The following is a 223,984-nucleotide window of genomic DNA, read 5'->3' on the forward strand; positions in this document are numbered from 1 at the left end:
TCGAGCGCTGGGACGCGGAGGAGACCTCGCGCAAGATCGAGCTGCAGGTCGGCAGGGACCTGCAGTTCATCCGCATCAACGGCACGGTGGTCGGTGCGCTCGCCGGTCTGGTGATCTACACCGTGGCCAACGCGCTGTTCTGATGCGCGTTCTGGGCGCGCGTCCGTTTTCGGAACGTGCGGGCCTTCTCGCGGTTGCCGCAGACCTGCATCGAGCACCAGGTGCGCGAGCGGTTGCGGGAGCGGTCGAAGAAGGCCCGCCCGCAGTCCTCGGCCGGACAGATCTTGAAGCGTTCCCAGGACCCCAGCACCGCGAGGCGGGCGGAGGCGGCCAGCACGGCGCCCAGCGCGTCCGAGCTCGACAGCACCGGGACGCCGTCGGTGAGCTCGATGTGCACCACGCCCGCGGCCGTCTGCGGGCCTGACGACCCCTCGATGGACGACCTCAGCGCCGCACGGGCCGCGCGTGCCTGCGCGATGTCACCGCTTCGTCCGAGGCCGCGCTCGGTCACCCACGCGCGCCAGGAGGCTTCACTGTCCAGTACGTGTCGAGTGTTCAGGAAGCCGAGCAGCAGCTCGACGTCGTGATCCCAGCCGACAGTCAGACCAGTCACCCCACCACTGTAGGCGCCACGGCGGTCACCCGTCAGCGCATCGAGGAATACACCGTGTGTATACACCGTGTGTATAGTGCTCCTCATGTCGATCGGACACGCACTGCTGGGCCTGCTCGAGGGCGGTCCAAGGCACGGGTACGACCTGAAGCGCGCCTATGACGAGCGCTTCGGTCAGGACCGGCCGTTGCACTACGGGCAGGTGTACTCGACCCTGTCGAGACTGCTGAAGAACGGTCTCGTGACCGACGCCGGCGTGGAGGCGGGTGACGGTCCCGAGCGCAAGCGGTACGCCATCACCGACGCCGGGGTCACCGACGTCGAACGCTGGCTCTCCACCCCGGAGAAGCCGGAGCCGTACCTGCAGAACACGCTCTACTCGAAGGTGGTGCTGGCGCTGCTGTCCGGCCGCGGCGCCACCGAGGTGCTGGACGCGCAGCGGTCGGCTCACCTCACCGCCATGCGCGAGCTGACCAGGCGGAAGGCGGACGGCGACCTCGCCGACCAGCTCATCTGCGACTTCGCGCTGTTCCACCTGGAAGCCGACCTGCGGTGGCTGGAGCTCACGGCCGCCCGCATCGACCAGCTGGCCGCGGAGGTCACGCGATGAGCCTGGTGAAGGCCGAGGGCCTGTTCAAGTCGTTCGGCAAGACCCGCGCGCTCGACGGCGCGGACATCACGATCCGCGCGGGCGAGGTCGTGGCGATCATGGGGCCGTCGGGCTCCGGCAAGTCCACGCTGCTGCACTGCCTCGCCGGCATCATGCCGCCGGACAAGGGCACCGTGATGTACCGGGACCAGGACCTGACCGCCATGGGCGACAGCGCCCGCAGCGAGCTGCGCCGCACCGAGTTCGGGTTCGTGTTCCAGTTCGGGCAGCTCGTGCCGGAGCTGACGTGCGTGGAGAACGTGGCGCTGCCCCTGCGGCTCAGCGGTGTGAAGCGCAAGCAGGCCGAACGGGCCGCGCTGGACTGGCTGGCCAAGCTGGAGGTCGACACCGTCGCCGACCAGCGCCCCGGTGAGACCTCCGGCGGTCAGGGGCAGCGTGTCGCCATCGCCCGCGCCCTGGTCACCGGCCCGAAGGTGATCTTCGCCGACGAACCGACCGGCGCGCTCGACTCGCTGAACGGCGAGCGCGTCATGCACCTGCTCACGACGGCGGCCCGTGACACGGGCGCGGCGGTCGTGCTCGTCACGCACGAGGCGCGGGTCGCCGCCTACTCCGACCGCGAGGTCGTGGTCCGCGACGGTCGGGCGCGTGACGTGGAGTTCGCACGGTGAACCGGGTGTTCGCAGACCTCGCCCTCGGGGTCCGGCTGGCCGTCGGGGGCAGCCGGAAGTCCTGGGTGAGGCTCCTGCTCCAGGGCGTCGGGATCGGGCTGTGCGTGGCCGTGCTGCTGCTCGCCGCGTCGGTCCCGACCGCGTTCGGCAACCGCCAGCAGCGCGAGGAGGCGGCCGGTCCCGTCACCACCGAGTCGGCGGACGCCCCGCTGCTGGTGGAGAACGGGTCGGTGGCGTTCCGCGACGACAACGTGCGCGGGATGTACGTCCGGGTGCTCGCTCCCGGCGCGCCCAAGCCGCCCGGTGTGGAGAGGCTCCCCGCCGACGGCGAGATCCTCGTGTCGCCCGCGCTCGCGGAGCTGCTCGCGAGCCGGGAGGGCGAGCTGCTCAGGCCGCGGTTCCCGCAGAAGGTCGTCGGCACGATCGGGGACGAGGGGCTGGAGAGTCCCTCCCAGCTGAGGTTCCTCGCGGGCGACGGGAAGATCGAACCCGCGGAGGACAACCGGGTCAGCGGGTTCGGCAACGCCGAGTACGGCGAGGGGCTGCCCGAGGTGATGCTGCTGCTCAGCATCGTCAGCGCGGTCGTGCTGCTGTTCCCGGTGCTCGTGTTCGTCAGCGTCTCGGCCAGGCTCGCCGCCGCGCAGCGCGACCGCAGGCTGGCGGCGTTGCGGCTGGTGGGCGCCGGTGCGACCAGGGTGCGGCTGATCGCGTCCGGGGAGGCGCTGGCCGGTGCCGTGGTGGGGCTGGTCATCGGGTTCGGGCTGCTGCACGCGGTGCGGCCGTTCGTCGGTGACATCCCGATCTCGCAGCTGGCGTTGTTCCCGGCCGACGTCGTGCCGACGCTGCCGCTGACGCTCGTCGTGGTCGTCGCCGTGCCCGCGCTGGCCGTGCTGACCTCGGTGTTCGCCATGCGCCGGTTGATCATCGAACCGCTCGGCGTCGTGCGGGAGCAGAAGCCGGTGCGGCGCAGGCTGTGGTGGCGGGTCGTGCCCGCGCTGGGCGGCGCGGCGTTGCTGGCGAGCCAGGCCGGCCTGTTCGGGTCGGGGTCGAAGCCGAACGACGCCGTGGTCGTCGGCGGTGTGGTGCTGCTGCTGTTCGCCATCCCGGCGTTGTTGCCGTGGCTGGTCGAGCGGGTCGTGTCCGGCACGCGGGGCGCCACCCCCGCCTTGCAGCTGGCCGTGCGCCGGTTGCAGCTCGACGCGGGAACGGCGGCGCGCGTCGTCGGTGGCGTGGCGGTGGTGCTCGCCGGTGTCGTGACGCTGCAGATGATCTTCGCGACCGCGGAGAGGGAGGTGCGGGGAGACCGGGCGGCCAGCGCGGACGTCAAGCACCTCACCGTCGACGTGAGCGGGAACGCCGACCTGCCGCAGCTGCCGGGCGTCTTGGCCGGGGTCAAGGGGGTGGTCGACGTGCAGGAGCTCACGTCCACCTACGCCGTGGGGCCCGAACGGCAGCACTTCGCGGTGAAGATCGGGTCGTGCGACGCCCTCCGGCTGAGCACCGGGATCGGGAGCTGCGCGGACGGTGACGTGTTCGTCGTGCCACCGGCCTCCGCCGAGTGGGGCACCGTGCAGACCGGCGACACGATCGCCCTGGGCAAGGCCCGCGTCCCGTGGACCGCTCCCGAGGTGAAGCAGGCGGCGGGCAACGACACCGGCCTGTACATCACCTCCGCCGCGGTCGCCGGGATCGGCCTCACCGGCGAGCTGAAGGAGGTCCAGGCCGAGGTGGACCTGGCGGTCCCGGACGTCGTGGAGCACGCGCGCAACGCCATCGCGCCGTACGGCTGGCGCGTGCACACCTACTTCGGCGGCGAGGACATCTCGGACCGCGTCGAGGAGTCCTTCTCCCTCGTCCGCAACGCCCTGTACGGGGCCGCGCTGGTGACCTTGCTGCTCGCCGCGGCCTCGTTGCTGGTCGTGGGTCTGGAGCAGGTGCGGGAACGGCGGCGTCCGCTCGCGGCCATGGCGGCGAGCGGCATCCCCCGCAGCACGCTCGCGTGGTCCCTGGTGTGGCAGAACGCCATCCCGCTGGTGCTCTCCACCGTCGTGTCGGTGGCCACCGGTGTCGTGCTGGGGGCGCTGGTCGCGCGCGTGCTCGACGGCGAGGTGGTCTTCGACTGGGCGGGGACGGGTCTCGTCACGGCCGTGTCGGTGGGGATGGTCGCGCTGGTCACCGTTGCGACGTTGCCCTCGCTGAGAAGAGCGACCGGAGCGCTGGGCCTTCGGACCGAGTAGCCGCGACGTGCTCTGCCAGGCGGTCCTGTACCAGCCCGTGCCGGAACTGGTAGCAGGCTCCCGCCCGGCAGAGCACGCCGAGCTTGCGCGAGTCCTCCAGGAAGACCATCAGCTCCCACGGCAGCTTCCCCCGCAGCGCCAGCCAGATCCGCGCGACGGTGAACCACCACCAGCGCAGGTGCAGCACGGCGAGCGCGAACCCGAGCATCAGCCCGGACGCGAGGCCCAGCCCCACCATCCCGGTCTGGGCGGGACCGAACACCAGTGCCGCCGCCGAGCCGAACACCACGGCCAGCACGAGAGATCCGGTCCACACCGCGACTCGGTCGCGCGACATAGTCCACTGTGGACTGGAGGCTTGCGACAGCTCGGCCGAGCTCGACAGCGCGAACCGCAGCGCGACCGCCACCGCGAGACCGAGACCGACCACGAGCCCGGCGGACAGCCCGTACAGCGCGCCGAAGACGAGCCCGGCGGCCAGCCCCAGCACGCCGGGGACGAGCAGCAGGCTGCGCCAGATCCCCAGGCGCGGCTTGACCTCCCGCTCCCGTGACGCCGACAGCGCGGCGGCGCCGACGGCGGCTCCCGCGACGAGGCCGGTGACCGGCGCGAGCTTCGGCGTGATCGAGTAGGCCATCAGCCAGGCGACGCCGAACCCGCCGATCGCGCCCAGCACCAGCGCGCCGAGCAGCGCGAGCCACGTCGTGCCCACCGACCGGCGCAGCTCCCACCAGGCCAGCTCGCGCAGGCCGCGTTCGCGCATCTCGTGCGCGAGGAACTCCAGCCAGCGGCGCGCCCTGTCCCGCGGCCACACCTGCGAGGCCCTGGCGTGGTGCGCGAACGCGCGGTTGCCGTACGCCCGCGAGACCAGCTCGTCGCAGAGGTGGTCGGAGATCGCCCGCGCGCCGGGGAACCGGCCGCGGTCGAGCAGCTCGGTCGGCTCCGCCTCGCCGCCGGCGTAGACCATGCTCGCCAGCCACATCGTGAGCGGCGTGGACAACGCCTCCGCGAGCCTGCCGTCCGGTTCCTCGCGCAGCTGGATGAACACCGGCTCCCACCGCGCCGCGCCCCAGCTGTCCGCGCTGTTGCGCAGGTAGGCGGCGACCTCGTCGAGGTCGAGCGGCGCCAGTTCGACCACGTCGGCACCGGGCACCGGGCCCGCCGCGCGCACGGCCTGGGCGAACTCGGCCGTGCGGCTGGTCAGCACGAGCGGCCGGTTCGCCGGGAACGCCTTGGTGATGCGGGCCAGCGCGTCCGCGCGCTGGTGGCCGGGGATGTCGTCGAACCCGTCCAGCACCGGCAGGACCAGCTGCTGCTCGACCAGCAGGTCACCCGCGTAGCTACCGTACAGCTCGGTGTTGCGCAGCGCGGGGTGGTCCTCGTAGAGCCTGCGGGTGAGCCACGTGCGGATGTCCTCGGCCGCCGGGTCCCACGTCGACAGCGGCAGCAGGACCGGCACCATGCCGCCGGTGTACCGGTCGAGCAGCCCGCACGTCAGCAGCATCGCGACGGTCGTCTTGCCGGTGCCCGCCCCGCCGAGGAACACCATCCGCCGGTTGGCCTGCCGTTCGAACGCGCCGACGACGGCGTCGCTGCGGCCGGGTGGTGCGGGCCGTTCGTCGCTCAGGTCCTGCTCGGTCGCCGTCCAGTGCAGGTCGAGCAGGTCGGGCTCGGTGAGGCCGCGCGAGCGCACCTCCTCGTTCCACTGCGCCTGAAGGCCGACCGCGAGGGCGCGGCAGGCGACGTCGAGGTGCTCGTCCGTGCTCAGCGCGGCGTTGTGCCGGCGCCGGACCCACGGGTCGAGCAGCGCCAGGAACCCCAGGAACGCCACGGCGAGCACGAACAGCCACAGGTCCGGGTCGATGCCGTCGCCGGTCACGAAGAGACCGGCCGCCGTGAGCACCGCGGTCAGCACGCAGCCGGTCAGCAACGCCCGCTGACGGAATCTGGACATGCTTCGCATCATGGCGCACCGCGCGAGTCCCCGGCCGGTTCGGCGACCCGTGTCGTGACCTCCAGTTGCCGATCACAGTTGCGCGCGGGCGCTCACAGGGGCCAGCGCCGCTCGCCGAGCGTCAGGAACTGGCCGCCGGGGCGCACGGAGATCCCGAACTCCCGTCGGCGTGGTTCGCCCAGCGCGCGCCACTCGGTGAGGGCCCGCTCCGCGTCGTCCCACAGCCGCCGCGGCCCGCCCTGGTCGACGTGCGCGCCGCGGTGGCGCACCCAGGAGCCGTCCGGGTGGGCGAGCCAGTCGCGGCCGGCGACGACGCCGGGCAGCGCTGTGCCCGCGAAGAACTCGAACGGGCTCGCCGGGTTGACGACGGTGGCCATCCGCAACGTCGTGGGGCCGCGGTCGAACGGGCCTTCGCCCGCCGAGGCGGGCGGGCTCGCGTGGGCGCGCAACGGCATGAACCGGCCGTCCTCGGCCAGCACGCGGCCCTCGCCGGTGCCGTCGCCGTTCGACGTGACCACGACGAGCCCCGCGCCGATCGGGCGGTGCAGCGTCGTGACGACCAGGCCGCCGGGACGGCACTGCTCCAGCCAGGCGGGCGGGATCGTCGCGACGGAGCACGTCGCCAGCACCCGGTCGTACGGGGCGCGCGCCGGATGGCCGAGCGCGCCGTCGCCCGTGCCGCAGAACGGCTCGAAACCGTTGTGCCGCAGCCGTTCGCGCGCCCGGCGGGAGATGTCCGGGTCGACGTCGACCGTCGTCACGTTCGCGGCACCCGCGACGTGGCAGAGCAGTGCCGCGTTGTACCCGGTGCCGGTGCCGATCTCCAGCACCCGCTGTCCGCTGTGGACGTCGAGCGCCTCCAGCATGATCGCCATGATCGTCGGCATGCTCGACGAGCAGGTGGGTGTGCCGCCGGTCACCGTGTCGTCGCCGTCGAACTGGGTAACCCAAACGCGGTCGGCGTAGACCAGGCGCAGCCAGTCCGGGTGCTCCGCGGTGACCCGTTCCCAGTCGCCGTCGTGCAGCTGGCGGTAGAAGTGGGGCAGGAAGCCGTGTCGTGGCACGGTCCGGAAAGCCTTGTGCCACCGGGGATCGCGCAGCGCGCCGGTGTCGCGCAGGTGGTCGGCGAGCTCGGTGCGCAGCGCCTCGGCGTCGTCCACGTCATCTCCACGGGTCGCCTCCACGGTATCCCTGTGGCGGAGCCCACGCAGCAGTTGCTAGCAGGGTGCTTGCAACTGCTAGCACTCATCGCTAACGTGGTTGGTGGCACGAGGGACGGGAGCGGTGAAGTGGACAAGTCCATCGACAAGGCGGTCGCGGACCTCGGGCGCAACATCGGTCAGTACATCCGCGAGCAGCGCAACTCCGCGAAGATCTCGTTGCGCGAGTTGGCGAAGCAGGCGGGTGTCTCCAACCCCTACCTCAGCCAGATCGAGCGGGGACTGCGCAAGCCCAGCGCGGAGATCCTCCAGCAGATCGCCAAGGGCCTGCGCATCTCGGCGGAGGCGCTCTACGTCGAAGCCGGGATCCTCCAGCAACGCGAAGGCGGTGCGCTGGCCGACGCCATCGTCGCCGCGACCGATCTGACCGAGCGGCAGAAGCAGGTGCTGCTCGACGTCTACGAATCTTTCAGGCGGGAGAACGCCGCCAAGAACCAGGAGGAGTGATCTCCATGCCGAAGCTCACCCAGGACGACGTCCGCAAGGCCGCCGAGCAGGGCGCCCACGCCGCGCGTCAGGCGCTGCTCGCCGCCCTCGGCGCCGGTGACCTCGCCGCCAAGGCCGTGGTCGAGGCGCTGAACAAGGCCAAGGAGCGCGCCGAGGAGGCCCGCAGCCAGGCCAAGGACCTGCCCACCGAGCTGGAGGGCCTGCGCGAGAAGCTGCAGCCGGCCGAGCTGAAGAAGCTCGTCGACGCCTACACGGCCTCCGCGGTGAACCTGTACACCTACCTCGCGGAGCAGGGCGAGCAGACGCTGGAGCAGATCAAGACCCAGCCGCAGCTCAAGCAGGCCGTGGAGCAGGTCGAGCAGGCCGTCGAGGCCGCGCAGAAGCGCGCGGAGACCGCCGCCGCCGACGCCAAGGTGCTCGCCGACGACGTCCTCGGCAAGGTCACCCGCCGCACCCGCTCGGTCGGCGAGAAGGTCGCCGCCCAGGTCGAGGACAGCGCGGAGAAGCTGGCGGAGGAGATCGTCGAGGCCGGTGGCGAGGCCGCGCACGAGGTGCGCAGCACGACCCGCAAGGCCGCGAACCGCACCGCGCCGCGCAAGCCGGCCACCACGACGCGCAGCACCACCACCGCTGCGAAGAAGACCACGCCGAACACCACCAAGTGATTCGGGTCTGAGGTTTTCCCTCGCGAGGGGAGCGGGCCGAGAGGTCCGCTCCCCTCGCGTCGTATCGGCACGTAGTCTGGGTGCGTGTTCCAAATCCCGATCTTCAGCATCTGGTACCTCGACACCGTCGTGTACTTCGTGTTCGACCTCGGGTTCAGCATCCTGGGCCTGTTCGCGTTCTTCCACGCGCTGACCCAGCGGGTGGACGCCTACACCGCGATCGAGCGCATGACCAAACCCGCGTGGCTCGGCATCACCGGCGGCGGGACGGCGGCGATGCTGTTGTTCTCGCCGGGAGGGGTCGGCTCGATCTTCTGGCTGGCCGGGCTGGTCGCCGTGCTCGTCTACATGGTGGACGTGCGGCCGAGGCTGATCGAGGTCCAGCGCGGACCCCGTTGGTGATCACGACCTCCTACGGCTCCGGCTCGCCCGTCACGCTCGTGGCGCACGGGCTCGGTGCCACGGCCGGTGAGGCGCGCATCCCCGCCTCCGGCCTGCCGGGAACCCGCGTCGTGGTGACCCTGCCGTCGCACGGGGACGCCCCCGACGCCCCTCCCGGGTACTGGGACTACGGCCGCATCGCGGCCGACCTCGCGACAGTTCCCGCTGACCAGGCCGTCGGCGTCTCACTCGGCGCCGGGGCGCTGGTGCGGTTGCTCTCCACCGAACCCGACCGGTTCACCAGGGTCGCGCTGCTGCTCCCCGCCGTGCTGGACCAGCCGCGACCGTCGTTCACGTTGCGGCAGCTCTCCGACCTGACCACCGGCCCGCCCGCCTACGTCGCCGAGCGCAGGGCCGCGCTGACCCGCCTGGAAGCCGCCGCCGAGCAGCTGCCGGGCCAGGTCGCCGTTCCCGACGCCGCACTCCTGGCAGCCGTGCGGGTCCCGGTGCTGGTCATCGGGGCCGTGGGTGACCCGCTGCACCCCGAGGACGTGGCGAAGGCCACCGCCGCCGCGTTCCCCGCGGGTGAGCTGTGGCTCGTCGACTCGCCCGCGCCGATGGTCAGCCACCGCGCGGAGATCCGCCACAGGTTGATCTCGTTCTTCGGCGGGTAGCCGAAGTGCATGGCTGAACAGAAGAAGATCGCGTTCCTGGTCGACACGGAGGGCATCGAGCAGATCGAGCTCACCGACCCGTGGCAGCACGTCGAGAAGGCCGGTGGCGTTCCCCGCCTGCTCGCGCCCAAGCTCGGCGAGGTCAAGGGCTTCAACCACCTCACGCCCGCCGACTCGTTCCCGGTGGACGGCACGTTCGCCGACGCCTCCGCCGACGACTACGACGGTGCCGTCATCCCCGGCGGCGTGGCCAACGCCGACTTCCTGCGCATGGACGCCGACGCCGTCGCGCTGGTGAAGGCCCTGGTCGCGGCGGGCAAGCCGATCGCGTCGATCTGCCACGGACCGTGGCTGCTGGTCGAGGCCGACGTCGTGCGCGGCAAGATGCTGACCTCGTTCCCGAGCCTGCAGACCGACATCCGCAACGCGGGCGGCGACTGGGCCGACCAGGAGGTCCGGGTCTGCGACATGAACGGGTGGACGCTCGTGACCTCGCGCAACCCCGACGACCTGCCGGCGTTCAACCGCGAGGCGCTGAAGGCGTTCGGGCTGGACTGAGCACCGGGATCTGCAGCTCCCGGCACTTCTCTACAGACGCGTGGCCGCGTAGTGCTTCATCGCGTCACGCACCCACTCGGCCATGTTGCCGTTCTCGACCTCGAAGTTGACCCGGAACTCGTCCGAGTCGGCGTAGAGGTCGGCGAGACCCGAGTAGGACTCCCGGTCGGGCGTCCAGCTCAGGCGGATCCAGCGGTGGTGGCGGTCGACCAGCTCCTGCGTCTCCGGAGCGTCGATCGCCGTGCCCGCCTTGTACAGGACACCGAACTCGTGGGCGATCTCCCTCCACTCGCCCATGAACCGGTCCGCGTCGGCGCGCGTCCAGCCCTTCGCCTTCTCCTTGCTCTCGGCGATGTGCTCCTTGACGCCCTCGCCGAAGCGTTCGACCAGCTCGGCCTCGTGCCGCTCCTGCTTCTTCGCGTCGAAGCCGTCGAACAGCTCCTCCATCTTCACCTCGTCCCCTCCTTCCAGCTCGCGGATGGTCCGCGCGACGGTGCCGGCGAGCCGGTCCAGCCGCTGCTTCTCGTCCTGCAACCACCGGTGGTGGTTGCGCAGGACCGTCAGCTGGTCCGTGCCGTTCAGCACCTCGGCCACCACGTCGAGGCCCAGGCCCAGGTCGCGCAGCAGCAGGATCTGCTGCAGGCGGTGGACCTGCTCCTTCTCGTAGTAGCGGTACCCGTTGTCCCCGACCCACGCCGGTGACAGCAGGCCGATCGAGTCGTAGTGCCGCAGGGTCCTGGACGTCACCTTCGACATCCGGGCCACCTGCGCGATCGACCAGGCCATCTCGGTCCCCCTTCGCGCTGGTTCGACGGTAGGGGTTGACGCAGCGTCAACGTCAAGCCGAGTTTGGCAGGATGGGTCGCATGTGGACCATCGCAGGGTCGCTGCAACCCGTACCGGTGCTTTCCCGCCTCGACCTCGTGCCCGCACCCGTCGAGGCCGCGCTGAAGACCCTCGACGGCGTGGACCGCGTCGCCGTGGCCGAGATCGACGCCTCCCTCGCGGACACCGCCGAGTTCTGCGAGCACTACGGCTCCCCGCTGGCCGCGTCCGCGAACTGCGTCGTCGTGGCCGGCAAGCGCGGCGACGTCGTCCGTTATGCGGCCTGCATGGTGCTCGCGACCATGCGTGCCGACGTCAACGGTGTCATCCGCAAGCGGCTGGACGCGCGCAAGGCGTCGTTCGCGCCGATGGACGAGGCCGTGGCGCTGACCGGCATGGAGTACGGCGGCATCACGCCCGTCGGCGTGCCCGCGGACTGGCCGATCCTCGTCTCACCCGAGGTCGCCGCCGCGCCCGAGCTGGTCGTGGGCAGCGGCATCCGCGGCAGCAAGATCCTCATCCCCGGCGAGGTGCTGATGAACCTGCCCGGCGCCGAGGTGCTTGACGGCCTGGCCCGCCCGGTGTGACGCCGCCGGGCATCACCCCTGGCCCTGGTACTTCACCAGCAGCTCGATCGCCTCGTCCACGTCGTCGGTGACGAGGATCCACTGCTCGGCCTCCCGGCCCGCCGCCAGCTTCTGCACCAGCGGCGCGGCCGGGACCTCGTCGGTCCAGAACGCCCTGCCGAGGAACACCATCGGCGCGGCCGGGCCGACGCTGCCGTAGTAGTTCTGGGTGAAGTCCTGGAAGACCTCCTGGACGGTGCCCGCCTTGCCCGGCGTGTAGACGATGCCACCGGTCGCGACGGTGAGCAGGCCCTCCTCGCGCACCGAGTTGGCGAAGTACTTCGCGTGCAGCTCGCAGGCCGGGTTGGGCGGCTCGTGGCCGTAGAACCAGGTCGGGATGCCGATCGTGCGCGGCGTGCCGGAGCCCGGCAGCTCGGGGAACGCCGCGAGCCAGCGGCCGATCGACTCGTCGTCGGCGCCGAACGACGGGACCTTGGCGACGTCGCGCAGCACCTCGGCGTCCACGTCGCCGAGCCGCACGCCCAGGGGCACGGCCTCCATCGCGCCGGGGCCGCCGCCGGTCAGCACGGTGAAGCCCGCCCTGCCCAGCGCCGCGCCGAGCTCGACGGCGTCGCGGTAGCCGTTCGTGTCCCGCGCCAGCGCGTGACCGCCCATGACCGCGACCGGGGACCCGGTCAGCACGTCGTCGAGGGCCTCGGTGATCGAGTGGTCGTGCAGGCGTTCGGCCAGCGCGTGCAGCGGGTCCGGGTGGTGGCCCTGCTGCTTGCTGTGCCGGTAGATCCGGGCGTCCGGGGTGTCCGCGTACGACTTCGGGTCGGCCGCGTCGAAGCCCTCGAACAGCTCGGCGGGCGTGTAGAGCGACGACCGGTACACGTCGTAGGGCAGGTCCGGGATCACCGGGAAGATCAACGCTCCCGCCGCCTCCGCGCGCCGCTGCATGCTCTCGCCGAGCGTGCAGCCGAGCAGCAGCGCCCCGTCCATCGGCACCCGCACGTCCTCGCGGGTCAGGTCGAGCCCGATGATGACGGCGTTGCGCAGGTCAGGCTGTTCTCGAAGCTGGTCGAGGCCGGTGATTTCGATCCGCACCGGGCAAGACTAGGCCCCGGCCGAACCTGCCGGGGCCGGCATCCGAATCCCTGATGGGAACCGCGGTCCGCCCGTCACCCCGACGTCCGGTACGGGCCTGCTCGGAGGCGGGCGAGCGGGAGCCGCTAGAAGATCACCGTCTGGTTGCCGTGCACCAGCACCCGGTCCTCCAGGTGCCACCGCAGGCCCCGCGCCAGCACGACCTTCTCGATGTCGCGCCCCTTGCGCACCATGTCCGCCACCGAGTCGCCGTGGTGCACGCGCAGCACGTCCTGCTCGATGATCGGCCCGGCGTCCAGGTCGGCCGTCACGTAGTGGCACGTCGCGCCGACCAGCTTCACGCCGCGGCGGTGGGCCTGGTGGTACGGGCGGGCGCCGATGAACGACGGCAGGAAGCTGTGGTGGATGTTGATCGCCCGGCCGGCCCAGGCCGCGCACAGCTCGGGCGGCAGGATCTGCATGAAGCGGGCCAGGACGACGGCGTGCGGGTCGTGCTTCTCGACCAGGGCCCGCAGCTGGGCGAACGCCGCCTGCTTGCCCTCGGGGTCGTTGGGCGGGAACGGCACGTGGTGGAACGGGATGCCGTGGGCCCTGGTGATGTCGCCCAGCTCGGGGTGGTTGCCGACCACGGCGGACACCTCGACGTCGAGCTCGCCGGTCGCGACCCTGGCCAGCAGGTCGTACAGGCAGTGGCCTTCCTTGGAGACGAGGATGACGACGCGCTTGCGCTCGCCCGTGTCGGTCACCGTCCACGTCGACTGCACGTTCAGGGCGGTCGCGACCTCGGCGAACAGGGCGCGCAGCTCGTCCACGCCGAACGGCAGGGAGTCCGCGCGGACCTCCTGGCGCGTGAAGAACCAGCCCGTCTCCGGGTCGGTGTGGTAGGCGGCCTCGACGATCCAGCCGCCGTGCTCCGCGAGGAACGACGAGATCCTCGCGATGATGCCGGTGCGGTCCGGGCAGCCGAAGGTGATCACGTAGCGGCGTTCAGGCGAAGACACGGCACGAGTATTCACGCCCTGGGCAGCGCCTCCAACAGGGACTCCTCGCCGGACACGATCGCGTGACCCGGGCGGCCCCACAGGCGGCGGTAGACGGCGTCGGCGGTGCCCGCGAGGGTGGCGTCCGCGTCGACGGCGGAGTCGTGCACGCCGCGGTGGACGACCGGCGCCTCGCCCGCGGTCAGGTGGACCTCCCACGTGCGGCCCGCGTCGGCGGCGTGCACGAGGATCCTGCCGGTCACCTCGATGACACGGCCGCGGGTGATCTGGCGGGGCATCATGACGGTGAGCCACTCGTCGACGCCGTCCGCGGCGAACTCCGGGTCGAAGAGGAGCGCCGGCAGGTCGTGGCCGGTGGCGAGCTCGGCGTCCAGGCGGTGGACGGACGTCTCGTGCGCCTGCCTGCGCGGCCAGAAGTCCGCGCGCTGCGGGCCGTGGAACGTCCACGCGGGACGGTCGGCGGGCGCCTCGCGGAGCCGCGTCACGAGGGTCGCCAGGGCGTCGTCCCACCAGGCGAACACCTCGTCCCAGCCGCGCGGGGCCTCCGGCCACTCCGGCCTGTCCTCGGAGGGGTCGGTGAGAACGCACCGGCCCGCCCACGTGTGCACCTCGGCGACGTGCCGCACCAGGTCCAGCACCGTCCACTCCGGACAGCTCGGGACGGCGGCGTCCGGGCCCGCCTTGAGGGCGGCCGTGCGCAACGACGAAGCCTGCTTCTCGATCTCCGCGACGAAGTCCACGGACCTCACCCTAGGGCGCGACGGCCGCCCATTCGAGCGTGATTTCCCCGAGCCGCCAACGGCGCCGGTCGTCGAGCACGGGCCAGCCGCGTTCCGCCAGCAGCCGCGCCGACTCCACCCACCGGGCGCGCGGGCCGAACGGGGCGAACGGGGCGGCGGTGGCCCAGCAGGCGTCCAGCTCGGCCAGGAGCGCGTGCACGCGTTCGCCCGGCACGTTCTTGTGGATCAACGCTTTCGGCAGCCGCTCGGCGAGGTCGGACGGCGTCTCGATGCCGGACGGCTTGCACGCCAGCGTGAACCGCAGCGGTCCCTCCGCCGACAGCGTCACCCACGTGCAGCGGCGGCCGATCTCGTCGCAGGTGCCCTCGACGACCAGCCCACCGGGGGCCATGCGCGACAGCATGGTGTCCCACGCCTCGAACGCCTGCTCCTCGGTGTACTGGCGCAGCACGTTGAACGCGCGCAGCAGCACCGGGCGGGCACCGGCCAGCTCGAAGCCGCCGCGGCGGAAGTCGAGCCAGGGCGGGTCGGCGACGGCCTTGCCCGCCTCCACCCGGTCGGTGTCGATCTCCAGCCCGAGGACGCGCACGTCCGGGCGCACGGCACGCAGCCGCACGGCCATCTCGACGGTCGTGACCGGCGTGGCGCCGTACCCGAGGTCGACCACCAGCGGGTCGGCCGCCTCCCGCAGGAACGACGACAGCGTGCCGGTCATCCACCTGTCGACGCGGCGCAGGCGGTTCGGGTTCGTGGTGCCGCGCGTCGGCAGGCCGAGCGCGCGGGCCCGGCCGGCCGCTAGCCGCGGTTTGCGAGCCATTCCGACGTGAACTCGCTCTCCTTGTCGAGCAGCACGGCGACCTGCTCGGCGATCATCTTCTCCAGCTTGCCGCCCATGAGCGGGATGCCGACCTTGACCTCCCCCGTGAGGGTGAGCTTCGAGCCGGACCCGTCGTCGGTGATCGTGAACGCGCCGTCCAGCCTGCCGGGGACGCCGCCGATCGTCACCTCGGCGGTGCCGGCGCCCGCGGCCCAGTTCTCGACGCGCTGGATCACCAGGTCGCCGCCCAGCAGCGACTTCGCGACCGACGGCAGGTGCTCGGCGGGGACGCCCTGCTTGAGCTGGTACGACGTCTTGCCGTCCACGCTGGTGTACGTCACGAGCTCGGCGTCCTTGCCGCCGATGGCGGCCAGCCGGTCCCGCAGGTAGGTCTCGTCGACCAGGGCGGCGAAGACCTTCTCCGCCGGGAAGGCCGACGTGGTGTGGTGCTCGATGCGGCGTGCCATGTCGCGGAGGCTACCGTTGACGTCCGTGACCACCACGCAGTCCGTACCTCTGGCCGAGCGCACCACGCTCCGACTCGGTGGCCCGGCCGCGCGGTTCGTCCACGCCACGACCGCCGCCGAGCTGGTCGAAGCAGTGCGCGCGGCCGACGCCTCCGCGACCGAGCAGGTCCTCGTGCTCGGCGGCGGCTCCAACCTCGTGATCTCCGACTCGGGCTTCGACGGCACGGTCGTGCACGTCGCCACCAAGGGCTTCCGGCTCGACCCGCTGGGCGGCGGCATCGTCCAGTTCACCGTCGAGGCGGGCGAGGAGTGGGACGCGGTCGTCGCCGAGGCGGTCGCGCAGGGCCTCGGCGGGCTGGAGTGCCTGTCCGGCATCCCCGGCCTGAACGGCGCCACGCCCGTGCAGAACGTCGGCGCGTACGGCGTCGAGATCTCCAAGGTGCTGCAGTCGGTCGACCTGCTGGACCGCCGCAGCGGCAAGGTGCACCAGGTGCCCGCCGCGAAGCTGGGCCTCGGCTACCGCACCAGCGTGTTGAAGAACACGGACAACGCCGTCGTGCTGCGCACCCGGTTCGCGCTGACGTCCGGCGGCATGTCCGCGCCGATCCGCTACGCCGAGCTGGCGCGCGTTCTCGGTGTGGCGCAAGGTGATCGCGTTCCCGCGGACGAGGCCCGCAAGGCCGTGCTGGAGCTGCGCCGCGGCAAGGGCATGGTGCTCGACCCCGCCGACCACGACACGTGGAGCGCGGGCTCGTTCTTCACCAACCCGATCGTCGACGACTCGACGTTCGCGGGCGTGCTGATCCGCATCGCCGAACGCCTGGGCTCCGACGTCGACGTGCCGAGCTACCCGGCGGGTCCAGGGCAGCGCAAGCTCTCCGCCGCGTGGCTGATCGAACGCGCGGGGTTCCGCAAGGGACATCAGGGACCCGGTGGCCGCGTCTCGTTGTCCGGCAAGCACACCCTGGCCCTCACCAACCGCGGTGGCGCCACCACCGAGGACCTGCTCGACCTGGCGCGCGAGGTGCGCGACGGCGTGCGGGCGGCGTTCGGCGTGGAGCTGCACCCGGAGCCCGTGTTCGTGGGCGTCCAGCTCTGACACCTGATGTGGCCCGGCGGTGCCGAGGCCGTTCAGGTGACTCCATGTGACGAACCGCTACCGCGCGTGTTTCATGGAGGTCAGAGGGAACGGAGGTCGCCATGAGCTACCTCGACGACGCGGTGCGAGCGGCCATCAGGCCCGTCAAGCGCGGGGTGGAGGACGAGCTCCTCGCCCGGCCGGGAGTCATCGGCGTCGACATCGGCGAGAAGGTCACCGGCGGCCTGCCCACGGGCCGTGCGGCGATCGTCGTCTACGTGCGCGCCAAGGGACCCGGGCATCCCTGGCAGATCCCGCCCGAGGTGCGGGGCGTGCCCACCGACGTCGTCGCCGAGACGATCGTGCTGCACCGGGCGATGGTCACGCGCCCGGCGGAAACCGTTGCGGCGGAACGGCACCAGGTGTTGCGCGGCGGCATCGGCATCGGGCCGGCCAGGAGCTTCCGGGTGGTGCCGCCGGAGGTGCCGAAGGCGGGCGAGTACGTGATCGCGGGCACGCTCGGCGCGTTCGCCGTCACCCGGGACGAGCACCGCAAGGTGCTGGGGCTCACCACGTTCCACGTCGGTTGCGCCGACGACTCGTGGTCGGTGGGCGACGGGTTCGTGCATCCGTCCAGAGTGGACGGCGGGGTGCCGGGCGCCGACGAGGTGGCGGTGCTGGACCGCGCGGCGCTCGCGGGCTCGGTGTGCGCGGCGGGGCTGTGGACGGGCAGCAGGCCGGTGCGGGCGGAGGTCGTCGACATCGGCGCGGTCACCGGCGACGCCGAGGCCAGGATCGGTTCCACCGTCCGCAAACGCGGCCGCACCACGCGGCTGACCTACGGCGTGGTCGCCTCGGTGGACGCGACGATCCGGCTCGACTTCGGCGGCGGGATCGGCGTTCGCACGGTGCGCGACCAGGTCCGCGTGCACTCGGCGGACCGCTTCGGCGACCACGGCGACAGCGGCGCGGTGCTGGTGGACGCGGACAACCGGGTCGTCGGCCTGTACGTGGCGGGCAGCGGCCGGACGGGGTTCGCGAACCCCGTCCGGCCGCTGCTGCGTCAGCTGGACGTGGAGCTGCTCACTGCCGGTGCACCCTGGTCGCGGAGGACTGGGCGCGGGGCTTGAGCACGATCTCGTCGAGGTTCACGTGCGAGGGCCGGGTGACGGCGAACGCGATGACGTCCGCCACGTCGTCGGCGGTGAGCGGCGTGAGGCCCTCGTAGACCTTGGCCGCGCGCTCGGTGTCGCCGTCGAACCTGTTGGCGGAGAAGTCGGTCTCGACCATGCCCGGCAACACCTCGGTGACCCGCACCGGCTGGCCGAGCAGCTCGCCGCGCAACGTCCGGTGCAGCGCCGACTGCGCGTGTTTCGCGCTGGTGTAACCGGATCCGTTGTCGTACGCGTCACGTGCCGCGACGGACGTCACGGACACGATGTGCCCGTCACCGGACGCGATCAGCTTGGGGATGAACGCCTTCGTGACCAGCAGGGTGCCGAGGACGTTCGCCTCCCACATCCAGCGCCACTGCGCCGGATCGCCCTCGGCGACGGTCGACAGCCCGCGTGCGCCACCGGCGTTGTTCACGAGGACGTTCGCCTGGGGTACCCGGTCGGCGAAGGCGGCGACGGAGGTCTCGTCGGTGACGTCCAACTCGATGGCCGTCCCGTCGATCTCCTTCGCGATAACGTGGAGGAGGTCCAGACGACGTGCGCCGAGCACGACGTGGAACCCTTCGGCGGCCAACCGCCGCGCGGTGGCCTCGCCGATGCCCGCGCTTGCTCCGGTCACTACTGCGACAGGTCGATTCACGACCCCGATCGTAGGCGGACGACGCGCATGTGACCGACGTCACCCGCACCACCCGGTCGTGCTGGACGTCCTGCTTTCTGGGAGGTCGAAACCGTGAAGAGAACACTTGCTGCGCTGGTCGCCGGGCTGACGCTGCTGACCGGCTGCTCGAGTGTGGAGACGGGGACGCCGAAGCCGGACAGCACCCTGCCGTCCGCGAAGGTCACCCTGGAGCCGGTCGACGGCGCCAAGGACGTGCAGGTCACGAGCCCGGTCCAGGTCACCGTCGTCGACGGCAAGATCGAGTCCGTCGCGCTGAAGTCGCCGGAGGGCAAGGACGTCGCCGGCACCCTGACCGAGGACAAGACCGGCTGGACCACCGCCGAGCCGCTCGGGTACGGCAAGACATACAGCTACTCCGGCAAGGTCGTGGGCACCGACGGCAAGCCCGTCGACCTCAAGGGCTCGTTCACCACCGTCGCGCCCGGCGCGCAGACCCGCGCCACCCTCTGGCCGGGCGACAACCAGACCGTCGGGGTCGCGGCGCCGATCATGGTGAAGTTCGAGGCGCCGGTGGAGGACAAGGCGACGGTCGAGAAGGCGCTCAAGGTCACCAACTCGGCGAACGTCACCGGCTCCTGGGCCTGGCTGAACGCCCAGGAGGTGCACTACCGGCCGGAGCAGTACTGGCCCGCCAACACGCAGGTCAAGGTCGAGGCCAGGCTCTACGGCGTCAACTACGGCGGTGGCGCGTTCGGCAAGGCCGACGTGACGAGCGAGTTCACCATCGGCCGCAACCAGGTCGTGAAGATCGACAACCCGACCCACCGGCTCAAGGTCTTCCGCGACGGAGCGCAGGTCGCCGACTACCCGGCATCGTTCGGCAAGGACGCCGACCCCGAGCTGACCACGCCGAACGGCACGTTCGTCGTCATGTCGAAGCACGACACGTGGTCGTTCGACAACCCGCGCTACGGCTACACCAACGTCGTGAAGAAGTGGGCCGTCCGGTTCTCCAACCACGGCGAGTTCATCCACGAGAACAACGACAACGCGGCCAACATCGGCACCAACAACACCTCGCACGGCTGCGCGAACCTGCTGGAGGCCGACGCGAAGGCGTACTTCGACTCGGCCCTGGTCGGCGACCCGGTCGAGGTGACCGGCTCGATCACCACGCTGCCCGCCCAGTTCGACTGGTACGACTGGCAGCTGTCGTGGGAGCAGTGGAAGAGCAAGTCCGCCATCAAGTAGCACCGGCGGGAATGAGTCCCCCCGCCCTGTCGTTCGCACGTGTGTGCACTTGAGACACGTGACGGTGGCCGGCGGGGGACGACTGGCCGTTCGCGAGTCCGGTCCGGAAGGCGCGCCGCCTGTCGTCCTGGTCCACGGCTGGGCCCAGACGGGAGCCGTCTGGGGCGACCTCCCCGGTTTCCGCTGCTACGCCGTCGACCTGCGCGGACACGGCGAGTCAGACGACTTCGGCGACTACCGCGACTCGGCCGCCTGGGCAGCCGACCTGCGCGCGGTGCTCGGCCACACCGGGCCCGCGACCGTCGTCGGCTGGTCCTACGGCGGTCTCGTGATCGCCGACTACCTGCGCTTCCACGGCACCGCGGACGTCACCGCGCTGGTGCTGGCGGGCGCCATCACCGAGATCGGTCGCGGTCGCCGTGGAGGCGAGACCGGGCCGGTCATGCGGGCCGCGCTGCCCGGCGCGATCACCGACGACGAGGTGCTCGCCGAGTTCTGCCGGGCGATGGCGCCCGGTCTGCCGGAGAGCACGGTCGGCGAACTCACAGCCGCGGCGGTCTCGGTCGGTCCTAAGGTGCGGGGAAAGCTGTTCCGCAGGGATGTGGGCAGCGCTGACGTGTTGACCGCCGTCGATGTGCCGACCCTCGTGGTGCACGGCGCGGAGGACCGGGTGGTCGCCCCCGCCGCCGCCGAGTACTCCGCCGCCCTGATCCCCGGAGCCGAGTTGAGCCTCTACCCAGACACCGCGCACGCGCCGTTCCTGGAGCGGCCGGAGCAGTTCGCCCACGACCTGGCGCGGGTCGCCCGGTGAAGCGCGTCGCGGTGCTCTCAGTCCACACCTCGCCGCTCGAACAGCCCGGCACGGGTGACGCGGGCGGAATGAACGTCTACATCGTCCAGACGGCCACCAGGATGGCGCAACGCGGTGTCGAGGTGGAGATCTTCACCCGTGCGACCTCGTCCGAACTGCCGCCGGTGGTCGAGCTGGCACCCGGCGTGCGCGTCCGCAACGTCGCCGCCGGCCCGTTCGAGGGGCTCGGCAAGGAGGACCTGCCGAGCCAGCTCTGCGCGTTCTCGGCGGGCGTCCTGCGCGCGGAGGCCCGGCACGAGCCCGGCTACTACGACGCCATCCACTCGCACTACTGGCTGTCCGGCCAGGTCGGCTGGATCGCGCGGGAACGCTGGGGCGTGCCGCTCGTGCACACCGCCCACACGCTCGCCAAGGTCAAGAACCTGGCGCTGGCCGAGGGCGACGCGCCGGAGCCCAGGATGCGGGTCATCGGCGAGGAGCAGGTGGTCGCCGAGTCGGACCGGCTCGTGGCGAACACCGACATCGAGGCCGGTGAGCTGGTCAAGCTCTACGACGCCGAGCCGTCCAAGGTCGCCGTCGTGCCGCCGGGGGTGGACCTCGACCGGTTCACACCCGGCGACCGGCGCGCGGCCCGGCAGTCGCTCGGCATCCCCGCGGACGCGGTCGTGCTCGCGTTCGTCGGCCGCATCCAGCCGCTGAAGGCCCCCGACGTGCTGTTGCGCGCCGCCGCGGAGATGCTGGTCCGCGACCCGGGGCTGCGGTCGCGGCTGGTCGTGCTGATCGTCGGCGGCCCGTCCGGCAGCGGCACGGAACGGCCGAAGGCGCTGGAGGAGCTGGCGGCCCAGCTGCAGATCACCGACGTCGTGCGGTTCCTGCCGCCGCAGCCGGGTCCCGCGCTCGCGCGGGTGTACCGGGCGGCGGACCTGGTCGCGGTGCCGAGCCACAACGAGTCGTTCGGCCTCGTCGCCCTGGAAGCTCAAGCGTGCGGGACCCCGGTCGTCGCGGCGGCGGTCGGCGGTCTGCCGGTGGCCGTCGACGACGGCGTCTCGGGTGTGCTCGTGCAGGGCCACGAACCCGGCGCGTGGGCGGCGGCGATCACCGGCCTGGCGCTGCCGCGGCGGGAGCACCTGGCGAGCAACGCCGTGGGCCATGCGCGACGCTTCTCCTGGGACCGCACGACTGACTCGCTGCTGGCGGGGTACCAGGAGGCGGCAGACGCGTTCCGCCGGGAGGTTTTCGCTTGAGTGTCGACGCGGTGATCAAGGAGTTCCTCGACGAACGGGAGCTGAAGTACGACCGGCGCGAGCCGGGGAAGTTCTTCGTGACGCTCCCCGGCACCAAGAAGCTGCAGACCAACGTGTGGCTCGTCGAGACGACGCACGCCCTGCTGGTCGAGGCGTTCGTGTGCAGGCGCCCCGACCAGTCGTTCGAGGACGTGTACCGGTTCCTGCTGCGGCGCAACGCGCGGCTCTACGGCGTGCACTACACGATCGACGGCGAGGGTGACATCTACCTGGTCGGACGGGTCGGCAAGCACGCCGTGACGCCCGAGGAGCTGGACCGCGTGCTCGGGCAGGTGCTGGAGGCGGCGGACGGCGACTTCAACCCGCTGCTGGAGATCGGGTTTGCCGACGCGATCCGCAGGGAGTGGGCGTGGCGGGTGTCGCGGGGCGAGTCGCTCGCGAACCTCCAGGCGTTCCAACATCTCGTTTCGGAGTAGCCGCCGACTCGTTTCGGCCTCCCCGGCAACCACCGGCCGGCTCCGTTCCGTCCGACGGGCATGGGCAGACCAGTGCTGTTGGTGGGAGTCGCGTTGCTGGCCCTGGCTACGGCCGGGTGCGGAAGCGGGTTCAGCGGTGGGGGCGCGGGGGCCAGGGACGCCGCCCAGCCCCAGGCGGCGAAGAACGTCGCGCCGCAGCAGGAGAAGGCGCCGGAAGCCGTTCAGTCCGTGCAGCAGCAGGAACGTCAGCTGGTGCGCACGGCGGACGTCGACCTGCGCGCGGACGACGTGCTGAAGGCCATCGGCGAGGTGAAGGACAGGGCCAGGTCCGCCGGCGGGTTCGCGGGCCAGGAGAGCTCGACGAAGAAGTCCGGGTCGGTGACCGTGCGGGTGCCGTCGAGCGAGCTGGACAAGCTCGTGCGGGGCCTGGAGAGCATCGGCGAGGTGACCCGCAGCGAGGTCCGCAGCGAGGACGTCACCGAGCAGCTCGTGGACGTCGAGTCGCGCATCGCCACGCAGAAGGCGAGCGTGGAGCGGCTGCGGGCGCTGTTCGAGCGGGCGGGGACCACCTCGGAGGTCGCGGAGGTCGAGAGCGAGCTGACCAAGCGGCAGGCCGAGCTGGAGTCGTTGCAGCGGCGCAACGCGTCGTTGCAGAACCAGGTCGCGATGGCGACGCTCAACGTCGACGTGGCGACCACGCCGATCGCTCCGCCCGAGGAGGAGCAGGTCGGCTTCCTCGGGGCTCTGGAGAGCGGCTGGGACGCGTTGGTGGCGGTCACCCGCATCGTCCTGATCGGCGTGGGCGCGATGCTGCCGTTCCTGGTGGCGCTGGGCGTGCCGGCGGCCGGGGTGGTCTACCTGCTGCGACGCCGCAGGCGTGTCACCCGGATGAACGAAGCGGGATGATCCACTCCTACTGAGGGTGGGCCTTTGTTGATGCGCGGAACGGCTCGGGAGAGAGGGGGAGTCGCATCGAGCCGTCCCGCGTCAAAGGTCCCCGCTGCAACGGATCCGTGGACGGGGGGAGCCTGCGGATCCCAAGCGGGCCGCGCGATCCGACGGGGGGATGACGAACCGCGCACCGCCTCTCGCTCGCCGGGTAAGCGTGGGAGCCGACTCGCGGAGGCGGGTATCAACTTCCCAGATACATCCTTGCGATCACAAGTGCTTGTATTGCTCCATTCGAGTGTATTTAGTCGCGCTAAGTAACGCCTCTGTAGCGATCGAGATGACCTTGACCAGTTCAGTGGCCTGGCTCACGATGAGCCCACAGGCTGGGTGTTCAACGGTGAATGAGGTCGCAGCATGGTGTTCCGGAGTCCGTATCCCGACGTCGAGATCCCCGACGTCACGCTGCACGAGCTGCTGTTCGGGGACATAGCCGACCGCGCGGGCCGCGTCGCGCTCATCGACGGCACGTCCGGGGCCTCGCTCACCTACGGCCAGCTCGCCGGTGCGATCGACCGCATGGCCGCCGCGCTGGCCGCCCGCGGCATCGGCAAGGGCGACGTCGTCGGCATCCTGAGCCCGAACACCCCGTACTACGCCGTCGTCTTCCACGGCATCCTGCGCGCGGGCGCGACCGCGACCACGATCAACGCCCTCTACACGCCCGACGAGGTCGCGCACCAGCTGCGCGACGCGGGCGCGAAGATGCTGTTCACGGTCTCGGTCCTGCTGCCCAACGCCGCCCCCGGAGCCGAGAAGGCCGGTGTCACCGACGTCGTCGTGCTCGACGGCGCCGAGGGCTACCCGTCGCTGCCGGAGCTGCTCGCCAACGAGCACCCGGTGCCCGAGGTCGAGATCGACCCGGCCGAGGACGTGGCGGTGCTGCCGTACTCGTCCGGCACGACCGCGCTGCCCAAGGGCGTGATGCTGACCCATCGCAACCTGGTGGCGAACATCCTGCAGTGCCAGCCGATCCTGACCGACACCGGTGAGAACACCCGCATCCTCGCCGTGCTGCCGTTCTTCCACATCTACGGCATGCAGGTCCTGATGAACAACGGCCTGTACGTCGGCGGCGTCGTCGTGACGCTGCCGAGGTTCGACCTGCCGGAGTTCCTGCGGGTCATCGCCGAGCACAGGACCGACGTCGTCTACATCGCGCCGCCGGTCGCCGTGGCGCTGGCCAAGCACCCGATCGTCGACAACTACGACCTCTCGCCGCTCAAGACGCTCTTCTCCGGCGCCGCGCCGCTCGACGAGGACCTCGCCGCCGCGGTGAACAAGCGCATCGGCTGCCGCGTCGTGCAGGGCTACGGCATGACCGAGATGTCGCCGGTCAGCCACGCCATCCCGGTCGCCCGCGAGGACATCTCCGTGGGCACCGTCGGCCTGATCGTCCCGAACCTGGAGTGCCGCCTGGTCGACCCGGCCACCGGCCAGGACGTCGGCGTCGGCGACCGCGGCGAGCTGTGGTGCCGCGGCCCGAACGTCATGAAGGGCTACCTGAACAACCCGGAGGCCACCGCCGCCACCCTCGACTCCGACGGCTGGCTGCACACCGGCGACGTGGCCGTGATCGACGACAAGGGCGTCGTCTCGATCGTCGACCGGGTCAAGGAGCTGATCAAGTACAAGGGCTACCAGGTCCCGCCGGCCGAGCTGGAGGCCGTGCTGCTGACCCACGACGAGATCGCCGACGCGGCGGTCATCGGCGTGCGCGACGCCGACGGCGAGGAGGTCCCGAAGGCGTTCGTGGTGCGCCAGCCGGGCTCCGAGATCGACGCCGACGCCGTGATGGCGTTCGTGGCGGCGAACGTGGCGCCGCACAAGAAGGTCCGCGTCGTCGAGTTCATCGAGGCGGTCCCGAAGTCGGCGGCGGGCAAGATCCTCCGCAAGGACCTGCGGGCCCGCGAGCAGTCCTGATCCCCGTGTCCTGGACGCCCCCGGCAACGGCGCCGGGGGCGTTCGCCGTTCTCACCGCACGGTGGGTTCTCGGAGATCCGGGTCAGCGGCTGCCGAGGAACCAGCCGGAGACCTGCGCGAGGTTGACCGCCACCGGCCCGACGTCCTCGCCCTTCAGGCCGCGCGTCCAGCACTCGGTGTTGATCAGGTAGAGGCTCGTGAGGAACTTCTCGTCCTGCTGAGGCCGGTCCGGGCTGTCGGCGATGGTCAGGAAGAGGTCGGCGAACTCCTCCTTGCCCCTGCCCTCCCCGTTCTCCCGCACGTCGGCGCTCACCTCGCGCGCCCACCGCCACGGCGACACCAGGTCGCCGCTGACCATGCCGTCGCCGAGGATCAGCGTGATCCGCAGGTGGTTGTCGTCGTCCGCGTTCACCACCCTCGTCGCGATGGCCCGCAGGATCGGGTCGGTCTGGACGGCCACCGGCGTCGGCTGGTCGGTCACTCTTCCTCCGGTCGTGTGAGGGGACGAACCCGCGAAGTCTGCCGCAACGGCGGGGCCCGCTGGCGTGGACCGGGGCGCATGGTCTGCGGCACTGCCGGGGTACGGGGACGGGCGCGGCATGGCAGGCTGGTCGCCATGTCTGTCGGAACCTTGGTGCTGCTCCGCCACGGCGAGAGCACGTGGAACGCGGAGAACCTGTTCACCGGATGGGTGGACGTTCCCCTGTCGGCGAAGGGCGAGCAGGAGGCCCGGCGCGGCGGGAAGCTCCTCAAAGAGGCCGGTCTGCTGCCGGACGTCCTGCACACCAGCCTCATGCGCCGGGCGATCATGACCGCGAACCTGGCGCTCGACGCCGCCGACCGGCACTGGATCCCGGTCCGCCGCGACTGGCGCCTCAACGAGCGCCACTACGGCGCCCTGCAGGGCAAGAACAAGAAGCAGACGCTGGAGGAGTTCGGCGAGGAGCAGTTCATGCTCTGGCGCCGCTCCTACGACACCCCGCCGCCGCCCATCGAGCCCGGCTCCGAGTTCAGCCAGGACGCCGACCCGCGCTACGCGGACCTCGGCCCCGACCTGCCGCTCACCGAGTGCCTGCTCGACGTCGTGAAGCGGATGATCCCGTACTGGGAGTCGTCGATCGTGGCCGACCTGCGGGCCGGCAAGACCGTGCTGGTGGCCGCGCACGGCAACTCGCTGCGCGCGCTCGTGAAGCACCTCGACGGCATCTCCGACGAGGCCATCGCCGGGCTGAACATCCCGACCGGCATCCCGCTGCGCTACGACCTCGACGAGGAGCTCAAGCCGCTCAAGCCGGGCGGCGAGTACCTCGACCCGGCCGCCGCCGAGAACGCCATCGCGGCCGTGGCGAACCAAGGCAGGTAGCACGGAACGCGGGGGCCCCACGTTTCCTTCCGGGAAACGTGGGGCCCCCGCGTTCCCAGAAGGATCACGAATGGGTGAACGGCGTCTGACCAGCGACGGAACAACCCTCCGCTGAGGTGTCGCGGGTATCACGGTTCCCGCTCCAGCTCTAGGCCGGGACACCTCCGAGCTGCTTACCATTCGCCTCGTGACCACACCGGGTTACCTCGTCGTGTCGATCGGCCTCGGGCTCATCGGCGTGATCGCCGCTTTCCTCGTAGGGCGGTACACCGCCCCACGCCACCCCCGCCGACCCGACGGCCTCACGGTCGGCGACCTCATCCAGCGGATCGTCCAGGACTCCCACGACGGCATCGTCGTGCTGAACCGCTTCGGCGACGTCGTCCTGCACAACCCGCGGGCGGAGGAGCTCGGCGTCGTGCGCAACAACCGGGTCGACGACCGCGCCCGCAAGGCCGCGGAGGCCGTCCGCGACAGCGACGAGGTCGTCCACGTCGACCTGTCCGCGCTCGACGGCCAGCGCGGCGGCAGACAGCCGGAGGCGGTCACCGCGGAGGTCCGGCGGCTCGTCGAGACGTTCGTCCTGGTCGACGCCACCGACGAGTCCGAGGCGGTGCGGCTGGAGAAGACCCGCCGCGACTTCGTGGCCAACGTGAGCCACGAGCTGAAGACCCCGGTCGGCGCCCTCGCGCTGCTCGCGGAGGCCGTGCTGGACGCGAGCGACGACCAGGAGGAGGTCCGCCGGTTCAGCGCGAAGATCATGCAGGAGGCGACCCGCCTCGGCACGCTCGTCACCGAGCTCATCGCGCTCTCCCGCCTGCAGGGCGCCGAGAAGCTGCCGGAGCTGTCCGACACCGAGATCGACGTCGTGGTCGAGGAGGCGCTGTCGCGGTCCAAGCTCGCCGCCGAGTCGCTCGACATCACGATCACCACCGACGAACCGAGCGGCCTCGTCGTGCCCGGTGACCGGTCGTTGCTGGTCACGGCGCTGACGAACCTGCTGGACAACGCCGTCGCCTACTCGCCGCCCGGCAGCCCGGTCAGCGTCAGCCGCAAGCTGGTGGACGGGCACGTCGAGATCGCCGTGACCGACCGCGGCATCGGCATCGCCGAGGACCAGCAGCAGCGCGTCTTCGAACGCTTCTACCGCGTCGACGCGGCCCGGTCGCGCGCCACCGGCGGCACCGGCCTCGGCCTCGCGATCGTCAAGCACGTCGCCGCCAACCACGGCGGTGAGGTGAAGCTGTGGAGCCTGCCAGGCACGGGCTCGACCTTCACGCTGCGGCTGCCGGTGGCGGCCGACCCCAACCCACCCCTCGTCCCGACCGGCGCGGGTGACACCGGAGGAGAGCTGTGACCAGGGTGCTCATCGTGGAGGACGAGGAGTCCTTCGCCGATCCGCTCGCCTTCCTGCTGCGCAAGGAGGGGTTCACCGCGGCGCTCGCGGCCACCGGCCAGGAGGCGCTGGAGGAGTTCGACCGCAACGGCGCGGACATCGTGCTGCTCGACCTGATGCTGCCCGGCATGAGCGGCACCGACGTGTGCAAGCAGCTGCGGCTGCGCTCCGCCGTCCCGGTGATCATGGTCACCGCGCGGGACAGCGAGATCGACAAGGTCGTGGGGCTGGAGCTGGGGGCGGACGACTACGTCACCAAGCCCTACTCGGCCCGCGAGCTGATCGCCCGCATCCGGGCCGTGCTGCGCCGCGGCGGCGAGTCGGAGGACCTGCAGCCGCAGGTCCTGGAGGCCGGGCCGGTGCGCATGGACGTGGAGCGCCACGTCGTCACGGCGGGCGGCGAGGACATCAGCCTCCCGCTCAAGGAGTTCGACCTCCTCGAGTACCTGCTGCGCAACGTCGGCCGCGTCCTCACCAGGGGGCAGCTCATCGACAGGGTCTGGGGAGCGGACTACGTCGGCGACACGAAAACGCTGGACGTGCACGTCAAACGGCTGCGGTCCAAGATCGAGCCGGACCCGTCGGCACCCCGCCACCTCGTGACGGTCAGGGGTCTCGGTTACAAGTTCGAGTCCTGACGGACACGACCAGGTACCGTTTCCCGCGTGCGCCTGGGCGTTCTCGACGTGGGTTCCAACACCGTCCACCTTCTCGTGGTGGACGCGCATCGTGGTGCCCACCCCGTCCCGATGACGTCCGAGAAGACGATCCTGCGTCTGGCCGAGCAGCTGGACGACGAGGGTCGGCTCACCAAGTCGGGCGCTGACCAGCTGGTTCGTGCCGTGGCCGCCGCGAAGGCGGCGGCGACGGCCTCCGGCTGCGACGACCTGATGGCGTTCGCGACCTCGGCCGTGCGCGAGGCGGTCAACTCCGCCGAAGTGCTCGACCGGGTGCGCACCGAGACCGCCGTGGACCTCGAGGTCCTCACCGGCGAGGACGAGGCGAGGTACACGTTCCTCGCCGTCCGCCGCTGGTACGGCTGGTCCGCCGGCAAGCTGCTGTCCCTCGACATCGGTGGCGGCTCCCTGGAGCTCGCCGTGGGCCGTGACGAGGATCCCGATCTGGCCTTCTCCGTGCCGCTCGGCGCGGGCCGGCTCACCAGGACCCGGTTCAAGAAGGACCCGCCGCGGCGCTCGGAGGTCCGCGAGACCACCGAATGGCTCGCCGACCAGCTCGCGCCCGTGGCGCGCAAGCTGAAACGCGCGGGTGAACCCGATCGGGTGGTTGCAACCTCAAAAACTTTCCGAACGCTGGCGCGGCTCACCGGGGCCGCGCCATCGTCTGCCGGGCCCAGGGCACGACGGGTGCTCACCGACTCGGGCCTGCGGCAGCTGATCGCGTTCATCTCCCGGATGTCGGCCGGCGACCTCGCTGAGCTGGAAGGCGTGAGCACCTCGCGCGCGCACCAGCTCCTCGCGGGCGCGCTGGTCGCGGAGGCAACGATGCGAGCCCTGTCACTCACGCAGCTGGAGATTTGCCCCTGGGCGCTCCGGGAGGGTGTCATCCTCAGGCGGCTGGACCACACTGACGGCACCGACCAGGGCGATACTGGACGGACTGGCCGGCACGGGGCACGGTGGAGTTGATGAGTCGAGAGAGCGGATCGGACCAGACGCAGCGCACCGTCGCTGAGCTGCTCGCCCAGTACGGGGGCAGCGCAGAGAGTGCGCCACGTCGGCGACGCCGCCGCGCTGCCGACGAGGCCGACGAGGTCCAGCAGCCGGAGACCGCCCCGCAGACGATCATCGAGCGGGTCCTGTCGGACAGCGGGCGGCTCATGGCCATCCGGGACGACGACGTGGCCCCGACCGGTCGCAGGGCGGCCCCGGAGCCGCCGGCCGCACCACCACCACCACCACCACCGCCCGCCGCCGAGCGCACGGCCTACCAGCCGAAACCGCCGGTGACACCGCCCGCGCCGCAGCCGAAGGCCCGCAGACAGGCACCGCCCCCGCCACCGCCCGCCGCGGCGGAGCAGACGAGGCAGGTGCCCCAGGTCCGCGACCAGCCGTCGCGCTCCGACCTGCCCCGCCCGGACGCGCCGTCGAGGCAGGACCTCTCGCGCCCGGACCTCGCGAGGCCGGACCTGTCCCGCCCCGACCTGTCCCGCCCCGACCTGTCCCGCCCCGACCTGTCGCGTCCCGACCTCGCGAGGCCGGACGTCTCCCGCTCGGACCTCCCACGCCCGGACGCCGTGGCCTCCCGCCTCGAAGCGGGCACGTCGTCGCGCACGAACATCACGCGCCCGCCGAAGCCCGTGCCGCCGTCGATGCCGCTGCCCACCCCGGCACCCGGCCCCGGCGCACCCCCGCGCGAGGCGATGACCGAGCAGCTCCCGCGCATCCCGGCCAAGGCACCGGTCGACAAGATCGCCGCACTCGAGACCGAGTCCGTGCTGATCGTGCCGCCCGCCCCGCCGAAGCTGCCGGAGCCGCTGCCGAACAACCAGCCGGACGCCTGGTTCGGCGACGACGACGACCCCGCGGCCCAGACCGTCCTGTCGATGCCGCCGATGGAGTCGACCGCGGCCCACCCCGGCCCGTACGTGGACGACGACTCGCAGGAGTACGCCGCCTACCGCGCCGAGGACGACTACCTCGCGGACGACGACGCGGACGAGCTCGACGAGGGCCCGGCGGGCCTGGACGACGTCGCCGAGGCCGACGAGGACCTCGACGAGGGCCCGCAGCGCTCGGCCGGCAAGGAATGGCTGATCATGATCGGCCAGCTCGCCGTCGGCGTCCTGGGAGGAGCGGGCCTGTGGCTCGCGTTCAACTTCCTCTGGCGCGCCGTCCCCGCCGCCGCGCTCGTGGTGGCCCTGGCGGTTACCGTGGGTCTGGTGTTGCTGGTACGCAAGATCCGCAGGGCGGACGACCTCCAGACGACCGTGCTGGCCGTGCTGGTCGGTCTCATCGTGACAGTCTCACCAGCGGCGATGCTGCTGGTGAAGAGTTGACCGCCCGCATCCCGGTCGGGCTCTCCACGGCGTCGGTCTACCCGCAGCCCGCCGGAGCGGCGTTCGACATCGCCTCCGACCTGGGCTACGACGGCGTGGAGCTGATGGTGTGGGCCGACCCGGTGTCCCAGGACATCCGGGCGGTCGAACGCCTGTCGGCCCGATCGGGCATGCCGGTCCTGGCCGTGCACGCCCCGTGCCTGCTCATCTCCCAGCGGGTCTGGTCCCCCGACCCGTCCGAACGCCTCCGCCGAGCAGTCGAAGCAGCCCAGGACCTCAACGCCCCGACGGTCGTCCTGCACCCCCCGTTCCGCTGGCAACGCAAGTACGCCGACGGCTTCGCCGACCTGGTCACCTCCCTGGAGGACGAGTCCGGCGTAGCCATCGCGGTCGAGAACATGTTCCCGGTCCGCCGCCCCCTGGGCAGAGGCCGCTCGGTGGAGATGAACGCCTTCAAGCCCTCCGTCGACCCCACCGACGTGGGCCACCGCAACTACACCCTCGACCTCTCCCATTCGGCCGCGGCCCACATGGACGCCGTGGAACTGGCCAAACGCATGGGCGACGGCCTCCGCCACCTCCACCTCGCAGACGGCTCAGGAGCCCCGAAGGACGAGCACATGGTCCCCGGCCGAGGCACCCAGCCCTGCGCCGAAGTCTGCGAGCTCCTCGCCAGAGGCGGCTTCGACGGTCAGGTGGTCCTGGAGGTCAACACCCGCAGAGCAGCCTCCCCCGCGGCCCGCCGCGAAATGCTGGCCGAAGCCCTGCTCTTCGCCCGCCTGCATCTCGACTGGCCCACGGAGGGCGGCTCGACCCCGAGGCACGGCCTCACCCCCTGACCACTCGGCGAGGTGCGCGGGCACGGGGTCGGCCGGGGCTCGGTCAGCTCGGCGTGGGACCCGGACTCATCCCGCCCGCCCCGACCACGAGCGCCGAAGTCGACTGGCGAGTTAGGGTTCACCTCGTGAACCCGCTGCGAGCGTTGATCATGGCTGCGTCTCGCAACGAGACGGTCCGTCACCTCGTCGCCACCGCGCCGATCACCCGTGACGTCGTAACCCGCTTCGTGGCGGGCGAGACCACCGAATCGGCCGTGCAGGCCGTCCGAACCCTGAACCTCCCGGTCACCCTCGACTACCTGGGCGAGGACACCGAGGACAAGGCGCAAGCCGAAAAGACAGTCCAGGCGTACCTGGAACTCCTCGACGCCCTGCACGCCGCGAAACTGGCGCGGAACGCAGAGGTCAGCGTCAAGCTGTCGGCCGTGGGCCAGGCCCTGGACGAGTCACTCGCCCTGACGAACGCGAGCCGCATCTGCGCGGCAGCCGAGCAGTGCGGCACGACGGTCACGCTCGACATGGAAGACCACACCACCACCGACTCGACCCTGCGAGTCCTCGACGAGCTCAGAAGAACCTGGCCGTGGGTCGGGGCGGTGTTGCAGTCGTACCTGCACCGCACGCTGGAGGACTGCGAGCGGCTCGCGAAGGCGGGGAGCCGGGTGCGGCTGGTGAAGGGGGCGTACGCGGAGCCGCCGGACGTGGCGATCCAGGATCCGCACGAGGTCGACCTGAACTACGTGCGGTGCGCGAACGTGCTCCTCGCGGGCGAGGGGTACCCGATGTTCGCCACGCACGACCCCCGCCTGATCGACATCATCGGGGAGAGGGCACGCTGGTATGACAAAACCGAGTTCGAGCACCAGATGCTCTACGGCGTCCGGCCGGACGAGCAGAGGCGTCTCGGAGCCCGGGTTTATGTCCCCTACGGCGAGCAGTGGTACGGATATCTCATGCGGCGACTCGCGGAACGGCCTGCCAACGTGACTTTCTTCCTGCGGTCTCTGGTCAGCCGCTCATGACCTTCTCGAAGTCGAGCTCGGTGCGGTCGCTCGGTGACGGAACCTTCACCGCCATGCTTCCCTCCGAGTGGACCGTCGGTCCCAAGCCCCACGGCGGGTTCCTGCTCGCCGTGATGACGCGTGCCGCGGCGCAGCTCGTGGGCGGTGACCCGCTCGCGGTGTCCGCGCAGTTCCTGCGGGCTCCCGAGGTCGGTCCGGTGCTGATCAGGACGGACGTGCGCAAGTCGGGCCGCACCGCGACGGTGGTCGCGGTGTCGCTGGAGCAGCGCGGTCAGGTGTGCGTGGAGGCGTCGGTGACGACGGGGCGGATGCCCGACCTCCGGGCCGACTACGTGAACCTGCCGCCGGTCCCGGCGGCGCCGACGCCCGGTGCGGTGGAGATGGCGACGTTCCCGACCGGGGGTGCCTACAAGGTGGGCGCGCTGTGCGACCTGCGGGTCGACCGGGAGAGCGCGTCGTTCCTCGACCGGCGCACGGACGGGCCGCTGACGCTGAAGCTGTGGGCGCGGCCGGTCGACGAGCAGCCCGACCCGTTCTTCGCGTTGCTGGCGGGTGACCTGTCGATGCCGGTGACGTTCAACCTGGGCCGGTTCGGGTGGTCGCCGACGGTGCAGCTGACGGCGTTGCTGCGGGCGCGGCCGGCGCCGGGCTGGCTGCGCATCCACGTCACGTGCCGGGCCGTGCACGGGCAGTGGTTCGACGAGGACGCCACGGTCATCGACTCGGCGGGGCGGCTGGTGTGCCAGGCACGACAGCTCGCGCTGACCCCCGCTGTGTGAGACTTGACCGATGACGAAGATCGCGGTGCTCGGCGCGGGCAAGATCGGTGAGGCGCTGCTGTCCGGGCTTGCGCAGGGCGGCCGCGCGGCCACCGATCTGATGTTCACCGAGAAGCACGAGTCGCGCGCCCGTGCGCTCACCGAGCAGTACGGGTTCGAGGCCGTGACGGTCCCCGGCGCGGCCGAGCGGGCCGACGTGCTGATCGTCGCGGTCAAGCCGCAGGACATCGAGCCGCTGCTCGTCGAGCTGAAGCCGGTGCTGCGGCCGGGCACGCTGATCGTGTCGCTGTGCGCGGGGCTGCCGACGGCGCTGTTCGAGCGCAGGCTGCCCGAGGGCACGCCGGTGGTGCGGGTGATGCCGAACACCCCGATGGTCGTCGGCGAGGCGATGAGCGCCGTGTCCGGCGGGTCCAACGCGACGCCGGAGCACCTGAAGCTCGTCGAGGAGATCCTCTCGGCGGTCGGCAAGGTCGCGGTCGTGCCGGAGTCGCAGCAGGACGCGGTGACGGCGCTGTCCGGTTCGGGACCCGCGTACTTCTTCTTCCTGGTCGAGGCGATGATCGACGCGGGCATCCTGCTCGGCATCCCGCGTGACCTGGCCTCGCGGCTCATCATCCAGTCCGCCGTGGGCGCCGCGGCGATGCTGAACGAGGGCTCGAACCACCCGGTCATCCTGCGTGAGGCCGTCACGTCGCCGGCGGGCACGACGATCATGGCGATCCGCGAGCTGGAGAAGCACGGCGTGCGCGCCGCGCTGCTGGCGGCGATCGAGTCGGCCCGCGACCGCTCCGTCGAACTGGGCCGCCAGCACGAGGACTGACCGCACGCGGGGGCCCTTCGTACTGTCTCGTAGTACGAAGGGCCCCCGCGTGCGGAAAACCGGCACTGCTTGGACGTCGCAGGAGTCACAAGAGTCCCGCTACTCTCAAAGGCAGCACGTGCGTGTCGAACCGTCGGTGGGGAAGACCGACGGCACGACACGTGTCGAAGGATGCGGTGATGTATGCCTGCGAAGGAGAACGAACGAACAGGTCTCGCTCAGGTGCAGTTCCTGACCGTGGCTGAGGTGGCATCGATGATGCGGGTCTCGAAGATGACCGTGTACCGGCTCGTGCACTCAGGAGAACTGCCCGCGGTACGCGTGGGCAAGTCGTTCAGGGTGCCCGAGAAAGCGGTCCACGCCTACCTCGAGAACGCCTACTTCGACGCTGGCTGAAGGCCGGTGAACCCCGCCGGGTAGACTGGTAGGCCGATCGTGCTTACCGGCGCGCCGTGCTTGACACGGCCAAGGCTGGGGCGCGCCAGTCAAAAGCAACGTCTAGAGCTAAGGAACCCGCATGGGCTCGGTCATCAAGAAGCGCCGCAAGCGCATGTCGAAGAAGAAGCACCGCAAGCTGCTGCGCAAGACCAGGGTCCAGCGCAGGAAGCGCGGCAAGTAAGCCCGCGTGCGCTCTGCCGCCGCCGGTCTCCCTCGTGGAGGTCGGCGGCGGTTGCGTTTCCCCCGGCCGCGACCGTGGAATTTCACCCTTCGGGACGCTTGCGCGAAAACCCGGGAACGAGGGCCGCCGATCGGGTGATTGGCGCGTGAAGCCTGCGTGACCTGCGTCAAGACGGCGTTCCGGCCCCGCCCGGTGAGCGATCGGGCTTGTAGCATCGACCAGTCGCACCGCCCTCGTGCTGGGAGCCGCATGACCCCCAAGGTCGTCCTCGTCACCGGAGTGAGCCGCTTCCTCGGCGGCCACCTCGCCGCGCGTTTCGCCGCGAACCCGGACGTCGAGCGCGTGCTCGGCGTGGACACCGAGCCCCCGCCGCGCGACCTGCTGCGCAGGATGGGCAGGGCGGAGTTCGTGCGGGCCGACATCCGCAACCCGCTGATCAGCAAGGTCATCTCCACCGCGAACGTGGACACGGTCGTCCACGCCTCCGTCACCGCGAACCCGCCGGGACCGACGGGCCGCACGGTGATGAAGGAGATGAACGTCATCGGCACCATGCAGCTGCTGGCCGCGTGCCAGAAGTCGCCGAAGGTGCGCAAGCTGGTCGTGAAGTCCACCAGCGCCGTCTACGGGACGAGCAGCCGCGACCCGGCGGTGTTCACCGAGGACATGGGGCCGAAGGACCTGCCGTCGTCCGGGTACGCCAAGGACGCCGTCGAGGTCGAGGGCTACGTGCGCGGGTTCGGCCGCCGCAGGCCGGACGTCGACGTCACGACGCTGCGCTTCACGAACTTCATCGGGCCGCGCATCGACACGGTGCTGACCCGCTACTTCGCCCTCCCGATCGTGCCCACGGTGCTGGGTTACGACGCGCGAGTGCAGCTGCTGCACTCCGAGGACGCGCTCGCCGTCCTGGAGCGCGCGACGATGCACGACCTGCCCGGTGTGTTCAACGTGGGCGGCGACGGCGTGCTGCTGCTGTCGCAGGCGATCAGGCGGGCGGGCAGACTGGCGCTGCCGGTGCCCAGCGCGGCCGTGCCCACGGTCGGCGGCTTCTTCCGGAGCGCCCGGCTCGTCGACTTCTCGCCCGACCAGATGAGGTTCCTCAACTGGGGGCGCGTGGTCGACACCACCCTGCTGAAGAAGGAGTTCGGGTTCACGCCGCGGTGGACCACCCAGCAGGCGTTCGACGACTACGTGAGCGGCCGGGGTCTGAAGCCGCTCATCGACCCGGAGACCGTGGACGCTGCCGAACGGGGAATCCTCGACGCAGCCGCCCGGTTCCGCTGATCTCGCTTCGAGGAGATGAACGCAGTGGCAGGTGCACGCGTTATCCCGCTGCACGACCCGGAACGCGACGCCGCGCGCAAAGCGCGCCACGTCGAGGTGGTCCCGGAGCCGGAGCAGCGGCAGTCCGAGGTGCCGGACTGGGAACGCAGGCTGACCGACCTGCTGGCGTTCGCGCGCAGGCGCATCGCGGGCGACTACGAGGTCGACGAGTTCGGCTTCGACCGCGACCTCACCGAGAACGTGCTGCTCCCGCCGCTCAAGCCGCTCTACGAGAAGTGGTTCCGGGTCGAGACGATCGGCCTGAACAACGTCCCGATGGCGGGCGGCGCGCTGATCGTCGCGAACCACTCCGGCACGGTGCCGCTCGACGCGCTGATGACGGCGTACGGCATCGCGTCCGAGCACCCGGCGCACCGGCCTCTGCGCGGGCTGGGCGCCGACCTGGTGTTCCGCACGCCGTTGCTCGGCTCGCTGGCCCGCAAGGGCGGCCAGACGCTCGCCTGCAACGCCGACGCCGAGCGGCTGCTGTCGTCCGGTGAGCTGGTCGGCGTGTGGCCGGAGGGCTTCAAGGGCATCGGCAAGCCGTTCAAGGACCGCTACAAGCTGCAGCGCTTCGGCCGCGGCGGGTTCGTCTCGGCGGCCCTCAAGACCGGTGTGCCGATCATCCCGGTCTCGATCGTCGGTGCCGAGGAGATCTACCCGATGATCGGCGACATCAAGGCGCTGGCGCGGCTGTTCGGCTTCCCGTACTTCCCGGTGACGCCGTTCTTCCCGCTGCTGGGGCCGCTGGGCGCGATCCCGCTGCCGTCGAAGTGGTACATCGAGTTCGGCGAGCCGATCCGCACGGACACGTTCGGCGAGAACGCGGCCGACGACCCGATGCTCGTCTTCAACCTCACCGACCAGGTGCGCGAGACGATCCAGCAGACCCTCTACCGGCTGCTCACCCAGCGGCGGAACGTGTTCCTCGGCTGACCAGGTCCTGCACCTCGGCGTAGCCGAACGCGTCGCCCGCGGGTTCGCCGTCGCGCACCCGCAGCGCGGTCGTGACGGTGTGCCGCAGAGCCGCCCTGAACAGCAGCGACCCGGTGCTGACGCGCTTCACGCCCAGTTCGCCGAGCTGCTTCGGCGTGCGGGCCTGGGCGAGCACGTTCAACGGCGCCAGCGCCGCGAGCCGCTCGATGTCGCGCGGCTCGGTCAGCCCGGCCACGAAGATCCCGTCCGCGCCCGCGTCGACGTACCGCCGCGCCCGTTCCTCGGTCTCGTCGTGCGAGAGGCCGAGCCAGTAGGTGTCGATCCGCGCGTTGAGGAACACGCCGGGCGCCCGTTCCTTCACGGCCGTGACCAACGCGGCCTGCTCGCGCGGGTCGGCGAGGCCGTGCGGGCGGCCGTCCTCCAGGTTGACGCCCGCGACCCCGAGCCCGGCCACCAGCTCGCCGACCTCCTCCGGTGCCGCCCCGAACCCCGCCTCCAGGTCGGCCGTGACGGGACACGGCAGGTCCGCGAGCGTCCGCGCGAGCCGCACGGCCTGGTCCCCGGCGAGCCCGGCGCCGTCCTCCAACCCGTGTGCGGCGGCGACGCCCAGGCTCGTCGTGCCGATCGCGCGGAACCCGGCCGCGTGCAGGGCGGCGGCGGAGGCGAGGTCCCAGGCGTTGGGCAGGACCAGCGGCTCGTCCTGGTGGTGCATCGCCCGGAAGGCGAGGTTCTTGGCGAGCCGGGTGGCGATCCGGCGGCCCGGGCAGGTGTGCGGACCGTGGCCGAACGGGTGCGCGTCCAGCGGGACCTCGACCAGGTCGTCCCCGGCGACCCTGCGCGTGACCGGAACGGGCGGGGCCGGGCTCCCGGTGCGGAGGTGCTCCGCGAACGCGTGCGTGGCGGCCCATGCCTGCACGAGCAGCCCGATCCGGGCCGCGGTCTCCTCGTCGTGGCGGCTCGCGAGCTGTTCGACCGCCGCGTCGGCCTCCGCCGTGACCGCCTCGTGCGGCTGGTAGCAGGGCGCGATCAGGGCGATGTCCGGCAGTGAGCCGGGCAGACCGAGGGCGGTGGCCAGCTCGTCGAGCGTCGTGACCTCGACGTTCTCGATGAGCTCGGTGGTGAGCGCACGCCTGCGAGCGTGCTCGGCGCCGTTGCTGAAACGGACGACGTGCGCGCGCAGCCACGCCACGCCCCGATCTCCGGCGGGCACGGACGGCACGGGCAGGTTCAACAGCTCTTCGGTCATGCCGCCGAAGCTAGGCCCGGGACACTTCGGCCGGCACCGAAGCGTGCGGGCCGCAGAATGGCCGTCATGGAGGCACTGGCGAGGCTGCTGGCGGACCGCACGCGGGCGGCGTTCTGCGGGGCCCTGCTCGACGGCAGGGCCTGGACGGCGCACGAGCTGGCCACCCACGCCGGGGTGGCCCCTTCGACCGCCAGCGAGCACCTGACGCGGCTGGTCGAGGGCGGCCTGCTTGTCGAGCACCGGCAGGGACGGCACCGCTACGTGGCGCTGGCCGGGCCGCACGTCGCCGAGCTGCTGGAGGCGATGACGGCCTTCGCCGGTCCGGCCCCCGCCCCGCGCACACTGCGGGCGGCGTCGGCCTCGGAGGCCATGGCCCGCGGCCGGACCTGCTACGACCACCTCGCGGGCAGGCTCGGCATCACGCTCAAGACCGGCCTGCTGGAGCTGGGCGTGGTGACGACCGACCTGGCCGTCACCGAACCCGGGATCGTCTGGCTGAAGGAGCTGGGCTTCGAGCCGTCCTCACGCCAGCTGAGCCGCGCGTGCCTGGACTGGACCGAACGCGTCCCGCACCTGGCGGGCGCCGCCGGAGCCCACCTCTGCCGGACGTTCCTCGACCGGGGCTGGGTGAAGCGCATCGGCACGACCAGGGCCGTGACGCTGACCCCCGCCGGTGATGCGGGCTGGCGCGACCTCGGCCTGCTCTAGGCCGAGAGGGCTGCCCGCAGCCGGTCCTCCTCGACCTTCCAGTAGCCGTGCTCGGCCCCGTCGACCAGGAACACCGGCACCTGGTCGCCGTACTCGGCCCGCAGCTCGGGGTCGGCGTCCACGTCCTCGACGGACCAGGTCGCGCCCATCTCGCCGCAGATCCGCTCGACCTCGGCCTTCGCCTCCTCGCACGCGTGGCAGTCGACGCGGCTGATCACGGTCACGTGGTGCACGGTTCAGGCTCCCAACGGCTTGCGCAGGATGGCGCGGGCCAGCTTGCCGGTCGGCGAGTGCGGCAGGGCGGTGACGAAGTCGACCGTCGCCGGCACCTTGAACTTCGCCAGCCTGGCCGCGCAGTGCGCCACGACGTCGTCCTTCGACAGCTCGGCGCCCTCGCGCAGCACCAGCACGACCTTGACCGACTCGCCGGTCCGCTCGTCCGGCACGCCCACGGCCGCGGCCTCCAGGACCTCCGGCATCTCGCAGAGGACCTGCTCGACCTCGTGCGGGTAGACGTTGAAGCCGTTGACGATGATCAGGTCGCCCGCGCGGTCGACCAGGTGCAGGTCGCCGTCGGAGTCGATGAAGCCCACGTCGCCGGTGCGGAACCAGCCGGAGGCGTCCGGGCCGTGCGCGCCGTCGGGCCAGTAGCCGCTGAAGAGGTTGTCGCCCTTCGCGGAGACGAGACCGGTGCCCGGCTCGTCCTCGTCGATGTCGAGCACCGAGCCGTCCGTGTCGACCAGCCGGATCTCCACGCCGGGCAGCGCCTGGCCCACCGACCCGGCCTTGGGCACACCGCCGACCAGCGTGGACGTCAGCACGGGGCCGGTCTCGGTGAGGCCGTAGCCCTCGAAGACGGGGATGCCGACCGCGTCGCGCATCTGGGCGATGACGCCGGGCGGCAGCGGGGCGGCGCCGGAGGTGAACAGGCGGACCGTGGAGAGCTTCTCGCGCAGCACCTCGACCGGGTGCGCGAGCAGCGCCCGGTACATCGGCGGCACGCCCACCATCGTCGTGACCCGGTGCTGCTCGATGACCTCCAGCGCGGCGTCCGGCTCGAACCGCTCCAGCAGCACCGCCGTGGCGCCCGCGCCCGCGACCTGCAACAGGCCGGGGCCCAGGCCGTAGACGTGGAACAACGGCAGCGCGAGCAGCACCCGGTCGCCCGCCGTCACCGGCGCGGGCCGCAGCGACGCGCACTGGGAGACGTTCGCGAGCAGCGCCCGGTGCGACAGCATCGCCCCGCGCGGCACGCCGGACGTGCCGGAGGTGTAGCCGAGCACCGCGACGTCCTCACCGCCGCCGACGGCCTCGAACGGCTCCGCGGTGGCCGTCACGTCCGGCAGGCCGATCACCTGCGCGTCCGAACCCTCGCCGTCGCCGACCAGGAACCGGGCGCCGGAGTCGGCGAGGATGCGCTGGAGCTCGCGCGGCGGGGTGCCGGGGCTGGCGGGCACGACGACACCGCCCGCGCGCAGGACGCCGAAGACCGAGACCACGAACTCGGGCCCGGTGGGCAGCCGTACCGCCACCCGGTCGCCCGATTCGAGTCCTGAATCGGCCAAATGGCGGGCGAAAGAGTCCACCGCGCCGTCGATGGTTTCCCACGTGAGGCTCTTTCCGCTCGCCACGTCGACCAGAGCGACGTGGCCCGGTCCCCGCTGTGCGGAAGCACGGACCAGATCTGAGACATTGCGAGCGGAAGTCACCATGGCCTCCTCATGAACAACTCGGGCGCTCCGAGCAGTCTTCCACGCGTGACGAGCGTCATGAAGGCGCGGTTCGCGCGTCTCCAGCACAGGACAGGTCCGCTACCTACTACGGAGTAACAAGACGTATGCTGCCGCCACGGCGACTCTGTGGAGGTGCCGCCAGCCGATGACCGCGCGGGCACGACCGAACACGATCAGGACCACCCGAGCCATGACGGGAGGTCAGCACGACGACGCCGCAGACGAGCCGTGGCAGCTCGTCAAGGCCGCCCAAGAGGGTGACACCGGGGCGTTCGGCGTGCTTTACGACAAGTACGTCGACATGGTCTTCCGGTACGTCCTCTTCCGGGTGGGCGGGGACCGTGCGTTCGCCGAGGACGTGACGAGCGAGACGTTCTTACGCGCTCTGCGCAGCATCGGTTCGGTGAGCTACCAAGGGCGTGACGTGGGCGCGTGGTTCGTCACGATCGCCCGCAACATCGTGTTCGACCACGTGAAGTCGAGCCGCTACCGGCTCGAGGTCACGACCGCCGAGCTCCAGGACAACCGCGAGGAAGCGGGCGGCCCCGAACAGGAGGTCATGACCGAGGCGACCAACGCGGAGCTGCTCCGCTGCGTCTCCCAGTTGGGCGACGACCAGCGCGAGTGCATCGTGCTGAGGTTCATCGAGGGCAAGTCGGTGTCCGAGGTCGCGCAGCTGATGGACCGCAACGAGGGCGCCGTGAAGGCGCTGCAACACCGGGCCGTCCGCAGGCTCGCGCAGATCCTCCCGTCGTGGTTGCGGTGAAAGACGCCGCAGGCGCGTAACCCCAAGCAGATCAACTTCGTTACTCGGGCTGAGATGGACGGCAAGGGAAGAACACCGCGGTGGCGGCACACTGAGCACGAGCGATTCGCCCGTGCCGTCGAAGGCCGCCCTCAACCGGTGGGCGACGACCTGGCAGAGGACCTCGCGATCGTCGAGCTCCTCCGCCGGATGGACGTCGGCCCGGACGCCGACACGCGTGAACGCATGAAGCAGCGCATCCTGGCAGCGCCACCACCCGAGAAACCCCTCGCGCTCTCGTCGGTAAGACGGGTGGGAGCGCGCGCACGGGTGGCAGTCGCAGCGGCCGCGGTCCTCTGCTTGTTGATGTCACTGGGCGGCATGAGCGTGCTGCTCAGCCGTGACGCGCTCCCGGGAGACCCCCTCTACGGCATCAAGCGCACGACCGAGGGCGCATCGCTGGGCCTGACCTTCGACGAGGAGTCCCGCGCCCTCAAGCACCTGGAGTTCGCCGCCGCCCGCGTCACCGAGATGGAGACGCTCGCCGACCGCTCCTCCGACGCCGAGTCCCAGCTCAGGGCCCTGTCCGACCTGGACGCCGACGCCGTCGAGGGCGCCCGCAAGCTCACCACCTACGCCACCACGTCCGACGAGCGAGCCCTCCCGTCACTGCGCGACTGGGCCCTCGGCCAGTACGAGAAGCTCGGCACCCTCCGCCCCCGCCTGCCGGGCGAGGCGGGCAAGCACGCGGACACGACGATGTGGCTGCTCGCGAGCATCGCCCAACGAGCCCACGACCTGACCGCCCGAATCGGCTGCACGACCCTGACCAGCGGCGAGTCCGACCCGCTCGGCCCACTCCCCGCCAAGGACGAGTGCACAGCGGCCCCGCAGGCCACCCAGCCCCCGCCGACGGGCACCACGACCGCGCCCCTCACCCCGGCCGAGCAGGACCAACCGGCTGAACCGGGTGCGACCCCGTCTCCGGCCACCCAGCTCCCGTCGATCCTCCCCGGCACCTCCACCCCGCCCACGTCACCGGGCACCCAGCCCCAGCAGACCCCGGCCAAACCGGAGATCACCATCCCGCTCCCGCTGCCGCTGCCGAGCATCGACCTCCCGCTGCTCCCGGGCATCAGCTTCGGCTGAGTCGCCAGGTCCAGCCGGAACCTGATCGCTAGGCTTGGGACATGGCAGGCAAGCGTGACGTGGAGAGCGACCGGCTCGCCGAACTGGCCGGCGAGGCATCGGCGGAAGCCGCGGTCCAGGCCGCCGCGATGGCCCCAGAGCTCGAAACCTCACTGGCCGTCCCCGTGGACCTGACCGCGGCCGCCTTCTTCGACGTGGACAACACGATGATGATGGGCGCGTCGATCTTCCACTTCGCCAGGGGCCTGGCCGCCCGCAAGTACTTCTCCACCTCCGACCTGGCGGGCTTCGTCTGGCAGCAGATGAAGTTCCGGGTGGGCGGCCGGGAAGACCCGGAGTCCGTCAAAGCCTCCCGCGAACAGGCCCTCTCCTTCGTGGCGGGCCGCAGCGTCGCGGAACTGGTCTCCCTCGGCGAGGAGATCTACGACGAGCTGATGGCGGACCGCATCTGGAAGGGCACCCAGGCCCTCGCCCAGATGCACCTGGACGCGGGCCAGCGAGTCTGGCTGGTCACCGCCACCCCGGTGGAACTGGCCCAGATCATCGCCCGCCGCCTCGGCCTGACCGGCGCCCTCGGCACGGTCTCCGAGTCGGAGGACGGCATCTACACCGGCCGCCTGGTGGGCGACCTCCTCCACGGCAAGGCCAAGGCACAGGCGGTCCGCTCCCTGGCCGCGAAGGAGGGCCTGGACCTCCGCCGCTGCACCGCCTACTCGGACTCGTCGAACGACGTCCCCATGCTCAGCGTGGTGGGCACAGCCGTGGCCGTGAACCCGGACTCCCAGCTCCGCGAGATCTCCCGACGCAAGAACTGGGAGATCCGCGACTTCAGAACAGGCCGCAAGGCAGCGAAGATAGGCGTCCCCTCGGTCCTGGGCGCAGGCGCCCTGGCAGGCGCGATAGCGGCAACGATGGCCTACCGCCGCCGGGTCAGGTAGCCGGGCGCACGACGCCGGTCGCGCGGCCGCGGCATGCCGTCCACCCGCCCGCGGCGTTCGGAGGCGGAGCCCCGCGCCTGAAACTTTGCTTACCGCCCTCTTACAGCCCCGCCCGGCTGTACCCCTCAGGGTGTCGAATAGACCCATGAAGCCCGCCAAGGCCGCCGCAACCGGACTGATCGCCCTGCTGGCAGCTCTGGCAGCGGGCCACCTGACAGCGGCCTTCGTGGGCCTGCCGGCCTCCCCGTACCTGGCCGTGGCCGACGCGGCCGTCGACCTCACCCCGTCCTGGCTGAAGGACGCCGCCATCTCCGCCTTCGGCACCTACGACAAGCCGGCCCTCCTGACGGGCATGGCGCTGGTGCTGGCGGCGGTGGCGGCAGCGGCGGGCCTGACCAGCAGAACCTCCCCCACTCCCGGCACGGCGATCATCGCGGTCTTCGGCGTGGCCGGCCTGGCGGCGGTCGTCACCAGACCGGACGTGGGCCAGCTGTCCGTGCTGGCGCCGATGGCGAGCCTCGCCGCAGGTCTCTACGTCTTCCGCCACCTGCACCGGGAAGCCGGCGAACCCACCAGCCGACGCGACTTCCTCATCACAGCGGGCCTGGCCATCACCGCGGGAGCGGCAGGCCAGCTCCTGGGCGCGAAAACCGACGTGGAAGCGTCAAGAGCGGCAATAGGCGACCTGACGCCGAAAACAAAAGCCCCGCCGATCCCCCCGATGGCGGACTTCGCCGGCAACGGCACCCCGACCTTCATCACCAGCGCGAACGACTTCTACCGAATCGACACGGCGCTGACGGTCCCGAGAATCCGCGCCGAGAACTGGTCGCTGCGAATCCACGGCATGGTCGACCGCCCCACCACCCTGTCCTTCGAGGACATCCGCCGCAGGGACCTGACGGAAGAAACCATCACCCTCACCTGCGTTTCCAACGAGATCGGCGGCCCGTACATCAGCACCGCCAACTTCACCGGCGTCAAGATCGGTGACGTCCTCCGGGAAGCGGGGGTGCAGCCGGGCGCGGACCAGCTGCTCAGCACGAGCGACGACGGGTTCACCGCGGGCAGCCCGCTCGACCACGTCCTGGAGAACGGCCTGATCGCCATCGCGATGAACGGCGAGCCGCTCCCCGCCGAGCACGGCTTCCCGGCGCGGCTCGTCGTCCCCGGCCTGTACGGCTACGTCTCCGCGACCAAGTGGGTGACCGAGTTGAACGTCACGACGTTCGAGCGGGAGCAGGGCTACTGGATCCCCAGGGGCTGGGCGACCAGGGCGCCGATCAAGACCTCGTCCCGCATCGACCACCCGAAACGGCTGGCCAGGACGTCGGGGAGGACCGTCGTCGCGGGCACGGCCTGGGCGCAGCCGCGAGGCGTGCTGAAGGTCGAGGTCAGGATCGACGGCGGCCCGTGGCAGGACGCCGAGCTGGGCGCGGACGTCAACGACAGCGCGTGGCGGATGTGGAAGATCGAGCTGGACCTCCGTCCCGGCAGCCACACGGCCGAGTGCCGCGCCACCGACAAGTCGGGGTTCACCCAGGACCAGGCCCGCCTCGACCCGGTCCCCGACGGTGCCACGGGCTGGCACTCCGTCACCTTCACCGTCGAGTAGCCCCACCCCCGGAAGTGGTGCCCCCAAAGTGATCATGAACGGCAGAAGTGCTGGTCACGCCCAGTGACGAGACCCCGCGAAGCCGATCATCGACTTTGTGCGTGCGTTCACAAGCGGTACGGTGGGGTATCACCAACGCCGCGGGGTCCCTGCGGTGGAGCACACCCGGAGGTCGGAGAGCGTGGCATCACAGCGGGGCGAAGGTGAGACGACCGCCACCCCTCTGGAGCCTGCCGACAGGGAGCGAGCGCGGGCGATCCCGGAGGCCGCGGTGGCGAGGCTCGCCGTGTACCTGCGCGTGCTGTCCGGCATGGCCGACCAGGGCGTCACGGCCGTCTCCAGCGAGGAGCTGAGCCAGGCCGCGGGCGTCAACGCCGCGAAACTGCGCAAGGACCTGAGCTACATCGGCTCGTACGGCACGAGGGGCGTCGGCTACGACGTCGAGGTGCTCGTCAGCCACATAGAGCGCATTCTCGGGCTCACCCGCAACCACTCCGTCGCCGTCGTCGGCATCGGTAACCTTGGTCACGCTCTCGCCAACTACGGCGGCTTCCCCGGCAGGGGCTTCCCGGTCACCGCGCTCTTCGACGTGGACCCGGATCTCATCGGAATCCCTGTTGGGGGCATTCCGGTCAACCACATCGACGAGATCACCGCCGTCTGCCTGGAGCGCGAGGTGTCGATCGGTGTCATCGCGACGCCGCCGCCCGCCGCCCAGTCGGTTTGCGACCGTTTGGTATCTGCGGGCGTGCAGTGCATTCTGAACTTTGCACCGGTTGTCCTTCAGGTTCCAGACAACGTCGAGGTGCGCAAGGTTGACTTGGCGGTCGAGATGCAGATCCTGTCGTTCCACGTCGCTCGGCGTGCGGACGAGGCTGCGAGCGTCTCGGACGGCAACGGACTCGGTGTGGACGGGATGGTGATTCGCCCGTGAGCGTGAGCCAGACGGCTCCGGCAGACGTGGTGTCAGTGGGTGCGACCGCATGAGTGTGCTCGTAGTCGGTCTGTCGCACCGCACCGCCCCCGTACCGGTCCTCGAACGCGTCACGGTGGCCGAGCCCGACCTGCCCAAGGTCCTCGGCCAGCTGCTCGCCGCCCCCAGCGTCTCCGAGGCGATGGTCCTCTCCACCTGCAACAGGGTCGAGGTCTACGCCGTCGTCGAGTCGTTCCACGGCGGCATGTCCGAGGTCGTCGAGGTGCTGGCCCAGCACGCGCAGGTCGACCCGCAGTCGCTGTACGAGCACTTCTACGTGCACTACGCGGCCGCCGCCGTCGAGCACCTGTTCTCCGTCGCGGCCGGCCTCGACTCCATGGTCGTCGGCGAGTCCCAGATCCTCGGTCAGCTGCGCGCCGCGTACGCGGTGGCGGACGAGGCGGGCACCGTCGGCAAGACCGCCCACGAGCTCACCCAGAACGCGCTGCGCGTCGGCAAGCGCGTGCACAGCGAGACCGGCATCGACCACGCGGGCGCGTCGGTCGTGTCCGAGGCCCTCGGCGACGCCGAGGCCGCGCTGGGCACCCTCGTCGGCAAGCGCGCGCTGCTCGTCGGCGCCGGTGCGATGGGCGGCCTGGCCGCCGCCCACCTGCGCAGGGCGGGCATCGGCGAGGTCGTCATCGCCAACCGGACGCAGGCCAACGGTGTGCGTCTCGCCACGTCGCTGAAGGCGGAGGGCGTCCCCGCGACGGCCGTCGACCTGACCGCGCTGGCCGTCGAGATCGACCTCGCGGACGTCGTCTTCGCGTGCACCGGCTCGGTCGACACGGTCGTGCACGCGGACGCGATCGGACCGCGCTCGCGCCCGCTCGTCGTCTGCGACCTCGGCCTGCCCAAGGACGTCGACCCGGCCGCGGCGCAGCTGCCGAACGTTCGTGTGGTGGACCTGGAAACGTTGCAGCGGCGCCTCTCCGACGCCCCCGCCGGCCAGGACGCGCGGCTCGCCGCCCAGCTGGTCGCCGACGAGGTCAAGGCGTACCTCGCGACCCAGCGGTCCGCCGAGGTCACGCCGACCGTCACGGCCCTGCGCAAGCGGGCAGCCGAGGTGGTCGACGCCGAGCTGCTCCGCCTTGATTCGCGACTTCCCGAACTGGACGCCTCGACACGCGGTGAATTGGCCAAGACGGTGCGCCGCGTTGTAGACAAGCTCCTGCACACGCCGACCGTCCGGGTGAAGGAGCTCGCCTCCTCGCCTGGTGGGACCGGCTACGCGGAGGCTCTCCGCGAACTGTTCGGGCTCGACCCCCAGACGCCTGGGGCCGTCAGCCAGACCAAGTCTTCAGTGGATGGTGAAACGCGGTGACCCGCACCCTACGGATGGGGACCCGAGGCAGCGCTCTGGCGCTGGCGCAGACGGGAACCGTCGCCGACGCCCTCAGGGCGGCCGGCGCAGAGGTCGAGATCGTCGTCGTCAAGACGCCGGGTGACCTGTCCGACGCGCCGATCGCCCAGATCGGCATCGGCGTCTTCACGTCGGCGCTGCGCGACGCGCTCGCCAGGGGCGAGATCGACGTCGCCGTCCACTCCTACAAGGACCTCCCGACCGCACAGGACCCCCGTCTCGTGCTCGCGGCGGTGCCGCAGCGAGAGGACCCGCGCGACGCCCTGGTGGCGCGCGACGGCCTCACGCTCGGCGAGCTGCTGCCGGGGTCGAAGGTCGGCACCGGGTCCCCCCGCCGTGCCGCCCAGCTGGAGGCCCTCGGCCTCGGGCTGGACATCGTGCCGCTGCGCGGCAACGTGGACTCCCGCATCGGCAGGGTCCGCAGTGGCGAGCTCGACGCCGTGGTGCTGGCCCGTGCCGGCATCTCGCGCCTCGGCCGCGCTGACGAGATCACCGAGACGCTGGAGCCCATCCAGATGCTTCCCGCGCCCGCCCAGGGCGCGTTGGCAGTGGAGTGCCGGGTCGGCGACGTCGACACCGAGCACCTGATCCAGTCCACTCTGGACGACTCGGCCAGCCGGGCCGCTGTGACCGCCGAGCGCGCCATGCTGGCCGCGCTCGAGGCGGGTTGCAGTGCGCCGGTCGGCGCGCTGGCCGATGTGGTGGAGGACCTCGACGACGAGGGGAAGGTCGTGTACCGGCTTTCCCTGCGCGGGGTCGCAGCGACGCCGGAGAACGACCTGCTCCGCGCGTCCGCCACCGGTGACTTGACCGAAGCTGAGGGACTCGGCCGTGCGCTGGCCGCCGAGTTGCTCGACCTCGGGGCCGCCGTGCTGAGCGGTCCAGAGGCGTAATCGATGGGGAGTGCCCTGATGACCCGCGCACGCAAGACCCCCGGACGCATCGCCTTCGTGGGCTCCGGCCCCGGCGACACCGGGCTGCTCACGGTCCGGGCCCACGACTTGCTCACCAGGGCTGAACTCGTGGTCACCGACCCGGACGTCCCCGCGGACGTCCTCGCGACCGTGGCCGAGGGAGTCGAGGTCCGCCCCGCTGTCGGCGAGTCCGCCGACGTGGCCAAGGACCTGGTGAACGAGGCGCGCAACGGCGCGACCGTCGTCCGCCTCGTCGCGGGTGACCCGCTGACCCTCGACGCGGTCGTCAAGGAGGCCCAGGCCGTCGCGAAGTCGGCGATCCCGTTCGACGTCGTCCCCGGCGTACCGGCCGGCACCGCCGTCCCCGCCTACGCGGGCGTGGCGCTCGGCGGTGTGCACACCGAGGTCGACGTGCGCGCGGTCAGCGACTGGGCGGGGCTTGCCGCCTCGCCCGGCACGCTGGTGCTGCACGCGACCGGGTCGCACCTGGCCGAGGCCGCGTCCAACCTGGTCGAGAACGGTCTGGCGCCGCAGACGCCGGTCGCCGTGACCGCCGAGGGCACGGGCTTCCAGCAGCGCACCATCGACACGACGCTGGCTTCCGCGGCAGCCGACGCCGGTGAGCTGAACGGCCCGCTCGTCGTCACGGTCGGTGCCGCCGCCGCTGCCCGCTCGAAGCTCTCCTGGTGGGAGTCGCGGGCGCTGTACGGCTGGCGCGTGCTGGTCCCGCGCACCAAGGAGCAGGCGGGCGCGATGAGCGAGCGCCTGCACTCGCACGGCGCGATCTCCGTGGAGGTGCCGACCATCTCGGTCGAGCCGCCGCGCAGCCCCGCGCAGATGGAGCGCTCGGTCAAGGGCCTGGTCGACGGCCGCTACCAGTGGGTCGTCTTCACCTCGACCAACGCCGTGCGCGCCGTGTGGGAGAAGTTCCGCGAGTTCGGCCTGGACGCTCGCGCGTTCTCCGGCGTGAAGATCGCCTGCGTCGGCGAGGCCACGGCGGCGAAGGTGCGCTCGTTCGGCATCATCCCCGAGCTCGTGCCGTCCGGTGAGCAGTCGTCCGAGGGCCTCCTCAACGACTTCCCGCCCTACGACGACATCCTGGACCCGGTCGACCGCGTGCTGCTGCCGCGGGCCGACATCGCCACCGAGACGCTGGCCGCGGGCCTGCGCGAACGTGGCTGGGAGATCGACGACGTGACGGCGTACCGCACCGTGCGTGCGGCCCCGCCGCCCGCCGACACCCGCGAGATGATCAAGTCCGGCGGTTTCGACGCGGTGTGCTTCACCTCGTCCTCGACCGTGCGGAACCTGGTCGGCATCGCGGGCAAGCCGCACGCCCGCACGCTCGTCGCGTGCATCGGCCCGCAGACCGCCGAGACGGCGCGGGAGTTCGGCCTCCGGGTCGACGTGCAGCCGGAGGAGGCGAACGTGCCCGCGCTGGTCGACGCGCTGGCAGCCCACGCCGCCCGCCTGCGCGCCGAGGGAGCCCTTCCCCCGCCCAGGAAGACCAAGCGCCTGCGCAGGAGCTAGTCAAAACGAAGCCGTCGGGGCCGCTCAAGTTCCTTTGAGCGGCCCCTTCGACTCTCTTCCGCTAGGGAGTCAAAGATGTACCCACTTCACCGGCCGCGTCGTCTGCGCACGACGCCCGCCATGCGCCGCCTGGTCTCCGAGACCGAGGTCCGCCCGAGGCAGCTCGTCCTGCCCATGTTCGTCAAGGAAGGGCTGGCCGAGCCCGCCGAGATCGGCAGCATGCCGGGCGTCTTCCAGCACACCCGCGACTCGCTGCGCAAAGCCGCCGTCGAGGCCGTGCAGGCGGGTGTCGGCGGCATCATGCTGTTCGGCGTGCCCGCCGAGCGCGACGCCGTCGGCTCCGGTGCCACCGACCCGGACGGCATCCTCAACGCCGCGCTGGGCGACCTGCGCTCCGAGCTCGGCGACAGCACCGTCCTGATGTCGGACTGCTGCCTCGACGAGTTCACCGACCACGGCCACTGCGGCGTGCTCGCCGCGGACGGCACCGTCGACAACGACGCGACGCTGGAGGTCTACGGCGAGATGGCCGTGGCCCAGGCTCGTGCCGGTGCCCACGTCGTCGGTCCCAGCGGCATGATGGACGGCCAGATCGCGTTCATCCGCAACGCGCTCGACCAGGCGGGGCTCAGCGACACCGGCATCCTCGCCTACTCGGCGAAGTACGCGTCGGCGTTCTACGGGCCGTTCCGCGACGCCGTGGAGTCGCAGCTCGCCGGTGACCGCAAGACCTACCAGCAGGACCCGGCGAACGCCCGCGAGGCCGTCCGCGAGGTGCAGCTGGACCTCGCAGAGGGCGCGGACATGGTCATGGTCAAGCCCGCCCTGCTGTACCTGGACGTGCTGCGCTCGGTCGCCGAGATCTCGGACGTGCCGGTCGCCGCGTACCAGATCTCCGGCGAGTACGCGATGATCGAGGCCGCCGCCCGCAACGGCTGGATCGACCGCGAGCGCTCCATCCTGGAGTCGCTCACGTCCATCCGCCGCGCCGGTGCGGACGTCGTGCTGACGTACTGGGCAGTGGAAGCCGCCCGGTGGCTGGACCGGTAGCTCCCCGCCTGGTCGAGGTGGCGCGCTGGTTGTGGATCTCCAGCGCCTGCATCGGCATGGTGCGGTTCGTCGCGCAGCTCTTCGACCGCGAGATGCTCGTGGCCGAGGCGCGCAGGCAGAACCCGGAACTCGGCCAGGACCAGATCGACGCGGGCGTGAACGGCGGCATCCTCTTCGGACTGCTGATCGCCACCGCGGTCCTGCTCGCCTACACGCGGCTGGCGAACGCCATGGCGCGCGGGCGGAACTGGGCGCGGATCGTGCTCACGGTGCTGGGCGCCGCGTCCGTCGCGTACGGACTGTTCCGGCTCGTCGCGTGGGCCAGTGGCGCGGCGGAGTCCGTCGGTGTCGAGATGACCGGCACCGACCTGGGCGTCACGTTCGTCACGACGGTGCTGGAGGCGTCGGCGGTCGTGCTGATGTGGCGGGTGTCCGCGCACTTCAGGAGGAGCGTCGCGGTGGACAGCGCCACCCCGCGCACCTAGGTTCTCGGGCGTGACGTCTCCGAAGGAACCGGGCACTCCGGGCACCATCACCGCCGGCTACTGGCTCGTGGTCACCGGTGTGGCGCTCAGCGTGCTGGCCGCGTTCTACGTGCTGCTGAACAAGCAGGTGCTGGTCGACGCGGCCGTGCAGGGCAACAGCGACCGGAACATCACCCGCGACATGATCGCCTCGACGGTCAACGGGCTGGTGATCATCTCGCTGGTCGTGACGGTGGTGCTGGCGGGGCTCGCCGTGTGGTTCGCGGGCAAGGTCCGCGGCGGGCTGCGCAAGAGCCGCACCGGCCTGCTGATCACGCTGCTGATCGGCCTGTTCTTCCAGATGATCACGAACACCCTCGGTGTCGTGGCGGTGCTGGTCGCCGTCGCGGGCGTCGTGCTGTTCTTCTTCCGGCAGTCGAGCGAGTACCTGGCCGAACGCGAGAAGCTGTGAACGACGCACCCCGGCCGGTCCGCGTCGCGGTCGGCCTGTGGCTCGCGACCGCCGTCTTCGTCCTGTTCACGACGGCGGGCCTGTGGTTCCAGCGCGGTGAGATCGAACGGCTCAGCGGACGCTCCTCCGGCGACGTGACGGACTTCCTCCTCGCGCTCAGCGTCGTCGGGGTGCTCTTCGCGGCGCTGTACGGCTGGCTCACCCGCCTGTTCCTGAAGAGGAGGAACTGGGCGCGGGTGGCGCTGTCGGTCGTCGCCGTCGCGCACATGCTGTGGCTGCTCGTCGTCGGCGTCAGCGCGGCGAACCTGGTCACGCTTCTGCTCATCTGCGTCGCGATCGTGTTCACGTGGCAGCGCGCTGCGGCACAGTGGACGGAGGAGGTGCGTGAGCAGTGAGCCAACCGCGGGACCCCTGGTCCACCCCGGACGACGTGCAGTGGCAGAACCCGGCGGGGCCGTACCCGGCGCCGCCGCAGCCGGGCGGCCACTACCAGGTGAACCAGGTCGGCCAGGCGAGCTTCGCCATGACGCCGCTGCGGCCGGTGGCGCCGCAGGAGCTGGCGCCCGACCGGCCGCCCACGGTCACCGCCGCGACGTGGATCTGGATCGCCGGCGCGGTGCTGTCGGTGGCGCTGCTGCCGGTGCTGTTCCTCACCAACTCCGAGTACCTCATCGGCCAGGAGGACGTCGTCTCGCAGCGGAGGCAGGCGGCAGGCGAGTTCGGCGTGCGGGCGCTGGCGATGATGTCCGGGTTCGGGATGCTGATCGCCGCCGCGCCGTACATCGCGTTCGCGATCGTCCTGCGCAACGGGCAGAGCTGGGCGCGGATCCTGCTCACGATCCTCGCCGTGCTCGGCGCCCTGTCGATGTTCGTGATCCTGTCCTTCGCGCTCGCGGCGCAGGTGTGGCAGCCCGCCGTGGCGATGGGCGTCGTCGTCATCGGGCTGACCGTGGCCGCCGTGGTGCTGCAGTTCCTGCCGCCCTCGAACAGGTTCGTCCACTAGTGCTGTACCGGGAGCCGGGCGGCAGCTGGTGGCCGCTGCTGTGGGGCCCCGCGTTCGCGGTGGCCGGGTACCTCGTCGAGCTCCTCACCGGACCGGCGTCGGTGGCGCTGTGGACGATCGCAGGGCTCGGGCTGACCCTCGGAGCGGTGCTGTGGGTGTACGGCAGGGCCAAGACCGGCACCGTCGCGCTCACGGCCGAGGAGGCGCAGTTCGGGCGGGAGAAGGTGCCGGTCGCGATGATCGACGGGTTCCGCGACGTCGGGGCACCGGCCGGTGCGCGGGTGCTCGGCGGCGGCTGGTCGGTCCCCAAGGGGACGACGGCCGTGCCGCTGCGGCTGCTCGACGGCACGGTGGTGCTCGGCTGGGCGCGTGATCCGGAAGCCTTGCTCGCGGCGCTGCGGCGGGTCGTGAGAGGGTGAGCGACGTGACAGAGGCCGTGACCGAGCCGGAGACCGTCGTGGAGGAGCCCGCACCGGCCGCACCCGCCGGACAGGGGTTGCACCAGCCCCAGCGGTGGGTCGTCGCCGCGGGCGAGGCCGTCGCCGTCGTGCTGCTCGTCGTCGCTGCGGTGTGGTGCTGGAACCGCGGCGTCGTGCCGCTGGAGTACCCGGCCGAGGGCCGTGAACCGCTCGTCTCCACCCGCCTGCACGGCAACTGGCTGGGCACGGCCGCCGCGTCGCTCACGCTCGCCGTGGTGCTCGCCATCGACGCCGTGAGGCAGGTCATGCTGGCCCTGCGCACCCGGCCGGAGGCAGCCGCTCAGCCCGGCATGTGAGACTGGGGCACGTGACTGCGAGTCGATCCCAGGCCCTGTTCGAGCGCGCGTCGACGCTGACCCCCGGCGGGGTCAACTCTCCGGTGCGGGCGTTCCACTCCGTCGGCGGCACCCCGCGCTTCATGGTGCGCGGCGAGGGCCCCCACCTGTGGGACGCGGACGGCAACCGGTACGTCGACCTGGTCTCCTCGTGGGGCCCCATGATCCTCGGGCACGCCCACCCCGCCGTCGTCGAGGCGGTGCGGCAGGCGGCCGTGCACGGCCTGTCGTTCGGCACGCCGACCGAGGGGGAGGTCGACCTCGCGGCCGAGATCGTCGACCGCGTCGAGCCCGTCCGTCAGGTCCGCCTGGTCAACTCGGGCACCGAGGCCACCATGAGCGCCATCCGCCTCGCCCGCGGCTTCACCGAACGACGCAAGGTCATCAAGTTCGCCGGCTGCTACCACGGCCACGTCGACGCGCTGCTCGCCCAGGCGGGCTCCGGTGTCGCGACGCTCGGCCTCCCGACCTCGCCCGGCGTCACGGGCGCCCAGGCCGCGGACACGCTCGTCCTGCCGTACAACGACATCGAGGCCGTGCGCGCCGCGTTCGCCGAGAACCCCGGCGAGATCGCGTGCGTCATCACCGAGGCCGCCGCGGGCAACATGGGCGCCGTCGCCCCGCTGCCCGACTTCAACCAGGGCCTGCGCGACCTCTGCGACGCCGAGGGCGCGCTGCTGATCATGGACGAGGTCATGACCGGCTTCCGCGTCTCGCGCGCCGGCTGGTTCGGCCTGGAGCGCGTCAAGGGCGACCTGTACACGTTCGGCAAGGTCATGTCCGGCGGCCTGCCCGCGGCGGCGTTCGGCGGCCGTGCGGACGTGATGGCCAAGCTCGCGCCGTCCGGCCCCGTCTACCAGGCGGGCACGCTGTCCGGTAACCCCGTCGCCGTCGCCGCCGGTCTCGCGACGCTGCGCGCGGCCGACGACGACGTCTACACGGCGCTCAACCGCAACGCCACGCGGCTGGGCGCGCTGTTCACCGCGGCGCTGACCGAGGCCGGTGTCGAGCACCGCGTTCAGTTCGCCGGGAACCTCGTGAGCGTGTTCTTCGGTTCTTCGGAGGTGAAGGACTACGCGGGTGCGCAGGCGTGCGAGACGTGGCGCTTCCCGCCGTTCTTCCACGCGCTGCTCGAACGAGGTGTCTACGCCCCGCCGTCGGCGTTCGAAGCGTGGTTCGTGAACGCTGCCATGGGTGAAGAGGAGTTCGCCGTGATCGCCGACGCGCTGCCGCACGCGGCTCGCGCCGCCAAGGAGGCCCGCCAGTGACCCGCACCGTCGTCCACCTGCTCCGCCACGGCGAGGTGCACAACCCGACCGGCATCCTCTACGGCCGCATCCCCGGCTTCAAGCTGTCCGAACGCGGCCAGAAGCAGGCGCTGACCGTCGCCGAGCACCTCGCCGACCACGACATCGTGCACGTCGTCGCGTCCCCGCTGGAGCGCGCGCAGCAGACCGCGTCGCCCATCGCCGACTCGCACCGCCTGGAGCTGGCGACCGACGAGCGGCTGATCGAGGCGGACAACCAGTTCGAGGGCCTGAAGGTCGCGGTCGGCGACGGCGCCCTGCGGTCCCCGCAGCACTGGTCGAAGCTCACCAACCCGTTCAAGCCGTCGTGGGGCGAGCCGTACATCGAGATCGCCCACCGGATGCTCGGCGCCGTCCAGAAGGCCCGCGCCGCCGCCGAGGGGCACGAGGCTGTCTGCGTGTCGCACCAGCTGCCGATCTGGACGGTCCGCCGGTTCCTGGAAGGCAAGCGCATGTGGCACGACCCGCGCCGCCGCGAGTGCTCGCTGGCCTCGCTCACCTCGCTGATCTTCGACGGCGAGCAGCTGGTCCGGATCTCCTACTCCGAGCCCGTCGGCGTCACGAACCCCAGGGTGACCGGCGCATGAAGCGGTTGCTCGTCCTGCTCCTGCTCGTCGCGGGGTGCACCACCGGCAAGGACGCGGCCCAGATCGGCGCGGGCGACTTCTACCTCGTCGCGCCCGGCGGCCAGGTCGAGATCCGCTACGCCCCCGGCGAGCGCAAGGAGCTGAAGGGCCTCGAAGGCGAGTCCCTGATGGAGGACGGCAAGACCGTCAAGCTCGTCGACTTCGCCGGCAAGCCGGTCGTCATCAACATCTGGGGCGCCTGGTGCGGTCCGTGCCGCACCGAGGCGCCGGAGATGCAGAAGCTCCACGACGCCGGCACGCAGGTCCTCGGGGTGGACGTCAAGGAGACCTCGAAGGACCACCCGCGGGACTTCATGAAGGACAGGTCGCTGACGTACCCGTCCATCTACGACGCCTCGGCGCGCAGCTTCGTCAACGTCTTCCGCGGCGTCCCGGCCAACGCCGTGCCGTCGACGTTCGTCGTGGACAAGGACCACAAGGTCGCGGCGGCGTTCCTCGTGCCGGTGCTGGCGTCCGACCTGCAACCCGTGCTGGACGAGCTCGCGAAGGAGTGACCTACCGGGGGACCGGCCTGATGATCGGGACCCCCGGTGCCAGCTCGAAGTTCAGCGACGGGACCTTCGCCTTGAACGCGGTGACCATCGCGTCCCTGCCGATCGAGTTGAACTTCTTGCCGAGCGTCCGCATGATCGAGTCCTCGGTCGGCCGGTACAGGCCGTACTTGTAGTACCGGGCGCCCTCGACCGGGGCGACCACGCCGCCGTCCGGTGACGGCTGGCCGAGGTAGGCGCTCCACTTCGCACCGGTGGGGTCCGCGGTGACGTTGATCTCGCGCGGCTCGGCGCCGGTGTAGGTCTCGTACGGGTAGTCGTACTCGTCGGCCAGGCCGCCGATGGAGTGGCCCAGCTCGTGGATCGCGATCTGACCGGACGAGGCGTTGCTCCCGGACGCGGTCGCGACCGCACCGCCCGCACCGCCGTACTTCGCGGTGTTGCCGAGCGCGATCACCTGGTCGGCCTGCGGGGCCAGCGCCGCGAACGACGCCGCCTTCGTCTCGTTCACGCACAGCAGGCGCTCGGTGGTGGCGTCCCTGCCCTGGCACCAGAAACCCATGTCCAGCGCGGTGTCCTTCAGCAGCCCCCGCGCCGGGTCGTGGTCCACACCGGACTCGTTCGAGACGACGTCGACCCGCCAGACGTTGAAGTACTGCTTGTAGGACGCGAACGGCTCGACGGCCGACAGCTCCTCCCACTTGCTCAGCACGTTCGCGGCGTAGGTCCCGAGGTCGTCGGCCGTGTAGCCGTCGCCGACGAAGACGAGGTCGAACGCGTCGGACGGGTCGCGGTCGCCGAAGACCCTGGTGACCTCGGCCACCGACAGCGCCCGGAAGCTCGGCGCCTCCTCGGCGGGCGCCTGCGGGGTCAGCGTCCGGGTGATCGTGCCGTCCTCGTGGAAGACCTCCTGCCACTCCATCGCGGGAGCGGCGCCACCAGCGGGAACCTGGGCGAAGAGGGTCAACGCGGTGAGGGTCAGCGCCGGGAGGATCACCCGCGAACGATGCATGTGTTGACGCTAGGCAACGCAGTGGTCACCCACAAGCGGCAGTTCGGCGGCTGTAGGGCCTGGAGGTCGAACCAGACGAGGTCGAATGGGCCGTGCCTGACTTCCTCGGTCAGGACCAGGTGCGTGTGGCGGGGTTCCAGCCACCGGCAGGGGGTGTTGCGAGCAGAAGCGGTGTGATGAATTCGTCGCCGAGTTCAAGAGCCTTCGTGCGGCGCACGTATGCCCAGTCCGGCCGCGATCTGTGCGGTCTGGTTGATGTAGGGCACCGTGGAGTTCCGAAGAATTTGAAGTATCGCGTTGGAAATCGGTGGAATCGTCGGGATTTTGTGCTTCTGCAGCGCGGACAACATCGCGTGAGTCATCGACGCGTTCATGCCTCTCGCGGCTGATTCGGCCAGCGTGGCACGCAGATGAGACGCCTGGGCAGCAGCTTCTGCAAGTCCGTTGGCGACTCTCGGGAAGTCATGGGAACTCACGTGGCTGTCTTTCAGCATCGCGGCGAGTGCGGTGGCGACGGCATGGCCGTGCGGGAACACAGGCGCGGGCCGTGTGACCAGATCCTCGACCGACGTGCCGATCTCAGCGAGCAGGTGTTCGAGCAGCGCCAGCCCGTCCCCTGGGCGCCGGACGCCGTAGCGCAGCGCGTACGGGCCGATGGCCTCGGTGAGGTCGTCGAGGTGAACGAGGTTGGTGATGACGCCTTCGCGAATGATCGTCGCGATGTGGCTGCCGTCGATGTGCTGGTCGAGCAGGTCGCAGATGGTGCGCAGGACCGTGGTGGCCGGCAGCCCGTCAACGAGAGTCACGTCGGTCTCGGCGAGTTGGGCGCGTTTGAACCACAGGTCGGGATCGCGACTGGTCCGCCGACGGGGCGTGGTGAAGGTCATGCGGTCGGCGGGCAGTTCACCCAGGCCGTGAAGGTTGATGGCGGCCTGGTGGGACAAGACGCCGCCGTCAGGATCGAGCAGTGGTCGTTCCCATGCCGGTGTCGAGGGGTTGAGGGCGAGCCATGCGGCCTTCTGGTCCCTCGACGCGGTGATGGCGGCGGCAGTGGAGGCGTAGACACCATGCCGGACTCTGTCGAGGTGACCGGCGGTTTCGAGCCGGTGGAGCGTGGAGCGGCTGATTCCCAGGGACTTCGCTTGCTGGGCAGTGACCATCCCCCATTGATCAGCGGTGAAACCGCTGATCAACTTCATCGCCTTCAGCATCTCCACGCAGCATATGTTACGGCGAGATGCAGCGTTTGTCGCACTTTAGGCGGGACAAACGCTGCAACACAGCGCGACTTTCGCTGTTGATTGGAGCGCAGTGCGGTCCAAGTCGTTCGGAGGGGTGGCATCTCGGGTGCCCAGTCACCTTCACGTCGGTTTCGCGTCCGGGAACGCGCAGGCGCAAAACCGGACACCGGTGGTCGGGTGATCTGGGCAACTACCTACCCTGAGGTGTGTGAACCCCACCGATCTGGCGATCTCCGGGCCGCTGCTGCTGGCCACCGGGGTCGCCCTGCTCGCCGGGTTCATCTCGTTCGCCTCACCGTGCGTCGTGCCGCTCGTGCCGGGTTACCTCGCCTACCTCGCCGGACTGGTCGGGGCCGAGGCCCCGCGGGTGGAGGCCGACGAGCCCGCGAAGGCGGGCCGGCTGCGCGTCGCGGGCGCCTCGCTGCTGTTCGTCGCCGGGTTCACCGCCGTCTTCGTGCTCGCGTCGATGACGATCCTCGGCGCCACGGACGCGTTGCTGCTCAACGCCGACCTGTTCCAGCGCATCGGCGGCGTCGTCACGATCCTCATGGGACTGGTCTTCATCGGACTCGTCCCGGCGCTGCAGAAGGACGTCCGGTTCCACACCAGGCCGAGGGCGGGGCTGGTTGGGGCGCCGCTGCTCGGCGCCGTGTTCGCGCTCGGGTGGACGCCGTGCCTCGGGCCGACGCTCGCGGGCGTGCTCGCCGTGGCGCGCAGCACCGAGATCGGGTCGTCGACCGTTCGCGGCGCGGTGCTGGTGCTGGCCTACTGCCTGGGGCTCGGGCTGCCGTTCGTCGTGCTCGCGCTCGGGGCCCGGTGGGCGCTGGGCGTCACGAAGTGGCTGCGCACGCACGCGCGCCAGGTGCAGATCTTCGGTGGCGTCCTGCTGATCCTGGTGGGCATCGCGCTCGTCACCGGGCTGTGGGGCGAGTTCGTCGGGTGGCTGCGCTACTCGTTCGTCGACGTCGTGGAGTTGCCGCTCTAGTGATCGCCTTCCTGCGCAACACGTGGCGCGGCCTCACGTCGATGAGGACCGCGCTCACCTTGCTGTTCCTGCTCGCGCTCGCGGCCATGCCCGGCGCGTTGCTGCCGCAGCTGTCGCTGAACGCGGCGAAGGTCGACGAGTACGTCGCCGAGCACGGCTGGTGGGGCGAGCTGCTGCTCAAGCTCGGGTTCTTCGAGGTCTACGCCACGCCGTGGTTCGCCGCGATCTACCTGCTGCTGTTCACGTCCCTCGTCGGGTGCCTGCTGCCCCGCACGTGGGAGTACTTCAAGCAGATGCGCGCCAGGCCGGTCCTGGTGCCGCGCAACCTGTCGCGCATGCCGCACCACGCGCAGGCCGAGCTGGACGTGACGCCGGACGAGGCCGTCGAGCGGGCGCGGAAGGTGCTGCGCGGCTGGCGGACCGACACCGGCGACGGCACCGTCAGCGCCGAGCGCGGGTACCTGCGCGAGACCGGCAACCTGGTCTTCCACTTCGCCCTGCTGGGCCTGCTCGTGTCGTTCGCGCTGGGCAAGATGTACAGCTACGAGGGCCAGGTCATCGTCCAGGCCGGCGGCGGCCAGTTCTGCAACGGCGGCATCTTCAACTACGACTCGTTCCGCCCCGGCCTGCGCGTCGACGGCACCGAGCTGACCCCGTTCTGCGTCGAGATCGGCGAGTTCTCCGCGGACTACCTCGACAACGGCCAGCCCGTCGGCTACCGGGCGGCCATCCGCTACCAGTCCGGCGAGGACATCGCCACGAACACGTGGCGGCCCTACGACCTGCAGGTCAACCACCCGCTGCGCACCGGCGGCGACCGCGTCTACCTGCTCGGCCACGGCTACACGCCCACGTTCACCGTGACGTTCCCCAACGGCGAGAAGCGCACCCAGGGCATCCAGTGGCTGCCCAGCGACCAGCTCACCCTCGCCTCCGAGGGCGCGACCAAGTTCGACCCGCCGGGCATCACGGACTCCGAGACGCGGCGCAAGAACCAGATCGCCGTGACCGGGCTGCTCGCGCCGACGCCGTTGCTGCACGGCACGATCCTCAGCTCGAAGTTCCCCGCCCTGAACGACCCGATGGTCGCCGTCGACGTCTACCGCGGCGACCTGGGCGTGGACGACGGGCGCGGCCAGTCGATCTTCTCCATCGACAAGAAGATGGTCGACCAGGGCCGGTTGCAGAAGGTCGCGCGGCAGAACCTGGCCCTCGGCGAGGAGATCACCCTCGACGACGGCACCAGGGTGCGCTTCGACTCGGTGAACGACTGGGTGTCGTTGCAGGTGTCGCACGACCCCACGCAGGGGTACGTGCTGGCGTTCGCCGTCCTGATCATCCTCGGCCTCGGCGTCTCGCTGTCGGTGAAGCGCCGCAGGGTGTGGGTGCGCGCGACCCCTCGGGACGACGGGCGTACGTTGGTCGAGGTCGGTGGTCTTGCCCGCACTGACCAGGCGGGATACGGCGAGGAATTCACGCGGCTGGCCCGCGCGGTGTTGAACGAGGAGAGGTCCTGATGCCGGTCAACGAGACGTTCGCGACCTACAGCGACTGGCTGTACCGCAGCGCGCTGGGCGTCTACCTCTTCGCGATCCTGCTCTACGCCGTCGAGCAGGCGTTCAGCCGCGCTCCCGGCAAGAAGGAGCTGGTCGGAGCGGGTGCGCCGAACGTCCTCGTGGACGAGCCGAAGCAGGCGCCGACGCGCTCGGAGCGCTTCGGCCGGATGGGCGCCGCCCTCACCGTGCTCGGCGCGGTGCTGCACCTCGGCTCGCTCGTGATGCGCGGCGTGTCCGCCGGTCGTGCGCCCTGGGGCAACATGTACGAGTACATGTCGCTGCTGTGCCTCGCGGCCGTGGTGACGTGGATCGCGCTGATGGTGAAGTTCCCGATCCGCCGCCTCGGCGTGTTCGTGCTCCCGCCGATCCTGGTCCTGCTGTTCCTCGGCGGCACCGTCCTCTACGCCGAGTCCGCGCCCGTCCAGCCCGCGCTGCGGTCGTACTGGCTCGTCATCCACGTCTCGGTGATCTCGATCTCGTCCGGCGTGCTGCTGCTCCCCGGCGTGACGTCGATCCTGTACCTGCTCAAGGACCGCAACGCCGAGCGCTTCCCCAAGCTGCCGTCGGCCGATGTCCTCGACCGCATGTCCTACCGCACCACCGTGCTCGCCTTCCCGCTGTTCACCGCGGGCATCATCTGCGGCGCCATCTGGGCGGAGGCCGCGTGGGGCCGGTTCTGGGGCTGGGACCCCAAGGAGACGGTCGCTTTCGTCACGTGGGTCATCTACGCCGCGTACCTGCACGCGCGGGCGACCGCCGGCTGGCGCGGCCGCAACGCCGCCTGGATCAACGTGGCGGGCTTCGCCGTCAACGTCTTCAACCTGTTCTTCATCAACTTGGTCACCAGCGGGTTGCATTCGTACGCGGGTCTCTAACGACTTGGCCCCCATGTCGATGGAACCGCTGGTCGTTGCGTACCGTCGCACTCCGGGGGTCGGGGTAGTCCTGGTCCGTCGTGTTCAGGGAGGGCCACAGCGGTGAACTGGCAGCAACCACCGGGTGAGGAACAGGGCTCCGGCCCGCAGTACGTCGACCCGCAGGCGGCGGCCTACCCGGATCCCCAGCAGTCCGGCCCGCAGCAGGTCAGCGGCACCCAGTCCGGCCCGTACCCCGTGGGCGGCACCCAGTCCGGCCCGTACCAGGTGCCGGGCAACGCCTCCGGTCCGTACGCGGTTCCCGGCAACGCGTCCGGCCCCTACTCGGTGCCCGGCAACGCCTCCGGCCCGTACTCGGTGCCGGGGTCGCAGTCCGGCGGCTACCCGGTCGACAGCTCCGGCGCCTACCAGGTGGGCGGCGGCCAGTCGGGTGCCCACTCGGTGAGCGGCGGCCCGTCCGGCCCGCACAACACCGCCCAGTTCGGCCAGTTCGCCGGCTCGCAGTTCCCGAACAACTTCCCCCAGCAGCAGTACCGCTCCCAGGCGCAGGAAGTCTCGTCGCAGCAGCTCATCAAGAAGGAGAAGCGGCCGCCGACGTCGGGCTGGCGCAAGTCCGTGCACTCGCTCACCGGCGGGCTCGTCAACCTGGGCGAGAGCCCGGCCGACGTACGCCGCCGCGAGCTGATCGCGCGGATCAACCAGCCGCTGCGCGGCTGCTACAAGATCGCGATGCTGTCGCTGAAGGGCGGCGTCGGCAAGACCACGACGACCACGACCCTGGGCTCGACCTTCTCGTCGCTGCGCGGCGACCGCGTGATCGCCGTCGACGCGAACCCCGACCGCGGCACGCTGGCGCTGAAGATCCCCCGTGAGACCACGGCGACCGTGCGGCACCTGCTGCGCGACTCCTCGCGGATCACGAAGTACAGCGACGTGCGCGCCTACACCTCGCAGTCGCCCGCACGCCTCGAAGTGCTCGCGTCCGAACAGGACCCGGCCGTGTCGGAGGCGTTCAGCGAGGAGGACTACCGCCGCACCGTGGCGTTGCTGGAGCACTTCTACAACATCGTGCTCACCGACTGCGGCACCGGACTCATGCACTCCGCGATGAAGGGCGTGCTCGACGAGGCCGACTCGCTGGTGCTCGTGTCGTCCGGTTCGGTCGACGGAGCCCAGACCTCGGCCGCCACGCTCGACTGGCTGGAGGCGCACGGCTACCGCGACCTGGTCGCGAAGTCCGTGTGCGTGATCAACTCGGTGCGCCCGAAGTCGGGCAAGGTCGACCTCGACAAGCTCGCCGCCCACTTCCAGCAGCGCTGCCGTGCCGTGGTGCGCCTGCCCTTCGACGAGCACCTCGAAGAAGGCGCCGAGATCGCCCTGGACCGGCTCGCGCCGGAGACGCGCCTGGCCCTGCTGGAGCTCGCCGCCGTCGTGGCGGACGACTTCCCCCACGCCTGACCAGTACGTTTGCGGAAAGGGGTCCTGCTGCCAGGGCCCCTTCTCCGGCTACTCCTCGCGCTTGCGCTGCTCGTCGAGCTTGCGCAGGAACTCGGGGTCGTCGTCGGGTGCGATCACCTTGCGGCCTGGGGTGTACTCCGAGTGCTGCGGGGCGAACGCTCGCCACACGAGCACAGCCACGGTGAGCGCACCGATCACCGCCAGCAGGTAGATCATCGTGTCGCCACCTCCCTTTGCCACGAGATTACCCGCGGCCCAGGGATAACTACGGCTTCAGTGCCTGACAGGTTCAGTCGCCTCGGTCGTGAGCTCCGAGAGCAGCGCCTTCACCTCGGTCTCACGGAACCTGCGGTGTCCTCCAGGCGTGCGAATGGAGCCGATCCGCCCGGCGGTGGCCCAGCGGGTCACGGTCTTCGGGTCGACCCGGAACAGGTTGGCGACCTCTCCAGGCGTCAACAGGCGCTCGGTGGCTGCAGTCACGCGTCCTCCTCAGATCAGACGTACCGGCCCGATCGTGGCATCTCACCCGTCGGGTACTCGAACGCTTGTTTTTTGGTAAAGAGGTAGTAATGGGACGACGGGGGCGAACCGGACAGGGTCTGTCTGCCGTCGCTCCGCGGCGGCGAGGGGTGCCCCAGCCGCCCACCCCGCCGCGCCCGGTGGGCGAGCCTCGCCGCCGTCCGCGGGCCCGCCGACCGATACCCTCTCGCGGGTGGATGCTCTTGATCGCCAGATCATCGCCGCGCTGCGGGCCAACGGACGTGCCACGTACGCCGACCTGGGGCGGCAGGTCGGGTTGTCGGCCTCCGCGGTGCACGAGCGGGTCGGCAAGCTCGAGTCCAGCGGTGTGATCGTCGGGTACCACGCCGTCGTCGACCCCAGCGCGGTCGGGCTCGGCGTCACGGCGCTGATCGGGATCCACCCCACCGACATCGCGGACGACAACGAGGTCGCGGTGGCGCTGGGGGAGCTGCACGAGGTCGAGTCCTGTTATCGCGTGGCCGGGGACGAGTCGTTCGTCGTCAAGGTCAGGGTGGCGACGGTGGACGACCTGGAGCGGTCGCTGGGGCGGCTGCGGCGCATCCCCGGGGTGGCCCGCACCCGCACGACCGTGGTGCTCTCCACCCGGTTCGAGGGGCGCCCGAACACCGTCGACGAGGAAGGCGACGTAACCTGAACGGGTGCTTGCCCGTGATGTGACGCTCTACGTTCTCGCCCGCCTCGGTCTCGTGGCGGTGGTGACCGGCGCACTCATGCTGTTCAACGTTCCGCTGCTGCCCGCGCTCGCGGTCGGTGTCGTCGTCGCGTTGCCGGCCTCGCTGTTCGTGTTCAAGGGGCTGCGGCTGCGGGTCGCGGCCGGGTTGGACGAGCACCAGGCGCGGCGCCGGGCGGAGCGGGAGAAGCTGCGGTCCGAGCTGCGTGGTGACGAAGGTCCTGTCGTCCGGGGCTGAGGCCCGCGCGCGGTTATCGTGCCCGCGTGAGTACATCCGTTGACCGGTGTTGCAGCAGGACCAGGCACTGGGTGCGCGAGGCCGTCGGGATCATCGAGGCGGACGCGAACCGCAGCGCCGACACCCACCTGCTGCGCTACCCCCTCCCTCTCGACTGGGGCATCGACCTCTACCTGAAGGACGAGTCGACGCACCCCACGGGGTCGTTGAAGCACCGGCTGGCACGGTCGTTGTTCCTCTACGCGATCTGCAACGGCTGGGTCACCGGCGGCACGACCGTGATCGAGGCGTCCTCCGGGTCGACGGCGGTGTCCGAGGCGTACTTCGCGCGGCTGCTCGGGCTGCCGTTCATCGCGGTGATGCCGCGGTCGACGTCGCAGGAGAAGATCGCGCTGATCGAGCGGCAGGGCGGGAGGTGCCACTTCATCGACGAGCCGTCGGCGCTCTACGAGGAGTCGCACCGGCTCGCGGCCGAGCTCGGCGGGCACTTCATGGACCAGTTCACCCACGCCGAGCGCGCCACCGACTGGCGGGGCAACAACAACATCGCCGAGTCGATCTTCGAGCAGATGCGGCTGGAGCCGTCGCCGGAGCCGGAGTGGGTGGTCGTGGGCGCCGGCACCGGCGGCACGTCCGCGACGATCGGCCGGTACATCCACTACCAGAAGCGGAACACGCGGCTCGCCGTCGTCGACCCGGAGCACTCGGTCTTCTTCGACGCGTGGCGTGACCACGACCGGAGCCTGGTGGCGGACCGCGGGTCCGGCATCGAGGGGATCGGGCGGCCGCGGGTGGAGCCGTCGTTCATCGGCGAGGTGATCGACCGGATGATCAAGGTGCCGGACGCGGCGTCCGTCGCGACGATCCGGTATGTCGAGGAGCTGCTCGGCCGCCGGGTGGGCGGCTCGACGGGGACGAACCTGTGGGGAGCGTTCCAGATCATCGCCGAGATGAGGCAGTCGCGCACCCGAGGAAGCGTGGTCACGCTGCTCTGCGACGGCGGCGAGCGTTACGCGAACACCTACTACGACGACTCATGGGTAGCGGCCCAGGGCATGGAGCTGGACCCGTACCTGGACCGTCTCGACAACTTCCACCGCTCGGGGAACTGGTGACGAGCGTGCTGCGTCACAGCGTCACCTGAGCACCTGAGTCCGCAGGGGGGACCTGTGTCGTCGCTGTTCACCGACGCGGCCGAGCTGCGCGCGTACGCCGAGTACCTGCGCACCGAGGCCCAAGAGTTCGAGACGATCCGCTCGTACGTCCACTCGACGGCGTGCGACAAGTCCGGTTTCACCGGCTTGCTCGCGCTGCTGCAGCCCGGTGTGGACGTCGTGCGCGCGCTCTTCGACGAGACGCTCGACTTCGGCAAGTCGAAGCTCGAGGGCACCGCGTCGGCGGTGGAGGCGACGGCCCAGAACTACGAGGACGTCGAGAAGGCCCAGATGGCGATCTTCAACGGGATCCTCAGGTGACCGCCGCGGCCTACCAGGCCCCCCGCCCGGTCGCGGCCTCGCTCAAGCAGCCCGAGGTCGACACGGCCTCGCTCAACGAGGTGCTGCGGGACCAGGGCTGGGGCGTCCAGGCTGTCGACTGGGTGTTCGAGGCGGTCACGGGCGAGAGCCTCGTCTCGACGATCATCACGCCGATCACCGGCGACTGGTCGAAGATCCGCGCGGACGGCGACGCGTGGCGCATGGTCGGCAACGCCATGAACGACGTCTCGTACAACCTCACCGACGCCGTCGGCAAGGTGCGCGACCACTGGGACGGCGACGCCGCACGCGCGCACGAGGCGTACATCGCGCTGGGCTGGAAGGCCGGTCTCCTCGCGGAGATGGGCGTCGCACAGCTGATCGCGAAGGGCTTCGACACCGTCGCGTCCGGCGCGGAGGCCCTCGGCAAGCAGGCCGCGCGCCTGCTCGACTACCTGGTCAACAAGCTGCTGGAAGCGGCGGCCACCGTCTGGATCCCGGTGGGCGGCTGGATCAAGGCCGCCGAGATGGTCTGGAACGCCTACCAGATCTACCGCCGTGTCATGGACATCATCGACACGGTCAAGAAGCTCATCGCCGACGTGAAGGCGCTCTTCGACGCCGTCGGCCGCGTCTTCTCGGCCATCGGCAAGCTGAAGGACGCCGACTCGCTCGCCGAGGCCATGAACGCCACCCAGGAGGTGGCCGAGGCGGGGCGCGACGTCCGCAACGCGATCAACGACCTCCGCGACGACGCGACGTCCATCAAGGAGTCGGCCACCGAGATCGCCGACCGCGGCAGGGACATCGGCGACCGCGTCCGCGAGGTCACCGCCCCACCCGGTCAGCCGGAGGGCGCCAAACCGGCAGCCGCCGTCGCACCGGGTGGCGCCCCGGTGGCCCCGCCCCCGGACGTCCCCGGCACCACCGACGCCCCCGCCACGCACGCCGCCGCTGCGGCGGGCCCCGCCGTCTCGGCACCCCCGCCGGTGACCGGCAGCGCGCCCACCGGCGGAGGCGCTCCCGCTGGTGGCGGCGGCGTTCCCGCGGGAGGCGTGACCGCTCCTCCTGGCCCCAACACGACGCACGCCGCGGGCGCGGCCCCCACGATCGCCCCGCCGTCGTCGACCCAGCACACGCCGATGGGCGGCGCCGTGCCGATGGGCGCCCCGATGGCGGGCGGCGCGGGCGGCGGCGACCAGGCCCGCGGCTCCGGCTCCCGTCCGGGCGCGGGCGGCGTGCCGCACTTCCCGACGACGAGCTCCCCGTCCACCCCGGCGGCAGGGACCACGCCGGGAAGCACGGCTGGTGGCTCCCGGCCGTCCGGCGGCCTCCCGACCCCGCCGAGCCACGCGACGACCGGCACGGACAGCGGCAACGACCGGCCCACGACGCGCCCGGCCTCCGGCTCGGAGGGTGGCACCGACCGGCCGGCCACCCGTCCCACCCCGGACTCGGACGGGCCGCGCCCGACGCCGAGCACCCCCACCTCGCACGCGACACCGGACACGCACCCCACGCAGGGCGGCCACGCCACCCCGGGCAGCCACTCCACACCGGACACGCACTCGACGCCATCGCCTCCCGGTCACACGCCGACCACGGGCGACCACTCGACCCCGGGCACGCACCACGCGCCGTCCTCCGGCGGCGGTCTGCCCTCGCCGCCCGGCCACACGCCGACCACCGGCGACCACTCGCCCGCAGGCGGCGGCACGTCGCACGAGCAGCCCGCCTCGCGCCCGCACGACTCCGCGCCCACCCCGGCGGACACCAGGCCCCACGACACCCCGGACACCCGCCCGCACGACACCCCGGACACCCGCCCGCACGACACGGGTACCAGCGGCGCCGACGACGTCCGGCACGACCAGCCGGACCGCACGCCCGACCACACCCCCGAGCCGAGGCACGACACTCCGGCCCACGACAACAACGCCGCCCACAACGGCACCGACAACACCCACGACAACAACAACGGCAACGGCGACAGCAACACCCCGCCGCCGGCACCGGCCCCCGACCTCCGCGGCCACTTCGACGCCGCGGCGATGGCGGCGCAGGGCCAGGGCTACCAGCACCAGCTGGAGCAGATGCTGCCGGACCAGGCCGACCGCGACCGCTACGTCGAGCTGAGCACGAAGCTGTCCACGGAGCTGAGCGCGGACGAGGCGCAGCACGTCGCCGACGTCCGCAACCAGATCAGGGTCGACAACGGCGAGATCGTCACGAAGGCGCTCAACCAGGGGGCGCTGAACACCTACCTGCCCGAGCAGCCGCACGCGCCCGGCAGCAAGCAGGAGACCTGGCAGAACCAGATGGGCGGCTCGGTCGCCCGCGGCCAGGACGTGGTGGGCGTCAACACGCCGCAGGGCCTGCGCGACGGCCTGGCGCTCGACGACAAGGGCCAGGGCTGGACGCCGATCCCGGAGGGCGCGCCGAGCGCGATGCAGCTGCGGTACGAGCTGACGGACCAGAACGCGGGCAACCACAACGTGCCGTTCGGCGGGCCGAAGAAGGACGTGCCGGACTTCAGCCAGCCGGGGCCGTACCCGCAGACGCACTACCAGTCGCCGCAGGAGCAGGCGCACTACGAGGCGGCGCAGAAGCAGATGGCGGCGGCGGGTGGCAGCACGCAGGTCCACGACGGCTACGACCCGTTCACGGGCACCGGGTACACGATGGGCGGCATCCCGGAGTGGCGGGTCGACGGTGGCACGCCGTTGCCGGATCGTGCCGAGATCTGGCAGGTGAACGCCGACGGCTCTGAGAAACTGCACGCCGTGTACGACCGCAAGTTCGGCTGGACGAGGCTCTGATGACGCGGTACTCGCAGGAGTTGGCCGAGTACCGGGGTGAGGTGTTCTTCGCGGGTGCGGAGGACGCCCACCACGTGTGGATCCGCAAGATCCCCGGCGTGACCTACGCCATCGACGAGCGGTTCGAGGTCTACAACGGCCGCGAGCTGAAGACGGTGGCGGTCGCGGACCTCGACGCCTGGTACGAGGAGCGGATGACGGCCACCTGGCGCGGGCAGCCGTTCAACGTCGTCTCGGTCGAGGGCGGGAAGGCGGAGGCCGGGTACGTGGGCGGCGAGTACGTCTGGGCGCGGCAGAACGGTCTCGACGGCGACCAGTACAACGGCTTCACGGCGACGATCGACGTCGGCGAGCTGGCGGACGTGCAGGTCGACCGCACCGACTTCCTGGTGCGGTGGAAGGAGAAGAACCCGGGATGAGCACCCCTCAGGCCGTGCGCAAGGCGGCCGGCATCGGGCCGGAGACGATCCTGCAGAAGATCGTGCACCCGGCCGTCGCGCAGCTCTACCTGGGCAACGTCGTCGTGCCGGGCAAGTTCGAGCCGCACCGGGCGGCCGGGTTCGTCACGCGCGGGCAGGACTTCCCGCAGGGCACCTCCGACCAGTTCGCCGAGGCGTTCGGCGTCGACAAGGTCGCGGGCTGGCCGCGCGGCACGCAGTACCTGCTGCGGTTCCTCGCGCACACCACCGAGCTGTTCGACACGAGCTTCGGCGGTCCCACGCTCGAGGGCGCGCAGAAGATGGGCACGACCCGCGTCTACCCGGCGCCGTTCACGGGCACCGGCTACACGCCGAGCGCGACCCCGGTCCCCGAGTACGTCATGGACCTCGCCGAGCTGCCCGCGGGCACCGAGCTGTGGCGGTTCGAGCCGGACGGCGGGGGGCGCAGCGTCGGCAAGTACCTGCACCGCCAGGTGGGCTGGGTTCCCACGGGCGACGTCGGCTTCGGGCCGGGGAGGTTCTGGCAGGCGCCGGTCGCGCTGCGGCCGACCGTCCGCCGCGGACTGATCGGGCGCTACCGGGGCCAGGACTTCGACGTCGACTTCGGTCCGTCGGCCGGTTCGGTGCTGCTGCACCCGCTCGCGGGCCAGCCCGCGCCGCCGGACTTCGTCGACGACGACGGCATGCGGTACCTGGAGGTGCCGGACGCGGTGGTCGAGGACCTCCAGCTGGTCCGCACGCTCTGCACGTACCGCGGCGCGGAGTTCGAGATCGTCGGCGTGTTCGGCGAGCAGGCGGTGCTGCACTTCCTCGGCGAGAACCACGAGGTGGCGGAGCAGCTCGGTCTGTCCGAGGTGGACTTCCGGCAGTGGCGCACGTTCGCCCACCGCGCCGAGGTGACCGACATCCGCCCGGACGCGCGGCCCGTGCGGCGCGGCCTCTTCGGGAGGGAGAACGCATGACCACCCCTGACGACGGCTGGAAGACCGCGGAGCTGCGGGCGGCGGAGGCGCAGGTGGACGCGCGCGCCAAGGAGGCGCAGGACCTCGCGAACCGCCTGAAGGCGACGCCGCTGCCGCCGATCCCGCCGGCCGACTTCAAGGCCATCGCCCAGCAGGTCGAACGGGCCGCGCAGGAACGGGACGCGCCCGCGCAGCTCAAGGCGCTCAAGCGCAAGGTGGACGCGGGCGAGTTCACCTGGGAGGACGTCGTCTCCGGCAAGGTGGCGGGCGACCCGGACGTGCAGGCCATGCAGCAGGAGAACGTCGCCAAGATGAAGCAGGCGTTCCAGCTGCTTCAGGAGGGCCTGACGGCCGACGAGATCATGCAGGCCCAACGGCCGCACCGGGGTCCCGTCGACGACGACGGCGACCAGCTCGACCCGGGCATCTTCACGGAGGACAAGTGGTGATGACGGCTTGGCGAACACCGGACGTCCTCGCCGCGGAGGACTTCCTCTCGGGCGCGGTCGCGGACGTGGACCGCGCCATGCGGTCGGCGCAGCAGGGCCTGCGGGGCCGGGAACCGTCCACGGAGGACATCCGCAGGGTGATGCAGTTCGCGAGGTCGGCCGAAGCCTCGCCCGCGATGCGGCAGCTCGCGGACCGCATCGCGCGGGGCGCCGGCCTGAGCTGGCGGCAGGTCCTCACCGGTGAGGCGAGCCACGACCCGCTGGTGCGTCAGGCGCTGGAGGCCGACCGCGACCGGCTCGACGAGCTGATCAAGGGGGAGGCGGCCCCGCCGCGTCCTCCCCGCAGGCCCGCTCGCACGGACGACGACGAGCCGGTGCAGTTCACCGAGGACGCGTGGTGAGCGGCCAGTCAGTCCGGCACGTCAGTCCAGCACGAGCGCGACGCTGATCAGCACGGCCCAGGCGAGCATCGCGAGCCCGGTGAACTGAAGCACCGGGATCAGGTCCTTGCCGCCCCGTCCCGCGGCGACGCGGCGCACGGCGGGCAGCAGGATCGGCGCGGCGAGGAAGCCCAGCAACGCGTAGGGCACCCGCACGGTCATGCCCAGCGCGATCAGGAACGGCACGACCACCAGCGCCAGGTACAGCCGGCGGGTGTCCTTGTCGCCCAGCACCACGGCCAGGGTCCGCTTGCCCGACACGGCGTCGGTCGGGATGTCGCGCAGGTTGTTCGCCACCAGCACCGCGGCTGAGATCGCTCCCATCGCGATCGACCCGCCGATGCCGATGCCGGTGACCTCACCGCTCTGCACGTACAGCGTGCCGAGCACCGCGGCCGGTCCGAAGAAGAGGAACACCGCGATCTCGCCGAGGCCCGCGTAGCCGTACGGGCGCTTGCCGCCCGTGTAGAACCACGCGCCCGCGATGCACACGGCCCCGAGCCCCAGCAGCCACCAGTAGCCGGACAGCGCCACCAGCGCGACACCGGCCACCGCCCCGGCCCCGAGCGAGACGAACGCCGCCAGCCGCACGTGCTTCGCCTCGGCGGCGCCGGACCCGGTCAGGCGGAACGGTCCCACCCGGTTGTCGTCGGTGCCGCGGATGCCGTCGGAGTAGTCGTTGGCGAAGTTCACGCCGATCTGGAACGCGACCGAGACGACCAGCGCGAGCACCGCGTAGAGGGGCTTGAGCTCGTCGATGTGGTGTGCCGCCGCAGCGCCCACGACCACGGGCGCGATCGAGTTCGGCAGGGTGCGCGGGCGGGTCCCCTGGATCCACTGGACGACTGAGGCCATGCCCCCATCCTCACCCATGACCACTGAGGACCCGCCGACGGGTGGATCAGCAGGTAGTGGCTCCGGAGACGCCCGCGACGTACGCCTTGGCGATGTGCTTGCCGGACGCGATGCGGTACCAGACGTTCGACGTGCCCTGGCTGCCCGTGACCGACTGGCCGGTGAGCTGGCAGGTCACCCGGACCTGGGCGTAGTTCGCGGCGAGACCGACCTGGGAGGACGTCGAGGTGGCGCCGCTGCGGACGTTCACCGTGCCGTTGGCCGCGCCCGTGCGCACCGTCCCGACCGGACCGGAGCCCGTCCAGAGGTACGTGACGGTCACCCAGGCGTTGTTCGTGAGCTGGAGACCGTCCCAGAACGTGCCGTCGGCGAGGTCGATGCCCGCCGGGTTCGCGACCTTGCGGCCGAACTGGTCCTTGCCGCCGTTGTAGCCGTTCTCGTAGGCGGCCTGCGCCTCCGGCTTGCCCTGCGCGAGGTCCTTCCACATCTCCCGCGTGGAGGACGGGTTCCAGTAGTCGTCCTTGGTGTTCCACGGGCCGACGTCCCACACCGGGGCCCACTCGCACCGGCCGTTCGACGCGCACACCTGCACGCTGTAGTTGCCGGAGTTCTTGTTCGCGAGGCCACGCCGCGACGGCAGCGCCACGAAGTGGTCGCGGGACCGGATCACGTGCCCGTTCGCCGTGGTGCCGCCGACGAGACCTTCCCGCGTCGCGTAGACGCGGTAGGAACGTCCGGCAGCGGCGGCGGAGACGTCCTCCGCGGCGGCGGGCACGGCGGACGCCGTCAGCTTCACGCGGGACGCCTTGCCGCCGCTGAGCACGACGCGCGTCTCGACGGTCGACGTGGTCACCGGCAGCGTGGCGGGTGCCTCCATCCACTCCGTCCACTGGCCGTCGGGCCGCAGCCCGCGCACGTCCACGACGCCGTCGCCGGTCACCGCGGCCGTGACCGCGTTGGCGGGTGTGGCCAGTCTGTGCGAGCCGAGCTGGATCAAGCCCGTCCGGGGAGAGCCGCCCCACGTGACCGAACGGCCGCTGACGTCGGCGGTCCACTCGTTCGACGCGGCCTCGGCCTGGGCGGGTGACGCCAGTCCGGCCACCAACGCGGCTCCGGCGACCAGCGGTACCAGGTAGCGCATGAGAAACCCCCATCGCTAACGCGCACGGTCAGGGTTCCGTGCGCTTCGCGGCGAGAGTCGTCCCCGGCGGTAAAAGTTCACCTAAAGGAATCGGCGACCGCTGACCTGTCCACCTTGCCCGGCCCGCGCAACGGCAGCTCGGACACGAACCGCACGAGCTTCGGCGTCGCCGCCCTGCCCACGGATCCGGTCACCGCGGCCTTCAGCTCGTCGAGCGACGGCTGCGCGCCGCGCGTCACGACGGCCGCCGCGACGACCTGGCCCCACTCGTCGTCCCGCACCCCGACGACGCACGCCTCCAGCACGCCCTCGACCGTCGACAGGGCCCGCTCGACCAGCACCGGCGGCACCTTCTCGCCGCCCGTGACGATCACGTCGTCCGCCCGGCCCAGCACCTCCAGCCGCCCGTCGCGCAGCCGCCCGAGGTCACCCGTGCGGAACCACTCGCCGAACGGCTCCTGCTCGCCGCGGTAGCCCAGCGCCAGCACGGGACCGCTGATCTCGATCACGTCGTCCGTGCGCAGCCGCACGTCCCGCAACGGCTCGCCGTCGTACACGCAGCCGCCGGACGTCTCGCTCATGCCGTAGGTGGTGACGACCTGCACGCCGAGCGCGCGTGCCCGCTGCAAGAGCTTCGGCGGGGTGGCGGCCCCGCCGATCAGGACGGCGTCGAACTGCCGCAGCGCCTCCAGGCCGGGGCCCTCGCCCACGACGAGCCGGGACAGCTGCGTCGGGACGAGCGCCGTGTAGTGCCGGCCCGGTTCGGCCAGCACCGGCCGGGCGGCCTGCGCGAACCCCATCGCGCGAAAGCCCCCCGACAGGTCCAGCTCACCGGGGGTGGTGCCCGCGACGATCGACCGCACGAGCACCTGCACGCCCGCGATGTGGTTCGTCGGCAGCGCGAGCAGCCACGTGCCGGGCCCGCCCAGCCGTTCGTGGGTGGCCTCCGCCGACGAGGTCAGCGCGGCGGCGTCGAGCAGCACCGTCTTGGGCTCGCCGGTCGACCCCGAGGTGGGGATGCCGAGCACGGCCCGTTTCTCCCAGCCCTCGAGGGGACCGCCGACCAGTGGTTCGCCGCCGCCGAGCGCCGCGCGCAGTTCGTCGAGCATGGTGTCAGCCCATCAGAAGTAGTACGGGTAGTTCGACCAGTCGGGGTCGCGCTTCTCCAGGAACGCGTCGCGGCCTTCGACGGCCTCGTCGGTCATGTACGCGAGCCGCGTCGTCTCACCCGCGAAGAGCTGCTGCCCCACCAGGCCGTCGTCGACCAGGTTGAACGCGTACTTCAGCATCCGCTGGGCGGTCGGCGACTTGCCGTTGATCTCGCGCGCCCACTGCAGCGCCGTGGTCTCCAGCTCGGCGTGCGGCACGACGGCGTTGACCGCGCCCATCTCGTGCATCTCCCGCGCCGAGTACGTGCGGCCGAGGAAGAAGATCTCGCGGGCGAACTTCTGCCCAACCTGGCGGGCGAGGTAGGCCGACCCGTAGCCGCCGTCGAACGAGCCGACGTCCGCGTCGGTCTGCTTGAACTTCGCGTGCTCCTCGCTGGCGAGCGTGAGGTCGCACACGACGTGCAGGCTGTGCCCGCCACCGGCGGCCCAGCCGGGCACGACCGCGATGACGACCTTCGGCATGAACCGGATCAGCCGCTGGCACTCCAGGATGTGCAGCCGTCCCGCCCGCGCCGGGTCCACCGTCTCGGCCGTCTCGCCGGACGCGTACTGGTAGCCGCTGCGCCCGCGGATGCGCTGGTCACCGCCGCTGCAGAAGGCCCAGCCGCCGTCCTTGGGGCTCGGCCCGTTGCCGGTCAGCAGCACGCAGCCGACGTCGGACGACATCCGCGCGTGGTCGAGCGCCCGGTACAGCTCGTCCACGGTGTGCGGCCGGAACGCGTTGCGGACCTCGGGCCGGTTGAACGCGATGCGGACCGTGCCCTGGTCGAGCGCGCGGTGGTAGGTGATGTCGGTGAAGTCGAAGCCCTCGATCGGCTTCCACAGCGACGGGTCGAATAGCTGCTGATCTGCCACGGTCCGAGACTCTAGGCGCACTGTCCTGAAGATGGCCCGCCGAGGACGGCTGGGACAATCGGGGGATGAACGGGGCAACCGCGCAAGCACGGCTGATCGTCGACGAACTGGTGCGCAACGGCGTCCGCCACGCCGTGCTGAGCCCCGGCTCGCGCAACGCCCCGCTGTCGTTCGCGCTGCACCAAGCCGAGCAGCGGGGACTGCTCACGCTGCACGTGCGCATCGACGAGCGCAGCGCCGGCTTCCTCGCGCTGGGCCTCGCCAAGACCGGCACGCCCGCCGTCGTCACCTGCACCAGCGGCACCGCCGTGCTGAACCTGCACCCCGCCGTGGTCGAGGCACGGCTGACCGGCGTCCCGCTGATCGCGCTGACCGCCGACCGCCCCGTCGAGCTCCAGCGCACCGGCGCCAGCCAGACGATCGACCAGTACGACGTGCTCGGCGTCCCCACCCTGCACCTGCCGGAGGGCGCCGACGAGGCGACCACGCGCTCGCTGGTCTGCCGCGCGGTCGCGACACCCGGCCCGTCGCACGTCAACGTGCCGTTCCGGCCGCCGCTGACGCCCCCGGACGAGGAGTGGCCGTCGTCGGACCGCGGCGGACCGTGGACCGCGACCGACCGCGCGTCCACCGTCGAGACGCGCCCGTCTGACCTGCCCGCCCGCACCCTGGTGCTGCTCGGCGACGACCGCCCCGAGCGGCTCGCGAGGGCGGCCGAGCTGGGCTGGCCGGTGCTCGCGGAACCGACCGCGCCCGGCGGCCTGCGGCACGGGTCACTGCTGCTCAACGCGGGCCTGCCGGAACACCTGCGGCCGGACGCCGTGCTGGTCGTGGGCCGCGTGACGCTCTCCAGGGGCCAGCAGGCGCTGCTCGCCGCGGCGCCGGTCGTGCACGCCGTCGGGGAGCAGGCGTTCTGGCCGGACGTCCAGTTCACCGCGACCCGCGCGTCCACCTGGCTGCCCGAACCGGCGCGGCTCGACGGCGAGTGGACGCAGGCGTGGCAGACCGTCGTGAAGGACGTGAGCACCGCCGTCGACGAGCTGCTCGACACCGAGCCGTGGCCGACCGGCCTGCACGTCGCCCGCGCCCTCACCAGGGCGATGCCGCCCGGCGCGCTGCTGTTCGTCGGCTCGTCCAACCCGATCCGCGACGTCGACTTCGCGGGCGAACGCCGCCGGGACGTCACCGTGCACGCCAACCGCGGCGCGGCGGGCATCGACGGGAACGTGTCCACGGCCATCGGCCTGGCCGCCACCCACGACGGCCCCGCGTACGCGTTGATGGGCGACCTGACGTTTCTGCACGACAGCAACGGCCTGCTCGCCGACCACCGGCCGGACCTCACGATCGTCGTGCTCAACGACGACGGAGGCGGCATCTTCTCGTTGCTGGAACAGGGCGCCCCGCGCTACGACAGCAGTTTCGAACGCATTTTCGGCACCCCGCACGGAGCGGATCTGACCGCTTTGTGCGCGGGTTACCGCATTCCGCACTCCATTGTGGACGACGAGGAGGAGTTCCGTAGCGCGCTTGCGTCGCCGAATGGCCTCCAAGTGGTCGAAGTGCAGGCAAAACGCACTGATCTGCGTTCTTTGCACGAACGTCTCAAATCGACTGTGTCAATCGTTTTCAGCAGCTAGGAAACATACGTAAGTCGGTAGGCGGTTCTTGATCACCTGGCTAGCGTCCGCCGCATGTCGATGAGAACCAAGGCGACGGCCGCGGTGGCGTCCGCGGCCGCGATGACGCTCTTCGCGGGGACGGCGCTGGCGGCGTCCCCCGGTGCACCCGGCGCCGGCGACCCGTACTTCCCGAACTTCGGCAACGGCGGGTACGACGTCTCCCACTACGACATCAGGCTCACCTACAACCCGGCCGGCGACCAGCTGTCGGGCACCACGACGATCCTGGCGAAGGCCACCCAGGACCTCACCCAGTTCAACCTGGACTTCCTGCTGAAGGTCAAGTCGGTGCGGGTCAACAACGCGCCGTCGCCGTTCGTCTCGGACGAGGGCGAGCTGATCCTCACCCCGCGCGGCGGCGTCCGGAAGGGCCAGGACCTCACGATCGTCGTCACCTACGCCGACACCCCGTCCGCCGTGGCGGACCGCAACGGCTACCGGGCGTGGACGAAGACCACCGACGGCGCCCTCGCCATCGGCGAACCGGAGATCGCCTCCTGGTGGTTCCCGTCCAACGACCACCCGACCGACAAGGCCACCTTCGACGTGAACGTCGCCGTCCCGGACGGCGTCGAGGCGATCTCGAACGGCACCTTCGCGGGCCTGACCAAGCAGATCAACGGCTACACCCGCTGGAACTGGCGCAGCACCAAGCCCCAGGCGACGTACCTGACGTTCCTGACGATCGGCCAGTTCGAGATCCGCCAGTCGACCTCGCCGTCCGGCCAGCCCGTCCTGAACGCCTACTCCGAACGCCTCGGCGACAACGCCGACGCGGCCCGCGCCAGCATCGAGCGCACCCCGGAGGTCATCGAGTTCCTGGCGGAGAACCTCGGCCCGTACCCGTTCGAGGCGCAGGGCGGCGTAGTCACCCCCAACCTCGGCTACGCCCTGGAGAACCAAACCCGCCCGACCTACGACACAGCGTTCTTCCGCCGCGGCGCCAACACCTACGTGGTCGCCCACGAACTGGGCCACCAGTGGTTCGGCGACTCGGTGTCCGTGCACCACTGGCGAGACATCTGGCTGAACGAGGGCTTCGCGTCCTACATGGAGTTCCTCTGGTCAGAACACGTGGGCGAGGGCACCGCCCAGGAGAACGCCGACTACGTCTACGACCTCTACCCGGAAGGCGACCCGTTCTGGGACGTCCTGCCCGGCGAACCCGGCGCGAACAACATCTTCCACGGCGCCGTCTACGACCGCGGCGCCCTGGCCGTCCACGCACTGCGCGTGGCCGTGGGCGACGACAAGTTCTTCGAGATCCTCCGCACCTGGGTGAACGAGAAGAAGTACTCGGACGCGACGATCGAGGAGTTCTTCGCCCTGGCCGAACGCGTCTCGGGTCAGGCTCTGGACGAGGTGTTCCAGACGTGGCTGTTCACCAAGGGCAAGCCGGCGTCGGCACCGGGGCGGTCCAGCCTCTCGCTGGCTTCCCAGGCGGAGCCGAAGTCCCGGGCGAAGATCGCGCTGACGCACGAGCTGCTGGACGCCCGCAAGTGAGCGCAGGCTGACTGTCAGACCTCGTGAGTACGTTATGACGCAGGGGTTCCCAGCTCGGGGGGACCCCTGCGTCAGCGTTCCGTCAGGCCGGACGGAGCTTCACGGCACCGACCCTCGCCAGCCGTAGGGTGCCTCGACATGGCGACCAGCATGCTTCCGCAGGGCTTGCGCGCGGATGTCGAGACCTTGTGGGGATACCACGACATGGGTCACGAACTTCGCCGCTGCGACGTCGGCATCGGCCTGGGCAGCCACGACCTCGGTGTCGCCACTTACACCGCCGAGCTCTACCACCAGGACATGTTCCCGCGCATCGTGTTCACCGGAGCCAATGCGCCCACCACGATCGAACGATTCCCTCGCGGTGAAGCCGTGCACTACCGCGAACACGCCATCACACTCGGCGTGCCCACCGAGGTGATCAGCATCGAGACCCAGGCCACCAACACCAGCCAGAACCTCACGAACAGTCGTCGGCTTCTCGCCGAGGCGGGAGTCCGACCCGAGTCGGTCATGCTGATCTCCCGGCCCTACCAGCAGCGACGAGCCTTTGCGACCTGCCGCAAGGTATGGCCTGAGGTCAACGTCATGTGCTCGTCCCAACCGCTGTCACTCGACGAGTACGTCGCCGGCATCGGTGACGTCGACCGCGTGATCAACATGTTGGTCGGCGACACCCAGCGCATCACCGAGTACGCCCGGCGAGGATTCGCCATCGAGCAGGACATGCCCGCCAACGTGGTCGATGCGTTCCAGCGGCTTGTCGCAGCCGGGTACACCAGCCGCTTGATCTGACCGGAGCTGACGCGCGTGCCCTGGGCTGCTCAGCCGCCCGCCCGAGGACCGCCCTCTCGGATGAAGGCGTTCTGGAGGTGGCTCGCGTCGGCCTGGCGCCGCGACACCCGCCGTCCAGGACACCGGAACCCAGGCCGGGCTAAAGCCCTTCGAGGGCCTCGCGCATGGGCCGCATCTTGGCGTGCGCCTCCTCGACCTCGATGTCCGGGTCCGAGTCCGCCACCAGCCCGCACCCGGCGAACAGCCGGGCCGTGGACCCCGAGATCTGCGCGCACCGCAGCGCGATCCCCAGCTCCCCGTCCCCGTTGCCGTCGATCCACCCGACCGGCCCGGCGTACCGCCCGCGGTCCATCCCCTCCAGCTGCGAGATCAGCTGGGTGGCGTCCAGCCGGGGCGTCCCGCCCACGGCGGCTGTCGGGTGCACCGCCGATCCGAGGTGCAGCAACGACACCGAGGACTCCAGCGTCCCGATCACGTCGCTCGACAGGTGCGAGACGTTGGGCAGCCGCAGGACCGACGGGCCCTCGACCGACATGGTCGTGCAGAAGGGGCGCAACGTGTCCGCGAGAGACCGGATCGCGTAGTCGTGCTCTTCCAGGTTCTTCTCGGACGACATCAAGGCGGCCGCGAGCTCTTCGTCGGAAACGCCGTCGTGCGGCCAGGTGGTGCCGGCCAGCACGCGTGAGTCGACGACGGAACCGGTGCGGCGCAGCAGGAGTTCCGGTGTGGCGCCGATCAGGCCGTCCACCGCGTAGGACCAGCACTCCGGGTAGCGCCGGGCCAGGCCCTGCAGCACGAACCGGTGGTCCAGCTGCCGGTCGGTGCGGGCCACGAGGTCGTGGGCGAGGACGACCTTGTCGAGTTCGCCGGACCGCATCCGTGCCACGGCCGAGCGGACGGCTTCGCGGTAGCGCGGTACCGGCAGTTGGCCGTTCGCGTAGTGGACGGTGGAGGGGCGGGTCAGGGGCGCGATGAACGGTGACGGGTCCGCCGCGCCGATGGTGGTGATCCACTGTTCGCCATTGCGGCGGCCCACGACGACCTCGGGCACGATCAGCACCGAGTCGCCGGGGGAGTCGGCGAAGGCCATCGACACGAACGCCACGGGGCCGCTGCCGGGTACGCCCAGCTCGTCGTCGACGTCGAGCTGCGCGACGAACTCCTGCCACCACTTGTCCGCCTGCGCGAAGCGGTCGGGGCCGCTGACCTCGAGGCGGGCCGCCTCGCCCCAGCCGACCAGGCCGGACCCGTCGCGCACCCAGGCGAGCGCGTGCTCCGGCTCTGGCAGCAGCCCGAGCAGGTCACCGGCGGCGTCCCGCCTCGACCGGACGCGGATCCGCTGCCGTGCTCGCGATGTGGGTGCAGACGTCACTCTTCGACTGTATGGACCTCAACCTGAAAGCGCGGCATCCGCCCGGCTCTAGACTTCTCAGTTGTGGTGGAGGACGCAGTGACCAAGCCGCCGCTCGGCGTACGCGTCCGCCGTGCGGTCTCTCGCGCATTGCTCGTCGTCGGAGGCGTGGTCACGCTTGTCTGCGTGCTGTTGCCGATCGCGTGCTGGCGGGACGACGTGGCCATCGAGAAGCACCTGGGGCAGGCCGTCGCGCAGGTCGACTCGGTCGCCTTCAACCGGACGATTGTGCGGTATGCCACACCGGACGGTCGCGTGATCATCCCGTCCCAGGGCGTGCTGTACCCGGAGGGACTGTCGGAGGGCGACAACGTCCGGGTCGAGTACGACCAGACGAACCCGGAACTCGTGCGCGTCGCCGGACGCACGGCGGTGCTCAGCTTGTTGCCCGTCGGAACCTTCCTCGGGTCCGTCTGGATCGTCATCGCCGCCGTTGTGACAGTTCTACGCAGATTCGGCACTCAGGTGTAACATCGAGGTCATGGCGGATGACCTGGAGCTTCGCTTCGAGCGCACCGTGCAGGCGGAAGCGCGCATCGAGCCGCGCGACTGGATGCCCGACGGCTACCGCAAGACACTGATCAGGCAGATCGCCCAGCACGCGCACTCCGAGATCATCGGCATGCAGCCGGAGGGCAACTGGATCAGCCGCGCGCCCTCGCTGCGCCGCAAGGCGATCCTGCTGGCGAAGGTGCAGGACGAGGCCGGGCACGGCCTGTACCTGTACTCGGCGACGGAGACGCTCGGCGCCGACCGCGAGGACCTGACGACCAAGCTCATCGAGGGCCGCCAGAAGTACTCCTCGATCTTCAACTACCCGACGCTCACCTTCGCCGACGTCGGCGTCATCGGCTGGCTGGTCGACGGCGCCGCGATCTGCAACCAGGTGCCGTTGTGCCGCACGTCGTACGGGCCGTACGCGCGCGCCATGATCCGCATCTGCAAGGAGGAGTCGTTCCACCAGCGTCAGGGCTACGAGCTGCTCATGACGATGATGCGCGGCACGCAGCAGCAGCGGGACATGGTGCAGGACTCCGTCAACCGCTGGTGGTGGCCGGCGCTGATGATGTTCGGCCCGCCGGACGACGAGTCGCCGAACACCGCGCAGTCGATGGCGTGGCGGATCAAGCGCGACACCAACGACGAGCTGCGACAGAAGTTCGTGAACATGAGCGTGCCGCAGGCCGAGGCGCTCGGCGTGACGTTCCCCGACCCGGAGCTCAAGTGGAACGAGGAGCGCGGGCAGTACGACTTCGGCACACCCGACTGGGACGAGTTCTGGCAGGTCGTCAAGGGCGGCGGCGTCTGCAACGCGCAGCGCGTCGCCCACCGCCGCAAGGCCCACGAGGACGGCGCGTGGGTCCGTGAGGCCGCTGTCGCGCACGCCGCCAAGCAGGCCGTCACGAAGGAAGGTGCCGCGTGAGCACGTCTTGGCCGCTGTGGGAAGTGTTCGTGCGCGGTAAGCGCGGCCTGAACCACGTGCACGTCGGTTCGCTGCACGCGCCGGACGCGGAGATGGCGCTGCGCAACGCCCGCGACGTCTACACGCGCCGCAACGAGGGCGTGTCCATCTGGGTCGTGCCCGCGACCGCGATCACGGCCTCCTCGCCCGACGAGAAGGACCCGTTCTTCGCGCCGTCCGGCGACAAGGTGTACCGGCACCCGACGTTCTACGCGATCCCCGAGGACGTGCCGCACCTATGAGCTTCGACAACGCGTACGAGTCGCTCCTCGGCCACGAGGACGCGCATTGGGCGTTCGGGACGGGCTTCTCCGAGGCCCTGTCCGGCGTGGACCGCGAGTTCCCGGCGGGCGTCGACCGCGAGGCGCTCGCGGCGTACTGCCTGATGCTCGGCGACGACGCGCTGATCTGCTCGCAGCGCATCGCGGAGTGGTGCTCGCGCGCCCCCGAGCTGGAGGAGGACATCGCGCTCGCGAACATCGCGCTCGACCTCCTCGGCCAGGCCCGGATGCTGCTCACCCGCGCCGGCGAGGTGCTCGGCAAGACCGAGGACGAGCTGGCGTACCTGCGCGACGAGCGCGAGTTCCGCAACGTGCACCTCGCCGAGATCGACTGCGGTCCCGGCCCCGGCGGTGACTTCGGCACGACCATCGCGCGCCTGCTGGTGTTCTCGTCGTGGCGGCTCGCGTTGTTCTCCCGCCTGCGCGGCTCCGCGGACCCGGTGCTCGCGGCGATCGCCGAGAAGGGCCTGAAAGAGCTGGCCTACCACCGCGACCACGCCGCCCAGTGGACCGTCCGGCTCGGCGACGGCACCGACGAGTCGCACCGCCGGATGCAGGCGGGGCTGGAACGCGTGTGGCCGTTCGTGGACGAGCTGTTCGCGACGCACGAGGTCGAGGCGCGCCTGTCCGGCGTTGCCGTCGACCCGGCGTCACTTCGGTCCGAAGTGGACGGTGTGCTGGCCGCGGTGCTCGACGCCGCCGGTCTCACGCGTCCCGCGGACACGAAGGCCGCGCGGGTGGCGGGCATGGCCGGACGCGACGGCGTGCACACCGAGGTCATGGGCTACCTGCTGGCCGAGATGCAGCACCTGCACCGCTCGATGCCGGGAGCGGTCTGGTGACGACGGCACTGGAGGTCGCGTCGGCCGTGCGGGACCCGGAGCTCCCGGTCCTCACGCTGGCCGACCTCGGCGTGCTCCGCGAGGTGTCCGAAGAGGACGGTCGCGTCGTCGTCACCATCACCCCGACCTACTCGGGCTGTCCCGCGATCGACGAGATGGGCGCCGACCTGCGCCGCTCGTTGCGCGCGGCGGGCTTCGCCGAGGTCGAGGTGCGCCTGTCGCTCTCCCCGGCCTGGACGACCGACTGGATCAGCTCCGAAGGCCGGTCGAAACTGGCGGAGGCGGGCATCGCGCCCCCCGCGCGGATCGGCCCGCGGGCGGCGGGCCCGGTCCCGCTGAACCTCGTGCCGCCGTCGCGCCAGGTCGCCTGCCCGCGCTGCGGCTCGCCGAACACGGCGGAGATCTCCCGGTTCGGCTCGACCGCCTGCAAGGCGCTGCGCCGCTGCAACGCCTGCTCCGAACCGTTCGAGCACGTCAAGGAGATCTGAGTGGCCCGCCGCGCTGCCTTCCACAAGCTGACGGTCGCCCACGTCGACCGCCTCTGCGACGACGCCGTGGCCGTCACGTTCGACGTGCCGTCCGAGCTGAAGGACGAGTTCGCGTTCACCGCGGGCCAGTACCTGACGCTGCGCCAAGGCGACGAACGCCGCTCGTACTCGATCTGCGCCCCCACGGGCGCCGCCCCGCGCATCGGCGTCCGCCGCGTCGAGGGAGGCCGGTTCTCGACCTGGCTGGTCGACAAGGTCACGCCCGGCGACGTCGTGGAGGTCCTGCCGCCCCTGGGCAAGTTCACGCCCACCGGCACCGGCACGCACCACGGCCTGGTCGTCGCGGGCTCGGGCATCACCCCGGCCCTGTCGATCGCCGCGACGGTCCTCGCCACCGGCGCCCGCGTGACGCTGCTCTACGGCAACCGCAGCACCAGCACCGTGATGTTCGCCGACGAGCTGGCCGACCTGAAGGACCGCTACCCGGCGACGTTCCAGCTGGTCCACGTCCTGTCCAGGGAACCGCGCGACGTGGAGCTGTTCACCGGCCGCCTGACCGCCGAGAAGCTCACGGCCCTGTTCGGCTCCGTCGTGCCGTTCGACGCCATCGACGAGTGGTGGCTCTGCGGCCCGTACGAGATGGTCCAGGACGCCACAGCCGTCCTGCGCGACCGCGGTGTGCCGACCGACCGCGTCCATCACGAGCTCTTCTACGTCGACGCCCCACCACCCCCACCCCGCCGCACCGAGGCAGTGGCCGACGCCGCCGCCACCGTGACGGTCGTGCTGGACGGCAAGTCGACCACCCTCCCCCTCCCCGCCGACGAGCCGATCCTCGACGCGGCCCAGCGCGTGCGCGCCGACCTGCCGTTCGCCTGCAAGGGCGGGGTGTGCGGCACCTGCCGGGCGCTCGTGACGGACGGCAGCGTGGAGATGCGCCGCAACTACGCCCTCGACGAGACGGAGGTGGCGGCCGGGTTCGTGCTGACGTGCCAGGCGCTGCCGACGAGCGAGCGCGTGACGGTCGACTTCGACGCCTGAGCGAAGCCTGAACGGAGTAGTCTGTTACTCCTTTGAGACCATATGGTCCATGTGGCATGGATTTCTGGACGAGTCGCGCCGAGGCACGACCTACCTCGTCGTAGCCGTCGTCGTACGGCCCCGTGAGCTGGACGGGGTGCGTTCGGCACTGCGCCGCTTGGTGCGGGCGGGGCAGCGACGCGTCCACTTCAAGAAGGAGAGCGATTCCCGCCGCCGGGAACTCGTCGCCCGGATGCGTCGGATGGGTTTGCGGGCGGCGGTGTGGACAGTGCGGGACTCCGACGACATCCGCGCCCGTCGGCTCTGCCTTTCCGCCGCCGCCACCTGGCTGCAGGAGCTCGGAGTCACGCGACTCGCCGTGGAGAGCTGTGCGCACCAGGACCTGCGCGACCGGCAGACACTCGCCGCCGTGCTGGAGAAGGTGGACGACCCGTTCGTCTACGAGCACCTGCGTCCCGCCGAGGATCCGGTGCTGTGGGCCAGTGACGCGGTCGCGTGGTGCTTCGGTGCGGGCGGCGACTGGCGCCAGCGCGTTCAGCCGATGCTCGACGCGGTGGTGCGACTCGACCAGGACCCGGAAAACGCGAAACCCGGCAACCGACCGTCCGGACGGTGAACCGGGTTCACTTCCAGCTCCTATTGGAACTGACGACAAGGACTATAGCAGGGCCGACGCCCGCCCGTGATTCCGCATCGCCCCACAAATCCCGGACGAACGTGCGACGATCGGCTCATGGGGGTCGCCGTCCGCTCAACGCTCTGGGGTGCCGCCATCGGCACCCTGCTGATGGGCGTCTTCACCACGGTCATCGAACTGGCCTTCTCGAGCGACAGGCCGTCCCCGCTCTACGCCACGATCATCGCCACGTTCGTGGTCGCCGGGGTGTTCGGCGGCGTGCCGGGCACGTTCATCGGTGCCCTGGTCGGCTTCATCCGCGCTTCCGCCGAGCGGGCGAGGCACCCGCAGCCCGTCCACCTGAGGCCACCCCACCCGTCCCACCCGCGTCCGCGGCAGCAGCTTCCGCCGCCGCAGCCCTACGACATGTGGGCTGAGCTGGTTGAACGGTGTGCGGGGTCGACGCGCAGGGTCGCTGCCGCGGTGCGGACGGTGCCGAACTCCCCGGCCAAGGAGTGGCTGCAGCGGATCAGCGAGCAGCTCGTGCGGGAGCTCGACGACGTGCGCGGCATCGCGCAGCTTGGCAGGGCGCTGGGGGCCGTCGACCGGCAGCACCCCGTCTACCAGCGGCTGCTCAAGGCCGTGCAGGACTTCCGGCAGTTCGAGGGCGAGGTCGGGCGGGTCGCGTTGCAGATGTTCGACCACCCGGATCTGGACGAGGCGCGCACGCACCTGGAGATGCTCGAGCGGCAGCTGCCTCAGCTGTCGGCCTGAAGCGCCGACTGCCACCAGCCCAGCACGGTCTCGGCCGCGCCGGGGGCGGCCACGAGGAGGCCGTCCAGCGGGAGGTGGGTGTCCTCGCCGTGTCTGTCGAGCACCACGGCGCCTGATTCCGCGGCCAACGACACCGCGCCGGCGACGTCCCATTCGCGGTAGCCGTGCAGGACGGCGGCGGAGGCGTGGCCCAGGGCCACTTGGGCGACGGCCAGACATTTCGAGCCGAGCACGCGTACGCCCGTGCCTGCTGTCGCCGCTGTGGAGATGAACTGGCCCATGCCCGGCCACGGGCCCGTGCGGGTCATCTCGGTGCACACGACCAACGGGTCCCCCTGGCGTTCGGTGAGGCGGACGGGGGTGCCGTTCGCGCGCATTCCGCGGTTTCGGGCGGCGGCGTAGATCTGGGCGCGGTACGGGTCGGCGACCACGCCCACCACCGGGCCCCAGCGGTCCACCAGGGCGAGGCTGTAGGCACACCACGGGATGCCCGCTGTGTGGTTCGCGGTGCCGTCGACCGGGTCGACGACCCAGCGGAACTCAGCGTCGCCGCCGGGCGCGTCGGAGCCTTCGCAGAAGACCGGGATGGACGGGAACTCCGCGGTCAGCACGCGGCGCGTGTGGCGTTCGAGGGTGCGGTCGGTGTCGGTGACCCAGTCGAACGGCGACTCGCCGGGGTCGGGGTGTCCGCCGCGGCCCGCTGTGGCCGTGATGACGTCCGAGGCGTCGTTCGCGAGGCGGCCCGCCACCTCCAGCGCGACGGAGACCAGGCCGGGGTGCGCGGGGCGGGACGACAAGACGGTCATGCCGGTCGAGTGTCGCGGGGTCGTGTGACCGGAGGTGGAAGCGGAGGTGACGAACCGGCGATCACCCGGCCACGACGTGAGGTGACCGGGTGCGACACACCGCGCGCCCGCCGTGCTGAAGGTGCCCTGAAGAAGATCTCAGCGCCTCTGTCTTAATCTCTAGACATGTCGCGAGCCGGCTTGGACAAGGACCCGCACGAGGTCGCCGAGATGTTCGACGGCGTGGCCAAGGGCTACGACCGCACGAACTCGGTGATGACGCTGGGCTTCGACCGCCGCTGGCGGGAGTGGAGCAGGCGGGTGCTCGACGCCCGCCCCGGTGAGAAGGTCCTCGACCTGGCCGCCGGCACCGCCGTCTCGACCGTGCAGTACGCCGAGTCGGGCGCGTGGTGCGTGGCCGCCGACTTCTCGGTCGGGATGCTCGCGGGCGGGGCGCACCGCCCGGTCCCGAAGGTGGCCGCGGACGCGTTGCGCCTGCCGTTCAAGGACGACTCGTTCGACGCCGTCACGGTGTCCTTCGGCATCCGCAACTTCAACGACACCGTCGTCGCCCTGCGCGAGATGGCGCGCGTGGTGAAGCCGGGTGGCCGCATGGTGATCTGCGAGGTCTCCACCCCGGTGTGGAAGCCGTTCCGCTTCGTCTACATGCGCTACCTGCTGAAGCTGCTGCCGCTCATCGCCCGGTTCGTGTCGTCGAACCCGGCGGCCTACTCCTACCTGGCCGAGTCGATGAGGACCTGGCCGGACCAGCGGGCGCTGGCCGAGCTGATCTCCAAGGCGGGCTGGGAGGACGTCGCCTGGTTCAACCTGACCGGCGGCATGGTGGCCCTGCACCGCGCGACCAAGCCGAAGCCCTCACCCGCCGCGGAAACCGACGCCTGACCGCCCCTATTTTCCGCACGCGGGGTCCCTACGTACTGTCACGTAGTACGTAGGGACCCCGCGTGACCTAAACAGGGCGCCACAGCATGGCGCGGACGTCCGGGCGAGGACGTTGCGCCGCCGCTCGGTATGCACCCTGCAGTTCGGCCATCACCCCCGCGGGCTCCTTCTTCAAGCGCGAGGGGACCGTGTGCACGGTCAGCACCCCTTGAGCGAGCAGCGCCGAATGCTGGGCCATCGTGTGCGAGTAGCTCGCCGGTGAAAGGTGGAACTCGATCGAGTCGATCTGCCACGCCAGCCCGACTTCCTCCCACCAGGCGTCCACGATGGCCAACTGGCTTCCCGCAGCCGACCTGATCTGAACGTTCCAGGTGGGTGCGGGCAGACCGGAATCCTTGATCAACGAGTGCGCCCACGCCTCGGCGGCCGACCGGACGCCGTCGCGGATCTCCCCCAGCACCTGCCGAGGCAGGGCGGTGCCGCCCAGTCGCAGGTTCCGGAGCTCCCTCGTGATGTCGTCGGGGGAGCAGAGTTGCCTCTGCACGGCATCCGCGATCAGCGCTCGAACCACGTCGAGACGAGACTCGCGCCGTGCGGCGTCGATGAGCGCACGGTCGAGGGCGGCGACTGGGAAACCGTTGATCATGTTGCCCGTCCAGGCCCGGTTCGTACGTTCGACGAGCATGAGTCCCTGGCTCGTGACCCCGCGTCCGTGGGGAACCAGGACGTGGATTCGCTGATCCTCCGGAAGACGCCGGACACCGTGGAGGCGAGCCGCTTCGAGGCCGGTCAGGAAGGTGAGCGGCCCTGCCCTGAGCAACGCACCCCGAACCAGTTGCCTGCGGCTCGGCGCTCCGCCGCTGAGCAGGTAGACGCCGAGGAACAGGCGTGTCCACCCGCCTCCCGGACGGCATTTCAGCGCCATCGTGTTGCCGCTCAGTCCGAGGGCCAGCAGGTCACGGCGCGTAGCGACCGTGTCTTCGAACCAGTCACCGAGCACCGCGTAGTCAACCGATCGCTTCTTCGCCATTCGACCAATCATCGGCATACGCCGCCACAGTTCAACCAACCTTGATCAACATGTGGACAACTCGCGATCTTCGATTGCACGCGGGGGCCTTTCGTACTGTCACGTAGTACGTGGGGGCCCCGCGTGGCGGAAAGAAGGGGGCGAGGCGGGGAGGGGTGGTCTCAGGAGGCGGCGGTTAGAGTCGCGGAGGAGTCACGGCACACGTTAGGGAGTCTGGATGAGCAGGCGCGGGATCAACGAGGACGCCGACGTCATCGTGGTGGGGGCGGGACCGGCGGGCTCGACCGCGGCGACCTACCTGGCCAGGGCTGGCCTCGACGTCCTGCTGCTGGAGAAGAGCTCGTTTCCCAGGGAGAAGGTCTGCGGCGACGGGCTCACCCCGCGGGGCGTGAAGCAGCTGATCGACCTCGGGGTCGACACCCGCGAGAGCAACGGCTGGCTCCACAACAAGGGTCTGCGCGTGGTCGGCGGCGGCGTCACGATGGAGCTCGACTGGCCTGACCTGGCCACGTTCCCGAACTACGGCGTGGTCCGCCCGCGCATGGACTTCGACGAGATGCTCGCGAACACGGCGAAGGCGGCCGGTGCGCGGATGCACGAGAACACCACCGTCACCAGGGCGATCATCGAGAACGGCCGGGTCGTCGGGGTGGAGGCCAAGCAGGGGCCGGACAAGAAGCCGGTCAGCTACCGGGCGCCGATCGTCGTCGGCTGCGACGGGGTGAGCGCCAGGCTCGCCCTGAGCGTCGGCCTGCAGAAGGACGACGACAAGCCGATGGGCGTGGCGGTGCGCCGCTACTACGCGAGCCCGCGCACGAAGGACGACTACCTGGAGTCGCACCTGGAGCTGTGGGCGCCGGACGGGCAGCTGCTGCCCGGTTACGGCTGGATCTTCGGCATGGGCGACGGCAGCGTGAACGTCGGCCTGGGCATCCTCAGCACGTCGAAGGCGTACGGCACCACCGACTACCGGGCGCTGCTGCGCAGCTGGCTGGACGGGACGCCGGAGGAGTGGGGCTTCCGCGAGGAGAACGCGACGAGCCGCATCGGCGGTGCCGCGCTGCCGATGGGCCTGAACCGCAAGCCGCACTACCGGGCGGGGCTGGTGCTCGTCGGCGACGCCGGCGGCATGGTCAACCCGTTCAACGGCGAGGGCATCGGCTACGCGATGGAGTCGGCGAAGATCGCGTCCGAGAGCATCGTGCAGGCGCTCGCGCGGACCGGCGTCAACCGTGAACGGGCGCTGCACGGCTACCCCGTCCGGATCGAGCAGGCGCTCGGCAGCTACTACCGGCTCGGCAACGTCTTCTCGAAGCTCATCGGCAACCCGGCGGTCATGCGGGCCGCAACGAAGTACGGAATGCCGCGAAAGCGGCTGATGAAACTCGTGCTCAAGCTGCTCGCGGGCCTCTACGACCCCAAGGACGGCGACTCGATGGACCGTCTGATCGTGGCCGCGACGAAACTCGCTCCGACCGCATAAATTGCTCCGAACGAGTGACGGCACCGGCTCAATACGAGCCGGTGCCGTTTCGTTTGTGTCCGTGGTGTTAAACGACCAGGTCAGACCCTGTGACCCAGGTCATTTACAGGCGTTCTACACTGGCCATCGAGCTTGTGAATCACTTCACAACAGTGTGAACCAGCTTGTGAACTGTTTCACAAGCGTTTGTTAGGTCCGCCTAACAAACGTGCAGCAGAACTGCCCCCTTAGGGTGCGCCTCGACCGCGAGGAAAGGACGACGGAGCGTGCTTGACCCTTACCTCCCCCTCGTATTGATGTTCGCGCTAGCCGGGGCGTTCGCACTGTTCTCGGTGACAGCGGCGCCCTACATCGGACCGCGCCGCTACAACAAGGCCAAGCTCGACGCGTACGAGTGCGGCATCGAGCCGAGCCCGCAGCCGGTCGTGGGTGGTGGGCGCATGCCCGTCGCCTACTACCTGACGGCGATGCTCTTCATCTTGTTCGACATCGAAATGGTGTTCCTCTACCCGTTCGCCGTGGCCGCCGACAAGCTCGGTCTGTTCGGGCTGGTGGAGATCGTCCTGTTCGTCGCCACGGTCGGCTTCGCGTACGTCTACGTGTGGCGTCGCGGCGGCCTCGACTGGAACTGAGGAAGAACATGGGTCTCGAGGAGAAGCTCCCGAACGGCATCCTGCTGGTCAGCGTCGAGAAACTGGTCAACTGGACCCGCAAGTCCTCGCTCTGGCCTGCCACCTTCGGCCTGGCCTGCTGCGCCATCGAGATGATGACGACGGGCGGTCCGCGCTACGACCTCGCCCGCTTCGGCATGGAGGTCTTCCGCGCGTCACCGCGCCAGGCGGACCTGATGATCGTCGCGGGCCGGGTCACCAACAAGATGGCGCCGGTGCTGCGGCAGATCTACGACCAGATGCCCGAGCCGCGCTGGGTGCTGGCGATGGGCGTGTGCGCCAGCAGCGGCGGCATGTTCAACAACTACGCGGTGGTGCAGGGCGTCGACCACGTCGTGCCGGTCGACATGTACCTGCCGGGCTGCCCGCCGCGGCCGGAGATGCTGATCGACGCGATCCTCAAGATCCACGCCAAGATCATGGACGAGCCGCTGGGGGCCGTGCGCGCCAAGGCGCTCGCCGACTCGGGCCACCGCACCGACCTCATCCCGTCCTCCGAGCGTTTTGCGAGGAAGAAGTGACCGAGCCAGGGGGAGAGCACTCCAGCGCCGACCGCGCGGGGGAGGGCCTCGAGAAGACCAACGGAGCTCAGGCCAAAGCGCCGATCTTCGCGGGCAAGGAGCGCCAGGGCCTCTTCGGCGTCACCGGCTCCGGTGACACGTCCGGCTTCGGCGGCCTGCGCCTGCCCGCCCACGTGGCCGCTCCGTCCGAGCGCCCGTTCGGCGGCTGGTTCGACGAGGTCGCCGACGAGATCCTCGCCGCGGTCCGCGAGAAGGGCCTGCCCGCCGACACGGTGCAGCAGGTGACGGTCGACCGCGGTGAGATCACCTTCTACCTCCGGCCGGAGACGCTGCTGGAGGTGGCGCGCATCTGCCGCGACACCCCGTCGCTGCGCTTCGAGCTGTGCAGCTCGGTGTCCGGTGTGGACTACGGCGCCGACGTGCCGCAGCGCCTGCACTCGGTCACCCACCTCACGTCGATGACGTACCGCCGCCGCATCCGGCTGGAGGTCGCGGTCGACGTCGAGCACCCGCACGTGCCGAGCCTCGTCGAGGTCTACCCGACGGCGGACTGGCAGGAGCGCGAGAACTGGGACATGTTCGGGATCATCTACGACGGTCACCCCGGACTGACCCGCATCCTCATGCCGGACGACTGGGACGGCCACCCGCAGCGCAAGGACTACCCGCTGGGCGGCATTCCGGTCGAGTACAAGGGCGCGGAGATTCCTCCGCCGGACCAGAGGCGGTCCTACTCATGACCGAGCGGCTTTCCGACGTCACCACCGGGACGAACACCAGCGCCACCGGCAGCGACAGCACGGACGACGTGAACACCCCCTCCCGCGGCCAGACCGAGGCGGAGATCGCCGAGTCGCGGCGCACCACCGAGGGCACCGTCTACACGGTGACCGGCGGCGACTGGGACGAGGTGCTCGCGGACGCCGTCCACGACGAGCGCATCGTCATGAACCTCGGCCCCCAGCACCCGTCGACGCACGGCGTGCTCCGCCTGGTCCTGGAGCTGGAGGGCGAGACGGTCACGCACGCCCGCAGCGTCATCGGCTACCTGCACACGGGCATCGAGAAGAACCTCGAGTACCGCAACTGGGTCCAGGGCGTCACCTTCGTGACGCGCACGGACTACCTGGCGCCGCTGCACCACGAGGCCGCCTACTGCATGGCCGTGGAGAAGCTGCTCGGCATCACGGTGCCGGACAAGGCGCAGGCGATCCGCGTGCTGCTGATGGAGCTCAACCGGATCAGCTCGCACCTCGTCGCGCTCGCCACCGGCGGCATGGAGCTGGGCGCGCTGACCGGCATGACCTCCGGCTTCCGCGAGCGCGAGGAGGCCCTGCACCTGCTGGAGCACCTCACCGGCCTGCGGATGAACCACGCGTTCATCCGCCCCGGCGGTCTCGCGCAGGACCTGCCGGACGACGCGGTCGAGAAGATCACGTCGTTCGTCAAGGTCATGGAGAAGCGGCTCCCGGACTATGACAAGCTGCTCACCGGCCAGCCGATCTGGCGCAACCGCCTCGCGGGGGTGGGCTACCTGCCCGTCGACGCGTGCCTCGCGCTCGGCATCACCGGCCCGATCCTGCGCTCCGCGGGCCTCGCCTGGGACCTGCGCAAGATCGAGCCGTACAGCGGCTACGAGAACTACGAGTTCGACGTGCCGACCTCGAACGCGGCGGACTGCTTCGCGCGGTACCTGCTGCGCCTGGAGGAGATGCACCAGTCGCTGCGGATCATCAAGCAGGTCGTGAAGACCCTGCCGACCGGTCCGGTGATGGTGTCCGACGCGAAGATCGCGTGGCCCGCGCAGCTCACGATCGGCAGCGACGGCATGGGCAACTCGCTCGAGCACGTCCGCAAGATCATGGGCCAGTCGATGGAGTCCCTGATCCACCACTTCAAGCTGGTGACCGAGGGCTTCAAGGTCCCGCCCGGCCAGGTGTACGTGCCGGTCGAGTCGCCGCGCGGCGAGCTGGGCTACCACGTCGTCTCCGACGGCGGCACCAGGCCGATGCGCGTGCACCTGCGCGAACCCAGCTTCGTGAACCTCCAGTCGATGCCCGCGATGTGCGAGGGCGGAATGGTCGCCGACGTGATCGCCGCCGTCGCCTCGATCGACCCGGTGATGGGTGGTTGCGACCGATGACTCAGGCTCCAGAGAACGCTCCGCTGAACGCCGTCTTCGACCAGACCGCGGTGGACAGGGCGCAGGCGATCATCGCCCGCTACCCGCAGTCCCGCAGCGCGCTGCTGCCGATGCTGCACCTCGTGCAGTCCGTCGAGGGCTACGTCAGCCAGGACGGCATCCGGTTCTGCGCCGGGCAGCTCGACCTGACCGAGGCCGAGGTCAGCGCGGTCGCGACGTTCTACACGATGTACAAGCGCCGCCCGTGCGGCGAGCACCTCGTGAGCGTCTGCACCAACACGCTGTGCGCGGCGCTGGGCGGCGACGAGATCTACTCGACGCTCAAGAGCCACCTCGGCGTGGGCCACGAGGAGACCGCGGGCGAGCCGGGCACACCGGGCTCGATCACGCTGGAGCACGCCGAGTGCCTCGCCGCGTGCGACCTCGGCCCCGTGCTGCAGGTGAACTACGAGTTCTACGACAACCAGACGCCGGACAAGGCGCTGGGACTCGTGAAGGCGTTGCAGGCGGGGGAGAAGCCCGCCCCGACGCGCGGCGCGCCGCTCACCGACTTCAAGCAGGCCGAGCTCCAGCTCGCCGGGTTCTTCGAGGGTCGCGACGCGGACCTCGACGGCCCATCGGCGGCGCCGGAGACCCTGCGCGGAGCCCAGATCGCCCAGGAACGCGGCTGGGACGCACCGCAGGTGCCGTCCACCGTCGAGTTCCCGGCACTGCCGGAAAAGAAGTAGGGGAACACCGATGGTTGACCCGCTGACTCCCGTTCTCACCAAGCGCTGGACCGAGCCCAGGTCCTGGACGATCGAGACCTACGAGCGCACCGGTGGCTACACCGCGCTGCCCAAGGCGCTGAAGGTCCACCCGGACCAGCTCATCCAGCAGTGCAAGGACTCCGGCCTGCGCGGCCGCGGCGGTGCGGGCTTCCCCACCGGCATGAAGTGGGGCTTCATCCCGCAGGGCGACGGCAAGCCGCATTACCTCGTCATCAACGCCGACGAGGGCGAGCCCGGCACCTGCAAGGACATCCCGCTGATGATGGCGGACCCGCACTCGCTGATCGAGGGCGTGATCATCACGTCGTACGCGATCCGCGCGAACTTCGCGGCGATCTACGTCCGCGGCGAGGTCCTGCACTGCATCCGCCGCCTCAACGCGGCGGTGCGCGAGGCGTACGCCAAGGGCTACCTGGGCAAGGACATCCTCGGCAGCGGGTTCGACCTCGACGTCGTCGTCCACGCCGGCGCCGGCGCGTACATCTGCGGCGAGGAGACGGCGCTGCTCGACTCGCTGGAGGGCCGTCGCGGCCAGCCGCGGCTCAAGCCTCCGTTCCCCGCGACCTCGGGCCTGTACGCGTCGCCCACCGTCGTGAACAACGTCGAGACCATCGCGTCGGTTCCCTTCATCGTCAACGGTGGCGCGGACTGGTTCCGCGAGATGGGTCGCGACCGGTCGCCCGGCCCGAAGATCTACTCGCTGTCCGGCCACGTGACGAACCCCGGCCAGTACGAGGCGCCGATGGGCACCACGCTGCGCCAGCTGCTCGACATGGCCGGTGGCATGAAGGACGGCATCCCGCTGAAGTTCTGGACGCCGGGTGGTTCGTCCACCCCGCTGTTCACGGCGGAGCACCTGGACGTGCCGCTCGACTTCGAGGGCGCCGCCGAGGCCGGCTCGATGCTGGGCACGACCGCGATCCAGATCTTCAACGAGACCGTGTCCGTGCCGTGGGCCGTCATGAAGTGGACGGAGTTCTACAAGCACGAGTCGTGCGGCAAGTGCACGCCGTGCCGCGAGGGCACGTACTGGCTGGTGCAGATCCTGCAGCGGATGGTGCGCGGCGAGGGCACGGCGAGCGACATCGACACGTTGCTCGACGTCTGCGACAACATCCTCGGCCGCTCGTTCTGCGCGCTCGGTGACGGTGCCGTCAGCCCGATCACCAGCGGCATCAAGTACTTCAAGGACGAGTTCCTCGCCTTGTGCGACCAGAACTCCAAGGTTTTGGCTGGAGCGAACGCATGACCATCGCCCCTGACAAGTCCACCGAGCTGGTCGTGCCCGAGGGTCACGTCAAGCTCGTCATCGACGGCGTCGAGGTCGTGGCGCCCAAGGGCGAGCTGCTGATCCGCACGGCCGAGCGCCTCGGCACGGTCATCCCGCGCTTCTGCGACCACCCGCTGCTGGAGCCCGCGGGCGCCTGCCGCCAGTGCCTCGTCGAGGTCGAGATGGGCGGCCGGCCGATGCCGAAGCCGCAGGCGTCCTGCACGATGACGGTCGCGGACGGCATGGTCGTGAAGACCCAGCTGACCTCGCCGGTCGCGGACAAGGCGCAGCAGGGCGTGATGGAGCTGCTGCTCATCAACCACCCGCTGGACTGCCCGATCTGCGACAAGGGCGGTGAGTGCCCGTTGCAGAACCAGGCGATCGCCCACGGCCGCAGCGACTCCCGCTTCCACGAGCACAAGCGGACGTTCCCGAAGCCGATCAACATCTCCACGCAGGTGCTGCTCGACCGCGAGCGGTGCGTGCTCTGCCAGCGCTGCACGCGGTTCTCCGCGCAGATCGCCGGCGACCCGTTCATCGAGCTGCTGGAGCGCGGTGCGCAGCAGCAGATCGGTGTGGCGCAGGAGAAGCCGTTCCAGAGCTACTTCTCCGGCAACACCATCCAGATCTGCCCGGTCGGCGCCCTCACCAGCGCCGCCTACCGGTTCCGCGCCCGTCCGTTCGACCTCGTGTCGACGCCGAGCGTGTGCGAGCACTGCTCGTCGGGCTGCGCCGAGCGCACCGACTGGCGGCGCGGCAAGGTGCAGCGCAAGCTCGCCGGTGACGACCCGCAGGTCAACGAGGAGTGGATCTGCGACAAGGGCCGGTTCGCCTTCCGCTACGCCACCTCGGCCGACCGCATCACGCGGCCGCTGGTGCGCGACGCGGACACCGGTGAGCTGCGCGAGTCGTCCTGGACCGAGGCGTTGCAGGTCGCGGCGGCCGGTCTCGCGCAGGCGCGCGACAAGGGCGGTGTGGGTGTGCTGCCCGGTGGCCGGCTGACCGTCGAGGACGCCTACGCGTACTCGAAGTTCGCCCGGATCGCGTTGCGCAGCAACGACATCGACTTCCGCGCCCGGCCGCACAGCGCCGAGGAGCTGGAGTTCCTGTCCGGCACCACGGTGTTCACCAACCCGGACAACGGCGTCACGTTCCAGGGCATCGAGAAAGCACCGGCCGCGCTGCTGGTCGCGTTCGAGCCCGAGGAGGAGGCGCCGATCGTCTTCCTGCGGCTGCGCAAGGCCGCGCGCAAGGGCACGACGAAGGTCTTCCACCTCGGCCAGTACACGACCCCGGCCGTGGAGAAGACGTCCGGCACGCTGCTCGCCTGCGTCCCCGGCGCCGAGGCCAACGCGATCAACGCGCTGCCCGACCACGCCGCGGACGTCGTCGAGCTGCTGTCCAAGCCCGGTGCGGTGATCCTCGTCGGCGAGCGCGCCGCCGAGATCCCCGGCACGTTCACCGCGGTCGCCCGGCTCGCCGAGCGCACCGGCGCCAAGGTCGCGTGGATCCCGCGCCGTGCCGGTGAGCGCGGTGCGCTCGCGGTCGGCGCCACGCCGAACCTGCTGCCCGGCGGGCGGCACGTCGCGAACGCGGCGGCGCGCGCCGAGGTCGAGCGCGCCTGGGGTGTCGAGGAGGGCTCACTGCCCGCGGCCCCCGGCCGTGACACCACCGGCATCCTGGAGGCCGTCGCGAACGGCGAGCTGGCCGGCCTGGTGGTCGGCGGCGTCGACCCGTACGACCTGCCCGACCCCGTCCTCGCGGAGAAGGCGCTGGAGAACGCGGCGTTCGTCGTGAGCCTGGAGCAGCGGCACAGCGCGGTCACCGCGCGGGCCGACGTCGTGCTCCCGGTCGCCCCGGCCGTCGAGAAGTCCGGCAGCTTCCTCAACTGGGAGGGTCGCCGCCGCGAGTTCGGCACGACCCTGGAGGGCACCGGCGCGCTGCCGGACTGCCGCGTGCTCGACACCCTCGCGGTGGAGATGGACGCGGACCTGTTCACGCAGACGCCCGCCGCCGCTGCCGCCGACCTGGCCCGCCTGGGCGACGGCGCGCCGACCGGTTCCTCGCTGAACGTCGCCGCGCCGCTGCAGTCGCCCGCCGGGGCGGGCAAGGCCGTGCTCGCCACGTGGCACCGCCTGCTCGGCAACGGCTCGCTGCAGGTGGACGAACCGCACCTGGCCGGAACGGCCCGCCCGGTCGTCGCGAAGGTCGCGGAGGCCACCGCGGCGCAGTTCGGTCTCGCGACCGGCGGCCACGTGACGGTCTCCACCGACCGCGGCGCGATCACGCTCCCGGTCGAGACCGACGACCTGCCCGAGGGCGTCATCTGGCTGCCCACCAACTCGGGTGACGTGACCGTCCGCGCCACGCTCGGCGCGGGCCACGGCTCGGTCGTCTCCGTCAGCGCCGGATCCACCTCTGGGGTGAAGTCATGACGAAGTACCTCGCGGCGGAGATCGGCGACACCGCCGAGCTCCTGGCGGACGACCCGATCTGGCTCGTCCTGATCAAGGTCGTCGGGATCTTCGCGTTCCTCGTGGTCATGACCCTGTTCATGATCAACTGGGAGCGCAAGGTCGTCGCGCGCATGCAGCACCGTCCCGGCCCCAACCGGGTCGGCCCGAACGGCTGGCTGCAGTCGCTCGCGGACGGTCTGAAGCTCGCGTTCAAGGAGGACATCCGCCCGGTCCTCGCGGACAAGTGGGTGTACTTCCTCGCCCCGGTGATCTCCTGCATCCCCGCGTTCCTCGCGTTCTCGGTGATCCCGATCGCCGGCAAGGTCAGCATCTTCGGCGAGGAGACCGCGCTGCAGCTCGTCGACCTCCCGGTCGGCGTGCTCGTGGTGCTCGCCTGCTCCTCGATCGGCGTCTACGGCATCGTCCTCGCCGGCTGGTCGTCCGGGTCGCCGTACCCGCTGCTCGCGGCGCTGCGCTCGGCGGCGCAGGTGATCTCCTACGAGATCGCGATGGGCCTGTCGATCGTCGCGGTCATCATGTTCACCGGCTCGATGTCGACCGGTGACATCGTGGGGGCCCAGGCGAGCACGATCCTCGGGTTCGCCCCCGCCTGGTTCGGCCTGCTGCTGTTCCCGAGCTTCGCGATCTACGTGGTGGCGATGGTCGGCGAGACCAACCGCGCGCCGTTCGACCTCCCCGAGGCCGAGTCGGAGCTGGTCGGTGGTTTCCACACGGAGTACAGCTCGCTGAAGTTCGCGCTGTTCTTCCTCGCCGAGTACGTCAACATGGTCACCGTCTCGGCGCTCGCGACGACGCTCTTCCTCGGCGGCTACCACGCCCCGTGGACCGGCGACTTCCTGAACACCGGCTGGTGGGGCCTGCTCTGGTTCATCCTCAAGACGCTGGCGTTCCTCTTCCTCTTCATCTGGCTGCGCGGCACGCTCCCCCGCCTGCGCTACGACCAGTTCATGAAGCTCGGCTGGAAGGTGCTCGTCCCGACCAGCCTCGTCTGGATCATGGCCGTCGCGGTCATCCGCACCGGCGCGATCCAGCAGCTCTCCACCGCGCAGCGCCTCATCGCGCTCGGTGTGGTCGTCGGACTGGTGCTGCTGGTGTCGTTCCTGCTGCCCGACAAGAAGGTCGCGGACACCAAGGGCGTCCCGCTGGCCGGCTCCGGCTTCCCGGTGCCGCCGCTGGACCTCGCCGTCCCCAAGGCAGCGCCCAAGCGCAAGGTCAAGGTCGCCAACATCCCCGCTGACGACACCGCGAAGGCAGTCACCACCGGTAAGGAGGCTGAGTAGGGATGTTCGAGTCCCTGAAAGGCTTCGGAGTCACCTTCGGCACCATGTTCAAGAAGGTGGTGACGGAGGAGTACCCCGAGGTCAAGAAGGTGACCGCGCCGCGGTTCCACGGCCGTCACCAGCTGAACAGGCATCCGGACGGGCTGGAGAAGTGCGTCGGCTGCGAGCTGTGCGCGTGGGCCTGCCCCGCGGACGCGATCTTCGTCGAGGGTGGCGACAACACCGAGGAAGCGCGCTTCTCGCCCGGTGAGCGCTACGGCGCCGACTACCAGATCAACTACCTGCGCTGCATCGGCTGCGGCCTGTGCATCGAGGCGTGCCCGACCCGGTCGCTCACGATGACCAACGAGTACGAGCTCGCCGACGACAACCGCCAGGACCTGATCTTCACGAAGGAGGACCTGCTCGCTCCGCTGCTGCCCGGCATGGAGCAGCCGCCGCACCCGATGCGGCTCGGCGACAACGAGCAGGACTACTACGTGAACGGCCCGCAGCTCGCGAAGGCGGCGGAGACGAAGGAGGCCGGCGCGTGAGCCTCCTCGTGAACCTGCTGGCGCAGCAGCCGGAGCCCGTGCAGCGGGTGGTCGACGAGGTCACCACCGGCGAGGCCGTCGCGTTCTGGGTCCTCGGCCCGCTCGCGCTGGCCGGAGCGCTCGGCATGCTGTTCGCCCGCAACGCCGTGCACTCCGCGCTGTGGCTCGTCGTCACGATGCTCAGCCTCGGTGTGCTCTACATGGTCCAGCAGGCGCCGTTCCTCGGCTTCGTGCAGATCATCGTCTACACCGGCGCGATCATGATGCTGTTCCTGTTCGTGCTGATGATGGTCGGCAGGGACAGCTCGGACTCCGTCGTCGAGGTGATCCGCGGGCAACGGCTCGCGGCCGCGCTGCTCGGCATCGGGTTCGCCGTGCTGATGGTCGGCTCCGTGGCCCGCGCGCTCACCTCGGTCGAGCCCGCCGGTCTCGCGGAGGCCAACGCCACCAACGGCGGCAACGTCGGCAACATCGGCCAGGAGATCTTCACGGACTACCTGTTCCCGTTCGAGCTGACCTCGGCGCTGCTGATCACCGCCGCCCTCGGCGCGATGATCCTGGCGTTCGTGGGCCGCGACGGGAAGCCCGCGCGGAAGACGCAGAAGGAACTGGTCGAGGAGCGCTTCCAGGACGGCACGCGGGTCGGGTCCATCCCCGGTCCCGGCGTCTTCGCCACCGCGAACTCGGTGGCCACCCCCGCGCTGCTGCCCGACGGCAGCGTCGCGGAGGAGTCGCTGTTCGACGTCATCGAGGCGACCGACAGGTCCGTCCTGACCGACGACGTCGCCGAGGTCGCGGGCACCGGCGACCAGCCGGACTCGCGCGCGCTCAAGGGAAGTGAGTCGTGACTCCCACGTACTACCTGCTGCTGTCGGCACTGCTGTTCAGCATCGGCGCCGTCGGCGTCCTGGTGCGGCGCAACGCCATCGTGGTGTTCATGTGCGTCGAGCTGATGCTCAACGCGGTCAACCTGAGCCTCGTGACGTTCGCGCGGATCAACGGCTCGCTCGACGGCCAGGTGATGGCGTTCTTCGTGATGGTCGTCGCCGCGGCGGAGGTCGTCGTCGGCCTCGCGATCATCATGTCCATCTTCCGCACGCGTCGCTCGGCCTCGGTCGACGACTCGAACCTGCTGAAGTACTGAGGGGTCACCGGTGACGGAACCTGTTGTCGCCAGCGGGGTCGCGAGCTTCGCCTGGCTGCTGTTGGCGCTGCCCGCGTTCGGCGCGGCGGTGCTGTTGGTCGTCGGCAAGCGCGCCGACAAGTGGGGCCACCTGCTCGGCAGCGGTGTGCTGCTGGCGTCGTTCGGCTACGCCCTCGCGTTGTTCTTCTCCACGCTCGGCGTGTCGAACCCCGAGGAGCGGGTGCAGAACCTGCACCTGTGGAACTGGGTCGACGTCAACGCGCTGACCGTCGAGTTCGGACTGCGGCTCGACCCGCTGTCGCTGACGTTCGTGCTGCTGATCACCGGTGTGGGCTCGCTGATCCACATCTACTCGGTCGGCTACATGGCGCACGAGGAGGGCAGGCGCAAGTTCTTCGCCTACCTCAACCTCTTCGTGTCGGCGATGCTCCTGCTGGTGCTGGGCAACGGTTTCGTGACCCTGTACTTCGGCTGGGAGGGCGTCGGTCTCGCCTCGTACCTGCTGATCGGCTGGTACCAGTACAAGCCGGAAGCCGCCTCCGCGGCCAAGAAGGCGTTCCTGATGAACCGCGTCGGCGACCTCGGTCTCGCCATCGCGATCTTCCTGATGTTCAACCGGCTCGGGACCACGCAGTACACCGAGGTGTTCGGCCGCGTCAGCGAGTTCTCCTCCGCCGAGGTCCTCGCGATCACGCTGCTGCTGCTCCTCGGCGCGTGCGGCAAGTCGGGCCAGTTCCCGCTCCAGGCGTGGCTCCCCGACGCGATGGCGGGCCCGACCCCGGTCTCCGCCCTGATCCACGCGGCGACGATGGTCACCGCGGGCGTGTACCTCATCGCCCGCTCCAACCCGCTCTACAACCTGAGCGAGGACGGCCGTCTGGTCGTCATGATCATCGGTGGCGTCACGCTGCTGATCGGCTGCATCATCGGCTGCGCCTACGACGACTTCAAGAAGGTCCTGGCGTACTCGACGGTCTCGCAGATCGGCTACATGATCCTCGCCGTGGGCCTCGGCCCGATCGGCTACGCGCTCGGCATCATGCACCTGCTGACGCACGGCTTCTTCAAGGCGGGGCTCTTCCTCGGCGCCGGTTCGGTCATGCACGGCATGAACGACGAGGGCAACATCCGCCGGATGGGCGGGCTCTACAAGTTCCTGCCGATCACGTTCGTCACGTGGACCCTCGGCTACCTCGCCCTGATCGGCATCCCGCCGTTCGCGGGCTACTTCTCCAAGGACGCCATCATCGCGGCGGCGTTCGGCGCGGAGGGCTGGCGCGGGTACGTCTTCGGCGGCGTCGCGCTGCTCGGCGCCCTGCTGACCGCGTTCTACATGACGCGCCTGCTGATCCTGGTCTTCCTGGGCAAGCCCCGCTGGAAGGACCTCAAGGCGGAGAACGGCAAGGAGTACCACCCGCACGAGTCCCCGCTGACGATGACCATCCCGATGATCATCCTCGCGGTCGGCTCCGTCGCGGGCGGCTGGTTCCTCTCCTCCGGCGGCCGCCTGGCCGGCTGGCTGGAGCCGTCGCTCGGCGAGCTGCAGGAGTCGCACGGCGTCCTGTCGCACGGTGTGGTCGGCATCCTGACCGTCGTGCTCTCGCTCGTCGGCGCCGGTCTCGCGTTCCTGCTCTTCGGTCGCCGTCCCCAGCCGGTCGAGCGTCCGGAGCGCGTGTCGTTCCCGGTGCGCGCGGCCCGTGCGGACCTCTACGGCAACGCGCTCAACGAGGCGCTCTTCGCGCGGCCGGGCACCTGGCTCACTCGCGCGCTGGTGTACCTCGACCTCAAGGGCGTCGACGGGGTCGTCAACGGCACCGCGGCGCTGCTCGGTGGTAGCTCCGGCCGGTTGCGCAGGCTGCAGACCGGGTTCGTCCGCTCCTACGCACTGTCCATGCTGCTGGGCTCGATCTTCGTGCTCGGGGCGCTCCTGGTGGTGAGGTTCTCGTGACCTGGGTTCTGATCGCACTGCTGGTGGTGCCGCTGGCCGGCGCCCTGGTGGTGGCGTTCCTGCGCAAGAACGACCGCACGGCCAAGCTCGCGGCGCTGGCGTTCTCGCTCGTCGAGCTCGTGCTCGCCGTCCTGCTGTGGACGGCCTACGACCCGGACGGCGACCGCATCCAGCTCGCCACCGGCGTCGACTGGATCCCGGCGTTCGGCGTCCGGCTCTCGTTCGGCATCGACGGCATCGCGCTGGTGATGATCGCGGTCATCGCGCTGCTGATCCCGCTGGTGATCGGTGCCGGCTGGACGGAGAAGCTGCCCGCCGGCCGTTCGCAGGGCGGGTACCTCGCGCTGATCCTGGTGCAGGAGGCGGTGACGGTCGCGGTGTTCGCCGCCACCGACGTCTTCCTGTTCTACGTGCTGTTCGAGGTCATGCTCATCCCGATGTACTTCCTGATCGGCGGCTACGGCGGCGCGCGCAGGCAGTACGCGGCGGTCAAGTTCTTCCTGTACTCGTTCCTCGGCGGCCTGATCATGCTGGCCTCCGCGATCGGCGCCTACGCGATGGCGTCGGACGAGCTGGGCAAGGGCACGTTCGACTGGGCGACGCTCGTGAAGGTGGTCAGCGACGCCGACTCGACGACGCAGACCTGGCTGTTTCTCGGCTTCTTCCTGGCGTTCGCGATCAAGGCGCCGCTCGTGCCGTTCCACACCTGGCTGCCCGACGCGGCCGCCGAGGCGCCCATCGGCGTCACGGTGATCGTCGTCGGCATCCTCGACAAGGTCGGCACGTTCGGCATGCTGCGCTACCTGCTGCCGATGTTCCCGGAGGCGTCGAAGAACCTGGCGCCGTACGTGCTCGTGCTCGCGGTGGCCGGTGTCCTCTATGGATCGCTGCTCGCCACGGGCCAGCGGGACATGAAGCGGTTCCTGGCGTACGTGTCGATCGCCCACTTCGGCTTCATCGCGCTCGGCATCTTCGCGTTCACGTCGCAGGCGGGCGTGGGCTCGGTGTCGTACATGCTCAACCACTCGATCTCGACCGGCATGCTGATCCTGGTGATCGGCATGGTGATCGCGCGCGGTGGCTCGTCGCTGATCTCCGACTACGGCGGCATGTCCAAGGTGGCCCCGCTGCTCGCGGGCATGCTGCTGCTGTCCGGTCTGACCACGCTGTCGCTGCCGGGCACGAACTCGTTCGTCTCCGAGTTCCTGGTGCTGATCGGCTCGTTCCCGACGCAGCCGGTCTACACGATCCTCGCGACGATCGGCATGGTGCTCGCGGCGCTCTACGTGCTGTGGCTCTACCAGCGGATGATGACCGGCCCGCTGCGCGGCGACGCCCTCGTGGGCGCGGCCGCGGGTCCGGGAGCCGTCGGCGACCCGGAGACCAAGACCACGATCGGCGACCTGAACAAGCGCGAGATCGCGGTGCTCGCACCGCTCGTTGTCATCGTGCTGGCCCTCGGGTTCTACCCGCAGCCGGTGCTCGACGTCATCACCCCGACTGTCGGGGCGACGCTGACCGAGGTCGGCGTGACCGACCCGGTCTCCGTGCAGGAAGGCAAGTGACGTGAACCTTCTCGTCGCTCAGGCGCAGCAGATCGAGGCGCCGGAGATCCACTACGGCGCCATCGCGCCGGTGCTGATCGTGCTCGGCGCAGCCTGCGTCAGCGTGCTGCTGGAGGCGTTGCTGCCCAAGCACCAGCGGTGGGCGGTGCAGCTCCTGCTGTCGCTGCTGACGCTGCTCGGCGCCACGGCGGCGCTGGTGCTCTATGTCACGGCCGACGACGTCCCGGCGCAGGGGGTGGCGACGCTCGCGGGCATGCTCGCGGTGGACACCCCGGCGTTGTTCCTGTGGGGCACGCTGCTGGTGCTGGCGTTCGGGTCGATCCTGCTGATCGCCGACCGCTCGGTCGAGCCCGGCGGTGTGTTCGTCGCCCAGGCCGCGATCCGTCCCGGCACCGTCCAGGACCGGGCGCAGGCGACGAAGACCGGGATGCAGACCGAGGTCTTCCCGCTCACGCTGTTCGCTCTCGGCGGCATGATGACGTTCGTCGCCTCGAACGACCTGCTGACGATGTTCATCGCGCTGGAAGTCCTGTCGCTGCCGCTGTACCTGCTGTGCGGCCTGGCTCGCCGCCGTCGCCTGCTCTCGCAGGAGGCGGCCGTGAAGTACTTCCTGCTCGGCGCGTTCGCGTCCGCGTTCTTCCTCTACGGCGTGGCCCTGCTGTACGGCTACGCGGGTTCGGTGAAGCTCTCGGCCATCGCGACCGCGGCGGCCGGCACGGACCGCTCCGACACGCTGCTGTTCGCGGGCTTCGGCCTGCTGGTGGTGGGCCTGCTGTTCAAGGCGTCCGTCGGCCCGTTCCACACCTGGACCCCGGACGTCTACCAGGGCGCGCCCACGCCCGTGACGGCGTTCATGGCGGCGTGCACGAAGGTCGCCGCGTTCGGCGGCATCCTGCGCGTGCTCACCGTGGCGTTCGAGAACACCCAGTGGGAGTGGCGCGGCGTGCTCTACGGCGTCGCCGTCGTCTCGATGGTGATCGGTGCTGTGCTCGGTCTCACGCAGACCGACGTGAAGCGCATGATCGCGTACTCGTCGGTGGCGCACGCGGGCTTCCTGCTCATCGGTTCGATCGCGCTCGTGCCGGACGGCGAGGGCGTGAGCGCGACGATGTTCTACCTGCTCGCGTACGGCTTCACGACGATCGCGACGTTCGGCATCGTGTCGCTGGTCCGCAACTCCGACGGCGAGGCGACGCACCTGTCGCAGTGGGCAGGGCTCGCGAAGCGGTCGCCGATCGTGGCGGCCACCTTCACGTTCCTGCTGCTCGCGCTCGCCGGCATCCCGCTGACGTCGGGCTTCATCGGCAAGTTCGTCGTGTTCAGCGCGGCGATCGAGGCCGGTCTGACGCCGCTCGTGGTGATCGCGCTGGTGGCCTCGGCCGTCGCGGCGTTCTTCTACCTGCGGGTGATCGTGCTGATGTACTTCAGCGAGCCGGCGGCGGACGGCCCGACCGTCACGGTGCCCGGCGCGTTCACCACGATCGCCATCACGCTGGGTGCCGTCGTGACCCTGGTGCTGGGTCTGTGGCCCACGTTGGTGCTCGAATGGGCGGGTACCGGCACCTTCCTCAGCTAGGTGTACGTAGGCTGCTGGTGTGACCAGTAGCGAGCATGAGGGACCGGGGTTCGCGTTGGTGGACCCCGTGCTCACCGAGGTAGTCCAGGGCGGCCTGGCCGAGGTGGAGCGCAACCTGCACGACGTCGTGCAGAGCGAGTTCCACCCGGTCACGGAGACCTCGCTTCACCTTGTGGAGGCGGGCGGGAAGCGGATCCGCCCGCTCTTCACACTGCTCGCGTCGCAGTTCGGCGCCGAGTGGGACCGCGAGAAGGTCATCAAGGCGGCGACTGTGGTGGAGCTCACCCACCTCGCCACCCTCTACCACGACGACGTCATGGACGAGGCGACCATGCGGCGCGGCGCGGCCTCCGCGAACGCCAAGTGGGACAACAGCATCGCGATCCTGACCGGCGACTTCCTGTTCGCGCACGCGTCACGGCTGACCGCCGACCTGGGGACCGACGCGGCGCGGATCATCGCCGAGACCTTCTCCGTCCTGGTGACGGGCCAGATGCGCGAGACCGTCGGGCCGAAGCCCGGCGAGGACCCGATCTCCCACTACCTCACGGTGATCGCGGAGAAGACCGGTGTGCTGATCGCCACCGCGGCGCTGTTCGGCGGCATGTTCTCCGACGCGACGGACGAGCAGGTCGACGCCCTGCGCGCGTACGCGGAGGTGATCGGGGCGGCGTTCCAGATCTCCGACGACGTCATCGACATCGCGTCGCCGTCGGTCGAGTCCGGCAAGACCCCGGGCACCGACCTGCGCGAGGGCGTGAAGACGCTGCCGATGCTCTACGCGCTGGCCGACCCGGCCGAGACGCGGCTCGCCGAGCTGCTGGCCGGTCCGATCACCGACGACGCCCTGGTGGACGAGGCGCTCGAGCTGCTGCGCAAGTCGTCCGGAATGGACAGGGCGCGCGAGATCCTCGACGAGTACGCGGACCGCGCCCGCACGGAGCTGGGCAAGCTGCCGCCGTGCCCCGCGCGTGACGCCCTCGAAGAGCTGGCGACCTACTGCGTGGCCCGCTCCCGGTAGCTCCGCTCCTCAGACGACCGGCGCGGGCACCTGCCTGCGCCGGTTCCGCAGCGCGTCGAACGTGAAGACCGCCAGGGCCAGCCACACCAGGACGAACCCCGCCCACCGGCTGGCCGGCATCGGTTCGTGCACGACGAACACGCCCCAGGCGAACTGCAGGATCGGCGCGAGGTACTGCAGCATTCCCATGGTGGTCAACGGGATCAGCCGCGCGCCCGCGCTGAACAGCAGCAGCGGGATCACCGTGACGATGCCGGTGCTGATGAGCAACAACGTGTGGCCGGTGCCCTCGCCCGTGAACGTGTTCGCGCTGCCGAGCGTGAACAGGTACACGAGCGCGATCGGGGTGATCACGGCGCCTTCGGCGGTGAGGCTGGACACGGCGTCGAGCGGGACCTTCTTCTTCAGCAGGCCGTAGACGCCGAACGAGCACGCCAGGACGAGCGAGATCACCGGAAGCCTGCCGTAGTCGACGGTGAGCACGATCACAGCGACGACGAGCACGCCGATCGCGATGAACTGAGCGAGACGCAATCGTTCCTTGAGGAAGATCATGCCTAGTGCCACGCTGATCAACGGCGTGATGAAGTACCCGAGGGCCGACTCGACGACGTGGCCGCTGTTGACCGCGTAGATGTACGTCCCCCAGTTCACCGTGATCAGCACGGCGGCCGCGGTGACGATGAGCCAGCCTTGTCCAGACAGCTCTACCAGAGGACGCCAGCGCCGCAGGAGCAGGACGGCGACGGCGAGTGTGACGAACGACCAGACGATCCGGTGCGCGAGAACCTCGATCGGCTGGGCGGGTACGAGGAGTGGCCAGTACGCCGGGAACAGTCCCCAGAGGACGTAGGCGAATGCGCCGTAGGTGATCCCTCGCCCCTGGGTGTGAACTTCTCGCGAAGTGATGGCAGAGGTTGTCGGAGAGGGCACAAAATCCCACTCTACGCTGGGCTTTCCACTGGTCGTTTGCACTGACCGGCGTAGTGACGGAGCATCATCGAAGGCACTGTAGTTTGGCCGTGCTCACCCTTCCGGGTGAGTGGGGTCGGAGTGTGGTCGTTAGAAGGGGCTTACCCGTGAACATCTTCGGGCAGGTCTGGCTGTGGACGCTGCTGGCCTTCGTCGCGGGGGTGGTCCTCACCCAGGTGGTGCTGGTGCGTCCCGCGCGCCGGCGCATAGCCGACCTCGAAGATCAACTTCGTGAGGCGCGCACGCCGGCACCGCCGGCCGCCTCCCGGGATCGTGTCGACGACGACTTCCAGATCGACGAGTGGGAGGACTCACCGCCGCGGTCGCTGACCGACGAGGTCCTGGCGCCCCCGCCCGTTCCCGCACCCGCCCCGGCGCCCGCGCCGTACGCGGAGCCGCCCGCCTACTACGGCGAGCCGGTCAAGGTGCCCGCGCCCGTCCCGGTGCCGCCTCCCGTCCCCGTGGCCGAGCAACCCGTTCCCGCGCCCGCTCCCGCTCCTGTCGAGGAGTACGAGGACTACGAGGAGGAGCGGTCGACGCCGGTCCGGCAGTACCTGGACCCGGAGGAGTCGCAGCGCCGGTTCGAGGAGCAGCTCGCCGAGCAGCAGAAGGCCCAGGCCGACGACGACCGCCCGCGCTCGCTGTTCGAGCGCCTCGGGCCGGACGGCGGCGAGACCCCCGCCGAGACCCCGGCGGAGATGACGACGGTCCTGCCGCGCTCCGGCTTGCAGCCCGCGGACTTCGACGACGAGCCGGAGCTGCCCGCCGAGCAGACGTCGTACGTCCCGGCGGTCGAGCCGGTCGCCGAGGTCGGCGAGCCGGTGACGAAGCCCACGGCGCCGCCGGAGGTCGACGAGCCCGCCGACGACTTCGTCTACCAGCCGCGCGAGGTCTGGGCAGAGGAGGAGCAGGAGACGTTCCTCGACGAGGCCGCCGAGCAGGAGGACGAGCCCGCGGTCACGCGGTCCGAGCAGACCACGTACCTCGAGGCCGACAGGGGCACCTGGCCCGACAACGACCTCACCGGGGAGTTCCCCGGGATGCGCGACGAGATCTCCGGCCAGCTCGACGGCTTCACCGAGCCGGAGGAGCCCGCTGAGCAGACCGGCCTGATCGAGGTCGTCCCCGCCGACGAGGACGCCGAGGACGCCGTCCGCGAGTCGACGCTCGCCCAGGAGCAGGCGTTCACCGAGCCGGACGCCGACGAACGCCAGGCGGGGGAGCACCAGGCGGGGGAGATCGAGGAGTCCCGCTTCGACGAGGCCCCGTTCGAGGAGTCCGCAGCCGCCGAGCAGGAGTCCGCGCCCGCCCACCGCGAGCCGGAGCTCCAGGAGTTCGTCGAACCGGAGCCCGCGCCCGAGGTCTTCGAGCCCCGGCACGCCTACACCCAGCCGTTCATCACGCCCGGCACGCCGCCGCCCGCTCCGTTCTCGGCGTTCGAGCCGCGCACGGAGGTCGAGGAGACTCAGGAGCGCACGCCGCGCGCCGTCGGTGCCGCGTTCTCGCACGGCACCGAGAACGCCGAGGTCAAGGAGCCGGAGCCCGCGCCGAAGCCGGACCGTTCGCGCTCGCTCTTCGAGCCGCTGCTCGACGCCGACGAGCCGCTGCCGCCCCTCGGCCAGACCCGCCAGCTCCCGGAGCCGACCGACGAGCAGCCGTTCGTGCCGAAGTTCGTGCCGAGCGACGAGCCCTTGCTCGCCGCCCCGCCCGAGCCGGAACCCGCGCCCGTCGCGCAGACCGACCTGCCGCAGCGCGTGACCGAGGCGGGCCTGCCGATCCGCGAGGCCCGGCGCACCACCCAGCAGCGCCAGCAGAGCTTCCCGGCGTTCCAGGCGTTCGAGTCCCCGAAGCCGGAGGCACCGGCCGCGCCCAAGCTGCCCGCCCGTCCGCGCCCGGTCGGCTTCTCGCCGTCCACCGGCGGCCGCCCCAACGGCAGCACGCCCGCGCAGGGCTCGTCGGCCCGCTTCCAGCAGCCGGAGGGCTTCAACCCGCGCTCGCCGTTCGGTCCCGGCTCGGTGCTGCCCAAGTCGGACGGCCACGCACCCGCGCCCGACTTCGCGGTGAAGGCGACGCTGACCGGTCGCCGTTACTACACCGAGGGGTCGTCGCACTTCGGCGACACCCGCGCCGACGTGTGGTTCCGCACCGAGGCCGACGCGGAGAAGGCCGGGTTCCGCCCGGCGCCGTGACCGCGTTCCGGAACACGGAGAAGGCCCCCGCCGAGCTCGGCGGGGGCCTTCTCCGTTCAGGTCCGGGGTTCTAGCCGACCACGGTCCAGGTGTCCTTGCCGTGCAACAGCTTCGCGAGGTCCGCGGGCTTCGCGGCCTTCGCCTCGCTGACCTGCGCCCGTGCGCTGTCGTCGTACGTCGCTCGGTCCGCACGCCGGAACACGCCCGTGACGGTGTGCGTGAGGTCCTGCGTGGACAGCCGCGACAGCGCGAACGACAGGTTCAGGTCGGACGCGTCGTGCACCACGATCTCGCTCGCGTCCACGTCGGCGGACTTCGCGACCGCGAGCCCGAAGCCCTCGCGCACCACGCAGTACTCGCCCTCGCGGCCGAACCGGATCGGCTCGCCGTCGACGACGTTGATGATCCGCCGCTGCGCCTCGTCCGCGTCCTTCAGCACGTCGAACGCGCCGTCGTTGAAGATGGGGCAGTTCTGGTAGATCTCGACGAGCGCCGACCCGCGGTGCTCGGCCGCCTGGCGCAGCACCGAGGTGAGCCCGGCCCGGTCCGAGTCGATCGCACGGCCGACGAACGACGCCTCCGCGCCCAGCGCCAGCGACACCGGGTTGAAGGGGTGGTCGAGCGACCCGGCCGGCGTCGACTTGGTGACCTTGCCCTCCTCGGAGGTGGGCGAGTACTGGCCCTTGGTGAGGCCGTAGATCCTGTTGTTGAACAGCAGGATCTTGAGGTTCACGTTGCGCCGCAACGTGTGGATCAGGTGGTTGCCGCCGATGGACAGCGCGTCGCCGTCACCGGTGACCACCCACACGCTCAGGTCCGGCCGCGACACGGCGAGCCCCGTCGCGATGGCCGGCGCACGCCCGTGGATGGAGTGCATGCCGTAGGTGTTCATGTAGTACGGGAAGCGGGACGAGCACCCGATGCCCGACACGAACACGATGTTCTCGCGCTTGAGACCCAGCGACGGCAGGAACGACTGCACGGCGTTGAGCACCACGTAGTCGCCGCAGCCGGGACACCAGCGGACCTCCTGGTCCGACTTGTAGTCCTTGGCCGTCTGCTTCTCGTCCGTGGTGGGAACACCCGTCAGGCCGGGGATTCCGAGGTCGATGGCGGTCACGCCGACACCCCCTTGATCACGTCAGCGAGCACGTCCTGCAGCTCCTCCGCCTTGAAGGGCAAGCCCTGCACCTTCGTGTAGGACACGGCGTCCACCAGGTACTTCGCCCTCAACAGCAACGCCAGCTGGCCCAGGTTCATTTCCGGCACGATCACCTTGTCGTACCGGCTCAGCACCTCGCCCAGGTTCTTCGGGAACGGGTTGAGGTGCCGCAGGTGCGCGTGCGCGACCGGCAGGCCCAGCTTGCGGACCCGCCGTGCCGCCGCGCCGATCGGGCCGTACGACGAGCCCCAGCCGACGACGAGCACCCTGGCGTTGCCGTCCGGGTCCTCGACCTCGACGTCCGGCACGTCGATGCCGTCGATCTTGGCCTGGCGCAGGCGCACCATCTTGTCGTGGTTCTCGGGGTCGTACGAGATGTTGCCCGTGACGTCCTGCTTCTCCAGACCGCCGATGCGGTGCTGCAGACCGGGAGTGCCCGGCACGGCCCACGGACGCGCCAGCGTCTCCGGGTCGCGCGCGTACGGCTGGAACGTCTCCGGGTCCGTCGCGAACTCGACGGTCAGGTCCGGCAGCGCGTCGACGTCCGGGATCAGCCACGGCTCGGAGCCGTTCGCGACCGCGCCGTCGGACAGGAACAGCACCGGCGTGCGGTACTTCAGCGCGATCCGGCACGCGTCGAGCACGGCGTCGAAGCAGTCCGACGGCGACCGCGGCGCCACGACCGGCACCGGCGACTCGCCGTTGCGGCCGAACATCGCCTGCAGCAGGTCGGCCTGCTCGGTCTTCGTCGGCAGACCGGTGGACGGGCCACCGCGCTGCACGTCGATCACCAGCAGCGGCAGCTCGGTCATCACCGCGAGCCCGATCGTCTCGGACTTGAGCGCGATGCCGGGACCCGACGTCGACGTGACGCCGAGCGCACCGCCGTAGGACGCGCCGAGCGCGATGCCGATGCCCGCGATCTCGTCCTCGGCCTGCACCGTGGTGATGTCGAAGTTCTTGTGCTTGCTCAGCTCGTGCAGGATGTCCGACGCCGGCGTGATCGGGTACGTGCCGAGCACGACGGGCAGCTTCGAGCGCTGCGCCGCCGCGACGATCCCGTACGCCGTGGCCGTGTTGCCGGTGATCTGCCGGTACGTGCCGACGTTGAGCTTGGCGGGCGCCACCTCGTAGGTGACGGCGAACGCCTCGGTCGTCTCGCCGTAGTTCCAGCCCGCGCGGAACGCGAGGACGTTGGCCTCGGCGATGTCCGGCTTCTTCGCGAACTTCTCGCGCAGGAACCGTTCCGTGCCCTCGGTCGGACGGTGGTACATCCACGACAGCAGGCCGAGCGCGAACATGTTCTTCGCGCGCTCCGCGTCCTTCTTGCCGAGCCCGGTGTTCTCCAGGGCGCCGATCGTCAGCGTCGCCATGGCGACCTTGTGCACCTGGAACCTCTCCAGGGACTCGTCCTCGAGCGGGTTCGCGTCGTACCCGACCTTCGTCAGGTTCCGCTTGGTGAACTCGTCGGTGTTGACGATGAGGATGCCGCCGTCGGGCAGGTCGACCACGTTCGCCTTCAGCGCGGCCGGGTTCATCGCCACGAGCACGTCCGGCCGGTCGCCGGGCGTCAGGATGTCGTAGTCGGCGAAGTGGAGCTGGAACGACGACACGCCGGGGAGGGTGCCCTGAGGGGCGCGGATCTCGGCGGGGAAGTTGGGCTGCGTGGCGAGGTCGTTGCCGAACGCGGCCGCTTCCGAAGTGAACCGGTCTCCGGTGAGCTGCATGCCGTCACCGGAGTCGCCGGCGAAGCGGATCACGACGCGATCCAGCTTGCGGGTCTCAGTGCTCATTCCTACGCCGATACCTCTCTCCAAGGTGGCTGTGCCCCACCGCGAGGGTAGCCGCCGGGACCGTGTGCGAGACGGGCCGTGTACCACTGGGCGAGACGAACCGTCCCACCAGCCGCACACGACTCTCAGCTTGCCGGGAAGTGCGCCTCCACCTGCCAAGACCCGGAGGCGGACGCGTCACCTCAAAACCTGTTACCCAAGGTAACACTCACCGTCCGCTGATCCGGGCCTTCATCGCGGCAAGCCTCGCAGCGAACTCTGGAGTGTCGATCGAAGCGACCTGTGGCCGCAGCTCCGCCTCCACGGCCTCCGCGTGGTCGTGCATCACATCGGTCGCCCGCATCGTCTTCTTGATGGTCCGCACGAGTGCACCCGGAGCCTCCGCAGAGCTCCTGGCCAGCTCCTTCGCCATCGCCACCGGGTCCTCCGCCGCCGCGTAGGCGAGCCCGTGCGCCACCGCCTGCCCGGCGTCGAGGATCTGCCCGAACAACGTCATGGCCGTAGCCGTCTGCGGCCCCGCGATCCGCTGCAACATCCACGTCATCCCCCCACCGGGATGGATACCGAGCTGCAGGAACCGCGCGTCGAACCGAGCCTTCGGCCCCGCGATCCGCACGTCCGCCGCCAGCGCCAGGTTGAGCCCGGCCCCGACCGCCGCACCGTTGACCGCGGCGATCGTCGGGATCGACGCGTTCGCCACGGCGAGGAACCCCTTGTAGATCTTCTTCAGACCCTCGTCCTTGGAGCTGCCGAGCTGCGTGAGGTCCGCGCCGGCGCAGAACGCGGGCGGCGCCCCCGTGACGACCAGCGCGTTCGCCTCCTGCTCGGCCTGCGCCACCCGGTCGGCGAGCTCCTGGGACAGGTCGATCGTCAGTGCGTTGCGCCGGTCCGGATCGTTGATCGTGATCACGGCGACGGACTCGTGGACTTCCAGCAGAACCTCGGCCATGCCCCGCACCCTAGGGTGCGATCGGCCGGTCCAGGAGCCGGGACAGCACCACCGTCGACACGGTCCGGTCGATGATCTCGACGGCCCGCAACCGCTCGAGCGCCGTCTCCAGGTGATGGATGTCCGCGGCCCGCAGATGCACGATCGCGTCCGCCGCCCCCGACACCGTGTAGGCGGCACTGACCTCGGCCATCGGTTCCAGCCGGTGCTGGATGTCGTGCGGCGCCACGTTCCCCTTGCAGTGCACCTCCACGAACGCCTCGGTACCCCACCCGAGCGCCTCCGGGTCGACCACCGCCGTGAACCCCCGCAACACCCCGCTGTCCAGCAGTTTGTCCACCCGCCGCTTCACCGCGGGAGCACTCAGCCCCACCTCCTTGCCGATCTCCGCGTAGCTGGAGCGGGCGTTGGCCATGAGGCACGAAATGATTCGCTGGTCGATGCTGTCCACACGCAACATTCTGCCCCAGATGACGCAATGTCGCGGCGTTGTTCGATGGTCAGGCTCGCCTTTACATTTCGATCCATGACCGTCTCCATCTCCGGGCCCGGCGAGCCGATCACGCTCGACATCGCCACGCCCCTAGCGCCGACGCGCACCCCGACCACCCGTCGGTACCTGATGTGCCCGCCGACGTACTTCACGGTGGAGTACGCCATCAACCCGTGGATGGACCCGACCCGCCCCACCAGCACGACGCTGGCCGTGGAGCAGTGGACGGCCCTGAAGGAGACCTACGAGCGCCTGGGCCACGAGGTCCACGTCATCGACCCGGTCCCCGGCCTGCCGGACATGGTCTTCTCCGCCAACAGCGGCACCGTGATCGACGGCAAGGTCCTCGGCTCCCGCTTCCGAGCCCCCCAGCGAACCGCGGAGGCAGACCACTTCCGCCGCTGGTTCCTGAACGCCGGCTACCAGTCCGTCGTGATGCCGACCGCGATCAACGAGGCGGAAGGCGACTTCACCTGGACCGGTTCGCTGCTGCTCGCGGGCACCGGCTTCCGCACCGACCCCCACGCCCACGCCGAGGCGCAGGAGGTTCTCGGCGTCCCGGTCGTGTCGCTGCAGCTCGTCGACCCGCGCTTCTACCACCTGGACGTGGCGCTGTTCGTGCTCGACGACCAGTCGCCTTCGCCTTTGGTCGCCTACTACCCGGAGGCTTTCTCTCCCGGGTCTCAGCAGGTGTTGCGGCGGTTGTTCCCTGACGCTGTGATCGCCAACTCCGACGATGCTGTTTGTCTTGGGCTCAACGCTGTTTCCGACGGGAAGCACGTTGTTCTGCCGGTTGAGGCCACGCATCTGGCTTCTCAGGTGGAGCTGCGCGGGTTCGAGCCGGTGTTCGTGGACATCTCGGAGCTGCGTGCTTCGGGCGGGGGCCCGAAGTGCTGCACGATGGAACTGCGCGGCTAGACCTCGCCCACGCAGTCCTTCAGACCGGCGCTGGTCGGAGCCTCGAAACGGGTTCTGGCCAGCGCTGATCTGTTTCTGGAGGGAAGAGGCGTCCGTCACTGACCGGCACCGAACGACGGGTGTTGTCACGCTCCACGGGACAGTCACGGGACAGAGAAGGCCCCCGGCGATGATCACTGTGGGCCTTCTGACCTGCACGAACACTTTGCCTCTTACCCATCCAACGTTCCGTCGATCTTGTCGTTGGCCTGTCCGCTGTCCGTCGAGCGCCTTCGCACAGGCGGTACTCGGCGAACATGCAGGTCGTCATCGACGCCAACACCCGCCTGGTCGTCGCGATCGGCGACCCCACCCCCGGCAACCGCAACGACTGCCGCGCCTACACCGACTCGCGCGTGGACCAGCAGTGCCGGGGCGCGCACGTGATGCCGCCGCAAACGCGACGGCGTCTGGCACGCCACCCGAGGCGTCGCCCACATGCGCAACCTGGCCATGACCGCCTGAACAACACCACCCGCAAGCGACACCGCTGTCCCCCTTGCCCCACCAACACTCTTGATCATTACGGGACAACCTTTAGGTGCCCGAAGGGGTCGAGAGCTGAACCTGAGCCCGCTTGAGTGCAGGTCAGCGCGACGAAGCGTCTGGACGTTCGCCCGATGCGACTGCGATAGCAGTGACGTACTCATCCGTGAGCAACTGGCTGAAGAGGTCTCTCGACTCGGAGTGATTCAAGGCCGTGTCGTCCAGGATCGCCAGTACCCTTCGGCATCGAGACGTGGCCGCATCGTCCTGCACGAACACTCTCGCAACATCGCAATCCACGACGGTTGTAGCTGGCATCTTCTCGTATTCGTAGAGTGTGAAGCCGGATGAGGAAGACAGCTCCTTGCCCGCGGGTACGACGCGAAGCGCCCACGACATGCGCTTGAGCAGCTCCAGCTGATCCATCCGTATGCGGTCGTCGCCGAGCTGCGCTCTGACCGTCGTTTCGTTCACGTAGAACACGCATGCCGGCCGCCTTGGCGCTCGCAGAATGCAGCGGCGTTCCTGCTGGGACCGAATCGCGGACTGGATCTGCTCCGGGGTTGCCTCGGTCTGCTGAAGCACATGCTCGGTGTAGGCGTCAGTTCGAAACAGGTCCGGGATCGTCGGACCGCCATAACCGGTGATGGCGGTCGTGGTGCGTTCAGCGAAGACGATCGTCGTGGAGTTCGTTGGCTCTCGTGCGAAGTACGGCTCAAAAGCCAGCCGGTAGCGGCCGATGAAGTCGGTGATCCAGCTTCGATCTTTGCCGCAGGCCGTCAGGTACTGGGCGAGGTCGACGTCGGTTGGATGTACCTTCCCGCGTTCGATGTTGGACACCTTGCTCGGGTCCCAGTCGAGCGTCTTGGCGAACTCGACCCCTCTGGCGAACCGCTCGCGCAGGGTTCGAAGTTCGTCGCCGAGCTCGCAGCTACGCGGCGTGAGTGGTGCTCGATCCATGCGCTCAGTTGCCTCTGTCTGTCATGGTGCTGGCCGTCTCGGCGATCACCTCTGTGGACTGCGCCGGGCTGAGGGCGGCTTGTTGCAGCGCTCTGAAGCTCTGGTTGACCAGTTGACACACGGTCAGGTCTTCGATGTACCTTGCGTTGCCGTTGCCCTCCACGTACACCGCGTCGCTGTGTTGTCGGTGCGGGAAGGAGAGATGGAGGTACGAGTTTTCCTGCAGAGGCTCGCTGTCGGTCAGCTGAACCGTGAAGGTCCCGCTTTCGGAGAGCCGTATCAGCTGGAGGAGAGCGGCGTTTGTGATCGTCGGGTTGCCGACGACCCGGCGAAGCGCCCGCTTGCTGAGCAGGATTTCCACTACCGGACCGTGTCCATCAGCTGCGGTCAGGCTATCCGTCCAGCGCGTCTGTAATGCCGCCGTGCGATCCGGGTAATCGGCTGGATAGGTGGGACATCCCAGAGCGGTGGCGGAGATCCTGTACTCAGGAGTCTGGAGGAAGCGTGGAAGCAGGTCCGCACCGAAGGCGCGGATCGCCACGGCCTCCAGATATGCGTCATCCACGTCCCGGGCCGCATTCAGCTCGACCAAACCGTGCTGTCCGTTCGCACTCTGAGTGCGTTCCCCCGCAACAGTCTCGGCATGCCTGATCATCTGCTTCCACACGTGGTTCGGAAGCTCGTAGATGCGCCCGAGCAGCATGATGTCCAGCGGGTCGAACGGCTTCAAGGCGTTCTCGGTCAGGCTGAGCGTCGCAGCCGAGAACCTTGCCCGCTGGCAGACAACAGAGAGACTCAAGCCAGCGTCGTTCCGCCACCTTCGCAGTTCGCGGCCGATCGCCCGTTCAGCCATTGACGGCATGAAGTTCTTCGTCATTGCGGCCCCAAGCTGTCGGCAGTCCCGCGACCGTCTATCGCCCGCTCAGGTGGCTCTCGTCTCTCGGCACGGTCGGACAGGGTCTCGCCGAGCGCGACGAGGATCCGGCCGAACTCACGCTCGGTCTCGGCCGGCAGGGTCTCCATGACGATGTCGAACGCGATGCCGGGCATCAGTTCCGAGACCTTGCGAAGTCCCGCGACCAGGTCGACATCCTCGGGCGACAACACGGTGAGCACTCCTCGACGCGACAGCTGTAGATCACCTGACAGCAGCGACGCTAGGTCGACTTCTGTTCAGTAACCCGAGCTGTCGGCTAGGCCCGACCGGGAGCGCTGCTGCTCAGAGAGGTGCACCGACGCGCGTGGCCAGCCGCGCGGCTTCCGTCGCGACCGAACGCCGAGCCCGTTGCACGAGCGTTCCCAGCAGTTGGTGCGCGGCCGGCCGGTGTCTCAGATCCTCGGGTGCTTCGCGTTCAGTGGCGGACAGCATCACCAACGCGCTGCCGTAGTCGCGGCGCTGAACCTGCCCCTTGGCTTGGTCGAGGAGAAACGCCACACGGCGTTCGATTGAGGGGGAGCGGCCGTGGTCGATCCGTTCGGCGAGCCGCAACCCGTCCACAGCCGCACCAGCTTCGACTTCCACGCTGACCGCGTGCATGGCGACGTTCGTCGGGCCGAAGACCGTCCACAACGTGTTGCGTTCGCCGGTCTGCTTCGCCAGCGGCTCAACCGTCTGCACGCGCTCCCGTGCCCGCCAGACATCTCCTCGACGTGCGGCCGCGATGGAGCCGACGAGCAGGAGTGCACCGCGGAGCGCGATGGCGTCGAGGTCATTGTCTGCCCAGGCTCCCAGTGCCTCAGCGGCCTGCATAGCGACGTCCTCAGCACCTTCAGCTTCGCCATCGGCGAGCAGGACCTGAGCGAGGTTCCATTGAGCCATCGCCAACCGCAGCGGATCATCTGCGTTCTCGCCTGCACGGATCGCACGGTCGGCCGCGAGTAGTGAGACGTCCACCCTGCCGAGCCTTTTGGCGACGCTGCGCAGCAACGCGTACAGGTCAGCAGCGCAGCACTGAACCTCTCGCTGATCAGCCGCTGAATCGTTCGCACGGTCACGCAAGGCTTGCTCGGCCTCGATCACGAGTGCCGGAAGTTCCGGGGCGAGCTGGCTGTATCGCGTGGCTGACGTCTGCCAGATCTGCCAGGCATCCAAAACGTTGCGGCGCAATGCTTTCAGATCGACGGGTATGGCATCGGATGCCGTCGGCCTGGTGAACGCTCGATACAGCGCGTCGCCCGCTGGCTCCGGTCTGGTCGACGTCTTCCGCGTCGAAGTGGAGCTCAACAATTCGTCGGCCGACACGTTCAGGACCTCGGCCAGCTGCTTCAGCACCGTGACCGTGGGGAGCTTGAGGCCACGTTCGATCTGGTAGAGGTAGTCGGGCGTGATGCCCGCCAGCCCGGCAATCACCGTTTTCGGCAAACGCGACGCAAGACAGCGCACGCGCACTCGGTCGCCGATCGTGGCTGCGAGCTGTTCGTCCATCCCCACCCCTGCGAAGCGTTGACCTGCACTGATGCTACGCCCCGGCGCGAGGCCCCCGATCGAGTGACAGACTCGAAACATGATCGCGCGGAACGAGCTCCGACGGCTCGTGCTCTGGGACATCGACCACACGTTGCTTCAGTCTCGCGGCATGGGGCGCGAGATGTACGAGCGAGCGGTCCCGATGGCGATCGGCCGGCCTTTCCAGCAGCTTGCGGACGTGAGCGGCAGGACCGAGCTGGACATCATCGCCGAGACCTTGAAGCTTCACGGGGTCGAGCCGACCGATGAAGCGATCGGCAAGCTCGTGAACGCGCTCATCGACAGCTACGAGGCTGGCCGCGATGAGTTCGCGTCGCGAGCCCGAGTGCTTCCGGGAGCGCGGGAAGCCCTGGAGGCACTGGAGGCTGAACCGACCGTCCACCAAGGGGTGCTGACCGGCAACCTCCGTGCCGTCGCGCGAATCAAGCTGGTCGCGCTCGGACTGGAACAGTTCCTCGACCTGGAGACGAGTTCGTACGGCGACGACCACGCGGACCGGGCGGAGCTGGTGGCGATCGCCAGGGAGCGCGCGGCCCTGCAACTCGATAAGCAGTTCGGTCGAGGCGAAACGGTACTCATTGGTGACACCACGCGGGATGTGGCCGCTGCTCAGGCCGCAGGCGTGAAGATCATCGCCGTAGCTAGCGGACGAAACAGCGTTGAAGACCTACGGGCTGCTGGTGCTGGCGAGGTGCTTCCGGATCTGACGGACACTTCAGAACTCGTGCAGATGATCAAGCGCTAGCGGCGCGGTGAAGGCACTCGACGTAGGAGGCAGTTGACCAGGTAGATCCAAGTGCGCTCGACCTCGAAGCACGGCGAGTCGACTGCTCTCTGCGGCGTATCAGGTGCTTTGCTTCTATGGGAAGGGCCGTGTTTAGAGGACTCGTGGAGGCTGCATGGACCGTGCAGACGTCGCCATCCTGATTTCGCTGGCTAGTGCGTTTGTAACCGCTGGTGGCCTGTTTTGGCAGGTTATGTTGTACCGTCTCTCCGGTGCACGACTCAACGTTGCGCTAAGGCCATGCCTGGTGGACGAATACGACACAATCTTTCGTGGGCCTTCTCGTGGATGGCCAAAAACTACTCCTGCGGGATTCTTTCCAAGCAGCAGGTGGACTATCGAGCTGGCCGAAGTGACCGTCACGAACGTTGGTAGGGCGCCGATATCAGTCGAAAATGTGTCTCTGGATATCGGGCGATGGCCAAGGCGTCTGTTTGGGCGGTGGACCGTCGCCGGAGTGCCGGTATCTCTCTCTAAAGGGATTAGGGAGAACCATTGTCGTCTGGAGCCGGGCGATTCGGTCACCGCCTATTTGGATGTGTGGCGAGCGATCCAGATGGCGCGCACACTGCGACCGAGGGTCGTTGTCAGAGCGTCCGCGCAACCTGTCGGGCGGCGCGCGAAGCGATCACTCTGGATCCAACGCTGGACGGTAGAAACCGGTATGAGGTCTCTTCATCCCAAGGTGGATGACTCGCCTGAACGGCAAGCTTATCGCGAGCTGTGGCGGTCTTTCCGTTTGAACGATGAGACTGCGTCTGCAACCTCGCTCGGCTGGGCTGCTGCTCACTCTGAGCTGAAGAAAGGCGGTGATGTCGACGATGTCATGAACGCGATTCTCCGCGTGGTCGGGCAAGACCGGATCGATGTCGCTCTCGACGCCGCGCAGAAGACGCACGATGTCTACAACCAGCCAACTGACGCGACGTAGGGGCGGATCAGTCGTCACGGCCGTGTTCAGAGTTTCTTTTCTTCATCAAGGCGGCCCCTGCGGGGGCCGCTGGTCGTTCGTGCCTGCATCCGTCGCGGAACCCAGCCCCGGAAGTTCTGTTCGGCGCCTCCAAGCGGGCCTGGCGGCCCGCGTCGGCGCCGGCGAGGCAACCGGGGCTGTCCGCGACGGACGAGGCCACGACCAGCGGCCCCCGCAGGAATCCGCAAGGATCTGGGAACCGTGTTGCCGCTGAGGAGCGGGACTGACATTCGCTGAATTCGGCCAGAACGACGCCAATCTTGCGAAACTCTGGCCGAGAGGTTACGCGCGACCGAAACTATTGGGATCGGTATCGCTATAGACGGTTTCTTTCGACGACCGCCAGGGCAAGGCCGGCTCCGCCGGTTAGAAGGCCTATCGCGGCACCGAATGCGCACGCTAGATTGATCATTATCAACACCGTTGGTGCTATGTCTGCCTGGTCTGATGCAAGTAGAATTGTCGAAAAGACCAGAACCATCATCAGTAGTGCTGCTGTCGTAAGCAGTGTTCCAATGATCAGGTTCCTGGACTTCGCGAGATTTTTTTCAGTTGCGATGTTAACCTTGCCTGAGGCATTGCGAGGCATAAAAGCAGCCAGGATCGTGACGGCGGCAATAGTGAACCCCAGCAGCGATCCAGATGAGCTGGCAAGTGAGGAATGAACCTGCTGCCTTGCGCTCATCTTAGCGCCTGCCAGTAGGGTCGGGGTGCTGTCGATCAGTTCCCAGATCAGCATTGTGGCGAAACTCAGGAAGGTTGCTGAGAGGGGGACGGACCAAAGGTTTCTGTCTATCCAGCGCAGGATGGACATCGGTCGCTTCATTTCGCGTTACGCATCGCTTGGGCCTCGGTAGCACGAGCAATCAAGCCTTCGCCGTCAAGTTTCAGGCGAGCATTCTCCAGCGCTTCAAACGTTGCGTCTGAATCAGGCACCGAGTTAGTGGATGGATGCTCGGGCAGCTGAATCTCTACGAGTAGGCGTTCGCTCAGCAGGTTGACGTGCTCAGCCTTGCCGGTGTCTGGATTGATCCCGCTGACGACGAGGCGATCAACGATCTCATGTGCATTCTCTGCCAGCTCGAAAACTGCTTGCTCAATTCCCTCGTCAAGGAACCTGTTTCGAGGCCCGTACTTGCCCATCCCAATTTGTACATTTACCGAAGGTGCGCGCTTGCCGAAAACCTCTGGCAGCAATGAGCCAAAGACGCCGGTTGATAGATCTGTTGCGTAGTCAGGCTTGGTGAAAGCTAGGTGAACAGAGCGTAGCTGTCCGCGGAGGCCTTCGAGCTTGGTGAGCATGTCAGGCTGATATAGCGGATTGAAGAGCATCTGCTCGTCTAGTTTCTTCCGCAGAAAGTGCGACAGTCGACCAACTCTCGGCGCATTGTGGTGAAATTCTTGAGCTACGACACCGTCCTGCCACATGCAAAGATGTGTTACGTCGGCGGAGTATTCGCCCTCGAGTAGAGGGATAGATTCAAGGGGTGCGTCTGGCCGCCATTTGGCTGGCAATTTGCTTGCTGTTCGAAGCGCGAGCATCTGCAATCTTACGGGCTTCGGGGTGTCATCGTCATACGAGACCGGAAGAACCGCGGTGGTTACGTCGCCTGTCGCCAGGATCGCGTACTCATCGCTGTGGCCGATTCCAGCCGCTAGGGTCTTGATCGCTCGTTTCGGATCGAACAGTTTCTGGGGGTTTGCCGAAGCCCACCGGTGGAAGATGATTTTTCGATTGAGCATGGCTTCGGCCTCTCCTCTCGCCCTGGCGCATCAGTGCCTGGTTCCCCTTGGATCGGAGCCAGCAGGTATTTCGTTATCTGATGTGTGTGCTCGGCCCACTGCTTCACTCGAATGGGTGAAGCAGACTCTTGTCTCCGCTGTCGGCTCGCGGGTGGATGACTTCACTGACGGGTGCGAGCCACGCTGGATTATCGGCAATAGCTGAGGGGCATGAGGAACGAGCGCATGGATCGCGGCTTGATCAGGGCTCGGGGCGCTCGGCTGCCGCGCCTGTGGACAGCTCAACGCCTTGGCGGCGTCGACCAGCCCACAAGCTTGCCAACGAATCAATGCCGCTTCAGTGCGTCTTGGGTTGCCGTAAGGGCCGACCAGGGACAGAAGCGCGTAGTGGTTGAGGTGGAGGAGATGCCGCATCAGGTCCTGGGTCGCCGGGCCGTCGACTCGTGCGCATTCGCCGTTCGGCAAGCTGTCATCGACGAGTACCGGCCGGCCGCCGACCTCTCCGATGCTGAAACGCGTAGAGGTGTTGGCAAACTTGCGCAGAAGATCCACCTGAGCATCGAAGTGTGCTGCTTGCTGCCGCGTCATCCACACCCGGACACCATCGCACATGCGTTCGAATGAAGGTCAACCTTCGTTTGTGCATGAATTGTCCCGGCGACCCTGCGGAAGGGCGTCTAAAGTGGACCGACTTGGGCCGTCCTGGGGCCGTGACAGGACCCCAAAGACGACAAACGACGCTGACCGACGAACAAGATTTCCGCTGGTCAGCGGCATTTTCAGGGCTTTGACCTCAGCCCTGCTTGGTCTCCCAGAAAATCTTGTCGATCTTACGGACCTGGGCGGAAACCCGGCGCGAGCTGCCGTGCGGCCACGACGAGGATGGAACGAATGCATGTCGTTCGACGATGTGGTGGTGTGGACACCAACCTCTTGCTCAGGTGGGAACGGTCGTCAGCTGCCTTGTCGACGCACCTGCGGAGTCTACCCAAGGAGGATCAATGATCGGCCCACTATCAGAGATCCTCGCGGTACTATCATGGACAACGCTACTTCCGACAATTCTTTCGGGAATGCTTGCTGCTCTATTGGCGAGATTCATTAGAGATCGTAGGCAAAATATCGGCGAGGAACTTCGCCAGTCCGCCGATAAGCAACTCGCTGAGGCAGTGAAGGCTCTCGACGAAGCAAAGCAAAGGTCCGAGTCCTCCGGTGCTGCAGCGAACTCGTCTCGGGTAGATGAGAATGACGATTCTATTCGATTCGATCCCGACCAGTTGACGAAGCTTCTCGTGGCCAAGGCTGCCGAATCCAACTCGCGAGACACCAACTTATACACCAGATATGCAGATGAGGCCGTATTTCGTTCAAAGGTCTCATACTGGATAGCTTTATCCATTGGCATTCTCGGGGTCCTTGTTATCTTGTCCGGCGTTGCATTGTCTCTATTTGCAAAGCTCGATGTAGCTATCGTTGCAGGGGTCGTTGGCGCCTTGGAGACTTCGATAGGTGCACTTCTTTATCGACGATCCGATTCGGCAGATAAGCGCGCCGGGGAGTGGTTTGAGAAGGCGTCATCCAACCTGGATAATAGCGATAGTCTTCAGCGTGCATTGGGTATCGCTGAAACAATATCTGACTCGACCATGAAGGACCGCATTCGCGCATTGGCCGGACTTGGGCAGCTATTCCCTGGTGAAGAGGTTGCGGTGCTGCTGAGCGCGTTAGGCAATAGCGAAAAAGGCTAACTATCTTACGTTTCGTAGATGGATTTAGTAGTCTTGCGTGCGGATATTGAATAGAATGAGGACTGACCGCCGGAAGACATCGTCGCCCTAAATCAATCTGCCGCGATGATCTCAGGGATGTTGCGGATGTGGCCGACAGCTGACCTTGGGCTTGAGTCTCTCGATCTGGCGAGCTGTGGGCCTAAAGATGCGGGACAGCTACGGGACGTTGGTCTCATGCTGCGACGTATCTGCAGGTAGGGCCGTCGGTGATTCGCTCTCCAAACGCCGCACGATGGAACTCAGAGGTTAGTGCTCCTCGATGGCCCTGGTCGGCGATGACCGGGGCCATCTTCGTAGTCATGAGTCAAGGTTGGAGCCTGGTTGCTCATCGGACGTGAGGTAGCTCTTGTCGGTCCGGCGGTACTTGACGTTCTTGCTGACGTCGGAAGCGCCGGAGGTGACGACAGAGCCTTCCTTCTTCAGAACGGTGAGCCATCGGCGGACTGTGCTGTCCGATAGCCCCAAATGGGCGGCGATCTCCGCTCGCGACAACAGTTCATCGCCGATCGCGGCGAGGATCTCGTCGCGTCGATCAGCCCGAAGCACGCGGTGCGCGGTCGTCTCCTCCTGAGGTGCTGTCAACGCCTCGCTCAGCTGGTACCGGGCCCATCGGCGGCTGCCGGTCTGTGTGACCAACTCGCGTGCCACCAGATCCTGAAGTTCTGCGGTTGCCACGCGGGAATCCAGCCCGGTCGCGGCCCGATAGGTCTGGTTGTCGAGGATGTCGCCGTTCTTGAGGGAGGCGAGAGCGAAACACTGGCTGTCGGACAGGCCGTGTTGTCCGAGGCCGGCTATCCAGCTGACGACGCTGTCGCTCAAGAGAGTGTGATTCGGAAATGTGACGGCGAAGCTCGCGATTCGGTCATCGAACTGCGGGGCACTCATCCGCGCCGCGAGCAAGGAATCAAGCATCGTTCGGATGCCTGACCCGCGGTTCTCGCACACCGTGCGTGTGCTGTCCGCGATAGGTACCTCATCGAGGATCTTCATCAATGTTGCGTTGCGGGCGGAGGAAATGCCCTCACTTGCGAGGCTGTCCACGGTGACTGGACCGTGCAGTCCGCCAGGGTTGCGAACGACCAACCTGTCCGGGTACATCTCGACCTGCACCTGAGTGCCCAGTGACGCACTGGAGAGGTCACGGTGCACCAGCGCGTTGACCACTGCTTCCCGCAGGGCGGGTTCCGGATACTCCCACATGTCAGCGCGCCCGGCACCTACCACGACAGATCGTCGGCGCATGTTTCGCCGAATGGCGGCGAGTGCGTCGCGGACCATGATCGGAATCGGTCCCTCGATCAGGACGTTGTCCAGGAAACGCTCCCCGGTGTCGAGGTCGGCGCCCCTGACGGTGGGATAGTGGACGAAGGTCAGCATCAGTTGTGGGAAGTGCTCTTGTGGGTATTCGCCCAACGCCACCAGGCCGGCAAGTGAAACGAAGTCGGTGCCAGGTGCCAGAACCCTGGCTCGCCGGAGCACGGTTTCTTTGTCGAGACTCCTGAACGCGTGTGGACGGTTGGTCCTCAGACGAGTGATCAGGGCGTCGGTCAGCACGGGGTCAAGGGCATCCACCCCGACGCCGGGCACTGGTTGTTCGTCATCTTTGGGTTGCCCGCGGGACGCGAGCATGAGTTGGACCTCATAGCTGCTCAACCTGCGATCGCCGTCGCCGACGCGCACGAAGCTGCCTTGTGAGATTCCGGCGCCGCGATAGAAACAGGGCCGCAACGAGGGATCCACCGCGGGAACCTCGGCCACCACGATCTTCACACCTTCGAAGTCGTGGATCTTGATGAGAGGCCGGAGCTCGGGCTGCATGTCCGTCGAACAGAGCGATGCGAGGTCGGCGGCCATTTTCACGGGGTTGCCGACCCCCGTCGCTCTGAAGCCGCTGGCTTCCTCCAAGCCGAGGATGAGGGTTCCGCCACCCGTGTTGGCGAAGGCCGACAGCGTCTCGCGCACCGTGCGGGGCAGGCTGGCGGTAGCTCGCTTCACCTCGACGTCGTTGACGTCACTTCCGAGTGCACGAAGGTTCTCGACGATTTCGGCGAGCTCGTTGTCCAGCATGCGGCCCTTCCTGCTCACTAGCCTGCATGTTAGTGGTTAGTGAGCAGGTTAACGAGCAGGACTGCCGGAGTGTCCCTGGGGCTGACCTTGCCCACGCAGAACGCTCCCAGCGGCATCACGGCTGGGAGCGCCCCTCCGCACCCACTGGCAAGGACGGCAGCCCAAGGAGCGGAGCGATCACGACGTTGGCGTCAGGCGTGGACGGCAGCCGAACTCCGCCGTAAAGCATCTGCTCGGCGAGGCGGGAGCACAGCGCGGCGCCGAGCAACGGGCGGACGTGTGGCAGGCGCACGACCTCGCGATAGGTCAGAGCCGGTTCGTGCACGCGGCGTCCCCTCATTAGTACGAGGGGACGCTACCCACGCGTATAGAGACTGTCGTCGCATAAACGGCGCTAGCGTCGCCCAAGTGACAGACGTGCTCGCCATCGGCTTCGACCCGCGCACCATCCCCGGCTTCGACCCCGAGCCGGTCCTGGCCGGCATCGAGAGGTCCGGCAAGGCCATGGCGGAGCGGGGGCTCACCGAGGACCTCCTCCTCATCGACTTCGCCGAGCTCGACGGCCGCGCCCAGGCCCGGATCGTCGAGCGGCTGCGTGCCAGGCAGTACGACTGCGTCGTCGTGGGCGGTGGCATCCGCAAGCCGGCTGAGCTGCTGGAGCTCTTCCAAACGGTGGTCAACCTCGTCCACTGGAACCAGCCGCGGGCCGCGATCGCTTTCAACAGCGGGCCGGACGACAGTGCGGACTGGGTTCTGAAGGCATTGGAGCAGCGCGCCACCCACAACATCGGGTGAACCGCGGCCGCCTTCCCTCCGTACAACTGGTCAGACCCCGGAGGACGCTGTCCGGCGATCAAGTCGTCGCAGGTCAGCGTTAACACCCACCACAACGACGACCGACCGTCGAACTGCCACTCGAAAGCGTGACCGCCGAACGGACCTAGCGAGCAGGAGATGCCCATGCATCGAAACGAGGAGCGACCGGCTCATTGACTCTGCGTAAGTGAGCCGCTGATCGACTCCTCGGAAACGTGACGAGAGTCACCCAACGGGCGCTGAAGCTTGCCTGCGCTCGTGACGCGAGGTTACGTTCTCGCCCGCCGATAACGGTTTGGTCACCGGCAGGACAAGGAACCGCCCCCGAAGGATCCACGGTCCCGCTCGGAATCCCCCGCCGAGAGAGCCCGGTGGCCAAGCTCCCCGACGCAGGAGGCTCCCCCTTGGCCCGGCACAGCAAGGCCGCCGGCCGCACCGTGTACACGGTCGTGCCCAACGCAGATCTGAAGGTCGGCGCGCATCGCGCCGAGGACGACAAGGTTCCGCTCGCCCACCGCGTGAGCGCCATCGTCGTCGCAGCGGGTGTCGCCGCGGGCACCGCCGCCATCGCGAACGCCGCGACCAGTGGCAGCGCCACCGAGCTGGCCGCGGGTGCCGCCGAGCTGGGTGCTCTTCCCGACCAGCAGGTGAAGACGATCCAGACGATCCACGACGTCAACCCCGGCAGCCAGGTCGGCAAGCTCCTGCAACACCAGCAGATGTACGCGCAGCAGACGTTCGAGCAGGCCACGAAGCTGGCCGCGGACGCGCACGCCCAGCGCACGGCGGCCGCCGAGGCGGCTGCCAAGGCCGAGGCCGAGCGCCAGGCCGAGCTGCGCAAGCCGGCCAAGCAGCGCGAGATCGAGGGCTGGATCAAGGAAGCCATCACGGTCCTGCAGGCCAACGGCACGAACATCGACAACAGCAGCGTCCAGGCGATCTACACGATCATCATCAAGGAGTCGAACGGCAACCCGAACGCCGTCAACAACTGGGACTCCAACGCGATGCGCGGCACGCCCTCCAAGGGCCTCATGCAGTGCATCGACCCGACGTTCAACGCGTACAAGCTGCCGGGGTACGACAACATCTTCGCCCCGGTCGACAACATCATCGCGGGCGTTCGCTACACCTACTCCCGCTACGGCGGGTTCCACAACCACCCCGGCCTGGTCAACCTGAACAACGGCGGCGGGTACGTCGGGTACTGAGCCCGGTGGTGGTCCCGCGCGTCGGGGTGCGGGGGACGTGCGTGCGAGCGATGCTGTCAACCAGGTTCACCCACAAGAAGGGCGGCCCTAGCGGGCGCATGCCCGGTAGTGCTCCCATCGAAGCGATTTCCCGAACGCAGGGAGTGGCCGATGAACGAGCAAAAGGCACGCGACGACGAGCTGGCGAAGATCCGCTCGGAGGCGACGAGCTGGCTGGCCAAGATGGCTCAGACCCAGCATCGCCGCCCGAAGGCCGAACCCCGCGGGCCCGAGCACGAAGCCATGACACCCGCGCAGCAGTAGGACCAAGGGAACCAGGGAGCGCCCCGGCTACGGCCGGGGCGCTTCTGCTTGGAAGGCCGCCCACAACAGGTTGAGCGGGTGGTCGGCCGGGTGCTTCGCCAGCTCGTCCCTCCTGGCGAAGACGCCCACGAGGCGCTCCAGCGAGTCGTCGGCGAGCTCGACGACCCGGAGGCCGCCTCCCTCCCGCAGCTCGTTGTTCGACGCCACCACGCCCAGACCGGACGTCACGATCATGGCCCCCTGGACGAGGTTGGAGCGCAGCAGCGAGATGCCGTACTGGATCTCGTCGATCTCGGCCGCGATCTCGATGCCCTGCCGGTAGTCGGGACCGAACCAGCCGCGCAGGAACTCCGCGATCAGACCGGCCCCGGGGATGACCAACGGCACCGAGCGCAGCTGCGGCACCCGCACGCGGTCGCCCACGACGGTCTCGGGCAGGTTCGTCAGCAGCGCGAGCCCGCCGCGCCGCCACTCGATCACGTCGAACTCGGGGCGCTCCCAGCCCGCGCCCGCGTGCGTCACGACGCTGCCGCAGACGACGTCGACCTCCCGCGTCTCCAGCTTCGCCCAGATGTCCTTGGTGCGGATGTGCACGACCTTGAGGTCGACGTCGCGTTCGCGGAACTCGTCCGAGACGTGGTGCCACGCCTTCGCGAGCGTGTCGAGCATGTATCGCGTGGTGCCGACGGTGACGGTCGTGCCGAGCTTGCGGCGGCACTCGTGAATTCCGTCGAGCCACTCCGCGAGCGTCTCCCTCGCCAATTCGACGAGCGACTCACCAGTGGGCGTGAACAGCACGTCTTTTCCGCGTCCCTGCTTGACCACCAACGGTTCGCCGCACAGCTGCCGGAAGTTCCTGTTCAACGTGTCCAGCTGCTTCTGCACGCTCGACTGCTCCCGTCCCAGCGCACGGGCCGCGCGCAGGGCCGAACGGGTCTCGTGAACGGTCAGCAGTGTCCTGAGCTGGTCCATCGTGGTATCCAGGAGAGCGCCGGGCATGTTCAGCAGGCGGTGCAGAGCGGTGCTGCTGGGCAGCACCAGCTGGGACGAGCCGGACATCGGGACCCTCTCTGGTGTTCTACCGATCAGTTGAACTGAACTTGACCACATTTCGCAGAGAAATTATCTGCAGATGCTGTCGGCAAATCTCTGGACACTTATCGGGCGGTGTACAAAACTATCCGCGGCGACCACGCGTGGGAGCCGATTCCGGGGGGAATCATTGGGGGGTGGGGGTCCGCCGGGCGTGAGCCCGCGGGCCCCCAAGTATTACGCTCGCCAGTTGTGACGGCTTCCGCTCGCCTGGAATGGGGCACCACCTACCAGGTCACCGTGCTCGAACTGGGACTCGCCTGCTGCGGGGTCGAGGTGATGGCAGCTCTCGACCGCCTTCCCGGCCTCGGCGTCACGCCGGTCGACGGCGCGGGCGAGGCGCACGTCCTGATCGTCTCCGGCACCGTCACGGACGTCATGTTGCCCGCTGTCCTCCGCAGTTACGAGGCCATGCCCGAACCTCGCTACGTGATCTCCGTGGGGGCCTGCAGCAACACCGGCGGCCCGTACTGGGATTCCTACAGCGTCACCAAGGGGATCGACCAGGCCCTCCCGGTCCACGTCGCCGTCCCCGGCTGCCCGCCGCGGCCGGAGGCCCTGCTCGAAGGGCTCAAAGCGTTGCATCGGCTGGTGAACTCGTGATGACGGCGAACCCCAGGACCGCCTTCGGCCAGACCGTCCACCACGTGGAGCTCGCCGGCTGGCTCGCGACGGCGACGGAGCTGCACGGCTCCGGCCACACCATGTTCGACTGGCTCGGCGTCGAGGACGCGGGCCGGCCGGGCGACGTGGGGCAGCGGCACGCCGTGTTCCTGCACGTCATCGACCCGCGCACGCGCGAGGGCGTCATGCTGCGCACCGAGGTGGGCGCGGACGACCCGCTGCCGAGCGTCGCGCACCTGTGGAAGGGCGCGCGCTGGCACGAGCGCGAGGCCGCGGAGATGTTCGGGATCGCCGTCGCGGACGGGGATGGCGACGGCGACCGAGCCGGGCAGGAGCGCCTGCTGCTGCCGGACAGCTTCCAGGGCCACCCGCTGCGCAAGGACTTCGTGCTGGCCTCCCGGGTCGTCCGCCCCTGGCCGGGCCGTCTGGAACCGGGCGAGGACACCACGAGCGCCCCGAGCCGCCGCCGCACCGCACCACCCGGCGTGCCCGACCCGTCCTGGGGCCCGCGTCGTGACGAGGGCCCGGCGCGAGGCGCCGGAGAGGCCCGCGAAGAGGAGAGCAAGCCGTGACGAACCTTCCACCGCGCACGAGGGGCGTCATCGCGCTGCTGGACGCCAACTGCACCGTCTGCATGATCTGCGCGCGCGAGTGCCCCGACTGGTGCATCCACATCACCAGCCACACCGAGGTCGAGCAGCAGCCCGGCTCGGCGCGCCCGCGCAGCCGCAACGTGCTCGACCGGTTCGCGATCGACTACGGCCAGTGTCTCTACTGCGGGATCTGCGTCGAGGTGTGCCCGTTCGACGCCCTGCACTGGGCACCGGACTTCGGCTATCCGGGCACCGGCTCGATCGAGGGCGACGGCGCCGTCGCGGAGCTGGTCCACGAACGGGACGTGCTCGCCACGTGGGTCGAGAAGGTCCCGCCGCCTCCTCCGCTCGACCCGGACGCGGAGGCCGCCCCGGAAACGTCCACCGGAACCGGACGGAGGGCTGGTTCGTTCAGAGGTAGGACGTGAGAGACCCGGAGGCGTAACCGTGCACAAGCACTTCAACGGGTTGAAGACGGCCGTGCTCCTCGGCGGGATGAGCGCGCTGATCGTGCTGGTCAGCAGCTTGTTCGGTCGCACGGCACTGGTCATCGGCCTGGTGTTGGCCTTGGGCGTGAACGCCTACGCGTACTTCAACTGCGACAAGCTCGCGCTGCGTGCGATGAGGGCGAGACCCGTGTCGCAGGTGGAGCAACCAGTGCTGTTCGCGATCGTGCGGGAGCTGTCGCAGAAGGCACGCCAGCCCATGCCGCGGCTCTACCTCAGCCCGACGGTCGCGCCGAACGCGTTCGCCACGGGCCGCAACCCGCGCAACGCCGCCGTGTGCTGCACCACGGGCATCCTGGACCTGCTCGACGAACGGGAGCTGCGCGCCGTCCTCGGCCACGAGCTCGCGCACGTCTACAACCGCGACATCCTGATCAGCTGCGTGGCCGGCGCGCTCGCGGGCGTGATCACGATGCTCGCGAACCTGGCGCTGCTGGCCGGGATCTTCGGCGGGGGAGACGGTGACGACGACGGTCCGGGCCCGCTCGGCCTGCTGCTGATCGCACTGCTCGGCCCGGTAGCGGCCACGGTCGTGCGCCTGGCCGTGAGCCGCTCCCGCGAGTTCCAGGCGGACCAGTCGGGCGCGGAGCTCACCGGCGACCCGCTCGCGCTGGCCAACGCACTGCGCAAGATCGAGCGCGGCGCGCGCACGGCCCCGCTCGCGCCGGAGCCGGAGGTGGTGTCGCAGAGCCACCTGATGATCGCGAACCCGTTCCGCTCCGGTGAGCAGTTCGCGAGGTGGTTCTCGACCCACCCGCCGATCTCCGACCGCGTGCGCAGGCTGGAGGAGATGGCGCGCAGGGCGCGTCACCGTCCCGACTGAGCCACCGCCATGAGGTACTCGCCGTACCCGGACTTGCCGAGCTTCTCGCCGAGCGCGTAGCACTCCTGCGCGGAGATGAAGCCCATCCGCAACGCGATCTCCTCGGGACACGCGATGCGCACACCGGTCCGGTGCTCCAGCACCTGCACGAACTGCCCGGCTTCGAGCAACGAGTCGTGCGTCCCCGTGTCGAGCCACGCGAACCCGCGGCTCAGGTCGACGAGCTGAGCCCGCCCCTCGCGCAGGTACGTGAGGTTGACGTCGGTGATCTCCAGCTCGCCGCGCGGCGACGGCTTGAGGTTGCGGGAGATGTCCACCACACCGTTGTCGTAGAAGTAGAGCCCGGTGATCGCCCGGTTCGACTTCGGCTTCTTCGGCTTCTCCTCGATGGACAGCAGCTTCCCGGTCGCGTCGACCTCGCCCACGCCGTACCGCTCGGGGTCCTTCACCTGGTACCCGAACAGCACGCAGCCGTCCAAAGAGGACGCGTGCTGCTGCAGCGTGGACGAGAAGCCCCGGCCGTAGAAGATGTTGTCGCCCAGCACCAGCGCCACGGAGTCGTCACCGACGAAGTCCGCACCGATGACGAACGCCTCGGCCAGCCCGTTGGGGGCGGCCTGCTCCGCGTAGGAGAAGGCCATGCCCCACTGGGAACCGTCACCGAGCAGCCGCCGGAACAACGGCAGGTCCGTCGGCGTCGAGATGATCAGCACCTCCCGGATGCCGGCCAGCATCAGCACCGACAGCGGGTAGTAGATCATCGGCTTGTCGTACACCGGCAGCAGCTGCTTGGAGACGGCCTGCGTGATCGGGTGCAGGCGCGTCCCGCTGCCACCGGCGAGGACGATGCCCTTCACCGGTAGTTGGTGAACTGGAGGGCGATGCCGAAGTCCGAGCTCTTGAGCAGGGCGATGACGTCCTGCAGGTGGTCCTTCTTCTTGCCGGACACCCGCAGCTGGTCGCCCTGGATCTGGGCCTGAACGCCCTTCGGCGCCTCGTCCCTGATCTTCTTGGCGATCTCCTTGGCCTTCTCCGAGGAGATGCCCTGCACGAGGTTCCCCGTGACCTTGAACACCTTTCCGGACACAGCGGGCTCGCCCACCTCGAACGCCTTCATCGAGATGTTGCGCTTGACCAGCTTCTCCTGGAAGACGTCGATCGCAGCCTTGCAACGCTCCTCGGTCTCGGAGGTGAAGGTGATCGCCTCCTCGCCGGCCCAGGCCACCGTGGTGTTGGTGCCCCGGAAGTCGAAGCGAGTGCTCAGCTCCTTGGCCGCCTGGTTGAGCGCGTTGTCGACCTCCTGCCGGTCCACCTTGCTCACCACGTCGAACGACGGGTCCGCCACGACTTCACTCCTCAACGATCTCGGGGTCAGAGCCAGTGTCGATGCTACTGGGGGACCCCGATTTGAGGGCTCCCGAAGGGGTTATGTATTGTTCTGCCCGCACCGTTACGACGGTGTGGGGCGGGTTGCCCGAGCGGCCAATGGGAGCGGACTGTAAATCCGTCGCGAAAGCTACAGAGGTTCGAATCCTCTACCCGCCACAGCAGGACCGAAGGCCCTGTGACCAGAGAGAACCGGTCACAGGGCCTTTGTCGTGCTGTCGGGCTGTGTCCGGCCGATACCGGCGTTCTCCGAATGGCTGTGCCGAGGACGTACCGAAGTTATGCGGCGGTCGGTCCGCCTGACGCCAGCCAAGCCTGAAGCTGCTCATCGGTGCTCAGCGCGATGAGCATCACGAGACCCCAGTGCTCGCGGTGGTTGGACGCGTCGCGCAAGCGTGCCTGCCAGTCCTCGGCGTAGTCCCGCAGAGTGTTGATCATCTCCGCGATCGCCTCGTCGAAGCTGTTGCCGTCGGCCGACACGGGAAGTCCGGGGATGAACACGGACCAGCCGTCGTTCTCCGGCACGGCAGAAGCGCGCGAAGGAATCACCGAGTTCAGGAAGTGACGCATGCGCTCACCGTCGACAACCATCGCCGTGCGCTGATCTCGTTGCAGCGTCGCGAGTCGTCCCTGCTCCGCTGCGTCGAGCAGCGTCTTCAAGTTCGCGCGACCCTCGCCGTAGCTCTCGAAGTGCACGGCAGCGCCCATGATGTCTCCTCAGGTCGACTGGTTGCGGCGAGGTTCCTTGACTGCGACAGCCGTCGCCGACCGGATACCGAGTACGGATGAGTACGTGAAGTACTTCGTTGAAGTGGAAGATCAGGCCCTGCCGGGTTGCTAGGATCCAAAACCCCAGCTCAAAGCATGGCAGAGGGGTTCCCAGTGCGCACGCAGATGGCGACCGAGGCGGGACGCTCGACCGCATCGAGTGATGACCGGGCCCTCGTCGGCCCCAACCTCCTGGCCGTCCTCGACGGAGTCACGGAGAAGCCGGACAACGGCTGCGAGCACGGTGTCGGCTGGTTCGCCGACCAGTTGGCCGCGGAACTGCTGCGGTCCGCGCACCTCGGACCGGCGGAGGCGCTGGCAGCGGCCATCGAGCAGACCAGGCAGCTGCACGGTGGGTGCGACCTGGAGAACCCGGACAGTCCCAGTGCGACGGTCGGGCTCGTCCAGTTCCAAGGCGACGTCCTGCGGTATCTGGTGCTCGGTGACGCCACGGTCGTGATCGACGGCAAGCGCGGGCTGGAGGTCGTGAGTGATCCGGCCAAGCACACGGCCGGTGCGGATCCGGCGGCGCTGGGGCACGCGCTCACGGGTGAGGTGCCGCTGGCCGAGGTCCGCAGGGTCGCGATCCTGTCGGACGGGGCCGCGCGGGCAGTGGACCTGTTCGGGCTTTTCGACTGGGGTCAGGCGCTTGAGCTGATGGCGGCGAACGGGCCGGACGACCTCATCCGGAAGATGCGCGCGGTCGAGAAGGAAGACGTCAAAGGCGTCGACTGGCCGCGGGAGAAGATTTCGGACGACGCCACCATCGTGTACTTCGACCGGTGACGGAGTCCGCTCTCGGCGACGTGTTGCGGCACGCCGCGAGTGTGCGGGTCGAGGAGATCGACGGGTACGGCCAGGTAGTGGTGGACCGTCCTGAGGCTCTCGACGGTCTGCGCGCGGCGATGGAGGTCTCGGCGCTGCCGGGTCACGTCTGCGCGTGCAGGGGCCAGGTGCGGTTCGAGTTCTTCGACGCCGAGGCTGAGCTGCTCACGGTCGTTGTTCTGCACCACGGCATCGCGCTCGACTGGGAGGGGTACAGCGGTCACGCCGAGCTCGCGGACGGAACGGCGCTGGACCGCTGGCTGGGGGAGCACGGCCTGTCCTGGCGGTACGAAAGCGAGCGGGTGTGGGTCGAGGCGATGCCGCCGGCGCTGCGGGACATGGCTGACGACCTGATCGGTCATTTCGCGTTGCCTGACGACTCGCGGCACCTCGTGGCGGCTCGCGAACGTTTGCGGGGTGTCGAGCCGGTGGCGGGAGTGCTCCAGGTGCTGGCGTGGGCCGCGGCCGGGATCGGCAGCTGGGACAGGTACCCGCCGTACGAGGACGTTCCCGGGCAGATCCTCCGCGAGGTGCCCATCACGGAGATCATCGCGGCGTTGCAGGACCCTCGGGCCGACGAACGGCACGACGCCGGTGCGGCGCGCATCCTGTTGTGTGGCAAGAGCCGGATCAAGCAACGGCTTGACGTCGCCCGGTTGCCCGGCCCGTTGAGGGCGCGGGTGCGCGATGCCGCCGCCGGTCGAGTCCTGCCGAAGTGGGCGGAACGCCTGCTGCTCAATGCGTAGGCGCGGGTTCGACGCCGCGGCGGCGGGCGATGGCGCGCATGTTGTCCTCGCCCCAGTCGCCCAGTGGGACCAGGGCCTCGTTCAGCCGGACGCCCAGCGGGGTCAGCGAGTACTCGACGCGGGGCGGGACCTCGTGGAACACCTCGCGGTGCACGATCTCGTCCGCTTCCATCTCGCGGAGCACCTGGATCAGCATCTTCTCGCTGATGCCGTCCACCGAGCGGCGCAGTGCCCCGGTGCGCAGGGGGCCTGCGTGCAGGGCCCACAGGATGAGGGCTTTCCAGCGGCCGCCGATGACGTCGATCGCCGCGTCGAGGCCGCACGAGTACTGCCGTGGCTTCATGCTGGATCCTTACCAAAAAGTGGGTACCTGACAAAATAGTAGGTACTTGTCGCTTGGTCAGCGTCCGAACGAGCATTGCGGGCATGGGGACCAAGAAATCCGTGAGCGTGCTCGGCCTGGGCAGGATGGGCAGTGCGCTCGCGAACGCCCTCGTCGGTGAGGGCTATGAAGTGCTGGTGTGGAACAGGTCTGCGGACAAGGCGACGCCTGTGGGGGCGAAAAGGGTTGGTACGCCTGAGGAAGCGTTCGCGGCGGAGGTCGTTGTCGCCTGCCTGACGAACTACGACGTGCTGAGGCCGTTGCTGGGCAACGAGATCCGGACTCTCGTCAACCTCACGTCCGGCACGCCGCAGGAGGCGCGCGAGACGGCGCGGTGGGCGCGGGAGCACGGTGTCGAGTACGTCGACGGCGTGATCATGGCTGTGCCGCAGCAGATCGGCACGCCGGGGGCGCGGGTGTTGTTCGACGGCAGCGAGAACCACCACGTGCTGGGCGCGTTCGGCGAGCCGGTGTACGTGGGGGCCGAAGCCGGGCTGGCCGCGACGTACGACCTCGCGCTGCTCGGCGTCATGTGGTCGGTGTTCGGCGGGTATCTGCAGGCCACGGCGTTGATGGAGGCCGCGGGGGTGTCGCCGGAGCGGTTCACGCCGCTGGTCGGGGACTGGTTGGCCGAGGTCGGGGCCATGTTGCCGGAGATGGGCCAAGAGGTGCGACGCAACGACTACGAGACCGACGTGTCCGCTGTGGACATCAACGTCGCCGGGCTGCGGATGCTCACCGAGGCCAGCCGGGAGCAAGGGCTCGACACCGCACTGCCCCAAGCGCTGCACGGCCTGTTCCTGCGGGCCCAGCAGGCAGGCCACGGGCAGCACAGCGTCGCGAGCGTCATCGAGGTGATCCGCAAGTGAGGTATCGGGGGAAGAAGGCCGTCGTCACCGGCGGCACGCACGGGATGGGCCGGGCGACGGTGGAGGCGTTGCTCGCCGAAGGCGTCGAGGTGCTGCTGACCGGTCGTACGACGGAGAAGGCGCGGGACCTCGACGCCCACGCCGTCGCGTTCGACGCGGCGGACCTCGACGACGTCGTCCGGTTGAAGGGTGAGGTCGCGAGCAAACTCGGGGAAGTCGACCTGGTGTTCATCAACGTCGGGTTCGCCACGCTCACGCCCTTCGACCAGGCCACCGCGGCCGAGTACGACCGCACGTTCGACGTGAACACCAAGGGCGCGTTCTTCACCGCCCAGCACCTGGCGCCGTTGGTGAGGGAGGGCGGCTCGATCGTCTTCACCACGAGCGTCGCCACGGTGCTCGGGTCGCCCGGCATGAGCGTCTACGCGGGGGCCAAGGCCGCGGTGAGGGCGTTCGCGCGCGGGTTCGCGGCCGAGTTGGCGGCGCGGGACGTCCGGGTGAACGTGGTCAGCCCCGGCTTCATCGACACGCCGTCGATGGGCGTCACGGGGGTGCCGCGGGAGGTCTTGGAGGAGTTCAAGGAAGAGGGCGACCGCATCACCCCGCTCCGGCGCCACGGCACGATGGACGAGGTGGCGAAAGCCGTGCTGTTCCTGGCTTTCGAGGCCACCTTCACCACGGGCGCGGAGCTGGCGGTGGACGGCGGGCTCGGGCAGGGGATCAGCGCGTAGCGGCCACCGCGGACGCGAAGAGACCGGCGCGCAAGAGCTTCCTCTCCCTTGCGTGCCGGCCTCAGCGCGCAGCATACCCCAGATCGAACAAATGTTCGATCATCAGCGGGGCGCCGCGCCGTCAGCTGGCGGCGAGTGCCGCGCGGCCGTCCTCGGTCAGCTCCGCGTCGACGCGGCGGCCAAAGCTCGTCGGACGGGTGGGACGCAGCAGGCCGGCGTGGACGAGGTCGTGCGTCGCCATCTGGTCGCAGCACGGCAGCCCGTCGACGTACAGCTCGGGCTCGGCACCGCCCGTCACCTCGGCACGTCCTGCGGCGACGGCTCGCAGCATCGCCCTCGCTCTTCCGCTGAGCTCCATCTCGACCCCCCAGGGTGTGGTGTCCGGATCCGTTCTCCCTTTGTCGATTTAGAGGCCGGATTCGTTCCACAAGTACGGGGTCGTCCGTGTTCTTCGCTTGTGCTAACAAGCAGATCATGTCCCATTGGGCCGTTCGGGTAGCGCAGACACGCCGATCGGGGAGCGCAGCGCGGGGCGGCGGACCCACACGGTCCACCTCGGGCGGTAGCCGTGCGAGTACCAGAACGGCGTCGAACGCGGGTTCGGCAGGGCGTGGTGGAGCAGCGTCGCGGCCACTCCCGCGCGGTCCAGGACGTTGTGCGCGTGCGCTGTGAGAGCACTGCCCGCGCCCGTGCCGCGTGCGTCCGGCCGCACGCCGAGGTGCCCGAGGTAGGCGAACGGCCTCGCGGAGGCGAACCGTTCCATCCATCCGGCGTCCTGCGGCATGTCGACGTAGAGCATTCCGACGGGCGTGCCGCCGTCGACTGCGAGCCACATCGCCTCGTGGTCGCGGTCGAGGACCTCCGTGAGCGCTGCCCGCAGGCGGTCCGCGGTGTTCGGGCGTTCGGTGACCATGCCGAACGCGGCGTCGTACCGGACCGTGTGCAGGTTCAGCTCGACGGCCGCGTCCAGGTCGTCGTGCGTCGCCGGCCGGACGTCCACCCGCGCCGGCCGTCGCGGTGCCGACGTCCCGGCCCGGCGCTCGGCGATCACGGTGAGCGGGGCGAAGCCGCGGTGCACCAGCGGCAGGGCGTTCTCCTCGCTCGGCAGTGTCACGAGCGCCGCGCTGTCCGGGTCTCCGGCGCCGGTCAGCAGCCCTTCCCACGTGTCGAGCTCCGCGGCCAGGTCGCAGCCGGGACGCCAGAGCAGGCGGTGTGCGCGCAGCGGCCCCCAGGTCGCGGCTATCGAGTCCGGATCCGTCTCGGTGCTGGAAAAGATCTCGTCCACGAGGCATCCGACCATGAAAGGGTCGCCCTGTGGAGATCTTCGTCGTGGACGCGTTCGCCGATCGGCCTTTCACGGGCAACTCCGCCGCCGTCGTGCTCCTGACCGAGCCGCGCGGCGACGACTGGATGCAGCAGGTCGCGGAAGAACTGAAGCACGCCGCCACCGCCTTCGTCACGCCGGACGACCACCTCCGCTGGTTCACCCCGGAGAGGGAGGTCGAGCTGTGCGGTCACGCCACCCTCGCCACCGCTCACGTGCTGGGCGGGGAGCGGGAGTTCACCACGCGTAGCGGTGTCCTCACATGCAAGAACGACGATGGATGGGTCCACATGGACCTCCCCGCGGACCCTCCAGAGTTGACTGACCCGCCAATCGGACTAGCGGAAGCGCTGCCACATGCGACGATCAAGGCCACGGCGCGCGGACGGACCGACCTGCTGGTCGAGCTGGCGAGTGCGGAGGAGGTCCGTTCCGCACGTCCCGACCTCTCCGCACTGGCCCGAATCCCGTCACGCGGAGTAGTCATCACGGCGGCCGGAGACGGCGAGGCGGACATCGTGAGCCGGTGCTTCTACCCCGCCGCCGGCATCGGGGAGGACCCCGTCACCGGTTCGGCCCACTGCACGCTTGCGCCCTATTGGGTGCCTCGGCTCCAGCGCGCTGACCTGCTGGCGGAGCAGGCGTCACCCCGCGGGGGGTTCCTCAGGGCGACCCTCGCCCAAGATCGCGTGCGGCTCTCGGGGCGGGCCGTGACGGTGCTCCACGGGCGTCTCAACACCTGACCACGTCTGGGCGAAAGAGCGTCACGAAGGGTGCTCGACCTGCCATTTTGTCCCCCGAGAGGGGTACATTGGTGCCCCTGGAGGGGTCCTGATCGCCAAGGGCGGGACCCCTCAGTCACGCCTAGAGGTTCCCCCACCCAGGCCGACGAGGAGGCTGGATGTCCGACCGAGCGTCGGCCCCCGTGTCGGACTCGGCCGCCTGGTCGGCCAAGTCGACCAACCGCGCGTTCAGCACGTTCGCCGTCACCCTCCTGGTGGCGGGCGTCGTCTGCGCGGGCCTGGTCGCGGCGTGGCTCCCCGAGCGGGAGACCGCGTCCCTGCTCTGGGTCGGCCCGCTGCTCGTCGTCGGGTTCCTGCTGGCCGAGCAGCTCGCGATCAACGTCGACGTCCGCAGCGGCGTCGCGTGGACCATCTCCTTCACCGAGATCCCGCTGGTGCTGGGCCTGCTCATCGCCCCGTTCGAGATCGTGCTCGCCGCGCACGTGGTCGCGGGCGTGGGCACGTTGCTCGGCAGGCGCATCCTCGACAGGGCCGTCTACAACGCGGGCCTGATGTTCATGGAGATCTCGGTGGCGTTCGCCGCCGCGGAGACCGTGAACCGGGTGATCGGTGCCGGCGGCCCGTTCTGGGCAGGAGCGTTCGTCGGAACGATCACCGTGCCGCTGCTCGCGAGCGTCCTCGGCCTCTGCGCGCTGCGCCTCATGGGCAAGTCGATGCGCGTCGGCAACAGCGCCCGCCTCGTGCTGCAGACGCTGGTCGTGGCGCTGCTCAACACCTCCATCGGCCTCGTCGGCTACCAGATCGTCGCCACCACCGAGTGGGGCGGCGTCCTCGTGCTCCTGGTGCTCGCGGGCATCGTCGCCACCTACCTCGCCTACTCCGGGCTGCTGCGCGAGCAGCGCGACCTGGAGGCGCTGAGCGAGGTCAGCCTCCGCGTCGCGCGGTCGGGCCAGCACGGCACCGGCCCCCGCCAGCCCGACGACGACCTCACCACGGGCGTCGAGGAGGACGAGTGGCAGCAGATCGCGGAACGCATCCGCGAGCAGCTCAACGCCAACCGGGTCGTGCTGCGCCTGCGCACCGACCCGCAGGAGGCCATGATCACGCTCGTCGCCGGTGAGCCGCTGCCCGACGAGATGACCGCGACGGACCCCCGTGCCGTGCGCGAGGACCCGATCCTGCAGCTGCCGGGCACGCACGTCCGCTACTACCGCGTCGCCGACGCGACCGAGGACGTCGGCGAGGCCCTGCTGCGCCGCGACGCGCAGGAAGCGCTGGTCGTCCCGTTGCGCGGCGCGACCCAGCTGCTCGGCGCCGTCGAGGCGCACGACCGGCTCTCCCGCTGGCGCGGCTTCGGCAGGGCCGACATCCAGCTGCTCCGCACGCTCGCCTCGCACCTCGCCACCGCCGTCGACAACCGGCGCCTGCTCGCCAGGCTGCGCCACGACGCCTACCACGACCCGCTGACCGGCCTGCTCAACCGCGCGGGCTTCCGCGAGGCGTGCGCGGAGCCGGTGCGCGAGTCCCAGCGCGGCGTGGTGCTGCGGATAGACCTCGACATCCTCTCGACCGTGTCCGACGCGCTGGGCCAGGCGTGGGGCAACCGGATGGTCGTCGCCGCCGGACGCAGGCTGCGCGACGCCCTCGGCGCCGACGTGCCGCTGGCCCGGCTCGAAGGCGGTGCCTTCGCCGCCTACCTAGACGACTCGCGTGCCGTCGCCGCGCACGAGATCGCGGAACGCCTGCGCGCCGGGCTGTCCGTGCCCTACCCGGTCGACCGGCTCACGGTCGAGGCGTCCGCCGTCGTCGGCTACGCCTCCAAGGCGGACTCCGAGACCGAGGACCCGGACCCCGACGTGCTGCTGCAACGGGCCGACGTGGCCGTGCGCGCGACGTCGGAGGGCACCCCGGTGAAGGCGTACGCGCCGTCGATGGGCCACCTGTTCCTGCGGCGCTTCCAGCTCGTCACGCAGTTCCGCCAGGCCGTCGAGACCGGCCAGATCTCGGTGCACTACCAGCCGAAGGTCGCCCTGCCGTCCCGCCAGGTCGTGGGCGCGGAGGCGCTCGTGCGCTGGACGCACCCGGAGTTCGGCCGCGTCGACCCCGACGAGTTCGTGCCGGCCGTCGAGGCCACCGGCCTCGTCGACGTGCTGACCGACTTCGTGATGGACAGGGCGCTGGAACGCGTGCGGCGCTGGCTCGACCGCGGCCTGCGGATGTCCATCGCGGTCAACCTGTCCGTGCGGACGCTCGGCGACGAGGACTTCCCGAACCGCGTGGCCGCGGCGCTCGAACGCCACGACGTGCCGTCCGGGCTGCTGACCTTCGAGCTGACCGAGTCCGGCGTCATGGCCGACCCCGAACGCGCACTGCCGGTGCTGCGGCGCCTGCACGCGATAGGAGTCGTGCTCGCCGTCGACGACTTCGGCACCGGCTACTCGTCACTCGCGTACCTGCGCCAGCTGCCGGTCGACGAGGTGAAGATCGACAAGTCGTTCGTGCTCGGCATGGGCACGGACCTCGGCGACATGGCCGTGGTCCGGTCGATCGTGGAGCTGGGGCACTCGCTCGGCCTCGTCGTGGTGGCCGAGGGCGTCGAGGACGACGCCGCGCGCGACCAGCTCGTCGGGATGGGTTGCGACGTGGCCCAGGGTTACCTGATCTCCCGCCCGCTGTCCGAGGACCGCTTCGAGGCGTGGCTGCGCGCACGAACGGTGCAGGTCAGGGGAGCCCGCGATGAGACGGTGCTCACGCTGGTGCACTAAGAGGCCCCCCGGATTTCGTTCTTGGTGGACGCATGTTGTAGAGTTCTCCTCGCTCGGCAAGAACGAAAGAGCAAGCCCCTTTAGCTCAGTCGGCAGAGCGTCTCCATGGTAAGGAGAAGGTCTACGGTTCGATTCCGTAAAGGGGCTCCACGACTCGGCCGCGATGTCAGCATCGCGGCTTGTGTTGTGTATAGCGGTGTAGCTCAGTTGGTAGAGCAAGCGGCTCATAATCGCTGTGTCGCCGGTTCAAGTCCGGCCACCGCTACGCGAGTGGACGAGGTGTGCTGGCGGAGAGCGCCAGCCATCCTCGCTCCGCCATGATTTTGGGGGCCAAGCCCCCACACCCCCGGGCAGCATCCTCGTTGCCCGCCCCCGCCAGGTGGTAAGCCCGCACTGGAGCTCCGGGGTACACGTGCTCTCAGGAAGGCAAGGACCGTGGCTGCAACCGACGTACGCCCGAAGATCACCCTCGCGTGCGAGGAGTGCAAGCACCGGAACTACATCACCAGGAAGAACCGGCGCAACGACCCGGACCGCCTGGAGATCAAGAAGTTCTGCCCGAACTGCAAGACGCACCGCGCGCACAAGGAAACCCGCTGAGCGCGTAGCGGAAGCTTTCGCCGAGGCCCGTCCCACACCGTGGGGCGGGCCTCGCCGCATATAGGCTCACTCGGTGCCTCTCGACCCCAGTTTCACCGGACGCAGTTATCCGCCGTCGCAGCCGTACGACGTGAGCCGCGAGAAGATCCGCGAGTTCGCCGACGCGATCGGTGCGACCAGCCCGGCCTATCGCGACGCCGACGCCGCGAAGGCGTTGGGGCACAGGGACGTCATCGCCCCGCCGACGTTCGCCATCGTCGTGTCGATGAAGACCAACGAGACGGTCATGTTCGACCCGGAGCTGAAGCTCGACTACAGCCGCGTCGTGCACGGCGACCAGAACTTCACGCACCACCGGCCCATCACCGCGGGCGACCGGCTCGTGTCGGTGGCGCACATCGACTCCATCACGTCCCGCATGGGCAACGACATGATCACCGTGCGGACCGAGATCGGCACCGTCGACGGCGAGCCCGTCACCACCGCCAGGTCGATGCTCGTCGTGAGGGGAGAGGACGCGTGAGCGTGGAGATCGGGACCGAGCTGCCGCCGCTGTCCGTCCGCCTCACGCGGGCCGACCTGGTGCGCTACGCGGGCGCCTCGCTGGACTTCAACCCCATCCACTGGAACGAGAAGACCGCGAAGGACGTCGGCCTGCCGGACGTCATCGCGCACGGCATGCTCACGATGGCCGTGGCCTCGCGGATCGTCGCCGAGTGGGTCGGCGACCCCGGCGCGATCGTCGAGTACGGCTGCCGGTTCGGCCGGCCCGTCGTGGTGCCGAACGACGACGAGGGCGCGCTGGTCGAGGTCACCGCGAAGGTCACGAAGGACTTCGAGGACGGAACTGTGAAGGTCAACATCAACGCGGCTTTTGACGGCAAGTCGGTGTTGACGGGCGCGTTCGCCCGCGTGCGCGTGGCGTGAACTTGTGATCAAGAACACCACCGGGTCACCCGGTCCGGTGGTGTTTTCGGTGCTCAAGCCCACCGTGCGGGCCGGAGGCGGTCCGGAACGCCGACCCTGATTCGTGTTCTCGGCCCGCGTGTGGGTAGGCTGTGCGTCAGGCCGCTCGGCAGGTGATAGAGCGGTCTGGTTGGAATGGACGGGACAGCCTCCCGTACACTTCCTGCTTGGCCAGGGGATCCCGATCGGGATCTCGAAGGGGTGTAGCTCAACTGGCAGAGCAGCGGTCTCCAAAACCGCAGGTTGCAGGTTCAAGTCCTGTCGCCCCTGCTGTCGAAGCGTCATGGGTGGAGTGGAGGACGGCATGAGCGAGGGCCGCGAGCAGGACCAGCCGGAGGAGCGCGAAGGCGCTGTCCGGCCGTCCACTGCTGCGGCGCGGCGTGAACGTCGTGCCTCCTCTCGCCCGGCCGCCCGCAAGGACGGCAGCAGCGCTGAGTCGAAGAAGAGCGTCGCGAAGTCCGACTCCTCGGACGAAGGCGCGAAGAAGGGTCGCCCGACCAAGACCCGTGAAGGGCAGGAGAAGCGTCCCTCGTTGATCGGACGCGGCTTCCGCTACATCCGCGAGGTCATCGGCGAACTCCGCAAGGTGATCTGGCCTACGCGCAAGCAGCTCGTCACCTACACCGGCGTCGTGCTGGTGTTCGTGGTCTTCATGGTTGCGCTGGTGTGGGGACTCGACCTCGGCTTCGGCGCGGCTGTTTTCGAGTTGTTCGGCTGAGCCGGACAGCTGCCGCTGCAACCAGGAAGCGAGATCCACAGTGAGCTCCGACAACGGCGTTGACGCCCAGGAGAAGACCGACCTCATCGACGACGAGGTGTCCGAGGGCATCGAGGCTGACGAGACGGTCGAGTCGGACGCTGTGGACTCCGAAGCCGGTGACTCGCAGGACGAGGCCGACTCCGACGACGCGGACTCCGCCGACGAGGACGTGGACGTCCTCGCCCTCGACGAGACCCCGATCGACGAGGAGATCGCCGACCCCGCCGAGGAGCTGCGTCAGGCCCTGCGCCACGCGCCCGGCGACTGGTACGTCGTGCACTCCTACGCCGGCTACGAGAACAAGGTCAAGGCGAACCTCGAGACTCGTATCCACACGCTCGACATGGAGGACTACATCTTCCAGGTCGAGGTGCCGACCGAAGAGGTCACCGAGATCAAGAACGGCCAGCGCAAGCTGGTGCAGCGCAAGGTGCTGCCCGGCTACATCCTGGTCCGCATGGAGCTCACCGACGCGTCCTGGAGCGCCGTCCGCAACACGCCGGGCGTGACCGGGTTCGTCGGAGCCACCTCCAAGCCCTCGCCGCTCACCATCGACGAGGTGCTGAAGTTCCTGCTCCCGCAGGGTGAGCAGAAGCCCGCCGAGGGCAAGAAGGCCGCTTCTACGGCCGCGCCGAAGCCGACCATCGAGGTCGACTTCGAGGTCGGCGAGTCGGTCACTGTCATGGACGGCCCGTTCGCCACGCTGCCCGCCACGATCAGCGAGGTCAACGCGGACGGCCAGAAGCTGAAGGTCCTGGTGTCGATCTTCGGCCGGGAGACGCCGGTCGAGCTGTCGTTCAGCCAGGTCTCCAAGATCTGAGCGGTTCTCTCTGGCGAGGGGACCGGTCGGCCACGCGGCGGCTGGCAGGGCCGCGCGCGGACACCGCAATAACAGGAAGTACGGACAATGCCACCCAAGAAGAAGAAGCTGTCAGCGATCATCAAGCTGCAGATCAAGGCTGGTGCCGCCAACCCGGCGCCGCCCGTCGGTCCCGCGCTGGGTCAGCACGGCGTCAACATCATGGAGTTCTGCAAGGCCTACAACGCCGCGACGGAGTCGCAGCGCGGTCAGGTCGTGCCGGTCGAGATCTCCGTGTACGAAGACCGCTCGTTCGACTTCAAGCTGAAGACCCCGCCGGCCGCGCGACTCATCCTCGCCGCCGCGGGTGTCGAGAAGGGCTCCGGCGAGCCGCACCGCGTCAAGGTCGCCAAGGTGACCATGGAGCAGGTGCGTCAGATCGCGCAGACCAAGATGGTCGACCTGAACGCGAACGACATCGACCAGGCCGCGAAGATCATCGCCGGCACCGCCCGTTCCATGGGCATCACGGTCGAAGGCTGACCACACCCTCTTCGAGAAAGCGTGGGAGAGCCGGGCGCGGCTCATTCACCACGAACTGATCCACGGTAAGGAACAGACCTATGAAGCGCAGCAAGGCCTACAAGGCCGCAGCCGAGCTGGTGGACCGGGAGCGGCTGTACTCGCCGCTGGAGGCCGCCAAGCTCGCCAAGGAAACGTCCAAGGTGAAGCTGGACTCGACCGTCGAGGTCGCGATTCGCCTCGGCGTCGACCCTCGCAAGGCCGACCAGATGGTCCGCGGCACCGTGAACCTGCCGCACGGTACGGGCAAGACCGCCCGCGTGATCGTCTTCGCGACCGGTGACAAGGCCGCCGAGGCCGAGGCCGCCGGTGCGGACGCCGTCGGCTCCGAGGACCTGATCGAGCGCATCCAGGGTGGCTGGCTCGACTTCGACGCCGCGATCGCGACCCCCGACCAGATGGCGAAGGTCGGCCGCATCGCCCGCATCCTCGGCCCCCGTGGCCTGATGCCGAACCCCAAGACCGGCACCGTGACCCCCGAGGTCACCAAGGCCGTCAACGACATCAAGGGCGGAAAGATCAACTTCCGCGTCGACAAGCAGGCCAACCTGCACTTCGTCATCGGCAAGGTGTCGTTCGAGCCGGAGAAGCTGGTCGAGAACTACGCGGCCGCGCTGGACGAGGTGCTCCGCGCCAAGCCGTCCGCGGCCAAGGGCCGGTACGTCAAGAAGGTCACCGTCTCCACGACGATGGGCCCCGGCATCCCGGTCGACCCGAACCGCACCCGCAACATGCTGGTGGACGAGGCCTGAGCCTCCCGGTTCTGAGCACGACGTGAAAGGCCCCCGGTTCGCCGGGGGCCTTTTCGCATGTCAGCTCCTGTTTCGTCGGTAGTCGCCCGGTGTGGTGCCGACCAGTTCGAGGAAGTGGTGGCGCAGGTTGTTCGCCCGCCTCGACCAGGTCCGGCGGGACGGGCGACCGAGGCGCAGGACGTGCCGTTCGCGGCGCTCGGCTCGCTCAAGGCGCTGGTGGACCACCAGGTGGCCGCCGGGCACGGCACGGACAGCCTCGCCCGTGCCGTCGAGTCGTTCGAAGCCGTTGCGGCACAACGGCTCGCGCGCGGCTAGCCGCAGGAGCCGGGAGACCAGTCGGTGATCACCCAGCCGGAGCCGATCTTCTCGACGACGAACACCCCGAGCCGCGGCCCGCCCTCCACGGTGAGCTCGCACGAGTCGATGGTGACCCTGGTCGAGGTGGGCGTCTTCAGCATGTCCGGCGGGAACATCACCTGCTGGTACCGGTCGACGTTGGTGACCTGGTCCTTCAGCTTCCTGACCGCCTCGCCGCAGTCGCTCGCGCCGTGGGCCTGGGCGAACCGCTCCCTGGCGTCGTCGCGGTAGATGAGCGTGCAGGCGCGGGTCGTGTCCGCGAACGAGACGTGCTTGTAGAACATGCCGACGGCGCCCTGCAGGCCGGCGGGCGCGCTGAGGCCCTGCGCGGGACCGGTGACGCCGCCGCTGTCCTGCGCGATGCCGCCGGGGTCGTCGCGGCCGAAGAAGTTGTCGTAGGCCCACATCGCGGAGAACACGACGAGGAGGAAGAACAGCGCGCGCCAGAAGACGCGGCTGCCCAGCACCACCAGCCACCACCGCCTGCCGTGCGGCTTGAACGCCTGGGGTGCCTGGCCCGTGGCCTCCTGGTAGCGCTGGTACTCCTGGAACCGCTGGAACTCCTGGAACTGCCGCAGCTGCTCCGGGTCGATCTGCGGCGCGGGCGGCTGCGCCTGGGGTTGTGCCTGTGCCTGGGGCTGCGGCTGGAGCGGGGGCTGGTGGGGCACGGGCGGCTGCGGCGGGGGCTGGCGGGGCGCGAGGTCCTTGCCGGGCTCGTCGGTCACACGTCACATCATGCCGATTTGGAGAGCCGCTACACAGTCGGCTACTGTTTTCGATGGTTCTACCGAAGACCGCTGGTTTTCTCCGCGAGGAGAACGAAGGCCCCGTTGCAACACGGGCGGCCCGCGCAGGGAGGACGAGGCAAAGCTTCTTGTGACGCCCCGTGCTGCTTGTGCGCGTGGGCGTTTCTGTTGTTTCGGGACCTTCTCGCAGCTGGTGGTCTAACCCAGCCCAGAGAGGAGGCGATCATGGCGAAGCCCAGCAAGGTTACGGCGGTCGCTGAGCTCGCGGACCAGTTCCGCGGCAGCTCGGCAGCGCTCGTCACCGAGTACCGTGGCCTCTCCATGGCGCAGCTCACCACGCTGCGTCGCGCTCTCGGCGCGGGCACCAAGTACACCGTCGCGAAGAACACGCTGGTCAAGCTGGCCGCTGCGGACGCCGGCATCGAGGGCCTCGAGGCCCTTCTGGCCGGTCCGACCGCCATCGCGTTCGTCGAGGGCGAGCCCGTCGAGGCCGCCAAGGCGATCCGCGACTTCGCGAAGGACAACAAGGCCCTGGTCATCAAGGGCGGCTACATGGACGGCCGCCCGCTCTCGGTCGACGAGGTCACCGCTATCGCGGACCTCGAGAGCCGTGAGGTGCTGCTCGCGAAGCTCGCGGGCGCGATGAAGGGCAACCTGGCCAAGGCCGCGGGTCTGTTCAACGCCCCGGCTTCCCAGGTCGCTCGCCTGGCTGCTGCCCTGCAGGAGAAGAAGGCCGCCGCGGCTCCCGCCGCCGAGGCCGACGCTCCCGCCGAAAGCTGATCACCCGAAGACACGCCCGGCGCTTTCGCGCGGGAGATTAGAAAGGACCGCCGATCATGGCGAAGCTCAGCACCGAAGAGCTGCTCGACGCTTTCAAGGAGATGACCCTCCTGGAGCTGTCCGAGTTCGTGAAGCAGTTCGAGGAGACCTTCGAGGTCACCGCCGCGGCGCCCGTCGCCGTTGCCGCCGCTCCGGGTGCGGCCGCCGCCGCCCCCGCCGAGGAGGAGAAGGACGAGTTCACCGTCGTCCTCGAGGGCGCCGGCGAGAAGAAGATCCAGGTCATCAAGGTCGTCCGCGAGGTCGTCTCGGGCCTGGGCCTGAAGGAGGCCAAGGAGCTCGTCGAGTCCGCTCCGAAGCCGCTCCTCGAGAACGTGGCGAAGGACGTCGCCGACGCCGCCAAGGAGAAGCTCGAGGCCGCCGGCGCCAAGATCTCGCTCAAGTGATCTGAGGCCCCTTCCGGGGGCCGGCGCTCTGCCTCGCAGTGCCTGAACGGGCGTGCACCTCTCAACGGGGGTGCACGCCCGTTCTGCGTTTCCGGGCCTGATGTGCCACGAGTCACATCAGTCTCGAAAACGGTTGGTCGCAGGCGTGCGATCCCGTCTCCGGTGACCGTTTTGCGAGGTCACCCGGTTCCTCGTTATCCGAACGCAACCGGCGTTAGCCCAACTGGTGAGTAACCTGCCGCGCACAAACTCGTTTCCCCAGTGTGACGCCGATCGCCACGGCGTCCCCTGGCCGTGTGCGGAGGTGCGTGGATGGGTGTCGAGGTGGTCGTCGAGGGCCTGACCAAGTCCTTCGGCAAGCAGACCATCTGGCAGGACGTCACGCTCACGCTCCCGCCGGGTGAGGTCAGCGTGATGCTCGGGCCCTCGGGCACCGGCAAGAGCGTGTTCCTGAAGTCGCTGGTGGGCCTGCTCAAGCCGGAAAAGGGCAGGATCGTCATCAACGGCACGGACCTCGTGCGGTGCTCCGAGCACAAGCTGTACGAGATCAGGAAGATGTTCGGCGTCCTGTTCCAGGACGGCGCGCTGTTCGGGTCGATGAACCTCTACGACAACATCGCCTTCCCGCTGCGCGAGCACACCCGCAAGACCGAGGCAGAGGTCCGCCGGATCGTCCTCGAGAAGATGGAGATGGTCGGCCTCGTCGGCGCGGAGAAGAAGCTCCCCGGCGAGATCTCCGGCGGCATGCGCAAGCGGGCGGGTCTCGCCAGGGCGCTGGTGCTCGATCCCGAGATCATCCTGTGCGACGAGCCGGACTCGGGCCTCGACCCGGTGCGCACGGCCTACCTCAGCCAGTTGCTGATCGACCTGAACGCCCAGATCGACGCGACCATCCTGATCGTCACGCACAACATCAACATCGCCAGGACCGTGCCGGACAACCTCGGCATGCTGTTCCGCCGCGAGCTCGTCATGTTCGGGCCGCGCGAGGTGCTGCTGACCAGCGACGAACCGGTGGTCGAGCAGTTCCTCAACGGCCGGCGGCTCGGTCCGATCGGCATGTCCGAGGAGAAGGACCAGGCCACGATGGCCGCCGAGCAGGCGCACGCGGACGCGGGCCACTCGGACGGGTCGCCGGACGAGGACATGCGCGGGGTCGTGCCGCAGCTGGAGCCGACGCCGGGGCTGCCGTTCCGCGACGCGGTGCGGCGGCGCAAGGACCGGGTCATGTCGATCATCCACCAGCTGCCGCTCGACGCCCAGCAGGGCATCATCGCGAGCCTCACCCCCGAGGAGCAGGTGCGCTACGGCGTGCACGCCGGGGTGCCGGTGCCCGCTCCGGCGCCGAGCCCCTGGCCGCGGCGGGGTGGTGTGCTGTGAGCACGCCCGCGACATTCCCCGGTGCCGGTGCGCTGCGGGAGACGGGGAAGCTCTGCCAGCTCGGCATCGACGTCGTGCGGACGTCGTTCCGGCGGCCGTTCCAGTTCCGCGAGTTCATCCAGCAGAGCTGGTTCATCGTCAGCGTGACGGTGCTGCCGACGGCGCTGGTCAGCATCCCGTTCGGCGCGGTCATCGCGTTGCAGCTGGGCAGCCTGACCCGCCAGATCGGCGCGCAGTCGTTCACCGGCGCCGCGAGCGTGCTCGCGATCATCCAGCAGGCCAGCCCGATCGTGACGGCGCTGCTCATCGCGGGCGCGGGCGGCAGCGCGATCTGCGCGGACCTCGGGTCGCGCAAGATCCGCGAGGAGATCGACGCGATGGAGGTGCTCGGGGTCAGCCCGATCCACCGCCTCGTGGTGCCGAGGGTGCTGGCGGCGATGCTGGTGTCCGTGCTGCTCAACGGCATGGTCAGCGTCGTCGGCGTGCTCGGCGGCTACTTCTTCAACGTGATCATGCAGGACGGCACGCCCGGCGCCTACCTCGCGAGCTTCAGCGCGCTGGCACAGCTGCCCGACCTGTGGATCAGCGAGCTCAAAGCGCTGATCTTCGGGTTCATCGCGGGCATCGTGGCCGCCTACCGGGGCCTCAACCCGGCGGGCGGGCCCAAGGGCGTCGGTGACGCGGTCAACCAGGCCGTCGTCATCACGTTCCTGCTGCTGTTCTTCGTCAACTTCGTCCTGACCACGATCTACCTGCAGGTCGTGCCCGCGAAGGGGAGCTGATGGCGAACAAGGCGCTGTCCGCGCTGGACGGCTTCGGTGACCAGCTGGCGTTCTACCTCAAGGCGCTGGCCTGGACCCCGCGCGCCCTGCGGCGGTACTCCAGGGAGACGCTGCGGCTGCTGGCCGAGGTCAGCTTCGGCAGCGGGGCGCTCGCGGTCATCGGCGGCACGATCGGCGTGATGGTCGGGCTGTCGGTGTTCACGGGCACGGTCGTCGGTCTGCAGGGCTTCACGGCCCTGAACCAGATCGGCACGTCCGCGTTCGCCGGCTTCGTCTCCGCCTACTTCAACACCCGCGAGATCGCGCCGCTGGTCGCGGGGCTCGCCCTGAGCGCCACGGTCGGCTCGGGCTTCACCGCGCAGCTCGGCGCGATGCGGATCTCGGAGGAGATCGACGCGCTGGAGGTCATGGGCATCCCCAGCCTGCCGTTCCTCGTCACCACGCGGATCATCGCCGGGTTCGTCGCGATCATCCCGCTGTACGTGATCGGCCTGCTGACCAGCTACCTGGCCGCGCGGACCATCACCGTGGAGTTCTACGGGCAGTCGGCGGGCACGTACGACCACTACTTCAACCTGTTCCTACCCCCTGTCGACGTGCTCTGGTCGTTCGGCAAGGTGCTGGTCTTCGCGGTCGTGATCATCATGACGCACTGCTACTACGGCTACCGCGCCTCGGGCGGTCCCGCCGGTGTCGGCATCGCGGTCGGGCGTGCGGTGCGGACGGCGATCGTCACGACGGCGCTGCTCGACTTCTTCCTCAGCCTCGCGATCTGGGGCGCGACGACGACGGTGAGGATCGCCGGATGACGCCGAGGACATGGGCACCGCGCGTGCTGGGCATCGCCTTCCTCCTCGCGATCGCCCTGTTCCTGTCGCTGACGGTGGCGATCTACCGGGACGCCTTCGGCGAGTACGTGAAGGTCACGCTCAAGACCGACCACATCGGCAACCAGCTGCAGACCGCGAGCGACGTCAAGGTGCGCGGGCTGATCGTCGGGTCGGTGAAGGCCGTGCGGACCAGCGGTGACGGTGCCGAGCTGGAGCTCGCGCTGCTGCCGGACAAGGTGGGCCAGATCCCCGCCAACGTCAGCGCGCGCCTGCTGCCCAAGACGCTGTTCGGCGAGCGCTACGTGAACCTGGTGCTGCCGCAGCGCAAGGCGGAGGCGATCAGCGACGGCGCGGTCATCGAGCAGGACCGCACCAGCAGCGCGATCGAGCTGGAACGTGTGCTGGACAACCTGATGCCGGTGTTGCAGGCGATCCAGCCGGAGAAGCTCGCCACCACGCTGACCGCGTTGTCGCAGGCGCTCGACGGGCGGGGCAAGCCGCTCGGCGAGACCCTCGTCTCGCTGGACTCGTACCTCGGTGAGCTGAACCCGCAGCTGCCCGCGTTGAAGGAGAACATCTCCCGGCTCGCGGACGTCTCGAACGTCTACGCGGACGCCGCGCCGGACCTGCTGCAAGCGCTCAACGACATGACCACGACGACCAAGACCGTGGTGGAGCAGCGCGACAACCTGCTGGCGCTGTACGGGTCGCTGACGACGACGTCGCAGGACCTCGGCAGCTTCGTCGCGGTCAACAAGAACAACATCATCTCGCTCGCCGACAGCAGCCGTCCGACGCTGGAGCTGCTCGCGAAGTACGCGCCCGAGTACCCCTGCCTGCTCAAGGGTCTCGCGGAGTTCGAGCCGGTCATCAGCAAGGCGTTCGGCGCGGGCACCGACAAGCCCGGCCTGCACATCACGCTGGAGATCACGCAGAACCGCGGCAAGTACAAGCCGAACCTGGACGAGCCGGAGTACGCCGACAAGCGCGGCCCGCGCTGCTACGACCTCGTGCCGCGGCCCGACCCGTTCCCCCAGTACCCGCCGGACGGCCCGGTGCAGGACGGCTCCAGCTCACCGCCGCCCGCCCGCGTCGGCAACGACGGCGTCCTGCCGCCCGGTGCCACGATCCCGTCGTCGGCGCGGGACGCGGTCAACCTCGTCAACTCGCCGGAGGAGGCCCGGCTCGTCGCGGCGCTCTTCGGCCCGCGCGTCGGCGTCGACCCGCGGGAGATGCCCGGCTGGTCGAGCCTGCTGCTCGGTCCGCTGGTCCGCGGGACGGAGGTGACGGTCCGGTGAAAGGCGTGCTCGCCCCGCTGCTCAAGCTGCTCTCGTTCGCGCTCGTCACGATCCTCGCGACGACCCTGCTCGCGGTGACGATCGCCAACGTGAGCCTGGGCGGCGCCACCGGCTACAAGGCCAGGTTCACCGACGTGACCTCGTTGAACGAGGGCGACGACGTCCGCATCGCCGGTGTCCGCGTCGGGCAGGTCGACGGCATCGAGGTCGTCGACCGCAAGACCGCCGAGGTCGAGTTCTCGATCGACGGCGACCGCAGGCTGCCCGAGTCGGTCACCGCGACGATCAAGTACCGCAACCTGGTGGGGCAGCGGTACATCGCGCTGGAGGCGGGCACCGGTGACACGAAGGCGGTGCTGCCGGAGGGCGGCACCATCCCGCTGGAGCGCACCAAGCCGGCGCTCGACCTGACGGTGTTGTTCAACGGCTTCAAGCCGCTCTTCCAGGCGCTGTCGCCGGAGGACGTGAACAAGCTGTCGTTCGAGATCATCCAGGTGCTGCAAGGGGAAGGCGGCACGATCGACAGCCTTCTGCGGCACACGGCCTCGCTGACCAGCACTCTCGCGAGCAAGGACAAGGTGATCGGCGAGGTCGTCGACAACCTCAACACCGCGCTCGACACCGTGAACTCGCGCGACCAGGACCTCAACAACCTCGTCGTGACGTTGCAGTCGCTCGTGTCCGGACTCGCTCAAGACCGTCAGCCGATCGGTGACGCGATCAGCGCGCTCGGCGACCTGACACAGGCCACGTCCGGGCTGCTGGAACAGGGCCGCGAGCCGTTGCGCAACGACATCGCGCAGCTCGGCATCGTCTCGAAGACGCTGGGCGACAACGAGGTCCTCGTCGAGAAGATGTTGCAGGGCCTGCCGAACAAGCTGGAGACGATCACCCGCACCGCGACCTACGGCTCGTGGTTCAACTTCTACCTGTGCGAGGCGAGCGGCCAGGTCGCCGTGCCGCCCGTCATCAACGACCCCATCCCGATCACGGCGTTGCCGGTGACCCAGCAGAGGTGCCGCCGATGAGGACGTCCAACCCGATCAGGACCGGCGCGGTCAGCCTCACGGTGATCGCCCTGCTGCTGCTCGCCGCGTTCTACTCCGACGACCTGCCGATCGTCGGTGGTGGCACGAGCTACGCCGCCGACTTCAGCGAGGCCGCCGGGCTGGTGTCCGGCAACGAGGTCCGCGTGGCCGGCGTGAAGGTCGGCAAGGTCACCAAGGTCGAGCTGAACGGCGACCGCGTGCGGGTCACGTTCAAGGTCAAGGACGCCTGGGTGGGCGACCGGTCGACCGCGATGATCCGCATCAAGACGTTGCTGGGCCAGAAGTTCCTGGCGCTCGACCCGCAGGGCAGCCAGCCGCTGTCGCCGGGCGACCCGATCCCGAAGGAGCGCACGCTCGCGCCGTACGACGTGAACGAGGCGTTCAACGGGCTCGCGACGACCGTCGGCCAGATCGACACCAAGCAGCTCGCGGACAGCTTCACGGTGCTGTCCGACACCTTCAAGAACTCGCCGGAGCACGTCAGGGGCGCGCTGGACGGCCTGTCCGCGTTGTCGAAGACGATCTCCTCGCGCGACGAGCAGCTGGCGAAGCTCCTGGACAACATCCGGCAGCTGACGAAGACGCTCGCCGACCGCAACGCCGAGTTCGAGAAGCTCCTCGGGGACGGCAACCTGCTGCTCGGGGAGCTGCGCAAGCGCCGCGAGGCGATCAGCGCGCTGCTCACCGGCACCCGCGACCTGTCCCGCGAGCTGACCGGTCTGGTGCAGGACAACCAGAACCAGCTCAAGCCCGCGTTGGAGCAGCTCGACCGGGTGACGACGGTTTTGCAGCGCAACCAGGACAACCTCGACCGCAGCCTCGCGCTGATGGCGCCCTTCTACCGGGTGTTCGCGAACACCCTGGGCAACGGGCGCTGGTTCGACACCTACATCTGCGGCCTGCTGCCGCCCTCGGTGAACCTCGGCGTCGTCGGGTTCAACGAGGAAGGCTGCCTGCCACCGGGGGTGCAGCGATGACGACAGCAGCTCACAGCAGGACCGGCCGGTTCATCGCGGTCGCGTGCGTGCTCGCCCTGGTCGTGGCCGCCGGGCTCTGGTGGGTCTTCGGCGCCATGAACGGCCGGAAGGTCACGGCGCACTTCGCCGCGGCCGTCGGCGTCTACCCCGGCGGCGACGTCCGGGTGCTGGGCGTGAAGGTCGGCACGATCGACGAGGTCACGCCGGAGGGCAAGACCGTGAAGGTCGTGTTCACCGTCGACCGCGACGTGCGGGTGCCGGAGAACGCGCAGGCCGTCGTGGTCGCGCCGAGCGTGGTCAGCGACCGGTACGTGCAGCTCACGCCCGCCTACACCGGCGGACCGGCGCTCGGCGACGACGCCGTGATCCCGCGCGAGCGGACGGCGACGCCGGTCGAGCTGGACGAGCTGTACTCGTCGCTCGACAAGCTCACGACCGCGCTGGGCCCGAACGGCGCGAACGCCGACGGCGCGCTGGCCGACCTGCTGAACTCGGCGGCGAAGAACCTGGAGGGCAACGGCCAGGCCCTCAACGACACGCTGAAGAACCTCGGCCAGGCCACCCGGACGTTGTCGGGGTCCAAGGAGGACCTCTTCGCGACCGTCGACAACCTGCAGAAGTTCACCGCGATGCTGGCCGCGAACGACAGCCAGGTGCGCGACTTCAACCAGCAGCTCGCGGACGTGTCGAAGCTGCTCGCCGACGAACGCGGCGACCTCGGTGCCGCGCTGGCCGAGCTCGCGACCGCGCTGGGCCAGGTGCAGGGCTTCGTGAAGGACAACCGCGAGGTGCTCAAGTCCAACGTGGACAAGCTCGCCTCGATCACGCAGGTGCTGGTGAACCAGCGGGCGGCGCTGGCGGAGACGCTCGACGTCGCGCCGCTGGCCCTGGGCAACCTGCAGAACTCCTACAACGCGGCGTCCGGCACGCTCGACACCCGCGCCAACATCAACGAGCTGAACCAGCCGCCGATCGTGCTGGTCTGCAAGCTCGTCCAGCAGGCGACGCCGAACAACGTGCCCCCGGTGCTGGCGGAGACCTGCAAGCAGCTCGAACCGCTGCTCACCGGTGCCCTCCCGCTGAAGACGCCGGCCGAGGTGCTCAGCGACCTCAACGCGGGCAAGCTGCCGCTGCCCCTGCCGCTCGCGGGGGTGCCCCGATGAGGAAGCTCGCGGTGGTCCTCACAGCCGCCCTGCTCGCGTCGGGCTGCGGGTCCGGCGGCTTCGACGGCGTCTACAACCTGCCTCTGCCGGGCGGCGCCGACGTCGGCGACCACCCGTACCGGGTGAAGGCGCGGTTCGCCGACGTCCTGGACCTCGTGCCGCAGGCGGGCGTGAAGGTCAACGACGTGCCGGTGGGCAGGGTCGAGAAGATCGACCTCGCCACGGACGGCTGGACCGCCGAGGTGACGTTGCTGGTCAACGGCGACGTGCGGCTGCCGGCCAACGCGTTCGCGAAGCTGCGCCAGTCCGCGCTGCTCGGCGAGAAGTTCGTGGAGCTCGGCAAGCCTTCCGACCCTTCGGGCACGCTCGCGGACAACGCCGTGATCCCGCTCGACCGCACCAACCGCAACCCCGAGGTCGAAGAGGTCTTCGGCGCGCTGTCGATGCTGCTCAACGGCGGTGGCGTCGCGCAGCTGCAGAACATCACCAAGGAGCTCAACGCCGCGATGGAGGGCAACGAGCAGGAGATCCGCTCGTTGCTCGGCAACCTGGACACGTTCGTCGGCGAGCTGGACAAGCACAAGGCGGAGATCGTCCGCGCCCTCGACTCGATCAACCGGCTCGCCGGGACGCTCGCCGGCCAGCGGGAGAAGATCGCGGTCGCGCTGACCGACCTGGAGCCCGGCCTGAAGGTCCTCGCCGAGCAGCGCACGCAGCTCGTGACGCTGCTGCAGTCGCTGACCAAGCTCTCCGACGTCGCGACCGACACCGTCAACCGCAGCCGTGACGACATCGTGGCGGACCTCAAGGCGTTGCAGCCGACGCTGACGAAGCTCGCCGAGTCGGGGCAGAACCTGCCGAAGTCGCTGGAGCTGCTGCTCACCTACCCGTTCCCGGACGAGGCGCTCGACGGCATCAAGGGCGACTACACCAACGCGTTCATCGACCTCGACCTGAACCTGGGCTCGGTCCTGGAGAACCTCGGGCGCTCGCGGCAGTCGCCGGTCGACTCGCTGCTGCCGAGCACGCCGTTGCCGTTGCCGAACATCCCGCTGCCGAACCTCCCGCTGCCGAACGCGGGACAGGGCACCGGGTCCGGGCTGGGCGACCTGCTCGGCGGGCTGCTGGGAGGTGGCCGCAGGTGACCACTCGCGGGACCAAGGTCAAGATCGTCGCGTTCGTGCTGGTCGCTCTGCTGGGCATCTCGTACGTCAGCGCGACCTACGTGGGCCTGTTCAAGCCGGCCTCGACGGTCGTCACGATGCAGCTCGCCGACTCCGGCGGCATCTTCACCAACGCCGAGGTCACCTACCGCGGCGTCACGATCGGGCGGGTCGGCCAGCTGCGGCTCACCCCCGACGGCGTCGAGGCCGACCTGGAGCTCGACGCCGACGCCCCGCGCGTGCCCGCCGCGACCGAGGCCGTGGTGGCCAACCGGTCGGCCGTCGGCGAGCAGTACGTCGACCTGCGGCCGACCTCCGACGGCGGCCCGTACCTGGAGGCCGGGTCGGTCATCCCGCGGTCGGCCACCAAGACCCCGCCGCCCGTCGACGGGTTGCTGACGAACCTCGACGCGTTCGCCTCCTCGGTGCCGACGGACTCGCTGCGGACCGTCGTCGACGAGCTGCACGACGCCTTCAACGGCACCGGCGGCGACCTTCAGGTGCTGATCGACAACACCGCGGCGTTCACGCAGGCGGCCAGGGAGCACCTGCCGCAGACGACCCGGCTGCTGGAGGAGGGCCGGGTCGTGCTGGCCACGCAGGCCGCGCAGGGCGGCGCCATCCGGTCGTTCAGCGGCGACCTGCGGCTGCTCGCCGAGCAGCTCAAAGCCTCCGACGGCGACCTGCGGCGGCTGATCGTCGCGGTGCCGCCCGCCTCCGAGCAGGTCTCCGCCCTGCTGAGGGAGAGCGGGCCGAACCTCGGGGTGGTCTTCGCGAACCTGCTGACCACCTCGAACATCCTCGTGACCAGGCGCGACGGTTTGGAACAGATCGCCGTGACGTACCCCATCGCCGTGGGTGGCGGTTTCACCGTGGCGCCGGGCGACGGGTCGGCGCACTTCGGCCTGGCGCTCAACCTCTTCGACCCGATGCCCTGCACCGTCGGGTACGAGGGCACGACCGTCCGCAACGGCAACGACACGTCGGCCGCGCCGCTGAACACGCAGGCGTACTGCGCCCTGGCGCCCGGCTCGGCGACATCGGTGCGTGGCTCGCAGAACGCGCCCTACGGCGGGACGCCGACCACCCCGGTCGGCACCGCGACGACCCAGCCCGGCCAGGAGCCGACCGGTAGCCAGGCGACGGTGCCGGAGCTGCCGTTGCTCACGTCGCTCGGCCAGCTGCTGGGCCTGCCCGAGGAGAAGAAGTGATGCGGACCTTCACAGTGGTCGCCGCGGTCCTCGCGGTGCTGACGTTCGGCTACGCCGCCTACACCGGCGTGGCCTGGTACTCGGCCTCCCACTCGGCGGAGGCGGAGTACGCCGCCACCCGCGACGAGGCCCTGCGCTCCGGCCAGGTCGGCATCACGAACTTCCTCACGCTCGACTACCAGAAGGTCGACGAGGACCTGCAGCGCTGGCTGAGCTCCTCCACCGGGCCGCTGCGCGCCGAGATCGACAAGGACAAGGACTCGCGCCGCAAGCAGCTGGTCGACGCCAAGTCGGTCACGACGTCGAAGGTGCTCGACTCCGCCATCACCGAGCTCGACGACCGCACCGGCACCGCGTCGATGATCGCCGTCGTCGAGAGCACCGTGACCCCGGCGGACGGCCAGAAGGTCACCAAGATCAACCGGTACCTGACCGAGCTCACCCGCACGGACGACGGCTGGAAGCTCAGCCAGCTGGGTCCGCTGCGGGCGGGCGTCTGATTGGACAGCCCGTGCCCCCACCCCGCCGCCGCCCCGTCCCGACGCCCCCGGCAGGAGGCCGCCCGAAGGTCGCCGGCCTGCACCGCCGCACCTCAGGGGAGCAGACCACCCGGCCCGCCGCGCCTGCCGAGCCGACCGAGGCCGCCCCGCCTGCCGAGGCCGTGACGCCCGAGGTCGTCGAGCCGAAGCCCACGCCCGAGAGCACGGTGCCCGAGAGCACGGCGGCGCCCGAGGTCACGTCAGACCAGGCCGCCGTCCCCGGCCGCGTCGAGGCCGAGGCCGCCGACCAGGCCGCTGACCAGCCCGAGGCCGCCGGCCAGCCCGAACCCGGCGACTCCCCGGCTTCCGCCTGGTCGGACCCCCTCCCCGAACTTGACACCGAGTCCACCCCGGACCCCGCCAAGCGCCGCCCGATCACCTGGCACCTGCCCGCGGCCCTGGTCGCCGTCGCCGTCCTGCTCGCAGCCCTGGGCACGTTCTTCCTGGTCAAGTCGCGTGCGGTGGACTACGACGCGGCCCTGGTCGACACCGGCACCACCTCCGAGGTCAACGGCCAGGTCCGCGAGGCCGTCGAGAGGGCGTTCTCCTACAACTTCGCCGACGTGGCCGCGACCGAGCGGGCCGCGGCCGAGCTGCTCACCGGCAGGGCGTTGTGCCAGTACAACGCGGTGTTCGGCCCGGTGAAGGAGGTCGCGCCGCAGCAGAAGCTGGTCGTGACCGTGCGCGTGGTGTCGTCGGCCGTGTCGTCGCTGCGGGACGGCCACGCGACCGTGCTGGTCTTCGCCGACCAGGTCACCACCCGCACGACGGACAACCAGTCCGGCGGCGGCACGGCCATGCTCCGGGTGGGCGCGGTGGCGGACGGCGGGCGCTGGAAGATCGACAACATGGAGATGTTCGGCGCGACGGCCGAGCAGAACCGCCAACTCGAGGGCTGCTGACCGCACGCGGGGCCCTTTCGTACTGTGTGTTGGTTCGTAGGGCCCCCGCGTGCGGTGGGCGAGTACGAAAGAGCCCCGCGTGAGGTAAGTGCGTGGGGTTTCGGTGAGCCCTGCCGGACGAGGGTGGCCGGGGGTCGTTTGAGCCGGGCCGGTGCGGGGTATCTGATCGCCGTCCCCTAAGATCAACTCCGCTCCGAGGTCGTCACAGGAGTCCCAGAAGCACCGATACGACCCTCTCCGCCAGACCCGACACGCGTGATCTCGGTCACAGCGATTCTCGCACCGGTCTGCAGCACCACTTGAAACGGTCAACTTCCCACCGGATCGGCCGCACTCGTGTTTGCGCAGGTCAGTTGAGTGGCAGAAAGTAAACGGCGCTCCATCCACAGGGTGGATCGGCCCGCAACATCTTGACTGCACGCTCATGCGGGGTCACTCTGTCGGTGAGCAAGAGGAGGGTCCTTCCAGGTGCCTCTCGACAGTCGCCGTGCGTGTGGCTAGACTGCCCCTTTGCGCTGCCCATTTTCCGCTTGCCCTTCGCCGAGAGCGTGGATTAGTCGGGCATCGCCGCACCCTTGACAGCCGTGCTAGTTCGCTCTAGCCAGCTACCTGTCCCTGGAAGGACGCATCTTGGCGATCTCTCGCGCGACCAAGGCCACTGCTGCGACCAACTCCACGTCGGGGATCCCTGGAGCGCCGAAGCGCGTCTCGTTCGCAAAGATTCACGAGCCGCTCTCGACGCCCAACCTGCTCGACCTGCAGATCCAGTCCTTCGAATGGCTCACCGGCGACGAGGCGTGGTTCCAGCGCCGGGTCGACGCCGGTGACGAGACCCCGACGAGTGGTCTCGAAGAGGTTCTCAACGAGATCTCGCCGATCGAGGACTTCTCCGGCTCCATGTCACTGTCCTTCTCCGACCCGCGCTTCGACGAGGTGAAAGCCTCGACCGAGGAGTGCAAGGACAAGGACATGACGTACGCGGCACCTCTGTTCGTCACGGCGGAGTTCACCAACCACACCACTGGCGAGATCAAGAGCCAGACGGTGTTCATGGGTGACTTCCCGATGATGACGGACAAGGGCACGTTCATCATCAACGGCACCGAGCGCGTGGTTGTCTCGCAGCTCGTGCGCTCTCCGGGTGTCTACTACGACACCGCGGTCGACAAGACGACCGACAAGGACGTCTTCAGCGTCAAGATCATCCCGTCCCGGGGTGCCTGGCTGGAGTTCGACGTCGACAAGCGCGACACCGTGGGTGTCCGCATCGACCGGAAGCGTCGCCAGCCGGTGACGGTGCTGTTGAAGGCTCTGGGCTGGAGCACCGAGCAGATCCGCGAGCGGTTCGCGTTCAGCGAGACCTTGCTGACCACGCTCGAGAAGGACCACACCGCGGGTACCGACGAGGCGTTGCTCGACATCTACCGCAAGCTGCGTCCGGGCGAGCCGCCCACGAAGGAGTCCGCGCAGGCCCTGCTGGAGAACCTGTTCTTCAAGGACAAGCGCTACGACCTGGCCAAGGTCGGCCGGTACAAGGTCAACAAGAAGCTGGGCCTGGACACCGAGATCAACACCGGTGTGCTGACCGAGGACGACATCGTCACGACGATCGAGTACCTGGTCCGCCTGCACGCCGGTGAGACGCAGATGGACGGCGCCAACGGCACCGACGTCCCCGTCGAGGTCGACGACATCGACCACTTCGGCAACCGTCGCCTGCGCACGGTCGGCGAGCTGATCCAGAACCAGATCCGCGTCGGCCTGTCCCGCATGGAGCGCGTCGTCCGCGAGCGCATGACCACGCAGGACGTCGAGGCCATCACGCCGCAGACCCTGATCAACATCCGTCCCGTCGTGGCGGCGATCAAGGAGTTCTTCGGCACCTCGCAGCTGTCGCAGTTCATGGACCAGACCAACCCGCTCGCGGGTCTGACCCACAAGCGCCGCCTGTCGGCGCTGGGTCCCGGTGGTCTGTCCCGTGAGCGGGCCGGCATGGAGGTCCGCGACGTCCACCCGTCGCACTACGGCCGCATGTGCCCGATCGAGACGCCGGAAGGCCCGAACATCGGCCTGATCGGCTCGCTGTCCTCCTACGCGCGGGTCAACCCGTTCGGCTTCATCGAGACGCCGTACCGCAAGGTCGTCGAGGGCCGGGTCACCGACCAGATCGACTACCTGACCGCGGACGAGGAGGACCGCTTCGTCAAGGCGCAGGCCAACTCGCCGACCGACGAAGAGGGCAACTTCACCGACGACCGCGTCCTGGTCCGCAAGAAGGGCGGCGAGGTCGAGTTCATCGACCCGATGGACGTCGACTACATGGACGTCTCGCCGCGCCAGATGGTGTCGGCCGCGACCGCCATGATCCCGTTCCTCGAGCACGACGACGCCAACCGCGCCCTGATGGGCGCGAACATGCAGCGTCAGGCCGTGCCGCTGCTCCGCTCCGAGTCGCCGCTGGTCGGCACCGGCATGGAGCTGCGCGCCGCGGTCGACGCCGGTGACGTCGTCGTCGCGAAGAAGACCGGTGTCGTCGAGGAGGTCTCCGCCGACTACATCACGGTCATGGCGGACGACGGCTCGCGCAACACCTACGCGCTGCACAAGTTCCGCCGCTCGAACCAGGGCACGTGCATCAACCAGAAGCCCATCGTGAACGAGGGCGACCGGGTCGAGCACGGCCAGGTCCTGGCGGACGGCCCGTGCACCGAGAACGCCGAGATGGCGCTCGGCAAGAACCTGCTCGTGGCGATCATGCCGTGGGAGGGCCACAACTACGAGGACGCGATCATCCTGTCGCAGCGCCTCGTGCAGGACGACGTTCTCACCTCGATCCACATCGAGGAGCACGAGATCGACGCCCGCGACACGAAGCTCGGCGCCGAGGAGATCACCCGGGACATCCCGAACGTCTCCGAGGAGGTCCTGGCCGACCTCGACGAGCGCGGCATCATCCGCATCGGTGCCGAGGTCCAGCCGGGCGACATCCTCGTCGGCAAGGTCACGCCCAAGGGCGAGACCGAGCTGACGCCGGAGGAGCGCCTGCTCCGCGCGATCTTCGGTGAGAAGGCGCGCGAGGTCCGCGACACGTCGCTGAAGGTGCCGCACGGCGAGTACGGCAAGGTCATCGGCATCCGCGTGTTCTCCCGCGAGGACGACGACGAGCTGCCTCCGGGCGTCAACGAGCTCGTCCGCGTCTACGTGGCCCAGAAGCGCAAGATCCAGGACGGCGACAAGCTCGCCGGCCGCCACGGCAACAAGGGCGTCATCGGCAAGATCCTCCCCGTCGAGGACATGCCGTTCCTCGAGGACGGCACGCCGGTCGACATCATCCTGAACACCCACGGTGTGCCGCGTCGTATGAACATCGGCCAGGTGCTGGAGACCCACCTCGGGTGGATCGCCAAGCAGGGCTGGAGCATCAACGGCGACCCGGACTGGGCGAAGAACCTGTCCGAGGAGCTGCGCGACGTCGAGCCCGGCACCAAGACCGCGACCCCCGTGTTCGACGGCGCCAAGGAAGAGGAGATCACGGGCCTGCTCGGCTCGACGATCCCGAACCGCGACGGCGAGCGGATGGTCAAGGAGAACGGGAAGGCGCAGCTCTTCGACGGCCGCTCCGGCGAGCCGTACCCGTTCCCGGTGTCCGTCGGCTACATGTACATCCTGAAGCTGCTGCACCTGGTCGACGACAAGATCCACGCGCGTTCGACCGGCCCGTACTCGATGATCACGCAGCAGCCGCTGGGTGGTAAGGCGCAGTTCGGTGGTCAGCGCTTCGGTGAGATGGAGTGCTGGGCGATGCAGGCGTACGGCGCCGCGTACACCCTGCAGGAACTGCTCACCATCAAGTCCGACGACGTGCTCGGCCGCGTGAAGGTCTACGAGGCCATCGTCAAGGGCGAGAACATCCCGGAACCCGGTATCCCGGAGTCCTTCAAGGTGCTGCTCAAGGAGCTGCAGTCGCTGTGCCTCAACGTCGAGGTCCTGTCTTCGGACGGTGCCGCGATCGAGATGCGCGACGGCGACGACGAGGACCTGGAGCGCGCGGCCGCGAACCTCGGCATCAACCTGTCGAGGTCCGAGTCGCCCTCCGTGGACGACGTCGTCAACTAGTCACCTCGCCGGCCAGGGAGCGCCATGCCTCCCGCGTAGCGCTCCCTGGCCCTCCGACCAGCTCCTAGCTGCCACCGATCTAAAAAGGGGAAGAGAGTAGACGTGCTCGACGTCAACTTCTTCGATGAGCTCCGCATCGGTCTCGCGACCGCGGACGACATCCGCCAGTGGTCTTTCGGCGAGGTCAAGAAGCCCGAGACCATCAACTACCGCACGCTCAAGCCCGAGAAGGACGGCTTGTTCTGCGAGAAGATCTTCGGTCCCACCCGGGACTGGGAGTGCTACTGCGGCAAGTACAAGCGCGTGCGCTTCAAGGGCATCATCTGTGAGCGCTGCGGCGTCGAGGTGACCCGCGCGAAGGTGCGTCGTGAGCGCATGGGCCACATCGAGCTCGCCGCTCCGGTCACGCACATCTGGTACTTCAAGGGCGTCCCCAGCCGGTTGGGCTACCTGCTCGACCTGGCCCCCAAGGACCTCGAGAAGATCATCTACTTCGCCGCCTACGTCATCGTGGGCGTGAACACCGAGCTGCGCCACAACGACCTGCCGACGCTCGAGAGCGAGATGCAGGTCGAGCGCAAGCGCGTCGAGAACCGCCGTGACGCGGACGTCGAGGCCCGCGCGCAGAAGCTGGAAGCCGACCTGGCCGAGCTGGAGGCGGAGGGCGCCAAGTCCGACGTCCGCCGCAAGGTCAAGGAGGGCGGCGAGCGCGAGATGCGCCAGCTCCGCGACCGCGCCCAGCGCGAGCTGGACCGGCTCGACGAGATCTGGTCCACCTTCACCAAGCTCGAGCGCGCCCAGCTGATCGCGGACGAGCTGCTCTACCGCGAGCTGTACGACCGCTACGGCGACTACTTCACCGGTGCCATGGGCGCCGAGGCCATCCAGAAGCTCCTGGGTGACTACGACGTGGACGCCGAGGCCGAGGTCCTGCGCGAGACGATCCGCAGCGGCAAGGGCCAGAAGAAGCTGCGCGCGCTCAAGAGGTTGAAGGTCGTCGCCGCGTTCCAGGCGACCCGCAACAACCCGCAGGGCATGGTGCTGGACTGCGTCCCGGTCATCCCGCCGGACCTGCGCCCGATGGTGCAGCTCGACGGTGGCCGCTTCGCCACGTCCGACCTGAACGACCTGTACCGCCGCGTCATCAACCGCAACAACCGCCTCAAGCGACTGATCGACCTCGGCGCGCCCGAGATCATCGTCAACAACGAGAAGCGGATGCTGCAGGAGGCCGTCGACGCGCTCTTCGACAACGGCCGCCGCGGCCGCCCGGTCACGGGCCCCGGCAACCGCCCGCTCAAGTCGCTGTCCGACCTGCTGAAGGGCAAGCAGGGCCGGTTCCGCCAGAACCTGCTCGGCAAGCGCGTCGACTACTCCGGCCGTTCGGTCATCGTGGTCGGCCCGCAGCTCAAGCTGCACCAGTGCGGCCTGCCCAAGCAGATGGCGCTGGAGCTGTTCAAGCCGTTCGTGATGAAGCGGCTCGTGGACCTCAACCACGCGCAGAACATCAAGTCCGCCAAGCGGATGGTCGAGCGTGCGCGCCCGGCCGTGTGGGACGTGCTGGAAGAGGTCATCACCGAGCACCCGGTGCTGCTCAACCGCGCACCCACGCTGCACCGCCTCGGCATCCAGGCGTTCGAGCCGCAGCTGGTCGAGGGCAAGGCCATCCAGCTGCACCCGCTCGTCTGTGAGGCGTTCAACGCCGACTTCGACGGTGACCAGATGGCGGTCCACCTGCCGCTGTCGGCGGAGGCGCAGGCCGAGGCCCGCGTCCTCATGCTGTCGTCCAACAACATCCTGTCGCCGGCGTCGGGCAAGCCGCTCGCCATGCCGCGACTGGACATGGTGACGGGTCTGTACCACCTGACCCGCCACAAGAAGGGCGACATCGGCGAGGGCCACTTCTACTCGTCGCCGGCCGAGGCGCTCATGGCGTTCGACCGCAAGGTCCTGGGCCTGCAGGCGATGGTGAAGATCCGCGTCTCCGACAAGAACCCGCCCAAGGGCCAGGAGCCCGAGGGCTGGGAGCCCGGTCAGCCGTGGCTCGCGGAGACCACGCTGGGTCGCGTGCTGTTCAACGAGATCCTGCCGCAGGACTACGCCTTCATCAACGAGGTCATGCCCAAGAAGCGGCAGGCCGTGATCATCAACGACCTGGCCGAGCGGTACCCGATGGTCACCGTCGCCCGGACGCTGGACAAGCTGAAGGACGCCGGTTTCCACTGGGCCACCCGCTCCGGCGTGACGGTCGCGATCTCGGACGTCCTCGTCCCGGCGGCGAAGCAGGACATCCTCGAGGAGCACGAGCGCCTCGCGGACGCCGTCGAGAAGCGCTACCAGCGCGGTCAGCTCTCCCACGAGGAGCGCAACTCCGAGCTGGTCAAGGTGTGGACCAAGGCCACCGAGCAGGTCCACGAGATCATGGAAGACAACTTCCCCGAGGACAACTCGATCCGCGTCATCGTGCAGTCCGGCGCCGCCGGCAACATGACGCAGGTCCGTTCGCTCGCGGGTATGCGTGGTCTCGTGACCAACCCGAAGGGTGAGTACATCCCGCGCCCGATCAAGAACTCGTTCCGCGAGGGCTTGTCGGTGCTGGAGTACTTCATCGCGACGCACGGTGCCCGCAAGGGTCTCGCCGACACCGCGCTGCGCACCGCCGACTCGGGTTACCTGACCCGTCGTCTGGTGGACGTCTCGCAGGACGTCATCATCCGCGAGGTCGACTGCGGCACCACGCGCGGCGTGAACATGACCGTCGGCGAGCAGCTGGGCGACAAGGTCGGCCTGCACGAGTTCGCGCAGACCTCGGTCTACGCGCGCACGGTCGCGGACGACATCCACGACGCGCAGGGCAACCTGGTCCTGAGCCGCGGTGACGACCTCGGCGACCCGGCGCTGCAGTCGCTGGTCGACGCGGGCATCATCCGCGTCAAGGTCCGCTCGGTGCTGACCTGCGAGTCCGCTGTCGGTGTCTGCGCGTCCTGCTACGGCCGCTCGATGGCCACCGGCCAGCTGGTCGACGTCGGCGAGGCCGTCGGCATCGTCGCCGCCCAGTCGATCGGTGAGCCCGGCACGCAGCTGACGATGCGCACGTTCCACCAGGGTGGTGTGGCCGGTGACGACATCACGACCGGTCTGCCCCGTGTCCAGGAGCTCTTCGAGGCCCGTGTCCCGAAGGGCAAGGCGCCGATCGCCGACGTGGACGGCCGCGTCCGCATCGAGGACGGCGACCGCTTCTGGAAGATCACGCTGATCCCGGACGACGGCTCCGAGGAGATCGTGTTCGAGAAGCTGTCCAAGCGTCAGCGTCTCGCCAACACGGCCACCGGCCCGCTGAAGGACGGCGACCACGTGTCCGTCGGCCAGCAGCTGCTGGAAGGTACTCCGGACCCGCACGAGGTCCTGCGCGTCATGGGCCCGCGCGAGGCCCAGCTGCACCTGGTGCAGGAAGTGCAGAAGGTGTACCGCGCCCAGGGTGTGGCGATCCACGACAAGCACATCGAGGTCATCGTCCGGCAGATGCTCCGCCGGGTGACGATCATCGACTCCGGTGCCACGGAGTTCCTGCCCGGCTCGCTGGTCGAGCGGGCGGACTTCGAGTCCGGCAACCGCGCTGTCGTCGCCGAGGGTGGCGAGCCGGCCGCCGGTCGTCCGGTGCTGATGGGTATCACGAAGGCTTCTCTCGCGACCGACTCGTGGCTGTCCGCGGCGTCGTTCCAGGAGACGACCCGCGTGCTGACCGACGCCGCCATCAACGGGCGTTCGGACAAGCTCATCGGTCTGAAGGAGAACGTGATCATCGGTAAGTTGATCCCGGCTGGTACGGGGATCAACCGGTACCGCAACATCCAGGTTCAGCCGACTGAGGAGGCGCGTGCTGCTGCTTACGCGATTCCTTCGTACGACGACGGGTACTACACGCCTGACGTCTTCGGGACTGGGACTGGTGCGGCTGTGCCGCTGGACGACTACGACTTCGGTCGGGATTACCGCTGATTTTGTAGCTTGACCTGGAACGGCCCCCGGGAGCTTCGGCTTCCGGGGGCCGTTTCGTTTTAAGAACCGGGCTGGCGCCGTCCGCGGGTGGACGGCACGCCTGTCAGCGGTTGGCCAGGCCGTCGAGTCGCAGTTGCGTCGACTCGTCTCGGTGGGTGCCCTTGCTGCCCACGTGCTTGTCGCTGATCTCCGTGCCGTTCTTGAGCACGTGGTACAGGGCCATGCCGTGGCCTCTGCCCAGGTCGTAGTCGGCCTTCAGCCATTCCAGGAACTCGCCTGCCTTGGTGGTGGCGTCGAAGCCTCGGGTGGTGGCTGCCGCCAGCAGTTCGGCGGGGGTCTTGCCGGTCTTCTTCTCCGCGCCGTCGAGGTACGCCTGGAAGGACATCGTGCTTCTCCGATCGCTCGTTCCTGGTGTGACGAGCGTAGGACAAGTTCGGCTGTCTTGACAAGAAAAATTGTCGGTGATGGTCGGAAGGAGGCCGGGCCGGGGCTTGGGTGGTCAGCGGCGGCGGGCTCTTGCCAGGGCTCTGGCTCGGATCACCAGGTCGTCCACCAGGTGTTCGTCCACCAGCGGGGGGACGGTGCCCTCGGTGTCCGTGCAGCAGCGGGGTTTGGTGCGTTTCTCGGAGAGGCGGGGGCGGACGCCTGCCATCTCGTAGAGGGCCTCGTAGAGGTCCAGGCCGGGGTCGTCGTCGTGCGGGCCTACCAGGAGGACCCAGACGACGTCCTCTGACGGGAAGGCGACCACTACCCGGTCTGGGCCTCGCAGGTGTTTCACGCAGAGACGGGGGAGGGGCTCCGGGCCTGTCACCCGGTAGCCCAGGGCCGCGCAGCCCGAGTGGGCCAGTTCGTCCAGGAAGCGGTCGTAGGCCAGACGGGCGCGGCCTCGCAGGCCCGCTGCCTGGGCGTGGGCTGTGTGGGTTTCCAGTACCTGGATCAAGCTGTGCGGACCACGCGTCCCTTGCCGCTGCGCATCTCGTCGAGGGAGGTGGCCAGGTCGGCTCGGTCGAGGAGGGACTGGTCGCTCAGGCGGCGGTGGACCTCGTCGAGGAGGCCGCGGGTCTTGCCTGCGCGGCGGAGGTCGGCCACCAGGTGGAGGACCTCGTGCAGGCGCACGGTGTCGAGGAGCATTCTCGGTTCCTGGCTGTGGATGGCCAGTACGCCTTCGCGGGCCCAGGCTTTCACCGTCTTCTCGGTGAGGTCGAGGAGCTCGCCCGCCACGACTGGGCGGACGGGTGGAGCCTGGCGGAGGGTGCGGGCGACTACCCCGTCCAGTTTGCGGCGGCGTTCGTCGTCTTCCGCCAGGGACGATGCCACGGACTCGATCTCCTCGATCGTTTCGAAGAGATCCCGGATCTGGGCGGCCTCGGTCGCGACAGACATGGTTGCTCCTCCCGTTGACTACCGATTATCGCGTAGAAATTCGGTAGTCGTCAACGGCCCCGGACCTGGTGGTCCGGGGCCGTTCGACGTGGTCAGGAGGAGAAGAAGAGGCCGCCGAGGCCGCGGTGCTTGCGGTGGCCGTAGTAGCCGCCGTGGCCGTAGTGCGGCTGGGCGCCCCAGGCGGGCTGGGCCGGCTGCGGGTAGGCGGCGGGCGGCGGGGCCGGTGCGGGGGGCGGGGCCTGCATCTGGGCCTCGAGGCGCGTGATGGACTCGAGCTCGCCGTAGTCGAGGAAGACCCCGCGGCAGCCGTCACACTGCTCGATGTGAACGCCCATGCGGTCGAACGTGCGCATGTTCGCATGACACTTGGGACACTGCATCGTGGTGAGCCCTCCTGGGTGGGACCGGACAAAAACGATATTAGCCACGTTCGCCGTCGCCGTGCGCCGAGACGATCCGACGACATGCCGCGACCAGCGGTTCCACTGCCTGCAGACCGGTCACTAGTGCCCGTGCTGCCATCTGGACAACGTACGCCTGGGCCGGAATGTTGAGGACGTCCCATTCCGATGTCGTCACGGCGATGCCGCCCGTTTCGCGATAAGCGCCGAGAAACCGCGCCCAGAGGTCGGGCGGGAGGATTCCGGCGGCGAACAACGCCGCGGGACGCGCCAGGTCCCACACCGGGTCGCCCACGCCGAGGTCGTCCACGTCGATGAGCCGCCACGCGCCCCTGTGCACGAGCTGGCCGAGGTGCCAGTCGCCGTGGATGAGGGCGGTGCCACCCGCGGTCAGCGGTGGCAGGACGGCGTAGGCGGCCAGCACGACGTCGGCGTCCGGCAGGTCCGGCGGCAGCGCGTGGATGGCGCGCACGATCCGTTCCGGCGTACCGGCGGCGGGGCCCCGTGCCGGCAACGCGTGCAGCTTCGCGAGGAGCCGCGCGCTCTCCTCCCACGGTGCGCCGTCGGGGTCGTCCTGGCTCACCGGCGTCCCGTACGGCCACACCGTCACGGGACGGTCGTCCACGAACTGCAGCGGCTTCAACGGCGGCAGCAGGAGGTCCGGGTGTGCCGCGGCGATCTCCACGCGCCGGCGCAACGCCTCGACGTCCGCGTCCGCGGGGTGCGCCTTCGCGACGACGTCACCGACACGCACGACGACCACGTCGCCGCGGTCGCCGCCGAGCAGCTCGGGAGCGGCGGAGGAGCCGGTCAGCGAGGCCATCGCCGCGATCAGGTCGTCCACGCGCACAGTGAAGCAGGCGGGTCATCTCGAGATGCAGATGGTCTTCACCGGGCGGGAGTAGACCTTCGAGTCGTCGCCGCCGCACAGGGCGCGGTCGGACGTGCCGTCGACGATCTTGGTGACCTTGCGGGTGCCGGCGGTGCACGCCACCCGTTCGAAGTACTGGTTGGTGGGTTTCAGGCAGTCGCCCTCGTTGACGTTCAGGATGTAGCAGTAGCGCGTGTCGCCGCTCTTGCGCGTGCGGCCCGACGACTCGTCCAGGTAGTCGCCCTCGGGGCAGAACGTCCGCCTTTCGCGTGACGCCACCAGGTAGACGGCCTCGTCCGCCGAGCAGTCGACCTTTTCCATGGCGACGGTCGTGTCGGTGACGTCGGACTGCTTCGCGCACTCGCCGACACCCGCCTGCTCGGTCCAGCCGGAACAGCCGGAAAGGGTCAGCGTCAGCGCGAGCAGGACGGTGGCGTTCGCCACCGGGAAGGTGAGCTGCACAGTCGGTCCTCCGTCGCGCGCGTACCGTTGAGCAGGAGGACCATGTCTACTGCAGGCAGGGTCGCGGCACCCCCGTTTTGACCCGGGTAGACGTGGGCGGGTATCTTTGCTACTCGTGCCCGACCCATGTCGGGCCGCTCCGCGTGCCCGTGAGGCCGTGGTGTCCTCCACTCGCTGGGACAGTTGAAGCCGTTGTATCGGTGTGGACTGTTGCCCGCGGACCCTGGGAGCGGGCGACACGCCCGACCTCGGGTGCAGAGAGGGATCAAGAAACACCAGGGTGACCTGCGAAGGAACACCCACAAGACGGAAGAAGCAGCCGGCGAATGCCAACGATCCAGCAGCTGGTCCGCAAGGGCCGCCAGGACAAGGTGGCGAAGCAGAAGACGGCGGCCCTCAAGGGCTCGCCGCAGCGGCGCGGTGTGTGCACCCGCGTTTACACCACCACCCCCAAGAAGCCGAACTCCGCACTGCGCAAGGTCGCTCGCGTGAAGCTGACCAGCGGTATCGAGGTCACGGCGTACATCCCCGGTGAGGGCCACAACCTCCAGGAGCACTCGATGGTGCTCGTGCGCGGCGGTCGTGTGAAGGACCTGCCGGGTGTTCGTTACAAGATCATCCGTGGCTCTCTCGACACCCAGGGTGTGAAGAACCGCAAGCAGGCTCGCAGCCGTTACGGCGCGAAGAAGGAGAAGAGCTGAGATGCCCCGCAAGGGACCGGCCCCGAAGCGGCCGCTGATCTCCGACCCGGTCTACAGCTCGCCGCTGGTGACCCAGCTCATCAACAAGGTGCTGGTCGATGGCAAGCGCTCGGTCGCCGAGAAGATCGTCTACGAAGCGCTCGAGGGTGCTCGCGAGAAGACCGGCACCGACCCGGTCGTCACGCTGAAGCGCGCGCTCGACAACGTCAAGCCGGCTCTCGAGGTCAAGAGCCGCCGCGTGGGTGGCGCGACCTACCAGGTCCCGGTCGAGGTCAAGCCCGGCCGCTCCACCACGCTGGCGCTGCGCTGGCTGATCCTCTTCTCCCGGCAGCGCCGTGAGAAGACCATGGTCGAGCGTCTGATGAACGAGCTGCTCGATGCGAGCAACGGTCTCGGTGCGAGCGTCAAGCGCCGTGAGGACACGCACAAGATGGCCGAGTCCAACAAGGCCTTCGCCCACTACCGCTGGTGATGTGACGCCCGGTCTGCACGACAGGCCGGGCTCTCCCAGCCCTAGTGAGCTGACAAGCTCAAGACAGGGGAAAGACCCGTGGCACAGGACGTGCTCACTGATCTTGCCAAGGTCCGCAACATCGGGATCATGGCCCACATCGACGCGGGCAAGACCACGACGACTGAGCGGATCCTCTTCTACACGGGGATCAGCTACAAGATCGGCGAGGTGCACGACGGCGCTGCCGTGATGGACTGGATGGAGCAGGAGCAGGAGCGCGGCATCACCATCACGTCCGCCGCGACGACCTGCTACTGGAAGAACCACCAGATCAACCTGATCGACACGCCCGGCCACGTCGACTTCACCGTCGAGGTCGAGCGCAACCTGCGCGTCCTCGACGGCGCCGTTGCCGTCTTCGACGGCAAGGAGGGCGTCGAGCCGCAGTCCGAGCAGGTCTGGCGGCAGGCGACCAAGTACGACGTCCCGCGCATCTGCTTCGTCAACAAGATGGACAAGCTCGGCGCGGACTTCTACTTCACCATCCGCACCATCTCCGAGCGCCTGGGCGCCAAGCCCCTCCCGATCCAGATCCCGATCGGTGCCGAGAGCGACTTCATCGGCGTCGTCGACCTGGTCGAGATGCGTGCGCTCACGTGGCGTGGCGAAGTCCAGAAGGGCGAGGACTACGCGATCGAGGAGATCCCCGCGGATCTGCTCGAGCGCGCGCAGGAGTTCCGCGAGCAGCTTCTCGAGGCCGTCGCCGAGACCGACGACGAGCTCACCGAGAAGTACTTCGAGAACGGCGACCTGACCGTCGAGGAGATCAAGGCGGGCCTCCGCAAGATCGTCTCCGAGGGCACCGCCTACCCGGTGCTCTGCGGTTCCGCGTTCAAGAACAAGGGCGTCCAGCCCATGCTCGACGCGGTGATCGACTACCTGCCGTCGCCGCTGGACCTCCCGCCGGTCGAGGGCACGCTGCAGGACGGCGAGACCGTCGTGAAGCGCGAGGCCTCCACCGAGGAGCCCTTCTCGGCGCTGGCGTTCAAGATCGCCGTGCACCCGTTCTTCGGCAAGCTGACCTACATCCGGGTCTACTCGGGCAAGGTCGCCTCCGGCACCCAGGTCGTCAACGCGACCAAGGACCGCAAGGAGCGCATCGGGAAGATCTTCCAGATGCACGCCAACAAGGAGAACCCGGTCACCGAGGCCATCGCGGGCCACATCTACGCCGTGATCGGTCTGAAGGACACCACGACCGGTGAGACCCTCGCCGACCCGGCGCACCCGATCGTGCTGGAGTCGATGACCTTCCCCGAGCCCGTCATCCAGGTGGCCATCGAGCCCAAGACGAAGGCGGACCAGGAGAAGCTCGGCACGGCGATCCAGAAGCTGGCGGAGGAGGACCCGACGTTCCGGGTCAACCTCGACCAGGAGACCGGCCAGACCATCATCGCCGGCATGGGCGAGCTCCACCTGGACATCCTGGTGGACCGCATGCGCCGCGAGTTCAAGGTCGAGGCCAACATCGGCAAGCCTCAGGTGGCGTACCGGGAGACCATCCGCAAGGCGGTGGAGAAGTACTCCTACACCCACAAGAAGCAGACCGGTGGCTCCGGCCAGTTCGCGAAGGTGCTCATCACCGTCGAGCCGCTGGAGAAGACCGAGGACGGCGCGCTCTACGAGTTCGTCAACGCGGTCACCGGTGGTCGCATCCCGCGTGAGTACATCCCGTCGGTCGACGCGGGTGCCCAGGACGCGATGCAGTACGGCGTGCTGGCGGGCTACCCGCTGGTCGGCGTGAAGGTGACGCTGATCGACGGCGCCTACCACGAGGTCGACTCGTCGGAGATGGCGTTCAAGATCGCCGGTTCGATGGCTCTCAAGGAAGCCGCCCGTCAGGCGTCTCCCGCGATCCTCGAGCCGCTGATGGCGGTCGAGGTCACGACGCCCGAGGAGTACATGGGCGACGTGATCGGCGACCTGAACTCCCGCCGTGGCCAGATCCAGGCCATGGAGGAGCGCAGTGGCGTCCGTGTCGTGAAGGCACTGGTGCCGCTGTCGGAAATGTTCGGGTACGTGGGTGACCTGCGGTCCAAGACCCAGGGTCGTGCCAACTACTCGATGGTGTTCGACTCCTACGCAGAGGTTCCCGCGAACGTCTCGAAGGAGATCATCGCGAAGGCGACTGGGGAATAACCCCGCACCGGAGCACCGCAGTTCCACCGCGGGCTCTCCGGGGTGAATTCCCTGGGGTCCGCACCATCCGACCCTGACGTGTAAGTCCGGCGGGCGGCCACATACAGTGCCCCCGCCGGACCAGCAAAGAAGAAGTCCAGGAGGACAATCCAGTGGCGAAGGCGAAGTTCGAGCGGACGAAGCCGCACGTCAACATCGGCACCATCGGTCACATCGACCATGGCAAGACCACGCTGACCGCGGCGATCTCCAAGGTTCTGCACGACGCGTACCCCGATGTCAACGCTTCGTTCGCGTTCGACCAGATCGACAAGGCGCCGGAAGAGAAGCAGCGCGGCATCACGATCTCGATCGCGCACATCGAGTACCAGACGGAGAACCGTCACTACGCGCACGTCGACTGCCCCGGTCACGCCGACTACATCAAGAACATGATCACCGGTGCGGCGCAGATGGACGGCGCCATCCTGGTGGTCGCGGCGACCGACGGCCCGATGCCGCAGACGAAGGAGCACGTCCTCCTGGCCCGCCAGGTCGGCGTCCCCTACATCGTCGTCGCGCTGAACAAGGCCGACATGGTCGACGACGAGGAGATCCTGGAGCTCGTCGAGCTCGAGGTCCGCGAGCTGCTCTCCGAGTACGAGTTCCCGGGCGACGACCTGCCGGTCGTGCGCGTTTCGGCGCTGAAGGCGCTGGAGGGCGACGAGACCTGGGCGAAGTCCGTTCTCGAGCTCATGGCCGCCGTCGACTCGGCGATCCCGGAGCCGGAGCGCGAGGTCGACAAGGCGTTCCTGATGCCGGTCGAGGACGTCTTCACGATCACCGGTCGTGGCACGGTCGTCACCGGCCGCATCGAGCGGGGCATCATCAAGGTCAACGAAGAGGTCGAGATCGTCGGCATCAAGGAGACCTCGAAGAAGACCACGGTCACCTCGATCGAGATGTTCAAGAAGTTCCTCGACGAGGGCCAGGCCGGCGACAACGCCGCCCTGCTGCTCCGCGGCATCAAGCGCGAGGAGGTGGAGCGCGGCATGGTCATCGTCAAGCCGGGCACCACGACCCCGCACACCGAGTTCGAGGCGCAGGTCTACATCCTGTCCAAGGACGAGGGTGGCCGCCACACGCCGTTCTTCAACAACTACCGTCCGCAGTTCTACTTCCGGACGACGGACGTGACCGGCGTTGTGACGCTCGCCGAGGGCACCGAGATGGTCATGCCCGGCGACAACACCTTCATGAGCGTGAAGCTGATCCAGCCGATCGCCATGGACGAGGGTCTGCGCTTCGCGATCCGCGAGGGTGGCCGCACCGTCGGCGCCGGCTCGGTCACCAAGATCATCAAGTGACCCGGCGCTGACCGCGGGCAACCGCAGTCAGTTCGGCGAGGCCGGACCAACGACTTCGTTGGTCCGGCCTTTGTCGTTGTGGCACAAGGGGAGTGGGGAGCCACACGACGCGATCGGGGCTTTCGCGGCGCCGCCGCGAATCTTGATCGAGACGTGATCTGGCTCTTACTCACCCACCCCGATTTGGATCGCCCCACACCCGTGTGGCATCCTTTACGGGTTGCTCGACGAAGGCCGGGGCGCATCCGTGCGTGTCCGATCCCTTCGACCGAGCGTCCGCGCCCTGTTAGTGAACGCCTCCTTGCGGAGATGGGCATCAGGGTGCATGGGCTGTGGTAGGCCCAATCCCACCGGGGAGACCTTGAGTGGGACCGGTATGCGCACCGGGCGCGACACGCCCGACCGCGTGGACCGGGCACCATGACACTTCAACAGGGGCGGAGCGCGCCAAGAGGCTGTAACAGGCCTCATCCGAGGCACCGCACCGCAGCGGTACGAGAAGCAGAGGAACGGCAAGCCATCATGGCGGGACAAAAGATCCGCATCCGGCTCAAGGCCTACGACCACGAAGCGATCGACGCGTCAGCGCGCAAGATCGTGGAAACCGTGACGCGCACCGGCGCTCGGGTTGTCGGGCCAGTGCCGCTGCCCACCGAGAAGAACGTGTACTGCGTCATCCGCTCGCCGCACAAGTACAAGGACTCGCGCGAGCACTTCGAGATGCGCACGCACAAGCGGCTGATCGACATCCTCGACCCGACGCCGAAGACGGTGGACGCGCTCATGCGCATCGACCTGCCGGCCAGTGTCGACGTCAACATCCAGTAAGCGTTGGGCGCGGAGAGTAACGGACCAATGTCTGACAGGCAGATCAAGGGCATCCTGGGCACCAAGCTCGGCATGACTCAGGTCTTCGACGAGAACAACCGGGTCGTCCCGGTGACCGTCGTCAGGGCTGAGCCGAATGTCGTCACCCAGGTTCGCACCGAGGAGAAGGATGGCTACACCGCCATCCAGCTGGCGGCCGGCGCGATTGACCCGCGCAAGGTCAACAAGCCCGTCGCGGGCCACTTCGCCAAGGCCGGGGTCACGCCCCGTCGCCACCTGGTGGAGCTGCGCACGGTCGACGCCAGCGAGTACGAGGTCGGCCAGGAGATCACCGCTGAGGTGTTCGAGGCCGGCGCTGTTGTCGACATCACCGGCACCAGCAAGGGCAAGGGCACCGCGGGTGTCATGAAGCGCCACAACTTCCGGGGTCTCGGCTCCAGCCACGGCACCCAGCGCAAGCACCGCTCGCCGGGTTCCATCGGCGGCTGCGCCACCCCGGGTCGCGTCTTCAAGGGTCTGCGCATGGCCGGCCGCATGGGCCACGTGCGCGTCACGACCCAGAACCTGAAGGTGCACAAGATCGACGTGGAGAACGGCCTGCTGCTCATCAAGGGCGCCGTTCCCGGTCCCAAGGGCGGTCTGGTGTTCGTCAAGACGGCCGCGAAGGGTGGTGCCTGATGTCGACGGTTGAGATCCGTACGCCGGACGGCAAGTCCGCCGGCACGGTCGAGCTCCCCTCGGCTGTTTTCGACGCGCAGGCGAACGTCGCGCTGCTGCACCAGGTCGTCGTGGCCCAGCAGGCCGCCGCGCGCCAGGGCACGCACGCCACGAAGACCCGCGGCGAGGTGTCCGGTGGTGGCAAGAAGCCGTACCGCCAGAAGGGCACCGGTCGCGCCCGCCAGGGTTCGACCCGCGCTCCGCAGTTCGCAGGCGGTGGCACCGTCCACGGCCCGCAGCCGCGCGACTACTCGCAGCGGACGCCCAAGAAGATGAAGGCCGCCGCGCTGCGCGGTGCCCTCTCCGACCGGGCCCGCGCCAACCAGGTGCACGTCGTGTCCGGCCTGGTGGACGGGGACACCCCGTCGACCAAGACCGCGCGCAAGGTCCTGGAGTCGGTCACCCAGGCCCGTCGCGTTCTCGTGGTGCTCACCCGCGCCGACGAGGTCGCCTGGGTCAGCGTGCGGAACCTCCCGCACGTGCACGTGATCGCGCCCGACCAGCTCAACACCTACGACGTGCTCGTCAACGACGACGTCGTGTTCACCAAGGACTCGCTCGACGTGTTCCTGGCCGGCAAGTCCCAGCTGGGTGCTGGCTCGGCCGAGGCCACGGCGACCGCGGTGGACGAGGAGGCCTCGAAGTGATCCCCGACCACAGGGACGTCCTGCTCGCGCCCGTGATCTCCGAGAAGTCCTACGGACTGCTCGAGGAGAACAAGTACACCTTCCTGGTGGCGCCGGGCTCGAACAAGACGCAGATCAAGATCGCCGTGGAGAAGGTCTTCGGCGTGAAGGTCGTCAGCGTCAACACCATCAACCGGCAGGGCAAGCGCAAGCGCACCCGCACCGGGTTCGGCAAGCGCAAGGACACGAAGCGCGCGATCGTGACCCTGTCTTCGGACAGCAAGCCGATCGAGATCTTCGGCGGCCCTGCCGCCTGATGACGAGGACTGCGTAGAGATGGGCATTCGCAAGTACAAGCCGACGACCCCCGGTCGTCGCGGTGCGAGCGTCTCCGACTTCGCCGAGATCACTCGGTCGACTCCGGAGAAGTCGCTGATCCGCCCGCTGCACAAGCTGGGTGGCCGCAACGCGTCGGGCAAGATCACCACGCGGCACAAGGGTGGCGGTCACAAGCGGGCCTACCGCCTGATCGACTTCCGCCGCAACGACAAGGACGGCGTGCCGGCCAAGGTCGCTCACATCGAGTACGACCCCAACCGCACCGCGCGCATCGCGCTCCTGCACTACGCGGACGGCGAGAAGCGCTACATCATCGCGCCGGAGAAGCTCAAGCAGGGCGACACGGTTGAGAACGGCCCCAAGGCCGACATCAAGCCGGGCAACAACCTGCCGCTGCGCAACATCCCGGTCGGTTCCGTGATCCACGCGATCGAGCTCCGCCCCGGTGGCGGCGCGAAGATCGCCCGCTCCGCCGGTGCCTCGGTGCAGCTCGTGGCGAAGGACGGCCCGTACGCCCAGCTGCGGATGCCTTCGGGCGAGATCCGCAACGTGGACGTGCGCTGCCGCGCCACGCTCGGCGAGGTCGGCAACAAGGAGCACCAGAACATCAACTGGGGCAAGGCCGGCCGCATGCGGTGGAAGGGCAAGAAGCCCACCGTCCGCGGTGTCGCCATGAACCCCGTCGACCACCCGCACGGTGGTGGTGAGGGTAAGACCTCCGGTGGTCGCCACCCGGTCAACCCGGCTGGTAAGCCCGAAGGCCGTACCCGCCGCCGCAAGCCAAGCGACAAGCTCATCGTCCGGCGTCGTCGCACCGGTAAGAAGCGCTGAGCAGGGAGGGAGTGAAGGATGCCTCGCAGCCTTAAGAAGGGCCCCTTCGTGGACGACCACCTGCTCAAGAAGGTGGACGTTCTCAACGAGTCGGGCAAGAAGACCGTCATCAAGACGTGGTCCCGCCGGTCCACGATCATCCCGGACATGCTGGGTCACACCATCGCGGTGCACGACGGCCGCAAGCACGTCCCGGTGTTCGTGACCGAGGCCATGGTCGGGCACAAGCTGGGCGAGTTCGCCCCGACCCGCACCTTCAAGGGCCACATCAAGGACGACCGGAAGTCTCGTCGCCGCTAGGCGCCGAACTGAGAAGAGCAAGGGAAAAGCAGCGATGAACGCCCGTAAGGACGCTGAGGCGCAGGAGTTTCCGCGCGCCGTGGCTCGGGCTCGTTACGTTCGCGACACCCCCATGAAGGTGCGTCGCGTCATCGAGCTCATCAAGGGTCGTAACGCCAGCGAGGCCCTGGCCGTGCTCCAGTTCGCGCCCCAGGCAGCCTCTGAGCCGGTCGCGAAGGTGCTCGCCAGCGCCATGGCCAACGCCGAGAACAACCTGTCCCTGGACCCCTCCACCCTCTGGGTGTCGGTGGCCTATGTGGACGAGGGTCCGACCCTCAAGCGTTTCCGCCCGCGTGCCCAGGGCCGCGCGTACCGGATTCGCAAGCGGACGAGCCACATCACCATCGAGGTGGAGTCTCGTCCCAAGAAGTCCAGCGTGAAGGGAACGCGGTAGTGGGCCAGAAGATCAACCCGCACGGCTTCCGGCTGGGGATCACCACCGACTGGAAGTCCCGCTGGTACGCCGACAAGCAGTACGCCGAGTACGTGGCGGAGGACGTCAAGATCCGCCGCCTGCTCAGCAAGGGCATGGAGCGTGCCGGCATCTCCAAGGTGGAGATCGAGCGGACCCGTGACCGGGTGCGCGTCGACATCCACACCGCCCGGCCGGGCATCGTCATCGGCCGTCGTGGTGCCGAGGCGGACCGCATCCGCGGTGAGCTCGAGAAGCTCACCAAGAAGCAGGTCCAGCTGAACATCCTCGAGGTCAAGAGCCCCGAGTCGGACGCGCAGCTCGTGGCACAGGGTGTCGCCGAGCAGCTGTCCAACCGCGTCGCCTTCCGGCGCGCGATGCGCAAGGCCATCCAGTCGGCCATGCGTTCGCCGCAGGTCAAGGGCATCCGCGTGCAGTGCGGTGGCCGCCTCGGCGGCGCCGAGATGTCCCGCTCGGAGCACTACCGCGACGGCCGCGTGCCGCTGCACACGCTCCGCGCGAACATCGACTACGGCTTCTTCGAGGCCCGCACCACGTTCGGCCGCATCGGCGTGAAGGTGTGGATCTACAAGGGCGACATCGTCGGTGGCATCTCGGCCAAGCGCGCGCTCGACGCGGCCCCGGCTCAGGCCGACCGCGCTCCGCGCCGCGACCGTGGAGAGCGTCCGAACCGGGCCCGTCGCTCCGGTGCCAGCGGCACCACCGCGACGAGCACCGAGGCCGGTCGTGCCGCAGCTGACGCCACCGCGTCGGCCGAGGCCCCGGCTGCTGCAGAGAAGACGGAGAGCTGAGCCATGCTCATCCCTCGTAGGGTCAAGCACCGCAAGCAGCACCACCCGAAGCGGTCGGGTGCTGCCAAGGGCGGCACGAAGGTCACCTTCGGTGAGTACGGGATCCAGGCTCTCGAGCCGGCCTACGTCACCAACAGGCAGATCGAGTCCGCTCGTATCGCCATCACGCGTCACATCCGTCGTGGCGGCAAGGTCTGGATCAACATCTTCCCGGACCGTCCGCTGACGAAGAAGCCGGCCGAGACCCGCATGGGTTCCGGTAAGGGTTCGCCGGAGTGGTGGGTGGCCAACGTCAAGCCGGGTCGCGTCCTCTTCGAGATGGCCTTCCCGAACGAGCAGGTCGCTCGCGAGGCGCTCCGCCGCGCGATCCACAAGCTCCCGATGAAGTGCCGCATCGTTACGCGTGAGGGTGGTGAGTTCTGATGGCAGCGGGTACCACCGCTTCCGAGCTGCGTGAGCTCACCGAGGAAGAGCTCGTGCTGCGTCTGAAGGAGTCGAAGGAAGAGCTCTTCAACCTTCGCTTCCAGATGGCCACGGGCCAGCTCGACAACAACCGGCGGCTGCGCACGGTCCGGCACGACATCGCCCGGATCTACACCGTGATGCGGGAGCGGGAGCTCGGGCTCTCCGTTTCGCCGGATTCCACTGGTGAGGGTGCGGCATGACCGACAGCAACGAAGTTCAGACCGAGAAGCGCAACGACCGCAAGGTCCGCGAGGGCCTCGTCGTGTCCGACAAGATGGACAAGACGATCGTCGTGGCGCTCGAGGACCGCAAGAAGCACCCGCGTTACTCCAAGATCATGCGCTCCACCACCAAGGTGAAGGTGCACGACGAGGAGAACGCGGCGGGCATCGGCGACCGCGTCCTGCTCATGGAGACCCGGCCCCTGTCGGCGACCAAGCGCTGGCGGCTCGTCGAGATCCTCGAGAAGGCCAAGTAAGTCCTTTCTAGACAGACCGAGCCCGTCGGGTCGGAAATCCGGCGGGCCAGGAATGGTCAGGAGCAAGTAAGTGATTCAGCAGGAGTCGCGGCTTCGCGTCGCCGACAACACCGGTGCGAAGGAAATCCTTTGCATCCGTGTTCTCGGCGGTTCGGGCCGCCGCTACGCGGGCATCGGCGACATCATCGTCGCGACCGTCAAGGACGCGATCCCCGGTGCCGGCGTGAAGAAGGGTGACGTCGTCAAGGCGGTCATCGTTCGCACCGTCAAGGAGCGCCGTCGTCCGGATGGCTCGTACATCCGCTTCGACGAGAACGCCGCCGTGCTCATCAAGAACGACAACGAGCCCCGCGGCACCCGCATCTTCGGCCCGGTCGGCCGCGAGCTGCGCGACAAGAAGTTCATGAAGATCATCTCGCTGGCTCCGGAGGTGCTCTGACCATGAAGGTGAAGAAGGGCGACACGGTCGTCGTCATCGCCGGCAAGGACAAGGGCGCGAAGGGCAAGGTCATCCAGGCCTACCCGGAGACCGGCAAGGTCCTGGTCGAGGGCGTCAACCGGATCAAGAAGCACACCAAGATCACGCAGACCCAGCGGGGCGCGCAGTCTGGTGGCATCGTGACCCAGGAGGCCCCGATCAACGTCTCCAACGTGATGGTGGTCGACGCGGACGGCAAGCCGACCCGTGTTGGTTACCGGACGAACGACGAGGGCAAGCGGGTCCGCATTTCCCGTCGTAACGGGAAGGACATCTGATCATGACCACCGCAGAGAAGATCATCCCGCGGCTCAAGACGCGCTACCGCTCGGAGATCACCGGCGAGCTGCAGAAGCAGTTCAACTACGCCAACGTGATGCAGATCCCGGGTGTCGTGAAGGTCGTCGTCAACATGGGTGTCGGCGACGCCGCCCGTGACGGCAAGCTGATCGAGGGCGCCGTCAAGGACCTGTCGATCATCACCGGTCAGCGTCCCGAGGTTCGTCGGGCCCGCAAGTCCATCGCGCAGTTCAAGCTGCGCGAGGGCATGCCGATCGGCGCGCGCGTCACGCTGCGCGGCGACCGCATGTGGGAGTTCCTGGACCGCCTGCTGACGATCGCTCTCCCGCGCATCCGCGACTTCCGCGGTCTGTCGGGCAAGCAGTTCGACGGCAACGGCAACTACACGTTCGGTCTGAACGAGCAGTCGATGTTCCACGAGATCGACCCCGACTCGATCGACCGTCCCCGCGGCATGGACATCACCGTCGTCACCACCGCCACGAACGACGAGGAGGGCCGGGCGCTGCTGAAGCTCCTGGGCTTCCCGTTCAAGGAGAACTGAGTCGATGGCCAAGAAGGCGTTGATCAACAAGGCCGCGAAGAAGCCGAAGTTCAAGGTCCGGGGCTACACCCGGTGCCAGCGTTGCGGCCGCCCCCACGCGGTGTTCCGCAAGTTCGGCCTCTGCCGGATCTGCCTGCGCGAGATGGCTCACCGCGGTGAGCTGCCTGGCGTGAGCAAGTCCAGCTGGTAATTCAGAGCACCATTACTTCGCTGTAGGCCCGCACGCGACCGTCCTGGCCCCGTTCACCGGGGCCAGGTCTGGACCCCGAGCGGTGAACCGCAGCGAGAAAGGTTGACCAGGTCACCATGACGATGACCGACCCGATCGCAGACATGCTCACTCGTCTGCGCAACGCGAACTCGGCTTACCACGACAAGGTCGTGATGCCGCACTCGAAGTTGAAGGCCAACATCGCCGAGATCCTCAAGCGCGAGGGCTACATCGCCTCGTACCGCGACGAGGAGGGCGAGGTCTCCAAGAACCTCGTCGTCGAGCTGAAGTACGGCCCCAACCGGGAGCGCAGCATCGCGGGCCTCCGCCGCGTGTCCAAGCCCGGCCTGCGCGTGTACGCGAAGTCCACCGGCCTGCCCCGAGTTCTCGGTGGCCTGGGTGTGGCGATCATTTCGACCTCTGGCGGTCTCATGACCGACCGTCAGGCCAACAAGGCAGGCGTGGGCGGAGAAGTCCTCGCCTACGTTTGGTAAGGGGGAGTAGACATGTCGCGCATCGGTAAGCAGCCGATCATTGTCCCCTCCGGGGTCGACGTGAACATCGCCGGCCAGGACGTCAGCGTGAAGGGCCCCAAGGGCACCCTGTCGCTGACGATCGCTGAGCCGATCAGCCTGGTGAAGGCTGAGGACGGCACTCTCGAGGTCCAGCGTCCGAACGACGAGCGCCGCAACCGCGCGCTCCACGGCCTGTCGCGCACGCTCGTGCACAACATGGTCGTCGGTGTGACCCAGGGTTACGAAAAGAAGATGGAGATCCACGGCGTCGGTTACCGCGTCGCGCTCAAGGGCTCTGAGCTCGAGTTCGCGCTCGGTTACTCGCACCCCGTCAAGGTGGCGGCCCCCGAGGGCATCACCTTCGCGGTCGAGACCCCGACCCGCTTCTCCGTCTCGGGTATCGACAAGCAGCTGGTCGGTGAGGTCGCCGCCAACATCCGCAAGCTGCGCAAGCCCGACCCGTACAAGGGCAAGGGCGTCCGCTACTCGGGCGAGAAGATCCGTCGCAAGGTCGGAAAGACGGGTAAGTGACATGAGCGAGTCGACTGCTACGAAGCGCAAGCCGGTGGGCAAGGACATCTCCACCAGGCGTCGTGTTGCCAAGACCCGTCGCCACTTCCGCCTCCGCAAGAAGGTCAGCGGCACCGCCGAGCGTCCCCGCCTGGTCGTGCACCGGTCGTCGAAGCACATCACCGTGCAGGTCATCGACGACCTCAAGGGCCACACGGTCGCGTCCGCCTCCTCGATGGAAGCCGACGTCCGTGCGATGGACGGCGACAAGAAGGCCCGTGCGGCCAAGGTCGGCCAGCTGGCCGCGGCCCGCGCCAAGGACGCCGGTGTCACGGCGGTCGTGTTCGACCGCGGCGGCAACGCGTACCACGGCCGCATCGCCGCTCTGGCTGACGCCGCTCGCGAGGCGGGGCTGGAGTTCTGACAATGATCAACACCGGAATTGAGAGGGACGCCTGATGCCAGGACGTACGCGTCGCGAAGGCGGCGGGGGCGAGCGCGGAGAGCGCCGCGACCGTCGTGACGGCGGCCGCGGCGGCGCGGCCCAGGAGAAGACCCCCCACCTCGAGCGCGTGGTTGCGATCAACCGCGTCTCCAAGGTGGTCAAGGGTGGTCGTCGCTTCAGCTTCACCGCGCTCGTCGTGGTGGGTGACGGCGACGGCATGGTCGGCGTCGGCTACGGCAAGGCCAAGGAAGTTCCCGCGGCCATCGCCAAGGGTGTCGAGGAGGCGAAGAAGAACTTCTTCCGCGTGCCTCGCATCGCCGGCACCATCCCCCACCCGGTCCAGGGTGAGAAGGCCGCTGGTGTGGTCCTGCTGCGTCCGGCCTCGGCCGGTACCGGTGTCATCGCGGGTGGCGCTGTCCGCGCCGTCCTCGAGTGCGCCGGCGTGCACGACGTGCTGTCGAAGTCGCTCGGCTCCGACAACGCGATCAACATCGTGCACGCGACCGTGGCGGCCCTCAAGGGCCTGCAGCGTCCCGAAGAGGTCGCGGCCCGTCGTGGCCTGCCCCTCGAGGACGTCGCTCCCGCCGGCATGATCCGCGCTCGCGCGGGCCAGGGGGTGTGATCATGGCTCAGCTCAAGATCACCCAGGTGCGCAGCACCATCGGTACCAAGCACAACCACCGCGAGTCGATGCGCACCCTCGGGCTGCGCAAGATCCGCCAGTCGGTCGTGCGTGAGGACACCCCCCAGGTGCTCGGTCTGATCCACACCGTGCGGCACCTGGTGGTTGTTGAGGAGGTCCAGTCGTGACCATCAAGATCCACGACCTGCGTCCCGCCCCCGGAGCCAAGACCGCCAAGACCCGCGTCGGCCGCGGTGAGGGCTCCAAGGGCAAGACGGCCGGCCGCGGTACGAAGGGCACGGGCGCTCGCAAGAACGTCTCGCCGCGCTTCGAAGGTGGCCAGATGCCGCTGCACATGCGGCTCCCGAAGCTCAAGGGCTTCAAGAACCCGTTCCGCACCGAGTACCAGGTCGTGAACGTCTCCGACATCGCGGCCTCGTTCCCCGAGGGCGGTTCGGTCGACGTCGCGGCGCTGGTCCTGGCCGGGCTCGTCCGCAAGGGCTCGCTCGTCAAGGTGCTGGGCGACGGTGAGGTGAGCGTCAAGCTCGACGTCACCGCGAACAAGTTCTCCAAGTCCGCTGTGGAGAAGCTGGCCGCTGCCGGTGGGTCTTCCACCGTGGCGTGACCCGCGCTGCTTGGCTTGAAGGGCCCCGAGGCTTCGTGCCTCGGGGCCCTTCGGCGTTTGGTGTGGGGGCGGGGTCGCACCTGAGGGGGTCGTGGGGGGCCTGTGCTGGCCAGGGGTGGACCCGGGGCCGGGCCGACCGAGTCTGGGCCGTGCCAGGGGGCTGACCCGGGGCGCATCCCGCCAGGCCGTTGTCGTTGCTTCCGTGCGACGGCTGCCGGCACGAGCTCTGCCGGGTGCGCGGAGGTCGTCCAGTCGTGTTCCAGGAGGGTTCTGCGGTCAGCTGAAAGATTTGGTACCCGAGTGGGAACAGCCGGGGGTGCGCAAACGTTCGCGGGGGTGAGAAATGCCTGTTCGTAGCATGGAATTCGCGGAGTTTCTACCCCGGACGGGCTAGTGTGCCGGTGGGAGATCAACGAGTTGCAACCTGTGATTGGCCACTGGGTACGGCCAGGTCGTGGGGGACTGTTAGAGTCGCGGGCTGAACCCGGATGTCCTCCGGGTTGCTTGGTCGTGGCTGCCTGCTGCGGCCTGCCAACTACCGCATGTGCCGGTCCCTGGGGGTCGGCAACGCTCAGGAGGTTCGCGTGCTCGGCGCATTCCGCTCGGCTCTCGCGACGCCGGATCTACGCAAGAAGATCCTGTTCACGCTCGGGATCATCGTTGTGTACCGGCTTGGTGCGACCATGCCCGCGCCGGGCGTGTCCTTCAAGAACGTGCGGGCGTGTGCCGAACAGCTCGAAGGCCAGAACATCTACTCGCTGATCAACCTGTTCAGCGGTGGCGCTCTGCTCAACCTGTCGGTGTTCGCGCTGGGGATCATGCCCTACATCACCGCGAGCATCATCATCCAGCTCCTCACCGTGGTGATCCCGCGGTTCGAGCAGCTGAAGAAGGAAGGGCAGGCCGGTCAGGGCAAGCTGACGCAGTACACGCGGTACCTGACGATCGGTCTCGCGATCCTGCAGTCGACCGGTCTCGTGGCGCTGGCGGTGCGCGGGCAGCTGTTCGGTGAGTGCGACCAGGACGTCATCCCCGGCAAGGACAGCCTCTTCACCCTCATCGTGCTGGTCATCACCATGACCGCCGGTACCTCGGTCATCATGTGGCTGGGCGAGCTCATCACCGAGAAGGGCATCGGCAACGGCATGTCGTTGCTGATCTTCACCGGTATCGCCGCCCGCATCCCCGCCGAGGGCAAGAACATCCTCGACAAGAGCACGGTCACCTTCGTCCTCGTCTGCGTGGCCGCTCTGGTCATCATCGCGAGCGTCATCTACGTCGAGCAGGCCCAGCGTCGCATCCCGGTGCAGTACGCGAAGCGCATGATCGGCCGCCGCATGTACGGCGGCACGTCGACGTACCTCCCCCTCAAGGTGAACCAGGCCGGCGTCATCCCGGTCATCTTCGCCTCGTCGCTGCTCTACCTGCCGGACCTGATCGTGCGGCTCACCCAGGGCTCCTCGGCCGAGCCGAACTGGTTCTCGACGTTCGTCCAGACCTACCTGGTCAAGCAGTCGAGCTGGGTGCACATCGCGTCGTACTTCCTGCTGATCGTCTTCTTCACGTACTTCTACGTCGGCATCACGTTCAACCCGGACGAGCGCGCTGACGAGATGAAGAAGTTCGGTGGCTTCATCCCCGGCATCCGTCCTGGTCGCCCGACCGCCGAGTACCTCAAGTTCGTCCTGGGTCGCATCACGCTCCCCGGTTCGCTCTACCTCGGCATCGTGGCGATCCTGCCGAACCTGTTCCTGGACCTGACCGGTGACGGCCAGAACCAGAACTTCCCGTTCGGCGGCACCGCGGTTCTGATCATGGTCGGTGTCGGTCTCGACACCGTGAAGCAGATCGAGAGCCAGCTCATGCAGCGCAATTACGAAGGGTTCCTCCGCTAGATGCGACTCGTTCTCGTTGGCCCGCCGGGTGCGGGCAAGGGCACCCAGGCCGAAGTGCTGAGCCGCAAGCTCGGTGTGCCGCACATCTCGACGGGCGACCTCTTCCGGTCACACATCAGCAACCAGACCGAGCTCGGCCTCGAGGTGCAGAGCATCCTCGACGAGGGCGCGCTCGTGCCGGACTCCATCACGAACGAGATGGTCCGCAAGCGTCTGGCCGACCCCGACGCCGCGAACGGGTTCCTGCTCGACGGGTTCCCGCGCAACGTCGCGCAGGCGGACAAGCTGGGTGAGTTCCTCGCTGTGGGCGGGCACAAGCTCGACGCGGTGCTGGAGTTCCGGGTCGACGAGGACGTCGTGGTGGAGCGGCTGCTCGCCCGCGGTCGCACGGACGACAAGGAAGAGGTCATCCGGCACCGCCAGCAGGTGTACCGCAACGAGACCGCGCCGCTGCTCGACTACTACGCCGACAAGGTCGTCTCCATCGACGCCGTCGGCGAGATCGACGAGATCAGCGAGCGGGCGCTCGCCGCGCTGCACTCCCTGCGCGACGAGAAGTGACCGGTGGACTGCTTGACCGGCTCCGCTCCGTCGTCACGGGTAGTGAACGCATGATCGAGATCAAGACCCGCGGCCAGCTGGAGGCCATGCGCGCCTCCGGCCTGGTCGTGGCGAAGGCACTGCGCAACGTCGTCGACGCGGTGAAGCCCGGCGTGTCCACGTGGGAGCTCGACGAGATCGCCGAGCAGACCATCCGCGACGCCGGCGCCATCCCGTCGTTCAAGGGCTACCACGGCTTCCCGGCGAGCATCTGCGCCTCGGTGAACGACCAGATCGTCCACGGCATCCCCAGCAGGACCCAGGTCCTGGCCGAAGGCGACCTGATCTCCATCGACTGCGGCGCGATCCTCGACGGCTGGCACGGCGACTCGGCCGTCACGGTCGGTGTCGGCGAGCTGTCGCCCGCCGACCACAGGCTGTCCGAGGCGACCCGGCTGTCGATGCTCGCGGGCATCGAGGCGGCGGTCCCCGGCGGGCGGCTCACGGACATCTCGTTCGCCATCGAGTCCTCGGCCATCGAGTCGGGCGAGCGCGACGGCATCGAGTACGGCATCGTCGCGGACTACGGCGGCCACGGCATCGGCACCAAGATGCACATGGACCCGTTCCTGCCGAACTACGGCAAGCCCGGCAAGGGGCCGAAGCTCAAGGTCGGCATGGCCATCGCGATCGAGCCGATGCTGACGCTCGGCACCGACGACTCCCAGGAGCTGGAGGACGGCTGGACCGTCACCACGCTCGACGGCACGCGGGCCGCGCATTGGGAGCACAGCGTCGCCATCACCGAGGACGGACCCTGGGTGCTGACCGCGCCCGAGGAGGGCTGAGCCTCCAGTTCGTCACCGGCCCCGTCCGCCTGATCAGGCGGGCGGGGCCGAGCGGTTCGCGGAGGACCCCGATTTGGGTTGGCGGGGGGACCTGCGTACACTGGTCAGGTGGCGCACCACTCGCGCCGGTTCAGTCATGCCCTCGCAGGTGAGATCGAACCGGGCTGACGCGCGTCCACTGTTTCTATCACCGTCACGAAACGCGGAGGACATGGGCAAGAAGGACGGGGCCATTGAGGTCGAGGGCCGCGTAGTCGAGCCGCTCCCCAACGCGATGTTCCGCGTCGAGTTGGAGAACGGTCACAAGGTGCTCGCACACATCAGCGGCAAGATGCGACAGCACTACATCCGCATCCTCCCTGAGGACCGGGTTGTCGTGGAGCTCTCGCCCTACGACCTGTCCCGCGGGCGCATCGTCTACCGCTACAAGTGACCTCCAATAGCAGGAGATCTCAGGCGTGAAGGTCCAGCCGAGCGTCAAGAAGATCTGCGACAAGTGCAAGGTGATCCGCCGTCACGGGCGGGTCATGGTGATCTGCGAGAACCTGCGCCACAAGCAGCGCCAGGGCTGAGCAGTTCCACTCGCGCTCGTCGAGATCCTCGATGACGCAGTAACGAGACACTCCTCGCACCTGCCGCACGCAGGGCTTCGACGCGTGCGGACAACCCCCGGATTCCAGGCCGGGGCCGGGACACCGGCTGTGAGAGCAGCCGGACACGACACACAGCGAGTCAGTCACCGGAACCGGGCGAGGAGCAGACCTGGAAGTAATCGACAGGAGTTAACCGCCACATGGCACGACTCGCTGGCGTCGACCTCCCCCGCGAAAAGCGGATGGAGATCGCGCTCACCTACATCTTCGGCATCGGTCGTACGCGCTCCAAGGAGCTGCTCGCCGCCACGGAGATCTCCCCGGACCTCCGGGTGAAGGATCTGACGGACGACGACCTCGCCAAGCTGCGGGACCACATCGAGACGAACTACAAGGTCGAGGGTGACCTTCGCCGTGAGGTCGCGGCCGACATCCGTCGCAAGATGGAGATCGGTTGCTACGAGGGTCTTCGGCACCGTCGCGGCCTGCCCGTTCGCGGTCAGCGCACGAAGACGAACGCCCGTACCCGCAAGGGTCCGAAGAAGACCGTGGCCGGCAAGAAGAAGGCCGGCAAGAAGTAAGACCTCGGGTCTGTTGTCCTCAACTTAGGAGTTTGTTTTGCCACCCAAGTCCCGCACGGGCGCCGGGGTCAAGAAGGTCCGGCGCAAGGAGAAGAAGAACGTCTCGCACGGCCAGGCGCACATCAAGAGCACGTTCAACAACACCATCGTGTCCATCACGGACCCGATGGGCAACGTGATCAGCTGGGCGTCCGCCGGCCACGTGGGCTTCAAGGGCTCGCGCAAGTCCACGCCGTTCGCGGCGCAGATGGCTGCCGAGAACGCCGCCCGCAAGGCCGCCGAGCACGGCATGCGCAAGGTGGACGTGTTCGTGAAGGGTCCCGGCTCCGGCCGTGAGACCGCGATCCGTTCGCTGCAGGCCGCCGGTCTCGAGGTCGGCACCATCCAGGACGTGACCCCGCAGCCTCACAACGGCTGCCGCCCGCCCAAGCGGCGCCGGGTCTGAGGAACGGGGAGGAGTAAGAACTCATGGCTCGTTATACGGGACCCGCGACGCGCATCTCGCGTCGCCTCAAGGTCGACCTCGTTGGTGGGGACCAGGCGTTCGAGCGCCGTCCGTACCCGCCCGGCCAGCACGGCCGTGGCCGGGTCAAGGAGTCCGAGTACCTGCTGCAGCTCCAGGAGAAGCAGAAGGCTCGCTACACCTACGGCGTGCTCGAGAAGCAGTTCGTGCGCTACTACAAGGAAGCGGTTCGCCGTCCGGGCAAGACCGGCGAGAACCTGCTCCAGATCCTCGAGGCCCGCCTCGACAACGTGGTGTACCGCGCGGGCCTCGCCCGCACGCGTCGCCAGGCTCGCCAGCTGGTCAGCCACGGGCACTTCCTGGTCAACGGCCACAAGGTGAACATCCCGAGCTACCAGGTGTCGAAGTTCGACATCATCGACGTGAAGCCGAAGTCCATGCCGACGCTGCCCTTCGAGGCCGCCCGCGCGTCCTTCGGTGACCGCCCGATTCCCGCTTGGCTGCAGGTCGTTCCGTCGAACCTGCGCATCCTCGTGCACCAGCTGCCCGAGCGCGCGCAGATCGACACGCCTGTCACCGAGCAGCTCATCGTCGAGCTCTACTCGAAGTGATCCTCTCCGGGTCACCGTCCCCCGTGGACGGCGACCTGGGCCGGGTCCCGCATCGGCGCGAAGGGTGTGCCGAGTGCGTTTGCCGGTCTCCGCACCGGCGTCGTGACGGCGTCAAATAGCGGGCGTCGTTGTAGAAAGGTTGAACCCAGTGCTGATTTCCCAGCGCCCCTCGCTCGGCGAGGAAGCGGTCTCCGAGACCCGTTCCCGGTTCGTCATCGAACCGCTGGAGCCGGGCTTCGGTTACACGCTCGGCAACTCGATCCGCCGCACGCTGCTCTCGTCGATCCCCGGTGCCGCAGTCACGAGCATCCGGATCGACGGCGTGCTGCACGAGTTCACCACGGTTCCCGGGGTGAAGGAGGACGTCACCGACGTCATCCTGAACCTCAAGGAGCTCGTCGTCTCGTCCGAGGAGGACGAGCCGGTGACCATGTACCTGCGCAAGCAGGGCCCCGGTGTGGTGACCGCGGGCGACATCGTGCCTCCGGCCGGTGTCACCGTGCACAACCCCGACCTGCACATCGCGACCCTGAACGGCAAGGGGAAGCTGGAGATCGAGCTCGTCGTCGAGCGCGGTCGCGGCTACGTCCCCGCTGTCCAGAACAAGCAGGCGGGCGCCGAGATCGGCCGCATCCCCGTCGACTCGATCTACTCGCCGGTTCTCAAGGTGACGTACAAGGTCGAGGCGACTCGTGTCGAGCAGCGCACGGACTTCGACAAGCTGATCCTCGACGTGGAGACCAAGCCCTCGATCACCCCGAGGGACGCGGTCGCTTCCGCGGGCAAGACCCTGGTGGAGCTGTTCGGCCTCGCTCGCGAGCTGAACATCGACGCCGAGGGCATCGAGATCGGCCCGTCGCCGGCCGAGGCCGACACCATCGCCGCGTTCGCGATGCCGATCGAGGACCTGGACCTCACCGTCCGGTCCTACAACTGCCTCAAGCGGGAAGGCATCCACACCGTCGGCGAGCTCGTGTCGCGCAGCGAGGCGGACCTGCTGGACATCCGCAACTTCGGTGCGAAGTCGATCGACGAGGTCAAGATGAAGCTCGTCGGCCTCGGCCTCGCCCTGAAGGACTCGCCTCCTGGGTTCGACCCGTCCGCCGCCGCGTCGGACTACCACGCCGGTGACACCGGCTGGGGTGCCGCCACCGGCCTGGACCCGCACGACGACGGCCAGGACTACGCGGAGACCGAGCAGCTCTGACGCTCTCAGAGCAGAGGATCTCTTTAGCTACTACAGGAGCAAGCGATGCCCACCCCTACCAAGGGCCCCCGGCTCGGTGGGTCTCCGGCACACGAGCGGCTGCTGCTCGCCAACCTGGCGACGGCGCTGTTCGAGCACGGCCGGATCAAGACCACTGAGGCGAAGGCGAAGCGGCTGCGTCCGTACGCCGAGAAGCTCATCAGCAAGGCGAAGGCCGGCGACCTGCACAACCGCCGCGAGATCATGAAGGTGATCCGCGACAAGGACGTCGTGCACAAGCTGATCGCCGAGATCGGTCCGTTCTTCAGCGACCGCTCCGGTGGCTACACCCGCATCACCAAGACGCTGGCGCGCAAGGGCGACAACGCCCCCATGGCCATCATCGAGCTGGTGCAGCAGAAGCTCGTCTCCACGGAGGCCGAGGCTGCGCGCAAGACCAAGTTCGCCAAGGACGAGAAGCCGGCCGCGGCCGCCGAGGTCGAGGAGACCAAGGCTGACGAGGTCAAGGCCGACGAGGTGAAGGACCAGGACGCCGAGGCGCCCGAGTCCGCCACCAAGGACGCCTCCGACGAGCCCGCCGAGGGTGCCGAGGCCAAGGCCGAGGACAAGTCCTGAGCGGTACGTCTGCTGACGAGCCCGTCGTTCCCGGTTCCGGGGGCGGCGGGCTCGTTCGTGTGCGCCTCGACCTGGGGTATGACGGGACCGAGTTCTCCGGCTGGGCACGGCAGCCTTCCCGTCGCACCGTGTGCGGCGTCCTCGAGGACACCATGTCGATGGTGTTGCGGGAGGACGTCGTCCTGACCGTGGCCGGCCGTACCGACGCCGGGGTGCACGCCACCGGACAGGTCGCCCACGTGGATCTGCCTGACTCGGTCGACGTTCCCGGACTGCCTCGGCGGTTGGCCCGGGCTTTGCCCGCTGACGTGCGGGTGTTCTCGGCTCGGGTGGTGCCGGCTGCTTTTGACGCCCGGTTCTCGGCGTTGCGGCGGCATTACGAGTACCGGGTCACCGATTCGCCTTTCGGGGCGCATCCGTTGCGGCGGTTGGACACGTTGGCCTGGCCTCGGGCGTTGGACGTCGATGCCATGAACGCTGCTGCCGAGTTGTTGCTGGGGGAGCACGACTTTTGTGCGTTCTGCAAGCGGCGTGAGGGGGCCACGACGATTCGGGAGTTGCAGCGGTTGTCGTTGGAGCGTGGTGAGGATGGTGTTGTCACCGCGTTCGTTTCCGCTGATGCCTTCTGCCACTCCATGGTTCGGTCTCTGATCGGGGCTCTGCTGGCCGTGGGGGAGGGGCGGAAGGGGGTTGAGTGGCCCGCTTCGTTGTTGTCGCTCTCCGGGCGGGCCAGCGGGGTTTCCGTGGCTCCTGCTCACGGGTTGTCGTTGGTTCGGGTCGACTTTCCCGGGGACGGGGAGCTGGCGGCTCGGGCTGAGGTCACCCGGCGGGTTCGCACGTTGTCTTGATGGTTGGCGCATGGAGAAGCCCCCGGCGGGTGCCGGGGGCTTCTCCATGCGATGGCTGGTGTGCGGGTCAGAGGTCGAGGGTCCAGGAGTCGATGTAGCCGGTGTCCTGGCGGTAGACGTCACGGACTCGCAGCTGCCAGATGCCCTTGGCGTCCTCCGCGGCCACGTTCACCTTGTAGGTGGCCTTCAGGTCCTTGCCGCTGTCGCTGCCGTTGTTGACCTTCAGAAGCTTCACGGCGCCTGAGGGGGTGATCAGGGCCAGTTCCAGGTCGCCGCGGAAGGTGTGCTTGATGTCGACGCTCACCGCGGTGGTGGTGCTGGCCTTGCCGAGGCAGTCGGTGATCTCGATGCTCGACGTGACCGACGAGGCGTCCGGGATGTCCGTGCGGGTGTCGTTGGTCGCGGTCGGGCACTCGCCGGGCGGGAAGCCGGGGGCGCCGCCGACGATGTGCAGGAGCTTGTTCGGGGAGCCGTTGCCGGGGTTGCCGACCACGTCGCTGGTCGCGTTGTCGACCAGGGCGTCCCGGACCTGCTGCGGGGTCGAGTCGGGGTACGAGGACAGGTAGACCGCCGCCGCGCCCACCACGTGCGGGGTGGCCATCGAGGTGCCGCTGATGGTGTTGGTGGCCTCGTCGTTGGTCAGCCAGGCGCTGGTGATGTTGCGGCCCGGCGCGAAGATGTCGAGGCAGTTGCCGATGTTCGAGAAGTCCGAGCGGGAGTCGGTGATGTCGGTCGAGCCGACCGTGATGGCTTCGGGGGTGCGGGCCGGTGAGGTGCTGCAGGCGTTGGCGCCGTAGTCGTTGCCCGCTGCGAGGCCGTAGGTGACGCCTGCCGCGATGGAGCGTGCCACCGCGTCGTCGACGGTCTGGTTGGCGCCGCCGCCCAGGGACATGTTGGCCACGGCGGGCTTCTTGGCCGGGTTGCCGGTGACGTCCTCGGTGACCCAGTCGATGCCCGCGATGACGCCCGCGAAGGTGCCGGAGCCGGAGCAGTTCAGGACTCGGACGGCGACCAGCTTCACGTCCTTGGCGACGCCGTACTTCGTGCCGCCGACGGTGCCCGCGACGTGGGTGCCGTGGCCCTGGCAGTCGGTCGAGTCGTCATCGTTGTCAACGGTGTCGCGTCCCGACACGGCGCGGCCGCCGAAGTCGGTGTGGCTGAAGCGGATGCCCGTGTCGATGATGTAGGCGGTGACGCCCGCGCCGCGGTTCGGGTAGGTGTAGCTGTCGTCCAGCGGGAGCGACTGCTGGTCGATGCGGTCGAGGCCCCAGGACGGGGTCGGGGTCTGGGTGTCGCTGAGGTGGACCTCGCCGTCCTGCTCTACGTAGGAGACGGCCGGGTCGGCTGCCAGACGCTTCGCCTGGGATTCGGACATTTGCGCCGAGAAGCCGCGCAATGCGGTCTTGTAGGTGTGCTTGACCGTCGCGTTGTACTTGGCGCTCAGGGCTTCCACGCTCGTCGTGCTCATGTCCTTCAGCACGACGATGTAGTTGTCCTTGACCGCGCCGGGCGCCCCGAGGTTACGAATCTCCCCCTCGGGCGCAGCGGTGGCCGTCACGGACGACAGGACGAGCGCAGTGCCCGCCACCAGCCCGATTCCAGCCGCTCGTCTGGCCCACGATTCTCCCATAGCAGCAAGCTCCCTCGTAGCAGGGTTGTGCAGGTGAGAGTTTTCTTAGTGGCGCGGACTGATTGTCCACAAGACGGTCCACGAAATTACGTTCGAATGGCGAATCAACAGATTTGGCCGGAATGTGAATTAGTTGGTTCCGCTGATCTATGGACAGAACAATTGCGTCCCGAACGACGAAGCGGTCATAGCGAAGCTATCGGAGGCCGCAAGACGACCCGGCGGAGGGGCCGGGAGAGGGGAGAAGAGAGGAACGGCAGAGCGGCCGGGAGAGGGGCGGCAGGGGGCCGGGAGAGGGGGCGAGAGAGGGGCCGCGCGGAGCGATCCGGGCAACGACCGGACGAGGCATCGCCGGGTGGGACACCGGGCATCGGGCTGTGTCGGCGCTTCGCCGGGCGGGGGCGCCGATGTGGACGGCCAGGATTCTGAGGGGCGCGGACCGGGTGGGCGTCTGCCGGGCGCGGATCGTGCGAGGACCGGCTGGCTTCTCTCGGCGCGGACTGGGGCGCGGATCGGGCGAGCACTGGCTGGCTTCTGTCGGCGCGGCCTGGACGCGGAACAGGCGCGGATCGGGCGTGGCCGGGCTCGGGGTTGCGAGTTCGTGTCGGTCGTCCGGGTGCCCCTTCGGGTCAACCGCCGGAGGCGATTCGGCCCGAAGCGGCACCCGGACGACCGACTCAAGACGAACGAGCCGCCGCCGCGGAGCGGCGGCCGTCGAACACAGCGGCAGATAACTCAGTCGCCTCGGCGGACTGCTCCGAGGATCTGCTGTTCGGCCGGGGTGGTGTAGAGGCGCAGGTGCGCCCACATGTCCTGGCCCATCGCGATGACCTGGTCGTCCTTGAGCTGGGTCAGCTGCTGGAACATCTGCGGGCGCAGGCGCCACATCTGTCCTGCCAGCTGGGCCTGGCCCATCGGGAGGCGCTGGAGCAGCACGAGGTCCGCGTTGTTCGCCGTCGTGGACGCCTGCGGGTGCAGGTACGGCAGGACGTACATCGTGGTCTGCCACGGGGCGCGGGGCGGGAACAGCTCCTGCGGGACGTGGCCGCCGTCGTGGATCACCAGCAGCGGCATGTCCTCGGTCGGGCGCGGGAGGTCCGCCGGGGACAGCCGGCGCAGCTGCACCAGTTGGGACGGACGGCCGTCCGGGCCCTGGCCCGCGGCGCGCACGACCTGCTGCCACGCCTGGGGGCGGCCGGTCGCGATGATGATCCACGCGCCGGTCGCCATGGCGCGCACGGCGATCTGGCGGGCCAGGTACAGGCCGCCCACGGCGACCATGCGGGTCGGGGTCGGGCGCAGCACGGACACGCTGAGCGGTTCGCCCTTGGGGCCCTGGCCGAGCAGCATGCCACCGCGGTCGCTGCTGGGGCTGACCAGGTCGAGCATGTTCGGCGACACCAGGAACTCCGGTGCCACCGTGCCGCGGCCGCGCGAGTCGAGCAGGCGGGTCGACGAGCTCATGCCGCACCTCCCAGCGGCAGCGTCGCGGCGAGACCCGCGAGCTGCGCGCCCCGCAACGGGGTCAGCGTGATGTCGAGCTTGTCGCTCAGCTTCGAGAGCTGGTCGTCGGCGCGGTCGAGCTCGCTCGGGGTGCGGGCGCTGACCCGCACCAGGCCGCGCAGCGAGACCTGGCCGTCCTCGCGGGACGGTGAGATCGACAAGGCCAGAGTGGACGAGAGAGCGCGCACACCGGTGAGGGAGTTCAGGTTGCCCTTGAGGCCCTTGGACGGCCAGCCGGTGATCGCGTAGCTCGCGTGGCCGACGCCGCCCGCGGTGACGCCCGACCACTTCTCGCGCAGCGACACGGGCTTCGTGTTGCCGACGGCCGCGGTGAGCTCGGCCGACGAGATCGCGGCGCGCAGCAGCTCGTCCGAGTCGAGCGGGCGGATCGTGACGCCGGCGGACTCCAGCGCGTTGCGGACGCGGGACAGCGCGCCGATCAGCGCGCGGTGGGCGCCGACGACGCCGCCGCCGCGCTCCCTGATCGCCTCGCCGCAGCGGCGCGGGTCGAGCCGGACGGTGATCCACGTGGTGCGCCTGGCCGCCGCGGGCAGCGGGCCGAGCACCTCCTGGTACGAGCCGACGGCCGGGGCGTTCGGCGGAAGTGCCGCGCTGCCGGGGTAGCAGTGCCAGATCACGGTGATCGCGTCCAGCACCACGCCGCGGTCCTCCAGGCACGGTGCGAGCGCTCCCAGGGGCAGCGGCGGTGCCGTGCCGACGGCGGAGATCAGCGGCGGGGTCGGGTCGACCAGCAGCACCGCGGTCCACACGCCGTCGTGCCACGCCAGTGCGAGCGGGCGGCGTTCGTGGTCGACGCCCTTGGCGATCACCAGGTCCGGGATCGCGAGGCGCAGCAGCGCGACGCGCGGGTCCTCGGGGCCGAGCACCGGCAGCTCGTCGTCACCGGGCTTGGACTCCTGCTCCACGCGCTTCGCGGTGCGGGTGTGCGAGCGGAAGTTGTAGCGCAGCCGGACGCCGATCCACTGGGTCAGCCAACGGCCGCGCGACCGCGTGAAGGCGAGCACCAGTGCGATGAAGAGCACACCGCCCGCAATTGAGACGGAGACGACGTTCAACGCGCCCGCGTCGTTCTTCACGCCCATCAACGCCAGCACGAGGAGTGCGATGGCGAGACCGATCTCGATCGTGACTACGTTCGAGACGGGCAAGGAGCCAAGACTGACGTTGGCCGTTCTGCGACGGACACGTCCGACCGGACGAGGAGGCGCGGGTGGCTGCCGGCCAGGACCCCCTGGTCCACCTGGACCCTGCGGCCGAGCCGTCCCTGGGTTGGGGCGGGGCGGATGTGGAGTGGTCACGGACATCCGTTGTTGTCTCTTTCCCCTCGACGGTCGGTGGGCTTGGCGAACCGGCCCACGAAGCAACCTGCGTCCGGCTATCCTGCCGAACCGTACCGCGACTGGGAGAGCAGCGAGCCGAGAATGGCATCAACACCCACCACCAAGTCACAGGTCCAGGCCTACCAATTCGTCCTGCGGCGGATGCAGTCCGCTCTGGTCCGCAGAGACGCGGTGATGCTGCATGACCCCATGCGCAACCACTCGCGGGCGACAGCGGTCGGTGTGGTCCTCGGGATCGTCGGTCTGCTCGGCTTCCTGGTGTTCGGTCTCTTCAAGCCGGCGCCGAAGCTCGACGACCAGACGCAGATCGCCATCAGCAAGGAGAGCGGCCAGGTCTACGTCGTGGACTCCTCCCCGCGGAGGCTGATCCCGATGACGAACCTGGCGTCGGCCCGGCTGCTCTGGTTCTCCCGCAACAGCCCCGACGAGCAGGCCGGTGGCGGCGACGCCCCCGGCGGCACCGCGGGGGTCTCGCAGGGCGCCGCGGGTGGTGAGCCGAAGCTCGTCGACGAGGCGGCGCTCGCGAACCTGCCGCGCGGCAGGCTCACGGGTCTGCCCGACGCGCCGGACGTGCTGCCGAAGCCCGAGATGCGCATCGACGCGCAGTGGTCGGTCTGCGACACGCTCGACCTGGACGAGTTCCGCGAGAACCAGGCGGTGGAGAACCAGATCAGGACCTCCGTGATCGCCGGTGTGAGCGGCGGCAACCCGGAGCTCGGCGACGAGGCCGTGCTGGTGCAGCAGCGCACCGGCGCGAAGAAGGCGTACCTGATCTACAAGAAGCCCAACAACCTGCGCGACATCTCGTCGTCGACGGTCCGCGCCGAGGTGGACCTCCGCGACGACAAGGTGCTCAACGCGCTGGGGCTGCGCGGCAAGCAGCCGCGCGCGATCAGCACCGCGCTGCTCAACGCCATCCCCGAGGTCGCGCCGCTGGTCGCGCCGGAGGTCGAGAACCAGGGCGAGCGGGCGACGTACGTGACCGAGACGCGGGTGAACATCGGTGAGGTCGTCTCGGTGGACCTGACCGGCTCCGCGCAGTTCATGGTGGCGCTCAAGGACGGTTTCCAGGACATCGACCAGACCGTCGGCGACCTGCTGCGGTTCGCGTACTCCAACGCCAAGGAGCCGATCAAGCTCTCGCCGAACGCGGTGTCCGGCAACAAGAACCCGTCGAAGCCGCTGACGCTCGACTCCTACCCGGCGAAGATCCCGAGGACGCTGGAGGCGAACGCCGGCAACACCGTCGTCTGCCTCGGCTGGAAGGCCGAGAACTTCACCGAGCAGACCAAGGCCGAGCACACGTCGGTGACGATCGGCTCGAAGCTGCCCGGTCCCGCCGACATGGCGCCGGTGCAGCTGAACGCGGCGGGTGCCGCGGGCGAGATCATCGACGAGTTCCTGATGCTGCCGGGCAAGGCCGGCGTCGTGCGGGCGAGCCAGGGCAAGGGCGACTTCGGGACCGGCCCGGTGCAGGTCGTCACCGGCCGCGGGGTCCGCTACGGCGTCCCGGACCAGGCCACCGCGTCGGCGCTGGGCCTCGACGGCACCTTCCCGCCTGCGCCGAACCAGATCCTGAGCCTGCTGCCGATGGGCCCGCAGCTCAACAAGAACGAGGCGAACCGCAGCTACGACGCGATCCCCACGCCGAAGGGCACGATCACCGACCCGCAGGCGGTCGTCCGGAAGTAGCGGAACCGGTCCGGGTGCGGCACCGTCCAATCGGACGAATGCACCCGGACTCGTTAGGGGAACGCCGTGGCCGGTCGGATATCCGTCGACCCGGAGTGGCTGGAGCAGTACGCCGACCGGATCGACGGCACGACGGACGATCTGAGGCGCGTGCGGGACGCCATGAAGGTCACGCCGCTACGCCCGCAGTCGTTCGGTGAGATCGGCAGGACCGCGGGCACCGTCCAGGCATACGCGCGGGCCGCGGAGCTGCTCAACTCCCAGCTCGCCCGTGCCTGCGACACGCTGGACGCGGCCGCCAAGGGCCTGCACGCCGTCGCGAAGGAGCACGGGCACCAGGAGGACGAGAGCCTGCGGCTCATCGAGAAGGCCGACCGGAGGTAGGGACCCGTGGCCAAGGACGGCAGGCAGATCGCGGCCGAGGTGGCTCCCGAGCTCGACTACCTCTCGCGGGTGAGCCGCAAGCTCGGCGTCGTGGACCTCGTGCACGACTACTTCGACCCGCTGGTGGGCGACTGGAACGACCTGCGCGAGGAGGCCGTGCGCTGGCGCAAGGCCGCCGAGGTGACCGACGCGGTGACCAAGCACGTCTCGGCGCCGCTGGGCGGTGTGGACGCGCGGTGGCAGGGCGCGGACGCGGACGCGTTCCTCGACCACATGCGCCAGGTCGGGCTCGCGGGCGGGGACATGTCCGACGCGATGAACGCCATGGCGGACGCGTTGGAGGAGACCGCCGAGGGCGTGCGCGACATCGTGCAGGACATGGCGCACGTGCTCGCCGACGTCGCCGACTCGGTGTCGGGCACGGCGTCGCTGCCCCTGGAGGGCGACCAGCGCGCGGTCCGGCACATCGAGGACGTCAAGGAACCGGTGCGCGAGCTGCACGAGTCGGCGCGCCAGGTGATGGAGGCGTTCCTCCGGCTGTGCGACGGGCTTTCCGGTGAGGCCAGGGGCTTCGACGCCGTGCGGATGGAGCACCGGTACCCCGAGAAGGACTGGACCTACACGGCACCGGCCAAGCAGGCCGTGACGCTGCCCGAGGCGGCCACGGCGTCCGCGACGGCCTCCGCCGGAGCCGCCGTGCCGGCCGGTGGCGGCGGTGCGGCCGGTGGTGTCGGCGGTGCCGGAAGTGGTGCCGGAAGTAGTGCCGGCAGCGGCGTCGGCTCGGCCGGTGTCCCCGCCGCCGCGACGCCCGCGTCCCCGATGCAGTTCGGTGGCGCCACAGGCGTCGCTGAGCAGGCTCCCGCCCCTGCCGGGGGTGCGGGCACCGCCACGGCCGCCGCGGCCGTGGGAGGCCGTCCTGGGGGCGCTTCCGGCGGCATGGGGATGGGCATGGGCGGCATGGGCATGATGGGCGGGATGATGGGCGGCCAGCAGGGCGGCGGCGACAAGGAGCACAAGCCGAAGCAGCGGCTGAGCGGCACGATCGAGGACCTGCTGGGCAAGCCCAAGAAGGCCGCGCCGAAGACCATCGGCGACGAGGACTGAGCGGTTCTTCCCCAGAAGCGGTTCTGCCCGGACGAGAAGGGCCCGCCGGAACAGTTCCGGCGGGCCCTTCTCGTCAGTGCGCTAGGCGGTGCTGCCGCGCCTGCGGTTGAGCGCGTTGCGGACGATCATCGTCAGCGCCAGCAGCGCGCCACCGGTGCCGATGCCGCTCAGCGCCACGATGATCGGCGGCCAGTCGAGTCCCGGTGGCGGGGTGACGGACGTGGCGATCTCCTTCGGCTGGGCCTTCTGGAACCCCGCCGACTCGGCCGGCAGCACCGCGGTCAGCGCGGCGACCGGGTTGACCATGCCGTAGCCGATCTTGTGGTCCTTTCCGGACACACCGCCGGGGTGCAGGGCCGTCGCCTTGAGACGGTCCATCACCTGACGCGCGGTGAGATCGGGGAACCGCTGCCGCACCAGCGCGGTGATGCCGGAGACGTACGGCGCCGCGAAGCTCGTGCCCTTGATGTCCTGCACGCCGTTCGCGGTCACGTTCGCGTTCGTCAGGCCGGTGCCCTTGGGGTCGACGGAGATGATCTCCTCGCCCGGCGCGGCGATGCTCACCCACGGGCCCCAGACGCTGAAGTCCGACACCTCGCCGTCGCGGCCGATCGACGCCACCGACAGCACGTCGTCCGCGAACCAGGCCGGGGACGAGATCGAGTTGACGTTGTTGATGTCCAGGTTGTGGTTCTGCACCGGGCAGCCGGCGCCCTGGCCGTTGAGGTTGCCCGCCGCCGTCACGATCACGGAGTCCTTGACGTCCACCGCGTACCGGATGGCCGCCTGGAGCTTGCGGTCGTCCGCGCTGAACCCCTTGGGGGTGCCGCAGTTCGTCAGCGAGATGTTGATGACCTCGGCGTTGGCGTTCGCGGCGCGGACGATGGCCTGCGCGAGCGTGGCGACCTTGCCCGCCGTGGCGCGCTTCTCGTTGTTGGCGTCGCCGGGGAACTCGTAGCGGTCGCTCGTCTGGCGGATCGCGAGGATCGTCGCCTCCGGTGCGGCGCCGACGAAGTCGCCCTCGGTCTTGGCCGCCGCGGCGACACCGGCGACCTCGGTGCCGTGGCCGTCGCAGTCGTCCGTGCCGTTGTCGTTGCCGAACACGTACTCACCCGCGCCCTGGACCCGGCCGGTGAAGCGCGGGTTCCTCGGGTCGACGCCGGTGTCGATGATCGCGATCCGGACGCCCTTGCCGGTGGCGAACTTGTGGGCCTGGTCCAGGTTCAGGTACACCTGCCCCCAGGGCATGTACTCGATCAGTTCGCTCTTCGTGTCGGACTCGACGCAGCCCTTGTCGGTGCGCTTGTAGACCACGTCCGGCTTGCCCTCGTCCGCCGGGGGCTGCGTGCCCTCCGGCAGGTCCGGCGGCACCGAGTTCGGCCGGGCGGAGGCCGGGGCCGAAGGTGGAGCCGGCTCGGAGGACGCGGTCGAGGGCGGCGGGGCCGAGGGCGACGACGGCTGGGCGGCGGCCTGGGGAAGCGTTCCCGTCAGCAGCAGCAAGCCGGCGGTCGCCGCCGCCGTGGTGCGCCTGATGCCGGTCCTCATAGCGAGATCAGGCCCCGGAAGACCGAGTACATGTCCATCACCGCCAGCGCCAGCGGCACGACCGACGCGATCAGGATCGCCTCGATGATGTCGACCGTGCGGCGCAGCGGTGGCGAGAACTTCTGACCGGGGAACACGACGCCGAGCACCAGCGCGAGGGCGCCGAGCAGCAGCAGCGCGCCGAAGACGAACGCGATGCGGTCGAACTCCGACGAGATGAGCAGCCAGCCGAGCAGGATGCCCGCGCTCGCGAGCATGCCGGTCGACAGCAGGGCCACGGCCTGCGCGCCGTTGGCGTACGCCCGGCCGCGCATCATCAGCACGATCGCGACGACGACGCCGTAGATCGGGCCCCAGACCGTGTCGGCGGACGCGGCGACGATGGCGGCCAGCGCCGCGACCGCGCCGGTACCGATGATCATGCCGGTGAGGTACTCGTGGGCGACGGCGGTGCGCCGCTCGATGACCGCGTACTCCGGGAAGCCGGTGTCCTCCTTGAGGTCCTCGGCGTTCGTCGGCACGACGGGCGGCGGGATCTTGGCCAGCTGCAGCGTGAGCCTCGGCAGCAGCGACAACGCGCCGAGCGCCACCGCGCCGGTCGCCGCGGCGACACCGGGCAGCGGGTGCTCGACGAACGTCGCGACGAGGAACGCGAGCGAGACGAACGTGCCGGCCGTGGCGGCGGCGATGAACACCGTGATGCCCTGGCCGATCAGCAGGATGCCGCCCCACGCGAAGATCATCAGCAGGGCCGAGGCGAGCAGCATCTTCGGCGTGAAGCCGACGCCGGGCACCGCGTGGTAGCCCGCGACGAACGCGAGCGGCAGCGAGCCGCACGCGGCGATCAGCACGCCGGTCGACGTCGCGGAGTAGGCCCGCGCGATGGTCGCGCCCGTGGCCAGCGCGGCGATCGCGCCGACACCGCCCGTGATGGCCGCCGCCAGCCCGCTGCCGCCCGCACCGTCGGTGAAGGGGCCGGACAGGAACAGCGCCACCGCGGCGGCGATCAGCGAGAGCGCGCCCGCGATGTGGCCGAACCGCTGCGCGGTCTCCTTGGTCCACGGCCGGAACGAGTCCGGATCGGACTCCGCGATCGCGTCGACGACGTCGTCGTACAGCGGCGGAGGCGGGTTCTCGTTGCGGCGCCGCAACTGCAGCAGCTCGCCGTCGACGACGCCGAGCGAGGCGAGCGTGCGCGCCGGGTCGAGCGGGCTGTCGCCGAGCTTCGCGAGGCACCAGCCGCCGTGCCGGACACCACCGTCCGGAGTGGCCTCTCTCGCCATGTCCAGCAGCATCGGCAGGAGATCGGCCACCGCCACGTCGGCAGGCAGCGCGACGTCGATACGCGTTCGAGGTGCCACCACCGTGACACGGCTGAACACCGTCGTACCGGTCGCCACCAGGGCCCCCTAAGTCAGATCATTCGTTGCGAACTCTTGGCCCGACCCTATTGGTCCACCTGGGAGGTCATCGGGCGGCCCTAGTATGGCCGCACCGGCGCCACTTGCACCCGTGGTTCGCAGAACACGGCCGACTGGGTTTTTTCCCGACCCACCTTCGTGACGCGCGCGGATGCGCAATAGTGTCGGTTGCTAACGGTGGCGTATCGAGATGTCGAAGAGGTGCCTGTCAGTTGAGCACGCTGCAGTTCAAGCGAACGGCACGCCTTGCTGCTCCCCGGCCTCCCGGCGGCGAGGTCCACCTCGAGCCGCCACCCGAGGTCCCCCGGATCATCCCCGGCAACATCATGATGAAGGCGATGCCCGTCGTCATGATCATCGCGTCCGTCGGCATGATGGGCATGATGTTCGTGTTCGCGCCGCGGCAGCCCGCGGCGATGATCATGCCGGGCATGATGATGATCTCGACCATCGGCATGATGGCGAGCGGCATGGGGTCCGGCAAGGGCCAGAAGAAAGCCGAGATGAACGAGGACCGCAAGGACTACCTGCGGTACCTCGGCCAGATGCGCGACCGCGCCCGCGAAGCCGCCGACGAGCAGCGCGCCGAGCGCGAGTGGGTCCACCCCGACCCGCAGATGCTGTGGTCCCTCGCGACCACCCGGCGCATGTGGGAACGCCGCCAGAACGACCCCGACTTCTGCCATCTGAGGGCCGGTCGCGGCTCGCAGCGGCTCGCGACCCGCCTGGTGCCGCCGCAGACGGGTCCCGTCGAGGAGCTGGAGCCGATCGCGACGCTGGCGCTGCGCCGGTTCGTGCGCGCCCACTCGCTCGTCCCCGACCTGCCGATCTCGATCGCGCTGCGCGGCTTCGCCGCCGTCGGCCTGCTCGGCGAGATCGAGGACCGCCGCGACCTCGCCCGGGCCCTGCTCGCCCAGCTCGTCACCTTCCACTCCCCGGACGACCTGCTGATCGCGGTCGTCAGCGCCGGCCGCACCAAGCAGCTGTGGGAGTGGGCGAAGTGGCTGCCGCACGTGCAGCACCCGACCGACATCGACGGCATCGGCCAGCGCCGCATGATGGCGAACTCGCTCGCCGAGATCGAGGCGATGCTGGACGAGAACCTGCGCGACCGGCAGCGGTTCACCCGCAACGCCCCGCCGCCGCCCGACCAGCCGCACATCGTGATCGTCATCGACGACGGCGACATCAGCCGCGAGGAGATGATCATCCTCGAGGAGGGGCTCGTCGGCGTCACGCTGCTCGACCTCTCCGAGTGCCTCGGCAACCTGACCGCGCGCCGCGGCCTGCGCCTCGTCGTCGAGAACAACCAGCTCGGCGCCCGCTCCGCGAGCGGTGTCGAGTGGTTCGGCACGCCGGACCGCCTCTCGGTCGTCGAGGCCGAGGCGCTCGCCCGCAGGCTGTCCCCGTACCGCATGGGCGCCGCCGGTGAGGCCGGTGGCGACAGCGGCGAGGACCCGCTGGCGATGAACAACAACCCGCCGCTGCTCGAGTTCATGGGCATCCCCGGCGACCCGATGACGTTCGACGTGCAGCAGGCGTGGCGGCCACGGCCCAAACGAGACCGCTACCGCATCCCGTTCGGCATCGGCGAGCACGGCCAGCAGGTCGAGCTCGACATCAAGGAGGCCGCCGAGGACGGCATGGGCCCGCACGGCCTGTGCATCGGCGCCACCGGTTCCGGCAAGTCGGAGTTCCTCCGCACCCTGGTGCTGGGCCTGCTGGCCTCGCACTCGTCGACGGCGCTCAACATGATCCTCGTCGACTTCAAGGGTGGTGCGACGTTCCTCGGCCTGGACAAGGCCCCGCACGTCGCCGCGACGATCACCAACCTGGCGGGCGACCTCACCCTGGTCGACCGCATGAAGGACGCCATCGCCGGCGAGGTGTCGCGCCGCCAGGAGGTCCTGGCGAAGGGCAACTACAAGAACGTCTGGGACTACGAGAAGGCGCGGGAGAACGGCGCCCAGCTCGACCCGCTGCCCGCGCTGTTCATCTGCATCGACGAGTTCTCCGAGATGCTGACGGCGAAGCCGGACTTCATCGACATCTTCCTCCAGATCGGTCGTGTCGGCCGGTCGCTGCAGATGCACATGCTCCTCGCGTCGCAGCGGCTCGAAGAGGGCAAGCTGCGCGGTCTCGACACGTTCCTCTCGTACCGGATCGGTCTGAAGACGTTCAACGCGGCCGAGTCGCGCGCCGCCATCGGCGTGCCGGACGCCTACGAGCTGCCGCCGATCCCGGGCTCGGGCTACCTGAGCGTCCAGGGCATGCCGCTGACCAGGTTCAAGGCGCTCTACGTCTCGGGCACCTACCGGCCGTCGGGCATGCAGTCCGTCGGCGAGTCGGTGGCCGTGCGCAGCGACAAGCGCCCGCGGTTCTTCGTGCCGGACTTCATCGAGATCCCGAAGGAGCCGGAGCGCCCTGTCGAGCCGGTCGCCGTCGCGGCGGCGCCCGTCAAGGAGGACGCGAACGAGCCGACGCAGCTTGAGCTGATCGTCGACCGCCTCGTCGGCCAGGGCCCGCCCGCGCACGAGGTGTGGCTGCCGCCGCTGAACGAGCCGCCGACGATGGACACGATGCTGCCGCCGCTCGACGTGACGCAGGACCGCGGTCTCACGTCGCCGGGCTACCCGGCGAACGGCAAGCTGCAGATCCCGGTCGGCGTCGTCGACAAGCCGTTCGAGCAGCGCCGCGACCTGCTGTGGGCCGACTTCTCCGGTGCCGCCGGCCACGGCGCGGTCGTCGGTGGCCCGCAGTCCGGCAAGTCGACGCTGCTCAGGACGATGATCGCGTCGATGTCGCTGACCCACACGCCGGAGGAGGCGCAGTTCTACTGCATCGACCTCGGTGGTGGCACGCTCGCGTCGATGGAGGACATGCCGCACGTCGGTGGCTTCGCCGGCCGTCTCGACGTCGACAAGGTCCGCCGCATGGTGGCGGAGCTCCAGACCCTCATCACCGAGCGCGAGCTGCGGTGGCGCGACCAGCGCATCGACTCGATGGCCGAGTTCCGCAACCGCAAGCGCCGCGGTGAGATCCGCGACGACAACTTCGGCGACGCGTTCCTGATCGTCGACGGCTGGATGAACTTCCGCCAGGAGTTCGAGATGGTCGAGCCGCAGGTCCAGGCGCTGGCGGCGCAGGGTCTGTCCTACGGCGTGCACGTGATCGTCGCCGCCAACCGGTGGGCGGAGATCCGGCCCGCCATGAAGGACCTGCTCGGCACCCGGTTCGAGCTGCGCCTCGGTGACCCGAGCGAGTCCGAGATCGACCGCAAGGTCGCCGTCAACGTCCCGCCCGGCCGTCCCGGCCGCGGCCTCACCGGTGACAAGCTGCACTTCCTCACCGGTCTGCCGCGCATCGACACCTCGCAGGACCCGACGACGATCTCGGCGGGCGTGCAGGACCTCAGCAACAAGCTCAACCAGTCCTGGCAGGGCCCGCGCGCCCCGCAGGTCAGGATGCTGCCGGACCTGCTCGACTACGGGCAGTTCATGGCACAGGTCCAGCAGCACAACCCGAACCGCGGCCACCTGGTCCCGGTCGGCGTCAACGAGGACGAGCTCGCGCCGGTCTACATGGACTTCGACGCGGACCCGCACTTCTTCGCGCTGGCCGACGGCGAGTCCGGCAAGACGAACCTTCTGCGCACGATCATCCGCGGCATCATGACCAGCTACACCTCGTCCGAGGCGCTGATCCTGCTCGCGGACTACCGCCGCACGCTGCTCGGGTTCATCGACACCGACCACCTGCTGAGCTACGCCGTGTCGTCGGCGCAGCTGACGCAGAACATCGCGGAGGTCAGGGGCTCGCTGAGCAGGCGCCTGCCCGGTCCGGACGTCACGCAGGAACAGCTGCGCAACCGTTCGTGGTGGACCGGCCCCGAGGTGTTCATCGTCGTCGACGACTACGACCTGGTGGCACCGCAGGGCGCCGTGAACCCGCTGCAGCCGCTGGCGGAGTTCATCCCGCAGGCGAAGGACGTCGGTCTGCACATCGTCGTGACCCGCCGCATGGGTGGCGCGTCCCGCGCGTTGTACGACCCGGTCCTCGGCAAGCTGAAGGAGATCTCGGCGCCGCTGTTCGTCGGGTCCGGCTCGAAGGAGGAGGGCAACATCGTCGGCACGCTCAAGCCGTCGCCGCAGCCTCCCGGCCGGGGCACGCTGGTGACCCGCAAGTACGGTCAGCAGCGCATGCAGTTCGCCTGGATCCCCTCGGAGTAGCACTTCTCCGACGCCCTCGTGGGCGGTCCCGCCGGACGGTGGGGCCGCCCACGAGTCGTTCCGGGCGGGTTCCGGGCAGAAAAACGGGCCCGCGGCGGGTGCCGCGGGCCCGAAACCGAACAGCAGGGGACTGTCCGGTTCCCCCATGACCGGATCCGCTCTGACCGGTCCACTGGGGAGGACCGGCCGGAGTGGACGCCGACGGCCGCGGCACCCCCCACTTCCGTTGCCACCGCCGTCGTTCCGGCTGAGCACCACTCTGCCCGGCGGCGCTCACACTTCGGTCACGCGGCGGGAGTCCCGGACAGGCCGCCCCTAGAGTTCCCGGACGGGCTCATGCTCCGGTCACGTCGTCGCAGAGGAGGGGACCGTGGCTGCCGAGTACCGCGTCCTGGGGCCGTTGGAGGTCTTGCTGGACGGTGTCGCAGTGCCGGTGCCGGCCGGGCGGTGCCGAGTGCTGCTGGCGGCGTTGCTGTTGCGCCCCAACCAGGTCGTGCCGGTCGCCGAGCTGGTGGAACGGGTGTGGGACGGCACGCCGCCGGACCGGGACAGGGCGAGGTCGTCGCTGCAGACGCTGGTGCGGCGGCTGCGGGTCGCGCTCGGCGCGGCCGACTGCGTCCGTACGGCGCCCGGCGGTTACCGGGCCTCGGTGCTCCCGGACCAGCTCGACCTGCTGAGGTTCCGCGCGCTGACCCGTGCCGGGGACTTCGCCGCCGCCGTGGCGTTGTCGCGAGGTCCTGTCCTGTCGGACGTGAAGACCGGCGCGGTGCTCGGCATCGAGGCCGAGCAGGTCACCGAGGAGTGGCTGGAAGCGCTGCAACGCCGGATCGACGCCGATCTCGGCGCGGGCGCCGGACCGGACCTCGTCGCGGAGCTCAGGTCGTTGACGACGAGGTACCCGTACCGGGAGCCGTTGTGGGCGAGCCTCCTGCTGGCCCTCGCCCAGTCCGGGCAGCAGGCGGCGGCGCTGACGGCGTACCGGCAGGTCCGCGATCTGCTGAAGAGCGAGCTGGGCGTCGGCCCGGGAGAGCGGCTGCGGGCGGTGCACCAGCGGGTCCTCGCCGGGGAGGTGCGGGGACGCGGTCCGGTGCCGCGGTTGCTGCCCACGGCCATGCCGCGGTTCGTCGGACGTGAGACCGCTCTCCGGGAGCTCGACTCCCTGATGCGCGGCGAAGACCGCACCATCGCCACGATCACGGGCACGGCGGGCGTCGGCAAGACGATGCTCGCCTTGCACTGGGCCCACAGCGTCGCCGGTCGTTTCCCGGACGGACAGCTGCACGTCGACATGCGCGGGTTCGACCGGCACCGCGAACCCATGACGGCGAGCGACGTCCTCACCCGGTTCCTCACCGGCCTCGACGTGCCGCCGGACCGCCTGCCCGTCGAGGCCGGCGCGCGGAGCGCGATGTTCCGCGAGCTCGTGGCAGGCCGCCGGATGCTGGTGGTGCTGGACAACGTCCGCGACGCTGGGCACGTCCGGCTCCTCCTGCCGGAACGGTCACCGTCGTTGGTGCTGATCACGAGCCGCGACCGGCTCGCGGAGATCCCCGGTGCCCACCGGGTCGAGCTGGACGCGCTCACCGCGGAGGAGGGCCGCGCGCTGCTCGCCGGCCGACTCGGCGACGGACGGGTGGACGACGCGGCCGACGACCTCGTCGCGTGGTGCGGGGGCCTGCCGCTGGCGCTCGCGATCGTGGCGGCACGTGCCGCCGTCGAGCCGGACCTGCCGCTGGCGGCGCTCGTCGCGGAGCTCGCGGACGAACGGCGGCGCCTCGACCTGCTCGACACCGGGGACGCCGCCACCAGCGTCCGCACCGTGTTCCAGTGGTCGTACCAGCGGCTGAGCCCGGCCGCCGCACGCCTGTTCCGGCTGGTCGGCCTGCACCCCGGACCGGACATCACCGTTCCCGCCGCGACGAGCTTCGCAGGCGAGCCCGCGGCCGCGGCGGTGCGGGAGCTGGTCGGGGCGAACCTGCTGCGTGAGCACGTTCCCGGCCGGTACGCGTGCCACGACCTCCTGCGGATCTACGCGGCCGAACGGGCGGAGGCGGACGAGCCCGCCGAGGCGCGCGGGGAGGCGGTGCAGCGGATGCTCGACCACTACCTCCACACGCTGACCCACTTCGACCACGTCCACAACGAGGACCACCGCAAGCTGGATGACCCTCCGGTCCCGGTCGCCGGCGTGGTCGCCGAGACGTTCGCCGACCGGCCCGCCGCGCTGGAGTGGCTCCGTGCCGAGCAGGCGGTGCTCCGTGCGGTGGCCGGGTACGCCGACGATCACGGGCACGACCGGCACACCTGGCAGCTGACCCTGTTCGCGGCGGACATGGTCGAGCAGTTCGGTCTGTGGCACGACTGGGTCGGCCACGTGGACCGTGCGTCAGCTGCGGCCGCACGCATCGGCGCCGTGGTCCAACATATTTGGCTCACCTTCCTCACAGCCGTCGGTCATGCCCGGCTCAGGCGCTTCGACATCGCCCTGGAGTGGTTCGAGCGCACCGACCGGCTCAACGACGAGATCGGCTTGGTGGCGGGCCGGGTGCGGGCTCAGGCCGGCGTCGCGTGGGTTCTGACGGAACTGGGCCGGTTCCACGAAGCGATCGAGGTGGCGAGAAAGTCGCTCGAGCTGCAGCGTGGCGCCGCCGACCGCACTCCGGAACGGATGCGGATGGCGTTGCACCAGCTCGCGGCGGTTCTTGTCGATGCCGGTGAGTACGAAGAGGCGCTTGAACTCGCCGCCGAGTTCGACGCACAGGAAGGGATCGGCACCACCAACGGCCGCGCTTTGATGGTGACGGAGAAGGTGCGGGCGTATGTCGGACTCGGCCGGTACGAGCTCGCATTGGCTGAAGCGGGTCAGGCGCTTCAGCTCGCCAGGGGGACCGGTTCCTGGATCGACACCGCCACCGTGCAGGACCTGCGGGGTGATGTGCACCAGGGCCTCGGTGACGTCGCGGAGGCCAGGCGTTGGTGGACGGAGGCGTTGGAGACCTACGAGCAGCACCGGCATCCGAACGCCGAGGCGGTGCGGGCCAAGCTCGCCGCACTCCCCGGAAACCGGTGAGCGGTGCTGGTGGCCCCCCAGGAGCTTCGCCACCAGCACCGCTGAGGAGAACTCTGCCCGACACCGCTCACACTTCGCTCACACCCGCTCGCCGGTGTCCTGTGTGCACCGGCCACCGCACACCGGGAGAAAACCGGCGAGGTGTGGCAACGTTCGGCGAAGCTGCGGCGTGGTCTGTTCGGTGTGGAGGCCGAGGGCAGACCGCCGCACGGCCGGCTGAGGTGGAACAGGGGTCATGAACGTCGAGTACCGCGTCCTCGGGCCGTTGGAGGTGCTGCGCGACGCGACGCCGATCCCGTTGCCGGCGGGCAGGGGACGGGTGTTGCTCGCCACGTTGTTGTTGCGCCCCAACCGGTTCGTCTCGGTGGACGAGCTGGTGGACCGGTTGTGGGACGGTGAGCCGCCGACCCTGGACCGGGCCCACAAGACGTTGCAGATGGTCGTGCGGCGGGTGCGGATGGCGTTGGGGGAGGCCAACTGCGTCCGCACGGCGACCGGCGGCTACCTGGCGGAGGTGGACCCCGGGCGGCTGGACCTGACGCGGTTCCGCCGGCTCGCCGCCGAGGGGGAGCTCGCGGCGGCACTGGCGCAGTGGCGTGGTGCGCCGGTCTCCGACGTCGGCTCACGGCACCTGCACCGCGAGGACGTGCCGCCGCTCGTCGAGGAACGGCTTGTGGTGCACGGCAAGCGGATCGAGGCCGACCTGGCGCGTGGCCGCGGCGCGGAGCTGGTGGACGAGCTGCGGGAGCTGACCCGGGAACACCCGCTGCGCGAGGGGTTCTGGGCGCAGTTCGTGCACGCGCTGCACCAGGCGGGCAGGCCGCGGGAGGCGCTCGCCGCGTACGAGGAGATCCGCACCCACCTCGCCGACGACCTGGGCGTCGAGCCGGGACCGTCGTTGCGCGACCTGCACGACCGGCTGCTCACCCCGGTCTCGCTGCCCGGTGCGCCGCGCCTGCTGCCCGCGCCACCGGAGCGCCTCACGGGACGGGCCGCCGAGCTGGCCAGGCTCACCGCCGCGGCCACTCCCGGGACGTCGGTCGTGATCATCGCGATCGACGGCGCGGCGGGCGTCGGCAAGACGGCGCTGGCCCTGACCTGGGCGCACCTGGTCGCCGACCGCTTCCCCGACGGCCACCTGCACGCGGACCTGCGCGGCTCCGGTCCGCCGGGAGAGACAGCCGACCCCGCTGACGTGCTGGCCGGGTTTCTCGGCGCGCTCGGGATCTCGCGCGGGAGGATCCCCGGCGACCTGGCCGACCGGGCGGCGCTCTACCGCGGCGTCGTCGCCGACCGGCGCGTGCTCGTGGTGCTCGACGACGCCCGTGACGTGGAGCAGGTGCGTCCGCTGCTGCCCACCGGGCGGGGCTGCCTGGCCGTGGTCACCAGCCGCAGGCGGTTCACCGGCCTGGTGGTGCGCGAGGGGGCGGTGCCCGTGACGCTCGGCCCGTCCGGGACCGGTGAGGGGGAGAGATGACCGTGACCGTCGAGTTCCGCGTGCTCGGCCCGCTGGAGGTGCTGGTGGATGCGGAGCCGGTGCCCGTCCCGGCCGGTCGCTGCCGCGTGCTGCTGGCGACGTTGTTGTTGCGCCCCAACCAGTTCGTGCCGGTCGACGAGCTGGTCGACCGGGTGTGGGACGGTGAGCCGCCGACAGCGGACCGCGGTCACAAGACCCTGCAGATGGTCGTCGCCCGCCTGCGCACCGCGCTGGGCCCGGCCAACCGCGTGCGCACCTCCCGCGGCGGCTACCTCGTCGAGGTCGGTCAGGACGAGCTGGACCTGCTGCGGTTCCGCGCGCTGGCGGGGGCCGGCGACCACACCGCCGCGTCGGCGCTGTGGCGGGAACCGGTGCTGGGCAACGTGAAGTCCGACCGGCTGCACCGCGACGACGTGCCGCTGCTGCTCGACGAACGCCTGGCCGTGCTGGAGAGGCGGGTCGACGCCGACCTCGGCAGGGGACTGGCCGCGCAGCTCGTGCCCGAGCTGCGCTCGCTGGTCGCCGCGCACCCGTTGCGCGAGACGTTCTGGCGGCAGCTGATGCTCGCGCTCTACCGCTCCGACCGGCAGGTGGAGGCGCTCGCCGCCTATCAGGAGATCCGCGACCTGCTCGCGGACGAGCTCGGCGTCGATCCCGGACCACCGCTGCGCGAGCTGCACGAGCGCATCCTGCGTTCCGACGTCGAGCCGGCCGGGCAGCGCGTGGTGCCCCGGCAGCTGCCCGCGGGCGTGCGCAACTTCGTCGGACGCAGCGCCGAGCTGGCCGCGTTGTCCGCGACGGCCGGGATCACGCTGGTGCACGGCACCGGCGGCGTCGGCAAGACCGCGCTGGTGCTGCGCTGGGCGCACGAGGCGCGGTCGGGGTTCCCGGACGGCGACCTGCACCTCGACCTCAGGGGCTTCGACCCCGAGGGACGCCCGGTCCGCGCGGCGCAGGCCGCCGAGACGTTGCTGCTGGGGCTCGGCGTGAAGAAGGTGCCGGCCGACGAGGACGCGCGGTTCGCCTTGCTGCGCAGCGAGCTGGCCGACCGGCGCATGCTGCTCGTGCTGGACAACGCGGCCTCCAGCGACCAGGTGCTGCCGCTGCTGCCGGGCACCCCCGGTGTGCGGGTCGTCATCACGAGCCGCAACCAGCTCCGCCCCCTGGTCGCCAGGCACGGCGTCACGACGACGGCGCTGCACCAGCTGGACGACGAGGAGTCGCGCGCCCTGCTCGCGGCAGTCCTCGGCGCCGGGCGGCTCGCGGCCGAACCAGGCACGGCGGAGGAGATCGCCGCGCGGTGCACCGGCCTGCCGCTCGCGTTGCGGGTCTTCGCCGAACGCGTGGCCCGGTTCCCGGACGTACCGCTGAGCGAGTTCCTCGGCGAGCTGCGCGGCGAACGGCTCGACGCGCTGAGCGACTTCGAGGACGTCGACGTGCGGGCGGTGTTCTCGTGGTCGTACCGGGCGCTGGGCGAGGACGAGGCCAGGATGTTCCGGCTGCTGTCCGTCCACCCCGGAGCCGACTTCGACGTCCCCGCGGCGGCGGCGCTCGCCGGTGTGCCGGTCGCGAGGGCACGGCGGCTGCTCGAACGGCTCGCCGCCGACCACCTCGTCCAGTCGCGCTCACCCGGCCGCTACGACCTGCACGACCTGTTGCGGGCGTACGCGGCGGAGCTGTGCGGGGACGAAGAGGCGGCGGCGCTGAGGCTGACCGAGTGGTACGTCCACTCCCTGCAGAACGCCGCGGAGATGCTCCCCGGCAAGCAGACGCTGCGCGCGGAGGACCTGACGACCGGCGTCACGCCGCGGGAGTTCACCGACCGCTTCGAGGCGCTCGCCTGGTGCCGCGGCGAATGGGACAACCTCGGTGCCGTGCTGCACGCCGCACTCGGCCGCGGGTGGGGGCGTGCGGCGCAGGCGATCGTCGCGCACCTGCGCACGCACACCCTCGTCGAGCGGGTCCGCTCCCAGGACCTCGTCGCGATGTTCGAGGCGGTGCAGGGGATCGGGGCTCCCCGTGAGCAGGGCCTGAGCCGGGTGAAGCTGGCGGCCCAGTACGTCGACGTCGAACGGTACGAGGACGCGTTGCGGGAGTTCGAGGCCGGACTGCCGCTGGTGCGCGCGGCCGGGGAACGGCTCGCCGAGGTGTCGGCCCTGAACAACATGAGCATCGCGCTGCTCGCACTGGGCCGCAGGGAGGAGTCCCTCGCGGTCAACCACCGCACGCTCGACCTGGCCGTCGAGATCGGCGACCTCACGATGGAGGCCATCTGCGCCGCCAACATCGTCGGGTCGCTCAACGACCTCCGCCGCTACCCGGAGGCGGTCGAGGCGGGGGAGCGGGCGCGCGAGGCCATGCGCAGGCTCGGCGACGAGTACCTGGAGGCACGGCTCGACGACTTCGTCGGCTTCGCCCTCGCCGAGGTCGGCAGGCAGGAGGAGGGCCTGGAGATGCTGCGGCACGACGAGGCGGTGCGGGCCTGGGAGGAGGCGCTGGAGGTGGCGCGGTCCACCGGGATCCCGCGCGTCGAGGGACTCGAGACGAAGCTCTCCCTGGTGCGCGGACCCGGCCCTGGCTGAGGCGAGGTTGACCATCCGTGTCGTCTCGGCGGGTCTCATCGGGTAAGCATGTGCGCGAAAAGAGGGGAAGGTGCATGAGCCTGCACGTCGCGGTCGACTTCGGCACGTCGAGCACCTGCGTCGCGATCTCCGCGCGCGGCCGGGAGCCGCAGGTCGTCGTGTTCGACGGCCAGCCGCTGGTGCCGTCCGCCGTGTTCGCCGCGGCCGACGGCACCGTGTTCGTCGGCCAGGAGGCCGAGCGGCAGGCCGCGGTCGACCCCGCCCGGTACGAGCCGCACCCGAAGAGACGTGTGGACGAGGGCGAGCTGCTGCTCGGCACGTCCGTGCTGCCCGTGGTGGACGTCGTGCGCGCGGTGCTGACCCGGGCCGTCAACGAGGCACGGCGGGTGGGCGGCGGTGCGCCCGTCGACCTCCTCGTGCTGACGCACCCGGCCGACTGGGGCACGGTGCGCACGCGCGTCCTGCTCCAGGCCGCGCGAGGGCTCGGCCGGGAGGTCGTCCTGGTGCCGGAACCCGTCGCGGCGGCCGTCTTCCACTCGGCGAGCCACTCCGTCCCGGACGGTGCCGCGCTCGCCGTGCTCGACCTGGGCGGCGGGACCGTCGACGCGAGCGTGGTGGCGCGCACCGGCAGGAGCTTCCGGGTGCTCGCCACCAAGGGCGACCCGAGCTTCGGCGGCGCCGACATCGACCAGGCCCTGCTCGACCACGTCGGCGGGCTGGTCGCCGCCAAGGACCCCGAGGCGTGGCGGCAGCTCGTCGAGGGCAGGGAGATGGCCGACCGGCGCAAGCGGCGGGTGCTGCGGCAGGACGTGCGGGGCGCCAAGGAGACGCTGTCGCGGCACGCGTACACCGACGTCCCGATGCCGCCGCCGTTCCCCGACGCGCACGTCACCAGGTCCGACCTGGAGCAGCTGGTCACCGCGCAGCTCAGCAGGGCGGCGGCGCTGGTCGGCGGGGCCGTCCGCGACGCCGGTCTGGCGCCGGGGCAGCTCGCCGGCGTGTTCCTGGTCGGCGGGTCCAGCCGCATCCCGCTGGTCGCGCGGCTGGTCCACGAGCACACCGGGGTGGTGCCGACGAGCATCGACCAGCCGGAGACGGTCGTCGCCCGCGGCGCCCTCAGAGCGGTCAGCCTCGACCCGGAGCGAACCGGCGGGATGACGCAGCAGAAGCCTCCGCCCACCGGCGGGCCGGGTGACGTGACCCACAACATCCGGGTCGGCGACGACACCACCCGCAAGATCACCCGCCGCATCACGCCGCCGCCCGCCGCCCAGTTCCCCGCCGCGCCCTTCCCCGCGCCCTTCCCCGCACCGCCGCCGCCCAGGAAGAGCAGGACTCCGCTGTTCGTCGCGATCGGCGTCGTCGTCGTGCTCGCGGCCGCGGGCGTCGGCGGGTACCTGTGGCTGGGCCGCGAGAAGGAGCAGGCGCTCACGCCGCGGTCCGGCAACCAGATCGCCGTCTACGACTACTCCTTCGCCCGGCCGGACGGCTGGGAGCAGACGGGCGGTGCGGCCGCCGACCGCCAGGTGCTTTTGCAACCGGTGGACCGCGGTGAGAATTCCGAAGGCAAATCGCCGGAAGCGCGAATTGCTGTGCAGGAGCAAACCCTCACCTACGACAGCGACAAAGACCGCGTCCGCGCGCTGACGGAACTGCGGAACACGTACCAGGAACGCAAGGACAATGGCGACGAGGTCGCCGACTTCACCGATAACCGCACTTTCGCGGGGAAGTCTGTTGTTCACTATCGCGAAGTGGTCGGTTCGACCGGGGTCGACTGGTACATCCAGTTCCAGGGCGGGATCCAGGTGAGCGTGGGCTGTCAGGCGTCCGACGCCGCGCGGGCCCTGGTCGGGACCGCCTGTGAGCAGGTCGTCAGCTCGCTCGTCATCAAGCCGTAGGCACACGCACCACCAGGGAGTCGCCGATGTCCGCCAGCGAGGCTTTGAGCCGGTTCCGCGTCGAGGTCGGAACCGCCGTCACCCGCGCGCGCCGAGCCGCGGGCGAGATCGGTGAACGGAACGCGAAGCTCCGGGAACGCACCTGTGACCTCGCCGACCAGGCGCGTGCTCGCGCGGCGCAACCAGGCGCCCAGCCCACCTCCGCGCAGCTCAGGACGTCGGCCGCGGAGTTCCGGCGGGACCGCGGGCTGCCGGTCGAGCAGGTTCCGGACGTCGCGGAGTCCGTCGCCGCCCCTGTTGAGACGGAACGTGTCGTGCTGGGGTCCGTGGCCGTCGCCGGCCCGAGCGGTCAGCTCCCTCGCGTCAGCGACGATGACGAGGACTTTTCGCAGTCGCGAATCCTCTATTGAACCGCCCGGTTCCCGCGGTGCGTTTACTTGAGCAACTACTTGGAACCAACTCGGGACAGGACGGAACCGACGTGGCAGGGTGCTCGTCGGAAGAGGCGTACGAACCAAGCAGTACGACCTACGCACCAAACTAAGGGGATCTGCAATGGCTGGTGGTTTTCAGGCGACCACGGAAGAGATCGCGACTCTCTCCAAGGACGTCAACAACGCCCGGAACGAGTTCGACGGCATCCTCCGCTCGGTCCAGTCGACCTGCGAGACGCTGCGCGGTTCCTGGGACGGCCCCGCGGCCGTGGCGTTCAGCAAGCTGATGGAGCGCTACCGCGAGAACCAGGCCAAGCTGCTGAACGCCCTTGAGGTCATCGGCGAGGGCCTGGCCGGCACGGCGCAGGACATGGACACCCGCGAAGACGAGCAGGGCTCGGCCATGACGGGCATCGCCGGCCGCCTCGGCTGATCGCTCCCGCGTTCCGGCTCGGTAAGCACCTCTCCACCATCAGTCTTCTTCGGTACTCAAGGGGATAAACAATGATCAAGGTTACGTTCGGCGAGCTGCAGAGCGCTTCGTCGCAGATCAACAGCGCCTACAACAAGATCACGGGCGAGCTGGAGGGCCTCGAGGGCCGCGTCAAGGCCGTGCTCGCCGGCTACGACGGCGAGAGCTCCGAGGCGTACAACAACGCCCAGCGGGAGTGGGACACGGCCGCCGCCGAGCTGGCGCAGGTCCTCTCCTCCGTCGGTGTCGCCGTGCAGCAGGCCGCTGACGCCTACCAGGAGGGTGAGCGCCGCAACGCCTCCCGCTGGGGCTGAGCCGCCGCCTGACGCAGGACCCCCCGCGAGCCCCGGAACCACGTGGTCCGGGGCTCGCGTACGTCCGGGTGGGGAGGGGGTCGGAGGACCCCGTTTTGGTCCCCGCACCTCCCATCCGGTATCTTCTGTCGTTGTTGTGCGGTAGCTGGCGCCCATGTGTGCCGCGCCTGTCTCGGAACCTCCGCTTGGCCAGTCCAAGATCGGTCTGGGGCAACCGCCGCAGTGACCCCAGACGCAAGTGACGACGAGGTAGATCCGTGCGCACGTACAGCCCGAAGCCCGGTGAGGTGACCCGCACCTGGCACGTGATCGACGCCCAGGACGTGGTGCTCGGCCGGCTCGCCACCCAGGCCGCGACGCTGCTGCGCGGCAAGCACAAGCCGACCTACGCCCCTCACGTTGACACCGGTGACTTCGTTGTCATCATCAACGCTGACAAGGTCGCCCTGACCGGCTCCAAGCGGGACCAGGAGTTCCAGTACCGCCACTCGGGTTTCCCCGGCGGTCTGCGCAAGCAGTCCTTCGGCGAGGTCCTGGACACGCGTCCGGACCGCCTGGTGGAGAAGGCGATCAAGGGCATGCTGCCCAAGAACCGCCTGGGCCGTCAGATCGCGAACAAGCTGAAGGTCTACAGCGGACCGAACCACCCGCACGCGGCGCAGCAGCCGCAGGCGTTCGAGATCAAGAAGATCGCCCAGTGAGCGACGAGTACACCGAGGAAGTTCCTGTGACCACCCCTGAGAACGAGACCCCCGAGGTCGAGGCCGAGGTCGTCGAGGCTGCCGCTCCCGAGGCCGAGGCCGAAGAGGCCGAGGTCGTCGAGGAGGAGGAAGTCTCCGCACCGGTGGTCGTCGCCCCCGCTCTGAACGGCGCCGCGCACCTCGCGCAGACAGTCGGCCGCCGCAAGGAGGCCGTCGTCCGCGTCCGCCTCGTGCCCGGCACCGGCAAGTTCACCCTGAACGGCAAGGCTCTCGAGGAGTACTTCCCGAACAAGGTGCACCAGCAGCTCATCAAGGAGCCGCTCGTCACCACGGAGAAGCCCGAGACCTTCGACGTCATCGCCAACCTGCGTGGCGGCGGCATCACCGGCCAGGCCGGTGCGCTGCGTCTCGCCATCGCGCGTGCGCTGATCGCCGTCGACTCCGAGGACCGCCCGGTGCTCAAGAAGGCCGGCTTCCTCACCCGTGACCCGAGGGTCAAGGAGCGCAAGAAGTACGGTCTGAAGAAGGCCCGCAAGGCGCCTCAGTACTCCAAGCGTTGATCTAGAGCTGTACCCGCGGGAGCAGCAGTTCACCTCGAACTGCTGCTCCCGTGGTGTTTTCCGGGTCTTTCCCGCAGCCTCGCAGTGTCCACATCGGAGGATTCATGGCCCGCCTGTTCGGCACCGACGGAGTGCGTGGTCTCGCCAACGCGGACCTCACGCCCGAGCTCGCGATGTCCGTCGCCGCCGCGGCGGCACGGGTGCTCGCCGAGCACGACCGCTCCCACCGCCCCGTCGCCGTCGTCGGCCGCGACCCGCGGGCGAGCAGCGAGATGCTCGACGCCGCCGTCACCGCGGGCCTCACCTCGGCCGGTGCGGACGTCCTGCGCGTCGGGGCGTTGCCGACGCCCGCCGTCGCCCACCTCGTCTCCGCGCTGGGTGCCGACATCGGCGTGATGATCTCGGCGTCGCACAACGCCATGCCCGACAACGGGATCAAGCTCTTCGCCGCGGGCGGCCACAAGCTGCCCGACTCCGTCGAGGACGAGATCGAGCAGCTCATGGGCACCGGGTTCGAACGCCCGACGGGTGCCGCGATCGGCCGGGTGCGGGACGTGCCCGACGCCGAGACCCAGTACGTCGAGCACCTGCTCAAGGTCACCCCGCACCGCCTCGACGGCCTCAAGGTCGTGGTGGACTGCGCGAACGGTGCCGCGTCGGTGGCCGCACCGGACGCGTACCGCCGCGCGGGCGCCGAGGTCGTCGCGATCAACGCCTCCCCGGACGGCCTCAACATCAACGACGGCTGTGGTTCCACCCACATCGACGTCGTGGCCGCCGCCGTCCGCGAGCACGGTGCCGACCTCGGCATCGCCCACGACGGCGACGCCGACCGCTGCCTGGCCGTGGACGCCGAGGGCAACACGGTCGACGGCGACCAGATCCTCGCCGTGCTGGCGCTCGCCATGCGCGACGCGGGCGAGCTGTACGAGGACACGCTCGTCGCGACCGTGATGAGCAACCTCGGCCTGCACCTCGCCATGAAGGACGCCGGGATCAAGCTGCGCACCACGGCCGTCGGCGACCGCTACGTGCTGCAGGACCTCAAGGCCGGCGGCTACTCGCTCGGCGGCGAGCAGTCGGGGCACGTGGTGCTGCCCGCGCACGCCACGACCGGCGACGGCCTGCTGACCGCGCTGCGCCTGATGGCCCGCATGGCCGAGACCCGCAAGCCGCTCGCCGAGCTCGCCGCGGTGATGCGCCGCCTGCCGCAGGTGCTGATCAACGTGAAGGTGACCGACAAGGCCGCCGTCGCGAAGGACGTCTCCGTCAGCGAGGCCGTCGCCTCCGTCGAGGCCGAGCTGGGCGACACCGGCCGCGTGCTGCTGCGCCCGTCCGGCACCGAGCAGCTCGTGCGGGTGATGGTCGAGGCGACGAGCCACGAACAGGCCGAGTCGGCCGCGCGGCGACTGGCCGATGTGGTTTCCTCGGTGCACTGAAGACTGAGAT

At 69.4% G+C, this 223,984-nt stretch carries 240 protein-coding genes, 4 tRNA genes and 1 pseudogene (1 of these 245 cut by a window edge); 188 read left to right on the forward strand and 57 right to left on the reverse strand.

Going from position 1 to position 223,984, the window contains the following annotated elements; all coding sequences use genetic code 11:
* Positions 1–143 carry the final stretch of a DUF445 domain-containing protein gene (locus BLT23_RS05620; RefSeq protein ID WP_090046884.1) on the forward strand. 1,054 nt of this gene lie to the left of the window's left edge, so the window shows 143 of its 1,197 coding nt (coding positions 1,055–1,197); the start codon falls outside the window, past its left edge; it ends in the stop codon at positions 141–143.
* On the opposite strand, the gene BLT23_RS05625 is transcribed toward BLT23_RS05620, so the two are convergent.
* On the reverse strand, positions 116–613 hold the full coding sequence (locus tag BLT23_RS05625) for a CGNR zinc finger domain-containing protein (RefSeq protein ID WP_245743665.1): 498 nt from the start codon (positions 611–613) through the stop codon (positions 116–118). The genes BLT23_RS05620 and BLT23_RS05625 overlap by 28 nt on opposite strands.
* 85 nt (positions 614–698) lie before the next feature.
* On the opposite strand from BLT23_RS05625, the gene BLT23_RS05630 reads away from it, so the two are divergent.
* Genes BLT23_RS05630 through BLT23_RS05640 form a run of 3 tightly spaced genes read left to right on the forward strand, consistent with a single transcriptional unit; the run spans position 699 to position 4,131 of the window.
* Positions 699–1,223, forward strand: a complete 525-nt coding sequence (locus BLT23_RS05630) for a PadR family transcriptional regulator (RefSeq protein ID WP_090046279.1) — start codon at positions 699–701, stop codon at positions 1,221–1,223.
* Positions 1,220–1,894 (forward strand): ABC transporter ATP-binding protein, encoded by a 675-nt coding sequence (locus BLT23_RS05635; protein WP_090046281.1) that lies wholly within the window; start codon positions 1,220–1,222, stop codon positions 1,892–1,894. Before BLT23_RS05630 ends, BLT23_RS05635 begins: the two co-directional genes overlap by 4 nt.
* Positions 1,895–1,899: 5 nt before the next feature.
* Positions 1,900–4,131 carry an ABC transporter permease gene (locus BLT23_RS05640; RefSeq protein WP_143035832.1) on the forward strand — a complete coding sequence of 744 codons (2,232 nt, stop codon included), beginning with the start codon at positions 1,900–1,902 and terminating at the stop codon, positions 4,129–4,131.
* Here the strand turns inward: BLT23_RS05640 and BLT23_RS05645 are convergent.
* Positions 4,067–6,085 (reverse strand): NACHT domain-containing protein, encoded by a 2,019-nt coding sequence (locus tag BLT23_RS05645; RefSeq protein WP_245743667.1) that lies wholly within the window; start codon positions 6,083–6,085, stop codon positions 4,067–4,069. The genes BLT23_RS05640 and BLT23_RS05645 overlap by 65 nt on opposite strands.
* A 92-nt stretch (positions 6,086–6,177) precedes the next feature.
* Entirely contained in the window at positions 6,178–7,245 is a 1,068-nt protein-coding gene (locus BLT23_RS05650; protein WP_090046284.1) for a methyltransferase domain-containing protein, read from the reverse strand.
* 129 nt (positions 7,246–7,374) lie between these two features.
* On the opposite strand from BLT23_RS05650, the gene BLT23_RS05655 reads away from it, so the two are divergent.
* From BLT23_RS05655 to BLT23_RS05675, 5 genes are all read left to right on the forward strand, one after another.
* A complete protein-coding gene (locus BLT23_RS05655) occupies positions 7,375–7,752 on the forward strand; it encodes a helix-turn-helix domain-containing protein (RefSeq protein WP_090046285.1) in 378 nt (125 codons plus the stop codon).
* A gap of 5 nt (positions 7,753–7,757) precedes the next feature.
* A complete protein-coding gene (locus BLT23_RS05660) occupies positions 7,758–8,417 on the forward strand; it encodes a hypothetical protein (RefSeq protein WP_090046886.1) in 660 nt (219 codons plus the stop codon).
* 108 nt (positions 8,418–8,525) lie between these two features.
* Positions 8,526–8,819 carry a DUF2516 family protein gene (locus tag BLT23_RS05665; protein ID WP_090046888.1) on the forward strand — a complete coding sequence of 98 codons (294 nt, stop codon included), beginning with the start codon at positions 8,526–8,528 and terminating at the stop codon, positions 8,817–8,819.
* Positions 8,816–9,472 carry an alpha/beta fold hydrolase gene (locus BLT23_RS05670; protein WP_245743669.1) on the forward strand — a complete coding sequence of 219 codons (657 nt, stop codon included), beginning with the start codon at positions 8,816–8,818 and terminating at the stop codon, positions 9,470–9,472. The genes BLT23_RS05665 and BLT23_RS05670 overlap by 4 nt, the downstream gene beginning before the upstream one ends.
* Before the next feature lie 9 nt (positions 9,473–9,481).
* Entirely contained in the window at positions 9,482–10,030 is a 549-nt protein-coding gene (locus tag BLT23_RS05675; protein ID WP_090046288.1) for a type 1 glutamine amidotransferase domain-containing protein, read from the forward strand.
* A 30-nt stretch (positions 10,031–10,060) separates the two neighbouring features.
* Here the strand turns inward: BLT23_RS05675 and BLT23_RS05680 are convergent, their stop codons facing one another.
* Positions 10,061–10,816 carry a MerR family transcriptional regulator gene (locus tag BLT23_RS05680; RefSeq protein WP_090046289.1) on the reverse strand — a complete coding sequence of 252 codons (756 nt, stop codon included), beginning with the start codon at positions 10,814–10,816 and terminating at the stop codon, positions 10,061–10,063.
* A gap of 71 nt (positions 10,817–10,887) precedes the next feature.
* On the opposite strand from BLT23_RS05680, the gene BLT23_RS05685 reads away from it, so the two are divergent.
* Complete coding sequence (locus BLT23_RS05685) at positions 10,888–11,442, forward strand: YbaK/EbsC family protein (RefSeq protein ID WP_090046291.1); 555 nt, start codon at positions 10,888–10,890, stop codon at positions 11,440–11,442.
* Between the two features lie 12 nt (positions 11,443–11,454).
* Here BLT23_RS05685 and BLT23_RS05690 read toward each other — a convergent pair whose 3' ends face one another.
* The 5 genes from BLT23_RS05690 to BLT23_RS05710 form a co-directional block, all read right to left on the reverse strand.
* A complete protein-coding gene (locus tag BLT23_RS05690; protein ID WP_090046292.1) occupies positions 11,455–12,528 on the reverse strand; it encodes an LOG family protein in 1,074 nt (357 codons plus the stop codon).
* A 125-nt stretch (positions 12,529–12,653) separates the two neighbouring features.
* Positions 12,654–13,529, reverse strand: coding sequence for a formyltetrahydrofolate deformylase (purU, locus tag BLT23_RS05695; RefSeq protein WP_090046294.1), 876 nt, complete (start codon positions 13,527–13,529; stop codon positions 12,654–12,656).
* Between the two features lie 11 nt (positions 13,530–13,540).
* Positions 13,541–14,269, reverse strand: a complete 729-nt coding sequence (locus BLT23_RS05700) for a maleylpyruvate isomerase N-terminal domain-containing protein (RefSeq protein WP_245743671.1) — start codon at positions 14,267–14,269, stop codon at positions 13,541–13,543.
* Between the two features lie 10 nt (positions 14,270–14,279).
* Entirely contained in the window at positions 14,280–15,086 is an 807-nt protein-coding gene (locus BLT23_RS05705; protein WP_090046295.1) for an SAM-dependent methyltransferase, read from the reverse strand.
* Positions 15,065–15,553 (reverse strand): DUF2505 domain-containing protein, encoded by a 489-nt coding sequence (locus tag BLT23_RS05710; protein ID WP_176946617.1) that lies wholly within the window; start codon positions 15,551–15,553, stop codon positions 15,065–15,067. The genes BLT23_RS05705 and BLT23_RS05710 overlap by 22 nt, the downstream gene beginning before the upstream one ends.
* Between BLT23_RS05710 and BLT23_RS05715 the strand changes: the two genes are divergently transcribed.
* Together BLT23_RS05715 and BLT23_RS05720 are read left to right on the forward strand one after the other, a co-directional pair.
* On the forward strand, positions 15,552–16,652 hold the full coding sequence (locus BLT23_RS05715) for a UDP-N-acetylmuramate dehydrogenase (RefSeq protein ID WP_245743673.1): 1,101 nt from the start codon (positions 15,552–15,554) through the stop codon (positions 16,650–16,652). The two genes, BLT23_RS05710 and BLT23_RS05715, sit on opposite strands and share 2 nt — an antisense overlap.
* Before the next feature lie 101 nt (positions 16,653–16,753).
* Positions 16,754–17,761 (forward strand): chymotrypsin family serine protease, encoded by a 1,008-nt coding sequence (locus tag BLT23_RS05720; protein WP_090046300.1) that lies wholly within the window; start codon positions 16,754–16,756, stop codon positions 17,759–17,761.
* Here the strand turns inward: BLT23_RS05720 and BLT23_RS05725 are convergent.
* Complete coding sequence (locus BLT23_RS05725) at positions 17,715–18,446, reverse strand: SDR family oxidoreductase (protein WP_090046302.1); 732 nt, start codon at positions 18,444–18,446, stop codon at positions 17,715–17,717. The genes BLT23_RS05720 and BLT23_RS05725 overlap by 47 nt on opposite strands.
* Before the next feature lie 93 nt (positions 18,447–18,539).
* Here BLT23_RS05725 and BLT23_RS05730 point away from each other — a divergent pair, with 93 nt between their 5' ends.
* From BLT23_RS05730 to BLT23_RS05755, 6 genes are all read left to right on the forward strand, one after another.
* Positions 18,540–19,679, forward strand: a complete 1,140-nt coding sequence (locus BLT23_RS05730) for a L,D-transpeptidase (protein WP_090046303.1) — start codon at positions 18,540–18,542, stop codon at positions 19,677–19,679.
* A gap of 58 nt (positions 19,680–19,737) precedes the next feature.
* Entirely contained in the window at positions 19,738–20,490 is a 753-nt protein-coding gene (locus BLT23_RS05735; RefSeq protein WP_245743675.1) for an alpha/beta fold hydrolase, read from the forward strand.
* Positions 20,487–21,734 carry a D-inositol-3-phosphate glycosyltransferase gene (gene mshA / locus BLT23_RS05740; RefSeq protein WP_090046306.1) on the forward strand — a complete coding sequence of 416 codons (1,248 nt, stop codon included), beginning with the start codon at positions 20,487–20,489 and terminating at the stop codon, positions 21,732–21,734. Before BLT23_RS05735 ends, mshA begins: the two co-directional genes overlap by 4 nt.
* On the forward strand, positions 21,731–22,210 hold the full coding sequence (locus BLT23_RS05745) for a type III secretion system chaperone family protein (RefSeq protein WP_090046308.1): 480 nt from the start codon (positions 21,731–21,733) through the stop codon (positions 22,208–22,210). The genes mshA and BLT23_RS05745 overlap by 4 nt, the downstream gene beginning before the upstream one ends.
* A 60-nt stretch (positions 22,211–22,270) precedes the next feature.
* Complete coding sequence (locus tag BLT23_RS05750; RefSeq protein WP_090046310.1) at positions 22,271–23,116, forward strand: DUF4349 domain-containing protein; 846 nt, start codon at positions 22,271–22,273, stop codon at positions 23,114–23,116.
* Between the two features lie 399 nt (positions 23,117–23,515).
* Positions 23,516–25,081 carry a 4-coumarate--CoA ligase family protein gene (locus BLT23_RS05755; RefSeq protein ID WP_176946618.1) on the forward strand — a complete coding sequence of 522 codons (1,566 nt, stop codon included), beginning with the start codon at positions 23,516–23,518 and terminating at the stop codon, positions 25,079–25,081.
* A gap of 82 nt (positions 25,082–25,163) precedes the next feature.
* Here the strand turns inward: BLT23_RS05755 and BLT23_RS05760 are convergent, their stop codons facing one another.
* Positions 25,164–25,562, reverse strand: a complete 399-nt coding sequence (locus BLT23_RS05760; protein ID WP_090046311.1) for a hypothetical protein — start codon at positions 25,560–25,562, stop codon at positions 25,164–25,166.
* Between the two features lie 135 nt (positions 25,563–25,697).
* Between BLT23_RS05760 and BLT23_RS05765 the strand changes: the two genes are divergently transcribed.
* The 13 genes from BLT23_RS05765 (at position 25,698) to BLT23_RS05820 (ending at position 37,197) form a co-directional block, all read left to right on the forward strand.
* Entirely contained in the window at positions 25,698–26,444 is a 747-nt protein-coding gene (locus tag BLT23_RS05765; protein ID WP_090046313.1) for a phosphoglyceromutase, read from the forward strand.
* 187 nt (positions 26,445–26,631) lie between these two features.
* Positions 26,632–27,801: a sensor histidine kinase gene (locus BLT23_RS05770; protein WP_090046314.1), complete on the forward strand. Its 1,170-nt coding sequence runs from the start codon at positions 26,632–26,634 to the stop codon at positions 27,799–27,801.
* On the forward strand, positions 27,798–28,478 hold the full coding sequence (locus BLT23_RS05775) for a response regulator transcription factor (protein ID WP_090046316.1): 681 nt from the start codon (positions 27,798–27,800) through the stop codon (positions 28,476–28,478). Before BLT23_RS05770 ends, BLT23_RS05775 begins: the two co-directional genes overlap by 4 nt.
* 27 nt (positions 28,479–28,505) lie before the next feature.
* Positions 28,506–29,486, forward strand: coding sequence for a Ppx/GppA family phosphatase (locus BLT23_RS05780; RefSeq protein WP_090046317.1), 981 nt, complete (start codon positions 28,506–28,508; stop codon positions 29,484–29,486).
* Positions 29,486–30,856, forward strand: coding sequence for a hypothetical protein (locus BLT23_RS41545; RefSeq protein ID WP_245743677.1), 1,371 nt, complete (start codon positions 29,486–29,488; stop codon positions 30,854–30,856). The genes BLT23_RS05780 and BLT23_RS41545 overlap by 1 nt, the downstream gene beginning before the upstream one ends.
* Positions 30,853–31,695 (forward strand): sugar phosphate isomerase/epimerase family protein, encoded by an 843-nt coding sequence (locus tag BLT23_RS05785; RefSeq protein WP_245743678.1) that lies wholly within the window; start codon positions 30,853–30,855, stop codon positions 31,693–31,695. Before BLT23_RS41545 ends, BLT23_RS05785 begins: the two co-directional genes overlap by 4 nt.
* 125 nt (positions 31,696–31,820) lie before the next feature.
* Positions 31,821–32,717 (forward strand): proline dehydrogenase family protein, encoded by an 897-nt coding sequence (locus BLT23_RS05790; protein WP_090046321.1) that lies wholly within the window; start codon positions 31,821–31,823, stop codon positions 32,715–32,717.
* Positions 32,714–33,496, forward strand: coding sequence for a thioesterase family protein (locus tag BLT23_RS05795; protein WP_090046323.1), 783 nt, complete (start codon positions 32,714–32,716; stop codon positions 33,494–33,496). Before BLT23_RS05790 ends, BLT23_RS05795 begins: the two co-directional genes overlap by 4 nt.
* Before the next feature lie 10 nt (positions 33,497–33,506).
* A complete protein-coding gene (gene proC, locus BLT23_RS05800; protein ID WP_090046325.1) occupies positions 33,507–34,316 on the forward strand; it encodes a pyrroline-5-carboxylate reductase in 810 nt (269 codons plus the stop codon).
* A 183-nt stretch (positions 34,317–34,499) separates the two neighbouring features.
* A complete protein-coding gene (locus tag BLT23_RS05805; RefSeq protein WP_030477960.1) occupies positions 34,500–34,712 on the forward strand; it encodes a helix-turn-helix domain-containing protein in 213 nt (70 codons plus the stop codon).
* 121 nt (positions 34,713–34,833) lie between these two features.
* Complete coding sequence (locus BLT23_RS05810; protein ID WP_015105422.1) at positions 34,834–34,935, forward strand: 30S ribosomal protein bS22; 102 nt, start codon at positions 34,834–34,836, stop codon at positions 34,933–34,935.
* A 249-nt stretch (positions 34,936–35,184) separates the two neighbouring features.
* On the forward strand, positions 35,185–36,222 hold the full coding sequence (locus BLT23_RS05815) for an NAD-dependent epimerase/dehydratase family protein (RefSeq protein WP_090046326.1): 1,038 nt from the start codon (positions 35,185–35,187) through the stop codon (positions 36,220–36,222).
* Between the two features lie 15 nt (positions 36,223–36,237).
* Positions 36,238–37,197 carry a lysophospholipid acyltransferase family protein gene (locus BLT23_RS05820; RefSeq protein ID WP_090046328.1) on the forward strand — a complete coding sequence of 320 codons (960 nt, stop codon included), beginning with the start codon at positions 36,238–36,240 and terminating at the stop codon, positions 37,195–37,197.
* Here the strand turns inward: BLT23_RS05820 and BLT23_RS05825 are convergent.
* On the reverse strand, positions 37,166–38,443 hold the full coding sequence (locus BLT23_RS05825; protein ID WP_090046329.1) for an isocitrate lyase/PEP mutase family protein: 1,278 nt from the start codon (positions 38,441–38,443) through the stop codon (positions 37,166–37,168). The two genes, BLT23_RS05820 and BLT23_RS05825, sit on opposite strands and share 32 nt — an antisense overlap.
* Before the next feature lie 66 nt (positions 38,444–38,509).
* On the opposite strand from BLT23_RS05825, the gene BLT23_RS05830 reads away from it, so the two are divergent.
* Complete coding sequence (locus BLT23_RS05830) at positions 38,510–39,151, forward strand: ArsR/SmtB family transcription factor (RefSeq protein ID WP_425434347.1); 642 nt, start codon at positions 38,510–38,512, stop codon at positions 39,149–39,151.
* On the opposite strand, the gene BLT23_RS05835 is transcribed toward BLT23_RS05830, so the two are convergent.
* Together BLT23_RS05835 and BLT23_RS05840 are read right to left on the reverse strand one after the other, a co-directional pair.
* Entirely contained in the window at positions 39,148–39,384 is a 237-nt protein-coding gene (locus tag BLT23_RS05835; RefSeq protein WP_090046333.1) for a glutaredoxin family protein, read from the reverse strand. The two genes, BLT23_RS05830 and BLT23_RS05835, sit on opposite strands and share 4 nt — an antisense overlap.
* A 3-nt stretch (positions 39,385–39,387) precedes the next feature.
* On the reverse strand, positions 39,388–40,863 hold the full coding sequence (locus BLT23_RS05840; protein WP_090046335.1) for an AMP-binding protein: 1,476 nt from the start codon (positions 40,861–40,863) through the stop codon (positions 39,388–39,390).
* Positions 40,864–41,074: 211 nt separating this feature from the next.
* On the opposite strand from BLT23_RS05840, the gene BLT23_RS05845 reads away from it, so the two are divergent.
* The 18 genes from BLT23_RS05845 (at position 41,075) to BLT23_RS05930 (ending at position 56,362) form a co-directional block, all read left to right on the forward strand.
* Positions 41,075–41,650, forward strand: a complete 576-nt coding sequence (locus BLT23_RS05845) for a sigma-70 family RNA polymerase sigma factor (protein ID WP_245743679.1) — start codon at positions 41,075–41,077, stop codon at positions 41,648–41,650.
* 138 nt (positions 41,651–41,788) lie between these two features.
* Positions 41,789–42,778, forward strand: coding sequence for a DUF5667 domain-containing protein (locus BLT23_RS05850; RefSeq protein WP_090046338.1), 990 nt, complete (start codon positions 41,789–41,791; stop codon positions 42,776–42,778).
* A gap of 41 nt (positions 42,779–42,819) precedes the next feature.
* Positions 42,820–43,716: an HAD family hydrolase gene (locus BLT23_RS05855; protein WP_090046340.1), complete on the forward strand. Its 897-nt coding sequence runs from the start codon at positions 42,820–42,822 to the stop codon at positions 43,714–43,716.
* 145 nt (positions 43,717–43,861) lie between these two features.
* On the forward strand, positions 43,862–45,331 hold the full coding sequence (locus BLT23_RS05860) for a molybdopterin-dependent oxidoreductase (RefSeq protein WP_090046341.1): 1,470 nt from the start codon (positions 43,862–43,864) through the stop codon (positions 45,329–45,331).
* Between the two features lie 223 nt (positions 45,332–45,554).
* Positions 45,555–46,265, forward strand: a complete 711-nt coding sequence (locus BLT23_RS05865) for a redox-sensing transcriptional repressor Rex (protein WP_245743757.1) — start codon at positions 45,555–45,557, stop codon at positions 46,263–46,265.
* Between the two features lie 49 nt (positions 46,266–46,314).
* Complete coding sequence (locus tag BLT23_RS05870; protein ID WP_090046343.1) at positions 46,315–47,628, forward strand: glutamyl-tRNA reductase; 1,314 nt, start codon at positions 46,315–46,317, stop codon at positions 47,626–47,628.
* A complete protein-coding gene (gene hemC / locus BLT23_RS05875) occupies positions 47,625–48,560 on the forward strand; it encodes a hydroxymethylbilane synthase (protein ID WP_090046344.1) in 936 nt (311 codons plus the stop codon). Before BLT23_RS05870 ends, hemC begins: the two co-directional genes overlap by 4 nt.
* Before the next feature lie 18 nt (positions 48,561–48,578).
* Complete coding sequence (locus tag BLT23_RS05880) at positions 48,579–50,111, forward strand: bifunctional uroporphyrinogen-III C-methyltransferase/uroporphyrinogen-III synthase (protein ID WP_090046346.1); 1,533 nt, start codon at positions 48,579–48,581, stop codon at positions 50,109–50,111.
* A 75-nt stretch (positions 50,112–50,186) separates the two neighbouring features.
* Complete coding sequence (hemB, locus tag BLT23_RS05885; RefSeq protein WP_090046347.1) at positions 50,187–51,161, forward strand: porphobilinogen synthase; 975 nt, start codon at positions 50,187–50,189, stop codon at positions 51,159–51,161.
* Positions 51,146–51,646 carry a hypothetical protein gene (locus tag BLT23_RS05890; RefSeq protein WP_143035834.1) on the forward strand — a complete coding sequence of 167 codons (501 nt, stop codon included), beginning with the start codon at positions 51,146–51,148 and terminating at the stop codon, positions 51,644–51,646. The genes hemB and BLT23_RS05890 overlap by 16 nt, the downstream gene beginning before the upstream one ends.
* Positions 51,647–51,656: 10 nt before the next feature.
* Positions 51,657–52,097, forward strand: coding sequence for a hypothetical protein (locus BLT23_RS05895; RefSeq protein WP_090046351.1), 441 nt, complete (start codon positions 51,657–51,659; stop codon positions 52,095–52,097).
* The gene (locus tag BLT23_RS05900) at positions 52,094–52,492 is read left to right on the forward strand and encodes a hypothetical protein (RefSeq protein ID WP_090046352.1); all 399 of its coding nucleotides are present in this window, start codon (positions 52,094–52,096) and stop codon (positions 52,490–52,492) included. Before BLT23_RS05895 ends, BLT23_RS05900 begins: the two co-directional genes overlap by 4 nt.
* On the forward strand, positions 52,489–53,100 hold the full coding sequence (locus BLT23_RS05905) for a hypothetical protein (protein ID WP_090046354.1): 612 nt from the start codon (positions 52,489–52,491) through the stop codon (positions 53,098–53,100). The genes BLT23_RS05900 and BLT23_RS05905 overlap by 4 nt, the downstream gene beginning before the upstream one ends.
* Entirely contained in the window at positions 53,100–53,519 is a 420-nt protein-coding gene (locus tag BLT23_RS05910; RefSeq protein WP_090046356.1) for a hypothetical protein, read from the forward strand. The genes BLT23_RS05905 and BLT23_RS05910 overlap by 1 nt, the downstream gene beginning before the upstream one ends.
* Before the next feature lie 5 nt (positions 53,520–53,524).
* Positions 53,525–53,875: a hypothetical protein gene (locus tag BLT23_RS05915; protein WP_143035835.1), complete on the forward strand. Its 351-nt coding sequence runs from the start codon at positions 53,525–53,527 to the stop codon at positions 53,873–53,875.
* Positions 53,876–53,886: 11 nt separating this feature from the next.
* Positions 53,887–55,182: a glutamate-1-semialdehyde 2,1-aminomutase gene (hemL, locus tag BLT23_RS05920; protein ID WP_090046360.1), complete on the forward strand. Its 1,296-nt coding sequence runs from the start codon at positions 53,887–53,889 to the stop codon at positions 55,180–55,182.
* Complete coding sequence (locus BLT23_RS05925; protein WP_090046361.1) at positions 55,179–55,808, forward strand: histidine phosphatase family protein; 630 nt, start codon at positions 55,179–55,181, stop codon at positions 55,806–55,808. Before hemL ends, BLT23_RS05925 begins: the two co-directional genes overlap by 4 nt.
* Positions 55,805–56,362 (forward strand): TlpA family protein disulfide reductase, encoded by a 558-nt coding sequence (locus tag BLT23_RS05930; RefSeq protein WP_090046363.1) that lies wholly within the window; start codon positions 55,805–55,807, stop codon positions 56,360–56,362. The genes BLT23_RS05925 and BLT23_RS05930 overlap by 4 nt, the downstream gene beginning before the upstream one ends.
* A gap of 1 nt (position 56,363) precedes the next feature.
* Here the strand turns inward: BLT23_RS05930 and BLT23_RS05935 are convergent, their stop codons facing one another.
* Together BLT23_RS05935 and BLT23_RS05940 are read right to left on the reverse strand one after the other, a co-directional pair.
* Positions 56,364–57,371, reverse strand: coding sequence for a M64 family metallopeptidase (locus BLT23_RS05935; RefSeq protein WP_090046364.1), 1,008 nt, complete (start codon positions 57,369–57,371; stop codon positions 56,364–56,366).
* A gap of 194 nt (positions 57,372–57,565) precedes the next feature.
* Positions 57,566–58,582 (reverse strand): type IV toxin-antitoxin system AbiEi family antitoxin domain-containing protein, encoded by a 1,017-nt coding sequence (locus tag BLT23_RS05940; RefSeq protein ID WP_281248821.1) that lies wholly within the window; start codon positions 58,580–58,582, stop codon positions 57,566–57,568.
* 238 nt (positions 58,583–58,820) lie between these two features.
* On the opposite strand from BLT23_RS05940, the gene BLT23_RS05945 reads away from it, so the two are divergent.
* The 4 genes from BLT23_RS05945 (at position 58,821) to BLT23_RS05960 (ending at position 63,486) form a co-directional block, all read left to right on the forward strand.
* On the forward strand, positions 58,821–59,597 hold the full coding sequence (locus tag BLT23_RS05945) for a cytochrome c biogenesis CcdA family protein (RefSeq protein ID WP_176946619.1): 777 nt from the start codon (positions 58,821–58,823) through the stop codon (positions 59,595–59,597).
* Between the two features lie 41 nt (positions 59,598–59,638).
* Complete coding sequence (gene resB, locus BLT23_RS05950; RefSeq protein WP_090046896.1) at positions 59,639–61,114, forward strand: cytochrome c biogenesis protein ResB; 1,476 nt, start codon at positions 59,639–59,641, stop codon at positions 61,112–61,114.
* Positions 61,114–62,028, forward strand: coding sequence for a c-type cytochrome biogenesis protein CcsB (gene ccsB / locus BLT23_RS05955; protein ID WP_090046368.1), 915 nt, complete (start codon positions 61,114–61,116; stop codon positions 62,026–62,028). Before resB ends, ccsB begins: the two co-directional genes overlap by 1 nt.
* A 102-nt stretch (positions 62,029–62,130) precedes the next feature.
* A complete protein-coding gene (locus BLT23_RS05960; RefSeq protein WP_090046369.1) occupies positions 62,131–63,486 on the forward strand; it encodes a MinD/ParA family ATP-binding protein in 1,356 nt (451 codons plus the stop codon).
* Between the two features lie 48 nt (positions 63,487–63,534).
* Here BLT23_RS05960 and BLT23_RS40570 read toward each other — a convergent pair whose 3' ends face one another.
* Positions 63,535–63,702 carry a hypothetical protein gene (locus BLT23_RS40570; protein ID WP_090046371.1) on the reverse strand — a complete coding sequence of 56 codons (168 nt, stop codon included), beginning with the start codon at positions 63,700–63,702 and terminating at the stop codon, positions 63,535–63,537.
* A gap of 57 nt (positions 63,703–63,759) precedes the next feature.
* Positions 63,760–63,966 (reverse strand): BldC family transcriptional regulator, encoded by a 207-nt coding sequence (locus BLT23_RS05970; protein WP_030473853.1) that lies wholly within the window; start codon positions 63,964–63,966, stop codon positions 63,760–63,762.
* A gap of 232 nt (positions 63,967–64,198) precedes the next feature.
* Here BLT23_RS05970 and BLT23_RS05975 point away from each other — a divergent pair, with 232 nt between their 5' ends.
* Genes BLT23_RS05975 through BLT23_RS06015 form a run of 9 tightly spaced genes read left to right on the forward strand, consistent with a single transcriptional unit; the run spans position 64,199 to position 71,483 of the window.
* Complete coding sequence (locus tag BLT23_RS05975) at positions 64,199–64,663, forward strand: Lrp/AsnC family transcriptional regulator (RefSeq protein ID WP_090046374.1); 465 nt, start codon at positions 64,199–64,201, stop codon at positions 64,661–64,663.
* A 4-nt stretch (positions 64,664–64,667) separates the two neighbouring features.
* On the forward strand, positions 64,668–64,937 hold the full coding sequence (locus BLT23_RS05980) for a DUF4229 domain-containing protein (protein ID WP_245743680.1): 270 nt from the start codon (positions 64,668–64,670) through the stop codon (positions 64,935–64,937).
* 26 nt (positions 64,938–64,963) lie between these two features.
* Positions 64,964–66,052 carry an L-cysteine desulfhydrase Cds1 gene (cds1, locus tag BLT23_RS05985; protein ID WP_090046378.1) on the forward strand — a complete coding sequence of 363 codons (1,089 nt, stop codon included), beginning with the start codon at positions 64,964–64,966 and terminating at the stop codon, positions 66,050–66,052.
* 54 nt (positions 66,053–66,106) lie between these two features.
* On the forward strand, positions 66,107–66,412 hold the full coding sequence (locus BLT23_RS05990; protein WP_090046380.1) for a hypothetical protein: 306 nt from the start codon (positions 66,107–66,109) through the stop codon (positions 66,410–66,412).
* Complete coding sequence (locus tag BLT23_RS05995) at positions 66,409–69,231, forward strand: phage tail family protein (protein WP_090046382.1); 2,823 nt, start codon at positions 66,409–66,411, stop codon at positions 69,229–69,231. Before BLT23_RS05990 ends, BLT23_RS05995 begins: the two co-directional genes overlap by 4 nt.
* Positions 69,231–69,650 (forward strand): hypothetical protein, encoded by a 420-nt coding sequence (locus BLT23_RS06000; RefSeq protein WP_090046383.1) that lies wholly within the window; start codon positions 69,231–69,233, stop codon positions 69,648–69,650. The genes BLT23_RS05995 and BLT23_RS06000 overlap by 1 nt, the downstream gene beginning before the upstream one ends.
* Positions 69,647–70,633: a hypothetical protein gene (locus BLT23_RS06005; protein ID WP_090046385.1), complete on the forward strand. Its 987-nt coding sequence runs from the start codon at positions 69,647–69,649 to the stop codon at positions 70,631–70,633. Before BLT23_RS06000 ends, BLT23_RS06005 begins: the two co-directional genes overlap by 4 nt.
* Positions 70,630–71,082 carry a hypothetical protein gene (locus tag BLT23_RS06010; RefSeq protein WP_090046387.1) on the forward strand — a complete coding sequence of 151 codons (453 nt, stop codon included), beginning with the start codon at positions 70,630–70,632 and terminating at the stop codon, positions 71,080–71,082. Before BLT23_RS06005 ends, BLT23_RS06010 begins: the two co-directional genes overlap by 4 nt.
* Positions 71,082–71,483 carry a hypothetical protein gene (locus BLT23_RS06015; RefSeq protein WP_090046900.1) on the forward strand — a complete coding sequence of 134 codons (402 nt, stop codon included), beginning with the start codon at positions 71,082–71,084 and terminating at the stop codon, positions 71,481–71,483. Before BLT23_RS06010 ends, BLT23_RS06015 begins: the two co-directional genes overlap by 1 nt.
* A 21-nt stretch (positions 71,484–71,504) precedes the next feature.
* Here the strand turns inward: BLT23_RS06015 and BLT23_RS06020 are convergent, their stop codons facing one another.
* The 4 genes from BLT23_RS06020 to BLT23_RS06035 all read right to left on the reverse strand — a co-directional run bounded on the left by BLT23_RS06020 (position 71,505) and on the right by BLT23_RS06035 (position 75,542).
* A complete protein-coding gene (locus tag BLT23_RS06020) occupies positions 71,505–72,377 on the reverse strand; it encodes a 1,4-dihydroxy-2-naphthoate polyprenyltransferase (RefSeq protein ID WP_090046389.1) in 873 nt (290 codons plus the stop codon).
* 46 nt (positions 72,378–72,423) lie between these two features.
* On the reverse strand, positions 72,424–73,518 hold the full coding sequence (locus BLT23_RS06025) for a hypothetical protein (RefSeq protein WP_090046391.1): 1,095 nt from the start codon (positions 73,516–73,518) through the stop codon (positions 72,424–72,426).
* 77 nt (positions 73,519–73,595) lie between these two features.
* On the reverse strand, positions 73,596–74,627 hold the full coding sequence (menE, locus tag BLT23_RS06030; RefSeq protein WP_090046393.1) for an o-succinylbenzoate--CoA ligase: 1,032 nt from the start codon (positions 74,625–74,627) through the stop codon (positions 73,596–73,598).
* Between the two features lie 12 nt (positions 74,628–74,639).
* Positions 74,640–75,542, reverse strand: coding sequence for a 1,4-dihydroxy-2-naphthoyl-CoA synthase (locus tag BLT23_RS06035; RefSeq protein ID WP_090046394.1), 903 nt, complete (start codon positions 75,540–75,542; stop codon positions 74,640–74,642).
* Positions 75,543–75,607: 65 nt separating this feature from the next.
* On the opposite strand from BLT23_RS06035, the gene menD reads away from it, so the two are divergent.
* The 3 genes from menD (at position 75,608) to BLT23_RS06050 (ending at position 79,522) form a co-directional block, all read left to right on the forward strand.
* Entirely contained in the window at positions 75,608–77,182 is a 1,575-nt protein-coding gene (menD, locus tag BLT23_RS06040; protein ID WP_090046396.1) for a 2-succinyl-5-enolpyruvyl-6-hydroxy-3-cyclohexene-1-carboxylic-acid synthase, read from the forward strand.
* A gap of 54 nt (positions 77,183–77,236) precedes the next feature.
* Positions 77,237–78,727 (forward strand): M1 family metallopeptidase, encoded by a 1,491-nt coding sequence (locus tag BLT23_RS06045; RefSeq protein ID WP_090046398.1) that lies wholly within the window; start codon positions 77,237–77,239, stop codon positions 78,725–78,727.
* A 138-nt stretch (positions 78,728–78,865) separates the two neighbouring features.
* Complete coding sequence (locus tag BLT23_RS06050) at positions 78,866–79,522, forward strand: YdcF family protein (protein ID WP_090046399.1); 657 nt, start codon at positions 78,866–78,868, stop codon at positions 79,520–79,522.
* 139 nt (positions 79,523–79,661) lie between these two features.
* Here BLT23_RS06050 and BLT23_RS06055 read toward each other — a convergent pair whose 3' ends face one another.
* Positions 79,662–80,894 (reverse strand): isochorismate synthase, encoded by a 1,233-nt coding sequence (locus tag BLT23_RS06055; RefSeq protein WP_090046402.1) that lies wholly within the window; start codon positions 80,892–80,894, stop codon positions 79,662–79,664.
* Positions 80,895–81,059: 165 nt separating this feature from the next.
* On the opposite strand from BLT23_RS06055, the gene BLT23_RS06060 reads away from it, so the two are divergent.
* The 8 genes from BLT23_RS06060 to BLT23_RS06095 all read left to right on the forward strand — a co-directional run bounded on the left by BLT23_RS06060 (position 81,060) and on the right by BLT23_RS06095 (position 86,437).
* On the forward strand, positions 81,060–81,404 hold the full coding sequence (locus tag BLT23_RS06060; RefSeq protein WP_425434348.1) for a DUF3592 domain-containing protein: 345 nt from the start codon (positions 81,060–81,062) through the stop codon (positions 81,402–81,404).
* Positions 81,405–81,414: 10 nt separating this feature from the next.
* Positions 81,415–82,356, forward strand: a complete 942-nt coding sequence (gene paaA / locus BLT23_RS06065; RefSeq protein WP_090046406.1) for a 1,2-phenylacetyl-CoA epoxidase subunit PaaA — start codon at positions 81,415–81,417, stop codon at positions 82,354–82,356.
* Positions 82,353–82,637 (forward strand): 1,2-phenylacetyl-CoA epoxidase subunit PaaB, encoded by a 285-nt coding sequence (paaB, locus tag BLT23_RS06070; protein WP_053733232.1) that lies wholly within the window; start codon positions 82,353–82,355, stop codon positions 82,635–82,637. Before paaA ends, paaB begins: the two co-directional genes overlap by 4 nt.
* Positions 82,634–83,518 carry a 1,2-phenylacetyl-CoA epoxidase subunit PaaC gene (gene paaC / locus BLT23_RS06075; protein WP_090046407.1) on the forward strand — a complete coding sequence of 295 codons (885 nt, stop codon included), beginning with the start codon at positions 82,634–82,636 and terminating at the stop codon, positions 83,516–83,518. The genes paaB and paaC overlap by 4 nt, the downstream gene beginning before the upstream one ends.
* Entirely contained in the window at positions 83,515–84,006 is a 492-nt protein-coding gene (gene paaD, locus BLT23_RS06080) for a 1,2-phenylacetyl-CoA epoxidase subunit PaaD (protein WP_090046409.1), read from the forward strand. Before paaC ends, paaD begins: the two co-directional genes overlap by 4 nt.
* Positions 84,007–85,047 carry a 1,2-phenylacetyl-CoA epoxidase subunit PaaE gene (paaE, locus tag BLT23_RS06085; RefSeq protein ID WP_090046411.1) on the forward strand — a complete coding sequence of 347 codons (1,041 nt, stop codon included), beginning with the start codon at positions 84,007–84,009 and terminating at the stop codon, positions 85,045–85,047.
* 49 nt (positions 85,048–85,096) lie between these two features.
* Complete coding sequence (locus BLT23_RS06090; RefSeq protein ID WP_143035836.1) at positions 85,097–85,663, forward strand: PI-PLC domain-containing protein; 567 nt, start codon at positions 85,097–85,099, stop codon at positions 85,661–85,663.
* Between the two features lie 117 nt (positions 85,664–85,780).
* Complete coding sequence (locus tag BLT23_RS06095; protein WP_090046414.1) at positions 85,781–86,437, forward strand: hypothetical protein; 657 nt, start codon at positions 85,781–85,783, stop codon at positions 86,435–86,437.
* Here the strand turns inward: BLT23_RS06095 and BLT23_RS06100 are convergent.
* A complete protein-coding gene (locus BLT23_RS06100) occupies positions 86,422–87,243 on the reverse strand; it encodes an inositol monophosphatase family protein (RefSeq protein ID WP_090046416.1) in 822 nt (273 codons plus the stop codon). The genes BLT23_RS06095 and BLT23_RS06100 overlap by 16 nt on opposite strands.
* A 165-nt stretch (positions 87,244–87,408) precedes the next feature.
* Between BLT23_RS06100 and BLT23_RS06105 the strand changes: the two genes are divergently transcribed.
* Positions 87,409–88,125 (forward strand): demethylmenaquinone methyltransferase, encoded by a 717-nt coding sequence (locus tag BLT23_RS06105; RefSeq protein WP_090046417.1) that lies wholly within the window; start codon positions 87,409–87,411, stop codon positions 88,123–88,125.
* A gap of 67 nt (positions 88,126–88,192) precedes the next feature.
* On the opposite strand, the gene BLT23_RS06110 is transcribed toward BLT23_RS06105, so the two are convergent.
* Positions 88,193–89,194: a hypothetical protein gene (locus BLT23_RS06110; protein WP_143035837.1), complete on the reverse strand. Its 1,002-nt coding sequence runs from the start codon at positions 89,192–89,194 to the stop codon at positions 88,193–88,195.
* Positions 89,195–89,372: 178 nt separating this feature from the next.
* On the opposite strand from BLT23_RS06110, the gene BLT23_RS06115 reads away from it, so the two are divergent.
* The 16 genes from BLT23_RS06115 (at position 89,373) to BLT23_RS06190 (ending at position 107,557) form a co-directional block, all read left to right on the forward strand.
* Entirely contained in the window at positions 89,373–90,638 is a 1,266-nt protein-coding gene (locus tag BLT23_RS06115; RefSeq protein ID WP_090046421.1) for a geranylgeranyl reductase family protein, read from the forward strand.
* A gap of 266 nt (positions 90,639–90,904) precedes the next feature.
* Positions 90,905–91,270: an NADH-quinone oxidoreductase subunit A gene (locus BLT23_RS06120; protein WP_030478224.1), complete on the forward strand. Its 366-nt coding sequence runs from the start codon at positions 90,905–90,907 to the stop codon at positions 91,268–91,270.
* Between the two features lie 8 nt (positions 91,271–91,278).
* Positions 91,279–91,830 carry a NuoB/complex I 20 kDa subunit family protein gene (locus tag BLT23_RS06125; RefSeq protein WP_090046424.1) on the forward strand — a complete coding sequence of 184 codons (552 nt, stop codon included), beginning with the start codon at positions 91,279–91,281 and terminating at the stop codon, positions 91,828–91,830.
* Positions 91,827–92,570, forward strand: a complete 744-nt coding sequence (locus BLT23_RS06130) for an NADH-quinone oxidoreductase subunit C (RefSeq protein WP_090046426.1) — start codon at positions 91,827–91,829, stop codon at positions 92,568–92,570. Before BLT23_RS06125 ends, BLT23_RS06130 begins: the two co-directional genes overlap by 4 nt.
* Positions 92,567–93,973, forward strand: coding sequence for an NADH-quinone oxidoreductase subunit D (locus tag BLT23_RS06135; protein ID WP_090046428.1), 1,407 nt, complete (start codon positions 92,567–92,569; stop codon positions 93,971–93,973). Before BLT23_RS06130 ends, BLT23_RS06135 begins: the two co-directional genes overlap by 4 nt.
* On the forward strand, positions 93,970–94,701 hold the full coding sequence (gene nuoE / locus BLT23_RS06140; protein ID WP_090046430.1) for an NADH-quinone oxidoreductase subunit NuoE: 732 nt from the start codon (positions 93,970–93,972) through the stop codon (positions 94,699–94,701). Before BLT23_RS06135 ends, nuoE begins: the two co-directional genes overlap by 4 nt.
* A gap of 10 nt (positions 94,702–94,711) precedes the next feature.
* On the forward strand, positions 94,712–95,992 hold the full coding sequence (gene nuoF / locus BLT23_RS06145; RefSeq protein WP_090046432.1) for an NADH-quinone oxidoreductase subunit NuoF: 1,281 nt from the start codon (positions 94,712–94,714) through the stop codon (positions 95,990–95,992).
* Positions 95,989–98,448: an NADH-quinone oxidoreductase subunit G gene (locus tag BLT23_RS06150; protein ID WP_090046434.1), complete on the forward strand. Its 2,460-nt coding sequence runs from the start codon at positions 95,989–95,991 to the stop codon at positions 98,446–98,448. Before nuoF ends, BLT23_RS06150 begins: the two co-directional genes overlap by 4 nt.
* A 20-nt stretch (positions 98,449–98,468) precedes the next feature.
* The gene (nuoH, locus tag BLT23_RS06155; protein ID WP_090046901.1) at positions 98,469–99,770 is read left to right on the forward strand and encodes an NADH-quinone oxidoreductase subunit NuoH; all 1,302 of its coding nucleotides are present in this window, start codon (positions 98,469–98,471) and stop codon (positions 99,768–99,770) included.
* A 2-nt stretch (positions 99,771–99,772) separates the two neighbouring features.
* Positions 99,773–100,303 (forward strand): NADH-quinone oxidoreductase subunit NuoI, encoded by a 531-nt coding sequence (gene nuoI, locus BLT23_RS06160; RefSeq protein WP_090046436.1) that lies wholly within the window; start codon positions 99,773–99,775, stop codon positions 100,301–100,303.
* Positions 100,300–101,151, forward strand: coding sequence for an NADH-quinone oxidoreductase subunit J (locus BLT23_RS06165; RefSeq protein WP_425434349.1), 852 nt, complete (start codon positions 100,300–100,302; stop codon positions 101,149–101,151). The genes nuoI and BLT23_RS06165 overlap by 4 nt, the downstream gene beginning before the upstream one ends.
* A complete protein-coding gene (gene nuoK, locus BLT23_RS06170; RefSeq protein ID WP_030473209.1) occupies positions 101,148–101,447 on the forward strand; it encodes an NADH-quinone oxidoreductase subunit NuoK in 300 nt (99 codons plus the stop codon). Before BLT23_RS06165 ends, nuoK begins: the two co-directional genes overlap by 4 nt.
* Positions 101,448–101,457: 10 nt before the next feature.
* Positions 101,458–103,395, forward strand: a complete 1,938-nt coding sequence (gene nuoL / locus BLT23_RS06175; RefSeq protein WP_090046438.1) for an NADH-quinone oxidoreductase subunit L — start codon at positions 101,458–101,460, stop codon at positions 103,393–103,395.
* Positions 103,392–104,960, forward strand: a complete 1,569-nt coding sequence (locus BLT23_RS06180; RefSeq protein WP_090046441.1) for an NADH-quinone oxidoreductase subunit M — start codon at positions 103,392–103,394, stop codon at positions 104,958–104,960. The genes nuoL and BLT23_RS06180 overlap by 4 nt, the downstream gene beginning before the upstream one ends.
* A gap of 1 nt (position 104,961) precedes the next feature.
* On the forward strand, positions 104,962–106,536 hold the full coding sequence (gene nuoN, locus BLT23_RS06185; protein ID WP_090046443.1) for an NADH-quinone oxidoreductase subunit NuoN: 1,575 nt from the start codon (positions 104,962–104,964) through the stop codon (positions 106,534–106,536).
* Between the two features lie 19 nt (positions 106,537–106,555).
* Positions 106,556–107,557 carry a polyprenyl synthetase family protein gene (locus tag BLT23_RS06190; protein ID WP_090046445.1) on the forward strand — a complete coding sequence of 334 codons (1,002 nt, stop codon included), beginning with the start codon at positions 106,556–106,558 and terminating at the stop codon, positions 107,555–107,557.
* A 9-nt stretch (positions 107,558–107,566) separates the two neighbouring features.
* On the opposite strand, the gene rarD is transcribed toward BLT23_RS06190, so the two are convergent.
* Complete coding sequence (gene rarD / locus BLT23_RS06195; protein ID WP_176946620.1) at positions 107,567–108,490, reverse strand: EamA family transporter RarD; 924 nt, start codon at positions 108,488–108,490, stop codon at positions 107,567–107,569.
* 146 nt (positions 108,491–108,636) lie between these two features.
* On the opposite strand from rarD, the gene BLT23_RS06200 reads away from it, so the two are divergent.
* A complete protein-coding gene (locus tag BLT23_RS06200) occupies positions 108,637–110,718 on the forward strand; it encodes a sunset domain-containing protein (RefSeq protein WP_090046447.1) in 2,082 nt (693 codons plus the stop codon).
* 70 nt (positions 110,719–110,788) lie between these two features.
* On the opposite strand, the gene BLT23_RS06205 is transcribed toward BLT23_RS06200, so the two are convergent.
* The 4 genes from BLT23_RS06205 to BLT23_RS06220 form a co-directional block, all read right to left on the reverse strand.
* Positions 110,789–111,838, reverse strand: a complete 1,050-nt coding sequence (locus tag BLT23_RS06205; protein WP_090046449.1) for a 2-oxoacid:ferredoxin oxidoreductase subunit beta — start codon at positions 111,836–111,838, stop codon at positions 110,789–110,791.
* The gene (locus BLT23_RS06210) at positions 111,835–113,673 is read right to left on the reverse strand and encodes a 2-oxoacid:acceptor oxidoreductase subunit alpha (protein ID WP_090046451.1); all 1,839 of its coding nucleotides are present in this window, start codon (positions 113,671–113,673) and stop codon (positions 111,835–111,837) included. Before BLT23_RS06210 ends, BLT23_RS06205 begins: the two co-directional genes overlap by 4 nt.
* A gap of 208 nt (positions 113,674–113,881) precedes the next feature.
* Positions 113,882–114,622, reverse strand: coding sequence for an enoyl-CoA hydratase (locus tag BLT23_RS06215; RefSeq protein WP_090046906.1), 741 nt, complete (start codon positions 114,620–114,622; stop codon positions 113,882–113,884).
* Between the two features lie 10 nt (positions 114,623–114,632).
* Positions 114,633–115,073, reverse strand: a complete 441-nt coding sequence (locus BLT23_RS06220; RefSeq protein ID WP_090046909.1) for an Lrp/AsnC family transcriptional regulator — start codon at positions 115,071–115,073, stop codon at positions 114,633–114,635.
* Positions 115,074–115,148: 75 nt separating this feature from the next.
* Here BLT23_RS06220 and ddaH point away from each other — a divergent pair, with 75 nt between their 5' ends.
* Both ddaH and BLT23_RS06230 read left to right on the forward strand, forming a co-directional pair.
* Complete coding sequence (gene ddaH, locus BLT23_RS06225; RefSeq protein WP_090046454.1) at positions 115,149–116,033, forward strand: dimethylargininase; 885 nt, start codon at positions 115,149–115,151, stop codon at positions 116,031–116,033.
* Positions 116,034–116,314: 281 nt separating this feature from the next.
* A pseudogene (locus BLT23_RS06230) lies at positions 116,315–116,425 on the forward strand (IS5/IS1182 family transposase); the annotation flags it as partial.
* 235 nt (positions 116,426–116,660) lie between these two features.
* On the opposite strand, the gene BLT23_RS06235 reads toward BLT23_RS06230, so the two are convergent.
* From BLT23_RS06235 to BLT23_RS06250, 4 genes are all read right to left on the reverse strand, one after another.
* The gene (locus tag BLT23_RS06235) at positions 116,661–117,518 is read right to left on the reverse strand and encodes a helix-turn-helix domain-containing protein (RefSeq protein WP_090046456.1); all 858 of its coding nucleotides are present in this window, start codon (positions 117,516–117,518) and stop codon (positions 116,661–116,663) included.
* Positions 117,519–117,522: 4 nt separating this feature from the next.
* Positions 117,523–118,395 (reverse strand): Scr1 family TA system antitoxin-like transcriptional regulator, encoded by an 873-nt coding sequence (locus BLT23_RS06240; protein ID WP_090046458.1) that lies wholly within the window; start codon positions 118,393–118,395, stop codon positions 117,523–117,525.
* Complete coding sequence (locus BLT23_RS06245; protein ID WP_143035838.1) at positions 118,392–118,634, reverse strand: hypothetical protein; 243 nt, start codon at positions 118,632–118,634, stop codon at positions 118,392–118,394. The genes BLT23_RS06240 and BLT23_RS06245 overlap by 4 nt, the downstream gene beginning before the upstream one ends.
* A 103-nt stretch (positions 118,635–118,737) precedes the next feature.
* Positions 118,738–119,943 carry a helix-turn-helix domain-containing protein gene (locus BLT23_RS06250; RefSeq protein ID WP_090046911.1) on the reverse strand — a complete coding sequence of 402 codons (1,206 nt, stop codon included), beginning with the start codon at positions 119,941–119,943 and terminating at the stop codon, positions 118,738–118,740.
* Between the two features lie 79 nt (positions 119,944–120,022).
* Between BLT23_RS06250 and BLT23_RS06255 the strand changes: the two genes are divergently transcribed.
* Together BLT23_RS06255 and BLT23_RS39870 are read left to right on the forward strand one after the other, a co-directional pair.
* Positions 120,023–120,730, forward strand: coding sequence for an HAD family hydrolase (locus BLT23_RS06255; protein WP_090046463.1), 708 nt, complete (start codon positions 120,023–120,025; stop codon positions 120,728–120,730).
* A gap of 154 nt (positions 120,731–120,884) precedes the next feature.
* Positions 120,885–121,700 carry a hypothetical protein gene (locus BLT23_RS39870; protein ID WP_143035839.1) on the forward strand — a complete coding sequence of 272 codons (816 nt, stop codon included), beginning with the start codon at positions 120,885–120,887 and terminating at the stop codon, positions 121,698–121,700.
* A 355-nt stretch (positions 121,701–122,055) separates the two neighbouring features.
* Here the strand turns inward: BLT23_RS39870 and BLT23_RS39875 are convergent, their stop codons facing one another.
* Entirely contained in the window at positions 122,056–122,553 is a 498-nt protein-coding gene (locus BLT23_RS39875; RefSeq protein WP_143035840.1) for a hypothetical protein, read from the reverse strand.
* Between the two features lie 8 nt (positions 122,554–122,561).
* Positions 122,562–123,482 (reverse strand): DUF6731 family protein, encoded by a 921-nt coding sequence (locus BLT23_RS39880; RefSeq protein WP_143035841.1) that lies wholly within the window; start codon positions 123,480–123,482, stop codon positions 122,562–122,564.
* A gap of 387 nt (positions 123,483–123,869) precedes the next feature.
* Here BLT23_RS39880 and BLT23_RS39885 point away from each other — a divergent pair, with 387 nt between their 5' ends.
* Both BLT23_RS39885 and BLT23_RS39890 read left to right on the forward strand, forming a co-directional pair.
* Positions 123,870–124,106: a hypothetical protein gene (locus tag BLT23_RS39885; protein ID WP_143035842.1), complete on the forward strand. Its 237-nt coding sequence runs from the start codon at positions 123,870–123,872 to the stop codon at positions 124,104–124,106.
* A gap of 377 nt (positions 124,107–124,483) precedes the next feature.
* Positions 124,484–125,230 (forward strand): TRADD-N-associated membrane domain-containing protein, encoded by a 747-nt coding sequence (locus BLT23_RS39890; protein ID WP_143035843.1) that lies wholly within the window; start codon positions 124,484–124,486, stop codon positions 125,228–125,230.
* A gap of 339 nt (positions 125,231–125,569) precedes the next feature.
* On the opposite strand, the gene BLT23_RS06260 is transcribed toward BLT23_RS39890, so the two are convergent.
* A complete protein-coding gene (locus BLT23_RS06260) occupies positions 125,570–127,339 on the reverse strand; it encodes an ATP-binding protein (protein WP_090046465.1) in 1,770 nt (589 codons plus the stop codon).
* A gap of 115 nt (positions 127,340–127,454) precedes the next feature.
* Positions 127,455–127,664: a hypothetical protein gene (locus tag BLT23_RS06265; RefSeq protein ID WP_090046467.1), complete on the reverse strand. Its 210-nt coding sequence runs from the start codon at positions 127,662–127,664 to the stop codon at positions 127,455–127,457.
* 83 nt (positions 127,665–127,747) lie between these two features.
* Between BLT23_RS06265 and BLT23_RS06270 the strand changes: the two genes are divergently transcribed.
* From BLT23_RS06270 to BLT23_RS40575, 3 genes are all read left to right on the forward strand, one after another.
* Positions 127,748–128,134, forward strand: coding sequence for a hypothetical protein (locus BLT23_RS06270; RefSeq protein ID WP_090046469.1), 387 nt, complete (start codon positions 127,748–127,750; stop codon positions 128,132–128,134).
* Between the two features lie 425 nt (positions 128,135–128,559).
* Positions 128,560–129,366 carry a transglycosylase SLT domain-containing protein gene (locus tag BLT23_RS41550; protein WP_245743681.1) on the forward strand — a complete coding sequence of 269 codons (807 nt, stop codon included), beginning with the start codon at positions 128,560–128,562 and terminating at the stop codon, positions 129,364–129,366.
* Positions 129,367–129,516: 150 nt separating this feature from the next.
* A complete protein-coding gene (locus BLT23_RS40575; protein ID WP_176946622.1) occupies positions 129,517–129,669 on the forward strand; it encodes a hypothetical protein in 153 nt (50 codons plus the stop codon).
* A 27-nt stretch (positions 129,670–129,696) separates the two neighbouring features.
* Here the strand turns inward: BLT23_RS40575 and BLT23_RS06280 are convergent, their stop codons facing one another.
* Positions 129,697–130,728 (reverse strand): LysR family transcriptional regulator, encoded by a 1,032-nt coding sequence (locus BLT23_RS06280; RefSeq protein WP_090046471.1) that lies wholly within the window; start codon positions 130,726–130,728, stop codon positions 129,697–129,699.
* 225 nt (positions 130,729–130,953) lie between these two features.
* Between BLT23_RS06280 and BLT23_RS06285 the strand changes: the two genes are divergently transcribed.
* The 4 genes from BLT23_RS06285 to htpX are packed head-to-tail and all read left to right on the forward strand — an operon-like array spanning position 130,954 to position 133,307.
* Positions 130,954–131,364 (forward strand): NADH-quinone oxidoreductase subunit B, encoded by a 411-nt coding sequence (locus tag BLT23_RS06285; protein ID WP_090046474.1) that lies wholly within the window; start codon positions 130,954–130,956, stop codon positions 131,362–131,364.
* Positions 131,364–131,957, forward strand: a complete 594-nt coding sequence (locus BLT23_RS06290; protein WP_090046476.1) for an NADH-quinone oxidoreductase subunit C — start codon at positions 131,364–131,366, stop codon at positions 131,955–131,957. The genes BLT23_RS06285 and BLT23_RS06290 overlap by 1 nt, the downstream gene beginning before the upstream one ends.
* Positions 131,954–132,406 (forward strand): 4Fe-4S binding protein, encoded by a 453-nt coding sequence (locus BLT23_RS06295; RefSeq protein ID WP_090046478.1) that lies wholly within the window; start codon positions 131,954–131,956, stop codon positions 132,404–132,406. The genes BLT23_RS06290 and BLT23_RS06295 overlap by 4 nt, the downstream gene beginning before the upstream one ends.
* A gap of 19 nt (positions 132,407–132,425) precedes the next feature.
* Positions 132,426–133,307, forward strand: a complete 882-nt coding sequence (gene htpX / locus BLT23_RS06300) for a zinc metalloprotease HtpX (protein ID WP_090046480.1) — start codon at positions 132,426–132,428, stop codon at positions 133,305–133,307.
* Here the strand turns inward: htpX and rfbA are convergent.
* Both rfbA and BLT23_RS06310 read right to left on the reverse strand, forming a co-directional pair.
* Positions 133,292–134,164: a glucose-1-phosphate thymidylyltransferase RfbA gene (gene rfbA, locus BLT23_RS06305; RefSeq protein WP_090046482.1), complete on the reverse strand. Its 873-nt coding sequence runs from the start codon at positions 134,162–134,164 to the stop codon at positions 133,292–133,294. The genes htpX and rfbA overlap by 16 nt on opposite strands.
* Positions 134,161–134,652 carry a YajQ family cyclic di-GMP-binding protein gene (locus BLT23_RS06310; protein WP_090046484.1) on the reverse strand — a complete coding sequence of 164 codons (492 nt, stop codon included), beginning with the start codon at positions 134,650–134,652 and terminating at the stop codon, positions 134,161–134,163. The genes rfbA and BLT23_RS06310 overlap by 4 nt, the downstream gene beginning before the upstream one ends.
* 119 nt (positions 134,653–134,771) lie before the next feature.
* Between BLT23_RS06310 and BLT23_RS06315 the strand changes: the two genes are divergently transcribed.
* A tRNA-Tyr gene (locus BLT23_RS06315) sits at positions 134,772–134,852 on the forward strand.
* Positions 134,853–134,972: 120 nt separating this feature from the next.
* On the opposite strand, the gene BLT23_RS06320 is transcribed toward BLT23_RS06315, so the two are convergent.
* Positions 134,973–135,401 (reverse strand): prevent-host-death protein, encoded by a 429-nt coding sequence (locus tag BLT23_RS06320; RefSeq protein ID WP_090046486.1) that lies wholly within the window; start codon positions 135,399–135,401, stop codon positions 134,973–134,975.
* A gap of 174 nt (positions 135,402–135,575) precedes the next feature.
* Here BLT23_RS06320 and BLT23_RS06325 point away from each other — a divergent pair, with 174 nt between their 5' ends.
* Positions 135,576–136,247: a protein phosphatase 2C domain-containing protein gene (locus tag BLT23_RS06325; RefSeq protein WP_176946623.1), complete on the forward strand. Its 672-nt coding sequence runs from the start codon at positions 135,576–135,578 to the stop codon at positions 136,245–136,247.
* Positions 136,244–137,032, forward strand: coding sequence for a hypothetical protein (locus tag BLT23_RS06330; RefSeq protein WP_090046490.1), 789 nt, complete (start codon positions 136,244–136,246; stop codon positions 137,030–137,032). Before BLT23_RS06325 ends, BLT23_RS06330 begins: the two co-directional genes overlap by 4 nt.
* Here the strand turns inward: BLT23_RS06330 and BLT23_RS06335 are convergent.
* Positions 137,022–137,375 carry a winged helix-turn-helix transcriptional regulator gene (locus BLT23_RS06335; RefSeq protein WP_090046492.1) on the reverse strand — a complete coding sequence of 118 codons (354 nt, stop codon included), beginning with the start codon at positions 137,373–137,375 and terminating at the stop codon, positions 137,022–137,024. The genes BLT23_RS06330 and BLT23_RS06335 overlap by 11 nt on opposite strands.
* An 83-nt stretch (positions 137,376–137,458) precedes the next feature.
* Between BLT23_RS06335 and BLT23_RS06340 the strand changes: the two genes are divergently transcribed.
* Both BLT23_RS06340 and BLT23_RS06345 read left to right on the forward strand, forming a co-directional pair.
* Positions 137,459–138,283, forward strand: a complete 825-nt coding sequence (locus BLT23_RS06340) for an NAD(P)-dependent oxidoreductase (protein ID WP_245743683.1) — start codon at positions 137,459–137,461, stop codon at positions 138,281–138,283.
* Positions 138,280–139,014 (forward strand): SDR family NAD(P)-dependent oxidoreductase, encoded by a 735-nt coding sequence (locus BLT23_RS06345; RefSeq protein WP_090046494.1) that lies wholly within the window; start codon positions 138,280–138,282, stop codon positions 139,012–139,014. The genes BLT23_RS06340 and BLT23_RS06345 overlap by 4 nt, the downstream gene beginning before the upstream one ends.
* A 121-nt stretch (positions 139,015–139,135) precedes the next feature.
* Here BLT23_RS06345 and BLT23_RS06350 read toward each other — a convergent pair whose 3' ends face one another.
* Positions 139,136–139,345 (reverse strand): hypothetical protein, encoded by a 210-nt coding sequence (locus tag BLT23_RS06350; RefSeq protein ID WP_245743685.1) that lies wholly within the window; start codon positions 139,343–139,345, stop codon positions 139,136–139,138.
* Between the two features lie 141 nt (positions 139,346–139,486).
* Positions 139,487–140,299 carry a GNAT family N-acetyltransferase gene (locus BLT23_RS06355; RefSeq protein WP_176946624.1) on the reverse strand — a complete coding sequence of 271 codons (813 nt, stop codon included), beginning with the start codon at positions 140,297–140,299 and terminating at the stop codon, positions 139,487–139,489.
* A gap of 29 nt (positions 140,300–140,328) precedes the next feature.
* Here BLT23_RS06355 and BLT23_RS06360 point away from each other — a divergent pair, with 29 nt between their 5' ends.
* The 13 genes from BLT23_RS06360 (at position 140,329) to BLT23_RS39895 (ending at position 148,620) form a co-directional block, all read left to right on the forward strand.
* The gene (locus BLT23_RS06360) at positions 140,329–141,081 is read left to right on the forward strand and encodes a PhzF family phenazine biosynthesis protein (RefSeq protein WP_090046501.1); all 753 of its coding nucleotides are present in this window, start codon (positions 140,329–140,331) and stop codon (positions 141,079–141,081) included.
* A gap of 158 nt (positions 141,082–141,239) precedes the next feature.
* The gene (locus tag BLT23_RS06365) at positions 141,240–143,846 is read left to right on the forward strand and encodes a putative bifunctional diguanylate cyclase/phosphodiesterase (RefSeq protein WP_090046503.1); all 2,607 of its coding nucleotides are present in this window, start codon (positions 141,240–141,242) and stop codon (positions 143,844–143,846) included.
* Positions 143,847–143,920: 74 nt separating this feature from the next.
* Positions 143,921–143,996, forward strand: a tRNA-Thr gene (locus tag BLT23_RS06370).
* Between the two features lie 42 nt (positions 143,997–144,038).
* A tRNA-Met gene (locus tag BLT23_RS06375) sits at positions 144,039–144,111 on the forward strand.
* A gap of 170 nt (positions 144,112–144,281) precedes the next feature.
* Positions 144,282–144,446 (forward strand): 50S ribosomal protein L33, encoded by a 165-nt coding sequence (rpmG, locus tag BLT23_RS06380; RefSeq protein WP_015105301.1) that lies wholly within the window; start codon positions 144,282–144,284, stop codon positions 144,444–144,446.
* 73 nt (positions 144,447–144,519) lie between these two features.
* Positions 144,520–144,969 carry a MaoC family dehydratase N-terminal domain-containing protein gene (locus BLT23_RS06385; protein ID WP_090046505.1) on the forward strand — a complete coding sequence of 150 codons (450 nt, stop codon included), beginning with the start codon at positions 144,520–144,522 and terminating at the stop codon, positions 144,967–144,969.
* A 2-nt stretch (positions 144,970–144,971) separates the two neighbouring features.
* Complete coding sequence (locus BLT23_RS06390; protein WP_090046507.1) at positions 144,972–145,373, forward strand: MaoC/PaaZ C-terminal domain-containing protein; 402 nt, start codon at positions 144,972–144,974, stop codon at positions 145,371–145,373.
* A gap of 236 nt (positions 145,374–145,609) precedes the next feature.
* Positions 145,610–145,682, forward strand: a tRNA-Trp gene (locus tag BLT23_RS06395).
* A gap of 34 nt (positions 145,683–145,716) precedes the next feature.
* Positions 145,717–146,130: a preprotein translocase subunit SecE gene (secE, locus tag BLT23_RS06400; protein WP_176946625.1), complete on the forward strand. Its 414-nt coding sequence runs from the start codon at positions 145,717–145,719 to the stop codon at positions 146,128–146,130.
* A gap of 40 nt (positions 146,131–146,170) precedes the next feature.
* Positions 146,171–146,992 carry a transcription termination/antitermination protein NusG gene (gene nusG / locus BLT23_RS06405; RefSeq protein WP_090046512.1) on the forward strand — a complete coding sequence of 274 codons (822 nt, stop codon included), beginning with the start codon at positions 146,171–146,173 and terminating at the stop codon, positions 146,990–146,992.
* Positions 146,993–147,079: 87 nt separating this feature from the next.
* On the forward strand, positions 147,080–147,514 hold the full coding sequence (rplK, locus tag BLT23_RS06410) for a 50S ribosomal protein L11 (RefSeq protein ID WP_030473500.1): 435 nt from the start codon (positions 147,080–147,082) through the stop codon (positions 147,512–147,514).
* Positions 147,515–147,594: 80 nt separating this feature from the next.
* On the forward strand, positions 147,595–148,305 hold the full coding sequence (rplA, locus tag BLT23_RS06415; RefSeq protein WP_090046514.1) for a 50S ribosomal protein L1: 711 nt from the start codon (positions 147,595–147,597) through the stop codon (positions 148,303–148,305).
* A gap of 57 nt (positions 148,306–148,362) precedes the next feature.
* Positions 148,363–148,620 (forward strand): hypothetical protein, encoded by a 258-nt coding sequence (locus tag BLT23_RS39895; protein ID WP_143035844.1) that lies wholly within the window; start codon positions 148,363–148,365, stop codon positions 148,618–148,620.
* On the opposite strand, the gene BLT23_RS06420 is transcribed toward BLT23_RS39895, so the two are convergent.
* Positions 148,617–149,387: a hypothetical protein gene (locus tag BLT23_RS06420; protein ID WP_090046516.1), complete on the reverse strand. Its 771-nt coding sequence runs from the start codon at positions 149,385–149,387 to the stop codon at positions 148,617–148,619. The two genes, BLT23_RS39895 and BLT23_RS06420, sit on opposite strands and share 4 nt — an antisense overlap.
* 246 nt (positions 149,388–149,633) lie before the next feature.
* Here BLT23_RS06420 and rplJ point away from each other — a divergent pair, with 246 nt between their 5' ends.
* The 15 genes from rplJ to BLT23_RS06495 all read left to right on the forward strand — a co-directional run bounded on the left by rplJ (position 149,634) and on the right by BLT23_RS06495 (position 170,040).
* On the forward strand, positions 149,634–150,188 hold the full coding sequence (rplJ, locus tag BLT23_RS06425; protein ID WP_090046519.1) for a 50S ribosomal protein L10: 555 nt from the start codon (positions 149,634–149,636) through the stop codon (positions 150,186–150,188).
* A 56-nt stretch (positions 150,189–150,244) separates the two neighbouring features.
* Positions 150,245–150,631: a 50S ribosomal protein L7/L12 gene (rplL, locus tag BLT23_RS06430; RefSeq protein WP_090046520.1), complete on the forward strand. Its 387-nt coding sequence runs from the start codon at positions 150,245–150,247 to the stop codon at positions 150,629–150,631.
* 312 nt (positions 150,632–150,943) lie between these two features.
* Positions 150,944–152,011, forward strand: a complete 1,068-nt coding sequence (locus tag BLT23_RS06435; protein ID WP_090046522.1) for an ABC transporter ATP-binding protein — start codon at positions 150,944–150,946, stop codon at positions 152,009–152,011.
* Entirely contained in the window at positions 152,008–152,793 is a 786-nt protein-coding gene (locus BLT23_RS06440) for an MlaE family ABC transporter permease (RefSeq protein WP_090046524.1), read from the forward strand. Before BLT23_RS06435 ends, BLT23_RS06440 begins: the two co-directional genes overlap by 4 nt.
* The gene (locus BLT23_RS06445) at positions 152,793–153,602 is read left to right on the forward strand and encodes an MlaE family ABC transporter permease (RefSeq protein WP_090046527.1); all 810 of its coding nucleotides are present in this window, start codon (positions 152,793–152,795) and stop codon (positions 153,600–153,602) included. The genes BLT23_RS06440 and BLT23_RS06445 overlap by 1 nt, the downstream gene beginning before the upstream one ends.
* Positions 153,599–154,921, forward strand: a complete 1,323-nt coding sequence (locus tag BLT23_RS06450; protein ID WP_090046529.1) for an MCE family protein — start codon at positions 153,599–153,601, stop codon at positions 154,919–154,921. The genes BLT23_RS06445 and BLT23_RS06450 overlap by 4 nt, the downstream gene beginning before the upstream one ends.
* Positions 154,918–155,949, forward strand: a complete 1,032-nt coding sequence (locus BLT23_RS06455; protein WP_090046532.1) for an MCE family protein — start codon at positions 154,918–154,920, stop codon at positions 155,947–155,949. The genes BLT23_RS06450 and BLT23_RS06455 overlap by 4 nt, the downstream gene beginning before the upstream one ends.
* Complete coding sequence (locus tag BLT23_RS06460) at positions 155,946–156,947, forward strand: MCE family protein (protein WP_090046533.1); 1,002 nt, start codon at positions 155,946–155,948, stop codon at positions 156,945–156,947. Before BLT23_RS06455 ends, BLT23_RS06460 begins: the two co-directional genes overlap by 4 nt.
* Positions 156,944–158,110, forward strand: a complete 1,167-nt coding sequence (locus BLT23_RS06465; RefSeq protein ID WP_090046535.1) for an MCE family protein — start codon at positions 156,944–156,946, stop codon at positions 158,108–158,110. The genes BLT23_RS06460 and BLT23_RS06465 overlap by 4 nt, the downstream gene beginning before the upstream one ends.
* A complete protein-coding gene (locus tag BLT23_RS06470) occupies positions 158,107–159,255 on the forward strand; it encodes an MCE family protein (protein WP_090046537.1) in 1,149 nt (382 codons plus the stop codon). Before BLT23_RS06465 ends, BLT23_RS06470 begins: the two co-directional genes overlap by 4 nt.
* The gene (locus BLT23_RS06475; RefSeq protein ID WP_090046540.1) at positions 159,252–160,484 is read left to right on the forward strand and encodes an MCE family protein; all 1,233 of its coding nucleotides are present in this window, start codon (positions 159,252–159,254) and stop codon (positions 160,482–160,484) included. The genes BLT23_RS06470 and BLT23_RS06475 overlap by 4 nt, the downstream gene beginning before the upstream one ends.
* A complete protein-coding gene (locus BLT23_RS06480; protein ID WP_143035845.1) occupies positions 160,484–160,984 on the forward strand; it encodes a nuclear transport factor 2 family protein in 501 nt (166 codons plus the stop codon). Before BLT23_RS06475 ends, BLT23_RS06480 begins: the two co-directional genes overlap by 1 nt.
* 11 nt (positions 160,985–160,995) lie before the next feature.
* A complete protein-coding gene (locus BLT23_RS06485; protein WP_143035846.1) occupies positions 160,996–161,925 on the forward strand; it encodes a hypothetical protein in 930 nt (309 codons plus the stop codon).
* A gap of 630 nt (positions 161,926–162,555) precedes the next feature.
* Positions 162,556–166,041, forward strand: coding sequence for a DNA-directed RNA polymerase subunit beta (rpoB, locus tag BLT23_RS06490; protein ID WP_090046547.1), 3,486 nt, complete (start codon positions 162,556–162,558; stop codon positions 166,039–166,041).
* Positions 166,042–166,143: 102 nt separating this feature from the next.
* Positions 166,144–170,040 carry a DNA-directed RNA polymerase subunit beta' gene (locus tag BLT23_RS06495; protein ID WP_090046549.1) on the forward strand — a complete coding sequence of 1,299 codons (3,897 nt, stop codon included), beginning with the start codon at positions 166,144–166,146 and terminating at the stop codon, positions 170,038–170,040.
* Positions 170,041–170,143: 103 nt separating this feature from the next.
* Here BLT23_RS06495 and BLT23_RS06500 read toward each other — a convergent pair whose 3' ends face one another.
* The 6 genes from BLT23_RS06500 to BLT23_RS06525 form a co-directional block, all read right to left on the reverse strand.
* On the reverse strand, positions 170,144–170,425 hold the full coding sequence (locus BLT23_RS06500) for a DUF4287 domain-containing protein (protein WP_090046551.1): 282 nt from the start codon (positions 170,423–170,425) through the stop codon (positions 170,144–170,146).
* A 114-nt stretch (positions 170,426–170,539) separates the two neighbouring features.
* Entirely contained in the window at positions 170,540–170,980 is a 441-nt protein-coding gene (locus BLT23_RS06505; protein ID WP_090046553.1) for a hypothetical protein, read from the reverse strand.
* Positions 170,977–171,423, reverse strand: coding sequence for a hypothetical protein (locus BLT23_RS06510; RefSeq protein ID WP_090046555.1), 447 nt, complete (start codon positions 171,421–171,423; stop codon positions 170,977–170,979). The genes BLT23_RS06505 and BLT23_RS06510 overlap by 4 nt, the downstream gene beginning before the upstream one ends.
* Positions 171,424–171,515: 92 nt before the next feature.
* Positions 171,516–171,803 carry a TFIIB-type zinc ribbon-containing protein gene (locus BLT23_RS06515; protein WP_090046557.1) on the reverse strand — a complete coding sequence of 96 codons (288 nt, stop codon included), beginning with the start codon at positions 171,801–171,803 and terminating at the stop codon, positions 171,516–171,518.
* A 40-nt stretch (positions 171,804–171,843) separates the two neighbouring features.
* Entirely contained in the window at positions 171,844–172,668 is an 825-nt protein-coding gene (locus BLT23_RS06520) for a phosphotransferase family protein (protein WP_218133655.1), read from the reverse strand.
* A gap of 21 nt (positions 172,669–172,689) precedes the next feature.
* Positions 172,690–173,157: an LppU/SCO3897 family protein gene (locus tag BLT23_RS06525; RefSeq protein WP_090046559.1), complete on the reverse strand. Its 468-nt coding sequence runs from the start codon at positions 173,155–173,157 to the stop codon at positions 172,690–172,692.
* Positions 173,158–173,483: 326 nt separating this feature from the next.
* Between BLT23_RS06525 and rpsL the strand changes: the two genes are divergently transcribed.
* The 36 genes from rpsL (at position 173,484) to truA (ending at position 196,155) form a co-directional block, all read left to right on the forward strand.
* On the forward strand, positions 173,484–173,858 hold the full coding sequence (gene rpsL / locus BLT23_RS06530; RefSeq protein ID WP_030473471.1) for a 30S ribosomal protein S12: 375 nt from the start codon (positions 173,484–173,486) through the stop codon (positions 173,856–173,858).
* A 1-nt stretch (position 173,859) separates the two neighbouring features.
* On the forward strand, positions 173,860–174,330 hold the full coding sequence (rpsG, locus tag BLT23_RS06535; RefSeq protein ID WP_090046561.1) for a 30S ribosomal protein S7: 471 nt from the start codon (positions 173,860–173,862) through the stop codon (positions 174,328–174,330).
* Between the two features lie 78 nt (positions 174,331–174,408).
* Positions 174,409–176,511, forward strand: a complete 2,103-nt coding sequence (gene fusA / locus BLT23_RS06540; protein WP_090046563.1) for an elongation factor G — start codon at positions 174,409–174,411, stop codon at positions 176,509–176,511.
* Between the two features lie 152 nt (positions 176,512–176,663).
* Entirely contained in the window at positions 176,664–177,857 is a 1,194-nt protein-coding gene (tuf, locus tag BLT23_RS06545; RefSeq protein WP_090046566.1) for an elongation factor Tu, read from the forward strand.
* A gap of 522 nt (positions 177,858–178,379) precedes the next feature.
* Entirely contained in the window at positions 178,380–178,685 is a 306-nt protein-coding gene (rpsJ, locus tag BLT23_RS06550; protein WP_003938093.1) for a 30S ribosomal protein S10, read from the forward strand.
* Positions 178,686–178,712: 27 nt separating this feature from the next.
* Complete coding sequence (rplC, locus tag BLT23_RS06555) at positions 178,713–179,363, forward strand: 50S ribosomal protein L3 (protein WP_090046568.1); 651 nt, start codon at positions 178,713–178,715, stop codon at positions 179,361–179,363.
* Positions 179,363–180,049, forward strand: coding sequence for a 50S ribosomal protein L4 (gene rplD / locus BLT23_RS06560; protein ID WP_090046570.1), 687 nt, complete (start codon positions 179,363–179,365; stop codon positions 180,047–180,049). The genes rplC and rplD overlap by 1 nt, the downstream gene beginning before the upstream one ends.
* Entirely contained in the window at positions 180,046–180,345 is a 300-nt protein-coding gene (rplW, locus tag BLT23_RS06565) for a 50S ribosomal protein L23 (protein ID WP_090046572.1), read from the forward strand. The genes rplD and rplW overlap by 4 nt, the downstream gene beginning before the upstream one ends.
* Before the next feature lie 19 nt (positions 180,346–180,364).
* On the forward strand, positions 180,365–181,198 hold the full coding sequence (rplB, locus tag BLT23_RS06570; protein WP_089949047.1) for a 50S ribosomal protein L2: 834 nt from the start codon (positions 180,365–180,367) through the stop codon (positions 181,196–181,198).
* A gap of 18 nt (positions 181,199–181,216) precedes the next feature.
* On the forward strand, positions 181,217–181,498 hold the full coding sequence (gene rpsS / locus BLT23_RS06575) for a 30S ribosomal protein S19 (protein ID WP_015105260.1): 282 nt from the start codon (positions 181,217–181,219) through the stop codon (positions 181,496–181,498).
* 34 nt (positions 181,499–181,532) lie between these two features.
* Positions 181,533–181,931, forward strand: a complete 399-nt coding sequence (gene rplV / locus BLT23_RS06580; RefSeq protein ID WP_090046574.1) for a 50S ribosomal protein L22 — start codon at positions 181,533–181,535, stop codon at positions 181,929–181,931.
* Complete coding sequence (gene rpsC, locus BLT23_RS06585; RefSeq protein WP_090046576.1) at positions 181,931–182,761, forward strand: 30S ribosomal protein S3; 831 nt, start codon at positions 181,931–181,933, stop codon at positions 182,759–182,761. Before rplV ends, rpsC begins: the two co-directional genes overlap by 1 nt.
* Before the next feature lie 3 nt (positions 182,762–182,764).
* Positions 182,765–183,184: a 50S ribosomal protein L16 gene (gene rplP, locus BLT23_RS06590; RefSeq protein WP_030473461.1), complete on the forward strand. Its 420-nt coding sequence runs from the start codon at positions 182,765–182,767 to the stop codon at positions 183,182–183,184.
* Positions 183,184–183,426: a 50S ribosomal protein L29 gene (gene rpmC / locus BLT23_RS06595; RefSeq protein ID WP_089915286.1), complete on the forward strand. Its 243-nt coding sequence runs from the start codon at positions 183,184–183,186 to the stop codon at positions 183,424–183,426. The genes rplP and rpmC overlap by 1 nt, the downstream gene beginning before the upstream one ends.
* On the forward strand, positions 183,423–183,704 hold the full coding sequence (gene rpsQ / locus BLT23_RS06600) for a 30S ribosomal protein S17 (protein WP_030473459.1): 282 nt from the start codon (positions 183,423–183,425) through the stop codon (positions 183,702–183,704). The genes rpmC and rpsQ overlap by 4 nt, the downstream gene beginning before the upstream one ends.
* A gap of 70 nt (positions 183,705–183,774) precedes the next feature.
* On the forward strand, positions 183,775–184,143 hold the full coding sequence (gene rplN, locus BLT23_RS06605; protein ID WP_030478306.1) for a 50S ribosomal protein L14: 369 nt from the start codon (positions 183,775–183,777) through the stop codon (positions 184,141–184,143).
* A gap of 2 nt (positions 184,144–184,145) precedes the next feature.
* Positions 184,146–184,460 (forward strand): 50S ribosomal protein L24, encoded by a 315-nt coding sequence (rplX, locus tag BLT23_RS06610; RefSeq protein ID WP_090046578.1) that lies wholly within the window; start codon positions 184,146–184,148, stop codon positions 184,458–184,460.
* 2 nt (positions 184,461–184,462) lie between these two features.
* A complete protein-coding gene (gene rplE / locus BLT23_RS06615; protein ID WP_090046580.1) occupies positions 184,463–185,026 on the forward strand; it encodes a 50S ribosomal protein L5 in 564 nt (187 codons plus the stop codon).
* Positions 185,027–185,030: 4 nt separating this feature from the next.
* Positions 185,031–185,216 carry a type Z 30S ribosomal protein S14 gene (locus BLT23_RS06620; protein WP_030473455.1) on the forward strand — a complete coding sequence of 62 codons (186 nt, stop codon included), beginning with the start codon at positions 185,031–185,033 and terminating at the stop codon, positions 185,214–185,216.
* Between the two features lie 116 nt (positions 185,217–185,332).
* Positions 185,333–185,731, forward strand: a complete 399-nt coding sequence (rpsH, locus tag BLT23_RS06625) for a 30S ribosomal protein S8 (RefSeq protein WP_090046582.1) — start codon at positions 185,333–185,335, stop codon at positions 185,729–185,731.
* Positions 185,732–185,743: 12 nt separating this feature from the next.
* Positions 185,744–186,283: a 50S ribosomal protein L6 gene (rplF, locus tag BLT23_RS06630; protein WP_090046583.1), complete on the forward strand. Its 540-nt coding sequence runs from the start codon at positions 185,744–185,746 to the stop codon at positions 186,281–186,283.
* 1 nt (position 186,284) lies between these two features.
* Entirely contained in the window at positions 186,285–186,686 is a 402-nt protein-coding gene (gene rplR, locus BLT23_RS06635) for a 50S ribosomal protein L18 (protein ID WP_090046585.1), read from the forward strand.
* Positions 186,687–186,720: 34 nt separating this feature from the next.
* Entirely contained in the window at positions 186,721–187,329 is a 609-nt protein-coding gene (gene rpsE / locus BLT23_RS06640; RefSeq protein ID WP_030473451.1) for a 30S ribosomal protein S5, read from the forward strand.
* A 2-nt stretch (positions 187,330–187,331) separates the two neighbouring features.
* A complete protein-coding gene (rpmD, locus tag BLT23_RS06645; protein ID WP_090046919.1) occupies positions 187,332–187,517 on the forward strand; it encodes a 50S ribosomal protein L30 in 186 nt (61 codons plus the stop codon).
* Entirely contained in the window at positions 187,514–187,954 is a 441-nt protein-coding gene (gene rplO, locus BLT23_RS06650; RefSeq protein ID WP_090046587.1) for a 50S ribosomal protein L15, read from the forward strand. Before rpmD ends, rplO begins: the two co-directional genes overlap by 4 nt.
* A gap of 584 nt (positions 187,955–188,538) precedes the next feature.
* On the forward strand, positions 188,539–189,849 hold the full coding sequence (gene secY / locus BLT23_RS06655) for a preprotein translocase subunit SecY (RefSeq protein WP_090046589.1): 1,311 nt from the start codon (positions 188,539–188,541) through the stop codon (positions 189,847–189,849).
* A complete protein-coding gene (locus BLT23_RS06660) occupies positions 189,850–190,410 on the forward strand; it encodes an adenylate kinase (protein WP_090046591.1) in 561 nt (186 codons plus the stop codon).
* A 50-nt stretch (positions 190,411–190,460) separates the two neighbouring features.
* Positions 190,461–191,237 carry a type I methionyl aminopeptidase gene (gene map / locus BLT23_RS06665; protein WP_090046921.1) on the forward strand — a complete coding sequence of 259 codons (777 nt, stop codon included), beginning with the start codon at positions 190,461–190,463 and terminating at the stop codon, positions 191,235–191,237.
* A gap of 211 nt (positions 191,238–191,448) precedes the next feature.
* Positions 191,449–191,670, forward strand: a complete 222-nt coding sequence (infA, locus tag BLT23_RS06670) for a translation initiation factor IF-1 (protein WP_005166804.1) — start codon at positions 191,449–191,451, stop codon at positions 191,668–191,670.
* A 25-nt stretch (positions 191,671–191,695) separates the two neighbouring features.
* Positions 191,696–191,809, forward strand: a complete 114-nt coding sequence (gene rpmJ, locus BLT23_RS06675; RefSeq protein ID WP_010148647.1) for a 50S ribosomal protein L36 — start codon at positions 191,696–191,698, stop codon at positions 191,807–191,809.
* 221 nt (positions 191,810–192,030) lie between these two features.
* On the forward strand, positions 192,031–192,411 hold the full coding sequence (rpsM, locus tag BLT23_RS06680; RefSeq protein ID WP_045309821.1) for a 30S ribosomal protein S13: 381 nt from the start codon (positions 192,031–192,033) through the stop codon (positions 192,409–192,411).
* 37 nt (positions 192,412–192,448) lie between these two features.
* On the forward strand, positions 192,449–192,856 hold the full coding sequence (rpsK, locus tag BLT23_RS06685; protein ID WP_033436732.1) for a 30S ribosomal protein S11: 408 nt from the start codon (positions 192,449–192,451) through the stop codon (positions 192,854–192,856).
* 23 nt (positions 192,857–192,879) lie between these two features.
* Positions 192,880–193,485, forward strand: a complete 606-nt coding sequence (gene rpsD / locus BLT23_RS06690; protein ID WP_030472035.1) for a 30S ribosomal protein S4 — start codon at positions 192,880–192,882, stop codon at positions 193,483–193,485.
* Positions 193,486–193,633: 148 nt separating this feature from the next.
* On the forward strand, positions 193,634–194,692 hold the full coding sequence (locus tag BLT23_RS06695) for a DNA-directed RNA polymerase subunit alpha (protein ID WP_090046596.1): 1,059 nt from the start codon (positions 193,634–193,636) through the stop codon (positions 194,690–194,692).
* Positions 194,693–194,737: 45 nt separating this feature from the next.
* Positions 194,738–195,307: a 50S ribosomal protein L17 gene (gene rplQ / locus BLT23_RS06700; RefSeq protein ID WP_090046598.1), complete on the forward strand. Its 570-nt coding sequence runs from the start codon at positions 194,738–194,740 to the stop codon at positions 195,305–195,307.
* Positions 195,308–195,366: 59 nt separating this feature from the next.
* On the forward strand, positions 195,367–196,155 hold the full coding sequence (truA, locus tag BLT23_RS06705) for a tRNA pseudouridine(38-40) synthase TruA (RefSeq protein ID WP_176946626.1): 789 nt from the start codon (positions 195,367–195,369) through the stop codon (positions 196,153–196,155).
* A gap of 67 nt (positions 196,156–196,222) precedes the next feature.
* Here the strand turns inward: truA and BLT23_RS06710 are convergent, their stop codons facing one another.
* From BLT23_RS06710 to eccE, 3 genes are all read right to left on the reverse strand, one after another.
* The gene (locus BLT23_RS06710) at positions 196,223–197,785 is read right to left on the reverse strand and encodes a S8 family peptidase (RefSeq protein WP_090046602.1); all 1,563 of its coding nucleotides are present in this window, start codon (positions 197,783–197,785) and stop codon (positions 196,223–196,225) included.
* Between the two features lie 735 nt (positions 197,786–198,520).
* Positions 198,521–199,249: a hypothetical protein gene (locus tag BLT23_RS06715; protein WP_090046604.1), complete on the reverse strand. Its 729-nt coding sequence runs from the start codon at positions 199,247–199,249 to the stop codon at positions 198,521–198,523.
* The gene (eccE, locus tag BLT23_RS06720) at positions 199,246–200,613 is read right to left on the reverse strand and encodes a type VII secretion protein EccE (protein ID WP_090046606.1); all 1,368 of its coding nucleotides are present in this window, start codon (positions 200,611–200,613) and stop codon (positions 199,246–199,248) included. Before eccE ends, BLT23_RS06715 begins: the two co-directional genes overlap by 4 nt.
* A 117-nt stretch (positions 200,614–200,730) precedes the next feature.
* Between eccE and eccB the strand changes: the two genes are divergently transcribed.
* From eccB to BLT23_RS40580, 3 genes are all read left to right on the forward strand, one after another.
* Positions 200,731–202,341, forward strand: coding sequence for a type VII secretion protein EccB (eccB, locus tag BLT23_RS06725; RefSeq protein ID WP_090046608.1), 1,611 nt, complete (start codon positions 200,731–200,733; stop codon positions 202,339–202,341).
* A 66-nt stretch (positions 202,342–202,407) separates the two neighbouring features.
* Positions 202,408–202,725, forward strand: a complete 318-nt coding sequence (locus BLT23_RS06730; RefSeq protein WP_090046610.1) for a hypothetical protein — start codon at positions 202,408–202,410, stop codon at positions 202,723–202,725.
* A 6-nt stretch (positions 202,726–202,731) separates the two neighbouring features.
* Positions 202,732–203,829, forward strand: coding sequence for a WXG100 family type VII secretion target (locus BLT23_RS40580; RefSeq protein ID WP_090046612.1), 1,098 nt, complete (start codon positions 202,732–202,734; stop codon positions 203,827–203,829).
* Between the two features lie 81 nt (positions 203,830–203,910).
* Here the strand turns inward: BLT23_RS40580 and mycP are convergent, their stop codons facing one another.
* Together mycP and eccD are read right to left on the reverse strand one after the other, a co-directional pair.
* A complete protein-coding gene (gene mycP / locus BLT23_RS06740) occupies positions 203,911–205,374 on the reverse strand; it encodes a type VII secretion-associated serine protease mycosin (protein ID WP_090046614.1) in 1,464 nt (487 codons plus the stop codon).
* Positions 205,371–206,774 carry a type VII secretion integral membrane protein EccD gene (gene eccD / locus BLT23_RS06745; protein WP_090046616.1) on the reverse strand — a complete coding sequence of 468 codons (1,404 nt, stop codon included), beginning with the start codon at positions 206,772–206,774 and terminating at the stop codon, positions 205,371–205,373. Before eccD ends, mycP begins: the two co-directional genes overlap by 4 nt.
* A gap of 233 nt (positions 206,775–207,007) precedes the next feature.
* On the opposite strand from eccD, the gene eccCa reads away from it, so the two are divergent.
* The 11 genes from eccCa (at position 207,008) to glmM (ending at position 223,974) form a co-directional block, all read left to right on the forward strand.
* Complete coding sequence (eccCa, locus tag BLT23_RS06750) at positions 207,008–211,024, forward strand: type VII secretion protein EccCa (RefSeq protein WP_090046618.1); 4,017 nt, start codon at positions 207,008–207,010, stop codon at positions 211,022–211,024.
* A 370-nt stretch (positions 211,025–211,394) separates the two neighbouring features.
* Entirely contained in the window at positions 211,395–214,094 is a 2,700-nt protein-coding gene (locus tag BLT23_RS06755; protein ID WP_090046620.1) for an AfsR/SARP family transcriptional regulator, read from the forward strand.
* 235 nt (positions 214,095–214,329) lie between these two features.
* The gene (locus tag BLT23_RS06760; RefSeq protein ID WP_090046622.1) at positions 214,330–215,571 is read left to right on the forward strand and encodes an AfsR/SARP family transcriptional regulator; all 1,242 of its coding nucleotides are present in this window, start codon (positions 214,330–214,332) and stop codon (positions 215,569–215,571) included.
* Positions 215,568–218,153, forward strand: coding sequence for an AfsR/SARP family transcriptional regulator (locus tag BLT23_RS06765; protein WP_090046623.1), 2,586 nt, complete (start codon positions 215,568–215,570; stop codon positions 218,151–218,153). Before BLT23_RS06760 ends, BLT23_RS06765 begins: the two co-directional genes overlap by 4 nt.
* A gap of 74 nt (positions 218,154–218,227) precedes the next feature.
* On the forward strand, positions 218,228–220,054 hold the full coding sequence (locus BLT23_RS06770) for a type VII secretion-associated protein (RefSeq protein ID WP_090046625.1): 1,827 nt from the start codon (positions 218,228–218,230) through the stop codon (positions 220,052–220,054).
* Between the two features lie 26 nt (positions 220,055–220,080).
* Positions 220,081–220,464, forward strand: coding sequence for a hypothetical protein (locus tag BLT23_RS06775; protein WP_090046627.1), 384 nt, complete (start codon positions 220,081–220,083; stop codon positions 220,462–220,464).
* 145 nt (positions 220,465–220,609) lie between these two features.
* A complete protein-coding gene (locus tag BLT23_RS06780; RefSeq protein ID WP_090046629.1) occupies positions 220,610–220,921 on the forward strand; it encodes a WXG100 family type VII secretion target in 312 nt (103 codons plus the stop codon).
* A gap of 71 nt (positions 220,922–220,992) precedes the next feature.
* Positions 220,993–221,274, forward strand: a complete 282-nt coding sequence (locus BLT23_RS06785) for a WXG100 family type VII secretion target (RefSeq protein WP_090046631.1) — start codon at positions 220,993–220,995, stop codon at positions 221,272–221,274.
* Positions 221,275–221,531: 257 nt separating this feature from the next.
* Positions 221,532–221,975: a 50S ribosomal protein L13 gene (gene rplM / locus BLT23_RS06790; RefSeq protein WP_030472013.1), complete on the forward strand. Its 444-nt coding sequence runs from the start codon at positions 221,532–221,534 to the stop codon at positions 221,973–221,975.
* Positions 221,976–222,001: 26 nt separating this feature from the next.
* Positions 222,002–222,535 (forward strand): 30S ribosomal protein S9, encoded by a 534-nt coding sequence (rpsI, locus tag BLT23_RS06795; RefSeq protein WP_090046632.1) that lies wholly within the window; start codon positions 222,002–222,004, stop codon positions 222,533–222,535.
* A 104-nt stretch (positions 222,536–222,639) separates the two neighbouring features.
* Positions 222,640–223,974 carry a phosphoglucosamine mutase gene (gene glmM, locus BLT23_RS06800; protein ID WP_090046634.1) on the forward strand — a complete coding sequence of 445 codons (1,335 nt, stop codon included), beginning with the start codon at positions 222,640–222,642 and terminating at the stop codon, positions 223,972–223,974.
* Positions 223,975–223,984: the final 10 nt, after the last annotated feature.

It is taken from the genome of Lentzea fradiae, assembly GCF_900100955.1.
Lineage (GTDB): Bacteria > Actinomycetota > Actinomycetes > Mycobacteriales > Pseudonocardiaceae > Lentzea > Lentzea fradiae.

What these genes read in the sequence shown, in the direction of transcription:
- BLT23_RS05630 (WP_090046279.1), top strand. Translation starts at nt 699, where the DNA reads ATGTCGATCGGACACGCACTGCTGGGCCTGCTCGAGGGCGGTCCAAGG.
- BLT23_RS05635 (WP_090046281.1), top strand. Translation starts at nt 1,220, where the DNA reads ATGAGCCTGGTGAAGGCCGAGGGCCTGTTCAAGTCGTTCGGCAAGACC.
- BLT23_RS05645 (WP_245743667.1), bottom strand. Translation starts at nt 6,085, where the DNA reads ATGTCCAGATTCCGTCAGCGGGCGTTGCTGACCGGCTGCGTGCTGACC.
- BLT23_RS05660 (WP_090046886.1), top strand. Translation starts at nt 7,758, where the DNA reads ATGCCGAAGCTCACCCAGGACGACGTCCGCAAGGCCGCCGAGCAGGGC.
- BLT23_RS05675 (WP_090046288.1), top strand. Translation starts at nt 9,482, where the DNA reads ATGGCTGAACAGAAGAAGATCGCGTTCCTGGTCGACACGGAGGGCATC.
- BLT23_RS05680 (WP_090046289.1), bottom strand. Translation starts at nt 10,816, where the DNA reads ATGGCCTGGTCGATCGCGCAGGTGGCCCGGATGTCGAAGGTGACGTCC.
- BLT23_RS05685 (WP_090046291.1), top strand. Translation starts at nt 10,888, where the DNA reads ATGGGTCGCATGTGGACCATCGCAGGGTCGCTGCAACCCGTACCGGTG.
- BLT23_RS05705 (WP_090046295.1), bottom strand. Translation starts at nt 15,086, where the DNA reads ATGGCTCGCAAACCGCGGCTAGCGGCCGGCCGGGCCCGCGCGCTCGGC.
- BLT23_RS05715 (WP_245743673.1), top strand. Translation starts at nt 15,552, where the DNA reads ATGTCGCGGAGGCTACCGTTGACGTCCGTGACCACCACGCAGTCCGTA.
- BLT23_RS05710 (WP_176946617.1), bottom strand. Translation starts at nt 15,553, where the DNA reads ATGGCACGCCGCATCGAGCACCACACCACGTCGGCCTTCCCGGCGGAG.
- BLT23_RS05720 (WP_090046300.1), top strand. Translation starts at nt 16,754, where the DNA reads ATGAGCTACCTCGACGACGCGGTGCGAGCGGCCATCAGGCCCGTCAAG.
- BLT23_RS05750 (WP_090046310.1), top strand. Translation starts at nt 22,271, where the DNA reads ATGGGCAGACCAGTGCTGTTGGTGGGAGTCGCGTTGCTGGCCCTGGCT.
- BLT23_RS05755 (WP_176946618.1), top strand. Translation starts at nt 23,516, where the DNA reads ATGGTGTTCCGGAGTCCGTATCCCGACGTCGAGATCCCCGACGTCACG.
- BLT23_RS05765 (WP_090046313.1), top strand. Translation starts at nt 25,698, where the DNA reads ATGTCTGTCGGAACCTTGGTGCTGCTCCGCCACGGCGAGAGCACGTGG.
- BLT23_RS41545 (WP_245743677.1), top strand. Translation starts at nt 29,486, where the DNA reads ATGAGTCGAGAGAGCGGATCGGACCAGACGCAGCGCACCGTCGCTGAG.
- BLT23_RS05795 (WP_090046323.1), top strand. Translation starts at nt 32,714, where the DNA reads ATGACCTTCTCGAAGTCGAGCTCGGTGCGGTCGCTCGGTGACGGAACC.
- proC (WP_090046325.1), top strand. Translation starts at nt 33,507, where the DNA reads ATGACGAAGATCGCGGTGCTCGGCGCGGGCAAGATCGGTGAGGCGCTG.
- BLT23_RS05805 (WP_030477960.1), top strand. Translation starts at nt 34,500, where the DNA reads ATGCCTGCGAAGGAGAACGAACGAACAGGTCTCGCTCAGGTGCAGTTC.
- BLT23_RS05810 (WP_015105422.1), top strand. Translation starts at nt 34,834, where the DNA reads ATGGGCTCGGTCATCAAGAAGCGCCGCAAGCGCATGTCGAAGAAGAAG.
- BLT23_RS05815 (WP_090046326.1), top strand. Translation starts at nt 35,185, where the DNA reads ATGACCCCCAAGGTCGTCCTCGTCACCGGAGTGAGCCGCTTCCTCGGC.
- BLT23_RS05820 (WP_090046328.1), top strand. Translation starts at nt 36,238, where the DNA reads ATGAACGCAGTGGCAGGTGCACGCGTTATCCCGCTGCACGACCCGGAA.
- BLT23_RS05825 (WP_090046329.1), bottom strand. Translation starts at nt 38,443, where the DNA reads ATGACCGAAGAGCTGTTGAACCTGCCCGTGCCGTCCGTGCCCGCCGGA.
- BLT23_RS05830 (WP_425434347.1), top strand. Translation starts at nt 38,510, where the DNA reads ATGGAGGCACTGGCGAGGCTGCTGGCGGACCGCACGCGGGCGGCGTTC.
- BLT23_RS05840 (WP_090046335.1), bottom strand. Translation starts at nt 40,863, where the DNA reads ATGGTGACTTCCGCTCGCAATGTCTCAGATCTGGTCCGTGCTTCCGCA.
- BLT23_RS05845 (WP_245743679.1), top strand. Translation starts at nt 41,075, where the DNA reads ATGACGGGAGGTCAGCACGACGACGCCGCAGACGAGCCGTGGCAGCTC.
- BLT23_RS05855 (WP_090046340.1), top strand. Translation starts at nt 42,820, where the DNA reads ATGGCAGGCAAGCGTGACGTGGAGAGCGACCGGCTCGCCGAACTGGCC.
- BLT23_RS05860 (WP_090046341.1), top strand. Translation starts at nt 43,862, where the DNA reads ATGAAGCCCGCCAAGGCCGCCGCAACCGGACTGATCGCCCTGCTGGCA.
- BLT23_RS05870 (WP_090046343.1), top strand. Translation starts at nt 46,315, where the DNA reads ATGAGTGTGCTCGTAGTCGGTCTGTCGCACCGCACCGCCCCCGTACCG.
- BLT23_RS05880 (WP_090046346.1), top strand. Translation starts at nt 48,579, where the DNA reads ATGACCCGCGCACGCAAGACCCCCGGACGCATCGCCTTCGTGGGCTCC.
- hemB (WP_090046347.1), top strand. Translation starts at nt 50,187, where the DNA reads ATGTACCCACTTCACCGGCCGCGTCGTCTGCGCACGACGCCCGCCATG.
- BLT23_RS05930 (WP_090046363.1), top strand. Translation starts at nt 55,805, where the DNA reads ATGAAGCGGTTGCTCGTCCTGCTCCTGCTCGTCGCGGGGTGCACCACC.
- BLT23_RS05935 (WP_090046364.1), bottom strand. Translation starts at nt 57,371, where the DNA reads ATGCATCGTTCGCGGGTGATCCTCCCGGCGCTGACCCTCACCGCGTTG.
- BLT23_RS05940 (WP_281248821.1), bottom strand. Translation starts at nt 58,582, where the DNA reads ATGCTGAAGGCGATGAAGTTGATCAGCGGTTTCACCGCTGATCAATGG.
- resB (WP_090046896.1), top strand. Translation starts at nt 59,639, where the DNA reads ATGAGGACCGCGCTCACCTTGCTGTTCCTGCTCGCGCTCGCGGCCATG.
- ccsB (WP_090046368.1), top strand. Translation starts at nt 61,114, where the DNA reads ATGCCGGTCAACGAGACGTTCGCGACCTACAGCGACTGGCTGTACCGC.
- BLT23_RS40570 (WP_090046371.1), bottom strand. Translation starts at nt 63,702, where the DNA reads ATGATCTACCTGCTGGCGGTGATCGGTGCGCTCACCGTGGCTGTGCTC.
- BLT23_RS06000 (WP_090046383.1), top strand. Translation starts at nt 69,231, where the DNA reads ATGACGCGGTACTCGCAGGAGTTGGCCGAGTACCGGGGTGAGGTGTTC.
- BLT23_RS06005 (WP_090046385.1), top strand. Translation starts at nt 69,647, where the DNA reads ATGAGCACCCCTCAGGCCGTGCGCAAGGCGGCCGGCATCGGGCCGGAG.
- BLT23_RS06010 (WP_090046387.1), top strand. Translation starts at nt 70,630, where the DNA reads ATGACCACCCCTGACGACGGCTGGAAGACCGCGGAGCTGCGGGCGGCG.
- BLT23_RS06015 (WP_090046900.1), top strand. Translation starts at nt 71,082, where the DNA reads ATGACGGCTTGGCGAACACCGGACGTCCTCGCCGCGGAGGACTTCCTC.
- BLT23_RS06020 (WP_090046389.1), bottom strand. Translation starts at nt 72,377, where the DNA reads ATGGCCTCAGTCGTCCAGTGGATCCAGGGGACCCGCCCGCGCACCCTG.
- BLT23_RS06025 (WP_090046391.1), bottom strand. Translation starts at nt 73,518, where the DNA reads ATGCGCTACCTGGTACCGCTGGTCGCCGGAGCCGCGTTGGTGGCCGGA.
- menE (WP_090046393.1), bottom strand. Translation starts at nt 74,627, where the DNA reads ATGCTCGACGAACTGCGCGCGGCGCTCGGCGGCGGCGAACCACTGGTC.
- menD (WP_090046396.1), top strand. Translation starts at nt 75,608, where the DNA reads ATGAACGGGGCAACCGCGCAAGCACGGCTGATCGTCGACGAACTGGTG.
- BLT23_RS06045 (WP_090046398.1), top strand. Translation starts at nt 77,237, where the DNA reads ATGTCGATGAGAACCAAGGCGACGGCCGCGGTGGCGTCCGCGGCCGCG.
- BLT23_RS06050 (WP_090046399.1), top strand. Translation starts at nt 78,866, where the DNA reads ATGGCGACCAGCATGCTTCCGCAGGGCTTGCGCGCGGATGTCGAGACC.
- paaA (WP_090046406.1), top strand. Translation starts at nt 81,415, where the DNA reads ATGGCGGATGACCTGGAGCTTCGCTTCGAGCGCACCGTGCAGGCGGAA.
- paaC (WP_090046407.1), top strand. Translation starts at nt 82,634, where the DNA reads ATGAGCTTCGACAACGCGTACGAGTCGCTCCTCGGCCACGAGGACGCG.
- BLT23_RS06090 (WP_143035836.1), top strand. Translation starts at nt 85,097, where the DNA reads ATGTGGCATGGATTTCTGGACGAGTCGCGCCGAGGCACGACCTACCTC.
- BLT23_RS06095 (WP_090046414.1), top strand. Translation starts at nt 85,781, where the DNA reads ATGGGGGTCGCCGTCCGCTCAACGCTCTGGGGTGCCGCCATCGGCACC.
- BLT23_RS06100 (WP_090046416.1), bottom strand. Translation starts at nt 87,243, where the DNA reads ATGACCGTCTTGTCGTCCCGCCCCGCGCACCCCGGCCTGGTCTCCGTC.
- BLT23_RS06105 (WP_090046417.1), top strand. Translation starts at nt 87,409, where the DNA reads ATGTCGCGAGCCGGCTTGGACAAGGACCCGCACGAGGTCGCCGAGATG.
- BLT23_RS06115 (WP_090046421.1), top strand. Translation starts at nt 89,373, where the DNA reads ATGAGCAGGCGCGGGATCAACGAGGACGCCGACGTCATCGTGGTGGGG.
- BLT23_RS06125 (WP_090046424.1), top strand. Translation starts at nt 91,279, where the DNA reads ATGGGTCTCGAGGAGAAGCTCCCGAACGGCATCCTGCTGGTCAGCGTC.
- BLT23_RS06135 (WP_090046428.1), top strand. Translation starts at nt 92,567, where the DNA reads ATGACCGAGCGGCTTTCCGACGTCACCACCGGGACGAACACCAGCGCC.
- nuoE (WP_090046430.1), top strand. Translation starts at nt 93,970, where the DNA reads ATGACTCAGGCTCCAGAGAACGCTCCGCTGAACGCCGTCTTCGACCAG.
- nuoF (WP_090046432.1), top strand. Translation starts at nt 94,712, where the DNA reads ATGGTTGACCCGCTGACTCCCGTTCTCACCAAGCGCTGGACCGAGCCC.
- BLT23_RS06150 (WP_090046434.1), top strand. Translation starts at nt 95,989, where the DNA reads ATGACCATCGCCCCTGACAAGTCCACCGAGCTGGTCGTGCCCGAGGGT.
- nuoI (WP_090046436.1), top strand. Translation starts at nt 99,773, where the DNA reads ATGTTCGAGTCCCTGAAAGGCTTCGGAGTCACCTTCGGCACCATGTTC.
- BLT23_RS06210 (WP_090046451.1), bottom strand. Translation starts at nt 113,673, where the DNA reads ATGAGCACTGAGACCCGCAAGCTGGATCGCGTCGTGATCCGCTTCGCC.
- BLT23_RS06215 (WP_090046906.1), bottom strand. Translation starts at nt 114,622, where the DNA reads ATGGCCGAGGTTCTGCTGGAAGTCCACGAGTCCGTCGCCGTGATCACG.
- ddaH (WP_090046454.1), top strand. Translation starts at nt 115,149, where the DNA reads ATGACCGTCTCCATCTCCGGGCCCGGCGAGCCGATCACGCTCGACATC.
- BLT23_RS06235 (WP_090046456.1), bottom strand. Translation starts at nt 117,518, where the DNA reads ATGGATCGAGCACCACTCACGCCGCGTAGCTGCGAGCTCGGCGACGAA.
- BLT23_RS06240 (WP_090046458.1), bottom strand. Translation starts at nt 118,395, where the DNA reads ATGACGAAGAACTTCATGCCGTCAATGGCTGAACGGGCGATCGGCCGC.
- BLT23_RS06250 (WP_090046911.1), bottom strand. Translation starts at nt 119,943, where the DNA reads ATGGACGAACAGCTCGCAGCCACGATCGGCGACCGAGTGCGCGTGCGC.
- BLT23_RS06255 (WP_090046463.1), top strand. Translation starts at nt 120,023, where the DNA reads ATGATCGCGCGGAACGAGCTCCGACGGCTCGTGCTCTGGGACATCGAC.
- BLT23_RS39870 (WP_143035839.1), top strand. Translation starts at nt 120,885, where the DNA reads ATGGACCGTGCAGACGTCGCCATCCTGATTTCGCTGGCTAGTGCGTTT.
- BLT23_RS39875 (WP_143035840.1), bottom strand. Translation starts at nt 122,553, where the DNA reads ATGTCCATCCTGCGCTGGATAGACAGAAACCTTTGGTCCGTCCCCCTC.
- BLT23_RS39880 (WP_143035841.1), bottom strand. Translation starts at nt 123,482, where the DNA reads ATGCTCAATCGAAAAATCATCTTCCACCGGTGGGCTTCGGCAAACCCC.
- BLT23_RS39890 (WP_143035843.1), top strand. Translation starts at nt 124,484, where the DNA reads ATGATCGGCCCACTATCAGAGATCCTCGCGGTACTATCATGGACAACG.
- BLT23_RS06260 (WP_090046465.1), bottom strand. Translation starts at nt 127,339, where the DNA reads ATGCTGGACAACGAGCTCGCCGAAATCGTCGAGAACCTTCGTGCACTC.
- BLT23_RS40575 (WP_176946622.1), top strand. Translation starts at nt 129,517, where the DNA reads ATGAACGAGCAAAAGGCACGCGACGACGAGCTGGCGAAGATCCGCTCG.
- BLT23_RS06280 (WP_090046471.1), bottom strand. Translation starts at nt 130,728, where the DNA reads ATGTCCGGCTCGTCCCAGCTGGTGCTGCCCAGCAGCACCGCTCTGCAC.
- BLT23_RS06290 (WP_090046476.1), top strand. Translation starts at nt 131,364, where the DNA reads ATGACGGCGAACCCCAGGACCGCCTTCGGCCAGACCGTCCACCACGTG.
- BLT23_RS06320 (WP_090046486.1), bottom strand. Translation starts at nt 135,401, where the DNA reads ATGGGCGCTGCCGTGCACTTCGAGAGCTACGGCGAGGGTCGCGCGAAC.
- BLT23_RS06335 (WP_090046492.1), bottom strand. Translation starts at nt 137,375, where the DNA reads ATGAAGCCACGGCAGTACTCGTGCGGCCTCGACGCGGCGATCGACGTC.
- BLT23_RS06340 (WP_245743683.1), top strand. Translation starts at nt 137,459, where the DNA reads ATGGGGACCAAGAAATCCGTGAGCGTGCTCGGCCTGGGCAGGATGGGC.
- BLT23_RS06350 (WP_245743685.1), bottom strand. Translation starts at nt 139,345, where the DNA reads ATGCTGCGAGCCGTCGCCGCAGGACGTGCCGAGGTGACGGGCGGTGCC.
- BLT23_RS06365 (WP_090046503.1), top strand. Translation starts at nt 141,240, where the DNA reads ATGTCCGACCGAGCGTCGGCCCCCGTGTCGGACTCGGCCGCCTGGTCG.
- secE (WP_176946625.1), top strand. Translation starts at nt 145,717, where the DNA reads ATGAGCGAGGGCCGCGAGCAGGACCAGCCGGAGGAGCGCGAAGGCGCT.
- rplK (WP_030473500.1), top strand. Translation starts at nt 147,080, where the DNA reads ATGCCACCCAAGAAGAAGAAGCTGTCAGCGATCATCAAGCTGCAGATC.
- rplA (WP_090046514.1), top strand. Translation starts at nt 147,595, where the DNA reads ATGAAGCGCAGCAAGGCCTACAAGGCCGCAGCCGAGCTGGTGGACCGG.
- BLT23_RS39895 (WP_143035844.1), top strand. Translation starts at nt 148,363, where the DNA reads ATGTCAGCTCCTGTTTCGTCGGTAGTCGCCCGGTGTGGTGCCGACCAG.
- rplJ (WP_090046519.1), top strand. Translation starts at nt 149,634, where the DNA reads ATGGCGAAGCCCAGCAAGGTTACGGCGGTCGCTGAGCTCGCGGACCAG.
- rplL (WP_090046520.1), top strand. Translation starts at nt 150,245, where the DNA reads ATGGCGAAGCTCAGCACCGAAGAGCTGCTCGACGCTTTCAAGGAGATG.
- BLT23_RS06435 (WP_090046522.1), top strand. Translation starts at nt 150,944, where the DNA reads ATGGGTGTCGAGGTGGTCGTCGAGGGCCTGACCAAGTCCTTCGGCAAG.
- BLT23_RS06445 (WP_090046527.1), top strand. Translation starts at nt 152,793, where the DNA reads ATGGCGAACAAGGCGCTGTCCGCGCTGGACGGCTTCGGTGACCAGCTG.
- BLT23_RS06450 (WP_090046529.1), top strand. Translation starts at nt 153,599, where the DNA reads ATGACGCCGAGGACATGGGCACCGCGCGTGCTGGGCATCGCCTTCCTC.
- BLT23_RS06460 (WP_090046533.1), top strand. Translation starts at nt 155,946, where the DNA reads ATGAGGACGTCCAACCCGATCAGGACCGGCGCGGTCAGCCTCACGGTG.
- BLT23_RS06465 (WP_090046535.1), top strand. Translation starts at nt 156,944, where the DNA reads ATGACGACAGCAGCTCACAGCAGGACCGGCCGGTTCATCGCGGTCGCG.
- BLT23_RS06470 (WP_090046537.1), top strand. Translation starts at nt 158,107, where the DNA reads ATGAGGAAGCTCGCGGTGGTCCTCACAGCCGCCCTGCTCGCGTCGGGC.
- BLT23_RS06480 (WP_143035845.1), top strand. Translation starts at nt 160,484, where the DNA reads ATGCGGACCTTCACAGTGGTCGCCGCGGTCCTCGCGGTGCTGACGTTC.
- BLT23_RS06500 (WP_090046551.1), bottom strand. Translation starts at nt 170,425, where the DNA reads ATGTCCTTCCAGGCGTACCTCGACGGCGCGGAGAAGAAGACCGGCAAG.
- BLT23_RS06510 (WP_090046555.1), bottom strand. Translation starts at nt 171,423, where the DNA reads ATGTCTGTCGCGACCGAGGCCGCCCAGATCCGGGATCTCTTCGAAACG.
- BLT23_RS06515 (WP_090046557.1), bottom strand. Translation starts at nt 171,803, where the DNA reads ATGCAGTGTCCCAAGTGTCATGCGAACATGCGCACGTTCGACCGCATG.
- rpsL (WP_030473471.1), top strand. Translation starts at nt 173,484, where the DNA reads ATGCCAACGATCCAGCAGCTGGTCCGCAAGGGCCGCCAGGACAAGGTG.
- rpsG (WP_090046561.1), top strand. Translation starts at nt 173,860, where the DNA reads ATGCCCCGCAAGGGACCGGCCCCGAAGCGGCCGCTGATCTCCGACCCG.
- rpsJ (WP_003938093.1), top strand. Translation starts at nt 178,380, where the DNA reads ATGGCGGGACAAAAGATCCGCATCCGGCTCAAGGCCTACGACCACGAA.
- rplC (WP_090046568.1), top strand. Translation starts at nt 178,713, where the DNA reads ATGTCTGACAGGCAGATCAAGGGCATCCTGGGCACCAAGCTCGGCATG.
- rplD (WP_090046570.1), top strand. Translation starts at nt 179,363, where the DNA reads ATGTCGACGGTTGAGATCCGTACGCCGGACGGCAAGTCCGCCGGCACG.
- rplB (WP_089949047.1), top strand. Translation starts at nt 180,365, where the DNA reads ATGGGCATTCGCAAGTACAAGCCGACGACCCCCGGTCGTCGCGGTGCG.
- rpsS (WP_015105260.1), top strand. Translation starts at nt 181,217, where the DNA reads ATGCCTCGCAGCCTTAAGAAGGGCCCCTTCGTGGACGACCACCTGCTC.
- rplV (WP_090046574.1), top strand. Translation starts at nt 181,533, where the DNA reads ATGAACGCCCGTAAGGACGCTGAGGCGCAGGAGTTTCCGCGCGCCGTG.
- rplP (WP_030473461.1), top strand. Translation starts at nt 182,765, where the DNA reads ATGCTCATCCCTCGTAGGGTCAAGCACCGCAAGCAGCACCACCCGAAG.
- rpmC (WP_089915286.1), top strand. Translation starts at nt 183,184, where the DNA reads ATGGCAGCGGGTACCACCGCTTCCGAGCTGCGTGAGCTCACCGAGGAA.
- rpsQ (WP_030473459.1), top strand. Translation starts at nt 183,423, where the DNA reads ATGACCGACAGCAACGAAGTTCAGACCGAGAAGCGCAACGACCGCAAG.
- rplX (WP_090046578.1), top strand. Translation starts at nt 184,146, where the DNA reads ATGAAGGTGAAGAAGGGCGACACGGTCGTCGTCATCGCCGGCAAGGAC.
- rplE (WP_090046580.1), top strand. Translation starts at nt 184,463, where the DNA reads ATGACCACCGCAGAGAAGATCATCCCGCGGCTCAAGACGCGCTACCGC.
- BLT23_RS06620 (WP_030473455.1), top strand. Translation starts at nt 185,031, where the DNA reads ATGGCCAAGAAGGCGTTGATCAACAAGGCCGCGAAGAAGCCGAAGTTC.
- rpsH (WP_090046582.1), top strand. Translation starts at nt 185,333, where the DNA reads ATGACGATGACCGACCCGATCGCAGACATGCTCACTCGTCTGCGCAAC.
- rplF (WP_090046583.1), top strand. Translation starts at nt 185,744, where the DNA reads ATGTCGCGCATCGGTAAGCAGCCGATCATTGTCCCCTCCGGGGTCGAC.
- rplR (WP_090046585.1), top strand. Translation starts at nt 186,285, where the DNA reads ATGAGCGAGTCGACTGCTACGAAGCGCAAGCCGGTGGGCAAGGACATC.
- rpsE (WP_030473451.1), top strand. Translation starts at nt 186,721, where the DNA reads ATGCCAGGACGTACGCGTCGCGAAGGCGGCGGGGGCGAGCGCGGAGAG.
- rpmD (WP_090046919.1), top strand. Translation starts at nt 187,332, where the DNA reads ATGGCTCAGCTCAAGATCACCCAGGTGCGCAGCACCATCGGTACCAAG.
- BLT23_RS06660 (WP_090046591.1), top strand. Translation starts at nt 189,850, where the DNA reads ATGCGACTCGTTCTCGTTGGCCCGCCGGGTGCGGGCAAGGGCACCCAG.
- map (WP_090046921.1), top strand. Translation starts at nt 190,461, where the DNA reads ATGATCGAGATCAAGACCCGCGGCCAGCTGGAGGCCATGCGCGCCTCC.
- infA (WP_005166804.1), top strand. Translation starts at nt 191,449, where the DNA reads ATGGGCAAGAAGGACGGGGCCATTGAGGTCGAGGGCCGCGTAGTCGAG.
- rpsM (WP_045309821.1), top strand. Translation starts at nt 192,031, where the DNA reads ATGGCACGACTCGCTGGCGTCGACCTCCCCCGCGAAAAGCGGATGGAG.
- rpsD (WP_030472035.1), top strand. Translation starts at nt 192,880, where the DNA reads ATGGCTCGTTATACGGGACCCGCGACGCGCATCTCGCGTCGCCTCAAG.
- rplQ (WP_090046598.1), top strand. Translation starts at nt 194,738, where the DNA reads ATGCCCACCCCTACCAAGGGCCCCCGGCTCGGTGGGTCTCCGGCACAC.
- BLT23_RS06710 (WP_090046602.1), bottom strand. Translation starts at nt 197,785, where the DNA reads ATGGGAGAATCGTGGGCCAGACGAGCGGCTGGAATCGGGCTGGTGGCG.
- BLT23_RS06715 (WP_090046604.1), bottom strand. Translation starts at nt 199,249, where the DNA reads ATGAGCTCGTCGACCCGCCTGCTCGACTCGCGCGGCCGCGGCACGGTG.
- eccE (WP_090046606.1), bottom strand. Translation starts at nt 200,613, where the DNA reads ATGTCCGTGACCACTCCACATCCGCCCCGCCCCAACCCAGGGACGGCT.
- eccB (WP_090046608.1), top strand. Translation starts at nt 200,731, where the DNA reads ATGGCATCAACACCCACCACCAAGTCACAGGTCCAGGCCTACCAATTC.
- mycP (WP_090046614.1), bottom strand. Translation starts at nt 205,374, where the DNA reads ATGAGGACCGGCATCAGGCGCACCACGGCGGCGGCGACCGCCGGCTTG.
- BLT23_RS06760 (WP_090046622.1), top strand. Translation starts at nt 214,330, where the DNA reads ATGAACGTCGAGTACCGCGTCCTCGGGCCGTTGGAGGTGCTGCGCGAC.
- BLT23_RS06765 (WP_090046623.1), top strand. Translation starts at nt 215,568, where the DNA reads ATGACCGTGACCGTCGAGTTCCGCGTGCTCGGCCCGCTGGAGGTGCTG.
- BLT23_RS06770 (WP_090046625.1), top strand. Translation starts at nt 218,228, where the DNA reads ATGAGCCTGCACGTCGCGGTCGACTTCGGCACGTCGAGCACCTGCGTC.
- BLT23_RS06775 (WP_090046627.1), top strand. Translation starts at nt 220,081, where the DNA reads ATGTCCGCCAGCGAGGCTTTGAGCCGGTTCCGCGTCGAGGTCGGAACC.
- BLT23_RS06780 (WP_090046629.1), top strand. Translation starts at nt 220,610, where the DNA reads ATGGCTGGTGGTTTTCAGGCGACCACGGAAGAGATCGCGACTCTCTCC.
- BLT23_RS06785 (WP_090046631.1), top strand. Translation starts at nt 220,993, where the DNA reads ATGATCAAGGTTACGTTCGGCGAGCTGCAGAGCGCTTCGTCGCAGATC.
- glmM (WP_090046634.1), top strand. Translation starts at nt 222,640, where the DNA reads ATGGCCCGCCTGTTCGGCACCGACGGAGTGCGTGGTCTCGCCAACGCG.